The sequence below is a fragment of the Aeromonas sp. SG16 genome, from assembly GCF_024436135.1.
Classification (GTDB): domain Bacteria; phylum Pseudomonadota; class Gammaproteobacteria; order Enterobacterales; family Aeromonadaceae; genus Aeromonas; species Aeromonas jandaei.
In genome coordinates, this window is record NZ_JANFNW010000003.1 from 1 (window position 1) to 227,231 (window position 227,231).

Consider the following 227,231-nt stretch of genomic DNA (forward strand, 5'->3'; position numbering starts at 1 on the left):
CGTCAGATTTACAGTCTGATCCCTTTGGCCGCTCGGGAACCCCTCCCCAAGTGCGAGGCGCATACTAACAGATCTTCGCTCTTTGTGAACCCCTTGAAGCGTTTCTGGCAGCAAAAAATGACTGTTCGTCGATTTTTTGATACATCGTGCTCAAAATTCAGACTTATCAGCAAGTTGTGCGCTGCTTTTCTATGCAGTCCCGTTGCGGGCTCAGGTCGAAAAATTCAGAATTTGTTGAGAGACAGACAAAAAGACCGCCTGACATGGCGGTCTTTTGCTGAATTGAGCTTGAGCTCTGGTGCGATGATTAGCGCTGGAACGGGTAGATGGACCCCAGTTTCAGGATCTGGGTCAGTTCGTCCAGTGCACTGCGAGACTCCTGTACCAGGGTCGGATCACGCAGATCGTCGAGGGTCAGGCGGTCACGATAGTGGCGATCGACCCAGCCATCGAGACGGGTGAACTGGCTTTCATCGATAAGGCAGGCCTGATTGACCGCCGCGAGTTCGGCATCGTTCATGGCGACCCGTAGCCGTAGACAGGCGGGGCCGCCGCCATTACGCATGCTCTGCTTGACGTCCATGTAGTGAACGGCCTTGATAGGCGTGTTCATAGTCAGCAGTTTGTTCAGGTACGCCGACACCGCCGGATTGTCGCGGCATTCGGTAGGGGCGATGATCGCCATTTCGCCATTGGGCAGGGTGAGGATCTGGGTGTTGAACAGATAGGACTTCACCGCATCCAGCACCGATACCTCGGCGGTCGGCACCTCGATAAAGTGCAGCTCCCCTTCGCCAAACTTGGTTTGCACCTCAGCCAGCGCCTGTTCGGTGTTGAGAAATGCCTGCTGGTGGAAGAAGAGCACATTCTGGTTACCCACAGCGATCACGTCGTTGTGGAATACCCCCTGATCGATCACCTCCGGATTTTGCTGGATAAAGACCACGCTCTCCTCATCAAGACCATGCAGGCGGGCGATGGCCTGACTCGCCTCCAGAGTCTGGCGGGCCGGATAGCGCTTTGGTGCCGGGCGGGAGAGATCAAAGGAGCTGCGGCCATAGACGAACAGCTCGACACCCGCTTCGCCATAGGCGCGGCAGAGCCGGGTGTGGTTGGCCGCCCCTTCGTCGCCGAAGTGGTCGTTCTCCGGCAGGTGGAGGTGGTGACTGAAGTGGCGCTCGTTATTGAACACGGCGCGCAGGATCCGGCCAGTGACATCCGGCTCGAGTGAACGGTGAAACTTGTTGGTCAGGTTGGCGGGGGTGAAGTGAATGCGGCCATCCTGAGTATCGGCACTCGGGGAGACGGTGGCGGCGTTGGCAGTCCACATGCTGGAGGCTGAATAGCAGGCTGCCAGTACGGCAGGAGCCTGTTTGGCGGCCTGCTCCAGCACCCGGGCATCGCTGCCGGTGAAGCCGAGGCGGCGCAGGGTGGCAAGGTCAGGGCGCTCTTGTGGCGCCAGCACCCCCTGGGTCATGCCGAGCTCGGTCAGCGCCTTCATCTTGCGCAGCCCCTGCTTGGCCGCCTCTTTCGGGTTGGAGGCTTCCTGGGCGTTGTTCTGGGAGGCAACGTTGCCGTAGGAGAGACCGGCGTAGTTGTGGGTCGGGCCGACCAGTCCGTCGAAATTGACCTCGAAGTGCTTCATTGAGTACATCCTTTCGATTTTTATGATGGGTAGCGGATTCCTTCCGCGCACAATGCGTCGGGGTGGGGCCATTATAAAGAGATTTTATGTTTTTGTAACAAGCCGGTAACCAGCAGACGTTTTTATGTCGTTTCAGATATAAAAAGAGGGGCCGTATGGCAGAAAAATGAAAAAGCGGTTGCACCCGACGCTGACCCTTCGCATTAATAAATAAAGAAGCAGCGCGGTAGGGGCTGGTCAGGCAAATTGAGTCACAAGATTGCTTTTTCCCGTCAAATCTCTTATACAGCCCCACAAAACCGCACACCAACCCCGTCGGGTGCAATGAGGATAATAGTTACAGCATGGGCAAATCACTGGTCATAGTGGAGTCTCCGGCCAAGGCCAAGACCATCAACAAATATCTGGGCAAGGACTACGTGGTGAAATCCAGCGTGGGTCATGTTCGCGATCTGCCCACCAGCGGCAGCGCCAGCACCGAGCCCAAGAAACCCGTCATTCGCGGCATCAAGTTGAGCGAAACCGAAAAGGCAGCCAAGGAGCGCAAAGCCCTGTTTGCCCGGATGGGGATCAACCCGACTGCGGGCTGGCAGGCCAACTACCAGATTTTGCCCGGCAAGGAGAAGGTGGTCAGCGAGTTGCAGAGTCTGGCCGAGAAGGCTGACACCATCTATCTCGCAACCGACTTGGATAGAGAAGGGGAAGCGATCGCCTGGCACCTGCGCGAGATCATCGGTGGCGACGAGAGCCGCTACAAGCGCGTGGTGTTCAACGAGATCACCAAAACCGCCATCAAGGAGGCGTTTGCCCAGCCCTCCGAGCTCAACATTGACCGCGTCAACGCCCAGCAGGCCCGTCGTTTCCTCGACCGCGTCGTGGGCTACATGGTCTCTCCGCTGCTGTGGAAAAAGCTGGCTCGCGGCCTCTCTGCCGGTCGGGTGCAGTCCGTCGCGGTGCGCTTGATCGTCGATAAAGAGCGCGAAATCAAGGCATTCGTGCCGGTCGAGTTCTGGGATCTCAACGCTGACCTGCTGACTGGTGACAAGGCTGATCTGCGGATGGAAGTGGTCAGCCGCAACGGCGCCGACTTCAAGCCGGTCACCCAGGCCGAGACCTTCGCTGCTGTCGCCGCCCTGGAAGGAGTCGACTACAAGGTAGTGAACCGGGAAGACAAGCCGACCGGCTCCAAGCCGTCCGCGCCCTTCATCACCTCCACTCTGCAGCAGGCGGCCTCTACCCGTCTAAGCTTCGGGGTCAAGAAGACCATGATGATGGCCCAGCGTCTCTATGAAGCGGGTTACATCACCTATATGCGTACCGACTCCACCAACCTCAGCAAAGAGGCCGTGGACGCGGTGCGGGAATACATCGGCGAGCAGTATGGCGCAGCCTACCTGCCGGCCGAGCCGAATTTGTATGGCGCCAAGGCCAATGCCCAGGAGGCACACGAGGCGATCCGCCCCTCCAGCGTGCAGGTGACCGCCGAGATGCTGGAAGGGATGGAGCCGGATGCAATGCGTCTGTACGACCTCATCTGGCGTCAGTTTGTTGCTTGCCAGATGACCCCGGCTCAGTACGACTCCTCTACTCTGACCGTCAAGGCGGGCGAGTTCGAGCTCAAGGCCCGTGGCCGTACCCTGCGCTTCGCCGGTTGGACCAAGGCGCTGCCGCCGATGGGTCGCAAGGGCGAAGATAGCCAGCTGCCGGCAGTGACTGTCGGCGAGGTTCTGAAGCTGGTCAAGCTGGATCCGCGCCAGCACTTCACCAAGCCGCCTGCACGCTTCACCGAAGCAGCGCTGGTACGTGAGCTGGAAAAACGCGGCATTGGCCGTCCGTCTACCTATGCCTCCATCATCTCCACCATCGTCGATCGCGGGTATGTGCGGGTCGATAGCCGCCGTTTCTTCGCCGAGAAGATGGGCGAGATTGTCACCGACCGTCTGGTTGAGAACTTCGTCGAGCTGATGAACTACGAGTTCACCGCCAAGATGGAAGACAAGCTCGATGGCATCGCCGAAGGGAGCCTGGAGTGGAAGAAGGTGCTGGATGCCTTCTACGCCGAGTTTACCCATGAGCTGGAGAAAGCGGACAAGGCGCCGGAAGAGGGTGGCATGCGTGCCAACCAGATGGTGCTGACCGATATCGATTGCCCTGATTGCGGTCGCAAGATGGGTATCCGTACCGCTACCACAGGTGTCTTCCTTGGCTGCTCCGGTTATGCCCTGCCGCCGAAAGAGCGCTGCAAGAAGACCATCAACCTGGTCTCTGCCGACGAGTTTGTCTCCGCCACCGATGGCGAAGAGGCGGAAACCGAAGCGCTGCGCGCCAAGCACCGCTGCGGCGTGTGCGGCACCGCGATGGATGCCTACATCATCGACGACAGCCGCAAGCTGCACGTCTGTGGTCGCAACCCCGATTGTGATGGCTACGAAATTGAAAAAGGTCAGTTCAAGCTCAAGGGCTACGAAGGGCCGAGCATCGAGTGTGACCGCTGCGGCAGCGAGATGCAGCTCAAGAACGGTCGTTTCGGCAAGTACATGGGCTGCACCAACGAGACCTGCAAGAACACCCGCAAGATCCTGAAAAACGGTGACATCGCGCCGCCGAAAGAGGATCCGGTACCACTGCCCGAGCTCAAGTGCACCCAATCCGACGCCCACTTTGTGCTGCGTGACGGGGCTGCCGGTCTGTTCCTGGCGGCCAGCAACTTCCCCAAATCGCGCGAGACCCGCGCGCCGCTGGTTGAGGAGCTCAAGCGCTTCAAGGATCGCATCTCGGCCAAGCACAAGTATCTGGCGGGAGCCCCGCTCACCGATCCGGATGGCAACCCGGCCATCGTGCGCTTCAGTCGCAAGACCAAGGAGCAGTACGTGATGACCGAGGTCAACGGCAAGGCGACCGGCTGGACCGCTCACTACGATAACGGCACTTGGCAAGAGAGTTTGCCAAAGGCGAAGAAAGCCTGATGAGAAAGAGGCCCCGACAAGGGGCCTCTTTGCTTGTTGAGCAGCATATACTGAGTACCAGCTGCAAGGAGTGCAGCGTTGTAACAGGGAGGTGGTGATGGAGATACACGAGATCCGGCCGGGCATGAGCTGCATGACCCGTGAAGGGGCGGCCTATGTGCTGGAAGTAGACCGGCAGAGCTTGCTGGTGCTGCTGCAGCGCGAAGATGAGACCATTCCGGTGCAGGTACGCAGTGACGAGATCCTGGCTCCGCTGGAGTAAGCGTCAGCCCAACAATCACCACTTCAGGTGAAGAACAATATCAAAATGGCAGTAAAAACAGCAGCTCGGCCAGGTCGGGCTGCCACTGCCAATCCCGCATTCTGACTCGCCCGCCAATCACGGCAACCCCCTCTTCCTGCAACAAGCCGACCTGGGTGGCAAATCCTTCAGACCCTTTGGGTAACGAAATGGTACCAACAGCGCCCAGCACCCGATGCCATGGCAGCACCTTGTCGGTCTCCCGCAGCACCTTGCCCACCAGCCTTGCCCGCCCGGGCAGACCCGCAAGATCGGCCACCTGACCGTAGCTGGCCACCTTGCCTGCAGGAATAAGCGCGATAATCGCCTCGATTCTGGCCATTTTTTCATGGGAGGGGTGATACATGGAGAGTCTGCTGTTGCCGTTGGGTGGATGGGTCATTGTGGCTTCTCGGCAGGGCCGGGAGCAAGGCGTGGCAGAGGGTGGAATATCTGATATCAGGGGATGGGGGGGCTGAATGAAAAAAGGCGGCCTGAGGGCCGCCAAAGTAAAGACAACATTACCTCTGTGGCATCCGGTAGCGCACCTGCAGCTGGTCGAGGATCTGCAGCTGGCCGGGCAGACGGGCGGCGAAGTGCTCCCATCCCTTGCGGGCGGGATCGCTCCAGGCCACCTCGGCCGTGGCCAGCATGCGCGGGAACAACATGTAGTCGAGACGATCGCGCGAGGTGATCAATTCTGACCACAAGGGGCTCAGCACCCCGAGGATGTTATCGCTGGCATGGAAATCGGCTGGAGCAGGGTCGCACGAGTAGATCTGCTCCAGATTGAGGGTGCCCGCCCAGTAGAGGCCGGGTTCGTGAATATCGGCGCTCCAGGCGAGATCCAGATAGAGGTACTGGGCGGGCGCCATCACCACCGGATAACCGGCCGCGGCCGCGTCCAGCCCCGCCTGAAAGCTGGTCCAGGCGCAGATGGCCGCTTTGCGACTCACCTTGTCCCCATGCAGGATCTCCTCCCAGCCGATCATCTGTTTGCCTCTGGCGGCCAGATAGCGCTGGCAGTGGCGCAACAGATGGCCCTGCAGTTCGCGGCAGTCTGCGTAGCCCTGCTCGGTCATCAGCTGCTGGCAGGCGGGACTGTCGGTCCAGACGCCGCTTGGAACTTCATCTCCCCCCATGTGGATCTGGGAGCCGGGGAAGAGCTCGCACACCTCGTCCAGCACCGCCTCCAGAAAGCGGTAGGTGCCGGGGAGGGCGGGGTTGAGCACATTGTCGTCAAAGTGCTGCACCGAGCGGTAGCGGGAGCGATCAGCCTCCTCCACCAGCAGCTCCGGCAGCGCCTTGATGGCGGCGTGGCAGTGACCCGGGATGTCGATTTCGGGGATGATGGTGATACCAAGTCCGGCGGCATAGGCCACCAGCTCGCGCACCTCGCTCTGGGTGTAGTAGCCACCGTAGGGGTTGGGGCCGCCGCTCAGCTGCGGATCTATGGCCAGATCATGGCCGCGCCAGGCACCCACGGTGGTGAGCTCGGGGAAGGCATTGATCTCGAGGCGCCACCCCTCATCATCGGTCAGATGCCAGTGGAAGCGGTTGAACTTGTAGAGGCTCATCAGCTTGAGCAGTCGCTTGATGGTCGCCGTGCTGTGAAAGTGGCGGGCGCAGTCGAGAAAGATGGCGCGAAAGCCAAAGCGCGGGCTGTCCTCCAGCGTCAGGCAGGGCAGGCTCTCGCCGTGCTGCAGATACCACTGGGCCAGCGTGACCAGAGCGTGACGCCAGCCGCTCTCGCCCGCAGCGGCAATCACTATCTCCTCTTCGGTGATGGTGAGCCGGTAGGCTTCGGGGGCCAGCGCTGTCTCAACCAGCCTGATCTCTGCGTCGTGATCCTGCTCCAGCGCAAGCGATGTGAGCTCGTTGAAGTGGCCAAGCAAACCGCTGATATCGCGAACGGCGCTCACGTGGGCCCGCTCGGCGAGGCGAAAATATCCCTCCTGCAGTGTCAGATGTGCGGGCTGCGGCACTATGCCGGGCAGCGGTTCGACGTCCGGCAGGTCTGGCTTGCGGGTGAGCGGATTTTCCAGCCCCAGCTCCTCTGCGGCCAGGGTCACCGGCAGCAGCTGGGGACCTGTGGTGGCGTCGGGCAGGCTCAGGAAGAAGCCCTGTGGCATGTCGGAGATCTTCTTGATGGGGGTCTGGCGGCAGCAAAACAGGATCTCGTTGCTGCCAGCCTGCGGGATCAGCACCTTGTAGCTACCGCTCTGGCGCTCAAGCTCGCCCCCTTGCAGTGATTCCGGGTCGATATGGCGTGCCAGACAGAAGTGCAGCTTCCAAGCCTCTGCCGGCAAGTTGGACAGGGTGAAGGCAAACCAGACATCCTCGCCGTCACGTCGGGTGACCCGGGAGTGGATCAGGGGTGTAGACATGGATAATCCTCTGATTGGGCAAACAGGATGGCCCCGTCGAGTGCATCGCTTCTGGGGGCCACAAGGTTCAGCTCGCCAAGGCGAGGGGCGAGGCGGGCGCCGATACCACCCAGCAGGGCGATCTCGGTGGCACCCAGCAACTTCATTCCCTCCAGCAGGGTGGTGAGTTGGGTGCAAGTCTCATCCAGCAACTGGTTGGCGAGGTCATCGCCATCGCTGGCCGCATCGAACACCCAGGGGGCGAAGCGGCCGTAGTCGGCTGGGATGGCGCGAGCAGCCCAGCGCACTACCTCGGCCTGATCCCGCTTGAAGTGATCGAGCAAACGGATGGCCAGGGTGCTGGGGGGCAGGATGCCGTCGTGGCAGAGCAGGGATTGCTGGATGGCGCGTAGCCCCAGCCAGGCGCCGCTGCCTATGTCTGAAATGGGGAAACCGCGGCCGGAGCAGGTGCGGATCTGGTGATTCTGATAAACCAGCCCGACCGAACCTGTGCCGGCGATCAGGATGGCTCCCTCCCGGCCACCAAAGGCGCCGAGGCAGGCGCCGAAGGCATCGGAGGTGAGCTTGACGCTGGCAAAGGGGAAGGGCATCTCGAGCAGGGCGTGATAGCAGTCGGCCAGTTCGGCGGAGGCGAGCGCCAGCCCGACCCCCATCTGTTGTTCGCACTCGATGCCGAGTCCGGCCGTAAGGCGGGCGCTGGCGATGGCGGCCAGCACATTGGCATGAGCGTGAGGGATCCCCAGCTCCAGATTGGAGCCGGCGGCGCGCCCTTCGCCGAGCAGCTTGCCGGCCCGATCCCGAATGCGGGCGCGGGTGTGGGTGCCACCGCCATCGACCCCGACCCAGTACTCAATCATGGCGACCTCCCTGTTCATTTCGATCGCTCAGGGCGTTTTGCCAGCTGATGGCAAGGGCAAACCAGGCTGCGTGGGGGATCCACTGCTCACCCCAGCGCCAGTTCTGATCCAGCCGTTCCCTGTACTCCTGTGGAATAAAGGCCACCTCATTTTCGTCATCAAACCCTGAGGTGATGCCGTTGCAGATGCCCCCCTGCGCATTGGGATAACCGGCGGTATAGGCGGGATTGTTGATGCCGTGACCGGCCAGCATGCAGGTGTTGAAGGGGTTTTGCCCGAGGATCCAGTCGAGCTGGTGCTGACCGAAAGTGCGCAGCAACCTGCTCTGCTGGGGCAACTGTGCAGCGGCGGCAAAGGCCATGGCGGCCAGCGAGGCCAGGCGAGCGTTCTCCCCCTGCCACCAGTAACCGGACTCGTTGTGGTGGGGCATAAAGAAGCTGACGCGCGGCGCTTCATCCACCCCTTTGACATATTGGCGGGCGAGGGAGAAGGGGTTACCCGCCCGTGCGCAGAGCGCCTGCTCGGCGGCCAGTGCCTGCTCCACCACAGTTTGTACCCGAGCCTTGTTCTCCTGATCCGGCTCTACGCCCAGGTATTCCAGCAGTGCCAGCACCGGAAGCCCCGCTTCGGCGGCGTGGTAGTAGGGGCGCGAGCCATCCTCGTTGGCCGACCAGTAGTGACCCAGCTCCGGATGAATGCGCTGACGGGCGCAGAGCTTGCTGGCACGGACTCTCGCCTCGGCCAGCCACTCGGAGCCGAAGGTGCGGGTCAGCTCCACCGCCGCCAGCAGGGCGCAGTAGTCGTCGATGATGTTTTCGACCCCGTCGTCCAGATAGGCAAGGTTGTGCTCACGCAGATGCAGGTAGCCGCGTTTGGCCGCCTCGGCGTAATGGTTGGTATCGAAGTCACCGCCGATGTGCTCGCGGGCAGCGCGGGCCAGTGCGGCAATGGCCATACCGCCCCCCTGGCGGAAACCGGCCTGCCAGTTGGCGGATTTGATCCCCTGCTGGGTGGCATAGGCGCACAGCTCGCGCTGGGCGGGATCCTTGCTCCACTTGTCGAACAGGGTCATGAAGAAGAAGCCCGATTCATCCTGCATCCGGCAGAGGAAATCGGCGCCGTGCAGCGCCTCGTCATTGAGCCGTTTGCAGAGGTTCACTCCGTCGATATCGCGGCGCGGGGCCAGCAGTTCCCGGCACTTGAGCAGGGACCAGACCACCATGGGGGTCTGCTGGGGGTTGAGGTAGTTGGCGTAGGAGAGGTGGCTCAGGTATTTGCTCATGTCGCCGCTGGCATCGAACCAGCCGCCATGTACATCTCTGTGCTGGTCGGTGCCAAACAGGCGGGCGCTGCAGTCAGCCCGATCAAAGGTGCCACTGGCGCGCTGCCCCTTGAAGTAGTGAATGACATCGGAGAGGCAGCGGCTGGCCAGCAGATCCTGGCCGATGGCAAAGCGGGTCGAGCGGACAATGCCTTGGGCAGTGATCGCCTCCAGCCGGTAGTGGCCGGGCTCCTTGAAGGCCGAGAAGTCGGCGCGCCAGTAAGCGCGCCCCTGCCAGCCGGGGACGCTGCCAGCCGCTTGCAGCGGGGTTTCAAACAGGATCTGGCCATCATCGAGGCGTTGCAGCCTGACGTAGCCGCCGAGATCATGGGCGGGGGAGGCTTGTAGCAGGGCGACCTTGTGCCCGTCGCACTCGTAACCCACCTGATTGATCAAGAGTTCCATCAAGGTATTACTCCTGTGGTTCACCGCCGGGCGGTGAGGCACATCACGGGGCTGTGGCCGCCCCGTATTGAGGCATGGCCGGACTCTGCAGTCCGGCCGGTCTAATGCTCACCATCACTCGTAGAGGTAGCAACGCACGAAGTGGTTGTCGGCAAGCTTGGTGATGGCAGGCAGACTCTCCTTGCAGCGGGGCATCGCCTGATTGCAGCGCCCGGCAAAGGGGCAACCGCAGGACTCTGGCGTCCAGAGCGGGATCTCCCCCTTGCGGCCACCCTCAAGCTCGGCGTGGATGCTCTTCTCGGGGTCGGGCACCGCCGAGATGAGCAGCTGGGTGTAGGGGTGCTGCGGGTGGTGCAGGATCTCGTCCACCTCCCCCCACTCCACCATGTGGCCCACGTACATCACCGCCAGATCTTCCGCCACGTAGCGAGCGGTGGCGATGTCGTGGGTGATGTAGAGCATGGAGACGCCAAGCTCATCCTTCATCTGCTCCATCAGGTTGAGGATGCCGATGCGAATGGAGACGTCGAGCATGGAGGTGGGCTCGTCCGCCAGCACCACTTCCGCCTCCACCGCCAGATTGCGGGCGATGTTGACCCGCTGGCGCTGGCCGCCGGAGAGCTGGTGCGGGTACTTGGCCGCGGTCGCCTTGGCGGGGGTGAGGCCGACCTTCTCCAGCAGGGCGTAGACCATGTCGGGCAGATCTCTCTTGTCGATCACCTTGCTGTGCAGCAGCAGGGGGCGGGCGATGTGGTGGTAGATGGTGTGGGTCGGGTTGAGCGAACCAAATGGATCTTGCCACACCATCTGCACGCTCTGGCGATAGTCCAGCAGGGCGGTGCCCTTGTTGAACTCCTCCAGATCGTGACCGCGATAGAGAATGCGCCCGGCACTGAGCTTGTACATCTTGGCGATGATCTTGGCGATGGTGCTCTTGCCGGAGCCTGACTCCCCCACTACCGCCAGGGCACGGCCCCGGTGCAGGTTGAAGGTGATGTCGGAGAGTGCCCGCATCTTGCCACTCTTGATGGCATTGGAGTTGACGGGGAAGTCCTTGTAGAGATGCTGGACTTCGATGATGGGTGCATCGGTTTTGGCGATTTGCATGACAGACATCCTTAACAGCCAGCGGCCTTGTCCAGATAGATCAGGGGATCTTGTTGTTCATCCTGCACGTCATAGAGATGGCAGGCGGTCTGTTGCCCGGGGCGGATCTCGGCCAATCTGGTGTACTCCTGACGGCAGCGATCGTGCACCTTGCCGCAGCGGGCCTGAAAGCGGCAGCCGACCGGCACCTCCAGCAGGTTGAGCGGGGTGCCCGGGATCCCCTCCAGCACCTTTTTCGGCCCGTGCAGAGGCGGGAAGGAGTTGCCGAGCCCTTTGGTATAGGGGTGCAGCGGCGCGGTCAGGATCGCCTTGGAGGGGGCAACCTCCACCAGTTCACCGGCATACATGATGCCGATGCGATCGCAGAACTCCACCATCAGGGAGAGGTCGTGGGTGATGAACAGAATGGAGAAGTTGAACTTCTCTTTGAGGGCATAAACCTTCTGCAGGATCTCCCGCTGCACCACCACATCGAGCGCCGTGGTCGGCTCATCCATGATGAGCAGCTCGGGGTTGAGCGCCATGGCGATGGCAATCACCAGCCGCTGGCGCATGCCGCCGGAGAACTGGTGCGGGTAATCCTTGAGCCGGCTCGGGTGAATATCGACGATGGTAAGCAGCTCCTGGGCGCGCTTGATCGCCTCGTAGCGGGTCATGCCGGGGTTGTGGGCCAGCAGCACGTCGCAGAACTGCTCCTCCATCCGCAGCACAGGGTTCAGGGCGTTCATGGCGGACTGGAATACCACCGACACCTGTTGCCAGCGATAGGAGCGCAGCCGCTCCTCGTTGTAGTGGAGGATGTTCTCCCCCTTGAACAGGATTTCGCCACCGCTGATGTAGGCGGGCGGCTTGTGCAGTCGGGCCACCGAGAAGGCGACGGTGGATTTGCCGCAGCCCGACTCGCCGGCGAGACCGAAGATCTCACCCTGTTTGATATCGAAGCTCACCGAGTTGACGGCGCGCACGTCGCCATTTTCGGTGATGTAGTCGACGCAAAGGTTGCGTACTGACAGCAGGGGTTGCTTGTTCATGCGGTCTTCTCCTGTACAGCTGATACCGCAGAAGGGGTTGGCGCGGCGAGTTTTTTCCAGCGGTTGAGCCCTTTGTGGGAGCGCAGCTGCGGGTTGGCGATCTCGTCGATGGCGAAGTTGAGCAGGGCCAGACCGGCACCCAGGGTGGCGATGGCGAAGCAGGGGGCCAGGATCTCCCACCAGGCGCCGACCAGAATGGCACTGGAGGTCTGAGCGTTGTAGAGCATGATGCCCCAGCTCACCACGGTCGGGTCGCCAAGGCCGAGGAACTCCAGAGTCGCTTCGGTGACGATGGCGTAGATGATGGAGCCGATAAAGCTCACCCCGATGATGGAGATGAGGTTGGGCAGGATCTCCACCAGAATGATGCGCCAGGCCGGCTCGCCCAGCACTTCGGCGGCGATGACGAACTCCTTCTCCCGCAGCGCCAGAGTCTGGGCGCGGATGACCCGTGCGCCATAGGCCCACGAGGTCAACCCTATTATCACCGCAATGACCGCCGGCGACGCCTCCCCGATAAAGCTCGCCAGCACCAGTAGCAAGGGGAGGTTGGGGATCACCAGCACCACGTTCATCAGGAAGGTGAGGCACTCATCCACCAGACCGCCAAAGTAGCCTGCGGTGATGCCGATGGCGACGGCCAGGGTGCAGACCAGCAGGCCTGCACTAAAGCCCACCAGCAAGGAGATACGGGCGCCGTTGGTGAACTGGGACCAGATATCGTGGCCCATGCGGGTGGTGCCCATCACGAACTCGGCGCTGGGCGGCTGGTGGGGGCGGGCAACCCGTTTGGTCGGCTCGTTGCTGGCCAGCAGGGGGGCAAACAGCGCCATCAGCACGAAGGTAACGACGATGACGAGGCCGCAGGCAGCCTTCTTGTTGCCCAGCAGGATTTTGAGAATGGTCGGCATACGCATCTTATTTGCCTCCTGTACGCAGACGGGGATCCAGGAAGACGTAGAGCACGTCGGCCAGGAAGTTGAAGCTGAGCATGGTGATGGTCATGATGAGCAGCTGCCCCTGAATGAGCGGGTAGTCGCGGGCCAGAATGCCCTGATAGAGGGTCAGGCCCAGGCCGGGATAGTTGAAGATCACCTCGGTGATGAGGGAGCCACCGATGACGAAACCGAGCGCCATGGAGAGGGCGGTGACACTCGGCAGAATGGCGTTGCGGGCGCCGTAGTTGAAGATCACCCGGTTGCTGGAGAGCCCCTTGGCCTTGGCCATGGTGATGTAATCCTCACCCAGCAGGTTGATCATGTTGTTGCGCATGGTGATGAGAAAGCCCCCCACCTGCACCATGGCCAGAGTGCCGACCGGCATGATGGCGTGGGTCAGGATGCTCTTGATGTGCTCCCAGCCCCAGTCCGGCGTGATCTCCGGGCTGTAGGCGTAGCCAATCGGCAGCCATTCAAGACTTACCCCGAACAGGAACAGGGCAAGCAGGGAAACCACCACCGGCGGAATCGCCTGCATCACCAGAGTGAGCGGGGAGAGGATGCTGTCCATCCTGCCGCCGCGATACCAGGCGGCGAAGATGCCGACGATGGATCCGACGGAGAAACTCAGAATGGTGGAGGTGCCCACCAGAAACAGGGTCCAGCCGATGGCGCGTCCCAGCACGTCGGAGACCTGCTGTGGATAGAAGCGCACCGAGGTGCCGAGATCCCAGGTGAAGACACTCTTCACATAGGTAAGAAACTGGGTGCCGATGGGGCCGTCGACAAAGCCGAAGGTGGCCTTGAGTGCTTCCAGTGCGGCGGGTTCCATCATGGCGCCAGCACGGGCAAACATCACGGAGACAGGATCGCCTGGCATGGCTCGGGGTAACAGGAAGTTGATGGTGGCGGCTACCAGAAAGGCAACCAGATAGAAGGAAAAGCGTCTCAGTATGAATCCCATGATGATACCTTTTACTGCAAGTCCGCCCCGCGTCGGGCATGGCTACCCCAACCCCGGCAGATGCGGGCAGAGGGGGGGATCAACGGGGAAGATGGCCCCCCGCAGGGGGCCGGGATTGTTTAGCTGTTTGGCTTGAGTGCCAGGATGTGCAGCAGACGCTCGGGGGTGTCCGGGTGGAGCTGCGGCTTGGCAACCGGGTTGTCAGCGCTGAACCAGCCATGGAAACGCTTGGTGCTGTACTCATACCAGGTCGGGTTGTTGAAGACCGGGATGATGGTCTGGTTGGCACCGACCCGCTCCTGAATCGCAAACATGATGTCCTTCTGCTTGGCTGCATCGGCGGTCTGGGTGAAGTCGTCGATCAGTTTGTCCAGCTCGGGATCCTTGTAGCGGGGAGCCGCAAAGCGGTTGCCACGCTCACCCATGTTGCGGGAGTGGAAGGCGGTCTCGAAGTACTTGTGCGGGTTGGCACCGGCAAAGTAGCCCTGCAGCGCCACATCAAAGTCGCCAGTGATGAGGTTCTCGGTCCAGACGGTCGCTTCCGGGGTGGCGGTCTTGGCATTCAGACCCAGTGCCTGCAGCCCTTCCACGCCAATCTGTACTGTGTTGACCCAGTCGGTCCAGCCGTTTGGCACCAGTACCTTGAACTCGATCTTTTTGCAGCTCGGGGTGTCGAGGAACTTGTCGCCGTCACAATCCTTGTAGCCAGCCTGTTTCAACAGGGCCTTGGCGCCTTCCAGATCGTACTTGTTGAACTTGCCGTATTTCTTGTCCACATCCGGGTTGTTCCAGGAGGCGAACGCCTTGCCAAGCCCTGACGGGTATTCGTTGACGGTCGGGTAGCCGTAGCCCGCGATATCCACCATGGACTGGCGATCCATCGCCATGGAGAAGGCGCGGCGGAAGTTGACGTCGTTGAAGGCTTCGTGGTTGCCCGGGTTTTTGGTCTGGAAGTTGACGTTGAACGCCACGGTACCGGAGGCCGGGAACCAGTACTTGTTGTTCTTCGGATCGTTACCGACGTAGAGACGTTCGATATCCGGTACGAAAGAGCCGAACCAGTCGATGTCGCCCTTCATCACAGCAGCCAGCACCTGATCGTTGGTGGCCATCTGCGGCATGCGGATACAGTCGATGGAGAGGTTGGCGTTATCCCAGTAGTGCGGGTTGCGGCACTGGGTGTAGAGCTGGGCGGAGAAGTTCTCCACTTCGGTGAAGGGGCCGGTACCGACCGGTTTGTCGTTGGTAAAGGCAACCGGGTCTTTCACCGACTTCCACTGATGCTCCGGTACGATGGGCACCAGTACCAGATCGTTCACCACGTTGGTGTTGACCTCGGTCAGGTCGAACTTGACCTTGTTCGGGGCCAGCTTCTCGACGCTCTTGATCTGGGTCCAGATCGAGCGCTCATCCAGTGCCTTGTTGGCTTTGACCAGATTGAAGGAGAACAGGATGTCATCAGCGGTAAAGGGCTGACCATCTGACCACTTCACGCCGTCACGCAGATCGAAGGTGACGGATTTCAGGTCTTTGCTGAACTCGTAGTTGGTGGCCAGACGATAGACGGGTTTACCACCCTGCATATCGTTGAAGATCACCAGCGGTTCATAGATGAAGTGACGGGTAGTGTGCAGCAAGCCTGCTTGCAGGAAGGGGTTGAAGTTCTTGACCCAGGCGGTTTCCTGCTGTGCAACCATGGTCAGCACAGTCTTGTTTTCGGCAGCCATGGCATTGCCGGCAGCACCGGCAAGCATCATGGTTCCCAGCATTACAGCGGTAGAGATTTTGGATACTTTGGCAAGCATATGTTTTCCTTTCTTATTTTTTTGGCATTCCCGAGGGTTCGCCTTGTTTGTGTGAGCACCGGTTTCGCATGCTGATGAGACCGGCCCTCGTTGTTGGTTGGGTGTCTGCACCCTTGTCGTTTTGTTTTCCAACGTCCTTAGCAAAACAGAGTTAACAGGAAAACAACAACTGTTGATTTCGTTGTTTTCGTAAAAATCCCGAGTCTTACGTCAATTTCGTCAAAATGGGTTTTTATCTGTTGTAAATCATATCGTTAAGTTACTTCTCTCTGCGCTAAAAGTCGCCTTGAAAACAACGTGCATGACAAATATGTGACGTGGATCGGCTCGGATTTGAGGGGGGATATCGGGCTTTGTTTTGCTGGAAAAAGAAACCGGTTTGCCAAGTGTGAGCCAGCGCGCATCCTGCGCCGGCTCACACCTTGCGGTTGGCAAGCTGACGCAGGGTCTGGGCACTCTGTTGCAACTGCTGGCGCTGTTGCTCGTTGAGCGGGCAGTGGCCCAGCACATACTCGGTGGTGGCAACGACCGTCTTCCAGCGCGGCGATTTGGGCAGGGTGTCCAGATTGAGGTACTTGTCGAGGGTGCGGGTCTGCGGGCTGGATCTGTCCATATAGACGCGCCACAGCTTGCTCTTCTCCGCCAGCACGATTTTGCCCTTGCCGGTGCCCTGCTGCCAGGCATCCAGGGTGAGCTGCATGGTCTCCACCAAGGCGCGGCGCAGGGGCTCGTCATCCTGCTGGCGAATGAGGTTGTCGGCCAGCGAGCGGAATTCGCCGCCCAGTCGGCTCAGCTCGCCCAGCAGCTGCTCATCTTCGATGATGGCTTGCCGGGAGAGGTTTTTGAGGGCGTTCTCCAGCGCCACGATACGGCTCTCATCCTGGCGCTGTTCAGTGGTAAAGGTAAGGGCAAAGGCCGCTTGCCCCCCGAGGGTGATGGGCAGGGCGCGGGCATTGAGTTCATCTTTCTGGCCTGCCACCAGAAATTCCACAATATGCTCCCGCTGGCCAGCCAGATCGGGCCACTGCTCTTTCAGCGGCTCGGCCAGCCACTCGTCGATAGTTTGTCCCTCCATGTTTTCCGGCTCCTGACCCAGCAAGCGAGCCAGTACCCGGGAGGCGAACAGCACTGTGCCCTGCTCGTCGATAAAGAGCATGGGGTCGGCCCCTTCGCCGAGCAGGGCCAGCAGGCGCATCTGATCCTGATGGAGTCGCTCTTGCAGGGTGAGGCGGTGCTCTATCTCCTGTTTGAGCAAGCGATTCTCAACCAGAGAGGCTCGCCCCGCCTTGGCCTCCAGCAAGGCTTTGACCCGGGCGAACAACTCCTCTTTGCAGAAGGGTTTGACCAGATAGTCGTTGGCGCCGGAGTTGAATCCCTCCTCGATATCCTTGGGCTGGTTGAGGGCGGTGAGCAGCAGCACCGGCAGCTTCTCTTTGGGATGATGCTCCCGGAGCCGGCGGCAGACATCGAAGCCGGAGAGGGTCGGCATCATCACATCGAGCAGGATGAGATCCACCGCCTCCTGGGTGAGCTTGGCCAACGCATCGTGGCCATCGCTGCTGGGCAGAATGCGATAGCCGCAGGGCTGCAAGAGGTGACGCAGGATGTGCAGATTGATGGGCTCGTCATCCACCACCAGGATGAGGGGGGCCCCTTCGGGCGGCGGAGGCAGATCCTCGCTCTCCCAGTCGGGCAGGATGAGCGGCTGCTGGCGCACCAGTTGCAGCTCTATCTGACGGCTGCCCTGAGTCAGCGGGGCGCTCTTGCCGGTCGCGAGCGGCAGGGTGAAGGCAAAGGTGGAGCCGACGCTCGGCTCGCTCTGCACGCTTAGCTCGCCACCCATCAAGTGCACCAGCTGCCGAGTGATGGAGAGGCCAAGGCCGGCTCCCTGCTTGCTTACCTCCGGGCTCATCTGCACCAGCGGTTCGAAGATATGCTCCAGATGCTCGGGGGAGATGCCAATGCCGGTATCGGTCACCTTGATGCGCAGGAAGTTGCCCTCCACCATGGCGCTCAGCACTACCTTGCCCTGCGGCGTGTACTTGATGGCGTTGCCGACCAGATTGTAGAGCACCTGTTCGAGGCGCTGTTCGTCGGCCAGCACGGGGGGCAGCTCGGCCGGGCTTATATCCACCAGAGTAAGCGGTTTGGCCTGCACCAGATGCTGACAGAGGTCGAGCACCAGCCGGATGACCCCCTTGGAGGAGACGGGCTGAGGGTGGATCTCCAGCTGGCCGTAGCGCATCTGGTGGTAGTCGAGCAGATCGTCCACCAGACGGGCCAGACCGTCGGCGCTCTTGATGATGAGGCCAAGCTGTTTCTGCTGTCCTTCAGTCAAATCTTGCTGGCTGGCGAGCATCGACTCGGCCATCCCCTTGATGCCGTGGATAGGCGTGCGCAGCTCATGGGAGGTATTGGCCAGCAGTTCATCCTTGAGCTTGTCAGCCTGCTGCAGGCTGAGGTTCTGCTTGTGGGTCAGCTTGACCTGCTGCTGCAGCTCTATGGTCTGCTGCTCGATGAGTTCGATCTTCTCCTTCACCGAGCGCTGCATATGGCGAAACGCCTGCGCCAGCCGGTCGATGTCATCGCCGGTGCGCTCGATGGCGATGGGGTGATCCAGCGCGCCATCGGCAACCTGCTCGGCCGCTTCGGTCAGGGAGCGCAGCGGCGCCGTGATGGAGTGGGAGAGCCAGCGGGAGAAGAGGATCAGCAGCAGCAGGGAGCCAGCCCCCAGCACGATGACCAGCGTCTCCAGCTGGCGGATCGGGGCATAGGCCTCGCGGGTGGAGATCTCGGCGATAAAGGCCCACTCGGTATCGAATACCTTCACCTGGGTGTAGGCGGCGAGTACATCGTCATCCTGATAGGAGCGAAACAGCCCGACCCCTTGCTCGCCAGAGAGGGTCTTGGTGACGAGAGGGGTCTGCAGCAGGCGGAAATTCTGGCTGAAACTGTTCTCGACGCTGTACTCCGGCGCCAGCCAGGCATCGGCCCGCATCCGTTTGTCGGGGCCGATGAGAATGGTCTCGCCGGTTTTTCCGAGCCCCTCCCGCTCCGCCATGATCTGGTTGAGCTTGTCTGGCAGCAGCTCGAAGATGACCACCCCGCGCACATAGTCGTACTGCATCACGGGGGCGGCCATGTAGGCGACCACCTGACCGGTCAGCTCGTTGCGGCCAAAGTCGGTGAATTCGAAGATCTGTTGTGGTTTCTGGCCGCCATCGAGGCGCCGCTTGATCTTGGCGAAGGTCTGACCGAGGCCACTGCCCTGATAAGGGCCGGAGAGCAGGTTGGTGGCAAAGTTGGGGTGTTTGGTGACCGAATAGACCACATCACCGTTGAGGTCGACCAGAAAGATGTCGCTGTAGTTGGATTTGCGCACCATGTCGGCATAGCCGCGATGAAAGCGCTGATGCACCCGGCCATACATCTCGTCAGCCAGAATGAGGGCACTGATGGAGGGTTCGATTTCGACCTCGGGATCCGGCTTTTGCAGCTGATCCCAGGAGCCCGGCACATAGCGGGCCTGTGCCCGGGCACGGGCCTCTTGCGGCGTGGTGCCCAGTTTTTCAAAGGCACCGGCAAAACCGTAGAAGCGACCGATACTGTTGCCCGCAAAGTCCTGCTGGGAGAAGTTGGTGATCTGCTCCTTGAGGTTGTTGAAGTAATCCTCAAGCTGGCTCTTTTTGATGTTGCGAACGGAGACCAGATGGTTGGAAGTCTGGGTGGTAAGGTCTTTACCGTGGCTGTAGAGGAAGAAGAGGGTGACGACCAGGAATGGCACCATTCCCAACATGAAAAAAGCCAGCATTAGTTGCGGCCTGAGTCCACGAAGCCTGAAGATCCATTTCATCTTGTGAATTTCAATTGAGAATCCGGTTATTAAGCGGCTCAAGTTTCGAACTAAAGCGTAATCATTTCAACGACTTTATCCCAAATTCGCTTGGTTGGTCACAGCTGGGCGGCTGATTTTGCAGCAACCCGTCTAAAGGGTGAGCAAACGATCCGGTTGCGGCGCTTAAATGCGAAAAAAGGGTTGTGCTGTCGCTCGGGGTACGTATAATGCGCCTCGTTGTCAGGCAACTGGCACGAAAGCAGTAATGCGGGAATAGCTCAGTTGGTAGAGCACGACCTTGCCAAGGTCGGGGTCGCGAGTTCGAGTCTCGTTTCCCGCTCCAATTTTCCATCGCACCAACGATGGATATCACTTTCAAGACAATCAGTCTTGTCAGCATGGCGCGTTAGCAAAGCGGTTATGCAGCGGATTGCAAATCCGTTTAGTCCGGTTCGACTCCGGAACGTGCCTCCATCTCTCTTCTTCCGTTTCAAGAAATCATCTCAAACCGAATTTATCAGTAGCTCTGTTGCAGCATCAGCCGTTCGCAGCCCGCTTCTCGCCACTGTCGCTCAAGATAGTGATTCACTTCGTCCACGTTTTGGCCCCGGTTCTGAAACTGGCTTTCTGCACTGTATTGGGTGAGATCCGCCATCTGTTGTTTCAGTGTGCCGCACTGCCACAGACTCACGGTGGTTGGTCCTTGTCGGGCAAGCACAATGGCATCCCCCTGATTGAGCTGCCACTCATCGATTTGCGCCTTGGTCAAGGCGAGCATCAGCACCAGCAGAGCAACTTCTGAAAGCTTCATACGCATCTCCATACGGCACGTTTCCGCACTCATAACTGTGGCAGAGCGCACGGTTTTCGCAAATGTGTTAATTGTTGGTTAATGACGTTGCTCAATTTCACTTATCCCGCTAATTTGCCGTTTTTATGAAAAAATATGGCTGAGGATGTAGTAATCCTACAGATAGTGGAGTAATCTTTGCTCAGTGGTCGTACCAGTAAGGAGTTGCATCATGTTTCATCCCTTTTCTCTGACTCAGATTATTCTTCGTCGCATTTATGTATTGCTGGTGGGCATTCTGGCGTTTCCAGTGATGCTGTTTCGTAGTGATCGCGCCCGCTTTTATAGCTATCTGCACCGCATCTGGAACAAGACCAGTACCAAACCGGTCTGGCTCAAGATGAGCGAACGTGGCGAGCGGATCTTCTACTAAGACCCTCTTCGATAAAAAAGACAGCTTCGGCTGTCTTTTTTTATGTGTTTAAAAACAGATGGTTAATGCTCAGTTCTGTTACTATCGCTGGTGCAAAAAGGGGGATGTCACAATGTGGCAGCAGCTGCACTTTTCCCCCTGTTGGTTGCTCATTTTATGGATCCCGATGACGCAAGGAGCTGCGATGCTGATCCGTCAGGCCACCGAGGCCGATATTCCGATGCTGGTTGCCATGCGAATGGCGCTCTTCTGTGAAGTGGGGGAGTTATCACACCCCACAGCCGACCCCGCCCTGATACAGGCAACCGAACGTTATTTTACCAACGCATTTTTGAGCGGATCTGCTTTATCTTGGCTTGCCGAGGTCGATAAACAGGTTGTCGCGGCAGGTACTCTGGCGATGTTCGTACGGCCACCCTATCCCGGCAATCTGGCGGGAAGAGAGGCCTATCTGCTCAACATGTATACCTTGCCCGATTATCGCAAGCAGGGTACAGCCAGTGCACTGCTCGATGTCATGGCGGCAGAGGCCATAGCTCGCGGGTTTGGCAAGGTATGGCTCCATGCCAGCGAGGCTGGCCGGCCTATCTATGAGCGGATCGGTTTTGTCGCCAATCCGGCTTATATGGAGTGGCAACCAACTGCCCCGTGAGCCGTGACATGTCAGCCATCAGCCCGTCGTGTGATGGGTGACAATAAATAGCTTGTCAAAAGGGAGTCTGATGGCCCAGCCAGCTATGCTGAGGGTACACGCCGTCATTATCTTGTTGATCCACCATGTGGTTTGGCCATGGCGGGTGCCTGTCTGGAGGATATGTTTCGATGTTCAATAACAAATTGAAAGCCGAGTTGCAGCAGTGTCAGGAGCAGCTTCTGGAGCAACAGGGATTTTACGATGCAGTGCATGGCAGCGTCGCGACCATCACTTTCAGCCCTGATGGCACCGTGCTGGCCGCCAACGATCTCTTTCTCAACGTGGTGGGATTCAGCGCATCCGAGGTCGTGGGCCAGCATCACAGGATCTTTTGCGACAAGCAGTATGCCCAGAGCAGCGCCTACCAGCAGTTTTGGGCCGACCTGAAACAGGGGCGTTCCCGTACCGGGGTCTTTCAGCGCTTTAATCGCCGTGGTGAGCCAATCTGGCTGGAGGCCACCTACTTCCCGGTCAAATTGCGCGGCGTAGTGACCAAGGTGATCAAGATTGCCGCCGACATCACCGAGCATCATCTGCAGCTGCTGAGCCAGCAGGCGGTGGTAAAGGCCCTTGATCGTTCTTTGGCCGTCATCGAATTCACGCCGACTGGAGAAGTGCTCACTGCCAACGCCAACTTCCTTAACACCATGGGCTACACCCTGGCTCAGGTGCAGGGCAAGCACCACCGCATCTTCTGCGATGACCACTTCTATCAGGAAAATCCCCACTTCTGGGAAGAGCTTGGGCGCGGCCAGTTCAAATCCGGCCTCTTCTGCCGTTTCAACAGCCACGGCAGCAAGGTGTGGCTGGAGGCAACCTACAACCCGATCGTGGATGACAACCGCCGGGTGGTGAAGGTGATCAAGTTTGCCAGCGACATCACGGAGCGGATCAACAAGAGCGATGCGGTGCGTGAGGCGGCCATGCTGGCTCACGACGCGGCGCGGGAGACCCTGAGCTGCGCCGAACGCGGGGCTGGGCTGCTCGCCTCGGTGGTCGATACCTCCAGCCTGATTGCCAGCCAGCTGACCCACAGCATCGGCCTTATCAATCAGCTGAACGAGCAGTCGCGCAGCATAGAGGCGATTGTCTCCACCATCAGCAGCATTGCCGACCAGACCAACCTGCTCGCCCTCAACGCGGCCATCGAAGCGGCCCGGGCCGGGGATCAGGGGCGTGGCTTTGCAGTGGTGGCTGACGAGGTTCGCCAGCTGGCGGCACGCACCTCGCTCTCTACCGACGAGATTGCCAAGGTGGTGCAGAACAACCGTGAACTGACCGCCAAGGTGACTGCCGAGATGTCTGATGTGGCGGGCAGTGCCGAGCTGGGCAAGCAGCAGGTTGGCGAGGTCAACGAGGTGATGAGCGAGATCCGCCGCGAGGCAAACAATGTCTCCGCCACGGTTTCGGGTCTGGCCATGTGACTCATCCGATCACAATCAAACCGGGGCACTGATGCACTTCTGACCAGTCAGTGTCCCAATCTGAACTCTTCCTGTATCACCCCGCCATTGTGAATTGTCCCCATCCCCTCTCTTGCTTAGGCTTGCCGCCTCATTCATAACCGAGCAGGAAAAGAACAAGATGGTACGACAACAGAAGGGGCGGGCGGCCGCGTTGCTGATGATGGTTGCGAGCATGGGGCTGAGTGGCTGCATGGGGCAGATGGGGCTATCCGGCATGGTGACCAAGGGCAATCTGAGCGTAGTGGATAACCGCTACGGCCGGGCTGGCGTCTTTATGCTGCTCTCCCCGATTTATGGTCTGGCGGCGACTGCCGACCTGTTCGTCTTCAATACCATCGAATTCTGGACTGGCAAGAATCCCATCACCGGCAAGTCACCGGCTGTGGTGGATATGAAAGTCGACCCGGTGATCAAGGTGAACCAGCACCTCGACCCCTCTCTTCACAAAGTGCCGCTGGCCATGCTGCCGCAAGGGGTGCGTGAGGTGGAGATCAGCTATCCCGACGAGCATACCGCCCAGATGGAGGTGCACTATCTGGATGGTCGCAGCAGCATGATGCGTGGCGAGAAGCGCGGCGAGCTGATGGATATCTACTTCGACGGTCGCTTCGTCTCTACCCTGAGCCGTGCTGAGCTGGAAGAGCGGGTGAATCAGGGCAAGGCTGCTGCCTAAATTCAACTGGATCCAGATCTATCCGGCACCAGATGGGGTATACATAAGCAGCTGGCAAAATCGCCATGATGTCTGAGGGAGTAGACTATGACGGTGAATGGATTGCGATTGGCGGAGTTGATTGGTTCCCTCAGTCATGCGCTCGACATGACCGAGGGGCAACCAAGAGGACATTGCATTCGCTGCTGCTGGATAGGTTCCCGTCTGGGGGAGCGGCTGGGACTGGATGCCCGGCTGCGCCATGATCTCTACTACACGCTCCTGCTCAAGGATCTTGGGTGCAGCAGCAATGCTGCCCGCATCTGCGAGCTCTATCTCACCGACGATCTTCACTTCAAACGCGATTTCAAACTGGTGGATGGCTCCCTCTCCGAGGTAGTCAACTTCGTGCTGGGCCATACCGGCTTGCAGGCGGATCTGCTGGGACGTTTTCGCAGCCTGTTTCATATCTTTCGCAACGGCGACCAGATTGCCAACGAACTGATCCAGACCCGCTGTCATCGGGGGGCGGATATCGCTCGCCAACTCCGTTTCAGTGATGATGTAGCCAATGGAATCCTCTCCCTTGATGAACACTGGAATGGCAAAGGTCGCCCCCTGCAACTGGCAGGGGAGGCGATCCCGCTCTTCTCCCGTATTGCCCTGCTCTGCCAGGTGGTGGATGTGTTTCATGCGGCCGCCGGCCCGGATGCAGCGCTCAAGGAGCTGCGCGAGCGCAGCGGCAGCTGGTTTGATCCGGCGCTGGTTCGCGAATTTGAAGCACTGGCGGACGATGCTTTCTGGCAAGGACTGGCCGATCCCCGACTGACCGAGTGGGTGCTGGTCCACCCGGCCGGACAGGGCGAAGTAGCGCTGGATGAGGATTATCTGGACGAAATCGCGGCGGCCTTCGGGCAGGTGGTGGACTCCAAAAGTCCCTACACCGCGGGTCATAGCGGCAGGGTTGCGCTCTATACCGACATTCTTGCCACCCAGATGGGGTTGTCCGAACAGCGCCGACGCTGGCTCAAGCGGGGCGCCCTGCTCCATGATGTGGGCAAGCTCGGGGTGAGCAACGCCATTCTCGACAAGCCGGGCAAGCTCGATGCGCAGGAGTGGGCGGCGGTGCAGATGCATGCCGCCTATACCGAGGAGATCCTGAGCCGCATCGGCGCCTTCGAGGAGCTGGCACAAGTAGCGGGCGCCCACCATGAGCGACTCGATGGCAAAGGCTACCCCAAGGGCTTGAAGGGGGACGAGATTACCCTTGAGACGCGCATCATCACCACGGCAGATATCTTCGATGCCATCACCGCCAAGCGCCCTTACCGCGGTGCTATCCCTGTACCGCAGGCGCTGGAGATGATGGCGGAGAATCTGGGCTCCGCCATCGATCCCGACTGCTTTGCCGCCCTGCAGGCGGGTATTCAGGATTTCTCCCTCTACCTCACCCCCGAACAGCCGCTGGCCAATGCCAGTTAAGGTTTATAGCCATGACAGCCCAAGCGGCCAGTCAGATAGCAAAACGCCCCGCAGCTGCGGGGCGTTTTTTATGGCGCTCAGGCTGGCTGTTTGCGATGAGGCACGGTGAGGATCAGCCCCAGCAGGCGGCGAAGGTGGGTGAGCTGCTCGGTCAGCTGCACGTTGAGCCAGAGATAGCCGATGATGGCCGTCTCCGTATTGGCGGGCAGGTTGACCCGGGTTGCCAGCTCGTGCAGACGGGTGATGGCGGCCTCGGCGCCGCGCCCGTCGCCGGTTTGCAGCATCCGGGCAAGCTGGTTTATCGCCTCTTCGGTCGCCTGATGGCACTCGTGCAGCTCGCGGGTGCTCTGCATCAGGAAGTGGCTCTCCCGATCGTTCCAGTAGGTGTTGGCCAGCATCTCTAGGGTGCAGAGGGTATTGCGCATGGTGACCTGCACCGCATCAAACAGGGCGATGCTGTGGCGGGTCTCCTTGGCGGCCGGTGCCAGCAGGGCCCGCAGTTTGCCGGTCTGGGCCAGCAGCTGGGAGAGATTGTGTTTGAGCTGCGGCCGCTCCAGCACGTTGGGGGAGAGGTGGGTGTGATAGAGCCGCCCCGACTGCTGCAAGATCTGGTGCAGCTGCAGCCGCCAGTGACTGTAAGCCCGTTGGGGATAGATGCTGCAAAAGAGCAGTGCCAGCAGGGAGCCCAGCACCACGTCGCCGCTACGCCAGAGGGCGGTATGGATATCCCCCGGCTGGGCTCCCATGGTGACGCCGAGGGTGATGCCGATCAGCAGTCCCACATAGGGGCGCTTGCCGAGCGCCAGATAGCCACACAGGAACATGATGCAGCCGCACCAGATCAGGGTGAGCGGCAGGGAGTAGATCTCGAGATAGAGCGCCACTATCCCGCAGCTGGCGCCGAAGATGGTGCCCACCACCCGTTGCAGGGCACGGGAGAGCACATTGCCCCAAAACGAGATGGGGCCCATCACCACCACCAGCGTGATCAGCGGCCAGGTGCTCTCCGGCAGTTGCAGCTGGCGGGTGAGCAGAAAGGTGAGCATAAAGGCGAGCGCAATGCGCAGGCCATGGACGATGCGATAGTGGCCGTAGACCAGCAGATCGAGCCGGGATAAGGGGGCATCAAGACGCACAGTGAGCCTCGTGTAAAGTGACCTGGGGCGCATTGCATCCGGCCTGCGCCCCGTCGGGATTCAGGCCAATCGTCCTTGCAGGGGGTGGATCCAGACCCGCTCGCCAACGGCGATGCCGCTCTGAGCGGGGACGATTTCAATAAGACAGTTGGCATCGGCCATGGAGCTCAGGATGCCGGAGCCCTGTGGCCCCGTGGTGCGCACCCGCAGCTGGCCGTTGCCATCCTGATGGAAGATGCCGCGCAGGAACTCGGTGCGACCCGGGCGGCTCTTCATCTTCTGGTCTGCCAGTGCCGACAGGCGCAGCGGCTGCCACAGCTTGCCCTGCAGGCGGGCGATGGCGGGCTCGACAAATTGCAGGAAGCAGACCATGGCGGCCACCGGATTGCCGGGCAGGCCGAAGAAGGGGGTCTGCCCCAGCTGGCCAAAGGCGAGCGGGCGGCCCGGTCGCATCTGGATGCGCCAGAAATCGATCTGGCCAAGCTCTGCCAGCACCAGCTTGATAAAGTCGGCGTTGCCCACCGAGACCCCGCCGGAGCTCAGCACCAGATCGGCGCTGGAGGCAGCCTGCTCCAGCTGCTGGCGCAGGATGGTCTTGTCATCTGGGATGATATCAAGGTCCATCACCTCGCAACCGGCGGCGCGAATAAGGGCCATCAGGGTGAAGCGGTTGCTGTCGAAGATATGGCCGGGGGCGAGCAGTTCGCCCGGTGCCTGCACCTCGTCGCCGGTGCTGAACAGTGCCACTTTCAGCGGCGTGCGTACCGGCAGGCTGCCCAGCCCGAGCGATGCCGCCAGCCCCAGCTGGGGTGCTGCGAGTCGGGTACCGGCCGGGATGGCGACCGCACCTTTGGCCAGATCTTCACCGGCCTGACGCACGTTCTGCCCTGCGCGAACGGGGACGGTGACCGTGACCCACTCACCCTCAATACGGGTCTCTTCCCGCATCACCACGGTATCGACCCCGGGGGGGAGCGGGGCGCCGGTCATGATCTGCACCGCCTGACCGGCCAGCACCGGCTCATGGCGCTGCTGGCCCGCCAGCACTTCCCCCACCAGTTGCCAGCGACCGGCGGCGAGATCGTCGCTGCGCAGGCCAATCCCGTCCATCGCCGAGTTGGCGTGGGGTGGCACATTGATGGGGCTGATCAGATCGGTCGCCAGCACGGCGCCGTGGCACTCGGCCAGCGGTTTGTCGCTGCAGGCGGTGCTTGGGGTGAGGGCCGCCAGAATGGCGTTGCGGGCCGCTTCGACCGACAAAAAACCGCTGCCAGCCTCCTGCTCGCGAGTCTGGCAGCCGTCAAGCCAGCTACAGACGAAGTCGGCGATAGCCTCAAGGTTGTTGATATCGAGCTGCGGCAGGGTGGTCTCTGCCGGCTGATCGCTGGCCAGCGCTATGATGTCCCGGTCTTCGGGGAAGAGCAGCGGCTTGCCAATCTCGGCGCGGTGCAGCTCGATTTTCGGGAAGTGTTCGTGCTTGAACCCCTCTACCAGCAGCAGGTCGAGCTCTGTCTGATCGAAGCTTGCCAGCAGCTGGCGAAAATCGGCTTCGGCCAGCTCGGTTTCAATGATGCGGGCATGGCGACGGCGGGAGGCCACCATCATCTGCCGGGCTCCCGCCTTGCGCAGGCGGTAGCTGTCCTTGCCCGGCTGGTCGATATCAAAGTCGTGATGGGCGTGCTTGAGCACCCCGATGCGCAGGCCGCGCCCTGTCAGCAGCGGGATGAGCTGCTCGAGCAGGGTGGTTTTGCCGGTACCGCTCCAGGCGGCGAAGCCGAGCAGGGGAAGAGTGGGGGCCGGGGTCATGAGGTGGCTCCTTGTCCGGTGGCGTCTTGCAGGCGCGCCTCGTAGGCGGCCAGCTCGTCCGGGCTGTTGAGATTGATGAAAGCATCCGGCTGATCGGCAAAACTCACCACCGCCATGTTGTGGCGGGCAAACCAGATATCGATTTTGCGCTCCCCCCCGGCCAGTGCGGCGCTGAGGGAGGGGAGCAGGGATGTGTGCAGCAGAGCCACCACGGGTTGCAGCCAGTCGCCATCGTGGGCAACTACCAGCTCGGTATCCGGGGTCAGGGCGGCGCGAAAGCGGCTCATCAGATCCGGGGGGAGGGCGGGGCCATCACAGGGGACGAACAGCACCCAGTCGTGGCGGGCGGCGGCAAGGCCAGCCTGCATGCCCGCCAGCGGGCCGAGGTAGTCGCGATTGTCATCGCTGATGACGGGAGCCAGCGCCTGATAGCGGTCGTGGCTGCGATTGGCATTGATGAGGATCTCGTCCACCTGGGGGCGCAGCCGCTCCAGTACATGGACGATCAGCGGGCGTCCTGCCAGCTCCACCCATCCCTTGTCTTCGCCCCCCATCCGGGTGGCGCGGCCGCCGGCGAGGATCACTGCCGACACGGGAAAAGGGCTAGAGGGGGATTCGCTTCTTGAAGTCATGTCGCTCGATGATTTTTAAAGGGGTCGTCTCTTGCAGCTGGCCACGGGCGAGCGTCCATTGCCGCTCGCACAGGTCGGTCAGGGCGTTGTGCTGGTGACTGATCACCACCAGGCCGCTGCCATGTTCCCGCAGATCTTGCGCCAATGCGGCCATCAGGGCAACCGAATGTGCATCCAGATTGGCGGTGGGCTCGTCCATCAGCAGAAAAGCGGGTTGCAGTGCCCAGGCTCGGGCCATGGCCAGCCGTTGCCGTTCGCCACCCGAGAGAATGCTGATGTGCTCCCGAGCCAGCCCCTCCAGCTCGACCCGGCGCAGCGCCTCGAACACCCGCACCTCGCTGCCAAGCTGTTTGTCCAGCGCCCAGGCGACATTGTCGTGCACCGTGCGATCAAACAGATAGGGGGTCTGGTGCAGATAGGTGACCCGGCCCGGCCCCAGATCCCGTTTGAGCAGGCGGTTGAGCCGCCGTTGCCAGCGCCCTGGCAGGTTGGTGTAGCCGCGGGTCGGGGGGAGCAGCCCCGCCAGGATCTTGAGCAAGGTGGTCTTGCCCACCCCGTTGGCCCCGTGCAGCCAGATGGTGTCTCCCGCCGCGATGGAGAGGCGCTCAATCTCGAACAGCTGACGATCGCCAAAGCGCATCGTCAGCTGGTGGGCGGTCAGAGCCATGGGGTACTCCTGTGGGTTGCGGGCATGATCAATTCTTCAGATAGCTCTGGCCGCGACAGGCGGTGAGCAGCAAGTTGAGCAGCAAGGCGAGGGTGAGCAGCACAATGCCGAGGGCCACCCCCTGAGTGAAGGCCCCTTTCTGGGTCTCCAGCGCGATGGCGGTGGGGATGTTGCGGGTAAAGTGCAGGATGTTGCCCCCCACCATCATGGAGCAACCCACCTCGGTGACGATGCGGCTGAAGGCGCCGATCACCGCCGCCAGCAGGCCAAAGCGGCACTCGTGCATCAACCCGAGCAGCGCCTTGGGCCAGGAGACGCCCAGGGTCAGGGCGGTCTCCCAGGCGCGCCGGTCACTCTGGACAAAGGCGGCGTGAGCCATGGTGGCGATGACCGGAAAGGCGATCAGCATCTGCCCCACCACCATCGCCTGCTGGGTAAAGAGCAGCTTCCAGTCACCAAAAGGGCCGGCCCGCGACAGCAGCATGTAGAGCAAAAGACCGATCACCACGGTCGGCACCGACTGCAGGGTGTTGATGCAGGAGAGCCAGAGCCAGCGGCCGGGCAGCGGCAGGTAGGCCAGCGCAAAGCCCAGCAGCAGTGCCGGCAGCAGCACCAGCAGCAGGGCGATGCCGGAGACGGAGAAGGAGACCCCCACCACCTGCCACAGCTCGGTATCGCCGTTGAACAGCAGGGCGAGGGCCGCCAGGGTCGTGTCGAGCAGCGTCATCAGGCGCCTCCCCCGTCAGCATGCAGGGGGAGGGCCAGCTGCGCCGCCATGTCGGTCGGTGCGGGCATTACTTGGTGTTGGCGTCGGCCACGAACAGCGCCTGACCAGCCACCTTGAAGTCGCCGATCAGCTTCTGGCCATGCTCGGAGACCAGCCAGTTCTTCAGGGTGCGTGCCCCTTCGGTGTTGAGATCCGGGTAGCGCTTGGGGTTGACCAGGATCACCTGATAGGGGTTGAACAGGCGCTTGTCACCCTCCAGCAGCACGGCGAGATCCAGCTTGCTCTGGTAGGCGAGCCAGGTGCCGCGGTCGGTCAGGGTGTAGGCTCCGAGCTCGGAGGCCATGGTCAGGGTCGGGCCCATTCCCTGGCCGATGGATTTGTAACCGGCAAACTCGGGTTTGACGTCGGCTGCCTGCCACAGGGTCTTCTCCTTGATGTGGGTACCGGACTCGTCACCGCGGGAGATAAAGGTCTGGCCCTTATCCTTGATGGCTTGCAGCGCTTTGGCCGCGTCGTGCAGCTTGGCCAGACCCGCCGGGTCTTTGGCCGGGCCGACGATGACGAAGTCGTTGTACATCAGGTGCACCGGCTCGATGCCAAAGCCCGCGTCGACGAACTTCTTCTCGGCAGAGGGGGCGTGGGTCATCACCAGATCCGCGTCGCCATTCTCGCCCATCTTCAGGCTCTGGCCGGTACCGGCCGCCATCACCTGCACCGGATAGCCGGTCTCCTTGGTGAACTGGGGCAGCAGCCAGCCCAGCAGACCGGACTGTTCGGTACTGGTGGTGGTGGCGAGGCGGATTGGCGCCTTGGTAGTGTCAGCATGGGCCGCACCGGCGATCAGCAGGCTGGCGGCGAGAGAGAGGGCAAAACGTTTGAGGTTGGTTTTTATCGTCATCGTGATGCAACTTTCAGGGGCGGTGAGAGAGGAAACAGCCAAGCAAGCGGGGTGCCAAACTGTTTCATACCACTGTGATTAGCTCTTTACCCTTTAAAAACAGATGGTTAATTGCGGCAATTAGGTGAGCCGGTTATCGCTTTTAATAATTGGGGTTGGTGATTTTGATACGGGAAGGACAAAATGTCCCACTAAAGTTCCGGTTATCGGGACATTCTCCGACCTTACCTGTATTCGAGGTACTTTTTTTCATGACAGTCTCTTCCGGCCACTGGTCTGCCCTCTCCCTGCTCATCGTTGATGATGAGCCCGGCATGCGCAGTTTTCTGGCCAAGGCGCTGGCCAGGCGCTTCGCCCAGATAGAGACCGCCGCCAGCGTGGAGGAGGCGGAAGCCCTGCGCTGCCGCCTCCATTTTGATCTCATCATCGCCGACATCCGGCTGCCGGGACGCTCCGGCATCGAGTGGCACGAGGCCATCGAACCCGGCACCCGCCGCAGCGACATCATCTTCATGACCGGTTTTGGCGACATGGAGACCGCCCTCAAAGCGCTGCGTCTGGGGGCCAGCGACTTTATTCTCAAACCATTCAATCTCGATCAGATGGTGCAGGCGGTGGACAGGGTCATCGAGCGCCGCCAGATGGAGCGGGAGAACCTGCTGCTGCGCCGGGAGGTGAGCAAGCTCTTCCCGCCGACCCTGATTGGTGACAGCGCCAAGACCAGCGAGCTCAAGACGCTCATCGCCAGAGTGGCGCCCTCCAACGCCGCCGTGCTGGTGGAGGGGGAGTCCGGCACCGGCAAGGAGCTGGTGGCCCGCGCCCTGCACCAGCTCTCCGGGCGGGTCGGGGCCTTCGTGCCCCTCAACTGCGCCTCCATCGCGCCGGAGCTTTTGGAAAGCGAGCTGTTTGGCCATGTGCAGGGGGCCTTTACCGGCGCCCGCAAGGGGCGTGACGGCCTGTTTCGGGTCGCCCATCAGGGCACGCTCTTTTTGGACGAGATCGGCGAGATGCCGCTCGCCATGCAGGCCTCGTTGCTGCGGGCGCTGGAGCAGAAGGCCATTCGCCCGGTTGGCGCCGAGCGCGAGCTGGCGGTGGATGTGCGCATCGTCGCCGCCACCAACCGCAATCTCAAAGCCGAGGTGGAGGCGGGTCGCTTTCGCGAGGATCTCTTCTATCGTCTCAACGTGGTGGCGCTGCCGGTCGCCCCGCTGCGCGAGCGGATCGACGACATCCCCGCGCTGGTGCACCACTTTACCCGCCAGCTCACCGCCGAGATGGGGATGGGCTCCTTGAGCTGGACCCACGAGGATGTGGTGGCGATGCAGGCTTACCCCTGGCCCGGCAACGTGCGCGAGCTGCGCAACCTTATCGAGCGCTGCCTGCTGCTCGGCAAGCCCCCCGCCGACTACTGGCAGAGCAGCCAGCCGGCGCCGCAAAGCGATGGCGGCGACGGTTATCCGCTGGAGTGGCCGCTGGCCGAGGTGGAGAAGGCCCACATCCTGCAAGTGGTGGCGAATCACGATGGCAACAAGTCGGCTGCCTCCCGGGTGCTCGGGGTGGCGCGCAAGACGCTGGATCGCAAGTTCAAGGAGTGGGCCATCGAATGAGGTCTGCCGATGCCAAGGGAGTGGCGATGAAAAAGAGCCTGTTGTCACGCTGTATCCGAATTCTGTTGCCGCGCTGCGTGCGCACCAAGGTGCGCTGGCGCCTGCTGCTGCTCACCTCCATGCCCATCATGCTGAGTCTGGCGGGCATGGTGGCGCTCACCCTCTACTGGACGCTCACCTACAGCTGGCAGAACCTGCTCACCACGGTCAGAAGTGATCTGGCCGGCGCCCACCACGCGGTGAGCGTGCAGCAGACACGCCAGAGCGAGCACCTCGAGCACCTGCGCGATGCCTGGGCCTTTCAGCTGCGGCTGCGGGAATCGCCCGATCAGCTGCAGGATTGGGTGATGCCGCTGGCATCCAACTACGGCCTCGATTTTCTGCGTCTGCGCCGCGGCGCCGAGCTGGACACCCTGACGGCGCAGGAGCTGACGGCCCTGCGTGCCGGGCACAGCGTCAGCCACTTCGTGGTCTGGTCGCAGCAGGAGATGCGCGCCCTCTCGCCGCTGTTGGCCAAGCGGGCCGTGCTGTGGCAACGGGATGGCACCAAAGTGGTGGAGAACCGGGGGCTGATCAGCCTCTCGCTGACGCCGGTGATGGCCCGCGACGGCTCCCTCTGGGCGGTGCTGGAGGGGGGCGAGCTGATTAACGGCAGCACCCGGCTGGTGGACGAGATCAAGGGGCAGGTGTTTGCCAAGAACACATTGCCGGATGGCAGCGTCGGCACTGTTACCCTGTTTCTCGACGATCTGCGGGTGAGCACCAACGTCCCGATCAGCAGCAGCCATCAGGTGGGCCGGGCGGTGGGCACCCGGGTCTCGCCACCGGTGCGCGAGCAGGTGCTGAAGCGGGGCGAGCTCTGGATTGACCGCGCCTTCGTCCATGACGCCTGGTATGTCTCGGGCTACGAGCCGCTTTTGGGCGCCAAAGGCGAGCGGATCGGCATGCTCTACGTCGGTTTCCTCGAGTGGCCCATCATTCGCACCTACCTCACCAATCTGGTGGAGCTCGGCTCCGGCGTGGTGGTATTGCTGCTTATCTCGGGTCTGCTGGTCTATCGCAGTGCACGGGATCTCTTCACCCCCATCGAGCGGATGCACAAGGTGGTGCGGCAGGTGCAGGCGGGGCAGTCGGCCCGCATCGGCGAGCTGGCCCTCGACCCCGACCACGAGCTGGCCCAGCTTGGCCGCCAGTTCGACGCCATGCTGGACCGGCAGGAGGCGCACCAGCAGCAGATGGCCCGCAGCGCCGACGAGCTGGAGCAGAAGGTGGCCGAGCGCACCCAAAGCCTCAAGCAGAAAACCGCCGAGCTGGAGGAGCATATCCAGATGCTGACCGAGGCGCGCCAGCAGCTGCTCATCAGCGAGAAGCTGGCGGCCCTTGGCGAGCTCTGTGCCGGGGTGGCCCACGAGATCAATAACCCCCTGGCGGTGATCCTCGGCAACGTGGAGCTGATGAAGCTGGAGCTGGGGGAGGCGGCCGAGCCGGTCAGCGAGGAGCTGGCGCTGGTGCTGACCCAGATCGAGCGCATTCGCGCCATCACCCGCAGCCTGCTGCAATACTCCCGCCCCGGCGACTACGAGACGGCGCCGGTGTGGCAGCACCTCAACCCCATCATCGAGGAGAGCCTGACTCTGGTGCGTTCCGCCCTGCGCCAGCAGCAGGTGGCGCTGGTGGCCGATCTCAAGGCCCAGCAACCCATCGAGGCGGATCGTCAGCAGCTGCTGCAGGTGCTGATCAACCTCTTGGTCAACGCCAGCCACGCACTGGGTGAGCAGGGGGAGATCCGGGTCGAGAGCTGCGACTGGTTCGATGAGGCGGGCGTGTTGCAGGGGGCGCTGGTGCGGGTCATCGACAACGGCAGCGGCATCGAGGCTGCCATCATGGACAAGATCTTCGACCCCTTCTTCACCACCCGCGCCACCGGCACCGGGCTGGGGCTGGCGTTGAGTCACCGCATCATCAGCCGCTGGGGCGGCGAGCTCTTGGTGGACTCCACCCCGGGGCAGGGGAGCTGCTTTACCGTGCGGCTGCGCAGCCATGCCCTGCTGCCAAGCGGCGGCGAGCCGGCCCAGCTCGAAGGGTGGCGCATCGCCCTCAATGCCGAGGGGGTTGATTCCGGCGGCGAGTGGGGTCAGTAACCCTTCACCTTCGCGCAACGGCAAAGATCCCCAAGCAAGCCTTGGGGATTTTTTTATGGCGGCTCTGGCTACTTTGGCGGATCGGAGGAGGCTGCTGCGGGGTTGGCTAGGACGACCTTGATAGCCTCTCTGGAGCAAAACTAGCGGTATAAATTAAATTTATGGGTTTTGCCAAAATGACCCGATTTTAACTTATACCGATCGCTAACCCGTTCTGAGCGCCTGTTACAGGTGGATGGAGGTCGCCAGCGCACTCCCTCCGATCTGGGGGGAGTTGATGAAGAGGTGTAGTGGCAAGAGCATCAGGCAGAGGCAGGCAAACCGTCTCGCTGGCCGGGCGGCCAGCGAGACGGGAAATGCGGGAGAGGGGGAAGGGTTAGGTCGTGCCGGGCCGCTTACTGCGGGCTCCACACCAGCTTGCCGCTCTGGCTCAGGTCATAGCCGCCGAGGCGGGCCGCCAGCTCGCGCCCCTCGGGGGATTGCAGCCAGCCGATCAGCTGTTGCAGCAGGGTGCGAAAGAAGACCCCCTGCGGCATCACCAGATCGAAGCACTCCTGCGACAACGGCATAAAGCCGAGGCCAAACTCGGTGGCGGTGCTCTGGGCGCCGGGCCCGACGTCGGCATCGCCGCGACTGATGGCGGCAGCCAGCTCCCGCTCGCTGTTGACCTCGAGGGTGCGCTCCAGCCGGGTCAGCGACTCCCCCTGGGTTTGCAGCCACTCCTGCAGGGCGCGCTGGCTGCCAGCCCCCTCCTGACGCATGGCCCAGCGCCAGTCGAGCGCCTCTTTCGCCTCCTTGGGTTGCAGCCCTTGCCGCAGCACCAGCCCCTGCACCCGGCGAAATCCATGAACGATCACCCATTGCCGGTGACCCTGATACTGCTGCACCAGCGCCGGATGGCGCAGGTGGGCCTCCTCGGCCTGCCCCCAGTGGATGGCGCACAGATCCACATGGCCGCGGGCCAGCATCGCCAGCCCCTGACGGGTGCCGCACGGGGTGTAGCCCACCAGCGCCTGGGTGCCGAGCTGCCGGGCTAGTCGGCTGCTGGCGTAGTGGAGCAGTACATCGTCCGAGCCCGCCAGCAGCAGGCGGTCGTTCATCACCCCCTCGTGGCAGCTGCCGAGCAGCCAGCGATCGAGCAGGGATCGCGGAAACAGCCACTTGCCGGTCGCCTTGGTGGCGGGGATGCGCGCCTCGTTGGCGAGCTGGTAGACCTTCTTCTCGTTGAGATCGAGGTATTCGGCCACCTGCTTCACATTCATAAACTCGTTCATGGTTTAATCTCGCATCCCGCGACCGGCCGAACCGGGCGCCAGTACCGGCGGCTTCTCGTCCAGCACCAGCTGGTCGTGGCCGCTAAAGACCTCGAAGTGGCGCCCCTTGGCGCGGGCAATCATGGTGATGCCGAGCTGGCGGGCCAGATCCAGCCCCATCTGGGTGACGCCGGAGCGCGACAGCAGCACCGGAATACCCATCTGCGCCACCTTGATCACCATCTCCGAGGTGAGTCGCCCGGTGGTGTAGAAGATCTTGTCGTGGCCAGCCTCGCCGCGCATCCAGAGTTCGCCCGCCAGGGTATCCACCGCATTGTGGCGCCCCACGTCCTCGACAAAGGAGAGGATTTCGCTGCCGCGACAGATGGCGCAGCCATGCACAGCCCCCGCCATCTTGTAGGTTTCGTTATGGGCCGACAGCGCCTTGAGCAGGGCGTAGAGGGTGCTCTGTTTAAGCTCGGGCGCCGCCAAGACCACCCCTTCGAGCTTCTTCATCACGCTGCCATACATGGTGCCCTGACCGCAGCCGGAGGTGACAGTCTTCTTCTCCAGCGACTGGTCGAGATCGGCGGCCTGCTGGCTGCTCACCACGGCGGCGGCCTCGCTCTCCCAGTCGACGATGACTGACTCGATGGCTGCAATGTCCTCGATAAAGCCCTGATTTTTCAGATAACCCAGCACCAGCGCTTCGGGGCGGGCCCCCAGCGTCATCAGGGTTACTATCTCCTTCCAGTTGAGGTAGACCGTCAGTGGCCGCTCACAGGCGATTTGGCGGGTTTGCAGCGTGCCCTGCTCATCCATCACCTCGACGGCCATGGTGAGCTGGGCGGCGGCATTGCTTTTGATAAAGGTCGGTGTCATGGGCCCCTCGCGACCGGTTGCCGGGATCTAAGGGGAGGGGCACAGCAAGTTTTGTTCCAGATTACTTTTGGGTGAGGTTCTCTTTTTATGGAGTTGAGTAGGTTCGAATAGCGGAGCGTACTCGGACGATCGCGAGACTTCCAGCCTTGAACTTAAGCAAAAATATCCGAGTCGTGACGCTATGCTTGGTTATTCGGCCGCAAAAAGGGAAAGGGGATGGCCCATTGGCGACGGACATGGTGGCCCGGAGGGACTTGGTTCTTTACCGTCGGCATGGCAACCGGTTGCTGGTAGAGCAGATCGACCTGCTACGCGACACCGTTGCAAAGGTGCAACAGGTTCACCCTTTGACCATTCACGCATGGGTGGTATTACCCGATCATCTTACTTGCATTCTCTCCCTGCCTGAGGGGGACACTGATATTCCATTACGTTGGCGCTTGATAACTAGAACTGCACACAAAAGCATTAAGATTTAACTGTTTACGATGACAGTCTCAGAAATTAGCATATCTTTTTTAAAGGCCTCAACATATAAGTTAATCTAAAGTGATAGATGCAACTCATTATTAAAGGTAAATGCAGCGCATCACAAAAATGCTACGCGCTGCTAATAATCTATAGACGCATTTATTGTTTTTTCTCTTTTTCTGAATCTTGTGGTTTCCGAACAACAATTATTGGTTTCATTTTCGATGCACCTTCTGCGCTACTAACAGCAAGGCTTGGCTCATGATGTTTTATCGGCTTTTGAACTGAACTATCATTTTTTTTCTTCATTAGCGTTCTCCTTGGTGCTTTTTGAAGTACTTTGAGTTGAGGACGTTGGTTTTATCGGCTTGAGCATTGAAACTCCACCATAACTTTCACCGATTACCTTAAGATTTTTGAAATCAGTATTTTCTTTATTTTCTTCCGCCACGATATTTTCCACCTTTAATTGTGATTGAAATGATGTGATTACACCTAATGCCAGAGATAAGATAATCCCAATATAGAATGAATTAATTGCTCTTTTATCATATTTTTTTAGTTGTGTCTCAATCTCCTCTTCTTTACCTGAGTCAGTCGTTATCTCAATAATATATTTGGCGTTCTCCCCAAAAATCGTAATTATGTTATATATGCTATATAAATAAGCTAGTGCCGCTATAATAAAAGCAGCATAAGCTACACACCCTAGCTTTACATTTAAGTTAGCAAAGGTAATTAAAAACCCAAGCCCTGCCACTGATAATGTTAATATGCTTTTATCTTTCTCAAGCGTAGTGTTATAAAAAGACGCATATGCCTGGCTATAATATTCAATGTGTTTTGAAATGTTGATTTTGCTTTCTTCCAGTAGAGAAAAATCTTCCTCAATTTTAATTTTTTGCTTGCTCAGCTCATCTAGTTGGCGCTCAACCTCCCTTCTAATAAGAAATAGTTCAGACTTATTTCTGGAAGACCTTAGTTTCTCTATTATATCTTGCACTAGAAATGCCGCCTCTATAAAAATAAAACTGTCTCTTCTTATGCGGTCGAGTTTTCCTGACGTAGTTACCTCTGACCGGATTTATAGAACCATGACTTGTGGTCCACTATCTGCGGTTTTGGCCGATTTAAAATCGGCAGATCATCACGCACCTCAACATAATTGCCAGCGTAACGTCTTGGATAAGTAGGGTATCAAATGCGGATACTCTTGGTGAGAAAAAATGTTCAGCTTTCGTCCATTTTTTGACAAGGATCAGCATCATCAAGATACACGGAGTATAAGCAGCACAAGTAAACAAGTATCTCTGCTTGACTATATCAAAACCAAGGGCATTACTCATCTTGCATGTTGGGCTTCGCTGCGCTCTGCACCAACCTACACCCGCGCCAACTCATATCCCGCACGACGACCCAACCCGCATCAAAGCCCCATCAACCACCAAACCGGCCTTGGCCCCACTCTTGCTAAGTCTTATCCCATTGATGGCCGTGGCCGCCCTTAATCTCCTGCTCTGATCCGCCCCAAACGGGGTGGATCACGGGGAAGGGCGGCCCGGCTGAGACCTTCTGATGGGAGCCGTGACAGTGCAAGAGACAACCAATACCTTGCCCCCGCAGCGCTGGCTGCAACTGGAGTTAAAGGCCATCGACAGCCAGGTTGGCCGCTGGCAGAGCCGCCGTTTCGAGATTGCGGCGCTCCACCCCGCCGAGCCCGAGGCTGCCGGTGCCTTGCCCCTCACCCTGTTTCGCGATGAGCGGGGGGATTATCGCTTCAATCTGAGCTCCGGCTCGCCCCGCCTCTTTGTCACCGGAAGCCGCGTAGACAGCGGCTTTGTGGCCGATGGCCTCACCCTGAGCCAGACCGTGGCCGCCGCCTATATGGATGGCGAGCGGCAGGTGCTCTCCTGCCCGCTGCCCGAAGCGCTGCAAGCCTGGGTGGAGGCCTTTATCGGCCGTCACGGCGAGCTGCTGGAGGCCCGCCGCAAGGGCAAGAAAGGCAAGGGACGGGCGCAGGATCAGCTCGGTGTCGATGCGGTAGATCAAGCCAGCTGTGGCGCAGTTAAAGCCACCGGCCCTGATGGTCGTGAGCGTGGCATTGACAGCGGAAACAGCGCCCATGAGTGAGTTCCTCAAACGCTGGTCGTCTCGCAAGAGTGAGGCGCGCAAGCATCAGGCATTGCAGCCGAGGGAAGAGGTTATCCCCGAGGCAGTTGCCGCCCCCATCGAAGGCAGTGGTGAAGCTGAAAATCCAGATATTGCGCTGGATAGCCACGTAGTCAGCACTGACAAGGGGGGCTGTGAGCCGCTTGTCATTGAGGGGGCTGAGAGTGGCGAACCGCCGCTGAAAACGGCCCAGCCGGGCAAGGCCAAACTCCCCGACAGGGAGGCACTGCGGGCCATGTTTCGCAGCCATAAACCGGATGGGCTCGACGACTACACCCAGGATTTCAGCCAGCCCGAATTGCTGCCTGCGGCCCTGACCGCCGGGCTGCGCAACTGGCTGGTAGAGCAGGTAACCGCCCCGGAGAGCGAATCGGCCAATCCGGCCAGCGGTTCAGCTGAACCGGTGGCGCTTGCCAGCGAACCTGCCGGCGAGCCGCCCGCGCTGGCTGATAACCATTCTCAAACCCACACCGATGATCGGGACATTTTGGTTTCCTCTGGTGGACAAAATGTCCCAACCAAAGGTGGGGAAATGGAACCCTCAGGATCCTGACTCCCTGTCAGTCACTTTTTTTCCGGGGGAGTTGGCTCACCTCTTGCTCTCTCGGCTTACCAACAAGCGCCCATCCCATGAGGTGGCGCGCGCAGGAGTGTATGTGAGCACTGAACAAACATTGCCAAATCTGACCCCAAATCTGGCCCACGGGGCGGCCGCGCATAACACGCGCGCTCGCGCCTATGCCCTGCAGCATACGGTCAAGACCGACAACCTGATCCCGGCCACTGTCTCTTACCAGAGTCAGGGGCGCCTGCTGCTGGTCGGCCCGGAAGATCGCATTCGCCGCGCGGCCAGCCAGCTGCCCGCCGGGGTGAAGCCCACTCTGCTGGTGACCGAAGCGGTCCACGATGCCGAGGCGGCCGATCTCGAAACCATTTTCGATGCCACCGCATCCCTCGCGGCCTTGACCCTGCGCGAACCGAGCCTGACAGGGTATCTGGGGCAGTTCCAGCTCACCGGCCTTAATGGTCAGGGTGAGCGGGTTAACCTGGCGGCGCTCTGCTTCCCCCAGCAAACGGCTGCTATCAGTGAACAGCCGCGCTTTGATCTGGTGGCCGATCTGGGCCGCGCCCCGCTCTTTGCGCTGGAGCGTCCTCCGGTCGGTTATCTGCATCAGGCTGATGACGATGGGCTGGCCGAACGGCTTGCCGAACTCTGTGCGCTGACCGGTATTTTCGACAAGCCGCGCTATTTTCGCCTCGACCCCGAGGCTTGCGCCTTTACCGCCCGCGGCGTGCCCGGTTGCAGCCGTTGTCTCGATGTCTGCCCGACCGATGCCCTCAAGCCCATCAATGGTCGCATCCAGATCGATCCCCATCTCTGTCAGGGCTTCGGTAGCTGCGCCTCGGCCTGTCCGACCGGGGCGATTGCCTATCATCAGCCCGATGCCAACACCAGCGGCGACTATCTGTTCCGATTGCTCAAGCACTACCGCGAGGCGGGCGGTGAAGCGCCCCAGTTGCTGATTGCCGGTGAAAACGAGCGCGAATGGGTAGAAGCCGAACTTAGCCGTTTGCCTGCCAACTGGCTGCCGGTCTGGGTGGAGGAGAGCGCGAGTTTAGGCATCGAGAGCTGGTTCGCCGCCCTTGCCTATGGCGCCAGCGCGGTGCGCATTGTGCTGGGTGATGATGCCCCCGAGAGCGTGCGGGCGCTGGTTGAGCGGGAGCTGGCGAGCACCGCCGTGCTGCTGGCGGGCGCCGGTCTCTCTGCCGATCGCATCGCTCTGTTTGACGCAGATGCTGGTGAGCCTGTTTCCGGCCAGCCAGCCCTTGCCCTGCTGGATAAACCGCTCAAAGGGGACAAACGGGAGAACCTGTTTGCCGCCTTCGATGCCCTCTGGCAGGCCAACGAGGGGAGCCGCGAGCCGCTGGCGGTGCCCCACGGCGCCCCTTACGGCAGCGTGGAATTGAAAGAAGCTGACTGCACCCTCTGCATGGGTTGCGTGGCGGTCTGCCCGAGCCGCGCCCTGCATGCGGTTGGGCACACGCCTGGCCTCAACTTTATCGAGCAGGACTGCATCCAGTGCGGCATGTGCGAAAAGGCGTGCCCCGAGCAGGCCATCGTGCTCACGCCCCGCCTGCAGCCGTTGCCCGAAGCGCGCCGCGCCGTGCAGAGCCTCAAAGCCGAAGAAGCAGCCTGCTGCATTCGCTGCTCCAAGCCGTTCGCGCCCGCCTCGATGATCCGTCGCATCCAGCAAAAACTGGCCGGTCACTCCCACTTCCAGAACGAGGCCGCCCAGCGGTTGCTGATGTGCGAGGAGTGCCGGGTCAAGGATGTGTTTGCGGCGCTGGCGGCGGATCCCGTCTCCCAGCTCAAGGTGTGAGGGCCAGTGATGAGTGAACAACATAACGAAAAGGCTGGCGAACTGACCATGACCGAACTGGAACAGAGCAGCGCCGATCTCTACGCCCTGCTGGCAAGCCTCTGGCGCGCCGCCCCCTGTGGTGAACAGCTCGCCTGGCTGCAAGGGTTGCAGGCTATGCCGGGCCCCTTTGCCAGAGGGTTGGGGCTGGTGCAGCTGGCAGCCAGCAGCCACCACGAAAACGAGCTTGCCGAGGAGTATCAGGATCTCTTTATCGGGCTGGGGCGCGGGGAGATTGTGCCGTTTGCCTCCTGGTATCTCACCGGCTCTTTGATGGAGCTGCCGCTGGCGGTACTGCGCGCAGATCTGCAGTCCCTCGGCTTCGAGCGCCAGAGCGGAGTGTGCGAGCCGGAAGATCATCTCGCCGCCCTCTGCGAGGTGATGGCGGTACTGATTGGTGAGCAACACCCGGATCGCAACCGCTTCTATGAGCGCCACCTTGCCCCCTGGGTACTCGCCTGCTGCCGCGATCAGCAACAGGCGAAAGGGGGCTGCTTCTACCGGGCGGTCGGGGCCCTTGCCGAAGATTTCTTCAAGCTGGAAAACGAATTGCGCCTGCCGTTTGGCGCCTGCGTGGTGACGGGCTGAATGCCTCTATCCACTCACAACAAAACGAGCAGACGAGATATCCCATTGGACGCGAAGCTGGCGCGCAGGCGCCAGCAAGAACAACAACAGAGGTCACAAGAATGAGCGATGAACAGCTGAAAGACCCGTCCCGCCGCAATCTGATCAAGGGGGTGGGCGTGGTCGCCACCATAGGCGTACTGGCCGGTGCTGCCGGTCGGGTGGTGAGCAAAGAGGCGCTGACCCACGATACCAAGCCTGATCAGGGCTATCGGGAGACCCCCCATGTTCACGACTTTTATCGCACCCTGCGCGGCACCGACTGAGCCGGATCAGTGAAGGAGAACTCATGAAACTGACAAAACGTGCCGAGCAGCCCCGCGCGGGTGAGCCGAGCAATGAGGCCATTCGCGGTCAGGGGCTGACCCGCCGTGCCTTTATGGTCAATTCCGGTCTGGTGGCCGGCGGCGCCGTGGCCGCCGGCTGGCTGGCACCTGCCATGATGCAGCGGGCCGAGGCCAAAACCGTGGCGGCCGAGGTGCCGGTCGAGGTGAAGCGCACCATCTGTTCCCACTGCTCGGTGGGCTGCGGCGTCTATGCCGAGGTGCAGAACGGCGTCTGGACCGGTCAGGAGCCGGCGTTTGATCACCCCTTCAACCTTGGCGGTCACTGCGCCAAGGGGGCGGCCCTGCGCGAGCACGGCCACGGTGAGCGTCGCCTCAAGTACCCGATGAAGCTGGTGGGCGGCAAGTGGCAGCGCATCAGTTGGGATCAGGCTATCGAAGAGGTGGGCAACGAGGTGCTGCGCCTGCGCAAGGAGTCCGGCCCTGACAGCGTCTACTGGCTCGGCTCTGCCAAGCACTCCAACGAGCAGGCCTACCTGTTTCGCAAGATGGCGTCCCTGTGGGGCACCAACAACGTGGATCATCAGGCGCGCATCTGCCACTCCACGACTGTGGCCGGGGTAGCCAACACCTGGGGCTACGGCGCCATGACCAACAGCCTGAACGACATGCACAACAGCAAGTCGATCATGTTTATCGGCTCCAACCCGGCAGAGGCCCACCCGGTCGCCATGCAGCACATCCTGCTGGCGAAAGAGCGCAACGGCTGCAAGATCCTGGTGGTCGACCCGCGCCGCACCCGCACCGCTGCCAAGGCGGACATGTACCTCTCCCTGCGTCCGGGCACTGACGTCGCCTTTATCTGGGGCATGCTCTGGCACATCTTCAAGAACGGCTGGGAAGACAAGGAGTTCATCCGCACCCGCGTCTTCGGTATGGACGAGGTGCAAAAAGAGGTGGCGCGCTGGACCCCGGCCGAAGTGGAACGGGTGACCGGCCTTAACGAACAGCAGGTCTATGGTGCCGCCAAGCTGCTGGCCGACAACCGCCCCGGCTGCGTGGTCTGGTGTATGGGCGGTACCCAGCACACCACAGGCAACAACAATACCCGTGCCTACTGCATCCTCGAACTGGCCCTCGGCAACGTGGGCAAGAGCGGGGCGGGCACCAACATCTTCCGCGGTCACGATAACGTGCAGGGCGCCACCGACTTTGGCGTTACCTCCGACTCATTGCCCGGCTACTACGGCCTGGAAGAGGGCTCCTGGAAGCACTGGGCCCGGGTATGGGACGTCGATTACGAGTGGATCAAGGCCCGTTTTGACAACAAGGCCTACAACGGCAAGCTGCCGATGAACAACAACGGCATTCCTGTCTCCCGCTGGGTGGACGGGGTGCTGGAGAATGCCGATCTCATCGAGCAGGGCTCCAACATCCGCGCCATGTTCTACTGGGGCCATGCGGTCAACTCCCAGACCCGCGGCCCGGAAATGAAGAAGGCGATGCAAAAGCTCGACATGATGGTGATTGTCGATCCGTACCCCACCGTCGCCTCGGTGATGAACGATCGCACCGACGGCGTCTACCTGCTGCCGGCCACCACCCAGTTCGAGACCTATGGTTCCGTCACCGCCACCAACCGCTCCATGCAGTGGCGTGACAAGGTGATCGAGCCCCTTTTCGAATCCAAGGTCGACCACGAGATCATGTATCTGCTGAGCAAAAAGCTCGGCTTTGCCGACCAGCTGTTCAAGCACATCAAGGTAGAGAACAACCAGCCACTGCTGGAAGACATCACCCGCGAATACAACCGCGGCATGTGGAGTGTGGGTTACACCGGCCAGAGCCCGGAGCGGCTCAAGGCGCACCAGCAGAACTGGCACACCTTCCACAAGACCAACCTCAAGGCCGAGGGCGGCCCGGTCAGTGGCGAAGTGTACGGTCTGCCCTGGCCCTGCTGGGGCACCCCGGAGATGAAGCACCCGGGCAGCCATATCCTCTACGACACCAGCATTCCGGTGTCGGAAGGGGGCGGTGGTTTCCGCGCCCGTTTCGGCATCGAGTATCAGGGCGTCTCGCTGCTCGCCGAAGACTCCTGGCCGAAGGGAAGTGAAGTAGAAGACGGCTATCCCGAGATCACTGCCGACCTGATGAAACAGCTCGGCTGGTGGGATGAGCTGACCGAGGCTGAGAAGAAGGAGGCCGAGGGCAAGAACTGGAAGACCGATCTCTCTGGCGGTATCCAGCGGGTCGCCATCAAGCACGGCTTCGTCCCCTACGGCAACGCCAAGGCGCGCTGCGTGGTGTGGACCTTCCCGGATCAGGTGCCCAAGCACCGCGAGCCGCTCTATACCCCGCGCCGCGACTTGCTGGCCGACTACGCCACCTGGCCCGATGCCAAGAGCCTGTGGCGCCTGCCGACCCAGTACGCATCGGTGCAGGAGAAGGACGTCAGCAAGGAGTTCCCGATCATCCTCACCTCCGGCCGTCTGGTGGAGTACGAGGGGGGCGGCGACGAGACTCGCTCCAACCCCTGGCTGGCTGAATTGCAGCAGGAGATGTTCGTCGAGATGAACCCGGCGGATGCCAACGACGTCGGCGTGCGCGACGGTCAGGACGTGTGGGTCGAGGGGCCGGAAGGGGGCCGGGTCAAGGTGAAGGCGCTGGTGACCCCGCGGGTCAAAACGGGGCTCGCCTTTATGCCGTTCCACTTCGGTGGCCACTTCGAGGGCAAGGATCTGCGATCCAAATATCCGGAAGGGTCTGATCCCTATGTGCTGGGGGAGTCGGTCAACATAGTCACCACTTATGGTTATGACCCGGTCACCCAGATGCAGGAGACCAAGGTCACCCTGTGCCGTTTTCGCAAAGTAGGAGCCTGATCCCATGGCCAGAATGAAATTCATGTGTGACACCAAGCGCTGCATCGAGTGCAACGGCTGTGTGACGGCGTGCAAGAACGAGAACGACGATGCCCTCGAGTGGGGCATCCAGCGCCGCCGGGTGGTGACTCTCAACGACGGCCTGCCGGGGGAGACCTCCATCTCGGTCGCCTGTATGCACTGCACCGACGCCCCCTGCATGGCGGTCTGCCCGGCCGACTGCTTCTATCACACCGACGACGGCATAGTGCTGCACAACAAGGATCTCTGTATCGGTTGCGGCTACTGTCTGTTCGCCTGCCCGTTCGGAGCCCCCCAGTTCCCGAAAACCGCCGCCTTTGGCGATCGGGGCAAGATGGACAAGTGCACCTTCTGCGCCGGCGGCCCGGAAGAGGATCACAGCGAGGCGGAGCGTCAGAAGTACGGTGCCAACCGTATCGCCGAGGGCAAGCTGCCGATGTGTGCCGAGCTCTGCTCTACCAAGGCACTGCTGGCAGGGGATGCGCAGGTGATCTCCGATATCTTCCGTGAGCGGGTCGCCTATCGCGGCGCCAAGGATGCAGCCTGGGGTAATGGCGATGAGCTGTTTCACGATGCCAGCAAGCTGAACAAGCAGGGAGGGGCGGCATGAAAACCTGGCTAATGGCCCTGTTTGCTGCCCTGCTGCTGGTGAGTACCGCAAGTTTCGCCGATGCCGAAAAAGAGGCGGTCGGCTTTGCCGGCGCCGATTACTGGCGGGCGGTGAAGGATGGGCAGGAGGGGTACACCACCTCCCGCTCGCCGGAGCACGGGGTGCTTATCTCGGTGCCGGGCCAGCTCTGGTTCGAGGTGAAGACCAAGTGGGTGTCGCCGCTCGGTGCCATCGCCATTTTCGGGTCGCTCGCCATGTGCGGCCTGATGTACTGGGTGGTGGGGCCGACCAAGCTCTCCAAACCGCGCACCGGGCGCAAGCTCAAGCGCTGGAGCCGGCTCGATCGGGCGCTGCACTGGACCACGGCGGGCATGTTCCTGACCCTCTCCGGGTCGGGGCTGGCCATCATCTACGGCAAGCACTTCATCAAGCCGGTGGTGAGCCTCGGGGTGTGGGAGAACTGGATCTGGTTCGCCAAGGTGTTCCACAACTACGTGGGGCCGCTCTTCTTCCTCTGCCTGATGGGAGTGCTCATCAAGTGGTTCCGCCACAACATCGTCAACATGGTGGACGTGCAGTGGTTTATGAAGGCTGGCGGCATGCTGGGGCCCCACAAGGGAAGTCACCCCTCGGCGGGCTTCTCCAACGGTGGCGAGAAGGCGATCTTCTGGCTGCTGATCTGGTTTGGCGGCATCGTCGTGGCGACCGGGCTGTTCCTCGATTTCCCCATCTTCGGCCAGCTGCGCCGCCAGATGGAGTGGGCCAGCTTTATCCATATCGTAGGCGCCTTGATCCTTATCTGCGGCTTTATCTTCCATATCTACATGGGCCTGTTCCAGTTGGAAGGGGCGCTGGAGGGGATGGTGACCGGCGAGGTGGACGAGACCTGGGCCAAGGAGCACCACGACCTCTGGTATGAGGAGGTGAAACACACCCTCGATAAGCCCAAGGCAGGCAAATCAAGCTGATGGTCGATAAAGAGTAAAGAGAAGGGGCGCTGAGGCGCCCCTTTTTATGTTCAATTTTCTCCGAATGCTGGCTCAGGCCACCGGCTTGAGCGGCAGGTGGATCTCGTAGCGCAATCCCTCGCCCGGCGGGCTGGTGACGTTGACCGAACCGCGCAAGTTGTTCTCCACCAGATTGTGGATGCGGCAGGCGCTAAGCCCGCAGTGGCTGGTGTTGCCGCGCAGGGTGGTGAAGAAGGGTTCAAACAGACGGGGCAGTTTCTCTGGCGGCATGCCGGGGCCCGAATCCTGATAGGTGAGCAGCAGCGACTCCTCATCCTGGGCGACGTGGATGGTGAAGCTGTGCTCCCCGTTGCCGTGAAAGGCGTGGTCCATGCTGTTTTTCACCAGCTCCTGCAGCAGGTCGACGAAGAGCGTCTCGGGGGCGGTCAAAGTGACTTCGTTCCCCTCAAGGCGGGGGGTGACTCTGGCAATCTGCAGCTCGGCGGCAAATGCCTGCAGCATATGCTCGGCACACTTTTTCACTGCGAAAGGGCGCGCCTCCTGTTCGTTCTGATCGCGGGTCAGCTCCTTGAAGCGGGTGATGAGCAGGGCGACCCGGCGCAGGCTGGACTCCACCAGCTCGGTGCCCTCCTTGATATCGGTCAGCTGCTGGTTGAGCAGGCGCTGACCCAGTACCCCGTTTTTTACTGCATTGGCCAGCAGATCGCCGGCGCCCTGAATCAGGCTGGAGGCGGTGATGCCAACTCCGACTGGCGTGTTGATCTCGTGGGCGATGCCGGCGGTGAGCTGAAACAGGCTCTGATAGAGCTGTACCTTGGCCTGCTGGCGACCAAGCTCGCGCAGGCGCAACTGGTTCTGCACCCGGGCCAGTACCTCGAGCTGATGGAACGGCTTGGAGACATAGTCGCAGCCGCCCGCCTGAAAGGCCTGTTCAAGGGCACTGATCTCGCTGTTGGCGCTGATGAAGATGACGGGCAAGCCCCAGTGCCCCTGTTGTTGTTTGATACGGCGGCACGCCTCGTAGCCATCCATCACCGGCATGTTGATGTCCATCAGGATAAGGTCGGGAGTGGCTTGCGCAACCGCAGCAACCGCCTGCTGGCCATCTTCCGCTTCCCGCACCTGATAGCCCTCCTCTTCGAGCAGGCTGCGCAGGATATAGCGGTTGGAGGCCATATCATCGACGACAAGAATGTTGTGTATGGTGTTGGTGCTTGGCATACCGGTTGGCGCTTCCGTGCAATGGGTCTGATGTTCAGCATAGTTCTTCATCAACCGCAGCGTGGTCTGATGCCGTCGCCATTGGTGCGGAAAATGGATGTGTTTGAGCCACGTTTGGACATCTTTTTGGCCGCAGGGTATGGCCAAGCTCACAAAACCGAACGACTAAACGTCATATGATTGATTTCATTATGAGTCTTGCTCTCCTGCCGAACGGCAACTTCACGTAAATCAAAGAGAATGACTATGGCTACCGGACAATATCTGCTGTGGAAAGATGCACAGGGACAGGATTTTCGCCCCGTTGCACTGACAGGCACTGATCTGCTCAACAATCGTTATCTCAACAAGGGCACTGCCTTTACCGAACAGGAGCGGGCCGATTTCGATCTCGATGGCTTGCTGCCTCCTCAGGTGCAAACCTTCGAAGCCCAGCTGGATCGGGTTTATGAAGGGTTCAAGAGTGCTGGCAGTGACATCGAAAAGTACCAGAACCTGCGCGCGCTGCAGGATCGCAACGAGACCCTCTTCTATGCCTTGTTGTCTCGTCATGTGGAGGAGATGACTCCCTATATCTATACCCCGACCGTCGGCAAGGCGTGTCAGGAGTTCAGCCATCGCTTCCAGAAGCCGCGCGGCCTCTACATTACCCCGGACAACGTGGATGACATGGGCAGTCAGGCCCGTCACTTCGATGCCAAATCGATCCGCATCATAGTCGTCACCGACAGCCAGGGCATTCTGGGGATCGGCGACCAGGGTGTTGGCGGCATGGGTATTCCCATCGGCAAGCTGGCGCTCTATACCCTGGGGGCGGGCATCCATCCGGCCTGCTGCATGCCGATTGCGCTGGATGTGGGCACCGACAACCAGAAACTGCTGGATGATCCCATGTACCTCGGTCGCCCGCACAAGCGGATCCGCGGCAAGGAGTATGAGGAGTTCATCGACAAGTTTGTGCAGGGGGTCAAGCGCCACTTCCCCAATGCAGTGCTGCAGTGGGAGGATTTCAGCAAATCCAACGCTTTCAACAATCTGGCCCGCTATCAACAGTCACTGCCATCGTTCAACGACGATATTCAGGGTACGGGGGCCGTGGTGCTGGCGGGTATCATAGGGGCTGTCAAGGTCAAGGGGGAGACGCTGGGCCAGCAGAACTATCTGGTCTATGGCGCTGGCGCCGGTGGGGTCGGCGTGGCGGATCAAATTTGCGCGGGTATGATCCGCGAGGGAATGGATCCGCAGGCCGCGCGGGATCGCATCTACATCCTGGATACTCAGGGACTGGTGTGTGACAACCGCGAGGGGCTCGACGAGTACAAGCGCCGCTACGCCAAGCCGGGCCTGCTGCTGGCTGGCTGGGACACCGAAGTGCCCGGCAAGGCCAGTCTGACCGATGTGTTGCGTCATGTGCCCATCACTGTTTTGTTGGGAACCAGTGGTTCAGGTGGCGCCTTCAAGGAAGAGCACATCCAGCTGATGCAAAAGCACTGCGAACGCCCCATGGTGTTCCCGCTCTCCAACCCGACCGCCAACTGCGAAGCCTTGCCGGAAGATATTTACAACTGGAGCCAAGGCAAGGCCATCGTCGCGACCGGCAGTCCGTTCAAGGATGTGAATTATGACGGGCAGGATTTCCGGGTCGGGCAGGGCAACAACGTCTTTATCTTCCCCGGTGTGGGGTTGGCGGCGATTGTCAGCCAGATCCGCGAGATCACACCCGATATCTTCACCACCGCAGCCTTTGCGCTGGCCGAGTGCGTGAGCGAGGTCGATTTGGCGAAAGGGGCTGTCTATCCGCGTATTCGCGAGCTGCGCAGCATCTCGGTGCATGTGGCGACCGCAGTGCTCAAGGATATAGTGCGCAAGGATCCGTCCCACCCGCTGATTGGCCAGGATCTGCAGCAGCATATCCTCAACCACATGTGGGAGCCGGCCTACCTGCCCTATCGTCGGGTATAACCGCGTATCCACCACCTGGATAACGGGTCGGCCAAGATGACAAGGGGGTAGCACTGCTACCCCCTTCGTTTATCCCGTCACGCACTAAGTGCGTAGTGGCCGCCAGCTCCCTTGCTGATTGCGGCAGGCGGTATCCTGCCACTGCTGGCTGGCCTTGCCGATATAGAGTTGCTCGCGATAGTCGCGACACCACTCCCCGCTGGTATGGCGGAAGGTGCGCAGCGGGGTGACGCTACCCGAGTGACGGTTGGCCGGATTGAACCAGGTGAGGCTCTGCCCTTTGGTGCGGGTTTCCAGCGCCTTGGCAAGTGCCTGATTGGCCAGTTGAACATCTGCCTTATCCATTTGATGGTAAAGCGGCTGTGTGTCGACCGTGGCGCAGCCTGCGAGGCCGAGCAGGAGGAGTGTTAGCAGATAACGCATTATGGTTGCCCCTGTTGGCGAAAACCGTTGTTGAGCAGCGCACGCTCCTGCTCATCGGTAAGCACTTGCTGGCGATCATCGACGGTGCCATCGCCCCTGAGTTTGTTGCCATTGGCATCGACGGCATCCACACCGTTATCATCGACCGTGCCATCGCCTCTGAGTTTGTTGCCGTTGGCATCGACGGTGTCTACGCCATTATCATCGACCGTGCCATCACCTCTGAGTTTGTTGCCGTTGGCATCGACGGCGTCTACGCCATTATCATCGACCGTTCCATCACCTCTGAGTTTGTTGCCGTTGGCATCGACGGCGTCTACGCCGTTGTCATCAAGCCCGTTGCCAAGGCCACGACCACCGGCATGAAGGTCTCCTCCAGCGTGTTCATCACCTCCATGTTCACTGCCACCGCCGTTATTGTCGCTACCACCTCCTCCATGTTCACTGCCACCGCCGTTATTGTCGCTACCACCTCCTCCGTGGTCGCTGCCACCGCCGCTATTGTCGCTACCACCGCCCCCGTGGTCACCGCCACCGCCGCTATTGTCGCTACCACCGCCCCCGTGGTCACCGCCACCGCCGCTATTGTCGCTACCACCGCCTCCGTGGCCACTGCCACCGCCGCTATTGTCGCTACCACCGCCCCCGTGGTCACTGCCACCGCCGCTATTGTCGCTACCACCGCCCCCGTGGTCACTGCCACCACCACTATGGTCGCTACCACCCCCATTACCATCCTTGTTATGCACGATTAATGAATTGGCTATATAGCTGTGGGTACCATTAAGAACCAGGTTGAACAGCTCTGTGGTAGGTGGAGCATCAATCCAATAGAGGGATTCCACCAGCCGCTCAACCGGTTGCGGTGCCAAAGCCAGGTTGCCAGTGTTAGCGGCGGCCGACCATCCCAGAAGCCGCATGCCGGTAAATAGGGGCAATACAATCAATGTCGGGTTTTCGACACGAGTCATGGCTGGTGAGATAGCAGCCCAACCGCGAGTGGTCAGGAATGGGTGTTCGCCGGTAAAGAAAGGAGGCAGTTGGTTGATGCCATAGAGTCTGCGATCACCCAAGAGCACACGCTCTACCGCCAAGATCTGGTTGGTATGGCCATATTGATCCAGAACTCGTTCACCTGCTTGCAATGTCTCTATGAGACGTTCGCTTCCATCGGCCATGGTGATGCGGGTGCCAGCAACGAAGCAGGACTCGGCAAATGCCTTGGTCACCTGCCACTCTTGATGGGCAAAGTCATAGCTAAACGGGTTGGCAAATAGGGCTAATGCAATGGCAGAACCAATCAGGAGCCTGCGTTGTGTCGGTTTGAAAGGGGGTTTTGGCATGGAGGACTCCTTGTCCATTTTGAACCATGTGGTCAAGTATAGAGCTGTGCTCGGCGACCTTGAGCGGAGACCTGTAAAGCAAACATGATGGAAAAACGATTGGCGTTTGTCACAAAAGCACGTAAAATCGCATACTCGATGCTTGTAGCAACGAATCCCGCCTAAAAAGCCTGTTTCATGCCCTCCCCAAGCAGTAAAACGTAATTTGTGATGCCAAGATGCTCACTTTTTACCTTGAAAGCGTCTTTCGATAACTGAAAAGTGTCAAATATCCCTATCAGTTATCAAAAAATTAAGGACATCCATGTTTTCCCTAGTCAAGCAAAGTGTCGCCGGGCTGCAGATCCTGTTTGTTGCCTTCGGTGCCATGGTTCTGGTGCCTCTGCTCACCGGACTGAACCCCTCCATGGCCCTGCTTGGCGCCGGTGTGGGCACCCTGTTGTTCCAGCTCTGTACCCGCCGCCAAGTGCCCATTTTTCTGGGCTCCAGCTTCGCTTTCATTGCTCCCATCATCTATGCCACCCAGACCTGGGGCTTGCCGTCCACCATGTTCGGTCTGTTTGCTGCCGGTTTCATGTATTTCATTCTGGCTGCGCTGATCCGGGCGAAAGGGATGGGATTTGTCCATAAATTGCTGCCGCCGGTGGTGATTGGCCCGGTGATCATGGTGATTGGTCTCTCCGTGGCACAGGTGGCCTGCAATATGGCGATGGGGCGTGCCGGTGGCGAGCAGGTTGTTCCTGCATCAACCGCGCTGACTCTGGCCGGTATTTCGCTGGCGGTTACCCTTATTGCTGCCGTGTTCTGCAAGGGGTGGATCAAGCTGATCCCCATCCTGTGTGGCGTGATTGCCGGTTATGTCTCTGCCGTACTGATGGGACAGGTTAACTTCGAGGGTCTGATCAACACCCCTTGGCTGGCGTTGCCTCACTTTGAAACCCCTGAGGTCAACTGGGCCGCAGCGCTGTTCATGCTGCCGGTGGCGATTGCTCCCTGTATCGAGCATATCGGTGGCGTGCTCGCCATTGGTGGTGTGACTGGTCAGGACTACACCAAAAATCCGGGTCTGCACCGTACTCTGGCCGGTGACGGTATCGGCGTCTGCTTCGCTGGTCTGATCGGTGGCCCTCCCGTCACTACCTATGCAGAAGTAACCGGCGCAGTAATGATCACCCGCAACTTCAATCCGGTTACCATGACCTGGGCTGCGGTATTCGCCATCATTCTGGCCTTCTTTGGCAAGTTCAATGCGCTGCTCACCTCCATCCCGATGCCGGTGATGGGTGGGATCATGCTGCTGCTGTTCGGATCCATCGCTGCCATCGGTCTCAAGACGCTGGTCGAATCCAAAGTGGATCTGGGATTGTCGCGCAATATCGCCATCGTGGCCGTAACCCTGACCGTGGGTGTAGGTGCGCTGGAGATGAAGATCGGTGACTTCGCTTTGGCTGGTGTTGGTCTGGCTTCTGTTGCCGCTATCCTGCTCAACCTGATCCTGCCAGCCCACTCCGAAGAGGGGGTTATGGACTCCGCCAAGGATTGATTTTTGCCAGACGTCTCAAGCGGATAAGCATAAAGCCACCTCGCGGTGGCTTTATGCTTTCTCTTTTTTGTCATGGATCAAGGATTGCCTCGCCAGCGACTTTATGTCGCTGCACCTATTTGACGGATCTCTCTTCGTGGCCTTAGCTAAAGGACAGGTTTGGCTCTTAGGCAGTCTTGAGCAGGGACGAGAAAATGGATGTTGGTGTTCTCACTCATTCTTTCCTGATCACGTGTTGGCACCTTATCAAGGTGCCTTCGTATATCACATCAAGGTTGGATGCATTTCACGTTGTAACTCATCCACGGTTACTTGCCCCTATCTCTTTCATTGCCATTTGGCCACAGATTTTGTTCGAGCCACATTTCTCCAAATGGTGGCTTGCTAACACCATTCGAATCTGTTTGCTGCTGCGTATCTGATTTGCGGGTAGCGAGCCGTGAAAACCGGCACGGCCCGAGTTCGGGTCATACAGCCCAGCCATTGATGACGGCGGGGGTTTAGGGATGAATGGCAAGCAAAGCGAGGTCGCAATGAACTATCAATTGTTGTGGAAAGGTGCCCTGTTTTCAGTCTCTTCCGTGCTGGCGTTGGGAGCGGCACAGGCTGCGCCGCTAAACGTGATGACTGAGGATTACCCACCGTTCAATATGCAAGGAGAAGGGGGCAAGATTGTAGGCCTCTCTACCGAGGTTGTTGAAGAGCTGTTCAAGCGCGCGGGAGTTGAATACAAGATTACCCTGATGCCCTGGAAACGGGCTTATGAAGATACCCTCAGTACCCCCAACACCGCGCTTTATTCCACGACTCGCACGCCGGAGCGTGAAACTCTGTTCAAATGGGTTGGCCCCTTAGTCAACAATAACTGGGTCTTCTTCTCCAGCTCCACTGCCAATATTTCGATCAAGTCGCTGGACGATGCCAAACAGTATTCGGTCGGCGGCTATAACGGCGATGCTGCTGCCGAGTATCTGAAAGCACAGGGTTTTTCCAAGTTGCAGCTAGCCGCCAACGATACGGCAAACGTGAAAAAACTGGAGGCTGGACGTATCGATCTGTGGGCAACTGGTCAGTATCTGGCTCCCTATCTGGCGAACAAGGAGAAGGCAGCCAATCCCAAACCGGTGTTCGTGTTCAAGGAAACCCAGATGAGTTTGGCGTTCAACAAAGATACCCCTGATGAGCTTATTAAAAAGTTGAATGAAATCCTGGCTGCCATGAAAGCAGATGGCACCATCGAGAAGATCAACGCCAAGTACCAGTAAGTCTTACTGCTCGGGCTGCCGTTAATACCGGGAGGAAGCCATGGATTGGAAAAGTCTGAAATTCAGGATCGCCGTGCTGACCTCCCTGTCGGTGAGTCTGCTGTTGGTGTTGTTTGGGGGGTACAATTACAGTGCCTCCAGGGCGGAGAGCTACAGCAAACAAGCGCAGCTGGTGGACCAGGCCATCAGCCGGCTGCAGCTCTCTTTGCCCGGACCTTTGTGGAACTACGAATCTTCATTTATCGAGGCATCGCTCAAGTCTGAGCTGGCTGCCGACATGCTGAGTGCTTTGCTGGTGGTCAGCAAGGACAAGTTGGTAGCCGGTTTCTCTCGTGATGAGGCGGGGTCGATTGCACCGATCAGTACAATCCCCGCTGATATCAGCACATACAGTGGTCATGATCTGGTTTATGACGACAGCGGCCAAAAGACGACGGTTGCCCGCTTGTTGGTGCATACCAGCGATGCCGCTATTCAGGCACACCTGCGGCAGCAACTGATTACCACTGTTTGGCAGATTGTGGTGCTTGATATCTGCATCATCGCCTTGCTGATGGTTCTGATACATCGCAATGTGCTGCGACCGCTCAACCAGATGAATCAAGCCGTGTTCGATTTGGCCCAAGGAGATGGTGACCTGACCCAGCGTTTGAAAATCAGCCGTCAGGATGAGATGGGTACGCTTGCTATCAACATCAACCACTTTATTGCCAAGCTGCAGGAGATGGTGGCGGAGATTAACGAGTTGTCGGCCGGGGTACTGCAAACGGCAGAGCGGTGTGACAATTTGTCTGCTGATACCCGCAGTGGTAGCGATGCCCAGCAATCCGAACTGGATCAGGTTGCAACGGCTATCACCGAGATGAGCCAGGCAGTGCAGGAAGTAGCAGGTAATGCAGTGAAAACCTCTACGGCGACCGATGAGGCCAATCTTTATGTAGAGCAGGGATATAGTCTGGCAGGTCATGCCAATGAGGCGATCAGACAGCTGGTGGGTGAAGTGGAACGGGTTGCGACACTGATGCGTTCGTTGTCTACCGAGAGCAACAGCATCGGCAATATTATCGAAGTGATCAACGGCATTGCCGAACAGACCAATCTTCTCGCGCTTAATGCTGCTATCGAGGCTGCGAGAGCCGGAGACCAAGGGCGAGGTTTTGCCGTTGTGGCCGATGAGGTGAGGACGTTGTCTGGGCGTACTCGCCAGTCAACGGAAGAGATCAGCGCCAGCATTAAGCGTTTGCAGCAGGCTACCCAGAATGTGGGGGCCGGGATGCAACAGAGTCAGGATAGAGCGTCACAGGCTGGCGCTGAAGCAGCTGATGTGCAGATGTCGGTTGAGAAGATAAAGAATCAGGTCAGCCTGATCCGCGAGATGAACATGTATATTGCGCAGGCTTCGGAGGAGCAGCACTCGGTTGCCGAGGCGGTGAGCCACAGCGTCAACCGGATTGCGACACTCAATAGTGAAAATGCTGGAAGAGTTGCTCAGGTTGCCGAAGCGAGCAGCGATCTGCGTCAGTTATCAGCCCAGCTGGACACATTGTTGAAGCAGTTTAGGGTCTGAAACGGTTGTCTTTATGACATACCAAACAACGGATTCATCCTGCCTGTTCCCCCGGTCTGGCCGGGGGAACCTTTGAAAGGTGATACAGTTAGATACTGCCCTGATTTTCCCGTCGTACACTTCTCTCGCTCCTATTGTGAAGCAGATCCTTACCCATTAGAATTTCCCGCGATGGCAGGCCGTTTTCGGAGCTGTTTGATTCTATCTGGATGTGGATTCCGGTTTGCTTGACGATGAAGAAAATAGCAAGGGGTTGATATGACAGGCGTTGCGACGGGCAATAACATATCAACCTACCATTTCGGTGATTGTGTTTTTGATGTTAAAAGGCGGGAGCTGGTTTTTGGTGCGGATTCAGAGGCTGCACAAACCAGCAAGACAGCCCGGTTTTCATCGGCTGAGTCTCTCATCTTTTGCTATTTACTGGATCATCCCGATGAAGTGTGTGACAAGGATTTACTGCTGGATATTGGTTGGCAAGGGCGTCCTATCAGCCCCAATTCATTGAACGTAGCTATTGCCAATATCCGTCGCCACTTCGTCCAGACGCCTCAGATTCTCGATATAAAAAGTACGCCTAAAAAGGGTTATTCCTTGCATCTGAATTGCAAGGTCATCGCGGGATATGGCTATCAGGAACCCGAAAATGTGGTCACTGACGTATATCCCATATCGGATGAGATCATTGCTACATCCTCCCATCTTACGTCTCCTGAAACAGCCTCTTCATCCGGTGATAAGGTAGTTGCCCCCACAACAGCCGAGGCAACATCCCTCATGCAACGTATCAAGTTTGCAATGCTGCGTCGTTTGGGGCGGCCGATGTTGGCAAAAACCTTGACCTATATAAATATTGCTTTGGTCTTGTTATTGCTTTCTGTTGCCAGTTATTTGCATTTTGAATGGCTCCACGTCAGCTGTGGCGAGGGCGCTTTGGGACTTGTCTGCCGTATGGAAGCCAAAAGCGAAGTACCTGTCACCAAGCCTGATTCTCTGGTTCTGATCTCGGGCCATCAGGTGCGTATTTTTTCCTACCAAGAGTTAGAACAAACGCCTTAAGGGATGGCTGATGAAACGAACGTTGAAAAATGCCTTGATGTTTCTACCGCTGTCCTTGGTACTGTTTTTTGTCGCGGGGATGTTCATTAACAGCCTAGGATGTCATTACGAACTTCGAATGTCTGCGAATGGCGTCAATTATCATGGGGTATGTCGTTGGGGCAAGATCACCGTGATTGAGGAGGAAGAGTCCACCAAGGAGAAATGGCGGATAACCGGATTTCAACTGACGTTGTTTGACCAGCTGGTATATCTCATCGACAGCAGGGTACAGCTCCACGAGTCTGGCAAGGACGACTCTTATCTGAACGAATACAATCTCATCCAGTCCCAGTACGCATTGGTTAACTATGCTTGGGTGCCGTTGACGGAAAACAAGGTGGCGATTTTTCAGCGAGATCCGGTACACGAGGTTGTGATTGCAGAGCGTGATGGGTGGTTTGATCTCTACCGCTGGTTCTTTCCTCCAGCACCGCTATTGCCAACCAAAGGGCAGAGTGAAGGTTAAGCCTTGATTAGTGTGCACCAGGGGCCAGTAAGATCGCAGTGACCTCTCTCCTCGGTCTCTATCCAGCCAAGCCGGTGATAAAACGCAACTGCTGCAGTATTGCGTGTGGCGACTTTAAGTGAGCCCGGGCCTGTAGCAAGGCCCTGTTCAATCAGGGCTCGTCCAATCCCGTGGCCATGCCAGTCTGTCGAAACATAAAGATGGTGGATAAAATTATCGGGTTTCCAGATTGCAATAAAGCCGCAGATATTTCCTCCGTGTTCGGCAATCCATATTTCCTCTCCTGCTGTTTGCTGCTCAAAATCATCGAGCTGGAACCTGGCTGGTTCTACCCAATGAAACGTATCTCTGCGACTTTTCAGGAAGAGCTGGGCTAGTTGGGGAATATCTTTTGGTTCCATTATGCGGATCATTGTGACCTCCCTGGTCAGGCTGTGGCACATCATATTTGCCTGGTTTTTTGTTGTTCAGAAGTAAATGACAAGGACGTGATTAAGCTCTGTCTATTGTCATGAGCATGGGGCTATACTGCCGAAGTCCCCTGTATGGATGGCTTGAGGCTCGCTGATTTATGGACAATAAACAGATTGAAGGCAACATCTTTGTTCCGGCTCATATAGACGATGTCTGGCATGCCTGGACAACAGAGAGTGGCCTGCGCAGTTTTCTGGCGCCCGAGTGTTTGATGGTGGCTGAACCGAATGGCCCGTTCGAGATCTACTTCAGACCGGATGCTCCGCTTGGGGAGCGAGGAAGTGAAGGATGCCGGGTGATGGCTGTGATGCCCTATGACCTGCTCAGTTTCAGCTGGAATTTCCCTCCCTCTTTCCCGCACATCCGCCAGCAAAAGACTCAGGTTTGTCTTCGCTTTGTACCGGAAGGGCAGGGTACCCGTCTCTATTTCCTGCAAACCGGTTGGGCCAATGACCCAGACTGGGATCAGGGCTACGCCTATTTCCGGGAAGAGTGGCTGGAGACCAGCTTGCCGCGGCTGCAGTACCGTTTTACTCACGGCCCTATCGACTGGAGTAATCCACCTGACAAGGCGCAGTTGAAGTCGCTGGCGCAGTAATTTGAATATAAAAAAAACCGGCCAGAGGGCCGGTTGAAACAGTTCAGGCTTGTCAGGTGACAAACGTATCCAGTGGATGAAAGTGGTTTCCACTCCTTGTGAATTCCAGCTCTCTTGGTTACGTGCCGACACTATATGTCCAGATCACTGAATTGAGGCTGAACCATGGATCATTCAGCCCCATTCCCGCCTTGGATCAGATGGCCATACCCATCGATTGACGCAAGTAGGCGCCAGCGCCAAGCAGTCCCGGGCCCTCATGGGTGATGAGGAAAACCGGGATCTCCTTGAGATAGGATTTGAAGCGGCCTTTATCTTCAAACGCCACTCGAAAACCCGAGTTGATAAAGAACTCCTTGAAACGCGGCACTATGCCGCCGGCGATATAGACGCCGCCGAACGTGCCCATATTGAGGGCCAGGTTACCTGCAAAGCGACCCATCAACACGCAGAAGAGGCTCAGGGTACGGCGGCAATCGAGGCAGGATCCGGCCAGCGCCCGTTCGGTGATCGCTTTGGGTTCAAGTGCTTCTGGTTCACGCCCGTCTGATTTGACCAGCCCGCGATAGAGATTGACCAAGCCCGGACCAGAGAGAAAGCGTTCGGCCGAGACATGCCCCAACTCGCCGCGCATCACCTGCAAAACGGCATCTTCTTCTTCATTGTTGGCTGCAAAATCGACATGACCGCCTTCACCCGGCAGGCTGAGCCACTGCTCGCCTGCTTTCACCAGATGTGCCACACCAAGTCCGGTGCCAGCACCATAGATGGCGATAGGTTTTCCGGCAACGGGGGCTGCACCACCCAGCTGGATACGCTCTTCCTCAGCCAGTACCGGTACTGCCATGGAGACTGCGGTGAAGTCGTTGATCACCTGCAGACGGCCAAGGCCAAGGTTTACCTGCATCTCGCTGATGGAAAATTCCCAACTGTGGTTGGTCATGGCGACCCAGTCACCGTTAATGGGACAGGCAATCGCGATACAGGCTTCATTGACTTGAGCCTTGTGCTCTTCCAGATAAAGGCGGACGACCGCTTCCAGAGATGGGTGCTCCAGACCTGAGTAAGTCTTGGCTTGAGAGATTGCGCCGGTGGCCAGTTCGCACAAGGCCAGGCGAGCATTGGTTCCGCCGACATCGCCGACCAGTGCATGGGTATGCTGCATAACAACTCCTTCGTTACAAGGTGTGGACGACCAGTGGCGCCCCGACATTATTATTTGCCGCCAATTCTAACCGAGCCAAAGCGATGGTCGTCTGTTGGAGACGCACAAACGTGCGCCCGCTCACAGTGTTGTTGCTTTGCAACATTTGTAAGCGGTTTCAATCGGCAGTGACATTTTGTAACGAAAAGAACGAAATAATTAGAGATGAGTCATACTTTGTATTGTGGGTGTTAGTTGCGTTAACCGCTTGTCTTGTATAGTCATCAGGTTGATTGGAAACCTGCTTAGCCGTAAATTGAGTGCAAAGACACTGAAGCTAAATTACAAAATGCCTGGTGGTGATGATGAATACCCTTGATAAAATTACAAACAACTTGGAAAGTTTCAGTAAATCAGAGCGCAAGGTCGCCGAAGTGATTTTGGCATCCCCACAGACGGCTATTCACTCCAGTATCGCCGCCCTGGCCAAGATGGCCGATGTCAGCGAGCCGACCGTCAACCGCTTTTGCCGTCGCCTTGACACCAAAGGATTTCCTGATTTCAAACTGCATCTGGCCCAGAGCCTGGCCAATGGCACCCCTTATGTGAATCGTCATGTGGAAGCGGAAGATGGTCCGGATACCTATACCGCCAAGATCTTCGAATCCACCATGGCTTGTCTTGATGCAGCCAAAAACAGTCTGGATATTTCCGCCATCAATCGTTGTGTCGATATTCTGACCCAGTCCAAGAAGATCAGCTTCTTTGGCCTTGGCGCCTCCTCCGCAGTGGCCCGCGATGCTCAGAACAAGTTTTTCCGCTTCAACATTCCGGTAGTGAGCTTTGACGACATCGTCATGATGCGGATGAGCTGCATCAACAGCAGCGAAGGGGATGTGGTTGTGCTGATCTCCCACACAGGTCGCACCAAGGCGCTGGTGGAAATTGCAGCGCTGGCCCGTGAGAACGATGCCACCGTCATCGGCATGACTGCCAAAGACTCTCCGCTGGCGCGCGAGTGCAATCTGGTGCTCTCCATGGATGTGCCGGAAGATACCGACGTCTACATGCCGATGGCATCCCGCATCGCCCAGCTGGCGTTGGTTGATGTGCTGGCAACCGGTTTTACCCTGCGCCGGGGAATGAAATTTCGCGAAAACCTGAAGAAGGTTAAAGAGGGACTGCGCGAATCCCGCTTCGAAACCCCGCACTCTTCCTGAATGGTTGGGGGCTTTGCCCCCGACTGTCTATGCCACCCGCCTTGGTGTAGTATTGTAATTTAGTAACAAAAGCCACCCAGAGGGCTTGCAAACGGGTGCATTGAGCCATTGGCTTGATGGGGCAGAATCTCAACTCGTATCAACTTCATATCGGAGTCTTTCATGCCTAGACGTACAAAGATTGTAACCACACTCGGTCCTGCTACCGACCGCGAAGGGATCCTCGAAGGGATCATCCGCGCCGGTGCCGACATGGTGCGGATGAACTTCTCTCACGGCACTCCTGAAGATCACATCCTGCGCGCCAATCAGGTGCGTGAAATTGCTGCCAAGCTGGGCCGTCACGTTGCCATCATGGGTGACCTGCAGGGACCGAAAATCCGCGTTTCCACTTTCAAAGACGGCAAGATCTATCTGGCAATCGGTGACAAATTCGTGCTGGATGCGGCCCTTGGCAAAGGGGAAGGTTGTCAGGAGCAGGTTGGTATCGACTACAAGAACCTGCCAAACGATGTCGTGCCGGGCGATATCCTGTTGCTGGATGATGGCCGTGTGCAGCTGAAAGTAGAGAGCGTCGAAGGCACCCGTATTCTGACCACTGTCACCGTGGCTGGCCCGCTCTCCAATAACAAGGGCATCAACAAGAAAGGGGGCGGTCTCTCCGCGCCGGCGCTGACCGAGAAGGACAAGGAAGATATCAAGACTGCTGCCCGTATGAACGTGGACTATCTGGCGGTCTCCTTCCCCCGTTGTGGCGATGACCTGCGTTATGCCCGCGAGCTGGCCCGCGAAGCCGGCTCCAACGCCAAGATCGTGGCCAAGGTTGAGCGTGCCGAAACCGTCGCCACCGATGAAGCGATGGAAGACATCATCCTCGGCTCCGACGCCGTCATGGTTGCCCGTGGCGATCTGGGTGTCGAGATCGGTGACCCCGAGCTGGTTGGCGTACAGAAGAAGCTGATCCGCTTCTCCCGTCGTCTGAACCGGGTGGTGATCACCGCGACTCAAATGATGGAGTCTATGATCAATGCGCCGCTGCCGACCCGTGCCGAAGTGATGGACGTGGCCAACGCGGTGCTGGATGGTACCGATGCCGTGATGCTCTCTGCCGAGACCGCTGCCGGTCAGTTCCCCATCGAGACCGTGACCTCCATGGCCAGCGTCTGTGTCGGTGCCGAGAAGCATCCGAGCCTGAACGTCTCCAACCACCGCATGAACTACACCTTCACCTCTGTCGAAGAAGCGGTAGCCATGTCGACCATGTATGCGGCCAACCATCTGGAAGGGGTCAAGGCGATTGTGGCGCTGACCGAATCCGGTACCACCCCGCTGCTGATGTCCCGTATCAGCTCAGGTTTGCCGATCTTTGCCATGTCTCCGCACAACAAGACCCTGGCCTGGACCAACCTCTACCGCGGCGTCACCCCTGTGCTGTTTGACGGTGACGAGACCAAGCCGGTCTATGAAGTGTGCCGCGATGCGCTGGATGTCCTGAAAGCCAAAGGTCTGCTGCAGAGCGGTGACATGGTGTTGCTGACCCACGGTGACAAGATGGAGACCGTCGGCAGTACCAACACCTGCAAGGTGATGATGGTCGAATAAGCGATTTGATTTGCTGACTATCAAGGCTGCCCACCTTCGGTGGGCAGCCTTTTTTATGTCGGTTTGGCACATATCTCACTTATGGGCATGGACTCGAAGATTGCTTATGGCGGAGCCCATCCCGATAATGCGCAAGATTGTCCAAGGTGTTTGCCCTGACCCGCGCGGATAGGTGAATGCCATGAAGCCGAAGCATATGGGAGCAAAAGGATGAAGAATCACAAGTGGTTGCTGGGTCTGGCTGTGAGTCTGGCCATCTCCCCCTGCTATGCCGACTGGGCGAAGCTCAAGGCTGCGGCATCTGATCTCGGAAGTGCGTTGAGCGAAACCGGCAAGGAGGTGTGGCAGGATGTCAGCGATTTCTCCAAGAAGAGCTGGGCCTCTATTTCGACCTGGGGTGAGGAGGCGTTCAATACCGCCGGTGTCTGGACTGACAAGAGCATAGCGACCGGTAAGGAGTGGTTGGTTGTCGCCGACAAAAAACTCACGGAAATGGTCAACCCCAAGACTGCACAAGAGGCAAGGATTGCGCTCAACACCATGTCCGATACTGCGCTGATACATCTCTTCAATGAACAACCATCAGCCAAGTTGTTGTTTGACAAGGCTTATGGTTACGCCGTCTTCGACTCGCGCAAGTTCTCCCTGATGCTTCACACCAATCAGGGGGCCGGTGTGGCTGTTAATCGGAAAACCGGCAAACACACCTATATGAGGATGTTTGGTGCGGGTCTTGCAGCCGGGATCGGTGGCAAGTTTTATCAGCAGGTGATCCTGTTTGAAGACAAGGCCAGATTCGATGCATTCGTGACCCAGGGTTGGGAGGCCACCTCCGAAGTGGGCGTGGTGGCCGGCAAGGAGAGCGCCGAGCTGACCGCCAAATACAACGGCGGCATGGCCATCTATCAGATTGGCGAGAAGGGGCTGCTGCTCGATGCCAATATCTCCGGATCCAAATACTGGATCGACAAGGATCTGACCCAATAAGGTCGCCTCAGAAAGGGTTCACCCTCTCTTCGCTCTGGCGTTATCCCTTCATCGGCTTGCAGTGCTTTCCCCTCGCTGCAACTCTTGTCCAGACTTGGATCTGTTGTTTGGCATCATAATTGCTTGTTGGCTGTCAGCGTCAATGATTTGTCTGGGGATGGAAAAATGGAAATTAGTGCAAGCAGCCTGATGCAAGAGATGCAGGCACTCAAGGTAGAGGCCGGTGCAACCCCGCTGGCACAGCCGGGCCGTCAGGTCAGTTCCGACTTTGGCCTGCTGCTGCAACAGGCATTGGGCAACGTCAACGAATTGCAAGGCGCCGCCAACGATCTGCGCACCCGCTTCGATATGGGTGACAAGTCAGTGGATCTGGCCGAAGTGATGATTGCCGGGCAGAAATCCTCCATCGCGTTCGAGGCCACGGTACAGGTACGCAACAAGATGGTCGATGCCTACAAGACCATCATGAACATGCCGGTATAAAGGATTTCAACGAATCATGACGACCGGGCATCATGAACATGTCAGCAATAAGGACATAAATCGTGGCTACTGACCAAAACGGCGATCTGCTGCTAAACGATGAGGGTACTGCCGCCCTCGATGAGAATGAGCAGAAGAGTTCGGCACTGGGCTTTCTGTCCAATACCGATGTACTGCGCCAGATCACCCTGATCCTGGGGCTTGCCATCTGTCTGGCCATAGCCGTGTTTATCCTGCTCTGGGGCAAGGAGCCGGACATGCGTCCCCTCGGCACCTATACCACCCAGGAGCTGGTCAAAACTCTCGATTTCCTCGATCAGCAGAAGATCCCCTACGAGGTGGATGGCAAGAGCGTGCTGGTCAGTGCCGAGAACTACCCCAATATCAAGCTGGCGCTGACCCGTGCCGGTCTGGCCAATGTGACCGACGCCAGCAGTGACGGCGAAGATATCCTGCTGAAGGACTCCAGCTTCGGTGTGAGCCAGCGGATGGAGGCGGAGCGCCTCAAGCTGAGCCGCGAGCGCCAGCTGGCCAGCGCTATCGAGCAGTTCCAGAATGTCGCCAAGGCGCAAGTGCTGCTGGCCATCCCGAAAGACAACGTCTTTGCCCGCAACGAACGTAAACCCAGTGCGACCGTGGTCGTTAATCTGAAAGGGGCTGCTCTTGGTCAGGGCGAGGTGGACTCCATCGTCGATATGGTTGCCTCGGCAGTCCACGGCCTCGAACCGACTCGTGTCACCGTCACCGACCAGAACGGCCGTCTGCTCAACTCCGGCTCGCAAGATCCTCTTGCTGCCCAGACTCGCAAAGAGTTCGCGATGCAGCAGAAGCAGGAGCTCGAATACAAACAAAAAATTGACGCCATTCTGATCCCGGTACTGGGGGCTGACAACTATACGGCGGAAGTGGATCTCTCCCTCGACTTCTCCCAGCAGGAGCAGACCCGCAAAACCTACAACCCGGATCTGCCGGCGGTGCGCTCCGAAATGACGCTGGAAGAGAACAGCTCCGGCAGCAGCAACGGTGGTGTCCCTGGGGCGCTCAGCAACCAGCCGCCAGCAGCATCCACCATTCCCGAGCAGGCGACTGCCGGCGAGAGTGGCTCCGCTGCCAATGGCCGTTCACGCAAAGAGGCCACCCGCAACTTCGAGCTGGATACCACCGTCAGCCATACCCGTCGCCAGATGGGGGGGATCCGCCGCATGACCGTCTCCGTGGCGGTAGATTACAAGTCGATGACTGCCGCTGATGGCAAGGTGACTCGCGAGGCGCGCAGCCAGGCTGAGCTCGATACCCTGCGTCGTCTGTTGAGCGGTGGTCTGGGGTTTGATGTGACCCGTGGTGACACTCTGGAAGTGGTTGCCATCCCGTTCAACCGTCCCGAGCTTGAAGCCGTGGCGGCCACCCCTGTCTATGATGAACCCTGGTTCTGGCGTGCGGTGCGTATCGCAGCCTCCGTGCTGGTCATTATCGTCTTGATCGTGACCGTGGTTCGCCCCATGCTCAAGCGGCTGCTCTATCCGGACGCCAAGCCGGAAGGCGAATTGGATTTCGACAACCACACTGTGCTGGGTGGTGACGACGAGTTGAGTCTGCTGGCGGCTCAGGCCGAAGCAGAGCCGGTGTTCGGATTGCGCGATGGTCAGCTCAAGCTGCCTGATCTGCACCGGGATGAAGATTTGCTCAAGGCCGTGCGTGCCCTGGTGGCGAACGAGCCGGATCTGGCCGCTCAGGTCATTAAAGAGTGGGTAACCAAAGATGCCTGAAGAGAATAAGAGCCAGGTAACTGGCAACGACATCACCGACAGTCAGCGCCAGCTTCTGGAGCAGATGTCCGGGATGGAGATGGCGGCAGTGCTGATGCTGAGCCTCAATGAAGAGGATGCGGCCCAGATCTTCCGTCATCTCGAGCCCAAGCAGGTGCAGCGGCTCGGTATGTCGATGGCCTCGATGTCGGATTTCAGTCACGACCGGGTAGCGGCGGTACACCGTCAATTCATCGACGATATCCAGAAGTACACCAACATCGGTATCGGCAGCGAAGATTTCGTGCGCAAGGCGTTGGTGGCCGCCCTTGGCGAAGACAAGGCGAGCAACCTGGTGGACCAGATCATTCTGGGTTCCGGCGCCCGCGGCCTCGATTCGCTCAAGTGGATGGATGCCCGTCAGGTGGCCAGCATCATCCAGAACGAACACCCGCAGATCCAGACCATCGTGCTCTCCTATCTGGAGCCGGAGCAGTCAGCCGAGATCCTGAGCCAGTTCCCCGAGCAGGTGCGCCTCGATCTGGTGATGCGTATCGCCAACCTGGAAGAGGTACAACCGGCGGCGCTGCAAGAGCTGAACGACATCATGGAGAAACAGTTCGCCGGTGCGGCGGGTGCCCAGGCAGCCAAGATGGGCGGCCTGAAGGCTGCGGCCAACATCATGAACTACCTCGACACCAACATCGAAGGTCAGCTGATGGACTCCATCCGCGAGTCGGACGAGGAGATGAGCCAGCAGATCCAGGATTTGATGTTCGTGTTCGAGAACCTCATCGATGTGGACGACCGCGGCATCCAGACCATGTTGCGGGAAGTGCCGGGCGATCTGCTGCAACGGGCCCTCAAGGGCTCGGACGATCAGATGCGCGAGAAGATCTTCAAGAACATGTCCAAGCGTGCCGCCGAGATGCTGGCAGACGATCTGGAGGCAATGGGGCCGATCCGGGTTTCCGAAGTGGAAGCCGCCCAGAAGGAGATCCTCTCCATTGCCCGTCGTCTGGCGGATGCCGGCGAGATCATGCTGGGTGCCGGTGGCGGCGAGGAGTTCCTCTAAGCCATGGGCCATACACTCTACGGTTTTGCCGGGGCTGTATCCGGCGGTGGCGAGGAGCTGCGCTAATCCATGAACAACAAACTGCGTGGCTATGTGCGGCCTGACGGGGACGAGGCCCGGATCGAAACCTGGGGTTGGCCCGAGATGGAGGTCGAGGCCGAGGTCGAGACCAACGCTCTCGGCCTGGCTCCCGACTGGTATCAGCAGGAAGAAGAGGTCGTCGAGCCGGAACCCGAACAGGAGCCGACCCCCTCCATCACCGCCGAGGAGCTGGAGGCAATTCGCCAGGCTGCCTGGGAAGAGGGGATGGCTGAAGGGCGTGAGGCCGGTTATGCCAAGGGGCTGGAAGAGGGCAAGCTGGAAGGGCTGCAACAGGGCCATTCCGCCGGTCTCGAGCAGGGGCGCGAAGAGGGGCTGGCCATGGGGCGCGAGCTGGTGGAGCAGGAGATGGCTCACTGGCAAGCACTGGTAGCCCGGTTGGCCAATCCTCTCAACGAGCTGGATCAGGCGGTGGAGCAGCAGCTGCTCTCGCTGGTGTTGCAACTGGCTCGGGCCCTCATCCGCCATGAGGCCGAAACCTCTCCCCGTATTTTGCTGGAGGCGCTCAAGCAGGGGATTGCCCTGCTGCCTGCCGCCGAACAGGGGGTGACGCTGATGCTGCATCCCGACGATATTGCCCGGGTCGAGCAGGCGTTCGGTGCCGAGGAGTGTGTCAAGCGCCAGTGGCGGCTGCAGAGCGATCCCACCCTCTCTCCCGGCGATCTGCAACTGGCGACCGAGCTCTCCAGTATCGACCTGACTCTTTCCGGACGTATTGATCAGCTGCTGCGCAACTTCTTGCGAGACAATGCGACGCCCAATAACTCCTCGCCGGATCCGCACCCGTAATCAACGCCGGACACTGCTGTCCGGTTGACAGTTTTCTAGATCAGGAGGCCAGATGAGCGGCTCGCTACTGAACCGGTTGCAAGGGTACAAGGTGCGCGATAGCGCCCCCAAACCACCGGTTGCCGGCAAATTGACCCGGGTGGTGGGGCTGACCCTCGAAGCCATAGGCTGCCGTGCTGCCATCGGTGCGCTCTGCCGTATCGATACCCTTGATGGGACGCTGGAGGCTGAAGTGGTCGGCTTCTCTGGCGATCGCCTCTATCTGATGCCGAGCGAGCAGCTCAAGGGGGTCATTCCCGGTGCCCGGGTGGTGCCCATCACTGAAGAACACGGTATTCCCGTCGGCATGAATCTTCTCGGCCGGGTGATCGACGGTATCGGTCAGCCGCTGGATGGCCTCGGCCCCATTCTCTCCTCCCAGATGGTGCAGTTTGCCCAGCACCGCATCAATCCACTTGCGCGTCGCCCCATTCATCAGCCGATGGATGTCGGGGTGCGTGCCATCAATGCGGTGCTGACCGTCGGTCAGGGCCAGCGGATGGGGCTTTTTGCCGGCTCCGGCGTTGGTAAATCCGTGCTGCTCGGCATGATGACCCGCGGCTCGGTAGCCGATGTGGTTGTGGTTGGGCTTATCGGCGAACGGGGCCGTGAGGTGAAGGAGTTCATCGAGGATATCCTGGGCGAGGAGGGGCGTGCCCGCTCCGTGGTGGTGGCAGCTCCCGCCGATGCTTCGCCGCTGATGCGTCTCAAGGGGTGCGAAACCGCACTGGCCATCGCCGAGTATTTCCGCGATCAGGGGCTCAACGTGCTGCTCTTGATGGACTCTCTTACCCGTTATGCCCAGGCACAGCGCGAGATTGCGCTGGCCGTGGGCGAGCCGCCGGCCACCAAGGGTTATCCGCCCTCGGTGTTTGCCAAATTGCCGGCGCTGGTTGAGCGGGCCGGTAACGGCAGCGATGGGCAGGGATCCATCACCGCTTTTTTCACCGTACTGACCGAGGGGGACGATCTGCAGGATCCCATCGCAGACGCTGCGCGGGCGATCCTCGATGGCCACATCGTGCTGTCACGCGAGCTGGCCGATGCGGGCCACTATCCCGCCATCGACATCGAGAAGTCCATCAGCCGGGTCATGCCCATGGTGACTTCGCCGGAACACATGGATCTGGCGCGTACCCTCAAGCAGTTCTACTCCCTCTATCAGCAGAACCGGGATCTCATCACCATAGGTGCCTACAGCCAGGGTTCTGATCCCCGTATCGACCGTGCCATCATCCAGAAACCCTATCTGGATCAGTTCTTGCAGCAGGGGATGCGCGAGGTTATCCCTTATGACGATGGCCTGCAGGCCTTGCAGATGGTGGCGATGCCACTGATGCGTTGATGAGTCGCTGGATGGTGGAGCTGATCCATGAGTAAAGGGTTGATATTGTTGTCGGAACGGCTGGTGGAGGCGGAGCAGCAGTGTGCGCTCGCGCTGGCGAAGGCCCAGCAGGATCTCAAGCTGTTCATGGAGCAGCAAAATGCCCTCAACCAGTATCGCCAGATCTATCACCAGCAGTGGACCGATCGCGGCTTGCAGGGGATCTCTCCGCAGCAGAACGCCCAGTATCACGCCTTTATCAACAAGCTCGAGCAGGCGGCAACCCAGCAGTACGAAGGGGTGTTGCAGGTGCGGCAGGCGCTGGAGCAGCGCCGCGAAGAGTGGCTGGCAGCTCAGCAGCGGCGCAAGGCGGTGGAGTTGCTGCTGGAAAAACAGGCAAGCCGCGAACAGCAGAAGGCCCAGCGTCAGGAGCAGAAGATGCTGGATGAGTACGCTATCTTGAGGCGCTTCCATCAATCTGGCCTGTAACTTGCTTTGAACTGAACATGGTCGGAGGTCATCCCGCAGGGAACCTCCATAATTCAGGGACTCCATCATGATGCAGACAGTGTTGACACAAGCGCCTTCGGCTCAGACGAACGGGTTGGACAAAGCCGCCCTGAACGGTACACCCGAAACTGCAAATATGGATAGCGCCGGAGCCCTCGATAGCAAGGGGGACTTCGCCTCTCTGATTGCAAAGGCGCAGAGCAAGGATAAGGGGCCAGCAGATAAAGGGTCCGCAGAGAAGGGAGTTGCAGAGAGTGCCGTCAACAAATCCGGCAGCAGCGACCGATCAGCCAAATCTTTGGCGACCGAGAGCGATAGCAGCATCAAAGAAGATGGCGAGAAGAAGGGGGACGAGCTGCCTCCCAACGATTTTCTGCTGCGTCTGCAAGACTCCCTCAAACTCGACACCTCTTTGGTAACGCCTGCCATCGTTGCCGCGGCTCCTGCTGACGGCAATCTGTTGCCGCAACAGGGTGAGCCGCATGCGCTTGAGGCTGGTGATGACGTCAAACCGAGCGCGACTGACAAGCCGGCGCTGCCGTCCTCGGTAGCCGCTGGAACCATGCTGGAGAAGCTTGCTGCGGCGTCCGCACAAGCTGTGTCCACCGCTCAGAATAGTGAATCCTCTCAGGCTGTAGTTGAAGAAGAGGTAGTTGAAGAAGAGGTAGTTGAGAATACCGGCGAAGGGCAGAGCGCCAGCACACTCAAGGGAGAAACTGAACTCAAGGGGCAGGGGGAACCAGTACCTGCCTCCAAGGGGGATAAACCTCTCTCCGGAGCCGAACGTGTTGCCCAGTTGGCCAAACTGATGCCAACTGGCGAGTCTGCCCCGGTTAGCAAACCTGAGACGGCTTCTGGTTCGCAAGTCGGGCCTGAGAGTGAAATGGATAGTGCTGTGCCGCTGAACAAGGGACAAGCAGCCCAGACTACCGCTCCTCAGGGACAGGGTGAGGCGCTCAAGACTTTCCACGAAGGGCTCAAGCAAGCCGATGGTACGGCCCAGAATGGGTCACAAGGTGGCGCACAAGGGGATGGCAAGAGTGCCGGGCAGCAGACAACGGCAGATAGCAATCCGGCCCCGACGGCCCAGAGTGCTCGCGAAGGGGCTGCAACTGCTCCTGTCTCTGTCACGACCCAGAGCGCTCAGGCACCTGCTCCTGCCAGCGCGGAACCAGTGATGGTTGCGCCACAGCAGGTGTTGGCACAGGTTGAATCGCAAGGGCCACAGGCCCCCTTGTCGACCATCTCCGCAGGCATTCAGCAGATGGAGGCGGCTGGAGCGGCTCCGCTTCGCAAATCAGCCCAACTCGATGTAAAACCCAAAGTGGATAGTGCCAACCAAAGTGTGGTGGTGACCGAGACGGCCAGCGAGAGCAACCAGAGTCAGCCGGTGCAACATAGCCAGAACAGCCAGCCGCAGGTGCAGGTTGCCGAAAACCGTACCCCGTCAGCCGCCGAGGGCGCACAGCGCCGCGAGCCGCAGAATTTGCCTCACCTCAAGCTGGCTGGCCAGGAAGCCCCTGCCGAGTTGCACCAGAAGGTCAACCTGATGCTGGCGGACAAGTTGCAGCAGGCGGAGATCCAGCTCGACCCCATCGGCCTTGGCAAGATGAAAATCCAGATCCAGATCGATGCTTCCAGTCAGGCCAGCGTCCATTTCGTGGTACAACATGGACAGACTCGTGAGATGCTGGAGCAGGCGATGCCGCGTCTGCGCGACATGCTGGCGGGGCAGGGGATCCAGCTTGGTCAAACCCAGGTGCAGCATCAGTCCCAACAGCAGCAACAGCAAGGTCAGGCAACCTCTGGTGGTCAGGGGCAGCAGGGCCAGAGTGGCGGTCAATCAGGCTCCGGCAGAGGGCAGGAACCGAGGGATGTGACTACATCTACCCTCAATGTGCTGGTGGAATCGACAAACGGTTCCGGAATTGATTTCTATGCTTGATGCAATCCCGAGTAAGTTTATGATATCGAACAAGTTTGATATGAGGGTGGACAAGGGATGGCAGACGATAACGAATTAACCCTGAAAGACCCGGCCGCGGGCAAGAAAAAGAAGCTGATCATTATCATCGCCCTTGCCGTAATCCTGCTGGGTGGTGGCGGTGCTGGCGCCTTTCTGATGCTCTCCGGCTCGGAGAAACCGGCCGCCGAAGCTGCCGAGGGAAAAGAGGCCAAACCTAAGGAGGAGGCGCCCCAGCCTTCACTTTATGTATCGATGCCGCGTCCCTTTGTCTTCAACGTAGCTGGCGTACAGCGAGATCGTCTGGTGCAGATCAAGATCCAGTTGCAGGTACGCGGTACCGCTGATGAGACGCTGGCCAAGCAGAATATCCCCCTGATTGAAGGCACCTTGCTGCGGGTGTTCAGCGCAGCAACGGCCGAACAGCTGATGACCTTCGAAGGCAAGGAGAAGCTGCGCAAGGATTCACTGGAAGAGTGTCGCCGGGTGCTCAAGGATCTGGTCTCTTCCCCCGTTATCGAACAAGTGCTGTTTACCGGCTTTGTAATGCAGTAGGTGAAGCGTGAGCGATCTGTTAAGTCAGGACGAAATTGATGCCCTCTTGCACGGTGTCGATGATGTCGAAGAGGAGGAGATAGGCTCGGCGGGGGATCCCGGCGTAGCCCAGTTTGACTTCTCCTCCCAGGACCGCATCGTCCGTGGCCGCATGCCGACGCTGGAGCTGGTGAACGAGCGTTTTGCCCGCCACATGCGGATCAGCCTGTTCAACATGATGCGCCGTACCGCCGAGGTATCCATCAACGGCGTACAGATGCTCAAGTTTGGCGAGTATGTTCATACCCTGTTTGTGCCAACCAGTCTCAACATGGTGCGTTTCCGCCCTTTGAAAGGGACTGCGCTAATCACCATGGAGGCTCGGCTGGTATTCATCCTGGTGGAGAACTTCTTTGGTGGCGATGGTCGCTACCACGCCAAAATTGAAGGGCGCGAATTTACCCCCACCGAGCGACGCATCATCCAGATGCTGCTCAAGCTGGTGTTTGAAGATTACAAGGATGCCTGGGCTCCGGTGATGGATGTGGGCTTCGAGTATCTCGACTCCGAAGTGAACCCGGCGATGGCCAACATAGTGAGCCCGACCGAAGTGATCGTGGTCAGCTCGTTCCACATCGAACTGGATGGTGGTGGTGGTGACTTCCATGTGGCCATGCCTTACTCCATGCTCGAGCCCATTCGCGAACTGCTGGATGCCGGTGTACAGAGTGACAAGGGTGATACCGATGTGCGCTGGAGCAAGGCCTTGCGCGACGAGATCATGGACGTCAAGGTCGAGTTGCGGGCCAAACTGCTGGAGACCGAGCTCACCCTGCGCGAGCTGATGGAGCTGCAACCCGGTGATATCATCCCGGTCGAGATGCCGGAAAATCTGCTGGTTTTTGTGGAAGATCTGCCGACTTTCCACGCCAAGATGGGGCGCACCAAGGATAACGTTGCACTCAAAATCACCGACAAACTCAAGCGCCCGGAAGGGGTCAAGACAGAGATGCATCTGGTGACCCGGGGCGGTGTACGTATCGATGGCGAGGCCGAGCTGGAAGAGCTGGAGCGCAGCATCGAGGATCAACAGAGATAATCGACGGTTTATTGCGATAAACGGTCATGAAGTAGCGATAAGGAAGCAAGATGAGCGGAACTGAGGAAGAGGATCTGATGGCGGACGCATGGGCTGCCGCTCTGGAAGAGCAGGTGACGGCGGAAGCCAAGCCAGCCCCGCTGGAAGAGTTGAAAGATGACGCCCCCATCAGTGCCGAGGAGCGCCGCAAGCTCGATACCATTCTGGATATTCCTGTCACCATCGCCATGGAAGTGGGCCGCAGCCAGATTAGCATCCGCAACCTGTTGCAACTGAACCAGGGCTCCGTCGTGGAGCTGGATCGGGTGGCAGGTGAGCCGCTGGATGTGCTGGTCAACGGCACCCTGATTGCCCACGGTGAGGTAGTAGTGGTAAACGACAAGTTCGGTATCCGTCTGACCGATGTCATCAGCCAGATTGAGCGGATCAAGAAACTCAAATGATGCGAATGCTGCTGTTACTACTGCTGCCCTTGCCGGCACTGGCCGATGTCGGGGCGGCAGTCAATGCCCCCAGCCTGAGCTCTTGGTTGCTCTCCAGCCTGATGGTGATCGGTCTTATTCTGGTTCTGGGTTTTCTGCTCAAGAAGAGCAAGATTGCCACCGCCATGGGAGGCGGCCAGATGAGGGTGATCGCCAGCCTGCCGGTGGGCTACAAAGAGAAGTTGCTGGTGGTCAAGGTGGGTGAACAGCAGTTGCTGGTCGGGGTCACGCCACAGCAGGTCAACTTCCTCTATCGTCTGGAAGAGCCGCTCGATGAAAATCAGCCTCAGGTTTTCTCCCAGCAGCTTGGCAAATTGATGGGCAAGCATGAAAAAAGCTAACTGGATCTGGCTGTCGATCAGCCTGATGACCCCGCTGCTCTTCTCCTCGCTGGCCGTGGCACAGGATGCAATGTCAGCTGTGACCGTCAAAACCATGGCTGATGGTAGTCAGGAGTACAGCCTGACCCTGCAAGTACTGGCTTTGATGACGGCGCTCTCGTTCTTGCCCTCCATGGTGATTATGATGACGTCGTTTACCCGAATCATCATAGTGCTGGGAATTTTGCGTCAGGCGATCGGATTGCAGCAGAGCCCTTCCAACCAGGTGCTGATCGGCATCGCTCTCTTCATGTCGTTTTTCATCATGTCGCCAGTACTCGATCGCATCAACAATGAAGCGTTGCAGCCCTATTTGGCAGAGACCATTCAGGCTAAAGAGGCACTGGAGCGGGCCGAATTACCCATCCATCAGTTCATGCTGGCGCAAACTCGCATCAAGGATCTCAATACCTTTATGGAGATCGCCAACGTGCAGGTGGAGAAACCTGCCGATGTGCCGCTGCGGGTGTTGATCCCGGCTTTTGTAACCAGCGAACTGAAAACTGCTTTCCAGATTGGCTTCATGCTGTTTCTGCCGTTTCTTGTTATCGACCTGGTGGTGGCGAGTATCTTGATGGCGATGGGGATGATGATGCTCTCGCCGATGATCGTTTCACTGCCATTCAAGCTGATGCTGTTTGTCATGGTGGATGGCTGGAACCTGATTCTGGGTTCTCTGGCCAACAGTTTCGGACTGGGTACCGGCTAAGCCGGGCCGAAGGAGCAGGCAGCATGAGCCCTGAAACCTTTGTCGACGTATTTCGCGAGGCGCTCTGGTTAGTCACAATCATGGTCTGTGCCGTGATACTGCCCAGCCTCTTCGTTGGCTTGCTGGTAGCTATTTTTCAGGCGGCCACTTCCATCAACGAACAGACCTTGAGCTTTCTGCCTCGTCTGATTGTGACGCTTTTAGCTTTGGGGGTTGGTGCTCACTGGGGCTTGCAGAGTTTGATGGACTTCTTTCAGCTAATGGTGAGTCAGATCCCCGAGGTGGTGGGATGACCTACACAACCGCTCTTATCATGGAGTGGTTGTCTTCCATCCTCTGGCCACTGGCTCGGGTGAGTAGCCTGCTGATGGTGATGGCGGTATTTGGCAGCCGCCTTGCCCCGGCCCGGATCCGGATTGGCTTGGCCCTTGCCATTACCTTTCTGATTGCGCCTCTTCTCCCCAAGATGCCTCCCATCGAGCTTTTTTCCGTCGGCAGTTTTCTGGTGTTGGCCCAGCAGTTGCTTATAGGTATTGCGCTGGGCCTGATGACCCAGTTTCTGATGGAAAGCTTCGTCATGGCGGGTCAGGTAATCGCCATGCAGACCAGTCTGGGTTTTGCCACCCTAGTTGACCCCATGAATGGTCAGGCTACACCTGTGGTCGGCCAGTTTTATCTGATGCTGGCGACGCTGGTTTTTCTGGCGCTCGATGGTCATCTGGTGATGCTGCGACTGGTCATCCTCAGCTTTGAGACGCTCCCGGTCTCCGATAGCGGTCTTTCGGTTTCCTCCATGCAAACCTTGAGCGCATTCCTGGGGGTTATGTATCAGGCTGCGCTGGTCATGTCGCTCTCTGCCATAGTGGCGCTGCTGCTGATCAACTTCGCATTTGGCGTGATGACCCGGGCTGCTCCCCAGCTCAATATTTTCAGTATCGGTTTTGCCGTCAGTATGATGTCGGGTCTGCTCATCCTCTGGCTCACTATCGGTGGTTTTCTCGGCCATTTTGATAGTCTGTGGGAGCGGGTGCAGGAGGTCAGCTGCGAGCTGATTGACACCCAGTGCCAAGGGGGCGCCCATGGCTGATACCGATCAGGAACGTACCGAACAGCCCACGGGCAAACGACTGCAACAAGCCCGTGAAAAAGGGCAGATTGCTCGTTCAAAAGAGCTGGGTACCGCCAGTGTCTTGTTGTCAGCCGTGTTCGGGCTGCTGATGCTCAAGGGGTCGCTCGCCAGCGCCATGATCAAGGTGTTGACGACCGGTTTTACTCTGAACAGGGAGCAGGTCTTTGACCCCAACGCCATGATCGCCATGGTGCCTGCATTGCTTGGGGAATTGATCCTTCCGCTGGGCCTGCTTTTTGCGCTGGTTACCATTGCCGCTTTTATCGGCAATACCCTGATGGGGGGGATGAACTTCTCCACCGAGGCGATGATGCCCAAGTTCAGCAAGCTGAGCCCGCTCAACGGGTTGAAGCGGATGTTCGGGGTGCAATCGTTGGTCGAGCTGGTCAAGTCGATTGCCAAGGTTGTGTTTATTTCCCTGTTTGCATGGTGGATGCTTTCCAGCCAGTTTAACCATCTGCTCAATCTCTCGATGGAGGGATACCCCGGTGGCATCATTGATGCACTAGAACTCTTTCTCTGGATGCTGATCATCCTCTGTTGTGCCCTTATCCCTATTGTGGCCATAGACGTGCCGTTCCAGCAGTGGAATCACATGCGTCAGCTCAAGATGACCAAGCAGGAGATAAAAGACGAATTCAGGGATAGCGAAGGTAAGCCAGAGGTCAAAGGGCGGATCCGTCGTCTGCAAATGGAGATGGCTGCGCGCCGGATGATGGGGGAAGTACCCAAGGCGGATGTGGTTATCACCAACCCGACCCATTACTCTGTTGCCCTCAAATATGAGGCGGGCAAGCCTGGTGCCGCACCCAAGGTCATCGCCAAGGGGACTGATGAGGTAGCGATGAAGATCAGGGAGATCGCCCGTGAGTACAATATTCCCATCATGCCTTCTCCCGAGTTGACCCGCGCCATCTATCACTCCACCGAGCTGGGTAGAGAAATACCGGAAGGGCTATTTGCTGCCGTGGCCCAGGTGCTGGCCTATGTGTTCCAGCTCAAGAAGTTCCGCCGTGGACACGGCCGTCGCCCGCAGCCGCTGGCTAAAGATCTTCCTATTCCGCCTGAATATCGCAAATGACAAAGTTCTGACACAGTCAAAATAAAATCATTTAAAATCAATGCATTGAATTTTTGGCTTGATGTTTGCTTTAATCTGGAACCAGCGAGTAAAGATCGAGAAAAGCGATGGAATTCAAGGCATCATTGGGCCGCTTAAAAGAGTACAGATGGCTGCTTGGCAAAGGGGTCGGTACCCCGCTGCTGGTACTGGCGTCCATGGGAATGGTGGTTCTGCCCATTCCGCCTATGATGCTGGATATCCTCTTCTCCTTCAACATCGCGCTCTCCATCGTGGTACTGCTGGTTGCCGTCTACACCCGCCGCCCTCTGGAATTTGCCGCTTTTCCTACCGTACTGCTTATCGCGACTCTGCTTCGTCTGGCGCTTAACGTGGCTTCTACCCGAGTTGTTTTGCTGGAAGGCCACAATGGCAGTGCTGCTGCGGGGCATGTAATTGAGGCCTTCGGTAACGTAGTGATCGGCGGTAACTACGCGGTCGGCATCATCGTCTTCATGATCCTGATGATCATCAACTTTGTGGTGGTCACCAAGGGTGCAGGGCGCATCTCCGAGGTGAGTGCCCGCTTCACTCTTGATGCGATGCCAGGCAAACAGATGGCCATCGATGCCGATTTGAACGCCGGCCTTATCAATCAGGAAGAGGCCAAAAAGCGTCGCCAGGATGTGACTCAGGAGGCCGATTTCTACGGTTCCATGGACGGTGCGTCCAAATTTGTTAAAGGGGATGCGATTGCGGGCATCATGATCCTCTTTATCAACATACTGGGGGGGTTCATTATCGGCATGGCCCAACACCAGCTCACCTTCAGCGAATCGGCCCAGATCTACACCTTGCTGGCTATCGGTGATGGCCTGGTTGCCCAGATCCCCTCCCTGCTGCTCTCTATCGCAGCAGCCATCATAGTCACCCGGCAAAATACCGATCAGGATATGGGGACTGCGGTATTGGGACAGCTGTTCGATAATCCCAAGGCGCTAGTCATTTCTGCCGGCATCTTGCTGATGATGGGCAGTGTGCCCGGTATGCCGCATGTGGCATTTCTGAGTCTGGGTGGCGTAGCTGCGGTCGGAGCCTGGTGGCTGCTGCGCCGCGAGAAACTGCTTGCAGCCAAGGCAGCCAAAGGGGAGTTGATGCCGGCAAGTGCCGACCAACCTGCTCACGAGCAGAAAGAGCTGAGCTGGGACGACGTGATGCCAGTCGATATCATCGGTCTGGAAGTGGGCTATCAGCTCATTCCGCTGGTGGATCGCAGTCAGGGAGGCGAGTTGCTCAACCGGATTAAAGGGGTACGCAAGAAACTGTCCCAAGAGCTGGGTTTTCTTATCCCTGCCGTGCACATTCGTGACAACCTGGAGCTGGCTCCCAACCAATATCGCATCACCTTGATGGGGGTCAGTACCGGCGAGGCCAATGTTTACCATGATAAGGAGATGGCTATTAACCCGGGTCAGGTCTTTGGTCAGGTGCAAGGCATTGCCGCGCGGGACCCAGCCTTTGGGCTGGAAGCCGTCTGGGTTGCCAAGGAGCAGGTTTCTCATGCTCAAACACTGGGCTATACGGTGGTTGACACTGCTACTGTGGTTGCCACCCATCTTAGCCAGATCCTCACCAACCATGCCTCATTGCTGCTCGGTCACGATGAAGTGCAACAGCTGCTCGATATGATCGGCAAGCACCAGAGCAAATTGGTTGAAGGGCTGGTGCCTGAAGTCATCAGCATGGGTAACCTTGTGAAGGTATTGCAGAATTTGCTCAATGAAGGCGTGCCAATTCGCGATATGCGCACTATTCTGCAGACCCTGGTCGAGTACGCACCACGTAGCCCGGATCCGGAAGTGCTGACAGCCGCCTGCCGGATTGCCCTGCGCCGTCTGATCGTGCAGGAGATTGCCGGCCCGGATCCCGAGCTACCGGTGATTACCTTGGCACCAGAACTGGAACGTATATTGCATCAATCCTTGCAGGCGGGTGGCGGTGATGGTGCCGGTATTGAGCCGGGTTTGGCGGAGCGGATGCAGCGCTCACTGGTAGAAGCCACACAGCGGCAAGAGTTGGAAGGTCAACCTGCCGTGCTGCTGACATCAGGGATCTTGCGCAATACCCTAGCCAAATTTGTGAAGAATGCCATTCCAGGATTGCGCGTTCTGTCGTATCAGGAAGTGCCTGATGACAAGCAGATTCGTATCGTCAGTGCAGTCGGACAGAACTAGTTAGCGGAGATGACGGGTGAAGATTAAGCGGTTTTTTGCCAAGGACATGCGAACGGCTCTGGCCGAGGTCAAGGAGACTCTCGGGCCGGATGCCGTCATCATGTCCAACAAGAAGGTGACCGGAGGGGTCGAGATAGTCGCCGCTGTTGACTATCAATCCCAGGTTCCGGGGCCGAGAGATACGCCGGTTCGCCGTCAGCTGAACGATGAGAGCGTCAATATTTCGTCTGCCGCGCGGCAGATGGGGCGCCCTGAACCAGCACCCAACCAGAACGAACACTATGCCGATACGCTGGCAGCCTTGCTTGCTCGCCAGCAAAAACTCCAACCGGGCAATGGTGCCGGGATGGGGGGGGCTCAGCCAGCCGCAATAGCTGCCACGACTTCTGCGCCGAAAACCCTTGCCGAACAGGGACAGTGGGGGGCCGCCCCCGAACCAGCCAAACCTCGGGCTCGTGCCGCATCAACTTCTCCTCGCGCCCCTCAATCCAATCAACGTGATCAGGAGATGGAGGGGATGCGCAAGGAGATGGCCAGCATCCGCAAGCTGCTGGAGCACCAGATCTCCGGTCTGATGTGGCAGGAGGTGGAGCGTCGGGAGCCGATGCGAGCGCTGCTCATCAAGGAACTCAAGAAGATGGGTTTTGACGATGCTTTTGCCGATCAGCTTGCCGGCATGATCCCGGAAGATATGTCGATCCATCAGGGAATGGCGCAACTGGCAGAAGTGCTTACTGCCCAGCTCAAGATCAGCGAAGACGAAATTATGCGGCAGGGGGGGGCAGTAGCCCTGCTCGGTCCGACGGGGGTTGGCAAAACCACCACCATCGCCAAACTGGCAGCGCGGTTTGCCATGAAATATGGCGCCGAGCAGGTAGCTCTCATTACTACGGATAACTATCGGATCGGTGCCCATGAGCAGTTGCAGACCTATGGTCGCATCATGGGATGTCCGGTTCGCCAGGTGCGCGATGCCGAGGAGCTGGCCAGCGCGCTTTATCAGTTCCGCCATCGTCGGTTGGTATTGATCGATACGGCAGGGGTTGGTCAGCGGGATATTCGCTTGACCGAGCAGCTCGATACCTTGGTCAAGAATGCCAAGGTGCGGATCCGCAGTTATCTGGTGATGTCCGCAACCTCCCAGCGTCGGGTGATGCAGGAGGCGGTCGACCATTTCCGGCGTATTCCGCTTAGCGGCTGCATACTTACCAAATTGGATGAAAGTCTGAATCTGGGCGAAGTGATTAACGTGTGTATCCAGAATTCATTGCCCATCAGCTATATCACTGACGGACAAAGGGTTCCGGAAGATATTCAGGTTGCCAATGCGGCGCAGCTCGTTGGAGCCGCCATGGGGTCGCTGGAGCGAGAAACAGAAGAGCCCTATTTCTGGGGTGCAGGCTTTGGCGAGGCCGAAGATTCGGAGTTTTATGAGTAACATGTATATGGATCAGGCGAGTGGTCTGCGCAAAATGCGTCAAAACAATCGAGTTAAAGTAATCGCCGTTTCCGGAGGCAAGGGGGGCGTTGGCAAGACCAACGTCACTCTGAACGTGGCAGGTGCCATGGCTGCGCAGGGCAAACGGGTGATGGTACTGGATGCTGACCTCGGTCTGGCAAACGTGGATGTCATGCTGGGGCTGCGGGTACATCGCAACCTATCCCACGTACTGGCCGGTGAATGCACGATCGACGACATCATTGTCGAGGGGCCGTACGGCATGATGATTGTGCCGGCAACCTCCGGTACTCAGTCGATGGTCGAGCTATCGCCCGTACAGCATGCCGAGCTTATCCGAGCTTTTAGCGAAATGAAGACTCAGGTCGATATTTTGCTGGTAGATACCGCAGCCGGTATCTCCGACATGGTGCTGAGCTTCACCCGCGCAGCGCAAGACATCATGGTCGTGGTGTGCGATGAGCCGACCTCCATTACCGATGCTTACGCTCTCATCAAGATCCTCTCCAAGGAGCACGGCGTGTTCCGCTTCAAGGTAGTGGCCAATATGGTACGCAGCCTGCGTGAGGGCCAGGAGCTCTTTGCCAAGCTGACTCGGGTAACTGATCGTTTCCTGGATACTTCTCTTGAGCTGGTAGCCTGCGTGCCTTACGACACCAATTTGCGGGCATCAGTGCGCAAACAGAAGCTGATTGTCGAAGCATTCCCCAAATCTCCTGCTGCGCTGGCGTTCCGTGCGCTGGCCAACAAGGCGGCAAGCTGGCCAGTTCCCAATCAGCCGGGTGGTCATCTGGAGTTTTTCCTGGAGAATTTGCTGCAAAAGCCGGCCACAACACAGGAAGGTTCCCGTGAATAAAGCCCAAGCGTACTTGCGTCATCAGGATTCCTATGTGCTGGTGGAGCGACATGCTCCGCTGGTCAAGCGAATAGCCCAGCATCTGCTGGCTCGTCTGCCCAGCAGTGTCTTGCTGGATGACCTGATCCAGGCAGGTATGATTGGGCTGCTGGAGGCCTCTCGCAACTTTGACGGCAGCAAGGGGGCCAGTTTCGAGACTTACGCAGGGATCCGCATTCGTGGTGCCATGCTCGATGAGATTAGGCGTGGTGACTGGGTGCCTCGTTCCGTGCATCGCAACAGCCGTGCAATATCTGAAGCCATCGAAAATGTTGAACAAGCCAATGGTCGAGATGCGCGTGATACGGAAGTCGCGGCTCAGATGGGGGTCTCGATTGCTGATTATCATGTCATGCTGCAGGATGTTTCCTGCGGAAAAATTATCGGGATTGAGGATCTGGGGGTCAGTGAGGATGTGATTGGTCATCCTGATGACGCTCCCTCTGGGTCAGGTTTCGATGATTTGGCAGCAGAACGATTTCAGATTGCATTAGCCGAGCAAATTGGTCGCTTACCAGAGAGGGAAGCTCTGGTTCTCTCTCTTTACTACGATGAAGAGCTGAATTTGCGCGAAATCGGCGAGGTTTTGAATGTCAGTGAGTCACGGGTGAGTCAGATCCACAGTCAGGCAATGCACAGATTACGTGCTCGTTTGCGAGATTGGCATCTATAAGTGTTTGTACTGGCTACACTGAGACTAAACTCTAAGGCATAATCCGCACGACACAACCCGTTTTTAGCATCATGTAAGTGAGCCGCCGAGGCGGCTATTTAGGAGGGAATTTTGGACAAGAACATGAAAATCCTCATTGTTGATGACTTTTCAACGATGCGCCGGATTATCAAGAACTTGCTGCGCGACTTGGGATTCAACAACACCCATGAGGCGGATGATGGCAATACAGCATTGCCGATGCTGAAAAATGGTGATTTCCAGTTTGTAGTAACTGACTGGAACATGCCCGGCATGCAAGGTATTGACCTGCTCAAGGCCATTCGGGTTGATGACAAACTCAAACATCTTCCGGTTTTGATGGTTACAGCTGAAGCCAAACGCGAACAGATCATTGAGGCCGCACAGGCTGGCGTTAATGGCTACATCGTCAAGCCTTTCACTGCAGCGACGCTCAAAGAAAAACTGGACAAGATTTTTGAACGAATCGGCTAAGGAGCTGCAGGGATGATGGCCAAAACGAGAGCAATGATTTCGCTCGACCAGGCAAGGATGCTTGTTGCTCATCTTGAGCAAGGTGAATTTGAGCTGGCCGATGATCTGCTTGCCGAAGTATGTGCCCCCAACGCCTCCGATCTGTTTGACAAGGTCGGTCAGCTGACAAGACAACTGCATAATTCACTACAAGAGTTTCGCCTTGATCCGCGGATTCCCGATCTGGCCACTCATGATATCCCCGATGCTCGGGAACGCCTTAGCTACGTTATCGATATGACTGACAAGGCTGCAAATCGCACCATGGATGCGGTAGAAGCCAGCCTGCCGATTGCAGATCGTCTTAATGACAATATCCAGCTGGTTATGCCGAACTGGAATGCCTTGATGTCCCGCGACATGAATGTTGGGCAATTCAAATCGCTATGTCACCAACTCGATGATTTTATTAAGGCTTCAGAGTCTGATGCCGATAAATTACGGCAACTGCTGACAGAGATCCTGATGGCGCAAGATTTTCAGGATCTGACCGGGCAGATGATCCGCAAGGTCATCAAACTTGTGCAGGAAGTAGAAACAAAATTAATAGAAATGCTGACTATGTTTGGTGAGGCTTCTGCAGAGCATTCAACTCGCAGCCTTCCTGTCAACGGGATTGAAGCTGAAGGCCCCATCATGAACCCCGAGGCCCGTGCCGATGTGGTCAATGGTCAGGATGATGTGGACGATCTGCTGTCTAGCTTGGGATTCTAATGGAGTGACGCATGGCCTTCGAAGTTGATGAAGACATACTGCAAGACTTTCTGGTCGAAGCATCCGAAATATTGGAACAGTTGTCTGAACAACTGGTCGACTTGGAAAAGCGGCCCGATGACAAGAACCTGTTGAATGCCATCTTTCGCGGTTTCCATACCGTGAAGGGGGGGGCAGGTTTTCTGTCGCTCGGTGAACTGGTTGACGTATGCCACGGGGCGGAAAATGTGTTCGATATCTTGCGTAACGGCAAGCGAACCGTTACTGCTGAGCTGATGGATGTGATCCTGCAAGCGCTGGATGCCATCAATGTCATGTTCGCCCAGGTTCAAAATCGCGAAGCGCCAAGCCCTGCATCAGATGATTTGCTTCATGATCTCCATGAGTTGTGCAAGCCGGAAGGTGAAGAACAACTGCGCACAGCCACTAGTGCGACTGCTGCTGAGCCGGAGCCTGTTGCGCCGATAGTCGAGGCTGTTTCCGAGGTTGTTGAACCTGTTGCCGTCAGCAGCGACCCTGCTCCGGTCAATGGTGGTGGTTCCATTGACGAGATTTCTGCAGATGAATTTGAGCGTCTGCTGGATGAGTTGCACGGGGTGGGTGGCGCGCCCACCAAGACTACTGCAACCGCCCCGATAGTGGGTGGCTCCGGTGACATCACCGATGATGAGTTTGAGGCCTTGCTGGATCAGCTTCATGGTCAGGGTCAGCACATGGGGGCGCCAGAGGTCAACCCCTTGAAGTCTGTGCAAAAAGAGGTGGACGAGCTTATCGATGATGATGAGTTCGAACGCTTGCTTGACGAACTTCATGGGCGTGGGCAAGGGCCGCAGAGTACAATGGCACCTGCCGCACCTGCCGCACCTGCCGCACCTGCCGCACCTGCCGCGGTGCCAGCCCAGTCGAAACCTGCAGTGCCTACTCCTGCAGCCAAGCCAGTTACGAGTACCTCAGCAAAACCTGCAGAGTCGCCATCCAAGCCCGCAGCGCCTGCAGCTGCTAAGTCTACAGCTCCAGCTCCGGCTGAAAACAGTGCCGTACAAAGTGATACTACTGTTCGGGTGGATACCAAGACGCTCGATGTCATCATGAATATGGTGGGCGAGTTAGTATTGGTGCGTAACCGATTGGTTAGTCTTGGTATTGCCAGCAACGATGAAGAGATGTCAAAGGCTGTTGCCAACCTGGATGTTGTGACTGCGGACCTGCAAGGAGCGGTCATGAAGACCCGGATGCAGCCGATCAAGAAGGTCTTTGGTCGATTCCCGCGCGTTGTTCGTGATTTGGCTCGTACTCTCAAAAAAGAAATCGAATTGGTCATGGTCGGTGAAGAGACCGATCTTGATAAAAACCTGGTTGAGGCATTGGCTGACCCCCTTGTTCACTTGGTTCGTAACTCCTGTGACCATGGGGTTGAGTTGCCCGAGATCCGTGAAAAAGCGGGTAAACCACGTCAGGGAACAATCACCCTGAGTGCTTCTCAGCAAGGTGATCATATCCTGCTCTGTATCGAAGATGATGGTGCTGGTATGGATCCCGAAAAACTCAAGTCTATAGCAATCAGCCGTGGTGTACTTGATGCAGATACTGCTGCTCGCATGAGTGACAATGATGCCTACAACCTGATTTTTGCTCCGGGTTTCTCTACCAAGTCAGAGATTTCGGATATATCTGGCCGTGGTGTCGGTATGGATGTGGTGAAAACCAGTATTGTTGGCCTCAATGGCTCAGTACATATTGATTCGACATGGGGTAAAGGTACGCGTCTTGAAATCAAGGTGCCACTGACTCTGGCGATTTTGCCGACCCTGATGGTAGAGGTGGGGGAGCAAACTTTTGCCCTGCCGCTTGGTTGCGTGAATGAGATTTTCCACCTGGATTTGAAAAAGGCCAATATGGTGGATGGTCAGCTCACCATCATTGTTCGTGAGAAGGCAATTCCGCTCTTTTATCTGCATAAATGGCTGGTGCGTGGTCCCAACAAGCGCTCCCGTCAAGATACAGGTCATGTGGTTATTGTGCAGATAGGGACACAGCAAATTGGTTTTGTTGTTGATAGCCTGATTGGCCAGGAAGAGGTGGTTATCAAGCCACTTGATAGCTTGCTGCAAGGAACGCCAGGTATGGCGGGTGCAACAATTACCAGTGATGGTGGAATAGCCCTGATTTTGGATGTGCCGAGTCTGCTCAAAGCATATGCGCGTAGACATTAATAGCTCAGGCCCAAGGAGTTAGAAAAATAACAATGGCAGTCAAGGTATTAGTTGTCGACGATTCGAGTTTCTTCCGCCGTCGGGTAAGTGAAATCATTAGTCAGGATCCCATGCTGACAGTGATTGATACCGCTCAAAACGGACGTGAGGCCGTGGACAAGGCGATGTCGCTGCGCCCTGATGTAATCACCATGGACATCGAAATGCCCGTGCTCGACGGTATCAGCGCTGTGCGCGAGATTATGGCCAAATGTCCAACACCTATTTTAATGTTCTCCTCTCTGACCCACGAAGGAGCAAAGGCGACGCTGGATGCTCTGGATGCCGGGGCCCTAGATTTCTTACCTAAAAAGTTTGAAGACATCGCCAGAGACAAAGATGAAGCAGTCAGATTGCTGCAGCAGCGGGTGAAGGAGATTTCCCGCAAGCGCTTTTTGATGAGCTCTGCTCGCCCTAAAGCTCCTGAGCCGATGGCCAGATCGCCACTGAGTTCTTCAGCTGCATCGCGAACTGCTGAGCGTGTGCCAGAAACACCGCGCATAACACCTGCTCCGGCATTCAAGCGTAGTGGTAAAACTTATCAATTGGTTGCTATTGGTACCTCCACTGGGGGACCGGTTGCATTGCAAAATGTGTTGACCAAGCTGCCAGGTGATTTCCCTCACCCGATTTTGCTGATCCAGCATATGCCGGCAACCTTTACTGCGGCATTTGCGGCTCGTCTCAATGGCTTGTGCCAGATCGGTGTAAAGGAAGCTGAGGATGGTGACGTGCTCAAACCTGGCCATGCCTATCTGGCTCCGGGTGGCAAACAGATGTTGCTTGAAGGGCGTGGCGTTGGTGCTCGTATCCGGATAATTGATGGCAATGACAAAGTTAACTACAAACCCTGTGTTGATATTACCTTTGCTTCTGCAGCTAAAACCTATGCCGACAAGGTGCTTGCGATTGTCTTGACGGGCATGGGCGCAGATGGCCGAGATGGAGCCAAGCTGCTGAAAGAGCAAGGCTCTACTATCTGGGCTCAGGATGAAGCATCTTGTGTGGTATATGGGATGCCTCAGGCTGTTGCCAAGGCAGGTATCGCCAGTGAATCACTTCCTTTGGACAAAGTGGCACAGCGTATCCTGGTTGAGTTGGGGCGCTGATCATGGGCTTGTTTGGCCTGCTCCTGGCTTTGGGAGCCATTGCCATTGCCCAATTGTGGCATGGTGGTTCCCTGCTGACTCTGGTTGATGGCCCCGCTTTTCTGATCGTATTGGGCGGCACCTTCGGTGCCGTTACTCTGCAAACTCCCGTCAGATATATCTTGCTTGCGCTCAGGCAGGTTCTTTGGATTTTTGTTCCCCCACGTCAGGAGCTGATGCTTCAGGCTGAGCGTTTACAATCCTGGGCTGTGTTTGCCCGGCAGCAAGGGCTGCTGGCTTTGGAAGATCAGGCGGAGCAAGAGGAAGATGAATTTACCCGCCAAGGGTTGAACATGATTGTTGATGGTGTGTCGACAGAAGATATCCGCATGTTGCTGGAGGCCGACATCGACATCGAGCAAGAGCGCAATGAGCATGCAGCCAGGGTATTTGAATCCATGGGGGGTTATAGCCCAACCATCGGGATCATTGGCGCCGTGATGGGGCTTATCCAGGCAATGTTCCATCTCGAAGACCCTGCCGCGCTGGGCGCGGGAATTGCGGTAGCCTTTGTTGCAACCATTTATGGAGTGGGGTTTGCCAACCTGATTTATCTGCCAGTTGCCAATCGGTTAAGGGCTTTCCATTACCATTCTGCGCTTTTCCAGGAGATGACGCTGGAGGGGCTCATTGCGATTGCCCATGGTGAAAATGGTTTGCAGGTAGAACGGCGGCTCAAGGCATATCTGAAGGGAGAGTAGCCATGCGTAAGCGTTATCGGTTGCACTTGCAAGGGCGTGAGCATCTGGAGCGCTGGCTGGTCTCCTACGCCGATTACATGACTCTCATCTTTGCCCTGTTTGTGGTGCTCTATTCCGTAGCCTTGGTTAACAAGGACAAGTATCGTGCAGTCATTGACGGTATGAGTCAGGCTTTCAGTGTTATTCAGCCGCACAGCGACGGTTTGCTGGATGGTCAAGGTCATTCGCTATTGGAAAATTCGGCCTCTTCCGCACCTTCAATACTTGATGGGACAAGCGGACCTGCTCCCTCTCTTGCACCTATTTCCGGTGTCCCTATTTTGCAAAATGGCACAACACTTGCGACGCTTGGTACACAGCTGCAGGCAAGCATGGGATCATTGGTTGAGTCCGGGATAGTCAAACTGACCCAAGATGAGAACTGGCTGACAATCGAGTTGAGTTCAGGACTGTTATTTGGCAGTGGAAGTGCATTTATGGGGCCCAATGCAGCACCGGTTATCAATACTCTTTCAAGTATTCTCAAACCGGTCGATAACTATGTAAGGGTCAGGGGTTATACCGATAACCAACAGATTAATAATGAAATTTATCGCTCAAACTGGGCTCTGTCTGCGGCTCGGGCTGAGGCAGTGCTAAACGGTTTGATTGCCAATGGTATTGCACCTCAGCGCTTGGCATTCGAGGCATATGGTGAGTTTTCTCCTTTTGCAGACAATGGTAGCGAAGAGGGGCGGCTACAGAACCGTAAAGTGGTGGTCGCTATCTCCAAGTTTGCCTGGGTACCTGCAAGACCTGTAGTCAAAACTCCGCCAGCCACAGAGGCTGTGCCGGAAGTGCAAAAAGCGGCGGATGCTGGTGAGGTCAAGGTGATCTCGCTACCCGGTGGTGGCATGCGTATAACAACAAGGCAGGATTGATACAGTGATTGTTTGGACGGTTGCCAACCAGAAAGGCGGTGTCGGTAAAACCACCACAGTGGTCTCTCTCGCCGGGATCCTGGCTCAGCGTGGCCAACGAGTGCTGCTGATTGATACGGATCCACATGCCTCGTTGACCGCTTATCTCGATTACGATTCGGATCGTCTTGATGGCACGCTCTATGAGCTTTTTCAAGCAGTCAAGCCGACCACCGAGCTTGTCAATAAACTGACGCTCAAAACCAAGTTCGACAATATCAATCTGCTGCCGGCATCTATCACGCTGGCTACGCTCGATCGGGTCATGGGGAACCGGGAAGGGATGGGGCTGGTGCTCAAACGCGCGTTGCTGCGTATTCAGGATCAGTACGACTACGTGCTAATTGACTGTCCACCAGTATTGGGAGTGATGATGGTCAATGCGCTTGCTGCATGTGACCGCATTCTGGTGCCTGTTCAGACCGAATTCTTGGCGCTGAAAGGGCTTGAGCGGATGATGAAGACGTTTGAAATCATGCAGCGTTCAAAACGGGATAAATTCCGTTTTACCGTCATTCCGACCATGTTTGACAAGCGTACCCGAGCATCGTTGATGACGTTGAAATCAATCAAGGAACAGTACGGTGATGCGGTGTGGAACGCGGTGATCCCCATCGATACCAAATTCCGAGACGCCAGTTTGCTGCATATTCCCCCCTCCATTTATTCACCCGGGAGTCGTGGAACCTATGCCTACGAAACTCTGCTCAAATATCTTGACGCGCTTGAGCGGCAGCGGACTCATGAGGTGACGGCATGAGAGATACCATTCAAGTTCGGGCAATGGATGATTATTTCCATTCGCTGCTCCTTGATGACCCGTCAGGGCTTGATGAAATCGAAGAAGCTTCTGCTGCGCCAGTAGTGCAGTTGCAGCGACAACCTCAAAGTGTGCCGGAGGTAGTTGCTCCTCCCTACATGGAGAGTGACCCGCGTCTTACCCAACTGAGTGAATTGCTGGCTCAAGTGGGGCAGGTGCAATTTGAGAATGACGCGTTTACCAATGAGCTAACAGTGTCAGAGCCACTGCAAATTGTGGCTGAAGAGTCTCTGTCACCAGTAGAGCCTGAGTGGCCTGCTGAGGTATTGAGCCATCAGATTGCAGAACCGATTACGACGGTCGTAACCGAGACTGCAGTAGAAGTTGCACCGGAAGTAGCAGAGTCTCCCGTCAGTTGGGAAAATATCGAGACGGGCAAGGAGTTCCAGGCTCTCTTCTTTGAAGTATCTGGCGTGACGTTTGCGGTGCCCTTGACCGATCTTGGCGGGATTCATCAGTTGGGAGAGGTGACCTCTCTTTTTGGTCAGCCAGGCTGGTACAAAGGGATCATGACCTCTCGCGAGCAAAAGATGAATGTAGTGGATACAACCCAGTGGGTGATGCCTGGGCAGCATTTGGAGATGGATCCTTACAAATATCTGATTATGCTTGGAGAGTCACCTTGGGGACTGGCGTGTCATCACCTAAAAGGAACTGAATTGTTGCACCGCGATCAGGTCAAGTGGCGCCACCAGGAGGGCAAGCGCCCTTGGCTCGCGGGCATGGTTAAAGAAAAAATGTGTGCCCTGTTGCATGTTCGGGAATTGCTCCTTTTATTGGAGCGTGGGGTCAACATAGAAGGTCGCTGATAACTTCTGCAATCGAGCTGTTTTATTGCTAGTTTTAGCAGTAGACGTTTTCATAAAAGGAATAAAAACATGACAGAAAAGCGCAATATTGCACAGAATCTGGCTGAAGATGAAGTGCTGCAATGGGTAACCTTCCAACTGGAAAATGAGACCTATGGCATCAACGTGATGCAGGTGCAGGAGGTATTGCGCTACACCGAAATCGCGCCTGTGCCGGGTGCTCCCGAATATGTACTCGGGATCATCAACTTGCGTGGTAATGTGGTGACTGTCATCGATACCCGTTCCCGTTTCGGCCTGCCTTCCGGTGATGTGAGTGAAAACTCCCGCATCGTCATCATCGAAGCCGAGAAGCAGGTGATTGGCATCATGGTTGATAGTGTTGCCGAGGTTGTTTATCTGCGCTCCTCCGAGATCGATGCCGCTCCCGCAGTGGGTACCGAAGAGAGCGCCAAGTTCATCCAGGGTGTTAGCAACCGCGATGGTCAACTGCTGATCCTGGTTGACCTGAACAAGTTGCTCTCTGATGAAGAGTGGGACGAAATTGGTTCTCTCTAACAATAAGGTGATGTTTTGATCATTGAGATAGTTGCCTTGGTGGTGTCCCTGATTGCACTGGCGTTTGCTTTTTATGTCTGGTCAAGAAGCAAGCGCAGCAAGCAGGAGTCCGAGGCGCACGTGACCACTTTGCAGGGGCAACTTGAAAGCTTGCGCAAACAGATGATGGAGCTGCATACCGGCGCCATTGGTATGGGGCAACGCCTGCAAGCTGTGGAGGGGGCGATGCAACAGATCAATGATCGCCAGCAAGAGCTGACCATGCAGGATCCAGAGCGCAAGCTCTACAGCCGTGCTGCCAAGATGGTTGAATTGGGTGCCGATCTGGATGAAGTCATGAGCGAGTGCGAGTTGCCAAAGGCAGAAGCCGAGCTCTTGATATCCTTGCGAAAAGGTCGTTCTTGATTTCTTGATAGTGAAGGAAGGCTCATGCCTTCCTTTATTTTATATGTAGTGACGGGAACAGATCAGAGCCATATCGACATCCCCTTTACCTCTTTTCGCGATCACCATCGCGACTTGCGCCAATTGTTGCATCTATGAAACGACGTATCCCAATACTGTGTTAAGATGCAGGCCGCTTAATTCTATTTGATAACATCCTCATGCTGCTTCAAGTCAACAATCTGAGCTGCGTGCGTGAAGATCGCACTCTGTTTGAACATCTCTCCTTTACGGTTTCACCCGGCGATCTGGTGCAAATAGAAGGCCCCAACGGGGTTGGCAAAACCAGTCTGTTGCGTTTGCTGACTGGCCTCTCACAACCCTTTTCTGGTGAAGTGCTCTGGAATGGGGAGAATATTCGCACTTGCCGCGACGAGTATCACGCCAGTTTGCTCTATCTGGGTCATCAACCCGGGGTAAAAGCAGCCCTGACCCCCTTTGAAAATCTGACTTTTTATCAGCAACTTCATCATTCAGCGCAGACTGAGAGCGACTTGTGGCAGATTTTGGCTCGAGTTGGTCTGGCCGGTTTTGAGGATAACCCCACCGGTCAGCTCTCAGCAGGTCAGCAGCGACGCGTAGCACTCGCCCGCTTGTGGCTCTGCAACCAGCCTTCGCTCTGGATCCTGGATGAGCCCTTCACCGCTATCGATAAACAGGGGGTCAAGGTGCTGGAGCAACTCTTTCTGGCCCATGCCGATCGGGGTGGCATGGTGATCCTCACTACCCATCAGGATCTCACCCTGATGCAGGGGCGCCTCAAGACCCTGTCACTGACCCCCATGATGCAGGAGTGACACCATGCTGCGTGCCGTCATTCATCTCATTCGACGTGAACTGTTGATCGCGCTGCGCCAGCGTTCCGACATTCTCAACCCGCTCTGGTTTTTCCTGATTGTCATCACGCTCTTCCCGCTGGGAATTGGCCCTGAGCCGAAACTGCTGGCTCGTATCGCTCCCGGCATCATCTGGGTTGCCGCTTTGCTGGCGGCCATGTTGTCGCTGGAGCGGCTATTTCGCGATGACTTTAGCGATGGCTCGCTGGAGCAGATGATGTTGATGCCTCACCCTCTGGGTCTGCTGGCGCTGGCGAAAGTGGTCGCTCACTGGCTGCTGACCGGTTTGCCGCTGTTGCTCATCTCGCCGCTTATCGCGATTTTGCTCTCCCTCGATATGCAGAGTTATTTGGCGGTGGTGGCGACACTGGCGCTGGGGACACCGGTATTGAGCCTGCTCGGTGCCATCGGCGTCGCCCTGACTGTTGGCTTGCGCAAAGGAGGGGTATTGCTCAGTCTGCTGATCCTGCCGCTTTATATCCCGGTGCTGATTTTTGCGACCTCGGCAATCGATGCGGCCGGGATTGGGCTGCCTTACGGGGGTCAGCTTGCCATTCTGGCAGCCATGCTGGTCGGAGCATTGACACTGACCCCGCTGGCGGTGTCGGCGGCTTTGCGAGTCAGCCTCAACTGATGGTGTTGGCGCAAGAGTAACAAGCCTCGTATGGGGCAATGTTGGGAAAATTAAGTTGCGATGGATCAAGGAGTGCGCCGCTTATTGCTTTCGGGGTATTTGATGAAGCCCTGCGGTCGGTATGGTAGGCCTCGCCAAATGATTAATAACAAAAAGGTTTTGTGAGCTATGTGGAAATGGTTGCACCCTTATGCCAAACCGGAGCGGGCCTATCAGTTGGCTGGTACCCTGCTTCCCTGGTTTGCGGTGATTAGTCTGCTTTCGTTCATCATCGGTTCTGTCTGGGGGTTGGCCTTTGCCCCGGCAGATTATCAGCAGGGTGACTCCTTCCGGATCATCTATATCCACGTCCCTGCTGCCATCCTCTCCATGGGGGCTTATTCCACCATGGCGATTGCTGCGTTTATCGGACTGGTATGGCAGCTGCGGATGGCGGACATGACGGTAGCAGCCATTGCTCCGGTCGGTGCCATCTTTACCTTTATCGCTCTTTTTACCGGTGCGGCCTGGGGCAAGCCCATGTGGGGAACCTGGTGGGTCTGGGATGCCCGTCTCACCTCCGAGCTGATTTTGCTGTTCCTCTACCTCGGCGTCATTGCCCTCTACAACGCCTTTAGCGACAAGGTGCTGGCTGGTCGTGCGGCCGGTATTCTGGCGCTGGTCGGGGTGATCAATCTGCCCATCATTCACTACTCGGTGGAGTGGTGGAACACCCTGCATCAGGGGGCCACCATCACCAAGTTTGCCAAACCCTCCATCTCTTCCGACATGTTGTGGCCGCTGCTCGTCATGATCCTGGCGTTTGCCACTTTCCTCGGTGCGTTGACCCTGATGCGCTTTAGAAACGAACTCTTGATGCGGGAGTGGCACCGTCCCTGGGTCAAAGAGATAGCCGAGCAGGAGAAGTAAGCATGCACTTTGCCTCTTTCAGTGACTTCCTGGCGATGGGCGGATACGCCTTCTATGTCTGGCTCTCCTTTGGCCTGACTCTGGTCTGCCTCATCGGTATCGTCATTTCCACCCGTATGAAAACCCGCAGCCTGCTGGGCGAATTGCGCAGCAAGCAGGCACGCGAGGCTCGTCGCAAGGCGGCCCAGCAGATGGAGAACACCCTATGAATCCGAGACGTAAAAAACGCCTCACCATTATCCTGGCCATCACGCTGGGGCTCGCAACCGTCTGTGGGCTGGTGCTCTATGCCCTGAGTCAGAACATCGATCTCTTCTACACACCGAGCGAGTTGGTGGAAGGGAAAGGGCCGGACAAGATCAAGCCGGAAGAGGGACAGCGTCTGCGCATCGGTGGGCTGGTTGTGCCCGGCTCGGTTCAACGGGATCCCCAGAGCCTCAAGGTAGCCTTCAAGCTGGTGGATAACGGCGGTCATCTGGTGACGGTGGAGTATGACGGCATCCTGCCGGATCTGTTCCGCGAAGGGCAGGGCATCGTGGCACAAGGCACCCTGAAGGATGCCACTACAGTCGAGGCCTTCGAGGTGCTGGCCAAGCACGATGAGAAGTACATGCCGCCGGAAGTGGCCGATGCCACCAACGGCATGCACTTCAAGCCGCAATATACCGAGGCGCAGTTGAAGGGGAGCAAGCAATGATCCCGGAATTAGGACAGTTTGCACTGATCCTGGCCTTTGCCACCGCCATATTACTGGGCAGCTACCCGCTGCTTGGCGCCAGCTGGGGGCGCCTTGGCATGATGTCGGCGGCCCGTCCGCTTGCTTATGCCCAGTTCCTGTTGTTGTTGCTGTCGTTCCTCTGCCTGACCTGGGCATTTATCGACAACGACTTCACCGTGCAGTATGTGGCCACCAACTCCAACAGCCTGCTGCCACTCGCTTATCGTATCTCTGCCGTATGGGGGGCCCATGAGGGCTCTCTGCTGCTGTGGGTGCTGACGCTGGGGGGCTGGACTGCGGCCGTCGCCATGTTCAGCCGTCGTCTGCCGCTCGACGCGGTAGCGCGGGTACTCGGCGTACTGGGCCTCATCTCGGTCGGTTTTACCGCCTTCGTGCTGTTTACTTCCGACCCCTTCATTCGCACCTTGCCTTACTTCCCGGTAGATGGCCGCGACCTCAACCCGTTGTTGCAGGATCCGGGTCTCATCTTCCACCCGCCGATGCTCTACATGGGGTATGTGGGCTTCTCGGTTGCATTTGCTTTTGCCATCGCGTCCCTGATGACCGGCCGCCTCGATGCGACCTGGGCGCGCTGGTCCCGTCCATGGACCATGGCTGCCTGGGTATTCCTGACGCTGGGGATCGTGCTGGGCTCTTGGTGGGCCTATTACGAGCTCGGCTGGGGTGGCTGGTGGTTCTGGGATCCGGTAGAAAACGCCTCCTTCATGCCCTGGCTGGCGGGTACCGCCCTGCTGCACTCACTGGCGGTGAGTGAAAAGCGCGCCACCTTCAAGGCGTGGACCGTGCTGCTGGCGCTCTCCGCTTTCTCCCTGAGCCTGCTCGGCACCTTCCTTGTGCGCTCAGGCGTGCTGGTCTCGGTGCATGCGTTTGCCTCCGACCCGACCCGAGGTTTGTTCATTCTGGGCTTCCTGCTGGCGGTAATCGGCTCATCCTTGCTGCTGTTTGCCTTCAAGGGCTCGCAAGTGAAGAGCCATGGCAAGCATGAGCTGTGGAGCCGCGAGACCCTGCTGCTTTGCAACAACATCATGCTGGTGGCGGGTCTGTTGACCGTGCTGCTTGGCACCCTGCTGCCGCTGGTACACAAGGAGCTAGGGCTGGGCAGTATCTCCATCGGTACTCCCTTCTTCAACCACATCTACAGCTGGCTGATCATTCCGTTTGCCCTGCTGCTGGGGATTGGCCCGCTGTTTCGCTGGCGCCGCCAGGAGCTGGGCGAGCTCAAGAGCAAGGTCGTGATTGCGCTGCTCCTGAGTCTGGCTGCGGCCTTCCTGCTGCCGCTGACCCTTGCCGAGACATTCAAGCCGTGGGCGGCATTGGGGGTCGGTCTTGGCGCCTGGATTATCGTCACCAGTGCGCAGGAGACCTGGGCGCGCGCTACCCACAAGCACAGCTTTGCCATCGGAGTTCGCAAGCTGGGCAATAGCCACTGGGCCATGATCCTGGGGCACGTTGGGTTGGCAGTCAGCATCATCGGCATCGCCTGTACCCAGAACTACAGCATCGAGAAAGATTTGCGGATGCAGGCGGGGGATCGAATCCATTTTGCCGATTACGAGTTTGTCTTCACCGGCATCAAGGAGAAGAACGGCCCCAACTACGACGGTTTCAAAGGCGTGCTGGAAGTGCACAAGGATGGCAAGCAGGTGGCCCTGCTCAAGCCGGAGAAGCGGATGTACAAGGTGACCCGAATGCCGATGACCGAGGCGGCCATCGATGCCGGCATTACCCGTGACCTTTACGCCGCCCTTGGCGAACAACTCGACAACGGTGCCTGGGCGGTGCGGATTTACTACAAGCCTTTTGTGCGCTGGATCTGGTTTGGCGGCGTCTTTATGGCTATCGGCGGCGTGCTGGCGATGCTGGACAAGCGCTACCGTTTTGGCCGTCGTGAGGAGGAGAGCAAGGCATGAATCGCAAGACCTGGCTGTTTTTAATTCCCTTTATCGTCTTTGTGCTGGGCGCTGTCTTTCTGTTCAAGGGGCTGTACTCTGACCCCACCAAACTCGAATCCGTGATGGTGGGCAAAGAGGTGCCGGTGTTCACCCTGCAGGACATTTACGAGCTGAACAAACAGCACGATCGCAGCATCCTGACCGGTCGTCCCATGCTGCTCAACGTCTGGGCTACCTGGTGCCCGACCTGCTATGGCGAACACACCTATCTCAAGGAGCTGGCGGGGCAGGGGATCTACATCGTCGGCATGAACTACAAGGATGAGCGCAACAAGGCGATCAAGTGGCTGGCGGAGCTGGGCAATCCCTACCAGATCAATCTCTATGATCCGGACGGCATGCTGGGGCTGGATTTGGGGGTATACGGCGCGCCGGAGACCTTCTTCATCGACAGCAAGGGGATCATCCGTTATCGCCACGTCGGGGATATCAACCCCGAAAACTGGGCATCGACCCTCAAACCCATCTTTGATGCCATGAAGTGAGGGGCGTTCTGATGAGAGTGTTAATTGCTTCCCTGCTGCTGTTGCTGGGATGGGTGGTGCAAGTGCCGGCCATGGCCGCCATCGATGTCTATACCTTCGACAATGACAATCAGGAGCAGGTCTTTCGCGAGCTGACCAGGGAGCTGCGTTGCCCCAAGTGTCAGAACCAGGATATCGCCGACTCCAATGCGGGGCTGGCCAAGGATCTGCGCGACAAGACCTACCAGATGGTGCGTCAGGGCAAGGACAAGGATGAAATAGTGGATTACATGGTGGCCCGCTACGGCAACTTTATCCTCTATAACCCGCCGTTGATGGCATCCACCCTGATCCTCTGGCTTGGCCCGCTGCTGGTCATCGTCATCGGCCTGGGTGTGGTGGTGATGCGCAGCCGGCGACCAGTGGCTGCAGCCAAGCCCGTGGATAGCGCCCTGAGCGAAGAGGAGCAGCGCCGGCTCGCCGAGCTGCTCAAAGAGGAAGAGAAACAATGACCGCTTTTTGGATTGTGATTGCGGCCCTGCTGGTATTGGTGAGTCTGGCGCTGGTCGTACCGTTGTGGCGTGGTGAAGGCAAGCAGAGCATCAGCCGTTCGGCCCTCAACAAGCAGCTCTATCGCCAGCGTCTGCTGGAGATCGGCGAGGAGCGCGAACAGGGGGTGCTTGCCGAGGAGCCCGATTCGCTTATCGAGTTGCAGCGCAGCCTGTTGGACGACATTCCCGATGTGGAGCAGACCGCCCGCAGCGGCAAGAGTCTGATCTGGATCCCGGGTGTGGTGGTGCTGGTGGTGGTGAGTCTGGGCCTCTACTTCAAGCTGGGCAGCTGGCAGGAGGTGAGCCGCTGGCAGGATGCCAACAGTCGTCTTGGCGAGCTGAGTAACCGTATTCTGGTGGAGCGCGATGCCAAGGTGACCGAACAGGATCTGCTCGACTTTACATTGGGGCTGCGTACCCGTCTCAAGGACGAACCGAACGACTACCGTGGCTGGCTGCTGTTGGGGCGCTTGGCGCTGGATGGCAACGATCCCGAGATGGCCAACGACGCGCTGGAGCGAGCGTACAAGCTGGCCCCGCAAAAATCGCTGGTGGCTGTTCCCTACGCCCAAGCGCTGATGATGACGGGGGATGAGGCACAAGCCGATGCTTTGTTGCAGGCTGCCATCGCTCAGGAGCCGGGCAACATCGAGGCGCGCTCTGTCTACGCGTTCATGGCGCTGCAAAAAGAGGACTTCCAGACCGCCCTTGATCGCTGGCAGGCGATGCTGCCGCTGATGGAGAAGGGCTCTCCCCGCTATGTGATGGTCGAGCGCTCCATGGATTATGCCAGGGCGCAGCTCAAGCAACGTGGTATGGCGGTGACGCCTTCTGGCGCAGTGGATGCTAGGGATAACCAGCAAACTCAGCTTGAGGTGAAGCAGGGCGAGTTCCCGATCCATATCTCGCTGGCGGCTGGTATTCAGATGCCGGAAGATGCCTATCTCTTCGTGTTTGCCGTGGTGCCCAACGGGCCGCCCATGCCGATTGCCGTCAAGCGTATTGCAGGGCCCACTCTGCCTGTGACGCTCTCGCTGGGTGATGGCGATGCCATGATGGCAGGGAGCAAGCTGGCTTCCTATCCCGAGCTGCAATTCAAGGCTCGTCTCTCCCGTGGCGGCAACGTCATGAACAAGGAGGGAGCCTTTGAAGGGGTATCAGCACCGATCAAGAGTGCAGATATTCCAAGCGCTCCGATTGACATCCGTATCGATCACGCCCTCTAATATGTCCTTTGATAACCCGGCCACCGGAGGGCGGCCGGGTTATCTATACTTCTGATAAATCAAAATAAAACGTCGGGACTTCCATATGTATCTTCGTGCAGGGGCCTTGCTGTCAGCCCTGTTGCTGGCTGGCTGCGCCGGTGGCCCACCCAAACCGGGGCCAGAGAGCCTTGATCTCAATCCTGGAATGAATCATCCGGGAGCAACCAGTACGGCAGCAGATCCTCGTGACCCCTTCCAGGGGCCAAACCGGGCCATGTGGGCAGTTAACTACGATGTGCTGGAGCCCTATGTCGCCCGGCCCGTGGTGCACGGCTATGCCCGTTACGTACCGCAGGGGATGAAGGATGGCATCGAAAATCTGGTGGAGAACTTCAACGAACCGAGCAGCATGGTCAACCACCTTATCACCGGTGATTTGAAGGGGGCAGGGGTCAACCTGGGTCGTTTTACCCTCAACACCACGGTCGGCCTGCTGGGTATTTTCGATGTAGCCAAACATGCCGGTCTTGAGCGCGACAAGCTGGAGATGGATACCGTACTGGGCAAGGCGGATATTGGCGAAGGTGCCTACCTGATGGTGCCGGTCTATGGCCCGACCACGACCCGCAAGCTGGTAGGTGATACGGTCGATACCATCTACTTCCCCTACGCCTTATTGACCTTGCCACTGCGAGTGGTGCACTGGGCGCTCGATGGCCTTGGCTCCCGCTCCAAGCTGATCGATCAGGAACGGATCATCGACAACTCGCTCGATCCTTATGCATTGACCAAAGATTTCTACTTGCAGTACAACCAGAGCAAGGTGACGGGCAAGAAAGCCGAGCTCAAGGAGACGAAGCAGGAGCAGTCTGATGATGCCAATCTCGACCAGTATATGGACGAGATAGATGACCAGTAGACTGGTTGTCTGATGACCTGAAAAAGGCGCCTTATGGCGCCTTTTTCATCTCTGTTGTGCTGCTACACAGATATAAAAAACGCCTCGCAGGTGCGAGGCGTTTTGGCAAGAAGAGGAGCCGTTATCAGGCCGCCAGGTTCTTGGCCACGAATTCCCAGTTAACCAGAGCCCAGAAGGTTTCCATGTACTTCGGACGCAGGTTGCGGAAGTCGATGTAGTAGGCGTGCTCCCACAGATCAACAGTCAGCAGCGGGGTGGTACCGGCTTCAGTCAGCGGGCAGCCAGCGTTGGAAGTGTTGACGATGGCCAGAGAGCCGTCAGCCTTCTTCACCAGCCAGGTCCAGCTTGAACCGAAGTTGCCGATGGCAGACTTGGTGAAGGCATCCTTGAACTCTGCGAAGGAGCCGAATGCTTTGTTGATGGCTTCAGCCAGTGCGCCAGTCGGTTCGCCACCGCCGTTCGGGGAGAGGCAGTGCCAGTAGAAAGTGTGGTTCCAGATTTGGGCTGCGTTGTTGAAGACACCACCAGTGGAGGTCTTGATGATCTCTTCCAGAGACTTGCCTTCAAACTCGGTACCCGGCACCAGATTGTTCAGATTGACCACGTAGGTGTTGTGGTGCTTGCCGTGGTGGTATTCCAGGGTCTCTTGGGAGATGTGCGGTTCCAGAGCATTGATTGCATAGGGCAGAGCGGGAAGTTCGAATGCCATTTTCTACTCTCCATTGGCTGGACCGTGCGAGCGCGACGGTTGCAAGACATTGCGTACTCTTTTCCAATGTGAAAAGAGTTGTTTTTAAAATGGTGGGACAGGAAAGTCCAAAGCCAAGGGATTGTAGCAGTATCAAAGATGGGCTAACAACCCTTGATTGGCGCCATGATCAGGATCAATCATCTGTCTATTCTGGCAGCGATTCGTGCCGTTCTTGCCCTTTGTCCGGTTGTGATCGGGCCAGATTGCAGTAGAATGGCCGCCATCATTGCTCTAGTGAGGCATCTATGGAAACTATCGAAAAGATCAAGCAGCAGCTGGCTGACAACCCCATCATCATCTACATGAAGGGCTCTCCCAAGCTACCCAGCTGTGGCTTCTCTGCCCAGGCCTCCCAGGCGCTGATGTCCTGCGGTGAGCCGTTTGCATATGTTGATATCCTGCAAAACCCGGATATCCGCGCTGAATTGCCGAAATTTGCCAACTGGCCGACCTTCCCGCAGCTGTGGGTTGAGGGCGAGCTGATTGGTGGCTGCGACATCATGATCGAGATGTTCCAGGCTGGCGAGCTGCAGGCTCTGATCAAAGAGACTGCTGCCAAGTACAAGAAAGATGATGCTGCAGCCGAGTAATCGGTCCGGTGTTGTCGAGAGGGAGCCACACAGGCTCCCTTTTTTATTGTCCCGGTTCTGGCAGGCAAGCAACTGATTGCCGGTTGCAAAAAGCAACGCAATTGCCCTGAAAAATCTAATCTTTGCTGCTTTGTGTTGAAGTTGTTAATTATATTGTTCGCCAATCTCTGATTACTTTTTTTAATCCATTTGGATTCAAGTGTTGCTGCCATCACATTTTTTGATAATTTCACCGTAACGCAGTCTCTTTGTAGATTTTTTTGTGTTTATGCTCACATTAATTGCAAGTGATAGAACCTAGTATCGCTTCGCCCAGTGAAATAAAACCCTACAAATTAATAAATAAAAAGAGATTTGCGATGAAGATGTATAGCAATCTGCCCATTGGTCTTCATGATATTACCGAAGCCAAAAAAAGACTGACCAACCATATATACAAGACCGCGCAATTACCCTCTAACTACATCAGCGAACGTTGCCATGGCGAGGTTTACCTCAAGCTTGAAAACATGCAACGTACAGGCTCTTTTAAAATTCGCGGTGCCTTCAACAAACTCAGTTCATTAAGTCTGGAGGATCGTCAAAAAGGTGTTGTCGCCTGCTCTGCCGGTAATCACGCGCAGGGGGTATCTTTGTCCAGTGCCATGCTGGGAATTGATGCCAAGGTGGTCATGCCTTGCTGTGCACCAAAATCAAAAATTGCTGCAACCAGCGATTATTCGGCGGAAGTTATTCTGCATGGCAATAGTTTCAATGACACCATTGCCAAAGTCAGTGAAATCGTGGAAATGGAAGGCCGCGTATTTATCCCCCCCTTCGACGATGCAAAAGTGATTGCCGGTCAGGGCACCATTGGTCTGGAAATCATCGAGGATCTCTATGATGTGGACAACATCATAGTGCCGATTGGCGGCGGTGGTCTGATTGCCGGTGTTGCCATGGCCATCAAATCCATCAACCCGACTATCCGTGTGATTGGAGTGCAGTCGGAGAATGTCCACGGCATGGCGGCTTCATACTACGCAGGTACCATTACCAATCACAGAACCAGCAGCACGCTGGCTGATGGCTGTGACGTGGCAAGACCCGGCACCCTGACCTATGAAATTGTCAAAGAGCTGGTCGATGACATCGTTTTGGTCACTGAAGATGATATTCGCCACAGCATGGTGGACCTGATTCAGCGCAACAAGGTGATTACCGAAGGGGCGGGAGCTCTGGCCTCGGCAGCGCTACTGAGCGGCAAACTGAAACATTATGTCGAAGGCAAAAAGACCGTCAGCATTATTTCGGGTGGCAATATTGACCTGACCCGGATCGCCGAAATTATCGAACAGAACAATATCCGTCAATTTAGCCTGTAAGGAATACAGTCATGATATTGGATAGTGTCGTTAGCAGCAGTAAAGAGAGTGTCAAAGCATGGCGTAAGTCGGATACAACCTGGGGACTCGGTCTATTTGGTACAGCGATCGGTGCAGGTGTTCTATTTTTCCCCATTCGAGCCGGATATGGTGGCCTGATACCAATATTAATCATGCTGGTGCTGGCTTACCCTATTGCATTTTATTGCCACAGAGCGTTGGCCAGATTATGTCTTTCTGGCAGCAATCCATCGGCAAATATTACCGAGACCGTTGAAGAGCATTTTGGCAAAATGGGTGGGGTAGTGATTACCTTCCTCTATTTCTTTGCCATCTGCCCACTGCTGTGGATATATGGTGTGACGATCACCAATACCTTCATGGCATTCTGGGAGCATCAACTGCAAATGGCGCCGCTCAATCGGGGTGTTGTCGCCCTTGGGCTGCTGCTGTTGATGGCCTTCGTGATCTATTTCGGCAAGGATCTGATGGTTCGTGTGATGAGCTATCTGGTATTTCCTTTCATCGCCAGCCTGGTGGTCATCTCTCTCTCCCTCGTTCCTTACTGGAACAGTGCCGTCTTTGATCAGGTCAATCTGAGCGAGATATCGATGTTCGGTCACGACGGTATTCTGGTCACCGTCTGGTTGGGGATCTCCATCATGGTCTTCTCCTTCAACTTCTCACCGATTGTCTCCTCTTTCATCGTCTCCAAACGGGAAGAGTATGAGCAGGAGTTCGGTCGTGATTTTACCGAGAAGCGCTGCTCGAAGATTATCTCCGGTGCCAGCATGCTGATGGTGGCCGTGGTGATGTTCTTTGCCTTCAGCTGCCTCTTTACCCTGTCGCCGCAAAATATGGCGGAAGCCAAGGCCCAGAATATTCCGGTGCTCTCCTATCTGGCCAACCACTTCTCCTCGCTGGCTGGTAGCAAGTCTGCATTTGCCACCACCCTGGAGTATGCGGCTTCCATCATTGCGCTGGTTGCCATCTTCAAATCCTTCTTCGGCCACTATCTGGGGACGCTGGAAGGGTTGAACGGCCTCATCCTCCGCTTTGGCTACCAGGGCGACAAGAGCAAGGTTTCCAGTAAAAAACTCAACATGGTCAGTATGTTGTTCATCATGGGCTCGACCTGGCTGGTCGCTTATGTGAACCCCAACATCCTCGACCTGATTGAGGCAATGGGGGCGCCGATCATCGCTTCCCTGCTCTGTCTGCTGCCGATGTATGCCGTCAACAAAACACCTGCGCTGGCCAAATATAAAGGCCAGGCCAGCAACGTGTTTGTCACCATCATCGGTGTGCTGACCATCCTGAATATTGTTTCCAAGTTGTTCTGAAAACCTTTTCTGCAAGTCACCAGCCATTCAGACCCTGACCCTTTGGCGGGGTCTGCATGGCGTAGTCAGAAGCGCGTAATAACCGGTTCTTGGTTGGTCCAATTATTTGGGCCCAGGGCAAGGCTATCCGTTATTTGGCCACCACACAGTGGTAAATATGTTCTGACAGCAGTGACTCGACATCATAAATATCGAGGCGATGTAATGAAGTTTGATTCGTTGGTTCTGGTTATCAATTGCGGCTCTTCGTCGGTCAAATTCTCGGTACTGGATAGTAAAACCTGCGAGGTGGTGATCTCCGGCATGGCCGATGGTATCGAGACCGAACATCCCCAGCTGAAAATTGATAAAAACCCGGCCACTCCCTTGCCGGAAAACAACCATAGCTGCGCATTGGCGGCGATTGCAGAAGAGCTGAAACTGCGCGGTTTGCTCGATGCCATCACCCTAGTGGGCCATCGCATTGCCCATGGCGGCAATGAGTTCAGCGAAGCGGCCATCATTGACGAGCGGGTACTGGCCAAAATCAGGCAGGTCTCGCCACTGGCCCCGCTGCACAACCACGCCAATTTGAGCGGCGTGATGGCCGCCCGCCAGCTATTTCCCGACCAGCCCCAGATTGCGGTATTTGATACCGGCTTTCACCAGACCCTGAAGCCGGAAGCCTATATCTATGCGCTGCCTTATCAATATCTGCAGGATTACGGCGTGCGCCGCTATGGCTTCCATGGCACCTCCCATCGCTATGTGGCCGAGCAGGCCTGCGTATTCATGGGGCTGGATGAGCAGCATGCCGGTCTGGTCATCGCCCATCTGGGCAATGGCGCCTCTATTTGTGCGGTACAGGATGGCAAGAGCGTCGATACCTCGATGGGGATGACGCCGCTGGAGGGGCTGATCATGGGCAGCCGCAGCGGTGATATCGATTTTGGCGCGCTGGCCTATATCGCCAGCAAGACGGGTCAATCCATCGAGGATATCGAGCGGGTATTGAACAAGCAGTCCGGCCTGCTGGGTATTTCGGGGCTCTCCTCGGATATGCGGGTATTGGAAGCTGCCTATCACGAAGGACATCCCGGGGCAAAATTGGCCATTCACGCTTTTGTCCATCGTATTGCCCGCCATATCGGCGGCCATGCCACCTCATTGCGCCGGCTGGATGCCGTTATCTTCACCGGCGGGATCGGCGAGAACTCGGCCTTTATCAGAAAGCTGGTATGCGAACGACTTCAGGTATTTGGCGTAGCGATCAGCGAGCCGTTTAACCAGCGTCCCAATAGCGAGGGCTGCCGGGTAATTTCGGCGGCAGAGTCCATGGTGCTGGCGGCGGTTATTCCCACCAATGAAGAGAAAATGATCGCGCTGGATGCCATTCGTCTGGGGCAGCAGGTTCGTCAGGCCGAGTGCGTCTGACATTTTCCACTGTAGTGTCATGAGTAGTGAATGAGGTTTATTTGATGAAAGTTGATATGCAATTGGATCAGGATAAATTCCGTCAGGCATGGCAAGGGTTTGCCGGTGAGAACTGGAAGCATGAGATTAACGTCCGTGATTTTATCCAGCAGAACTATACCCCCTATGAAGGTGACGAACAGTTTTTAGCTGATGCGACCGAAGCGACCACTACCTTGTGGAACAAGGTGATGGAGGGGATCCGCATCGAGAATGCCACCCACGCGCCTGTTGATTTTGATACCAATATTGCCACCACAATCACCGCCCACGGGCCGGGTTATATCGAGCAGGGGCTGGAAAAAATCGTTGGCCTGCAAACCGACAAGCCCCTTAAAAGAGCGCTGCACCCGTTTGGCGGCGTAAATATGATCAGAAGCTCTTTTGAAGCATATGGCCGGGAGATGGATCCCGAATTTGAATACACCTTCAGCGAATTGCGAAAAACCCATAATCAGGGAGTGTTCGACGTCTACTCTCCCGAGATGTTGCGCTGCCGAAAATCAGGGATTTTGACCGGATTGCCGGATGGTTACGGCCGTGGTCGCATTATCGGAGATTATCGTCGGGTAGCGCTCTATGGCATAGATTATCTAATCCGTGAGCGTGAGCTGCAGTTTGCCGATCTGCAACCGGCTCTTGAGCGGGGGGAGCAGCTGGAGCAGGTGATCCGCCAGCGCGAGGAGCTGGCCGAGCACAAGCGGGCACTGGTGCAGATCAAGCAGATGGCGGCCAACTACGGCTTTGACATCTCCGGGCCGGCACGCACTGCCCAGCAGGCAGTCCAGTGGCTCTACTTTGCCTATCTGGCGGCGGTGAAGTCGCAAAACGGTGGTGCTATGTCCCTCGGTCGTACCGCCACCTTCCTCGACATCTATATCGAGCGGGATCTGAAGGCGGGGCTCATCAGTGAGCAGGATGCCCAGGAGCTGGTCGATCACTTCATCATGAAGATCCGCATGGTACGCTTCCTGCGTACTCCCGAGTTTGACTCCCTCTTCTCCGGTGACCCCATCTGGGCGACCGAGGTGATCGGTGGTATGGGGCTGGACGGCCGTACTCTGGTGACCAAAAACTCCTTCCGCTACCTCCACACCCTCAAGACCATGGGGCCGGCGCCCGAGCCCAACCTCACCATCCTCTGGGCGGAAGGGCTGCCGCGGGCCTTCAAGACCTATGCGGCTCGCGTCTCCATCGATACCTCATCCCTGCAGTATGAGAATGATGACCTGATGCGCACCGATTTCGAGAGCGATGATTACGCCATCGCCTGCTGCGTGAGTCCCATGGTGATCGGCAAGCAGATGCAGTTCTTCGGTGCCCGCGCCAACCTGGCCAAGACCCTGCTCTATTGCATCAACGGTGGGGTGGACGAGAAGCTGAAGATCCAGGTCGGCCCGAAAGTGGCGCCCATCATGGACGAGGTGCTGGATTACGACACTGTCATGGCCAGCCTCGACAGCTTTATGGACTGGCTGGCGGTGCAGTACATCAGCGCGCTCAACCTTATCCACTACATGCACGACAAGTACAGCTACGAGGCCTCCCTGATGGCGCTGCACGATCGCGACGTCTATCGCACCATGGCCTGTGGCATTGCCGGTCTGTCGGTAGCGGTCGATTCGCTGGCGGCCATCAAGTACGCCCGGGTCCAGCCGGTGCGCGATGCTGACGGGCTGGCGGTCGATTTCGTGATTGAGGGGGAGTATCCCCAGTATGGCAACAACGACGAGCGGGCCGACTCTATCGCCTGCGATCTGGTCGAGCGCTTCATGAAGAAGATCCAGGCGCTGCCGACCTACCGCAATGCGGTGCCGACCCAGTCGATCCTGACCATCACCTCCAACGTGGTCTATGGCCAGAAGACCGGCAACACCCCGGATGGCCGCCGCGCCGGTGCGCCGTTTGCACCGGGAGCCAACCCGATGCACGGTCGGGATCGCAAGGGGGCGGTCGCTTCGCTCGCCTCGGTAGCCAAGCTGCCGTTCAAATATGCCAAGGACGGGATCTCCTACACCTTCTCCATCGTGCCGGGGGCGCTCGGCAAGGAGCCCGCCAATCGCGAGAACAATCTGGTGGGGCTGATGGATGGCTACTTCCACCATGAGCGGGATGTGGAAGGGGGTCAGCACCTCAACGTCAACGTGATGAACCGCGAGATGCTGCTGGATGCCATCGAGAATCCGGACAAATACCCCAGCCTGACCATCCGGGTCTCCGGCTATGCGGTGCGCTTCAACGCCCTGACCCGCGAGCAGCAGCAGGACGTCATCTCCAGAACTTTCACCAACATGATGTAACTCTGATGCCCGGGGTGAGCAGGCTTGCTCCGGGCCTACTTTTTGTTTGTCAGCACGAGGAAGTAACAGATGCGACAGGTTATCACTACCAAAACGGCGCCGGGCGCCATCGGCCCCTATGTGCAGGCCACCCGGATTGGCAATATCCTCTACACCTCCGGCCAGATCCCGCTGGACCCGGTGAGCGGTGATATTGCAGAGGGTATCGAAGCGCAAACCCTGCGCTCCCTGCAAAACGTCAAGGCGATTGTCGAGGCGGCAGGCGGCGAGGTGCGCAATATCTTCAAGACCACGGTGTTTGTCTCGGATTTGAACAACTTTGCCGCGGTCAACCGGGTCTACAACGACTTCTTCACCGAGCACGATGCCATGTATCCGGCACGATCCTGCGTGGAGGTGGCCCGCCTGCCGAAGGATGTGAAGATCGAGATAGAGGCGATTGCTGCGCTGGAGTCCTGACGCGGCGATCCTTATCAATAAAAAGAGCGGCAGCCCGAGGGCTGCCGCTCTTTTTTCATCGAACCCGCCGTGCGCGATAAGGGCGCAAGGAGCAGGTCATTCTGGATTAGGCGATCCGTTCGATGCGCGCCAGATAGAAACCGTCGAAACCGGTAGCCGCCGGGCTCACGGTGTGATCACCGAGCAGGCGGAAGTTTTCGTTGGCGGCGAGGAACTTGTCCACCTGCTGGCGGTTCTCCTCGGGCAGGATGGAGCAGGTAGCGTAAACCAGCATGCCGCCCACTTTCACCATCTGGCTGTAGCGCTGCAGGATCTCTTCCTGCAGAGCGACCAGCACCGGCAGACGCTCGGCGGTATCGCGCCACTTGGCATCCGGATTGCGCTTGAGCACGCCAAGACCGGAGCAGGGGACGTCCAGCAGCAGGCGATCTGCGCTCTCTTTGAGGCGCTTGACGGTCTTGCTGCTGGTGATGACCCGGGTCTCCACGTTGTGGGCACCGGCGCGGCGGGCTCGCTGCTTGAGGTTCTCCAGCTTCCACTCTTCCACATCCATCGCCAGAAGGCGGCCTTTGCCTTTCATCATGGCGGCCAGATGCAGGGTCTTGCCACCGGCACCGGCGCAGGCGTCGATCACCCGCATGCCGGGCGCGACGTCGAGTGCGGCAGCGATGTGCTGGGAGCCGGCATCCTGTTGCTCGAACCAGCCGTCGGCAAAGGCGTTGGTGCGAAACAGGGCGGCATCGGAAGTGACTTCGAGTGCGCTCTCAACCCCTGCTACCGGCACGGTGTTGACCTGCTCTTTGGCCAGAGCGGCTTGCAGCTCCTCGCGGGTGCACTTGAGGGTGTTGACCCGCAGGTAGCGCTTGGGCATGGCGGTCAGGGCTGCGCGCTCGGCCGGCCAGGCTTCGCCCAGCTGCTCGCTGCCGAGTTTTTCCAGCCAGGTCGGGCAGCCATCCATCAGCACCGGGTTCTTTTTGGCTTCGTTCAGGCGGCGACGGAACGCCTCTTCGTTGAAGCGATCAAGGGTCGGGTGGTTGGGCTGGGGGATCTTGTGGAAAGCGTGCCAGCTGTGCAGCAGCGGCCATACGTTCTTCTCGGCCTGACGAACCTGAATACCGGTCAGTGCGCAGTAGAGGCTCAGGCGACGCAGCAGGTCGCCGGTGACCAGGGCAATCCTTGCCTGTTCTTGCGGTTTGAGTTCGATGCCGGAGAAGTGACGGGCATAGGCGCGATCCAGGGTGAGACCCTGGCCCAGCACGTCATCAACAATGGCAACGACCAGATCCCCGAAACGGGGCAACAGTGGGGATTTGAGCATGAGATTAACCTTGGCCAGATAAAGATGAATCACCCCGGTTGCGGGATGATTCTGAAACAGACAAACGGCGCAATGATAGGTGGAAGGGGGATGCGGTGCAAGGTGGATATTCGGAGAGTCATGCAGTATCTGGCTCGGTTGCTCCATATAAATGAGCAGCAGCTGACCGGCCGCGATTCCTGATTTCAGGGAAATTTACGGTAGTGCGACTTGCCAACTGTATTGGCATGGGAAATGACTCGGAAATATGAGCGAAAGAGGCACCCGATGGCCAAGGCAGGGGAAATGTTGTCCCTGATACCTGGTTTACAAGGCCGCTTTATCGGGCGCACAATGCCTGCAATCATTCTCTTGATGGTCGTGGAACCATTATTTATTTGAAGGAAAATCAAGATGATGGATGTTGCTGAACTGCGCCGGGAGTATACCCGTGGCGGGCTGCATCGGGCCGATCTGCCCGCCGAGCCTCTTGAGCTGTTCGAGAAGTGGTTGGCACAGGCCTGCGAAGCCAAACTGACCGATCCCACCGCCATGGTGGTTGCCACCGTGGATGCCGATGGCCAGCCGTGGCAGCGTACCGTGCTGCTCAAACACTACGACACCCAGGGGATGGTCTTCTACACCAACATGGGCAGTCGCAAGGCGCATCAGCTGGAGGGGAATCCCCGCATCAGCCTGCTCTTCCCCTGGCACACCCTCGACCGTCAGGTGCATGTGACCGGTCGGGTGGAGAAGATGAGCACCTTCGAGGTGATGAAGTACTTCCACAGTCGTCCCAAGGATAGCCAGATCGCCGCCTGGGTCTCCAAACAGTCGACCCGCATCTCGGCGCGCGGCGTACTGGAGGCCAAGTTTCTCGAGCTCAAACAGAAGTTTGCCAACGGCGAAGTGCCGCTGCCGAGCTTCTGGGGCGGCTTTCGGGTGGTGATCGAGACGGTCGAATTCTGGCAGGGGGGTGAACACCGTCTGCACGACCGTTTCTACTACACCCGTGAAGGGGATGGCTGGCATATCGAGCGTCTGGCTCCCTGACCGGTTTCTCAAATCCGTTTTTCACAAGGAGTGTGCATGCGTCTGCATGGTGATCTGCGCTCCGGCAACTGCTACAAGGCGTGGTTGCTGGCGCGCTGGCTTGAACTGCCCCTCGAGTGGGTGGCGGTCGATATCGCGGCGGGGGAGACTCAAACCCCCGATTTTCTGGCGATGAACCCCAACGGCAAGATCCCGGTACTGGAGCTTGCTCCCGGCGATCTGCTGGCCGAATCCAATGCCATCCTCTTCTATCTGGCGCAGGGCTCGTCTTTGTGGCCGATCGATCCGCGTCTGCAGGCCGACGTGCTCAAATGGATGTTCTTCGAGCAGTACAGCCATGAGCCCTATATTGCGGTGGCCCGTTTTATCGTTCGTTATCTGGGGCGGCCCGAGTCGCAGGAGGCGCGGCTCGACGGGCTGAAGGCCGGTGGCGAGAAGGCGCTGGCGGTGATGGAGCAGCAACTGAAAAAGAGCCCCTATCTGTGCGGCGAGGCGCCGACCATCGCCGATATCGCTCTCTACGCCTACACCCATGTGGTGGAGGAGGGGATCTTCTCCCTGCAGGGGTGGCCCGCCATTCGTGACTGGATTGCCCGCATCGAGGCGCATCCTCATCACATGAGCCTGCCTGCGGCCTGTCAGGCGGGCTGATGGAGCTGTTGATCGAGGGGAGCCTGTGGCAACCCCACTGGAACGAGGTGGTGGGCCACTGGCAGCAGCAGGGCCATCGCTGGCAGCTGCTCTTGGGTAAGGAGGCTGCCACCACCCTCGAGCACCAGAGCGCCCCCTGGGCAGGTCTGACCCCTGATGGCGTGATCTGTCCCGGTGCCCTGCTGGCCACCTGGCTTGATGGGGATTTGTTGCCGCAACACCACGCCGATCCTACCCAGCAGATCCTTCTCAGTGGTTCAGCTTCCTTGCTGACGCTGGCCCGGGAGCAGGGACTGCTCACGCTGGGGACGGTTGGCGCCGATCTGACGCTGGATGCACACGCGGATCTGGGTGCTCTGCTCAATCGTCTGCTTGCGCGTCGCCTGCGGATACCCTCTTTACGGGAACAAGATTGCGATGCTCCACTGCAACTGCGGGCACTGTGCGCCGAGGATGAACAAGAGATCGTGCGCTATTGCAGCGATGAGGCGATCGCCCGCTACACCCTCAATATTCCCCACCCCTATCCACCGGAGGGGGCCCGCGACTGGCTGGCCCTATGCTGGCGCAGAGCGGCGCTTGGCCTTGGCTGGAGCTGGGCCATCACCTTGCCGCAAGGGGAGGCAGAAGCGCCCCTTGTCGGCGTCATCTCGCTGCACTGGAATGGCGAGCTGGCCTGGTGGGTCGGTGTCCCCTGGCAGGGATGCGGCATTGCCACCCGGGCGGCCAGACTGGTCAAGGCATTCGCCTTTGACCAGCTGCATCTGCCCGCCATCACGGCTCGCCATATGCCGCAGAATCTGGCTTCCGGCCGGGTGATGGCCAAGCTTGGCATGGTTGAGCAGGGGCTGCGTCTGATTGACGGCCATCAGCCGTGCGAGGTGCGCTACTGGCGGCTGGATCGCCGTCCAGCCATTACTGGTGCGTTGCAGCAGGCGCTGGTCAGATGGCAACGGGATGAGCGGATCGCGGTAGTGATCCTCTGCGATCCGGCTGTGTGCGAAGCGAAGCTGCCCGTCATCTCCCTCTTTCTGGCCGACATGGATGCTGACGAGGCTCGGCTATTTGCTGATCCGCAGCTGAAGGCCGAGGGATATCAGTTGCACTGCTATCCCCTCTCACGGCTTGAGGCAGCAGAGCCCGAGCTGTTCCACCATGCCGGTGGTCTGCTGCTAAAGGATGAGGGTGATATAGGGCTGGAGTGGTTGCTGCAATTCGCGGCACTGCTGCGCCAAGGGCCCACTTCGCTGACGCTGACAGAACGGCGCGAGCGGCTTGGCTGGATCAGTCGGCTACTTGCCGATGGGGATGGATTGACGGCTGAGAGCGCGCTCCCCCTGCGCCATCGCCTGATGAGGTTGCTGGTGGAGTTGCCGGAGCTGATGGATGAGCTGGATGGCCGCTGGCATCCGGGGCCGGAGCGGACGTTTGCGCGGCTGGCGCGGAATTCCCCCTCCTTGCTGAGTGCCTATCAGAGGGTGCTGGCCCAGCCCGCACCGGACAACTGGCGAGCCTTGCGAGAGCAGTTTGCCGAACGTTTTCCTGAGTGCACCCTCCCATTTCTGGACAAAGGTGCTCAGGAGCGGAGGCAGTTTGTGGAATAATGGCCGCTCTGCTGTACGAGGAGTAATACCTGATGTTGAGAACCGAGCGCCCCGGTGACATGCTGCCGGTCTATGAGCTGGTCACTGCCGCTTTTGGCCGCACCGATGAGGCCGAGCTGGTCAACCGTCTGCGCGAGTGTGGTGCCGCCGTGGTGACCATGGTCGAAGAGGAAGAGTACGAGTTCATGGGCCACCTGATGCTAAGCCCGATCACCATTAACGGTGTCGAGGGGCCCTGGCTTGGGCTGGCACCGGTTGCGGTGCATCCTGATTGGCAGGGGCAGGGGATTGGCTCCGATCTCATCCGTGAAGGGCTTGATACGGCGCTCGAGATGGACTGGAAAGGGGTGGTGGTGCTCGGCGATCCGGCCTACTACAGTCGCTTCGGTTTCCGTCCCGCCAGCGAATTTGGCCTGCACTGCATCTACGAGGTGCCGGCAGAGTGCTTTATGGCGATGGAGCTGCAGCCGGGTGGCCTTGCCAATGTGGCGGGCGAGGTGCTCTACCATCCTCTCTTTGACGAGCTGCCCGACGAAGTGGCGGAAGGATCTCACTGATAGCAAAAAGCCCTCATGAAGAGGGCTTTTTCATTAGCGGATGTTGGTCTGTCAGGCAGTGATATCGAGCAGGGAGCCCTTGGGCTTCTCTTCACCGACCATACTGCCCATCTGCTGGCCGAGCGGGCTCTGCTGGAATTGCAGGTAGTCACTCAGGTTCTGCTGGCGCTGGTAGCGGTTGGCCGCCTGATAGACGTCACTGGCGCTCGGGCCGCTATTTTCGTTGCTCTCTGTATCGCTGGCTTCCATATAGCGTTCGACTACCGCCTTGTTCTGCTGCGCAGCCGAGTAGGAGACCGCCATGGTGCGGCGGGCAGTTGCCTGATCCTCACGCTGAGTTTCAACCTCGTCTTTCTTGTCCAGCACCTTGTTTTGAGCCTGATTGATCTGCTCCGGTGTGACCTCGGGATAAGAGGGATATTTGCCGTAATCGGGGCGCATGATGGGCATGGAGGCTGAGTTGATTTGCATGATCGCTTCTCTGACTGATCGGGAACCTGCTCATAATACTAGCTCTCCTCTGGTCAATAAAACACCAAGTGAAGTGCCGTCAAGATCCGGTTCAGTTTCGCAAATCGTCTGTGACAGAGGGGTTGGGTGAACAGTGTGGGGGAAGTGGTTGCTGCCATTGAAAAAATGCCCGCTTCGGTGGTGCCGGAGCGGGCCAAAGCGATCACGCAGCGGTGATCACAGGCAAGTCGTAATTGACCAGTTCAGCGCGGGTTGGTGCACCATCGGCGCCGGGACGGCTGACCACGATGGCGGCCACCAGATTGCCGAGGCGAACAGCCTCTGCCAACGGCAGGCCGCTGGCGAGCCCCATCAGGGTGCCGCCGCCGTGGGCATCGCCCGCCCCGACGGTATCGCAGAGGGTCACCGCAACGGGATGTACCCGCAGGCATTGACCATCCGGGGTGCCTACCAGTGCTCCCTCTTTATCTTCCCGCACGATAAGAGCAGCCCTGTGTTGCCGGCAGAAGCTGGCCACGGTTGCTGTGCTGGCGGGGGCCCCCAGCAGCACGGCCGCCTCTTCACGATTGAGGGAGAAGAGGGCGCCACGGGCCAGCAGAGCGGCAATCTCGTCAGCGGTCAGAGCACCGATGCGGGGGCCCGGATCGATGAACGGTGTGATGCGCTCGGGCAGCTGTAGCAACCACTCCAGCAGCGGCGCCCCCTGGGTGCCGGTCAGCTCGTAGCCGGAGGCATAGACCCACCCTGTGCCAGCTGGTAGCAGACGACTCAGTGCCGCGGTATCCCAGTACTGCTCGCACCCTTCCACCGTGATGAAGGTGCGCTCGCCATCGGGCTCGACCAGTGCCAGACACCAGCCATTGTCGTGAGCCGGATCGCGCAACTGGACTGGCAGCGACTCCGCTGCCATCGCTGCTTCCACCGCCGTTCCCCAGCTGCCTTGGCCGACGGTAATGCCGTTGATCACCGGGGCGCCGAGCCGGGCGAGGGCGCGAGCCACGTTGAAGGCACAGCCACCGATCTGGCGGCCGCTCTCGCGGGCTACTTCATCGCCGCCTGAGACGGGGAGGCGGTTCATCTCCAGCATCACGTCGCCAAAGGCGGCGCCAATCACCATGACCGGCATGGTCGGAACGGGCGGAGTCATCTCAGAGACTCCTCATGCGGGGCAGCAGCAGGGCATAGAGCACCAGACTGACGGCAAACGAGACAAACAGGCCGAGGCTGGAGTCGGCAAAGACGCCGATGGCCAGCGGGCCGTCGATAAAGCCGGTCTTGGTGACCATCAGGCCGCTGATGGAGCCGGCGAGCCAGCAGAGCAGCGGCCCCTTGCGCACCCCGGTATCACCGTAGAGGGCCAGATAGTCGTAACCCTGATGACGGCGCAGCGCCAGATAATCGAGGATGAAGATGGCAGCCCAGGAGGCCAGGAAGAGGCCGCAGAAGATCAGGAAGGCGATAAAGGGGCCAAGGAAGTCGCCGGAGACAAACAGCACGTAGAGCGCGACGCCGACGACCAGCACGGCATCCAGCATGACGGCGTGGGACTGGCGCAGCTTGACCCCCATGCTCAGCAGGTTGAGGCTGGCGGAGTAGAGGCTCAGCACGGCGATGGTGACGATGCCGGCGACCGCGGCGGCCAGATAGGGGATCGCCATCCAGGCCGGCAGCAGCTTGCCGATTGCCGCGATGGGGTTCTCGGTAGAGGCGAGATCGGGGATCTGGGCAGTGAGCAGAATGCCGGCGAACATCAGCAGGATGAGGGGCAGGGAGGCGCCCACCACCACGGATGAGAAGATGGTGCCGGGGCGTGATTTTTCGCTCTGGTCGCGGCTGTAGTCGGCGCCGGCGATGGCCCAGCTGATGCCGGTACCGGCGGCAATCACCGACACGGCGGGCAGAAAGCCGGTCAGCCAGTCACCGGAGGGGAGCGCCATGATCACCTGCCAGTTGGCGTTGGCCATCAGATAGAGCACCACGATCAGGGTCATCACCCCGAAGGTGCGGGTGATCCACTTCTGCATCATCAGCACGGTATTTTGCCCCAGCAGCGAGACCACCACGGTCAGGCCGCCAAAGAGCAGCAGGGAGAGGGCAGTGATCCAGTGGGACTCCGCCAGCCCCATGGCGGAAAACAGCGCCGCCAGCGTCAGGGTACCGGTGACCAGATTGACTGCTTCCCAGCCCATCAGGTTGATCCAGCAGAAGGCGGTGGGGGCGATATTGCCCCGCTTGCCAAAGCAGATGCGGGAGAGGGTGAGGGTGGTGGTGCGGCCGCGCTTGCCCGCCATGCTGGTGATCCCCACCAGCGCGAAAGAGGCGACCCCGGCAACCGCCGCCAGCAGCGATTGCCAGAAGGAGAGGCCAAAGGAGACCACCACGGCGCCGTAGACGACCCCCAGAATGCCGATATTGGCGGCACACCAGACGAAGAAGAGCTCCGCCGGTTGCTTGGTTCGCTCGTGGGGAGGGATGAGATCGATGCCGCTGGAAGTCTGTTCCGGCTGCATCTCGGTTGCTTGCTGGCTCATAGTCATACGTCCTGTTGCCGATAGTGAGCAAGGGCTTCGGCATAGGGGCCGAAGTCAATCCGGTTTGCTTGATCAATCAGTTGGCGCGCTGCCAGCGGCAGGGCCGAGATGCCGCTGAGGGCACCGCAGATGGCGGTGGCCATGGCACCTATGGTGTCGGTATCGCCGCCAAGGTTGGCGCACAGCTGGGCGCAGAGCATGGGATCCCCTTCGGAGAGCTCCACTATGCCCAGCGCGGCGGGGATAGATTCAATCACATCCATGCCGGAACCGATCAGGTCATAGATATCGTCCAGACCCGATTCGATGGTCGGTGCTTTGTCGACAGCGGTGAAGGCGAGTTCGATGCGGCGGCCAAGGGAGGCGCTGAAGGTGGAGGCGAAACGGCTCTGCACCTCTTGCGCGAGGGGGGGCAGTTCGGTACGAATGGTTGCCCACTTGGCCCCTTCAATGGCGCGGCTGATGGCCCAGGCGATCACTACGGAGCCAGCGATGGCGATATCCGACTTGTGGGTCGGCACGCAGGCAAGGCGCACGGCCTCGATAAAGGCCTCCTTGTCACTGGTCGGCATCAGGCAGCCGATGGGGGCGATACGCATCGGGGCGCCGTTGGTCACGCCGTTGGCCTGGATCTCCTCAAGGGGGATCCCCTGCTGCAGGGCGATCAGGGCTCCCTTGGAGGTAGGGCCCAGAATATTTTTGCTAAAGGCGTCGATCCCCTCGGCCCACTTCATGATGTGGCGGGCGATGGTCAGTGGTTTGATCTCCCCCTGCTCCTCGATGATGGCATCCATCAGGGCAACCATCTGGCTGGTATCATCGGTAAACTGGCCGCGCACGAATTCGTTGGCGGCGATGTTCTCCTCGGGGCCGTCGAGGAAGTCATGGATCCAGCCGAAGAAGGCACGCACCTTCTCGCGGGACCAGAGCTCCGATGGCATGCCAAAGGCATCGCCCACCGCTTGTCCATAGAGACAACCCAGAATACGCTGCTGTTGAAGTGAGGTAGAGCTTGATGGGGTCATGACGATATCGATCACCTTTTTGTGTAGTCCAGTTGCAGTCCAATGGGTATTATACACATCCAGTGTCAGTCCAGTGTGAACCATAACGCATTTTAAAGTAAAGTGGACTGGACCCATTTGTTTATGTTTTTGCATCTTTAGACGAGAGCGCTATGCAGAGAGAGAGTGCTGAACACCTGTTTGACGAGTTGAAACAACGGCTGGCCTGTGCAGGGGATGAGCCGCTCTATCTCATTCTGGCGCAGGGGCTGCAGCAGGCTATCGGGCGCAAACTGCTGCCCCACGGCTGCGTGCTCCCCTCCGAGCGTCAGCTCTCCGACAGTCTCGCCCTCTCCCGGGCCACCGTGGTCAAGGGGATCTCCCTGCTGGCGGAGCAGGGGCTGGTGATCAAGCAGCAGGGCAAGGGCACCGTCGTGCACGCTCCGTTTACCTATAACCTCGCCGGTGGCAGTTTTACCGCCCAGTTGAGCCAGCTCGGGGCGCTGAGCGATCGCTGGCTGGCGCGCGAGCTGGTGGCCGCCAGCGCCGAGCAGGCTGCCCTGATGGGGGTGGCTGAGGGCACAGAAATCGCCAAGATCCGCCGGGTGCGCTGCGTCAACGATGACCCCACCTCCATCGAGACCACCTATATCCCTCGCCAGTTCCTGCCCCGCCCCGATCTGCTGGAGGGCTCGCTCTACGCCCACTGGCGAGAGGAGGGGATTGAGCCTGTCGCCCAGCAGTACCAGATCCACCAGCAGGTGCCGAGCCAGACCGAGAGCGCCATGCTGGGATTGCCGGTCGGCATGCCGGTGCTGGCCGTGATGCAGCGCAGCTACACGGCTCAGGGTGAGCTGCTGGAGGTGAGCCAGAGCCTCTGCCGTGGCGATAGCTACAGCTTTACCTTCAACAGCGGCGCCATTCCTGGCTGAACCGTTGGGCACATAGCAATAAAAAAGGCGCCATAAGGCGCCTTTTGTCGTACAGGTTTTCACATAGGGCAGTAGTGATGGTGAAACGAGCCATCTGTCATGTTCAATCATGCATTACTATTGATTTTAAATAGTATTTTTCCTCTGCCCCTGTCTGTATCCCCATCATATTCACTGCATGGATGCGGCTGTTTGCTGGATGGCTCATCCCCATTCTTCTCACTGCATGATTCAAGAAACAGCGTTTGATAGTGATGTTGCTATTGACTTGTAGCAAGCCCTTACAGTAGTTTTGAGCGGTCGCTCAAAAAGAGTGAATGTTGTCTGAAATGTTTCACCGGTTGCAGTGACAATATTGCCTCTAACCAATCGGTTTACTGGCAACTTGGTCATAGGAGAGGAGACGCTAATACCATGGGCGAGTTGAATTCTGCGGTTACCGATAGATGGCAAGTCATAGTGATTGGCGCCGGTGTGGCAGGTCTTGTCGCGGCTAAAAAATTGCGTGATGCCGGATACCACGTATTGGTACTTGAAGCCCGGGATCGTATTGGGGGGCGTTTGCATACCTCTTCGCAGTGGGCGGGGCCTGCTATCGATCTTGGGGCAACATGGATTCACGGTGCCGGGCCACAAAATCCTGTTTCAAGATTGGTTGATGAGCTGGGTATCAAGCACTTTTCCACCGATTCGGAGAGCGCAGATATTTTTTATGGCGGTTCTCATAAACTGAGTTCATCCCAGTATGCACGCCTTACTTTGATTGAAGATGAAATATCTGCTGCAATAATGATTTTGCAGGATGCGGAACGTGATGTCTCATTGCGGGATGGCATTTACTCCCATCTTTCCTACTCCTCACGCTCTGAAGAAGAACAACGAATTATCGATTTTGTTTTAAGTAGCACCATAGAGCATGAGTATGGCGGATCCATAGAACAGCTCTCTTCATATTGGTTTGATAGTGATGAAGATTTTTCTGGTGATGAATGGGTTTTGTATAACGGTTATCAGTCCGTTGTCGAGTACCTTGCTCAGGATTTAGATATCCGGCTTGAACAGGAAATTATAAAAGTTGAATATGAGAGTAATGCAGAGGTTATCGTTAAAACAAAAAGCCGGACATATCAAGCTGCGCAAGTAATTGTCACTTTACCACTGGGCGTTTTGAAATCAGGTCGTGTGGAATTTCAACCACCATTGCCAGGCAGGAAAGCACAAGCAATTAAAAAACTTGGTGTTGGTACGCTGAATAAATGTTGCCTCCATTTCCCCTACGCATTTTGGGATACTCGCTACGACTGGATTAACAATATCCCCGATACTGGCAATAAAGGACAATGGGTTGAATGGGCCAGCTTGGCCAAACATACCAATCAGCCAGTTTTGATTGGCTTTAATGCTGCCGAGTTTGCGCTTCATGTTGAACAGCTGGACGATCAGGATACAGTGTCCAGTGCGATGGCAGCATTGAGAGCCATGTATGGTGCAAATATTCCAGACCCGGTGAGCTACTTGATTACACGCTGGAGTGCGGATCCTTATGCTATGGGAGCTTATTCATACAACGGATTGGGCGCAACTCCCAAGGCTAGGGACGATTTGGCGAAGAGTATTGCACATCGTCTCTTTTTTGCTGGTGAGGCGACCGAGAGACACTTCTTTCAGACGGTACATGGTGCCTATTTATCTGGTGTAAGGGCAGCTGATGAGGTTATCTCCTCCGGTCTAAATCGCATCCCTTAATGAACGTAAAATGGGTGATGGAAAAGATAGAGGTGACACTATGCAGAATAATATAAGAAATGGTTTAAATAAGAAGGTTGCCTTCATAGGTATATGTTGTTTGCTGCCGGTAACTATTCTTTGTGCTCGTGAGTCTGGCGTGCAGCCAGCTCAAGTTGAGTTTCATGATATAGTGATCGTCGGTGGCGGTATATCAGGTCTTACCGCAGGATATTTTCTGAAAGATAAAGATCTTGTCTTGTTGGAAAAAAATGACACTGTTGGTGGGCGTACCTCTTCAGGACACCATAAACAGTTTACCTATGCCAAAGGTACAGAATATCTGGGGGAGCCCGATGATGTGCTGGCAGGTATGGTGAGCAAGCTCGGTCTTGAAATGAAAGAAATCCCCTCACCAATGGATGCTATTTATGATGGGGAATCTATCAGTTATGGTAGTGATGGTATTGCCAGACATTTGATAAAGCATAGTGATCTGGAAACATATAATAATTTCATCAAACTAATTTCATCAGAATATAAGCATTACGATGAAATACCTGATACGGAATATAATGATCGTACGAAAAAAATGGATTATATGGATGCCAAAAGCTGGTTAACAGCGAATGGAATTCCTGAGGTTTATATAGATAAATACAATGTGACCAGCCGTGGGCTTTTTGGGGCTGGTCTGCAGGAGATATCTGCACTGAGTCTGATCCCCGAGGTCGCATTTGATTATGACGATGACGAACATGGTTATGTGCTGGATGATGAACCTGGCAGTGCTGCGGAGCAGTATGCAGAGGCGAAAAAAGAGAGTTCCAACTCTTACACCTTTACCAAGGGTATCTCCGAGCTGACTGACAAGTTGGGGCATGCGTTGAATGGCAAGCTCAGAGCCGGGAGTACAGTCACCGGTATTACCAGACAAGGTGAAAATTATGCAGTGGTATACACCCAAAAAGGGGGCAAGCAAGCCACTATTCTGGCCAGGAGAGTTGTCATTGCGACCCCGGCTCCGGTGACTCTGAAGATCGCTGATGCTGTTTTGTCGTCAGAGCGTAAAGAGATCATGAAGGGGATAACTTACGCTCCTTATGTTACGGTCGCACTATTCTCTGATACGCCGATATTTGACAAGGCGTTTGATTTGGCCGTGCCAGACAGTTACTTCTTCACTGATGTTTATGATGCTACCTGGGTTGAACGGTTTTACGATCAGCAGAAAAAAGATCGAGCCAATATCATTTCTGTCTACATCGCTCCCAAGACCAGTCATGATCAGTCAATTTTGACCATGAGCGATCATGAGTTGCTGAAGAATGTCTATCGTGATTTGGATAAAATATTTTCCGCAGCAAGTAAAAAAATTACAGGTTACGATATTGAGCGATTCCCATATGGCTATCCAGTGATGTCATTGGGGGCATATGACAGATTGCTCAAACTGAATAACAGTGATGATGACTCGATAGTGTTGGCGGGCGACTATATGATCTACCCAACTTTTGAGGCAGCAGTGCAATCTGGTTACTATGCGGCAGAAAAAATCCTTGAGGCAGATCACGACTGACACAATAATTTAACTGCAGACGGAGATATAAATCTGGAGATGGAGTAATACCTTGCATGGTATTGCTCCTTCTTGCCATGTAACCAACCGGGATCTATATTTCATAAGCGCTGATGATAGTATGGTGATGTGAATATAATTCCGGTTTCAGGGGGAGTAAATGAAAGATGATAAAATAACCAATCTACGAGCACCAATGGTAACTGCCAACGGTATTATCTTGGGCTTTTTGCTCAATTATATGGCGACATGGGTGCGTGGTGACGTCGAACATGTTGGCTCTGCGTGGCAGGCATATTTGATCGGCATGTGTGTGTTCTCTGGCACAGTGAGCATGATCTTTGTATTGTTCAGAATATTAAGTGTCCGTCAGGATGATGATGCACTGACTTATTATAGACACACTCTCTATCTTTTTATATTTGGTATCAGTATCGCCTTTTTTGGTGTGTTCTTTGATATGTTTATGACGTTTATGGTGGAATGACCATATAAGACGAGTTTCTCTATAAGTTTGAGGTTATACGTTATGGCATTGTTAGCAATGCCATATTGTTGCATGGCTATGCCGTAACCAGTGATATGAATTAAAGGCAGGTGAGATATGTTTTCTCCGGATAAAGTAAACAGTGGTCGGCAACCTGAGCTAGATATAGCCAGAGGCTTAGCCGTGCTATTTATGATTATCATCCATGTACAATTGGTTTTTGCCAATGCAGGAGTATGGGACACACTACTGGCTGATATAAATGATTTTAATGGGGATATTCCTGCTGCCCCCATGTTCATGTTTCTGCTTGGTATCGGCATAAATTATTCAAGGAAGAATCAACCGGCATCAATGGCCTGGCGTGGTCTTGCTCTGCTATGTACAGCCTACCTGCTCAGTTTTGTACGTGGATTCATCCCAAACGTAATTATGGGATTCAATAGCGCAGACATCAGCTATCTCTACAAGGGATTCAATGAGCTGATGATTGTGGATATCCTGCAATTTTCAGGGTTGGCAATGATCATGTTTGCTGGCTTCAATTTCTTCCAGTTTAACAAGATTGCTATCGGTATCACCGGATTGGTTTTTGCCCTGATAAATATTTTGCTATTGCCAGTGCAAACCCAGACTCTGCCCGTATCTTCTCTGGCTGGACTTTTTTGGGGAAGTAATGAAAGTTCATATTTCCCATTCCTGACATGGGCATTTTACCCCATCGCCGGATATATTTTTGGCGATTATCTGATCCGCTGCACTGATAAAAGAAAGTTTTATCTGATATCGGGGGTTGTTGCGGCAGTCGTATTTTTCTTCGGTATATACCTTTTCAATTTTTTGTTCTCTATTCCAACAGGTATGAATCTTGAGACTGGTTATTACCATCATATCTTGACGGATAATATCACTTTTACTGGTGGTGTCATATTTGAACTCGCTATATTGAGTTATCTGGTACGTTATGTACCTGGTTTTATCAAGGATATCGCGGGTCGCTGGAGTAAAAATGTTACCCCGATTTACTGCATTCACTGGGTGATCATTTCATGGCTGACTTTGGCTATTCCGGGACAAAGTTTGAGCATGGCGAGCTTTATTGTACTGACGGCAGGGATTGTGGTGGTCAGTGATGTGTTGGCAACGATATATGCAAATTGGAAAGCGGGGGACGGTCAGAGGCATTTCTCATCCACGACCCTGATCCTGGTTGGAGCCCTGCTCGCGACTATGCTGGTGCTCTTTCTTTTTCATAAATGATGTGCGCTGCATTAAACAGAAAAAGGAGGGATACCCCTCCTTTTTTATCTCTGCGCGACGGTTGTCGGATCAGTTGAAGAACCAGTACCCGCGGTTGACCAGTCGGGTCAGCAGTTGCAGGAAACCGGCCTGATCGGCCAGCTCCACCATGTCGGCCTGAGTGATGATGTCTTTGTCACACAACAGCGAAATGGCTGCCGCATCTTCGCTCTGCAGGGTCCAGGCTTCGCCATCGATATAGCACTGCTGGCTCTCGCCGCTGAACCAGACGCTGCGCAGGCCCGGCACCTTGATGGCAGGCTCGCCCTGGGTCAGCAGGTCGGCTACCTCCTCGGCGCTGTAGTCCGGCTCGACCGGATTGACATCCAGATCGTGCTTGGCCTCTGAGATCATGGTGCCGAACCACTCCTTGAACAGGGTCTCGTCATCGAGCGCCTGTTGCATCAGCTCGCGCAGACGATGCAGCTCGTGGGGCTGGATCTCGCCGTGACGGGCACGGGGTTTGAGGTCGGCATCGCCGTAACGCTCGGTACGCACCTCGTTGTCGATCAGGTGATCGGCAAAGGAGGAGATAAGCGCCTTGGCATCCGGCGCGCGGAAGCCCACCGAGAAGTTCATGGAGGGCTCGATGGCGTAGCCTTCGTGGGGGAATCCGGGCGGAATGTAGAGGATGTCGCCCGGCTCCATGATGACGTCGATGATCGCCTCGAATGGCTCGCAGTGCAGCAATGCGGCGTGGGCGGCAAACTCGTTGAGGGGCTTGGCATCGCCAACCCGCCAGTGGCGCTTGCCGATACCCTGGGTGATGAAGACATCGTAGTTGTCGATGTGGGGGCCGACACCCGCGTGAGGGGTGGAGAAGCTCACCATCACATCGTCAAAGCGCCAGCCCGGAATGAACTGGAACGGCACCGCCAGCTCGTTCACCTCGGGGGCCCAGTGGTTGCATGCCTGTACCAGAATGGTCCAGTTCTCTTCGCCCAGATGGTCATAGGATTCGAAGGGGCCGTGGGCCGCATCCCACTTGCCCTCGAAACGGGTGACCAGACGGGACTCTACCACCTCCTCCATGGCCAGACCCGCCAGCTCATCCGGGCTGATGGGATCCTGAAAGTCTTTGAAGCCGCCCTTGATAAGGAGCGGGCGCTTCTGCCAGTAGTGCTCGAGGAAGTGAGCGATATCCAGATTGAGTTCGTACATAGATCTTCTCGTCAAAGGGTTCGACAAAGGTCAGGAGAGGTCTTGCCAGAGGCGGCTGCCGGCCTCGGGCAAGCCCTCTTGCAAACCGTGTATAGGGTGCCACATAAAATAACCGGGGCCCTGTTGCAGATCATGCACAGGGCCCCGGTAGTGTCATTTATCCGCTTATTTCAGCAGATCAACCAGACGCTGGGCGTCACCGATGTAGTTGGCCGGGGTCAGCTTCTTCAGCTCGACCTTGACCGCTTCCGGCAGCTCCAGGGTGTCGATAAAGGTGCGCATCCCTTCGGCATCGACGCGGCGGCCACGGGTCAGCTCTTTGAGCTTCTCGTAGGGCTTCTCGATACCGTAGCGGCGCATCACGGTCTGGATCGGCTCGGCCAGCACTTCCCAGTTGGCATCCAGATCGGCGGCCATGGCGGCGTCGTTGGCTTCCAGCTTGGAGATACCCTTGAGGGTGGACTGGTAGGCGATAAGGGAATAGCCGATGGCAACACCCAGATTGCGCAGCACGGTCGAGTCGGTCAGATCACGCTGCCAGCGGGAGATGGGCAGCTTGCTCGCCAGATGCTGGAACACGGCATTGGCCAGACCCAGATTGCCTTCGGAGTTCTCGAAGTCGATGGGGTTGACCTTGTGCGGCATGGTGGAGGAGCCGATTTCGCCAGCGATGGTGCGCTGCTTGAAGTGGCCCAGTGAAATGTAACCCCACACATCGCGGTCGAAGTCGATCAGGATGGTGTTGAAGCGGGCCATGGCATCGAACAGCTCGGCGATATAGTCGTGTGGCTCGATCTGGGTAGTGTAGGGGTTCCAGGTCAGACCCAGGGAGGTAACGAACTCCTCGGAGAACTGGTGCCAGTCCACTTCCGGATAGGCGCTGATGTGGGCGTTGTAGTTGCCGACTGCGCCGTTGATCTTGCCGAGGATCTCCACCGCCATGATCTGCTTGTACTGGCGCTCCAGACGGTAGGCGACGTTGGCCATCTCCTTGCCCATGGTGCTCGGGGTCGCCGGCTGGCCGTGGGTGCGGGAGAGCAGCGGCATGTCACGGTACTCGTGAGCCAGACGCTTGATCTCGCCGATCAGCTTCTCGCAATAAGGCTTGATGACCTCTTCGCGGGCGGTTTTCAGCATCAGACCGTGGGAGTTGTTGTTGATGTCTTCCGAGGTGCAGGCGAAGTGGATGAACTCGCTGACAGCCGCCAGCTCCGGGTTCACTTCGACTTTCTCTTTGAGGAAGTACTCCACCGCTTTCACATCATGGTTGGTGGTGCGCTCGATCTGTTTGATGCGGGCGGCGTCGCTCTCGTTGAAGTTGCTGACGATGCCATCGAGCAGGGCGTTGGCGGCCGCGCTCAGGGCAGGGACTTCCGGGATCCCGGCGTGGCTGGCCAGTTTCTGCAACCAGCGAACCTCGACTTCAACGCGAAAACGCAGCAGGCCGAATTCGGAGAAGATAGGGCGCAGGGCATCGGCCTTGTCGCCATAACGACCGTCAATCGGGGAAACAGCAGTCAGCGCGGACAGCTCCATGGGGTGAACTCCTGATGATTGGTGTGGGGGATCCGTATTCACTTGCGCGCCGGTCGGGGTGTATCAAGGCTGATGTGCGGCTGTTCACCTTGTCCTCCCTCTGCCTGCGCGCAAGCCAATGATTAGTAACGCTTGGCCAGTTCCACCATCTTCTTGCGAGCGAAGATGATCTGGGTGCGGCTGCCACCGAGCTGGCGCCACAGCACCACGGCGCGGATGCCTGCCAGCAGCAGGGCGCGCACCTTGTGCTGCACCAGCGGCTGCTGCAGGAACAGCGGGGTGCCGGCCACCTGAATGCGTGGCCCGATGGGGCTGATAAGGTCGCTGTAGATGCTCGCCATGTTGGCCAGGATCTGCTCGTCGAGCAGATCGAAGTGCTGTTGCTGGCGACCGATCTGGCTGATCCGCTCACCCAGCATGTTGAGAATGTCCTTGCGCTTGGCCAGCTTGCGCTCCAGCGCAATCAGGCTCACCACATAGCGGGTCAGCTCGGCATTCTTCTGGCTGCCATCGGCACCCAGCTGCTCGACCAGCGCGCGGTAGCCGTCGCGAATGGCCAGATGGGTGTTGTTGAACACCTCGAGCGGGTGGCTCGGATTGGTCACCAGAATGCTGGAGAGGCTCTCGCGCAGGGCGGCCTCGTCACAGCTGCCGTCGCGGGCCACCTTCTGGACCAGCGCGGCCGCCTGGCAGATGCCGGCAAAGGCCATGGTTCTGTCTTGGAATTTATCGCTCACGTATGCTGCCTTTTGCTATTGGCTCAAACCGGATGGCTGAAACGCTGTTCGATGATGCCGCCGCCCAGACACACTTCCCCGTCGTAGAAGACGGCGGACTGGCCCGGGGTCACCGCAGCCTGCTTCTCGTCGAAGATGACCCGGATGGTCTCGTCGTCGATGGGCTGGATCAGGCAGGGGATATCCTGCTGGCGGTAGCGGGTCTTGACGGTGCAGCGACGCGGCTCGCGAATGGGGGTGCGATCCACCCAGTGCAATTGGCTGGCAATCAAACCATCGGAGTAGAGGCGGGGATGTTCGCCCTGCGCCACCACCAGCACGTTGCGTTCGACCTCTTTGTCGACCACATACCAGGCCTCTTCGGTGGCATCTTTGCGACCGCCGATACCGAGCCCCTTGCGCTGGCCCAGGGTGTGATACATCAGACCCTGATGCTCGCCGATCACCTTGCCATCCACGGTCTCGATTTTACCGGGCTGGGCGGGCAGGAACTTGGCCAGGAAGTCCTTGAACTTGCGCTCGCCGATAAAGCAGATACCGGTGGAGTCTTTCTTCTTGGCGGTGATGAGATCCAGCTGCTCGGCGATGCGGCGTACCTCCGGCTTCTCCAGATCGCCAACCGGGAACAGGCTCTGACCCACTTGCTTCTCGCTCAGGGTATAGAGGAAGTAGCTCTGATCCTTGTTGGTATCGAGACCGCGCAGCAGGCGCGGGCGGCCGGTGCTGTCGTCACGGCGCACATAGTGGCCGGTGGCGATGTAGGTAGCACCCAGCTCTTCGGCAGCAAATTCGAGGAACGCCTTGAACTTGATCTCCTTGTTGCAAAGGATATCCGGGTTCGGCGTGCGGCCAGCCTTGTACTCTTCGAGGAAGTGCTCGAACACATTGTCCCAGTACTCGGCCGCGAAGTTGATGGTGTGGAGTTTCATCCCCAGCTTGTCGCAGACGGCCTTGGCATCAGCCAAATCCTGGGCGGCAGAGCAGTACTCGTCCGTGTCGTCTTCTTCCCAGTTCTTCATGAACAAGCCTTCGACCTGATAGCCCTGCTGCTGGAGCAGGTAGGCCGAGACGGAAGAATCCACGCCGCCGGACATGCCGACGATCACCTTGATTTGGCTGTTGTCTGTCATTAGTCGAAGTTACCAGTTCGTTTAAACGGGGCGTATTCTACCAGAGTTTTGCGCCCCCGGTCACATCTCCATGCCACTGTCCCCATCAGGAACCTTGCGACAGGAAATCGTTTTTCTTGTGGCGATTGCCAGCGGATGCCTGCTTTACCCCTAGCTCTGGATAAAGGCCTTGAGCGCCGAGAGCGGCAGGCGTGTTCCCGCCAGATAATCCTCGATGCACTGCCATACCAAGGGGCTTCTCAGGGCCGGTTTGCACTCGGCGATCTCCTCCAGGGTGAGCCAGTGGCAGGCGAGGATATCGCCGTCAGGATCCTCTGGATGGTGCTGACCCGGTGCTTTTTCAAGGTCGAAGATGATGGCGGTGCGCACATAGGTGACCTCGCTGTCGGCCGGTTTGTAGAGATAGGTGCCAAGCCAGGAGGTAGGCGTGGCGGTCAGTCCCGTCTCCTCTTTCAGCTCGCGGCAGGCGGCGGTGAGCAGATCTTCACCGGCCTCCACATGACCGGCGGGCTGGTTGAAGCGGCGCTGGCCTTTTATCTCCTCTTCCACCACCAGAAAGCGGCCCTGCCACTGCACCAGCGCGGCGACCGTCAATCTGGCCTGCATGCGCTCGTGCGGCGTTTTCTCCTGCGATGCAGGAAGGTTATCGCTCATAAGGACTCCTTGTCTCGTTACCGGTTTGGCCCCCAGTCGGAGCAGGGGCTCGATTCAGCGCTGTTCTGTAGTGTTCGATTGCCAGCGGGACTGTTCGATTGCCAGCAGGCTGTACGTTATTCCGAGGGTTTGCTGCGGGCCGGCCGGCGTGCGGTGCCACGGCCGCTACTGCGATTGGCCGGGCGCGGGCTCGTGTCACGGCTGTCGCGCCCCTGGCCCTGACCATGGGGGCTTCGGGTCGGTTGGGCAGAGCGCGGATTGTTGCTGCCCGTGCCCTGACTGCGCGGTTTGTTGGGTGCCTGTGCCCTGCGCGGGGCGGGCGCCAACTCGGGAGCGGGCAGGGCGCGGCTCTCGCCGGGGGCCAGACCATCGAGGGTCCAGTCACCGATGGCGTAGCGAATAAGGCGCAGAGTGGGGTGGCCGATATGGGCGGTCATTCGCCGCACCTGCCGGTTGCGCCCCTCCACTATCTTGATCTCCAGCCAGCAGGTGGGGATCTCCTTGCGCTCGCGAATGGGCGGATTGCGCGGCCACACCGCAGGCTCATCCATGATGCGGGCCCCGGCGGGCAGGGTCATGCCATCGTTGAGCTCGACACCGGCGCGCAGGGCGGCCAGTTGCTCTTCGCTCGGAATGCCTTCCACCTGCACCCAGTAGGTCTTGGGGGTCTTCTCCCCCGGCTGGGTGAGGCGCGCCTGCAGCTTGCCATCGTTGGTGAGCAGCAACAGCCCCTCGCTGTCGCGGTCAAGCCGGCCTGCGGCGTAGATGCCGGGCTCTTTGATGTAATCCTTGAGGGTCTCGCGGCCCGCCTCGTCAGTGAACTGGCAGAGCACCATGTAGGGCTTGTTCAACAGGAGCAGCTTGCGATCCTCGGGGGCCAGCTCCGGCTTGCGCGCCGCAACGTGGCGGGATTCGGCTGGCCGGGCAGCAGAGCGGGGAGCGCCATCGCGGGCGGGACGGTTTGGCAGCGAGAGTCGGGATCGGGCAGATTTCATCGGATAGCGGATTGGCAAGTGGGAATGGCAGCGAGTGTACCACAGGGGGCTGACGGCAGGATGAATGGGAGTGGTTGGTAAAGAGAGCTCGGGAAAATTGGCAGCTTTCGGCCGAGGGTCAACCGAGCAGGTTTTCAATCACGATGGCTTGTCTGGCGGGGGCCGAGCTTGCTTGCAGCAGGGCGCCGCTTATCACTTCGTCCATCAGGGCGCGGGCCAGCCGAGTGAGGGGGAGCAGGGTGTCGCGCCCGCAGCCGGTCGGCACCGCCAGCAGGATGATGGTCTGCACCGGCCCGAGCTGCGAGCCCCACTCGATGGGGGCCGGGCTGCTGAGCAGGCTCAGGGCGGGTTGGCTTATCCCCTCGCAAAGCACGTGGGGCATGGCGAGGCCCGGGCAGATGATGGTGGCGGCGATCTGCTCGCGCCGACTGATCGCCTCCTCCAGCGGGGCTCTGTCGCTGACCAGCTCGGCGGGCAGCAGGTCGATCAGGTGTTCGAGCGCCTCGCTCTTGGTCAGAGTGACGGGACTGTGAGCCAGCTGGCGCAGGGCGAAGTGGTAGTCGGGCAGGGCGCTTGCCAGACGCAGCTCGGCCAGCGCGGCGCTGGCGGGGCGCACCAGTGGCTGACCCTGCTCGCCGCACCAGCAGGTGAAGGCCATATGGGCCAGCTCGGCGTCGTTGCCCTCGATCTGCAACTGGCAGAGATCGCCGGGCTGGGTGGCGAGGGTGAGCAGGGAGAGCTGATTGCTGGCGATAACCGTCTGGCGCCGGGTGAGGTTGGCGCAGCGAATGCAGGATTTGAACATCCCCGCCAGCCGGCTCAGCTGCTTGGTGCGGGCAATGCTCATCCCCTGATGGCAGTAGAAGGTGATCTCGCGGCTTAGCATCAGCTGGGCCGGGGCAGTGATCTCAGCACCGCCTGCGCATCGAGCAGTACGGTTTCGAGGCTCACCCGATGGATATGGCAGCCGAGGAAACGCTCCTTCTGCTCGATATCGATGTCGGAGGCGATCAGCACCAGATCGGCGCTGGCGATGTCGCGGGCGGTGAGGGAGTTCTCCATCCCCATGGCGCCCTGAGTTTCGACCTTGATCTTGAGGCCGAGGGCGGCGGCGGCTTTTTGCAGCGCTTCGGCTGCCATATAGGTGTGGGCGATGCCGGTCGGGCAGGCGGTGACGGCAATGATCTTCATTGGCTCTGGACTGTGCGAAACGGGGGGCCAACAAGATAACGCCGGCGGGGATTTTTTGCCAAAAGCCCCGGCCAAAAGTGGGATCTCGATAGGGCTTTGGGCCGCAAAAATGGCGCAAAAGGGCCACTTGAGTATTTAGTTTGGCTAAACAAAAAGGGCTACCCGTGTGGGTAGCCCTGAACAATCTGCGTCGGTTGTTATGACTATCAGGCGGTCTGGGTCGCCAGTTCGGCGGCTTTCAGCTCGCGCTTGATGCGGCGGATCTTGCGCTCTTCGGCAATTGCCACGCAGGCCATCAGCACCAGACAGGCGGCTGCTGCCATGTCCAGCGCCGCGAAGGTGCCGGTCCAGCCGGTCAGGCCGAAGATGGGGGTGCCATCGGCAATCATGCCCAGACCCAGTTTGGCGAAGCTGTCACCAATCAGATAAGCGAAGGTGCCCTTGACGCCATCGGCCACACTGATGCCCTGCTTGGGTACGAAGCCCACGGCGGCGACGCCGATCAGCAGTTGCGGACCAAACACCAGGAAGCCCAGGGTGAACAGGGAGCCCAGGAACATAAACTGGGTGGTGGCGTGCTGGTAGAGACCCAGGGTCGCGATGATGAGCGCCAGTGCCACGCAGGCAACCAGACCACGACGGCCGTTGGCCAGATCGGAGAGGTAGCCCCACATCAGGGTGCCGACCAGAGCGCCCACTTCGAAGAAGGTAAAGCCCTGAATAGCCACGTCTTTGGAGAAGCCCAGCTCCTGGTGGGCATAGACGGTGGACCACTGGTCGATACCGATACGCACCACGTAGAGGAAGATGTTGGCAAAGCAGAGCAGCCAGATCACCTTGTTTAGCAGCACGTACTTCACGAAGATCTGCCACTTGGTCAGCTTCTGCTCCTCGGTGGCGATATCCTCTTCGCTCGCCACTTCGTCAAACAGCTCTTCCACCTTGCCAAGGCCGTAGGCTTCCGGCGAATCGCTACCAAAGCGCAGGCCGATAAAGCCGACGATCAGCGCAATGATGGAGGGGAAGATGAACATGCCGAGCACGTGACCATCAAACAGGTAGTTGGCACCGAACAGCGCCACACCGGCCGCACCGGCACCGCCCACGTTGTGGGAGAGGTTCCACATGCCCAGATAGGTGCCGCGCTTGTTGCGGGGAGTCCACTTGGTGATGGTGGAGTAGCTGCAGGAGCCGCCACAGCTCTGGAAGAAACCGCTCAGGGCGTAGAAGAAGATCATGAAGTAGAGGCTGAAACCGGTGCCGCCCATGCTGGCACTGAAGCCCAGCATGCACAGCGCGGAGAGGATCAGCATCAGCGGCAGGAACTGCTTGGTGTTCTTGCCGTCGGCATAGTAGGAGACGATGGTCTTGCCCACCCCGTAGGTGATGGAGAAGCCAAGGCCGATCATGCCGAGCTCGGTCATGGAGAGACCGTAGGACTGGATCATGTCATTCTGCGCAATGTTGAAGTTCTTGCGGATCAGATACATGGTCAGATAGCCAATAAATACAACCAGATAGGATTGCATAAACGGCTTGAACCAGAGTTTGCGCCGGGCTTCTACCGGCAGGTCGAGGGTGGGAACCCGGACCTGTTCAAGAAATTTCAACATTTTCGTTCATCCTCTGCGAGATAGACGCTATTCCGCCGCGCCCCTTGCGTTGTTGTGCAGTTATGGGAGGTCACGCCACGGAAAGGGGGCAAAAGGGTGGCCGGCTAGCCTGCTTCTGCCCGTGTAAACCCGGGCCCGCTGCCGAAGGACGGGGCATTTCGCCCGTCGTGGTGCGGGTCACGACATCAGGTGGGGTGACTCTAATCAGGGGCGGAAAAAATGGCTTGAGAGCCATCCCTAGGGCAGTTAGGAAAATTTCCTAGTTTTTGCGATTTCGCGGGCAAAGCGTGAGTGCAATCACAGAGCTGACCCAGGATTGGCGATATTTCCGCCGGTGTCGGGGTGGGTGGAGAGGGAATAGCACGGCAAACGAGGCGCTGCTTTGGCGTGGCAAGAAAGGGGGCGACAAAGAGGGTGTTGAGGCCGACAAGGAAAAAGACAAGGAAAAAGCAGAGGCCACCCTGTGGTGGCCTCATGTTTATGGTTTGCGAGCGTTCGTGGCTCGGGGAGGGGTAACTCAGGCCGCCTTGGCCAGGGTTACCTCGTCACTCTTTTTTACCCGCAGCTTTTTCAGGGCAACCGCCACCACGCCGGTGACGATGGCACCGCAGATCATGCAGAGCAGGGCCAGCAGCGGCTTGTTGACGGCACCCAGCAGGGCCACGATGGGCCCACCGTGGGCAACGCTGTTGGTGATGCCGAACAGGAAGGCCATCACGGCGGCGGTCATGCTGCCCAGCACGTTGGCCGGAATGACGGCCAGCGGGTCACGGGCGGCGAACGGAATCGCCCCTTCGGAGATACCCACCAGACCCATGGCACCGGCGGCTTTGCCCGCTTCGATTTCAGACTCGTCAAAGATGCCGAGCTTGCGACCGAGCACGGTAGCCAGCGACATGCCAAGGGGCGCGGCCGGGATGGCGCAAGCCATGGCACCCATGAACTGGGTCTGACCGGAGGCGATCATGCCGACGGAGAAGAGGAAGGCCACCTTGTTGACCGGGCCACCCATATCAAAGCCCGCCATACCACCCAGCACAATACCCAGCAGCACCAGACTGCCACCACTCATGGAGAGCAGCATGGCGTTGAGGCCAGTCATCATGTCGGCAATCGGGGCGCCGATGATGAAGATGAATACCGCAGCGATAAAGAGCGACCCGACGATGGGGGCGATCAGGATCGGCACCAGCGGTTGCACCATCTTGTGGTACTGACGGGTGGCAATCCAGCGCACCAGATAGCCGACCAACAGGCCTGCAATGATGGCACCGATAAAGCCGGTACCGGCGTCAGCGCCGTAGAAGCTGCCGTTGTTGGCGATCCAGCCGCCGATAAAGCCCGGGGCCAGAGCCGGACGGTCACCGATGGCGTAGGCGATATAGCCCGCCAGAATGGGGATCATCAGGGTGAAGGCGGCCACGCCCACGTTGAGGATCTGGTTCCACATGCTCCCTTCCGGGATCTGCATGCCGCTCGGAGTCGGGTTGCCGCCGATGGCCAGTGACAGGGCGATAAGCAGACCACCGGTCACCACGAACGGGATCATGTGCGATACGCCGTTCATCAGGTAGCGATAGAGATCCGAGCTGCCGCCGCTGGCGCGCTTCTCGTCACCCTTCTTCTCATCCTTGTCCGCCACATAGGCGGGGGCTTTCAGCGCCTGCTCAATCAGACCCTTGCCATCCTTGATGGGGGCCTTTACGCCGGTCTTGATGAGGGGCTTGCCGGCAAAGCGGGCCATGTCTACCTGCTTGTCGCAGGCCACCACGATGGCGGCGGCGCGGGCGATCTCGTCTGCGGTCGGGCTGTTCTTGACGCCGATAGAGCCGTTGGTCTCCACCTTCACCTCATAACCCAGCTCCTTGGCGGCGCGCTCCAGCGACTCGGCCGCCAGATAGGTGTGGGCGATACCGGCCGGGCAACCGGTGACACCGATGATCAGCCCCTTGTTGGCCGCAGGTGCGGCAGCCGCTTCCTCTTTCTTGGCCAGCAGCAGTGCCAGCGCATCGGCCGGGGTTTTGGCTGCCAGCAGGGCATCGATAAAGCCCTCTTCAATCAGCTTGGCGGAGAGCTCGGCCAGCACCTCGATATGGTGGTTGGCGCCACCTGCCGGGGAGGCAATCATGAAGAACAGTTTGGACGGCTTGCCATCTTCGGCGCCGTAGTCGATGCCGTTGCGGCTGATGCCGATGGCGACTGCCGGGGTGCTGACCGCCGCACTCTTGGCGTGGGGCAGGGCAACACCCTCTTCAAAGCCGGTGTTGTCCAGCTCTTCACGGGCCCACAGATCCTTGACGAACTGCTGCTCGTCGCTGACCTTGCCTTGCGCGACCAGCAGGCGGGCCATCTCGGTGAAGACCTCTTCCTTACGCGTCGCTTTCAAATCGAGGTTGATCAGATGTTCATTGATCAAGGTGGTTATCATGGCGCTCTCCCCGCTCCGTTGCCGGAGCCTGTTGGCATGCCGCCCTTGCAGGCCGGTATGCAGACAAAATTGACCCGACTATTATCGCGCCGGGGGAGAGGTCACCCTATCGGACAAATGTGCGAATAACTGGATTTTTGTGCGCCATCACCTTGAGTGTGACCCTGATCGCAAAGCTGAACAGCTGCTGAAACGGGGGAAGATTGAATCGCTCATGTTTTTATTGATGATTAAAATCAATTGGTTGTGTTTGTTCGTGGTTCAGCGCTTTGGCCGTGCGGTGAGTTTTTACTCAGCGGATGGGCGCGCTCTTTCTATAAATTTGTGAGGTGAAAAACGGCTGCGGGATGTGAGCCAACGCACAGAAATGCCCCCGCTGGCGGGAAGCGAGAGGGGGCGCAGGGGAGGTGCGAGCAGAACAAGCTGGATAAATGGGTTGCACCATCGGTGCCAGACAGCCCACCACAACGGGCAAGAAAAACCACAGTCATAGACGCACCGTAGGGTGCAATGAACGAAGTGAATTGCACCGCCTGTTTGGGCAGGCTGGGTGGTGGCAAAGATAGAGGTGCAATGCGCTGCGCTTATTGCACCTTACTGGATTGATATTGATTACGCGAGAATCTGAATGCCTGTAAAAATTCAAGTTTGCAGGTTAACTTTTGGCTATTGCTTCTGGAAGATAAATCCAGCGGATAAGCGGGCCTTTTCTGGAGGCAAAGCGAATTTTAATCCAATCATCTTTTTGCCCGAGAATTTCTACCTTGTCATTATGAATAAGATAGGCTTTGGTCTTTGATGTTTTTTCAGGTGATGAGTAGAGAAACACTTTCTCGGATGTGACTGGCCAGAGAATTTTCTTGCCATCAAAGTCAATCGCAACGGTGTCCAGTTTATCACCCTTATTATTAAATGTGTGCTCGTAAAGAGGGAAGGTCTCAATCTCGGAGTTCTGGATCTGATACTCTGTTGTTTTATATAGCCAGAGTTCACCCTGAGGATTATATTCGTAAGTGTCGTAATACCATACAGGGCCGGAGCGGCAAGAGCTAACCAAAGAAAGATCGTCTAATCGAACTGCAAGGTTATAGAGATCCCCGCAGGCAGAGGCGGGCATTTTATAGTCCGCAAATTTTAACTTTTTAAATGCTGCATTTATATGGTCATACAAGAATACATAAAAGACGGTATTTACCATGCCGAGAGAGCTAGAGATTGCGATATCTTTGTAACCGTCAAAGTTGAAATCTTTTCTGATAATGTCAGATTGAAGTTCATCATCAACACATATCAGTGTTTCTTTCTCTTTTCCGGTAGCCAATAAATAATAACAGTCATTTTCTTTTTGTATTTCAATTTTGACTCCGTCAATCATATAAGATGAGTTTGTCTTTGCTGAGACGGAGAAACACAGCAATAAAGCTGTAATGATGACAAGATATTTCATGGTAATTTATTCTTCTGCGTGAGTTTTTGAAAAGTGTTGCTTTCGTATTTTATTTACTGTCTTGGACAGTTTTTATAAGCGTGAGCTGGTTTTTATCAACAATGTAATAGTTCGTGTAATAAACAAAATGTTTTCCGTCTTGACTGTTTTCAACTTTAACCGTTGTAAGAAGGCGGCTATCAATTTGGGGTGATTCAATCCATTCTCCCACACGGATATCAGATTCATCATTTACATCATATGAGCTATAAGCATTAAATACCATATCAAGTACCTTGCCCGTGCGTTTGTTGACAAGAACTTGATCATAACAACCTGATGAACCACATCCCCAGCCTGTCAGTACATATTCACCTGCATATACTGGCTTTTGTGACAAGGCGGCGGTAAGTCGGGTTCGGAATGTTCTGGCCAATTCAGAGTCTAGTGAAAGTTTGGCTGGCTTACCTTTATATGCGGCTGGTGCAGGGTAGTCTTCTGTCCGAGGTGGAACTTGAGATCCGGTTTCATTAGCAAATGTGATTTGGCTGGATAACCCGAGGAAAAACAATAAATAAATTGCGCGTGCTTTCATAATTTTTTGTCTTGGTGTTCAACTATTTACTTACACTAAGTTTTTAAAAGTCATTTAACTCTTAAACTTCTCAGCTCTTTATGTGGATTGTGTGGTAAGCAGTTAACGTATGCCTTAGCCGTATGATTATTGCCCATATCATCAACAATAGTGCAAGTCAGGTTACAAGGCTTACCAAGATCACGACGCCAGAAATGGTAGTGGTGTTGGTATTCTGCTTCAAATTCAGATGTTATTGTGACAGAAACTATCCAGTGGATAGGTATTTTCTTATTACATACTAATTTAGTAAGCAATTCTGAATATGATAGAGACATGAGCTTCAATTCATTTATATCTGGAGTTACGACTTTGGTAATCAACTCTATAGAAACGATTTTTGACTCTTCAGATTCAAGAGCTTTGTACAGTTTTCCTAATCCCCAGTATCCATCTATATCATTGTTTCTACTCGCAAAAGAATTGATGATGCCTGATGCTACACATATTAACTCTGTTCTACGCCCCATATTTATCCTCTACAGGAACTAGCCACCTTAGTTGTGACCAGCGCTCAAACTCCAATGGCTAGTTACTAGTTGGTTAAGATAGAGATTTACCTCTGTGCGAGTCGTGAAACGGTGTTTTTCGTTTGGGAATCGATCAAACAGCTCGCGATGGAATTGGCGGGAGCTTTTGCCGGCTCGCTGCCCATATTCCGATGCCCACACCAGCAGTTGTTGAAAGCTCTCTTCGGCTGCTACGGCATCCCGTTGCCTGGCACTTTGTGATCCGCGCGATAGCAGTGAATCACGGCATACCGACCAGTCGAGATCCAGAAAAAGCAGGGTATTGGCGGCATCAAGCAGTTGCTCGGCCAGGGCACCAAATACCCCTTCGACCACCCATGAGGGCTCTTGAGCAAGTGTTTGGATGGCATGGTCAATCTCATGCTGGGGCCGTTTTTGGTTAAAGCCGCCCGGCTGCCAGACAATGGTGTCCAGATTGACCTCGCGGATAGTTAACTGCTCAGCCAATCGAGCAGCCAACCAACTTTTACCCGATCCAGAGTTGCCAATAATCAGAATACGTTTCATCTATGAGTGCTCTTTTCTGGAACATCTCGTATGTTGGGCCAAACATCGTAGGTTGGAGCTGAACGAAGTGAAGCCCAACGTTTACCGCGACAATATCTTAATTGCTTACATCGACTTCAATCGCCCTTGGAAATGGCGGTAAACATCATCGTTATTAAAGCCATCCACATTCTGGCTGGAGAAAATAAGCGGGGTTACGCCTTGTGCCAGCGCTAGTTTCTGCGCTTCGACTACCAGCGTATTGATCAGCACCATGCCGGAGATGGAGGAGAAGGCGCCGGTGACCCGATCATTGACCTCGCACAGGCCATCGCCCGGCGGCACGCAGTTGTCCAGTACCAGATCGGCCAGCTCCATCAGTTTCTGGCCAGAAGGGTGACGACTCGGATTTTGCGCCGATTGTGCCACTGAGGTAATAACGAGCACCTTGTGGCCGCGCGCTCTGGCAAGCTGGGCCCACTCGATGGGCAGGGCGTTGCGACCCGAATTGGAGATGACCACCATCAGGTCCCCCGGCGCAATCGGCTGCTCCTCCCACAGGATGGCGGCAAGCCCCGGCAGCTTCTCCAGCGCCGAGCTGCGCAGGGCACCATCGGCGGTGGTGACGGTGGAGTCGAGCACGGCGTTGATATTGCCAAGGCCACCGGCACGGATAAACCCCTCCAGCCCGACCATATGAGAGTGCCCGGTGCCCAGCATATGGATCATCTTGTTGTGGACGATGGCCTCGCTAAACCAGTGGGCCGCTTGCCGGATCCCGGCTTCGTTCTGACTGACCATGGTAGCAATGAGCGCTTGCAGTTTTTCGACGTACTCAAACATAACGGCGGGGATCCTTGTGGATTGCTGGAGAGGGGGTTGTGGCCCAGGTGTGGCCAAGCGGCACGCTACCGCCCCTGGACGACAGCCTCCACTCTGCTGCTGTTAACCGGCGATGTGGCGGGAGGGGATGGCACTATGGTGGCCAGAGCGATCTCGGCAACGTCCCTCCCAATCCCGGTTGCCAAGTGAGCCATGGTAATCAAGGTGGGGGCGATGCAAAACCGGCAGCAGGTAAAAACCTGCCAAGGATCAACAAACTACTTGCTTGATGGCGGGACTTTATTCGGTTGGTTGTGTGACGGATGACAGACTGAAGCCATCAATACTCCAGAAACTTCTCCCCGCAGCGTTCGCAGATCAGATGTTTTACATGGGTGGTCTGGTAGGCCAGTGTTTCACCAAACGCCCAGTTGGTGATGCTGCTGGAAGTAAAGGCTTGCCAGAAGGCTTTGCGCGGATCCTTGGGCATGATGTCCTGGCTGTGATCGCGGGCGACCAGCACCACGATATGGCGGGTTCGTTCCCTGCATTTGTCACAGCGATGGATTTCACTCGGCGGATTCTGGTCGTGCGGGTTGCTCATAAATGGGCTCGTGAAGTGAGGCAGGCGCCCATCATATTCCTCTTCACTTGGCTCTCAATCTCTCCTTGCCAGCGCAGTGAGCAGCCTCACGTTTTGCGCTGCTGCAGGCTTGCCCAGCCAGCTCAGGCCGACTCCCGTTTTTGCAGATTGGGGGTGATGATATGGCGGTTGGGGGCGAGCTCGGGCGCCCAGCCAGCTCAGGCTGACTCTCGCTTCTGTGGTTTGCTGGTGAGCGGTGATGATATGGCGGGTGGGGTGAGCTCGGGCGCCCAGCCAGCTCAGGCCGACTCCCGCTTCTGCAAGTTTGCAGGTGAGCGGTGATGATATGGCGGGTTGGGACGAGCTCGGGCTGTCCAGCCAGTTCAGGCCGACTCCCGCTTTTGTAGATTGGGGGTGATGATATGGCGGTTGGGAGCGAGCTCGGGTTGCTGCATCCGGGTCAGCAGCCGCCTTGCCGCCTGACGGCCGATTTCGCGGGCCGGTGAGCTGACAAAGGTGAGGGCGGGGGAGGTGAGTTCGGCCTCTGCCACGTCGTCAAAACCGAGCAGGGCCACCTGCTGGCCGATGTAGTTGTCCTTGCCCACGGTGCGGCCGCTCGCCTCGACGCCATAGATGGCGCCGAGTGCCACCTCGGGGTAGTGGCAGAGCACGGCGGTCACCTTGGGGTGCTGGTGCAGCAGCTGGGCGATGGTGTCGGCGGCGCTGCGCTGGGTGCGCTCGCACTCCAGTACCCACTCCGGTTTGAAGGGCAGGCCATATTGCAGCAGGCTGGCGCAGTAGCCGCCGATCCGCTCGGCGCGGGTGAGGGAGTCGGCCCGCCCGCCGACATAGGCGATATGGCGGTGGCCCTGCTCGATAAGGTAGGTGGTGGCCTGCTTGGCGGCGTGGGTGTTGTCAGGGCCGATAAAGTCCACGTCATCGCGATAGTAGGAGCGGGCGGCGCACACCACCGGCAGTTCGGAATCGAGCAGGGTCTCCAGGGTTTTGGCCGCCGCGCCGCGCACCGGATTGAAGATGATGCCCGCCACCCCTTGCCGTGACAGGGAGTGGATGCTCTGCTGCAGCCGCTCCGGGCTGTGGCCGCACTGGGTCAGAAACAGCAGATAGCCCTGCTGCTCCAGCACCTCGCTCACCCCGGCGGTCACCTCGGTATAGAAGGGGTCGGTGATGTCGCGCAGGATCAGCCCCACCAGATTGGACTGCTGGCTGCGCAGGTTGGCGGCGGCGCTGTTGGGCACATAGTCGAGCTCTTTTATCGCCTGCTGCACCCGCTCGGCGGTGGCCGGCGAGATGCGCCCCTTGCCGTTGAGCACCATGGAGACGGTGGTGACCGACACTCCCGCCCGCTGGGCGACATCGGTGATCTTGGTGGCTTTGGCAGAGAGGGATTTGGGCGACATAGGGCGAATGGACGACGGACAGTTGAGAGAGAGGCCCCAGCATACCTGCTTGGGTTGCCAAGTGAAACGTTACATCACCATCTGGCCGATCCGGCTCACAAATTTGGATCCTGCTGCCAGCCAGCCCCCTGATTCTGTGATCCTGTCGTCACTTGTAAATTGATAAAACGTTTTATCATCCGGCAAAACCTGATGCTGACCCGCGCCTCTGCGTCGAAATTGCCACGAGCAGCCACGGGGAAAGCCGCAGATATTGCTGTCTATTCACAAGGAGCCGTTTCATGGCCAAGCCTCAAGCCAAATCCACCATCTGGGAGTTCCTGCAGAGCCTCGGCAAGACCTTTATGTTGCCGGTTGCCCTGCTGGCCTTCTCGGGCATTTTGCTCGGTGTCGGCAGCTCGCTCACCAGCGATGCGGTCAAGCAGAGCATGCCCTTCCTCGACAATACCGTGCTGCAACTGCTGTTCCTCTGGATGACCAAGGTGGGGCTGGTGGCCTTTATCTACCTGCCGGTGATGTTCGCAGTGGCCATTCCGCTCGGACTGGCGCGGGAAGAGAAGGGGGTCGCGGCCTTTGCCGGTTTCGTCGGCTATGCGGCGCTCAACCTCTCCATCAACTTCTATCTCACCGTGGCCAACGTCATCGGTGATGCGGCGGCGGAGAAGGCCTACGGGGTGAAATCGATCCTCGGCATCAGCTCCATCGACACCGGGATTCTGGGGGCCATCATCGTCGGGGTGATCGTCGCCAAACTGCACGCCCGTTTCTACACCTACAAGATGCCCGATGCGCTCGCCTTCTTCGGCGGTGCCCGCTTCGTGCCCATCATCACCGCGCTGGTGCTGGGTGTGGTCGGCTTGGTCGTGCCGTTCGTCTGGCCCTGGTTTGCTGCCGGTATCAACGGTGTCGGGGCGCTCATCTCCCACGCCGGTCCCTTCGGCCCCTTCCTGTTCGGTACCGGTGAGCGTCTGCTGCTGCCGCTCGGTCTGCACCATATTCTGGTGGCGCTGATCCGCTTTACCGAAGCGGGCGGCACCCAGCTGGTATGTGGTCACGAGGTAAGTGGCGCCCTCAATATCTTCTACGCCGAGCTCTCCTGCGCCGATACCAGCGGCTTCTCGGTCTCTGCCACCTCCTTCCTCTCTCAGGGCAAGATGCCTGCCTTCCTCGGCGGCCTGCCGGGTGCGGCGCTCGCCATGTATCACTGCGCTCGCCCGGAAAATCGCGGCAAGATCAAGGCGCTGCTGGTCTCCGGCGTAGTGGCCTGCGTCATCGGTGGTATCACCGAGCCGCTGGAGTTCCTGTTCCTGTTCGTGGCGCCGGTACTCTACGTCATTCACGCCATCCTGACCGGTCTGGGCTTTATGACCATGGGGCTGCTCGGCGTCACCATCGGCAACACCGACGGCAACCTGATCGATTTTCTGGTGTTCGGCGTGCTGCAGGGCACCGCCACCAAGTGGTATCTGGTGCCGGTCGCGGCGGCCATCTGGTTTGCCATCTACTACAGCGTGTTCCGCTTCGCCATTGTGCGCTTTAACCTCAAAACCCCCGGTCGTGAAATCGAGACCAGCGAGACTGCCCAGCCTGCAGGCAAGAAGGTCGGCAACAGCGGTTACAACGGTGAAATCATCCTCAACGCCTTGGGCGGCGCCGATAACATTCTGGCGCTCGATAACTGCATCACCCGCCTGCGGATGTCGGTGCAGGACATGAGCCGGGTCGATGACAAGGTATTGAAGGCAAACGGCGCCATCGGGGTGATCAAGCTCGATGAGCACAACCTGCAGGTGGTGATCGGCCCGCAGGTGCATCTGGTGAAAAACCAGCTGCAGAGCCTGATGGGGGCCTGAACCGTCCAATAAGAACCGAACGGGGGGCGCAAGCCCCCCTTGTTTGCCTCTCCCAATATGTCTCCTGTTTATGGAGGGAGAAACTTCATGCACGATATTTATGACTTCGACCATGTGGTCGACCGCCACGGCACCTACTGCACCCAATGGGACTATGTAGCCGACCGTTTTGGCCATGCCGACCTGCTCCCCTTTACCATCTCCGACATGGATTTCGAGACAGCCCCCTGCATTCGCCAGACCCTGGCAACCCGCCTTGAGCACGGGGTATTTGGCTACAGCCGCTGGAATCACGACGACTTCAAGGGGGCGGTGAGCCACTGGTTTGCCCACCGCTACGGCGCGAGCCTCGACCCCGAGACGCTGGTTTACGGCCCCTCGGTCATCTATGTGATTGCCCAGCTGGTGAGCCTCTGGTCGGCGCCGGGGGAGGGGGTGCTGGTGCATACCCCGGCCTACGACGCCTTCGGCAATATGCTGGCCGCCAACGACAGGGTGCTGCTGCCTTGCCCGCTCAAAAAAGCAGAGGGGAGCTACCAGATCGACTGGCAATGTTTCGAGCAGCAAGCGGCCCGCCCTGATTGCCGGATTTTGCTGCTCTGCAGCCCCCACAACCCCACCGGCCGGGTCTGGACGCGGGATGAACTGGGCCGGATGGCCGCCATCTGCCAGCGTCATGGGGTCAAGGTGATTTCGGACGATATCCATATGGATGTGAGCTTTGCCCGCTACCTGCCATGGAGCGAGGTGGCACCGGACGATGGCTGGGCGCTGGTGAGCTCGGGCTCCAAATCCTTCAATATTCCCGCCCTTGGCGGCGCCTATGCCTTTATCGCCAACGCCGAGGCGCGAGCCGCCTATCTGCAGCGGCTCAAGGCGGCCCATGGCCTCTCATCGCCCCCCATTCTCGGGGTGCTGGCCCATATCAGCGCCTATAGGGAAGGCGCAGCCTGGCTCGATGCCCTGAAAAGCTATCTGCACGGCAACCTCGCCCATGTGGCGGCGCGGCTCAACGCCGCCTTCCCCGCCATCGACTATCGGGTGCCCGAGGGAACCTATCTCGCCTGGATTGACCTGCGCGGCCTTGGCATCGACACGACCGAGCGGATGGATGCGTTGCAAGCCTTGCTGGTGGATAAATACCGGGTCGCCATCATGCGCGGCGACACCTACGGCCCGGAAGGCACAGGCTATATCCGCCTCAACGTCGGCTGCCCGCGCTCGAAGGTTGACCAGGGGCTCGACGCCCTGATCGGCGCGCTGGGGGAGGTGGTGTAGGGTAAATCCATTCAAGGTGAAAAACAAAACGGGGCCATCAGTGATGGCCCCGTTCTTTTGGCGGGTCTGCGGGACAGGAGAATCCTGTCAGAGTGTCAACAGTTGTGCCTCGATATGGCTCCAGTGAGCGAAGGCATTGTTGTCGCCATAAAGGCGCGCCAGACCTTCGGCAAAGCTCTCCTCCAGTCCCGGTTCGTAGTTCCCTTTTGGGCCCGCCTGCTGAAAGTAGGCATCCCCCAGCTTGTGATAGTCGTTGTACCAGGCCGCATAGAAGGAGCTGTCCTGACTCAGGTTGGCGCCTGTGGTGCTGGCACCCACCAGACGATCGATGGAGTGGCCAAATTCGTGCAACACCAGATTGGCCGAGCCGTGGTGACTACCCACTTGCCATTTGCCAGAGCGATCCTGCTCCATGGCTATAACGGTCTCTTTGCTGCCGCCGAAGGCACCGACGCCCGGCAGCTTGTCCCACCCGCCCCCACCATGACCACGGGCGCTCGTTCCGGCCAGATGGGTATGGTAGGTGGTCACATTGTCATGGGTGACCCGGATCGTCAGCCCTTCGGCATCGGCCTGCTTGAGCAGGTTCATGGGCAGCTTGGCCAGTTCGATGGCAACGGCGCGGGCTGCCTGACTGTCGACCGGGCTCTTGGCGTTGAGCGTGACCATGGTGATGGCTTGCTGGAAGCGGGCCACTTCGCCGGAGTTGAGCAGTTGGCCGATGGTCTCGATATGGCGCGGAGTCAGCATCCCCTTGCTGTGCATGAAAGAGGGGAGTTTCTCGTCGAGCAGGGCGAGTGTTTGTTCGCCATGTTGCCGGGTGATGGCGCTGCGCAGCTGCTCATGGGTGCGAATATCGGGGGCGAGCCCCTGAGCGCGGGTAGCTGAGGCGAGCTGCTGTTTGCGCAGGTCGGCGACTTGCTGCAACTCTTGCGAGCGTTCGCTCTGGTGCCGGGCCCCGAGGGTGAGTTCGTTGTGCAGCTGACGCACATCCGCCACCGTCACTTTGCCGCTATCTGCCTGTACGCTGCGCAGCAGGCTGCCAGCCTCTTCCGTGCTCATGCCATATTCCCGGCTCATGGCGGTGATCACCTGGGCAATGGCGGCGTCCCGGTGAGCCAGCCTGTGGCTCTCGACGGAGACCAGCCCCTTGCCCTCCTTGAGATAGAGGTTGCCATTGCTGGCTCGCAGCTCCTGCTGGCTGCCAGCGGAGGATAAGTGGAGGTCACGATAAAGTGACGTCAGTGAGGTCGCTGAGGTGGTATTCATGAGTTATCCCTTGATGGCAGACAGCATATTAAGAGAGCCGGGTTCGGGCAGGGTTGGTTGGCACGGCGCAAGCAGTCGCAATTGCCACTCCCGTACCAGTTGCAGGAAGTTGAAAGTCACGCTGGCCAGTGCATCGGCATCTGCGATGGCGACCGGTAACTGCATCAGCAGGCGCTGGTTGCCGGTCAATCCCATCACCATGCCTCCCGTGGTGGTCAGCAGGCCGTTATAGCTGAGCAGCAGCGGCATCCAGCGGGGATCCAGCTCCCGGTCATCGGGGCGACAAGCCAGCACCAGGCCGGTGTCGGTTCGGGTGATTTGCAGGGCGAGACCATCCGTGGCAAGCAACAGCCACTCGTCGGCAGAGAGCTGATTGAGCTGGTCGGCATCGAGCTGTCGGGCAAGCCGGGTCAGTAGAGTATCGAGATCCATGCACATCTCTGGGTTGATGATTGTGATGCACAGGATCGCAAAAAGAGGGATCGGCCGGATATTAACCCGGGTCGCGGTTTTTTAGGTGACGCGCTCTGGTGATCTCCCGCAAGCAGTTACCACTGCGGCCCTTCGCTCTGGCGCCACTGCTCCAGCCAGCGCAGTACCTCGGCGGTCGCCTCGATCTGGTCAGCGGGGATGTAGTTGTTGATCAGCGCATCGCGATAGAGGGCGCGGGCCAGCGGAATGCGCTGTAGCACCGGGATACCCTCCTCTTCGGCAATCTTGCGCACCAGCAGCGCCTGGGCATCGGTGAACTTGAGGGTGACCACCGGCAGCGGCGTTTCTCCCCGCTCGTAGCGAATGCCAATGGCGATATGGGTCGGGTTGGCGACGATGACCGAGGATCGCTTCACGTCGGCGCGCATGTTGCTCGACTGCAATTCCTGATGGAACTGGCGGCGCTTGCTCTTGATCTCCGGGCTCCCCTCCATCTCCTTGTACTCCCGTTTCACCTCGTCCTTGCTCATCTTGAGCTGCTTGATGTGCTGGTAGTGTTCGAAGGCGTAGTCGGCGATGGCGATCACCACAAACCCCATGGCGCAGACCGCCATCAGCTGGCCCAGCATGCCCCCCAGTACCGGAGTGATGCAGCTCATGCCGCAGCCGGGCAGTTGCAGCATCGCCTGCAGGTTGCCCTCGATGGTGACCCATACCAGCAGGCTCAGGAGGCTCACCTTGAGCAGGGATTTGACGAACTCCATCAGGCTCTTGATGGAGAAGATCTTCTTGGCCCCCTCCACCGGATTGACATGCTTGATGTCGGGCTTGATCGACTCGCCACTCAGCAGAAAACCGTACTGAGCGATATGGGAGGCGAGCACCACCAGCGCCGACACCGCCAGGATCGGGATGCAGAGGTAGGCCATCTCCTGCATCAGGTTCTCCACCACATGGTTGAGGGCCTGGGCAAAGGGGAGGTTGAGGTGGGACTCTGGGATCAGCATCAGCTTACCCAGATGTTCGAGGTAGTAGTCGGACATCGCCATCAGCATACCCACCAGACTGAGGATGATGGCGGTGGAGACCACCTCCTTGCTCTTGACCACCTGCCCCTTCTTGCGGGCATCGCGCAATTTTTTGGCGGTGGGCTGTTCGGTCTTCTCGCCGCTCATCGCGCCTCCAGAATGGGGGCCAGCAGTTGCAGCGGGTCCATCACCGCCAGCACCTGACGGTAGGCGTGATCCATCATCAGCTTGATGTAGATGACCAGCAGCAGGCTGGCGACGGCGCTTTTTATCGGCATTGCCAGTACAAAGACGTTGAGGGAGGGGGCGAAGCGGCTGATAAGGGCCAGCCCGAACTCTGCCAGAAACATGGCGATCAGCAGGGGGGCCGCCAGCAGGGCGCAGAGCAGCAGCATCTGGCTGAACTGGCTGTAGAAAAAGCTCACCCAGAGATCTCCGATAGCGGGAAAGAAACGGGTCACCGGCCAGCTGGCATAGCTCTGGAACAGGGCCGAGAGCAGGGCGAGAAAGGCGCCGCCGGAAAAGAAGAGGGTGATCAGGGTCTGGGTCAGCAGTAGACCGGTGGGGCTGGTCTGGCTGGCGAGGCTGGGGTTGAACAGGGACGCCATGGCCGCGCCGCGCTGGTTATCCACCAGAAAGCCGCTCGCCTCGACGGCCCAGAAGGGGATGGCGGCGACAAAGCCGATCAGCAGGCCGAGCAGCACCTCCTTGGCCACCAAGAGCGCCAGGTCGAGGGCATCGATGGCGGGGGGCAGGGTGTCGGCCACCATGGGGTAGGCGAACAGCGCCAGCGAGCAGACCACGCCGTTGCGGATCATCGCCCCCCCCAGCATCTGCTTGCTCAGTACCGGCAGCATGACGAAGCAGCTGATAAAGCGCGGCAGCAGCAGGGTGTAGGCCAGCATCTGGCCCTGCAGGCTCTCGAGGGTCATTGGATCTGCGGCACCTTGAGCAGCACCATGTCGGCAAAGCTATAGAGCTCGTTGCCAAGCCAGGCGGTGGTGGCAAACAGGGTGATCACCACGGCGATGAGCTTGGCGACAAAGCCCAGGGTCTGCTCCTGGATCTGGGTCAGTGCCTGCAGCAGAGAGACAAGGGTGCCCACCAGTGCCGCCACCAGTACCGGCGGCATCGAGAGGATCAGCACCAGCCAGAGGGTCTGGCTGGTGAAGTGGAGAATATCGGCGTGACTCATCCTAGCCTCCGTAACTGGTGACCAGCCCGTGGGTGAGGCGGGCCCAGCCATCGAGCAGCACGAACAGCAGCAGCTTGAAGGGGAGCGAGATGGTCATGGGGGAGACCATCATCATCCCCATCGCCAGCAGAATGTTGGAGATGATGAGGTCGATGGCGATAAAGGGCAGATAGATGAGAAACCCGATCTCGAAGGCGCGGCTCAGCTCGCTCACGGTAAAGGCGGGCAGCAGGATCAGCAGGCTGTCGGGCTCCAGCCGGTCGGCATATTCGCTGGGCCAGAGCTGCTTGGTGCTGTCGATGAAGAAGGCGTGCTCCCGCGGCTTGATCTGCTTTTTCAGAAAAGCGCGGTAGGGGGCCATCCCCTCGTCGAGAAACTTCTCCACCGACTCGGACTTGGCCAGCGATACCTCGTTCTGGCGCAGGTAATCCTGGGTGGCAAAACCGACCGGAGCCATCACATAGATGCTGAGGATGATGGCCAACCCGTACATCGCCATGTTGGGGGGGATCTGCTGCACCCCGAGGGCGTTGCGCAGCAGCGAGAAGACCACCGCCAGCTTGACGAAGGAGGTGGCCATCACGGCGATAAAGGGGAGCAGGGCCAGCAGCGCCAGCCCGACGATCAGGTTTAGCTCGTCTGGCAGCTGGATCATGACGGCGACTCGCTCTTGAGGCTCTCGACCCGCACCCCGAGTCGCCCCTGGATCTCCACCAGCCGGCCGCAGCCGAGCAGGTGGCCGTTGCTGATGATCCGCACCTCGCCATCGATGGGGGCGCCGAGATCGATGAGTGAGCCCGGTTGCAGGGTGGTGAGGGTGTGCCAGTCCAGGGTCTGGCGGCCCACTTCAAAGGTGACCTGCACCGGCAGGTGCTCAAGCATAGTGGCGTCGAGGGCATCATCGGGGGCGGCGTTGTGCATGGCGGTCAGTTCCAGATGTTGTGGATGGGGTTGGCAGTAGGCATAGGGGCGTCCCTCGATGCAGAGCAGCAGCTGCTGGCCGAGCAGAGGGTGGGGCGGCGGCAGCAGCACATCGCCACAGGCCAGTGTCTCGAGCTCGCTGATGGCAACGCCCATCGCCCCCCACTGCAAGGAGAGGGTGAGAGGGAGCGCCAGGCGTTGCTGGCCGGGTCGCGCAGGCAACTTGCCAAGCAGCGGCTCCGGCTCGGCCAGCCAGAGGGCGAGGGTTGCCCCCTCCCGCTTGAGCAGCAGTTGCAGCGCGGCGTGACCTGCCGCTTCGCAGGTGGCGTTCGGTGTCAGCGCCGAGCAGCTGAGGCCGCCAAGGGGTTGCCCGAGGCGCTCGATCAGCGCCAGTTGCAACGACGCTGGCAGACTGAACAGGGCAGCCTGTTGCAGGTCTGGCGCAAGCCAGCGGGCCAGCTCGGCGCCATGGCAAAACAGCGGCAGGGAGAGCCCCTGCCACTGCAGTTGCAACCGGCAGTCGAGGGTCGCTGGCAGCGGCGCGATGGCGAGCGTCAGCTCGCCACCACTCCAGCCATAGTGGTGGCGGCACTGGCTGAGCTGCTGCTGCAGGGTCAGCTCCGCCGCCGAGGCAGAGGGAAAGGCTATCGATGTCATGCGTCGGCATCCCATTCGTCATAGATGGATCGTTTCTGGCGCGACCCTTGTTCGCTGTCGTCCCGGGTAAAGAGGTCAAAGGCGATCCGCTCGCCGGGGTAGAGCCGTTGCAGGCGGTCGATCAGCTCGCCGCGTCCCTGATTGAGCAGCTGGGAACCCTGCTCGCTGGCCAGCATCTCCACCTGCAGCGAGCCCTGACGGTGCTCGATGCGGATGGCAAGCTCCCCGAGTGCGGGCAGGGTGAGCTGGAGCATGGGGGGGCGCTCCGGGCGACCCAGCTCAAGGTGAATATCCACCGCCAGCCGGCTGAGTAGTTGACCCAGCTCGTGATGATCGACGCGCGGGGCAACCCGTGCCAGCAGCAGATCCCCCGGTGTTGCCGCGAGAGGGGGAACCCGGATGGCCGAGCTGGCAAAGCTCTCTTGCGCAAGCGGCTCCTCCTCGCTGGTCGCAGATAGTTGTTCGGTAGGCTCGTCTGCTATCTGCAGCCGTTCCCCCGCCTCAAGCAGGGCGCCCAGCTCGCCGCTTTCTTGCATGGCATCTTGGCTCAGTCCGGTAAGCTCACCGTCCGACGCTATGGATGTCGACAGGGAAGAGGTGGGCAAGACAAATACGGGTTCACCATTTTTGTCATGTGAGGCGCTCTCGGTGGCCGCTTGCTGTTCGTGATCTTGCTGCAAAGTGGGGGCCTGCATGCCCTCACGTATCTGCGGCAAGATAGCGGGGAGCGGCTGGAGTTCCTGCCGATCGTTTCCCTCCGGCTTGTCATGCTGGTTTTTGCTGCGCGGGGTCGGGCGTGTCAGCCTTCTTTCCGCCAGCTCCTTCTCCTTGTCCGCCGCTTTGTTGCCGGCAAGGGGGGCATCCGGCTTTGTCCGGCGGTGCTCATCCCGTTTGTCGATGGGGTTGCCGGTCAGCGCTTTGTGGTCCCGTGCTCTCTTCTGTTGTGCGGACTCGAGGCGCAGGGCCTGCTCGAAGCGCTGCTGCTGCGCCAGATCCGCCTTGTGCGGTTCGCGCGGCAAGCCTTGCTGTTCGTCGGCAACCCGGGGTTCTGCGCGGGGAGCGGTGAGTCGGTTCATCTCTGGTTACATCCTGATCTGCTGGCGGAACTCTTCCTGTTCCTGCTCTTCGTTGTAGTCGCGCAGGGCTTGCTGTGAGGCCAGCTCCTGACGGTGTAATTCGGCAAATTTCTGCTGCTGCTGGCGGGCGCGGTGTACCGCCTGCTGGCGTTCTTGCAAACGGATGCGCTCTTCAGCCACCCGTTCGCCCTGTTCGGCGGCCAGTTGCTCAAGGTGGGCCTCTTTCTCTCGCAGCAAGGCAACCTGTTGTTGCCACGCCTTGAGCCCCTTGCGATCGAGTTGCTCCGCCTGACAGATGGCAAATAGCCGATCTTCTTCGGCCTGCCGCCACTGGCGGTAGTCGAGGCTCTCCTGCTCTGCTTCGCGCTGGCGGATGCGGGCGAGTTGCAGCCGGGCCTGTTGCGCGGTGAGCTGCTGCTCGGCTCGCTCCAGCCGCAGGTCTTTTATTCGTTGCAGGCGGCCAATCATCGGGTCAGCGCCTCCAGGGTGGCGAGCGCCTCGGGCAGTGAACTCGGCTCATGGGTGCCCTGTTTCAGCCACTGGCGAATGGCCTCGATACGGGTGATCGCCTCGTCGGCCACCTTGTCCTGTCCCTTCTGGTATTCGCCGATCTGCAGCAGCAGTTCGACCTCTTCGTACTTGGCCAGCCAGCTGCGCAGGCGACCGGCTTGCGCCTGATGCCCGGGCGCGATGATCTGGTTCATCACCCGACTGGCAGAGCGCAGTACGTCGATGGCCGGGTAGTGGTTGGCCGCCGCCAGCTTGCGCGAGAGGATGATATGGCCATCGAGGATCGAGCGGGTCTCGTCGGCCACCGGTTCTGTCATGTCATCCCCCTCCACCAGCACGGTATAGAGGGCGGTGATGGAGCCCTTGTCCGACTGACCGGCCCGCTCCATCAGGCGGGGCAGGGCGGCAAACACCGAGGGCGGATAGCCCCGTCGGGTCGGCGGTTCGCCGGCGGCGAGACCAATCTCGCGCTGGGCACGGGCAAAGCGGGTGACGGAATCCATCAACAGCAACACCCGCTTACCCTGATCCCGGAAATATTCGGCGATGGAGGTGGCGACAAAGCCCGCCTTGGCGCGCTCCATGGCGGGGCGATCCGAGGTGGCCACCACCAGCACCGCCTTCTTGAGCCCCTCTTCCCCCAGATCTGCCTCGATAAACTCCCGCACCTCGCGACCCCGCTCGCCGATCAGCGCCAGCACAGTGACGTCCACCTCGGCGCTGCGAATAAGCGACGCCAGCAGGGTACTTTTGCCGCCACCGGCGGCGGCGAAGATCCCCATCCGTTGCCCCTCGCCGCAGGTGAGCAGACCGTCGATGGCGCGAATGCCCAGCGAAATGGGCTGCTCAATCCGCTTGCGACTCATGGGAGCGGGGGCATCGCGATAGACCGGATACCAGGCCGTGGGCTCCTGCTGCTGGCCGCCGCCAAAGGGGTTGCCAAGGCCATCGAGCACCTGACCAAGCAGGTGCTCGCCGACCCCGACCTGATGCATGGCACCGGTCGGGCTCACCTCGGTGTTGGAGGAGATGCCGAACATCTCCCCCAGCGGGGTGAGCAGCGCCTGATGCTGGGCAAAGCCGATCACCTCCGCCTGCAGGGAGAGGGTATTGTCGGGGTTGCGCAGATGGCAGAGCTCGCCGATCCGCACGCCGGGCACCACCGCCTTGAGCAGGGTGCCGGTCACCTGGGTGACCCGGCCACGGATCTGGATCAGGCGGCACTCGTCGATGGCGTGACGCAGCTGGCCGGGAATGTGATCGAGGGAGAGGGACATCGGGAGATCTGCACCATTAAAAACGGTGGCCACTATAGGCGATGGGGGCGCGCGGGGATTTCAGCGCGAGTCGGGACTTTTTAGAAAAGCGTTGCGAGCCGGCTAAAAATTCACGGCCGATTTTGGCATAGGCGCCCGAGGGCGATTTTTATAATGCCATCCTCGTCAATCCACTCATTACGGGAGCCGCCATGGCCACTATCCAGAGCAATCCCTATCTCCCCACCACTCAACCTGAAGCCCGTGGCGCCGAGAATGCCCCCCGTCAGGTGCCCCTGCAGGGAGGACAGTTTCAGGGCGAGCAGGTCGTGCTGGCCAGCGCGACCCAGTCGCTGGGCGACATGGCAGAAGAGCTCACCTTCGTCTTTTCCGAGCGCTCCGAGCTCTCCCTTGCCAAGCGCAAGCTGAGTGACAGTCAGGCCCGCATCAGCGAGATAGAGGCGCTGGTGGGAGACTACCTCGACAAGGTGCCGGAGCTCGAACGCCAGCAGAAGATCAAGGAGATGATCAGTCACCTCGGCAGCGGCCGGCTGGCCAACCTCTCCCAGCTGCTGGCCTACCTCGAGAGCTACTCGGGGGAGGTGAGCGAGCAGTTCGAGGCGCTTACCCAGGCACGCAAGGCCCTTGCCGGTCGCCCCGAAATGCGGGGTACGTTGGCACTTGTTGAACAGGCGCTGGCCAAACTGGCCGACGAGCAGGGCAGCGCCATCGTGCTGGGCGCCCGCATTACCGGCCCGGCGCAGGAGGCTGCCCGTGAGGGGCTCGGTCAGGTGCAGGATCTGCGGGATCTCTATCGCGATGCGGTGCAGGACTATCGCGCCCTTTCCACCGCCTGGCGCGATATTCACAGCCGTTTTGGCAACGGTGCGCTGGAGAAGGTGACCGGCTTCATGATGAAGGCCCTGAGCGCCGATCTCGACAGTCAGCAGCGCTGGCTCGACCCGGTCAAGCTGGAGCGGGTGATGAGCGACATGCACAAGCTGCGGCTGCTCAACACCCTCTCGGCCCAAGTGGACGAGTTGTGGCTGCGGGTGAAGGAGGGGGCGGCCCATGGCATACGGGCCTTCTGATCTGATGGGCGATCTCATTGCGCTGGTGGAGAAGCGCTGGTCTTCGGTGCACGACGTGGAGCAGATCGGTGTCGCTCTGGAGCTGACGCAGACACATCAGCAGGTGCAGCTCTATCAGGAGCTCAAGCGACTGATCCGCCTGCTGCCGGTGGAGCTGTTCAGCGAGGAGGATCAGCGCCAGAACCTGCTGCAGTGCTGTCAGGGGGCGCTCGATAACGCCATCGAGCGGGAAGAGGATGAGTTGTCCGGAGAGTCGTCATGAACTGGATCGAACCCCAGCTGGTGCAGTTTTGCCAGGATCTGGGCATCACCATCGGGGATAACCCCCACTACCTGATCCAGCTTGAGCTGGAGCAGAGCGGTACCCTGCAACTGGAGCGCCATCAGGGGCAACTGACTCTCTGGCTGGCCCGCACGCTGCCGTGGCACCAGAGCGGCGAGGCCATTCGCCGCGCCATGAGTTTCACCGCAGCCGCCCAGGCGCCCGCCCTGCCGGTGCGCTGCGGTTGGCTCGGGGAGGATCGGCTGATCCTCTTCGTGACCCTCGATGAGCGGGCCGTGACCCTGCCGCTGCTCCATCAGGCGCTGCGCACCCTGACCCGATTGCAACAGGACGTGGTGGCGCCATGAGCCGGATCACCGCGGCCCATATCGGGATTGAGCAGCTCAGCGCCATCCGCCTCGACGAGCAGGAGCAGAGCCTGCCGGGGCGCTACGCCCTGCTGCCGGATGGCCACTCCATCGAACCCCACATCAGCAGGCTCTATCCCGCCAATCTGGCGGAGCGCACCCTGCTCGACTTCGCCACCCCGGATCGCGGCTTTCACGATCTGCTGCGCCCGCGCGATTTTGCGCAGGCGATGGCGGGGCTGCGGGCCGTGCTGGCCGAAGGAACCACCCCCGAGCTGCAGGCGGCCAGCGCGTTGCTCGAGCAGTTGCACGGGGATGAACAACTGATGCAGATGACCCTCCATCTGCTGCACAAGGTATGACCATGATCCTCTCGTCACAGCAGCAGGATGCGCTGCTGCTCACCGGCTGGCTGCACCTGCAGTATGGTCACCCCGATCGTGCCAGCACCCTGCTGGTGGCGTTGTTGCAGCTGCACCCCGCCAATCAGGCGGCCCGCCGCACTCTGCTGGTGGCCCTGCTCAGGCAGGGGTTTGGCGAAGAGGCGCTCGGTCATACCGACCTGTTGATGGCAGAGGAGGAGGCTGATGGCCCGCTCTGGCTCTGCCGCAGCCGCGCCTGCCAGCTGGCAGGCAGGCTGGATGAAGCCCGTTTCGCCTATCAACAATATCTCGAACTGGAAGAGCAGAATGAACCAACGCTCCCTTGAGCTGCTGCGCCGGATCGGCGAGCGCAAGGACATCATGCTGGCGGTGCTGCTGCTGGCCATCGTCTTCATGATGGTGTTGCCGCTGCCACCGGTGGCCCTCGATATTCTGATCGCCATCAACATGACCATCTCGGTGGTGCTGCTGATGATGGCGGTCTATATCAACTCGCCGCTGCAGTTCTCCGCCTTCCCGGCGGTGCTGCTCATCACCACCCTGTTTCGGCTCGCCCTCTCGGTGAGTACTACCCGGATGATCCTGCTGCAGGCTGATGCGGGCCAGATCGTCTACACCTTCGGCAACTTCGTGGTGGGGGGCAATCTGGTGGTGGGGATCGTCATCTTCCTCATCATCACCATCGTCCAGTTTCTGGTCATCACCAAGGGCTCGGAACGGGTGGCAGAGGTAAGTGCCCGCTTCTCCCTCGATGCCATGCCCGGTAAACAGATGAGCATCGATGGCGACATGCGCGCCGGGGTGATCGATGTCAACGAGGCGCGCGAGCGGCGCAGTGTCATCGAGAAAGAGAGTCAGATGTTCGGCTCCATGGATGGCGCCATGAAGTTCGTGAAGGGGGACGCCATCGCGGGCCTCATCATCATCTTCGTCAACATCCTCGGCGGGGTCACCATAGGGGTGACCCAGAAGGGGTTGTCAGCGGCCGATGCGCTGCAGCTCTACTCCATCCTGACGGTGGGGGATGGCATGGTCTCCCAGGTGCCGGCCCTGCTGATCGCCATCACCGCGGGCATTATCGTGACCCGGGTGTCGTCCGAAGAGTCCTCCGATCTCGGTTCCGATATCGGTGCCCAGGTGGTGGCCCAGCCCAAGGCGATGCTGATCGGCGGCCTGTTGCTGGTGCTGTTTGGCCTGATCCCGGGCTTCCCCATGATCACCTTCTTCTCGCTGGCCGCCGTGGTGACGGCGGGGGGCTACTTTATCGGCCTGCGCCAGCGCAAGGCGCAGAGTCAGCAGAGCCAGGATCTGCCCACCATGCTGGCACAGGGGGCCGGTGCCCCTGCCGCCCGCAGCAAGCCGAAGGCGGGCAGCAAACCGCGTGGCAAGCTGGGTGAAAAGGAGGAGTTTGCCATGACGGTACCTCTCCTGATCGATGTGGATGCCGCCCTGCAGGCCGAGCTGGAGGCCATCGCCCTCAACGATGAGCTGGTACGGGTGCGCCGTGCCCTCTATCTCGACCTCGGGGTACCTTTCCCGGGTATTCACCTGCGTTTCAACGAGGGGATGGGGGCGGGCGAATACCTGATCCAGCTGCAGGAGGTGCCGGTGGCCCGCGGTCAGCTGCGGCCGGGTCATCTGCTGGTGCAGGAGAGCGCCTCCCAGCTCGATCTGCTGGGAGTCGCCTATGAGGAGGGGACGCCGCTGTTGCCGGGGCAACCCACGCTTTGGGTGGCCAGCGAACATCAGGCTCGGCTCGACACCTCGCGCCTTGCCGCGCTTACCCCGGATCAGGTGATGACCTGGCACCTCTCCCATGTGCTGCGTGAATACGCAGAAGACTTCATCGGTATTCAGGAGACCCGCTATCTGCTGGAGCAGATGGAGGGGAGCTATGGCGAGCTGGTGAAGGAGGCGCAACGCATCATCCCGCTGCAGCGGATGACCGAGATCCTGCAGCGGCTGGTGGGGGAGGATATCTCGATCCGCAACATGCGCGCCATTCTCGAGGCCATGGTGGAGTGGGGCCAGAAGGAGAAAGATGTGGTGCAGCTCACCGAATACATCCGCAGCAGCCTCAAGCGCTACATCTGCTACAAGTACGCCAACGGCAACAACATCCTGCCCGCCTATCTTCTCGATCAGCAGGTGGAGGAGCAGATCCGCGGTGGCATTCGCCAGACCAGCGCCGGCAGCTATCTTGCCCTCGACCCCGCCGTGACCCAGGGCTTCCTTGATCAGGTGCGGCACACCGTGGGGGATCTGGCCCGGATGCAGAACAAGCCGGTGCTCATCGTCTCCATGGATATCCGCCGCTATGTGCGCAAGCTCATCGAGGGGGATTACCACGCCCTGCCGGTGCTCTCCTATCAGGAGCTGACCCAGCAGATCAATATCCAGCCGCTTGGCAGGGTCTGCCTGTGAACGGCGATCCGCTCATCCCCTGGCTACAGGCCCGCGGCGTGACAGTGACTCCTCACCATCTGGGGGGGACCCCGATCCAGCTCGGCCATGCCCTGCACTATCGCCACATCTCTCTCGCCTGGCGGGTCGATAGCGACACGCGCCGGGTCTGGATCCTGCTGGTGCGCCGTGAGGGCGAGCGGGATGGTCTTGCCAACCCCTTTGCCGCCCTCTACCTGCTGGCGGAGGCAACGCTGGTGGTGCTGGGAGCGGGTTACGAGCTCTACGGCAACGTCGATGTGTTTCGTGGCAGCACCCTCAGCGCTGAGCGGCTGGGCCGCTTCTATCGCCACTGGACCGGCGCCAGCGAACCCGAACCCGGCTGGTTTGCGCTTGCGGCCGAGCAGGTCTGCTCCCTGCGCGAGATGCGAAAACGACAAAAGGACGGCCTTGCGTGACAGGCATGCCCAAAAGGGCCTCATAGAATAGGAGCCATGATGAAACAACCCCGTTTTGCCCACCACAGCAATGTGATCGAGCGAGCCGAACAGGCCATCGCCGACAGCGAGCAGCGCAATGCCCTGCTGCAGGAGATGCTGGCCGGCCTGGCGCTCTCGGAGCAGACCTGCCAACTGCTGTTCAATGCACCCGGCGAACAGGTCGCCGTGGCCGAACAGGAGTTGCTGGCGGAGTTTCGCCGCAGGCAGGCGATGTTGCCGGAACAGCAGGGGGAGAGCCGCAAGAGCCGGCGCCCCACCATGATGCGTGGACTGATGATTTAAGGAGACGTGATGAGCATTATCTCTGATTACACCCGCAACAAAAATCATATCCAGATTGATCAGTGGCTAACCAGCGAGTCAGGCACTCTCAATGCAAAACAGCGGGCACTGGTCGACAAGCTTAAAGACAACGTCTCCATCAGCAAGGAGGACTCGACCCGGCTGACCCGGGCACAACTGGAGAGGCTGGTTGCCCGCTACCTGAGCAACGATGATGTGCTCGATGAGGTCAGCAAGCAAGTCGGCACCTTGGTGCTACCGCTGGCACTCCCCGATGTCGTGGCGCAGATCAGTCGCTATACCGATGATCGTATCGATCAGGAGGTCATCGACGCCTTCACCTGGGTGATGTTTACCCAGAACAACAAGCGTACCGGTATCAACGAAGAGCTCAAGGCACTCACCGCCGAGCTGAAGATCTACGGGGTTATCCAGTCAGAGATCAACAAGGCGCTCTCTTCCTCATCCAGCCAGACCTTCAAGACAGATTTCAATCTGATGGATTACAAGCTTTATGGCTATGAAAACGACGCCAAGTTCCGCGAAGGACCCGAGTTCAAGCTGCTGGATCAGATGCCAAAGGACGCCTCGGGTCATGTGTCGGTCAAGACATTCCTCGAGAGCGACAAGAAGCAGAGTGGGTCGATGGCAGGGGTCGAGAACGAGTACAAGTACGACAAGGACAACAACAAGCTGGGCAACTTTGCCACCAGCGTGAGTGACCGCTCACGTCCGCTCAACGATCAGGTGAGCGAGAAGACCACCCGGCTCAACGATGTCAGCTCCCGCTACAACTCGGCCATCGAAGCCCTCAACCGTTTTATCCAGAAATACGACAGCATCATGCGCGACATTCTTGCCGCCATTTAAGGAGATTACATGCAGACCGACACCACCCTGACCCCGGAGTATGAAGCCGAACTGGAGTCCTTCCTTGCCGATGGCGGCACCATCGCCATGTTGAAGGATATCTCCGGCGATACCCTGGAGCAGCTCTATGCGCTGGCATTCGGGCAGTACCAGTCAGGCAAGTGGCAAGATGCCCACAAGATTTTTCAGGCCCTCTGCATGCTGGATCACTACGAGCCGCGTTACTTCCTCGGGCTCGGTGCCTGCCGTCAGGCGATGGGTGAGTACGAAACGGCAGTTCAGAGCTACAGCTTCGGCGCCATGCTCGATTTGAAAGATCCCCGTTTCCCGTTTCATGCAGCCGAATGCCGGTTGCAACAGGGGGATTTGACAGGGGCCGAGAGTGGCTTCCACTCGGCCCACCTGCTGGCGGGCAGCGACCCGCAGCTGGCTGATCTGGCAGCAAGCGCCAAGGTCATGTTGGAAGCCATCGCAATCAGAAGGGATCAGCAAGATGAACCCGATCAGCAATGAAAGAAGCGTTTCCCCGCTGGGAAACATCGGTAATGTAGCTGGCTTGCAGCCAGCTGCCGAGCCGCGCAGTGAAACCCGGCTCGATGCCGCGGTTACGCAGGCGAGCGGTGCAGCCCGCACCGCCGGTGTCGCTCTGACTCCGCCGCTGGCGGCCAGCAATGATCGTCCCGGCCAGAAAGTGCTGGCAGAGATCAGCCGGCTGGTTCGCGAGACCGTGGAGAACAGCGGCAAGCTGCTGCCCCGCGTCGGCGCTCTGGTGACGGCGGCCTTTACCTCGCCGGCCGCCTTCGAGATTGAGCTGGGCAAGCTCACCAGCGATCTGGAGCGGACCCAGACCAAGCTGAAGCTCGACGATATCAAGCGCGCTCGTGAATTGAACGAGAAGAAGATTGGCGAGAACCAGGAGAAGATCAAAGAGGCTGAGGAGAGTGCCAAGGAGGCCAAGAAAGCGGGCATCTTCGGCAAGATTTTTGGCTGGCTCAGCGCCATCGCCTCCGTCGTTATCGGCGCCATCATGGTGGCGACCGGGGTGGGTGCTGCCGCTGGCGCCCTGATGATCGCCGCCGGCGTGGTCGGCATGGTCAATATGGCAGTGCAGCATGCCGCCGAAGCAGGCCTGATCTCCAAGGAGGTGATGGAGAAGCTGGGGCCCGCTCTGATGGGGATCGAAATAGCCCTTGCCGTCATCTCCATGGTGGCCAGCTTCGGTTCCTCCATCGGTAGCCTCATTACCAAGGTGGGGGCGAAGATTGGCGGGACGGCTGCGGAGATGAGCGCCAAGCTGGTGACCAAAGTAGGGGATCTGGCTGGTCGATTTGCGGCCAAGGGGTCGGTCGAGGCGATGAAACTGACAGGCAATACGGCCAAGGTGATGAAGATGGGCACCCAGGGTACCGACGTGTTGCTCGATGTGAGCGGTGGGGTGACCAAATCGGTTCAGTCATCCAAAGAGTCTGCTGCGCTTTATGCGCAGGCCGATTTGCAACAGAGCAAGAGCGAGATGACCCAGTTGCAGGCGGTGATCGACAAGCTCAAGGAGGCTATCTCACAGATCATGGAGGCATTCCAGGAGACCATGGAGATGATCTTCGAGATGATCAGCGCAAGGGGCGAGATGATGAGCAATCTCGCCCGCAGACCGGCCGCCATATAAGGAGATGGACCTATGAACATTAACGACAGCACCTTCAATCCGATCCGTGCCAATGCCCTGTTCAGCGAAGGGGTCGAGCAGCCCCTTGCGGCAGGCAATCGTGAAACGACCCATGCGGCTGGCGGCATCACCTCCGGCAGTGAGGTCAAGCGTCAGGGCGGCCCCGAGTTGCCGACCCCGACCCAGCGGCTGGACGGTGCCAAGCTGGAACAGGCCCGAGCGGTGCTCAACGATACTCTCGACCTGATGTCGCAGCTCTTCCAGCTCGCTCGTCTGGCGCGCCAGATGGGACTGACCCAGCGCGACATGGAGAACCAGCAGGTGATCGACAGCCAGAAAGCGCAGGTCGCCGAGATGCGCAGCGGCGCCAAGCTGATGATCGTCATGGCGGTGGTATCCGGTGTAATGGCCGGTTTTTCGGCCATTACCGGAGGATTCTCTCTGAGCAAGTCTGCCAAGGCGATCAAGCAGGACAAGGCACTCAATGCCAATATTGCCGGGCGCCAGCAGGAGCTGAAGCAGCTAGGGGATATCAAGAAGTCTGCTGGCCTCGAGATGGGGGACGCGGGACAAGAACTGACTGCAAGGATCAAAAACGACAAGGCAACGCTCAAGACGCTGAACAAGTCGTTTGATGCCAATAACAGCCGGCAACAGATTGCCAGTACCGTGATCCAGTCCATCGGGCAGATGAGCAACTCGGCGGTGCAGGTTGCCCAGGGCGAGAGCCAGGCGACGGCCAAGGAAGATGAAGTCAAGGCGACCATCAGCCAGACCGAGAAGCAGAAAATTGAAGACAACATGGCCTTCAACGCCAACTTCATGAAGGATGTGCTGCAGCTGATGCAGCAGTACTCCCAGACCCTCAACCAGACCCTCAAGGCAGCCTTCGGGGTTGCTTGACGCGAGCAGGCAGCAAGGCGCCCGACGGGCGCCTTTTTCGTGTACCGACCACTTTTCTTAAAAGAGCCGCCTCTGAGTGACAGCCGCCATCGGGATGGCGAGCTACCATCCTCTCCTCTCTGCTGGAGGAAATCATGGACGCCACTGTCATCATCAATCGGCTGCTCGCCGAGTTTGCCACCAAATATGGTTTGCCCTCCCTGACCCTGAACCGGGAGGGGGTGGCAGCACTCTGTTTTGACGAGCACTTGCAGCTCTCTCTCATTCTGGTGCCCGAACGGGATCACCTGGTGATGCAGGTCGATGTGGCCGAATTGCATCAGGTGGGTGAGGGGATCTTTCGCCAGTTGGCCAGCTTCAACCGCAATTGGTATCAGTTCAATCTCCACTTTGGTTTCGATGAAGAGAGCCTGACGGTGCAACTCTACCGCCAGATGTCGGCCTCGCGGCTGACCCTGACCCAGCTTGAAGAGAGTCTGGCCAGCATGCTGGAGCACGCCGAATTCTGGCAGGAGCTGCTGCAGCCACGACCTGGCCCGGTCAGCAAGAGTGACGAGGTGATGGGAGTACGGGTGTGACCATGAAGATCCAGGAATCGAGCGCCAGCCAGCTGGCATCTGCGGCAGAACGCTCTGCGACGGGTTGCTTTGCCGGTAGGGCTGTGAGCGGTCGTGATGCGTTGGTTGAACCTGTGCCGCTGGCGGCGGCATTGCGCCGCACACTTGCGCTGAGCAGAGCGCAGGAGCAGATGCTGGATCGCCTGCAGCAGGGCGAGCACAAGCCGCTGACCGAGAGAAGGATCCGGTTGTTATGAGAACGCTGCTCTTGCTCGCGCTGCTGACTCTCGGTGGCTGCGTCAGCACCACGGTTGTCCCTCCTGTGTCGCAGAGCCTGACAGGGGAGGTGCACCTCAATGCCAATTTACCTCGCCCTGCCACCGTGGAGGTGACAGTTCTGAGTGTGATGGAAGGACGGCCACTGCAGGTAGCCTCAACCCGTTATGAGCTGACCATGCTGCCTCTGGTTTTTGATATGCGGCTGACGCCTCTGCAGTGGGGAGAGGGTGAACTCTATGTGCGTACCCGGTTGCGGTTTATTGGCAATGACGCGATTCAGGCAACGGCTCAGCAAAAAGTTTTTAAGGTTTTAAATAGTCGCCCATTGGTAATTTCATTGCAGCCACGCCCTTGTTATCCATTGTGTCAATAATAGGCCGTATCTAATAAACAAGCTGGAAATCAACTGGTTATTAATTTATCAGCTTGGTTGCAGCGTTTCTTTCTGTAACGAACTATTTAATGACGTAAGAAAAAGGCCTGATAAATGCGTTATCAATTGTATCAGTAGTGTCATGACTCTAATTTTTGGCTGGTTTTTATGCTGGTGATTGTTGTAGGATTTTCTTCTGATTTAAGTGTTGATTAAATTCATGGTCATCACTTAATGATGACATTCATAACTAAGAAAAATAAACACCAATAATAAACCACCCGGACGGAGCCTTTTTCTGCCGAGGTGCTACTTGCAATACACGCAGATTCAGGAAAACAAAAATGAAGGGCATTACAACCACAGAGAAGGGCGATATGGCCCTGCTCCAGTGGTGCATGTCTGCTTTCAGCGTCATTGAACATCGCCAGGAGGGAATATATGTCCTCCTGGATGGCGCGATGAGCTGGCAGGACTGCACCGATACCTATGAGTTATCCCCCAACGAATTGATATTCGTGCGCCGTGGCAGCTATGCGGTTGCGACTGGCGACGAGCCTTGCCACCTGCTCTGGATCCCCCTTTCCAGCTCCTTTTTGCAGGGTTTTCTGCAGCGTTTCGGTTCACTGCTGAGCGAGGTCAGCCGGGTTGAGGGGATTGCTCCCAGCCTGCTGCCGTTTCATGCATCCCCTCTGATCAATCAGTCCATCCAGGGCTTGCAGGGGTTGATCGAGCATGAACATCCTCCCGAATTGGCTCGGTTGCGAACCGAAGAGCTGCTTTTTCTGCTCGCCTTTGGCGAACAGGGACCGCAATTGATGTCTATTTTGCGCCAGCTGAGCAATCGCCAGGTCGAGCGGTTGCAGCAGTTCATGGAAAAACATTATCTGATGGAGTGGAAGCTCAGCGAATTTGCCAAAGAGTTCGGCATGGGGCTGACCACATTCAAGGAGTTGTTTGGCGCAATATATGGCGTATCGCCCCGAGCCTGGATCAGCGAACAGCGGATCCTCTACGCTCATCAGTTATTACTCAATAGCGAGATGAGCATCGTCGATATTGCGATGGAGGCGGGATTCTCCAGCCAGTCCTATTTCACCCAGAGTTATCGGCGCCGTTTCGGCTGTACCCCTAGCCGTGCCCGTCATGGCAAAGATTAACGCCGGACTAAAATAATCTGACGTTTTTTATAAGTCGCAGGGCAGAGCCATGGGTAGAATAGCCAGCATACCGAAGCATTATTCCATAAATTGCCCGCAGCAAGATGAGCAAGGCATAGCATGAGTCAGCAAGATCACACATCACCCAATCAGGGCCTCTTCGCAGGTCGCCGGGTTGCCGTTGTCCAACCAGAGAGCCTCAACCTGGCCCAGCTGGTGGGGCGACAGTCCGTGCTCCGTTATCAGGACGCCGGCGTGATCAGCTCCCAGCAGATGGCGTTGCTGCAGCGTCTGCTGCCAAGAACCCGTCTGGAGCGCCTGCTCGGGTCCATCTGGTTTCAGCGTCGTCTCGATATTGCGCTGGCCGTCTCCCGTGATGAGCTGCAACAGCTGCTGCGCCTTGCTGGCAGTGAGCGTGATGACTGGTTGCAGCAACTGGGGGATAACATCAATCTGGCTGATCCGCAGCGGCTGTGGCACTGGGTGCTTTATCCCCTCCACCGCTGGTGGGTACAGCGTCTGGAGCCGCTGTATGGCGCCTGGCTCAATGAGCTGGATCAACTGCAGTTGATGCGCCGTCAGCTCCATGCCCAGTCCATCTTCTGGCAAACCGTGGTCGATGTACCATCCGGCCTCGAGCGCCGGATTGCCGAACAGCTCGCCAGCTTGAACGAACGCGAGCAGGAGCTGGCGCAGTTGCAGGTGCAGTGTGAAGCGCGGTTGCAACAGGCCTGGCCGGCCTGGTATGCAGAGCAGGGGCAGCAGGTCCCCTTTGAGCGGCTGCTGCCGGTGCCGCTTGAGCTTGGCACCTGCTGGCAAGCCCTGCAGGCACTGCCCCACGATGCCGCTGCTGGCGACACACTGCATGAGTGGCTGGCGGGCCGGGGCATTGCCCTCGCTCAGGATCACTTCTACTGGCAGCCTCCCGCGCCCTAGATAGCCCGAGGAACTATGCAAACGCTACTGAATCGATTGGCCGCAAAACTTGGCCAAGGGCCTTTTGTTGCCGACGCTCAGGGTAGATACCATCTGCGACTCGATGGTTATCCCCTCTTTTTGACCACCGGAGTGAGCGAGTTGCTGCTCAGCACCCCTCTCACCTCGACCCGTCACGGTGAGGGGGAGAGCCATGATCCGGCCCTGCTCAAGCGCCTGTTGCAACAGGTGGTGGCCTGGGGGCGTCACACCCCGCATGCCTTGGTGCTGGATGAGCTGGGCAACTTGCAGCTGGAAGCCCGGTTGGCGCTGGAGTGGCTCGACGAAGCACAACTGGAGCTCAGGATTAGCCAGCACATCACCCTGCTGGAGCGGCTGGAGCCCCAGCTGACCGAGGCCGCACTGGCCCCGCAATGGAGACAGATGATATGGCACCCTTGAGCGTGCAAAGAGTGATCCGCCCGCTCTGCTGGCTGGTGCTGGTCTGTATGGCCTGGCAGCGTCCGCTGACGGCGCAGGAGCTCGACTGGGTGCCCATGCCTTACAGCTATGTGGCGGAGGGGGAGAGCCTGCGGGATGTGCTGGTCAACTTCGGGGCCAACTACGAAGTTTCCGTGGTCGTCAGCGACAAGGTCAACGATCAGGTCAACGGCCAGTTCGAGCACGACGAGCCGCTCGCCTTCCTGCAGCAGCTTGCCTCTCTCTACAACCTGGTCTGGTACTACGACGGCAACGTGCTCTACGTCTTCAAGAACAGCGAAGTGCAGTCTCGCCTCATCAATCTGGAACAGACCGGCGCCGCCGAGCTGAAACAGGCGCTGCAGCGTGCCGGTATCTGGGAACCCCGCTTTGGCTGGCGCCCCGATGCCGATAACCGGCTGGTCTATGTCTCGGGCCCGCCGCGCTATCTCGAACTCATCGAACAGACGGCGGTGGCACTGGAGCAGCAGTCCCAACTGCGCAGCGAGAAGACAGGGCCGCTCGCTATCGAGATCTTCCCGCTCAAATATGCCTCCGCTACCGATCGCTCCATCCAGTATCGCGACACCAGCGTGGATGCCCCCGGCGTGGCAACCATCCTCTCCCGACTGCTCTCCGATGCGGGTGTACAGATGGTGAATGGCGAGGGGAGCAAGGGGGGGCAAGTTGCCTCCGGTCAGGCCATCGTACAGGCCGACCCCTCTCTCAACGCCGTGATTGTGCGCGATGCGCCGGAGCGGATGGCGATGTACGGCAAGCTGATTGCAGCGCTAGACAAACCGGCGGCTCGCATCGAAGTGGCCCTCTCCATCATCGACATCAATGCCGAGGATCTCTCACAGCTCGGGGTGGACTGGCGTGTGGGGATCCGCACCGGCTCCAACCAGCAGGTGATCATCAAGACCACCGGCGATCGCAAGGGCATTGAAGGGGGCGCAGCCCTCGGCAGTCTGGTGGATTCCAAAGGGCTCGACTATCTGCTGGCCCGGGTCAATCTGCTGGAGAACGAGGGCAATGCCCAGGTGGTCTCCCGCCCGACCCTGCTGACCCAGGAGAATACCCAGGCGGTGATCGACCACAGCGAAACCTACTACGTCAAGATCAGTGGGGAGCGGGTGGCAGAACTGAAGGACATTACCTACGGCACCATGTTGCGGATGACGCCACGAGTGATCCAGATGGGCGACAAGCCCGAGATCAGCCTGAGTCTCCATATCGAGGATGGCAATCAGAAGCCAAACAGCTCCGGCATCGACGGCATCCCGACCATCAGCCGTACCGTGGTGGACACCATCGCCCGGGTCGGCCACGGCCAGAGCCTGCTGATCGGGGGTATCTACCGCGACGAGATGAGCGAAAACCTGAGCAAGGTGCCTTTCCTCGGCGACATCCCCTATCTGGGAGCCCTGTTTCGCAGCAAGGAGACCCAGACCCGTCGCTCCGTGCGGCTCTTTATCATTGAGCCTCGTCTGATCGATGACGGTATCGCCCACTATCTGGCGCTGGGCAATGGCCAGGATCTGCGCGCCGGAGTGCTGGGTGTCGACGAGATTTCCAACCAGAGTCTCTCCCTTGGCAAGGTGCTGGGCGGCGCACAGTGCCAGCCGCTGGCAGCGGCGCGGGATGTGCAGAAACTGCTGCGTCAGGGGGGCAAGAGCTCCGCCCTTACCCAGTGCCGGATGGGCAATGAGCTGGGCTGGCGTCTGGTCGAGATGGCGAAGGATCAAAAATGCACCCCGGCGGCCAGCTGGTGCATGCAGGCGACCCCGGCCGGAGCTGGCCGATGAGCTGGAAGTGCCGCGTATATCGCGGGCTTAACCGCGGGGTAGAGGTAGCCCTGCCGGAAGGGCGTCTGGTCATCGGCTCCGATCCGCTGCTGGCCGATCTGGTGCTGGTGGATGAGGGGATGGCCGCCGAGCATCTGGTGCTGCTGGTGTCGGCCGAAGGGATCAACCTGCAGGGGTGGGCAGAGGGCATCACGCCGACTCAGGATGGGGCGGCACTGGAGACGGGCGCCCAGCTGATGGCCGGTACCCGGCTGGAGGCTGGCCCTCTGCTCTGGAGTTTTTGCGACAGCAGCCGATCGCTGCCCGAACAGCTGGAGGCGTTGCCTGCCATGGCGGCACCGGCGCGACCGCGGCGGCGTGCCGGCAGTGCCGAGTGGTGGATGGTTGGCCTCTGCCTGTCGCTGGTCATGGCGGTGGTCGTGATGCTTGGCCACGACTGGTGGCAGGGGAGCAGCGAGAGCGATACCGCTCGCAATGAGCAGGAGCTCAAGCGCTTTCTGGCCGCGCCAGTCTATCGCCAGGTGGTGCTCAACAGTAGTGACCCCGAACTCTGGTTGCTCTCGGGATATGTGGATGAAAACGGCAACCGCCTCGCCCTGCAGCAGTATCTCGATGGCAAGGGGCTCAGCTATCGCCTCGACCTGCGCACCATGGAGGATCTGCGTCAGGGCGCCGGGTTCATCCTGCAAAAACTCGGTTACGAGCAGTTGCAGATCCGCAATGGCAAGGAGCCCGGCTGGCTGCGCTTGAGCGGAGCCATCAGTGCGCAGGATGAACGCTGGAACAGCATTGAATCCCTGCTGAAGCAGGAGGTGCCGGGGCTACTCGGCATCGAAAACCGGGTGCAGGTAGCCGGAGCCCATCGCAAGCGACTCGATGCCATGTTGCAGGAGCAGGGGCTGGCCGGTTTGCTGCGGGTGAGTGAATCGCGCGACCGGATCGAGCTGTCAGGTCAGCTGGATGAGGCGAGGCTGGCGCAATTTCAGCAATTGCAGCTGCAGTTTCGCCGCGAGTTCGGCTCTCACCCCATGCTGGAGCTGATCAACCAGAGCCGAACGCCCCGTCAGGATGAGCTGGAGTTCGAGGTGCGCAGTGTCTCCCTCGGCCGGGTGCCCTACGTCACCCTGGCGGATAACCGCCGCTACCCGGTCGGAGGGGCGACAGCCAACGGAGTTCGCATCCTCTCTATCCAGCGCGATGCGGTGGTGGTGAGCAAGGGCAAGCAGCAATACATCGTCAGATTGAAAGGGGGCGAAAGCCATGATGACCAGTTTGGAAACGCGACTGTCCGGCGCTGATCCCGCCTTTGCCCGCGCGCTGCAGGAGCAGCTGGTGCAGGCGTTGGGGGAGGTCAAGCGCCAGCTGATGCGCGGGGGATCTCCGCAGCAGTACCGGCAGTGGCAACAGGAAGCGGACGCCATCGAGGCGGGCATGCAGATACTTGAGCAGATCAAAGGAGCATAAGAGATGGCAGAACCCATTTTTAACCCGGGGAATACCCTGGATAACGTCGCCGAGGCGCTGAAGAAGCAGGCGAACGATGCCAACAATGACGTAAAAGCTGCGATTGACGCACTGAAAGATAATCCCGATGACCCCGCCAGGCTGGCCGAGCTGCAGCACAAGATCAACAAGTGGTCGGTGATCTACAACATCAACTCTACCGTGACCCGCAGCATGAAAGATCTGATGCAGGGCATCTTGCAGAAGGTGTGACCATGGATCGCCAACTGAAACGGCAGCTGGCCGAACTGGCACTGGCCGGCACCGGTCATCATTGTCACTCGCAGGCCGCCGCCATCGCCGACTGGCTCGCAAGCGATCCGCAGATGAGCGAGTGTGTCACCCTGATCCGCCTCTCCTCCCTGATGAACCGGGGAGATTACGAGGGGGCTCTGGCGCTGGGCAAAGGGGGCGATACCCCCGAACTGGAACCCTGGCTCGCCCTGTGCGAATGGCGGCTGACGCGGCTGGATGCACTGCAGAGCCGGTTGGCCCGGCTTGAGCAGAGCGAGCTCTCCTCCTTGCAGCAGTTTGCCGCCGGCATGCGCGAACAGATTGCCTCATGAAGGTCGATGGTAACGAGCAGGGCATCCGTCCGCTTGCGGTAACGCCGCCGGGCTTGCCCCCGCCTGCAGCGGCAGAGCGGCAACAGTTTGAGCGGCTGCTGGCCAAAGAGGAGTGCAGTGCCCTGCTGACGCGCTGGAAAGAGGGGACGCCGCTGGAAGCGCTGCTGGAGGGACACTCTCCCGCCACCCGGCGCGAGCTGCTCTGGCAGGTCTATCAGCAGGATGAGAAAACAGCCGGGGTAGCCGACCTGCTCTTCAAGCCGGTTGCGAGCAAGCTGATTGAGCGCTTTGGCGAGCGCCAGCTGCCAGTGGTGGCGGCCATCGACCTGCCAGAGCTGCGCGCCCTGATGCGGGAGTTTGACCCGCTCTCGTCGCGGCGGGAGACGGTGCTGCTCAAGGTGATGGCAGAGCTGCGGGGGCAGGGGGCATTGTCCGGTAACGACTATCTTGCCGAGCTGGCCCGACGCGAACTGATGACCCTGATCCCGCACAACGGCATGGTCAACAATCTGGTGCGTCACGCACACAAACTGGATCTGGAGGAGTGATGGAGATAGCACAAAGCGCGCAGGCCGTGGTGACCAGCCTGGATGAGCTGAAAGCGGCGGATGTTCCCGGTGCCCAGATCGCCACCTTCGAGCAGGCGATGGGCGGCAGCGCTCAGGGGATCGGCGGTACATTGCTTGGCGAAATCGGCGAGATCAAGCAGCAGTTTGTCGAGGCCAAGCAGAGCCTGCAGGCTGAACTGGCAACGCCGGGCGATGACCCCAACAGTTTGATGCAGATGCAGTGGTCGCTGATGCGGATCACCATGCAGGAGGAGCTCATTGCCAAGACCGTGGGCAAGATGAGCCAGAACGTAGAAACCCTGTTGAAGACCCAGTGAGGTAGTGTGAAGAGATCGATGCTGATGGGGGTGCTGTGCACCTCCCTGCTGCTCAGTGGCTGCAAGGTGGAGCTCTATACCGGGGTGAACCAGAAAGAGGGCAACGAGATGCTGGCGCTGCTGCGCACCGAGGGGATCTCCTCGGACAAGCAGCCTGACAAGGATGGCAACATCAAGCTGCTGGTCGAGGAGTCCGATGTGGCGCAGGCGGTTGAACTGCTCAAGCGCAAGGGGTATCCGCGCGAGAGCTTCTCCACCCTGCAGGATGTCTTTCCCAAGGATGGCCTCATCTCCTCGCCAACCGAGGAGCGGGCTCGCCTCAACTACGCCAAGGCCCAGGAGATCTCCCACACCCTCTCGGAGATCGACGGCGTGCTGGTGGCCCGCGTCCATGTGGTATTGCCCGAGGGAAACGAGGGGATCAGCAAAAAGCCATCACCCGCCTCGGCCTCGGTCTTTATCAAACATGCGGCGGATATCCAGCTCGACACCTACATCCCGCAGATCAAGCAGCTGGTCAACAACAGCATTGAAGGGCTTGCCTACGACCGGATCAGCGTGGTGCTGGTACCCTCGGCCGATGTACGCCAGAGCCCCCTGATGCCGCGCAATACCACCCTCTTCTCCATCGAGGTGAGTGAAGGATCCAGATGGCGGCTGGGTGGACTGATCGCGCTCCTGCTGGCGCTGGTGGTGACCACCAACCTGGCCCAATTCATGTGGCACCGGCGTCGGAGTCGTTGATGGCGGTCGGCCTTACCCCCTATCAACTGCGCTTTTGTCCGGCGAGCTACCTGCACGAGGAGCACTTCCCCGCCTCGTGGCGCTGGCTGCAGGCGAGCGTGCCCGAGTGGCGCACTTTGCCTGCCTGCAATCAGGCCCTGCTCGATGAGCTGGCACTGGCTATCGACTACGAACTGCCCGCGCAGCTTGGCGGGCTGGCGCTCTTTCCGGCCGAGGCGCTGGCGCTCGTGCTGCGCCAGCTTGGCGCCGTGCTCCATGGCGAGGCGATCCGCCATTGCCTGCAAGCGCCTGTGCTGCGCCAAATCATCGCGGTGTTGGGGGAGGAGGGGCACAGGTCGCTGCTCGCCCGCCTCGACCTCCTGATCGGCCCCTGGCCTGCCGGCTGGCAACAACCGCTGCCCGTCACGCTCGATAGCGCCTCGCTGGAGGCGGCAGGCTTGGGATTCTGGCTGGCTGCGGCGGGAGGGGCTCATCCCGCCTGGGCCCGTCGCCTTGTGCTACGACTACCGGTATCACCCCAGCGCCCAGGCTGGTCACTGGCTGATGCCGAGCTGCCACTCGCTCGCGCACTCTGTCTCAAAATTGCCAAACAGGTAACGCCACAATGCTGCCATTTGTTGAAATAAAGAGTGAACACCTGCAACTGGCTCCCGGTCAGCGGATCCTGCGCAGTCACGACTATCAGGCCTATCTGAGTGCTCAGGCGCTGGTCGATGCCGCCCGGGCACAGGCTGCCGATATCGTCGAGGAGGCGCGCGCTGTCTATGAGGAGCAGAAGCAGCTCGGTTGGCAGGCCGGCATCGAGGAGGCTCGCCGCGAGCAGGCCGTGCTGGTGCACCAGACCCAGCTGCAGTGCCAGCAATACTACCGCACGGTGGAACAACAGATGAGCGAGGTGGTGCTGCAGGCGGTGCGCAAGATCCTGCACGATTACGATCAGGTGGCGCTCACCCTCAAGGTGGTGCGCGAGGCGCTCTCGCTGGTGAGCAACCAGAAGCAGGTGACGGTGCGGGTCAATCCCGAGCAGGTGCTGGCGGTACGCGATCAGATTGCCCGGGTACACAAGGATTTCCCCGAGATCGGGTATCTCGAGATCTCTGCCGATGCCCGCCTCGATCAGGGTGGCTGCATCCTCGAAACCGAGGTGGGGATCATCGATGCCAGTCTCGATGGCCAGCTTGACGCGCTCTCGCGGGCGATGGCGGTGACGCTGGATCGCGCCGATGTTCACGAGAGAAAATAAATCCCCCCATTGACAAAATCGCGGCTTCTGTTGCCAAACGACCATGGGTTGCATCCCTAGAATGGGGACAATTCCATCGTAACAGGAGAAGCGCCATGCAGATTCAGCAAGCCCCCAGTCTTTCACCATCGACCCACACGCCTGCTGTAGAGCCGCAACCTGGCCGACCGCAGGAGAGTGCCCCCAGCCTTGTCGCGACTCTGGGTGGCGTATCCGGCCCCCGGCTGGAGAGTGTGAGTCATGCCCCGTTGGCGGCTTCTGCCAAGAGCGATGTGATCTGTGAGGGCTGCGGCCCGCGTCAGGTGACCATCACTCGCCAGCAGGATGGCTCGGCATCCGTTACTCTGGCCCGGCCGCCCATCACCAGCCTGGTGCTCAGTGGTGGCGGCGCCAAAGGGGCTGCCTATCCGGGTGCCATCCAGGCACTGGAGGCGCAGGGGAAGCTGGAGGGGATCCGCACACTCTCTGGCTCCTCGGCCGGCGCCATTACCGCCGCACTGCTTGCTGCCGGCATGAACGCGAGCGAGTTCAAGGCGCTCTCTGACGAGATGGACTTCATCAGCCTGCTTGATTCGCCGGTTAAAAAGATCAGCCTGGCCCAGCACATGAGTGGCGAAGCAGGCAAAGCGATCGCCAGCGTGCTCGAAAAACTCAAGCTGGGTAAACTTGGCAGCTTCGTACAGCTGTTGAGCAACATCTTTCCACGTCTGCAGTCGGATGCCGTCCCGCTCGAAAGGATACTCAAGCAGGAGTCACGCAGTTCGGTTCTGGCGCAATTGAAGGCCCACCCCGAGCTGGCCAGCAGACCCGACGTCGCAGCCATTCGTCAGCGCCTCGAACAGGGGGGCGGTGTGACCTTCGGCGATCTGGCTCTGCTTGGTCGCCACATCCCGGCCATCAAGGAGTTGAACATCACGGGGACCGGCATGTTTGATGGTCGCCCCCAGATGATCCTGTTTAACGCCCGCCTGACGCCAGACATGGAGATTGCCCGCGCCGCACACATATCGGGCTCATTCCCGGTGGTGTTCAGTCGCCCGGAGGAGCAGCATCAACCTTTCCTGGCGCAGGGGGAAAAGCTGTCATTGCAAGATGGTGGCGTCATGCTCAACGTCCCGGTGCCCGAGCTTATCCATCCCGAGGCCAGGGGGGCCACCATCGCCGAGCACGAGAACCTGATCCTCAAGTTTGAAGAAGAGGGCGGGAAACCGGCCGATCGCGGTACTCGCAAGGGGGCGATTGCAGACTGGGTAGTTGGGGCTCCCGTTGGCGCACGCTCTGCGTTGCAAACCAGAGGGCTTGACGGGTTGACCGATCAAGTGGTGACAGTACCGCTCAAATCAGAGCGCGGTGATTTCAGCGGCACGTTAAGTGGCACCCTCAATTTCACCATGAGCGATGCGGACAAGCAGCATCTGCAGGAGAGGTTGGCCGATGTGGTCGGGCAGCATCTGGAAGGACGGGAGAGCAGCCGCAAGGATTATCAGTTCCAGGATCTGGAGTCGGCGCTGCTGGCGCTCCCGGATCGGGACTTTGCCGCGGTGGCCGAAGAGCGCACCCCGGATGTCCAGGCAACGGCCCTTTTTCGTCAGGAAGTTCAGGAGCAACTCTCTGTGCTGGTTGCATCTGTGCTGGCGCAGGATCCCTCGGTGCGACTCGATCTCTCTGGCTCGCTGGCGCAGGCTCTGGATCAGCTTGGTACACTCGCAGACTCGCCGGCCCGGCAGCAGTGGCTTGCCGCGCAGCTCAATCAGGCAGACAACCCGGCGCTGGCCAGATTGCTCGATACACCGAGCCCGGCAGGGCGTTTCGCCGCGCTGGACCTGGGCAAGGAAGAGGCCAGCCGTCGTCAGGTGGCCACGGTCGCGAACAACATCATTCATGAGGTGATCTACCCCTCCCTGTTCCGTCCCGGTCAGCCGGACAGCAATGTGGCGCTCTTGCGTAAAACCGAGCACGCACTCGTCGGCGCGACCACGTCGGCCGAGGTCAATGATGCCCTGCGGGAGTTGGCTGATAACTATGGGGCCCGCAATAAACCGTGGAGCAAGCCTCTCTCCTCTACCACAGTGACTCAGGCTCGCTCCTGGATGATGAAGGAGTAAATATGCTGATTGATTGGTTGGGTTCACTGGGATTGGCTCTACCCGCCGCGGGCGAGAGCCGGGTGATCAGGTTTGAGGATGCGCCAGAGCTATGGTTCGAGAAGATCGACGGACAATATGTGCTGGCACTGCCGCTCGCCCCGCTTCCCACCAGAATGCTTTCCGGCGTCATGTTGCTGTTGTTGCAGGTCAACAGCCCACTCTCTACCTTGCAACCGGCCAGACTGACGGTGGATGGTCGAGGGCATTTGCTGTTGTGGTGCACACTGGATGAGCATGCGGATCCAGAAGTATGCCAAGCTGCCTGCGACAAGCTGCATGCCGGTTACCACGAACTGCTGCCTTTATTGCAAGCTCAGGAGGAGAGTATTCCGGTACGCTCGGGTAGCCTGTTCGTCTAGCCAAACGCAGAGTGCCAAGCCGAGCTATTTCGTCTTTAGCAACGCCCCGGCTTGCGGATGGGCCAAACAAAACCGCCCCGGATATCCGGGGCGGTTTTTTATTTGGCGATCCCGAGGTGATCGGGGCGGGTGAACAAGGTTCAGCGATAGCGGCCGCGTACCGAGCTGCTGGCGCGCCCTGCCATCTTGATCAGGCTCTGGCGGGTGTGCAGGTGGCAGAGCGCCACACCGAGGGCATCCGCCGCATCCGCCTGCGGGGTGGCGGAGAGTTTTAGCAGATGGGTCACCATATGCTGCACCTGCTCCTTGCTGGCGCCGCCGGTCCCCACCACCGCCTGCTTGATCTGGGTGGCGGAGTATTCGCTCACCGGTAAAAAAGCGTTGACCGCCGCGACGATGGCGCTGCCCCGGGCCTGCCCCAGTTTCAGGGCCGAGTCGGCGTTGCGGGCCATAAAGACCCGTTCGATGGCAAATTCGGTGGGCTTGAACTGGGTGATGATCTCGCATACCCCGTCATAGACCTGCTTGAGGCGCTCGGGCAGTTCACCGCAGTCGGTGCGGATACAGCCCGATCCCAGATATTCGGCCTTGCCGCCGACGACCCGGATAACCCCGTAGCCGGTGATCCGCGATCCCGGGTCTATGCCCAAAATAATGCTCATGGGTTGTGCTTGCTCTAAACGCAAATGATGGCCGCAAGATAGCAAACTCCGGCCTGCTTGGCTGTACGCAGGATGTGCGAACGGTCAGTGCGTGGCGATTGCCATAAAAAAAGGCCCCGAAAGGGGCCTTTTTGATTATCGCTTGTCAGGCGGCGTGATGGATGGGGCTGGCCTGCGCCATTCCCTCCAGCTCGCCCGGGGCGAAGTTGTCTACCTGAATCGCTTCGTAGCGCAGGGCATCGGCGGCCAGCAGTTTGTCCGCTTCGTCCTTGCTCAGGATGGAACCGGCCAGTGCGGCGGCAACCAGCTCCGGCAGCGCCAGTTTGCGGGGCAGTTTGCCCTCTTTCTGGGCCTGCACCAGTTTCTTCTCGTAGGGGTGCACGGCGACCATGGCCTGGAAGGCACGCTCCATCAGGCCGACCGGATCCGCCTCGTCCTTGCCGACGTAGCACAGCGCCGTCAGACGGTCGCGGAACTCGCCCGGCTTCATCATGGCCAGACAGATGGCGTGGCAACGATCGTCGGCCGGCATCTTGTAACCGACGCCGAACGGGAACACCACGCGCTTGAGCACGGCACCCACCACCTTGTTCGGGAAGTTCTGGAAGAAGCCCTCGAACGCCTTGCCAATCAGGTAGAGGTTGCGTTCCACCGCGTACTGCACGAACGGCAGATCGGAGACCATACGGCCCTGATCCTCGTAGTGCTTGAGGGTTGCGGAGGCCAGATAGAGGTGGCTCAGCACGTCACCCAGACGGGCGGAGATCATCTCCTTGCGCTTGAGATCGCCACCCAGCATCAGCATGGAGACGTCGGCGCACAGGGCCAGCCCTTTACTCATGCGGGAGAGCTGCTTGTAGTAACGGGCTGTTTCACCGGCCACTGGCGCGCTGTTGAACTGGCCAAGGGTCAGCCCCTGGAACAGGGAACCGAAGAAGTTGCCGGCGCCGAAGGCGATGTGCTTCATCAGCAGGGCGTCAAACTTCTCGAGACCGCGCTCCACGTCGGTGTCAGCCGCCGCTTCCAGCTCGGCAAACACGTACGGGTGGCAGCGGGTGGCACCTTGCCCGAAGATCATCAGGTTGCGGGTCAGGATGTTGGCCCCTTCCACCGTGATGGCGACCGGAATCCCCATGTAGGCGTAGCCAGTATAGTTTTTCGGGCCCAGCTGGATGGCACGACCGGCGTGGATGTCCATGGAATCATCCATGATCTGGCGCGCCATCTCGGTCATGTGGTACTTGGAAATCGCGGTGACGATGGCCGGCGCCTGACCCAAGTCCAGCGAACCGGCGGTCATGCGACGGGCCCCTTCCAGCTGATAGGTGAGGCCACCGATGCGGGCCAGCGCTTCTTGCACACCTTCAAACTTGCCGATGGACATGCCGAACTGCTTGCGCACATAGGAGTAGGCGCCCACGGTGCGGCTCGCCATGTGACCGCAAGCGGTGCCAAGAGCAGGCAGCGAGATGCCGCGGCCGGCGGAGAGGCACTCCACCAGCATGCGCCAGCCGCGACCGGCGTAATCCGGGCCGCCGATGATCCAGTCGAGCGGGATGAACACATCTTTGCCGAAAGTCGGGCCGTTCAGGAACGCCAGTCCCATGGGGTAGTGGCGATCGCCGACGCGCACGCCGGGGTGGCTGGTGGGGATAAGCGCGCAGGTGATGCCCAGCTCTTCCTTGTCACCCAGCAGTTTTTCCGGGTCATAGAGTTTGAACGCCAGCCCCAGCACGGTGGCGCGCGGCGCCAGGGTGATGTAGCGCTTGTTCCAGTTGAGGCGAATACCCAGCACCTCTTCACCCTTGTGCATCCCCTTGCAGACAATCCCCTTGTCAGGAATGGCGCCTGCATCGGAGCCCGCTTCCGGCCCGGTCAGGGCGAAGCAGGGCACCTCTTTGCCACTGGCCAGCCCCGGCAGCCAGAAATCTTTCTGGGCCTGGGTGCCGTAGTGCATCAGCAGCTCGCCCGGGCCGAGGGAGTTCGGCACCATGACGGTAACCGCCACGCTCAGGCTCTTGGTGGCAATGCGGGTGACGATGGTGGAGTTGGCGATCGCCGAGAATTCGCGGCCGCCGTAGGATTTCGGGATGATCAGGGAGAAGAAGCCTTCCTTCTTCAGATAGTCCCAGACCGGTTCTGGCAGGTCTTTGGTTTCGTTGACGATCTTGAAGTCATCAACCATGGCGAGCAGGGTTTCGACCTGATTGTCGATAAAGGCCTGCTCCTCTGCGGTCAGCTCGGCCTTGCCGTAGCCGTGCAGTTTTTTCCAGTCGGGATTGCCGCGAAACAACTCGCCATCCCACCAGACGGAGCCGGCTTCCATGGCCTCCCGCTCGGTGGCCGACAAGGGCGGCAATATCTTCTTGAAGATGCCGAACACAGGACGGGTTACCCACTGTTTGCGCAGTGAGGGGACGCCGAGCACAACGGCAATCGCCAGCACCAGCAGGATAAGCAATGTGATCATACCGAAGTTCCTTCTATTTCACTGTTTCCGTTGATTTATTGTTGGTTGTTACACGGCCAGGGAGAGCCTGGTCGACTCCACTGGTGCCCCGACTCCGGACGCCAGATAAGGAATGACGTTGCGCACCAGCCCCTCGACATCGAGTTGCTGGCCAAAATCGGCCAGAGCGATGTCGCGCAGCGCATCGGCGGAGGCCATGGTGAATACGACGGTGCCCAGGGTGAAGTGCAGGCGCCAGAAGAGATCCGCTGGCGAGAGGGCCGGGTTGGCCTTGGAGATAGCCTGGGTGATCCGCTGCAAAATGGGGCCGTAGTGGGCGGTGATAAAGCGGCGCAGGTGACCCTGACTGTCGATATAGCCGCGCCCCAGCAGCTGCATGAAGATGGCCGGGCCGTTGGCCCGCACAGCCGAGAGTTTCATCAGCGGTTCGACAAAGCTTTCAAAGAGTTGCAGCAGGGTCAGCTGCTCCTGCTCCATCAGCACCCGCAGGCGGGCATCCAGATCGGGCATGAACAGACTCAAATAGCGGTCGAGCACCGCCTGGATCAGCTCCTTCTTGGAGCCGAAGTGATAGTTCACGGAAGCCAGATTGACATCGGCCTCGCTGGTGATCAGACGCAAAGAGGTATCGGCGAATCCCCGCTCGGCAAACAGCACTTCAGCGGCGTCGAGAATACGGTTTTTGGTATCGATTTTACTCACTGGACACCTCACTTAAACGAATGTTTAAAAAGTACGTTTCATAACGCGAGGTGTCAAGAGATTGTGAACGGGTGTTAGCAGAATGTTTTTTGTGAAAAAGCGCAAAAAGGTCGGAACTAACTCCACAGCGCGAGACTCTATATCTATGCCACTGCAATTAAACATTAAGTCTCGCCCAACCTGCTTCTTGCTAGTTGGGCATTTTTTTGCCCGGTTGACGGTGGCTGAGGGTGACAAACAGGCAAAAAAAACCGCCGCGGGGAGCGACGGTGGGGAAAGTGAGTTTGCATCATCCTGATGACAAACTGTCGATGCGAGTTCAGGCATGTATCGACGGGAGCCAGTATGCCAGTCAGTCCGGCTCAGACTATGTCAGTTCCTCGGTTTTTTGTGACAAAGTGTGGCAAGTGCCGGCGTGGCCCAATTCCCCCTACTTTGTTATGCTGCCCCTTCAAAATATGAGGGGAGAGAAGATGAAGTACCCGGTCGATACCCACACTCACACCATTGCCAGTACCCACGCCTACAGCACCATCCACGACTATCTGCCCATCGCCAGAGCCAAGGGGATCAAGCTGTTTGCCACCACAGATCACGGCCCCGAGATGGCCGATGCCCCTCATGTCTGGCATTTTGCCAACTTGCCAATATTGCCAAGAGTGGTGGACGGGGTGGGGATCTTGCGGGGTATCGAGGCCAACATCAAAAACCTCGACGGGGAGATCGATTTTCCCGAGCGCTATGAGTCGCGTCTCGACATGATCATGGCGGGTTTTCATGAGCAGGTATTCCCTCCCTGCGATCAGGCAACCCATACCCAGGCGATGATCAACGCCATCAAGAGCGGCCGGGTCGATATGATCAGCCACCCGGGCAACCCCTCATTTCCCATCGACATTCAGGCGGTGGTCAAGGCGGCGGCGGACTATCGGGTGGCGCTGGAGCTCAACAACTCCTCCTTCATTCACTCACGCCCGGGTAGCGAAGGCAACTGCCGTGCCATCGTTGAAGCCGCGCGAGATCTGGGTGCTTACCTTACTTTCGGCTCCGATTCCCATGTCGCTTTCAGTCTCGGCGATTTTGACCATTGCCACCGGCTGGTGACCGAGGCGGGCTTCCCGCTGGAGCGGATCCTGGTGCGCTCCCCCCGGGCCCTGCTCGATTTCCTCGAGAGTCGCGGCCGCGCCCATATCCCCGAGTTTACGGATCTGTAGATTGGGCGCTAACACCATGAGCCAACTCATAAAATCGAGTTGGCTCGATTGACACGCCAGCCATTTTTCATGAATCTGAGTGGCAACAAGCCGGTATAGCTCAGTTGGTAGAGCAGCGCATTCGTAATGCGAAGGTCGCAGGTTCGACTCCTGTTACCGGCACCAAATTTTATCAAACAAAACAGTGGTTTGGGTGTTGCAGTTTGATGCGTTACTGAGCGTTGGAATGCAGCATTTAGCTTATCCAATGTGGCAAAATTGTGGCATGCCACACTGGCCTGATAGCGGCGAATGACGCTTGCCAGTGCATGACATAGCAAAACACTGCTGGTAGACTCCATTTCGTCACGTAACATCGGACGATAGGCACTAATTATTTATACCCTCAAGGCCGGGCATGGTGCCGCTCAGGTCAATTACCGATTAGCTAACCGGCACAGCTATTCGATGACCCTTGCCGCCTTGATGGGTTATGACCATGAAACAAACCTCTATTACCACCTCCAGCGTGGTGCTTTTGACTGTTGAGCAATTGGCTCTCTGTCTGCATAAATCCGTTGCTAGCATCCGTAGTGACGCGACTCGCAACCCTTGTTCACTTCCCCCTATCTGCCGTTTACCAGGAACCAAGCGTTTGCTCTGGCGTGCTGAAGATGTTGAGCTTTGGCTTGCTGAACATGTCATTAGCCAAGGTTTGGATGATCGAGCGGTTAAATCGGCAGATATGCCTCGGCGTGGCCGGCCAACCAAAGCCGAGCAGCTAGCACGACAAAAGTCACAGAATTCAAACGCTAAGAGGTAAGCCATGGCTCTTGACCTACTAGCTGCGTTTGAACAGGAGCCGCCTGCTCTTGACTTCATATGGTCTGGATTTTTGGCCGGTACTGTGGGAGCTCTGATCGCACCAGGTGCAACAGGTAAAAGCTTTTGGGCATTGCAGGCCGCAATGGCCGTGGCTTGCAAAGAGTCTGATGGCGATCTGTTGCAACTACGCCCGACCCGTTCAGGCCGAGTGATCTATATGGCTGGTGAAGATCCGGCTGCAGTGCTTAGTCATCGCGTCCATGCGCTTGGCAAACATCTATCGCCCAAAGCGAGGGCCTCTATTGCCACAAACCTCGCATTGGAACCGATGATGGGGGTGAGTTTAGATCTGATGAATCCGGACTGTTTTCAGGCTCTGCTGCAGAAGGTAGATGGATATCGCCTTGTTGTTCTCGACACCCTCAGCCGTATGCATCAGATGGACGAAAATAGTAACGGAGACATGTCCCAGCTGATTACCCGACTTGAGTCGCTGGCCGCAAATACGGGGGCTGCGGTGCTCTATTTACATCACGCCAGCAAGGGGAGCGCGAGGGATGGCAGTCTTGATCAGCAGCAGGCAGCCAGAGGTGCATCAGCGTTGATTGATAATATACGATGGTGTGGTTACATCGTGCGGATGGGGGAAGAAGAAGCAAACCAGCTAACCGAGATTCAACGCGGTAGTACACCCATCGGAAGCTCTCGGCGCAGTGCGTTTGTGCGCTTTGGGGTATCCAAGCAGAACTATGGCACTGCGATCAAAGATCAATGGTTTGAACGCCAGGAAGGGGGCGTATTACATCCGGTACAACTCATGGAACCTCCCCAGGCGCGAGAGCGAAGGAGGTTTGCTCATGGCTATTGAGCTTACCCATGCGCGCCATGATCCGATGCACTGCCTTGCTCCTGGTCTTTTCCGCAGTTTAAAGCGAGGGGAGAGAAAGAAGCTAAAGCTGGATGTGACGTATAGCTATGGACAGAACCAAAGCGCTCGTTTTATTGGTTTTGAGCCGTTAGGGGCTGATGATATGCGGCTGCTACAAGGGCTGGTTGCATTATCCGGCCCCAAGGGCGTTATTCTGACCTCTGCGCCATCAGCAGCTATTCCTAAGCGACTTCGTTTGGCCTTGGCATCTGAGTTTGATAGTGCGGACTGCCGTTGCTTGGTGGTGCAGTCTCGTATCACTCAGCTACTCGAAGAGATTGGTCTATGCAAAAGCGGCAGAAACCTTAAAACCCTAAAGGCTAGCCTGATCAGGATGTCCAATGTCACCGTTGTCATTCAAGGCGACTCTCGCTGTGCATCTTTCCACCTGATGAGCCATCTCTTTGATGAGGATGATAACGCGCTATACATCTGCTTGAACCCACAGATTGCAGAAGCCGTTCTCGGTGGGCGGCCACATGCTCGCATCGATATGAATGAAGTGCGTAGCCTCAAGAGCGATCCTGCTCGATTGATCCATCAACGCCTATGCGGGTGGATCGATCCTGGCAAATCAGGACGTGCGTCCTTGGATACTCTGTGCAATTACATCTGGCCGGATCCTGCGATTGCTGATGCGGTGAGAAAGCGCCAGCAGATTGCCCGTAGAGCCGTGGGTGAGCTGTTTACGATAGGTTGGTTGGTAACTGAATATCGAAAAGACATGTGGGAGATCCGCAGGCCACGGAACAGATCTTTGGAGTAATTTCAGTGCACTATCATTCCCGAACTGGTGCACTAACGTTCCCAACTGGTGCACTTTCATTCCCAGGGATTGGTCTTAAAATCTTTTCAAAACATGTGGTTAAGGTATTTTTGGAAAAGTGATCCAAGATTATCCATAAGATAATCCACTAGACACAGGCCCTTGCAGCCCTTTGGGCAGGTTGCAAGGGCCACAACTGAGATTACTCACCTCGCTAATAGACCTAGTTGTCTAAGCTGTTCATCTGGTCTTTTTATCTGTAGCAGGCTGTATATTTTCGGATTGAGTGGGGATCGTCACGCTATCAATTTGATCATAACGAAGATAGATGGTGCCATCCGTCTCATTCCAGAATGTGCATTGAGTCGCATTACAGACGATCCTCAGCGAAGATATACCCTCGGGATGTGCTGCATACTTGAGATCATTGGCAGAGGTGAAATTGCCTGCATTCATATCATCTTTCTGAGATTCGGCGGTACGACGACCATTTTCGTAACAATGGTAGGCAAGTATACCAATAATGCATGAAGTAAATAAAATATAGAAATATAGAATGTACCAGTTCATTGCTTTTTCTATAATTGTGGCAACCCATTTAACTTCATCAGGGTGAGCTGAGTATTTAAAAATATTTTTTATTTTTTTATCCATGTCCTTATTTTTGAATGGTTGAGTTACCCAAGATACAGTTTTATCTCTAGCGCGTTTCATCAGCTTAAACGTAAGCGCTACCACAATGACTATTACAAGTAATCCAACAAAAGCAGCTATAGGGTAGCCTAGCAGTGGTGCCAGATTGGCTACAAGAGCGAAGGTTCCTGTTAATAATGTTTGTTCTGTTGAGAGTGGGAACTCGCTGCTATCAACGTGGAAAACGTTAACATATCCCATATGCCAAGCCATGCCAAATAGGTATACAACTGCAGTAATAAGCGGAAGAAATGCCAATACAGTTTGTGCTTGCACCCATTTCTGTTCATTGACAGTAGCTAGTTCAGCTTTCTTAGCTTGAACTCCTTTGCGGTGTCGTAGTCGCAATTCGGTACGCTGATTCATCTGTGCCTCAAGCATTAAGGTTTACGCAATATCGTATGGATTAAAGTCTCACTTGACAATCATCTGCTTGAGCAAATGAGCCTGCAGTAGCTCTTTCATGTGAGCTGCTCTCCAGCTGTCAGAATCTTGGATGCCCCGATGTGGTGCGGCATAGTTGATTTGGTGGCAGCTGATGGGGCTAGGTGCCGGTGAGGGAGCCAGGCTTGAGGAATCTTTTCCCTTGGCGTTCCATCCTGATCACTCAGCTCCAATCTGTAAAGTGTATGGAAGTGGGATGGAAAGTGAGTGGAAGAGGTGGGTAAACCTATTGAAAAGCATAGGTTTTCTCTTTGGTTATCCTATCCGCAGATGATTTGTATGATTTCCCTTGTTGCTGATGCATGCTTTCCTTCATGATTACAAGGCTGAATTGCGGGCAGGATGTGTGAAGTTAGCTAACCGGCAAGCCGGAGTAGCTTCTTCACTATTGCTTATTCGCACCAACGGTGCTCAACTTGCTTATTATCTCAAGATTGCTTGTTATCGTTGTTATTTTTAGTAGAAATCCATTTAGGTAATATGTGATATGGTTTTGAAAAATGAAATTTCTATGAGAGTAAAATTACTCACAACGGAGGAATTGAAAGCGTTAAGAAGCGATATGCTTCAGGCTAGTAAAAATATGCGTCAAAGGATATTGAAAGAGAAACAGAGGAAAAATGACTGATATATATGGCAACCTAGAGCCTGAATCTAGGTTGCCGTTTTTGCTCTAACCATTTGGAGTCAATACATTGCTCATGTAACTTTTAATAGTTTCAAATAATTCCTCCGAAAAAATCAAATGCCCGGTATCAGATATGGATAACATACTCCTACTGTCTCCGGTAAATATGCTCATCTTGGCTTTTACCACCTTTACTTCATTTTTATTGAAGAAATTAGTGACGTCAGACAAGGCATCACCAATAGATACCACATCTATTGCACCTGTTGTTTTTTCGGTCAATCTGATATTGTTGGCTCGTAACGATAAAACTTTGACTGATGATCCTCCAAAAGTTTTCTTCAAGAATGAAATGAAGGTATGTATATTAAGGTTTAAAACCTCTATAAAAAATCCAAATCCAATAGACTGAGATAAGGCGTTGATCAGACCCTTAACACTGCGGGGGGGATTTTCAATCATTAATACAGCATTCTCTTTTTCAAAAGAGAATATTGAGAAGTCGATAGTTTGGTATCTGATCATTTCTACCTCACTAACTTCACCAAATGGATCTTCAATAACTTCTTTTTCAATGTGTCTCTCAAAGTATTTAGCTGATAGTTGGGAGTCATCATATGATAGAAGTTCAAAACCAGAATCCATGCCTATTTTATAAGCGCAAGAGTGTAACTTCTCAGATAATGAGAATATATCGACAGGAATGGTAATTTTAAGCCACTTGCTCTTCATTCTCCTCCCCCTTGATATTATCTGAACCTATGAAGGTAATAGTGTCTTGAGCTGCTTTTTCGATAACTTTATTAATCTCTCTTTCTTCATGAAGTGTGCATGCAGTTCTAGATTTATTAAATACACCATCTGACTTATAACGATGATATCCCTTGGGAAGGTATGAAAAATAGACACATCGTTCAGGGTCTGAGAACTGCGCTTCGAAGACATATAGATCAGAGTCTATTTGCCCCTCTCGCTTTGCTTGCCATACAATCTTTGATATATAAAAGCCTCGCTGTGATAACTCTTTTAGCTCCGCTGACTGTAATACGCCTTGGCCTTTTAGTGAGGCTTTGTGAATATGAACACCAAAATTAATATTTTCCTGAATTTCTTCGTCAGTGCTGTCATCGGAATCATCACTGTTTGCATTTTGTTTAGGGTGATAGACGTATACATCTGTTACATCGTAATATTTAAACCCTGGCATGTTATTGATGAGCAAAACAAAAAACTGTGACCTGATGTTAGCATCATTAATATGCTCTAGAGATATATCATTTGTACTGACTTCTTTCTCTAAAGCTTCTTCCAAGTTTAATATTATCGTATCTTTCCAACCTTCCACATCAGAGTTCAATGGATGCCTGATTATATATCCGCCATCATTTTCCTCAATTTCAATGATAGCCTCTTTATCGACAACCTGTTTAAATTCACTTCTGTTGAAATTTGTAGATTGATATTTTATTTTCACTTCAATTTTGTTGTTTTCTTTTTCTACTACAGCATTAATATCGACACAGTTTATATCTTCGCAAAGTTTTAACGCAGCATCCTCTAAAGCAGAAAGAGAAATATTTTCCTTGATTTTCGTGGCTGTGGTTTTTTCACGCCGTTGAGTAGTGCCCAATAGTCTAGATAGCAATTGATAATCATCAAAGTCATGCGTTAACCTGGAGAAATATTTCGCCAGAGACTCTCTAGGGGTTTCTTTCGCAACAATAATTCCTCTGGAGAGAAATAATTCCTTCATATCTGAACTGGTAACGCTACTTTGATTCAGCCCATCAAAAACGGCTTTGTCGCTAGCGCTATAAAGACTGCCTCGACTCATATGTTTCTCCATCCAATTTCTACAGGACTAAATACGGACTTCGATGTTTCAATAACTTCTAGTTTTATTTTTTCAAGCCGTTCTTGTTTGTAAGTATCGAAACCCCAACCTTGAGAGTAAGAGGTAATGGCTTTTTTAAATACACTATGTATATCGCGGTTGTAGTTCGAATTGGCAACACGAACCCTAATAGATACATCACCATCTAAAATCTGACACTTGGATAAAGTATCAAAAAGATAAATGAACTCATTAACATTGTTGCCTGGCTTATTGTAATATATTACAAATCCCTTTGGATAACATTCCTCTATAGAACCAGTAGTCTCATTAAACTTTTTCACTTCATCATGCTCAACTATTATATAAGGGGAGCACAGCATTTCTATAGTCGCAGGCCTATCAGCGCGATTACCATTAGCTTTATGGAGATGCAGGTCAGGGTAATGAAAATAATAATTCTGTTCTGGAAACGTTCTTTCCTGATGCAGCTTGTGCATATCTGAAATTATAGTTGTCAGATAGTGTATAGTTTGTGGTTCTATAATATGTAATTGTTGTCCTTTAGCAACATTAATACTTTCTATTCGAACCGGCTTTTTATTCTTGTCATCAGGGTCTTTTTTGAAAACATTATAAAAATCCTTATGGTATTCCCCATCATGATTATAAATAAAAAGTAAACCTCTTATCTCATAATGGCCTTCATTTATGACATAGCGTTCACGCCATTCGCTACTGATTCTGGCACACTCTATAGTTTTAGCTAATGACTGTAGCGACTTTCTGACTTGATCAGTAGTTATAGATTTTTTAGCATAACTCTTTAAGTCTGTATTCAGTAGAATCCTTTTGTTTATGTATGGATCAACATAATGAAATAAAACATCGACTGGATGCGTATGATTTTCTTTCTTAGGCGCATGTTTATCTGGTTTACGGCAACTAAAGTTTTGATCCATCAGATCTAGGCGTTCCCATTTAAACCATCGAAAGATATCTTTTGATATCTTATCTGCCATGTCCGCAATTGAAGCCGTCTCGCTCATATTATACTCACTGACCATCAAAATAGTCAGTTACTCTATCAAGCGGTGAAAATGGCTACAAGCGAGCCCGATGAAAATGTGAGGTCTACACTAATTTTCTGGCCAAGTCTTCAGCTCTTGGATGGTAGTAGCGCATTAGCATGCGAGGATCTTTATGTCCTGTTACTTTCGTTAACTCATGCATAGGAAAGATCTCGGCCAGACGGGAAGTTGCTTCATGACGTAGATCGTGGAAACGCAGGTCACTGAGAAAATTGGTTACTGGTATCAAATTTTGACTTTGGCACTCTAGCTCGTAGGTTTGTCTAGCTCGCAGGACTGACCGCTCAAAGGCTCGTGTTACCGCATCAGCTCGGATATCAAAAACCCGACCTGTAGCAGCGACTCCTACAGATTGCAGAGTAACAACCGCGCGAGTTGATAGCGGCACATCGCGCGCACTGCCATTTTTGGTCGATGGCAGGTGTGCAACTCTGCGTTCCAGATCGATGTGCTCCCAGCGCAAGCTAACCAGTTCACTCCGCCGCATGGCCGTTTCCAATGCCAGTATGACCAACGATGGTAAGACCCTTGAGCCACTGGCAGCGATGATCCGCTCTATTTCACCTTCTGATGCTCTACGTGCGCTTTCTTCATCCTGGCTCTGGGGACAATGTGCAGGAGTTGCAGAAGCTGCTATACGCCTTGTACGTGCGTTATCAGCTTGGGGCTTACGAATTAGCTCCAGTGGATTGGAGAGACTTTCCATTCCCCATTCTTTACGGGCCATGTTGAAGATGTGAGAGAGCAGGGCAAGCCGCCGGAGGACTGTTGCGGGTTGATAATCTTTCAGCCACTCGTCCCTTAGCTTTGCAACATCCGCTCCACGAATGGATGCCAATGCGCGTGATGCCAAAGGTAATACCTTGTAGATGCGGATCAGTGAGAGCTCTTGCACGGCTCCCTTTTTATGCGGAACAACCTCAGTTTCATAGCGGCATAGAGCCTCATAAAGCGAGGTTGCTTCAGCTTCGGCTCTGCTGACCCAAATCCCTCGGGTCATCTCAGATTCAATGACTTTAGACCAGGCCTCCGCCTCCGCCTTTGTGTTGAAGGTTTTACTCTGAGCCGGATACCCCTTGCGGCGTACCTGGGCTTCCCATTGATAGGGGCCGCGCTTACGGAACGTTGCCATAGCCAAATACCATAACTTGCTGCTGAGTGTGGCAGGATTGTGGCACAAACCCTATTAAATGGAAAAAGTTATTGATTTATATGAATTGCAGTTTGCTTTCGTAATGCGAAGGTCAGGAGTTCGATTCCCCTTATCGGCACCATCTAAAACAAAGGGTTAGCTCAGTGAAGCTAACCCTTTGTGCTTTTTGGTTGGTGGCCCCTTCTCATTGCCCTCTTTTGCTATTGCAACACCAAGGAGGAAGGCCTGCGGGCCAACTCTCCCGGCAGGCGGCTACTCAGGTTTTGCTATTCCCCTCAGGCAACCTCGATGTCTGGCTTGGCTGGCTCCTTCTGCATGGATAGATCTCCAGCTTGCGACGGGGATTCCAGCTTGTCGATGCGCACCGCCGCCACCTTGAACTCGGGGATCTTGGCGTGGGGATCGGTGGCATTGATGGTGAGCCGGTTGGCAGGGGCTTCGGCAAAGTGGAACGGGATAAAGACCACGCCCGGTTGCATCCGCTTGGTGACGAAGGCGGGCAGCTCGATATGGCCGCGGCGGCTGGTGACCTTCACCCGCTCACTGTTGCTGATCCCCAACCGCTGGGCGTCCGCCACGCTCATCATCACCCGCGGGCCTGCCAGCTTGTCGAGCCCCTTGGTCTTGCGGGTCATGGTGCCGGTGTGGAACTGCTCCAGCAGGCGACCGGTGGTGAGCACGATGGGATAGGTCTCGTCGGGCAGCTCGGCGGCATAGCGGAACGGGGTGGCGACCATCTCCCCCTTGCCACGGGTGAACTGCTTGCCGTGGAGCAGGCGAGTGCCTTCGGGCGCCGCATCGTTGCAAGGCCACTGTAGCCCTTGCGCTCCCACCTTGTCCCACTGGATGCCGGCGTATTGCGGGGTGACCCGGCAGATCTCGGCGGTGATCACCTGCGCATTCTGATAGCGCCAATCACCGCCCATTGCATTGGCAATCTGCTGGATGATCCACCAATCCTCCCGCGCGTCACCCGGCGCCTTGAGGGCAGGGGAGATGCGCTGTACCCGCCGCTCGGTGTTGGTGAAGTGGCCGCTCTTCTCGGCAAAGGAGCAGGAGGGGAGCACCACATCGGCCAGCTGGGCAGTTTCGGAGAGGAAGATATCCTGCACCACCAGAAACTCTAGCTGCTTGAGCCCCTCAATGACGTGATGCTGGTCCGGATCGCTCAACACCGGGTTTTCACCCATCACATAGAGCCCCTTGATGCTGCCCGCACAGGCGGCATCTATGGTTTCGGTGAGGGTTAGGCCGGGCGTGCGCGGCAAGTCAGGCTGCTGCCAGTCGGTTGCGAAGCGGGCATGAACCTCGGGGTTGGCCACCTTCTGATAGCCGGGAAGGCAGTTGGGCAGCGCCCCCATGTCACAGGCTCCCTGCACGTTGGACTGGCCCCGCAGCGGGTTGATGCCGCCCCCTTCGATGCCGATGTTGCCGCACAGCAGTTGCAGGTTGGCGATGGCGCGCACATTGTCGTGGCCGGTGGTGTGCTGAGTGATCCCCATGGAGTAGTAGACGGCGGTGCGCTCGGCGGTGCCGATAAGGCGCGCGAGTTCGATCACCTGCTCGGCCGGCACGCCGGTGACGAGGGCAACCTTGTCCGGTGCATAGGCGGGGGAGAGCACCTCCGCTTGCAGCGCTTCGAACCCTTCCACCCGTGCGGCGATATAGGCCTTGTCGTGCCAGCCGTGTTGGATGATCTGCTGCATCAACCCGTTGAGCAGCATAACGTCGGTGCCGGGGCGATGGGCCAGATAGAGGCTGGCATGGTCGGCCATCTCGATCCGTTTCGGATCGGCCACCACCAGCCGCGCCTTGCCTGTGGTGACGGCCTGCTTGATATGGGAGCCGATGATGGGGTGGGCCGCCGATGTGTCGGAGCCGATGATGAAGATGAGATCCGAGTGAGCGATGCTCGGGATGTCGTTGGTCATGGCGCCGCTGCCGAGTGACGCCTCCAGCCCGGTAACGGTGGAGGCGTGGCAGAGCCGCGCGCAGTGATCCACGTTGTTGGTGCCCAGCTCCCGGCGCATGAACTTCTGGAACAGGTAGTTCTCTTCGTTGGTGGTTTTGGCCGATGAGAAACCCGCCAGCGCATCGCTGCCATAGCGCTGGCGCAGGGCGGTGAAGCGTTCTGCAACCAACTCAATGGCCTCCTGCCAGCTAGCGGGCACCAGCTCGCCATCTTTGCGGATGAGCGGGGTGGTGAGGCGCTCCTCGCTTTGGATAAAGTCAAAACCGAAGCGCCCCTTGACGCAGAGCAGCCCCTGATTGACCGGCGAGTTACGATTCCCCTCCACATAGCGGATGCGGTTGCGCGCCTCATCGACGTAGAGGGTGACGCCGCAGCCGACCCCGCAGTAGGTGCAGATGGTATTGACCGGCGTGAGCAGTTCTGTGCGCCCCTGTGACTTGTCGCGGGCATCCACCAGGGCGCCGGTGGGGCAGACCTGTACACAGGCGCCGCACTGCACGCAGTGGGAGTCGCCCATCGAGAGTCCCGTGTCGAACTGCGGCCGGTTCGATAAGGTGCCATCGCTGTTCTTGGGAAAGCTCAGCACCCCCTGCACCGCTTGCTCACCACAGGTCTGCACGCACTGGCCACAGCCGATGCAGCGGTTGGCATCAAAGACAATAAATTCGCTGCTGTTATCCACTGCAAACTTCTGGCACTGGCTGGTGTCGAGAGCGCGCTGGTCGACCTTGTATTCGGTGGCGTAGTCGCGCAGCGCACAATCGGTGTTGGCCTGACAGCCACACTCGAGGCAGCGGCTGGCTTCGTTGCGGGCATCGGCATCACTCAGCCCGCGCTCTACCTCGGCAAAGCTGCCCTCGCGATCCTGCTCTGCCAGATGGGGCATGATGGTGCGGGCGACTTTTTTCAGGTGAGCAAACTGGGCGGGATCAACCTGTTTGAGTGTGGGAGCCTTGCAGGCGTTGAAGGGGCGAACCGGATCGATCATGTCACCATGGAGGAACTGATCGATGGCCAGAGCGGCCTTGCGGCCATCGGCAACCGCTTCGATGGCGGTGGCGGGCCCGCGGCGCAGATCGCCGATGGCGAACAGGTTGCCGTGGCCGCTGTGCATGGTGTCGGGGTGGGACTCCAGCGTCTGCCAGCGGGTGAAGGGGAGGGTGAGGGGTTCCCCTTCCATAAAGCTGAGATCCGGCTGCTGCGACACCGCCGCAATCACGGTATCGAACTCTTCAATGAGGTACTCGCCAGTAGGCTCCGGGCGGCGGCGACCGGAGGCGTCCGGCTCGCCGAGGGCCATCTTCTCGAGGCGCACCTGACAGACGCGACCACGGCTGTCCGGCAGGTTCTCCACCGGATTGGTCAGCATCATGAAGCGCACCCCTTCATGCTCCGCCTCATCGATTTCGTAGGCTTCGGCGGGCATCTCGGCACGGGTGCGGCGATAGATAAGGGTGGTTTCGGCGCCGAGGCGTACCGCCGTGCGGGCGCAATCGATGGCCGTGTTGCCACCACCGATCACCGCGACTTTCTTGCCGATGGTGAGCCGCTTGGCCAGCATCCGATCCTTGAGGTAATCGACCCCGAGATAACAACCTGCCAGGGTGCTGCCCGGGTAATCCATCGGCACTGCCTTGGAAGCGCCAACCGCCAGACAGACCGCATCATAGTCGCGGCACAGCGCCGAGAGGGTGAGCTGGTGGCCCAGTCGCTGCTTGGTGTGGATCCGCATGCCGCTTTGGCACATCAGGTCGATCTCCTGATCGAGGATCGCCTTGGGCAGCCGGTATTCGGGGATACCGTAGCGCAGCCAGCCACCCGCTTCGGGCATCGCCTCGAACAGGTCGACCTCGAACCCCTCGTAACCCAGATAATAACCGCAGGTGAGACCGCCCGGGCCGCTGCCGATAATGGCCACCCGCTTGCCTTTGGCAGGCTTCTTTGCCGGTTGATAGGGGGCGACCTCGGCCAGATCGAGATCGGCGGCGTGGCGCTTGAGCTGACGAATGGCCAGCGGCTCATCCACCAGCGCACGGCGGCACTCCGCTTCACAAAAAGCGGGGCAGACCCGGCCAATGGAGAGGGGCATCGGCAGGGTCTGCTTGATGACGGCCATCGCCGCCTCGTGCTCCCCCATGGCGATGTGGTGCAGATAGGATTGAATGTCCACCCCGGCCGGACAGGCGCGTTGGCAGGGGGCTTCGCAATCGGCGTAGTGATCCGAGAGGATGCGGCCGAGCGCCTGCTGGCGGTGGGCGCGCAGGGCATCGCTTTGGGTCGTGACCATCATCCCTGCCTTGGGGCGCGTCTCGCAGGCGCGCCGGATGCCGAGCCCGGCAATCTCTACCACGCAGAGATCGCACGGCGTCTTGGGAGCGCTGGTGTTGTCACCGCACAGGGAGGGGATATCGATCTGGTGCTGTTTTGCTATCTGGAGCAGGGTTCTGGTCGGGTCAACCGTCAACTGAGCCCCATCGAGGGTGATGGTGATCATGGCGTCATAACTCGCTTTCAAGGCGCAGAAAATGCTGCATCTGGCGGAGCCAGCAGGGGAAGCGACAAAGAGGATCGCTTGGTATCTTCTCACCATACCAAAGACGGTATGCAACTTTATTTGATTTAACTCAGGTTCTTTGCCTAAAAAGAAAACGATTTCACTGGTGGCGCACTCTGTGGAGCGATAACCCAGTGCTGGCTACCTATATCTAGTTAAAACATGGTGTTGCATTGATGTTTATGGCTCTTCAAGCAGCTTTAAACTGTATTTTTGATGGTGCTTATCCGTGGTGGAATGGTGAAGTACATCATAAAGCGTGCAACTTTTGTTTCGGTTTGTGGGGCGACAAGCGACGTCGGGAGCAGCCGAACAGGCAGTGCTGGCTACTCCTTTTTTCCTGCATTCAACTTGTTGGGGGGCGCTATCGGGCGGCGGGCTGACTCGCCCCCAGCTCGCGCTCAACGTAGAGATAGCCAATCCCCATCACTTGCTGGGCGCGGCTGAGCTGGCCAAAACGGATGTGGGTGGCGTTGACGGCATCGCTGCAGTCGAACGGGTTGGCTCCGGTCTGGTGAATGATGGTCTGCAGCCACTCCTCGCCAAAACCGCAGCTGCGGCCATAGAGCCAGATGCGGTTGATATTGAGGATATTGAGAAAGTTGTAGAGGCTCAGGCCAATGGCGCGGGCGCCCTCATCCACCATGGCCCGGATCATGGGTTCTCCCTGCTGATAGCGTGCCAGCAGCTGGGCTGTGCCGACACGCCCCTCCGCCAGCGCAGCGGGATCCGCCCCCTGCTGCTTGAGAAAGACCCGGGCCCGCTTCTTGATGGCCGAGAGGGAGGCGACCGTCTCCAGGCAGCAGTAACGGCCGCAGGCACAGGCGCTGCCATCCGGGTTGATGATGGTGTGGCCGATCTGGCCGCTGCCAAACAGGGCACCCCGGTAGATCTGGCCGTTGATGATGAAGGCCGAAAACGGAGAAATAAAAAGGGCCACCTCTTGCGAGGCGGCCCTTTCCAAACGTTTGGTGGAGCTGGGGGGATTTGAACCCCCGTCCAAAATTACTACATCCTTGGCACTACATGCTTAGTCACTCTTTACATTCGCCAACCCGCTGCGGAGAGACACGCCACGAATTGACTAGCTCGATTGGTTTTAATGCTTCCGCCCCGAGCAGGACTTCCACACGATCCTGTGAAGGATGACCTTCCGATTCCCTAGGACACAGGCAAGCTAGGGTAGAAGGGCTCAGCGCAGGTTATTAAGCTGCGAGTGCGTAGTTTTCGTCGTTTGCGACTATTTTTTTGCGGTTTATTAACGAGGCCTACCGCACCTCGGCATGCACCTTGGGTTTCGTGAATCTTGTCGAATCCAGAATCAGCCCCAAGTTGTTAAGAGCGATTGTACGCAAAAATGCTGGTATGGCAAGGCGTTGATGGTTATTCCCGCCAGCTGGTGGTCTGTTTGCCGATTTATTGTGCGCAGTGGCCGGGGGAGGGGAACCGGAAGTGAGGTGTCCGGACGGGAATCGTCCGGACATCAGAGGGTTAGCCGCGGTACTTGTTCTTCATGATGCGGGCTTTTTCCCGATCCCACTCGCGGGCTTTGGTATCCTCGCGCTTGTCGTGCTCTTTTTTGCCCTTCACCAGACCGATCTCGACCTTGACCCAGCACTGTTTCCAGTAGAGGGCGAGGGGGACGACGGTATAGCCCTGACGGGCAATCAGGCTTTCGAGTTTGTCGAGTTCACGACGGCTCAGCAGCAGTTTGCGGGTACGGGTCGGGTCACACACCACATGGCTGGAGGCCGCTTGCAGTGGCAGGAAGCTGGAGCCGAACAGGTAGGCTTCGCCATCGCGGAAGATGACATAGGCTTCGCTGATGTTGGCCTTGCCCGCCCGCAGGGATTTGACTTCCCACCCTTGCAGGGACAGACCCGCTTCGATCTTCTCTTCGATGAAGTATTCGTGGCGCGCGGTTCTGTTGAGTGCAATGGTGCTGGACCCGGCTTTGTTTTTACTGTTTTTTTTGCTCATGACGGGCGATTTCCGGCAATGACTAGGAGGCTCGTATTATACGTAGGCGGGGGCGGCTGTAAAACGCGCGACGGGTCAAGTGGCCGCTTTCTGAGCAGTTTGGCCGAGGTTTTACCTCCAAAAGAGCCAACATGGTGATAAAATCGCGGCGATTGGATGAGGAAAAGCCATGCCCCGTATTACTCGCAGTGCCCTGGTAATGTTCAGTGCCGAACAGATGTTCAAGTTGGTCAACGATGTGAATGCCTATCCGCAGTTTTTGCCCGGCTGTGTCGGCAGCCGCGTGCATGAGGCGGGTGACGATTACATGATGGCGTCGGTCGATGTGGCCAAGGCGGGCATCGCCAAAACCTTTACTACCCGCAACCAGCTGGATGTAAACCGCCAGATCAGGATGGAGCTGGTGGACGGCCCCTTCAGCAAGCTGGCGGGTTGGTGGACCTTTACTCCCCTCGATGTGGATGCCTGCAAGGTGGAGTTTGACCTCGATTTCGAATTTACCTCCAAGCTCATCGAAGTGGCCTTTGGCCAGGTGTTCCGCGATCTGGTGAGCTCCATGGTCTCCGCCTTCTCCAACCGGGCCAAGGTGGTGTACGGTGCCTGATCAGCTCAATATCGAAGTGGTTTATGCCCTGCCGCAGCGCCAGACGGTGATTGCGCTGCGGGTTTCTCCCGAGACCTGCGTACAGGCTGCCATCGAGCAGTCCGGCATCGTGCAAAAACACCCCGAGATCGATCTTGCGGTCAACAAGTTCGGCATCTATAGCCGTCCGGTCAAAGGGAGCGATCTGCTGCAGGATGGCGATCGCATCGAGATCTATCGCCCTCTCATCGCCGATCCGCGCGAGATGCGTAAAAAGCGCGCCGAGAAGGCCAAGGAGGAGGGGCGTGCCGATGCTGTGACCGGCGGTCGTCCCAATACCAACCGCAAGCGCGGTGCTGGCCAACCGGCTGAGTGACATTGCGCCGCGGCAAGCGGTTAGCAAATAAAAAGGCGCCGATGGGCGCCTTTTTTGATCCTGTTTGCTCAGGTTTCCGCGCTGATGGCCACCGGGTTTATCCCTTGATATGAGCGGAATTCCCCAGTCTGGCATGGGCCCACGCCGCCAGCAGATCGACCCCGCTCTGCATCACCCGCTCGTCGAAATCGAAGGCGTTGTGGTGGTGCGGCGCAGCCAGATCGGCGCCGAGGATCAGGTAAGCCGCTTCGCCCCCTTGCTTTTGCACCCGCTCCATCAGAAAACCGGCATCTTCGCTGGCGCCAAAGCGGCGAGTCTGGATGGTGGCGAGCCCCTGCTTGCGAGCCAGCGCCGCCAGCTCGGCCTGCAGTGCCGGGCTGTTGTCGAGCGCGATGGCCTCACCCTGTTTGATGATGCGGTAGGTGACGCCGTGGGCAAGGGCAGTGCCTTCGACGATGCGTTGCACCTGGCTGAACATGTAGTCGTTGAGGGCGCTGTCGGCGCCGCGGGTTTCACCGTGCAGTTCGGCATGGTCGGGAATGACGTTGCGCCCGCTGCCGGCGTGGAGTTGGCCGATGTTGATGCGGGTCATGCCGTCGCGGTGGCGCGGAATGCCGAGCATGGCGGTGGTAGCCATGCAGGCGGCAGCCAGTGCATTGCTGCCGGCATTGGGCTCGAGCCCGGCGTGGGCGGCGGTGCCCATAAAGTGGACGTCGAACTTGGTGGAGCAGAGGAACTCGGTGGGATTGATCACCAGCTCGCCGCTGCCGGCGTGAATGCCGATATGGAGCGAGAGCAGAGCATCCACGTCATCGAGGGCACCGCCTGCGGCCAGCGCCTTGCCACCGCGACACCCCTCTTCAGCGGGTTGGAAGAAGAGCTTGATGCGCCCGCACAGCTCCTCTTTCATCGCCATCAGGCGGCTGGCCAGCCCCAGACCAATGGCAGTATGGCCATCGTGGGCGCAGGCGTGCATCCACCCCTTGTTGTGGGAGGCAAAGCCCTCCTGCTGCGGCAGGTGCTGCTCGGCGGCAGACTCCTCCACCTCCACGGCATCGATGTCGAAGCGAAAGGCCAGAGTCGGGCCGGGGCGGCCGGTATCCAGCTCTCCCATCAGCCCGGTGACATCGCCGATCCGCTCCAGCCAGTCGGGGTGGGCTCCCTGACGGCGGGCGCGAGCCTTCTCGGTGGCCACATCGACATCGCGCCCCATCATCAGATTGCTGGCCAGCAGCTTGTCGCCAAGCACGATGTGATAGCCAAGTTCATTCAGATGGTGGGCAATCAGGCTGGTGGTACGAAACTCTTTCCAGGCCGCTTCCGGCAGGCGGTGCAGGTCGCGGCGCCACTGGATCAGGTGCTCAAGGGTCATCCTGGCTTCCTTTGTGATTCGGTTTGCCGACTATTGTGCACTGTTTTGCGGACGAGGACACGGGGAAGGGCGCTGGTCGGGGGAGCTGGTGCACGCTGTTGCAGGCATGAAATAAAAAACGCCTCCACAAGGGAGGCGTTGTCAGAATGCCTTGATATCAGGCGGCGCGATGGTAAGCCGAGGCTTCAAACAGCTTCTTGTTGGCTACCAGATCGATGGGGTCAAAGTCATCGACGTTGATGGTGCGCAGGCGACTCACTTCGGCGCGGCGCAGCAGCTCCGCTTCGCTCTGGCTCAGCACGCCAGCGGCCAGGCCGATGTCGGCCACCTTGTCCAGAGCCAGGAAGGGGCGCTTGACGCCGTCAGCCTTGCACACCTTGTCAAACAGCGGCTCGGCAGCCAGCACGTCATCGAGCGCCTGCTCCAGCAGACCGAAGGGGTTACCCTCTTCGCGGGTCAGGTACTGGCCCTTGGCCAGGCGGCTGCGGGTCTCGCTCGGGGTTTGCAACAGGCGGGCAACCTGGTTGTCCAGCTTGTCGCTCGGACGCTTCATGTCGCGACCCAGCGGCAGCACCACGGCGCGCAGGGCAAGGCCAATCCAGCGGTTCGGGAAGTTGCGCAGCAGCTCGTCGATCGCCTCTTGGGCCTTGAACAGGGCATCTTGCAGTGCCCAGTGCAGCAGCGGCAGGTCGGCCTGTTGGCGTCCCTCGTCCTGATAGCGCTTGAGGGCGCTGGAGGCCAGATAGAGCTGGCTCAGCACGTCGCCAAGGCGGGCGGAGACCCGCTCCTTGCGCTTGAGCTCACCACCCAGGGTGCCCATCGCCATGTCTGACAGGAAGGCCAGGTTGGCAGAGAGGCGGGAGAGCTTCTGGTAGTAACCTTTGGTCTGGTCGCCATAGGGTGCTGCGGCAAAGCGGGCGCCGGTCACACCCAGCCAGAAGCTGCGTACCATGTTGCTGATGGCAAAACCGACGTGGCTGAATACCGCCTTGTCGAAGTCCTTGAGGGCTTGCTCCTGATCCGGATGGCTGGCTGCCAGCATCTCCGGCAACACGTACGGATGGCAGCGGATGGCGCCCTGACCGTAGATGATCATGCTGCGAGTCAGGATGTTGGCCCCTTCCACCGTAACGGCGATGGGGGCCCCCTGATAGCCACGAGCCAGATAGTTGTTGGGGCCCATGCAGATGGCCTTGCCGCCGTGGATGTCCATGGCATCGATGATGCACTTCTGGGCACGGTCGGTGAGGTGGTATTTGACGATGGCGGAGATGACCGAGGGCTTCTCGCCAAGGTCGATACCGGTCACGGTCAGGTTGGCTGCTGCGCCCATGATATAGGCGTTGCCGCCGATGCGGGCCAGCGGCTCTTCAATCCCTTCCATTTTGCCGATGGGCAGCTTGAACTGGCGACGGATGCGGCTGTAGGCGCCGCTCGCCAGGGCCAGCATCTTGACACCACCGGTACTGTTGGAGGGCAGGGTGATACCGCGTCCTACCGACAGACACTCGACCAGCATGCGCCAGCCCTGACCGGCCATGGCAGGGCCGCCGATGATGAAGTCGAGCGGGACGAACACATCCTTGCCCTGAGTCGGACCGTTCTGGAACGGCACGTTGAGCGGGAAGTGGCGACGGCCGATGCCGACCCCCTTGATGTGAGTAGGGATCAGCGCGCAGGTGATGCCGAGCTCTTCCTCGTCACCCAGCAGGTGCTCGGGGTCACGCAGTTTGAAGGCGAGACCCAGGACGGTCGCGATGGGAGCGAGGGTGATGTAGCGTTTGTTCCAGGTGAGGCGCATGCCGAGCACTTCTTTGCCTTCCCACTCGCCTTTGCAGACGATACCGAAGTCGGGGATGGAGCCGGCATCAGAACCCGCTTCCGGGCTGGTCAGGGCGAAGCAGGGGATCTCTTTACCTACCGCCAGGCGGGGCAGGTAGTAATCCTTCTGTTCGTCAGTGCCGTAGTGCTGCAGCAGTTCGCCCGGGCCCAGCGAGTTGGGTACGCCGACGGTGGAGGCGAGCACGGCGCTGGCGCCGCACAGTTTTTGCAGGACGCAGGACTGGGCGTAGGCCGAGAACTCCAGACCGCCATATTTCTTCTTGATGATCATGGCGAAGAACTTGTTGTCCTTCAGGTATTGCCACACCTCGGGGGAGAGATCCGCGCGCTCGTGGGTCACTTCCCAGTCGCTGACCATGCGGCAGACAGTTTCCACCGGGCCGTCGAGGAAGGCCTGCTCTTCAGCAGAGAGAGCCGCGACCGGAATGGCGTGCAGTTTTTTCCAGTTCGGGTTGCCCGCGAACAGATCGGCTTCCCACCAGGTAGTACCCGCTTCAATCGCCTCTTTCTCGGTGCGGGACATCTCCGGCATGATCGATTTGTAGAGTTTGAACAGCGGCTTGGTTATCTGGGTGCGGCGAAATTCCACCAGGTTGAGCGGGATGGCGATCACCGCAAACAGCGCCCAGACCAGCAAGGGCACATGACCATAGATAGCACCAAGCACCAGCGCAGCGCCGGTGACCAGGGTGGAGATGAACAGGGATGTCCGGCGGTAGGCCAGGGCTCCGATAACCAGGATCACCCCGAGCAGAGTGAGGGTCGTCGTCATTGCTTGCTCCTTGCGTGAAAGATTGCCAACGTGGCGTCACTGATCCAGAGGTCAGACCTGTTGGATATGGCCCCTGTTGTAATTCATACGCACAAAGTTATCAAGCTGTTTACATCTTCATTACCTTGCGACTGTGATCCCCGTAACGCTCGTGGCAACAGGGTTGTGTTGCAGGGGGGAGGGGGCGACTCCGGGATTGGCTTGTGCGAGAATAGCGGTGACTTACACGCACACTAAAAACAGTGGAAGAGACATCATGTACCAAGAATTGATCCGCAACGAACTGACTGAAGCTGCCAGCGTGCTGCAGGCTTTCCTGGCTGACGAGCAGAACCTGAAAAACATCGAGGCGGCTGCCAAGCAGCTGGCCGACTCCTTCAAGGAGGAGGGCAAGGTGCTCTCCTGCGGCAATGGCGGTTCCCACTGCGATGCCATGCATTTTGCCGAAGAGCTGACCGGTCGCTATCGCGAGAACCGCCCGGGTTACGCCGGTATCGCCATCTCCGATCCGAGCCACCTCTCCTGTGTCTCCAACGATTTTGGCTATGACTACGTCTTCTCCCGTTATGTGGAAGCGGTCGGCCGTCGTGGCGACGTGCTGCTCGGTATCTCCACCAGCGGCAACTCCGGCAATATCATCAAGGCCATCGAAGCTGCCCGGGCCAAGGGGATGAAAGTGATCGCCCTGACCGGCAAGGATGGCGGCAAGATGGCCGGTCTGGCCGACATCGAGATCCGGGTGCCGCACTTTGGCTATGCCGATCGCATTCAGGAAGTGCACATCAAGGTGATCCACATCCTGATCCAGCTGGTCGAAAAAGAGATGGCCAAGTAATCGGCAACTCGCCGAGACAAGGGCAGGAAAGAGTGTCTGCTATGTGCTCTTACCTGCTCTTCTAATCCGGTTTTTGCTGGTCAGCCCGAGAGCTAAGCCAGTTGTTATGTAGTCAAGGAAGGGGGCATCCGGATATGTGCGAACTGCTCGGCATGAGTGCCAATGTGCCGACCGATATCTGTTTCAGTTTTACCGGCCTGATGCTACGTGGCGGCAAGACCGGCCCCCACAAGGATGGCTGGGGCATTACCTTTTACGAAGGGAAGGGCTTTCGCACCTTCAAAGATCCCGAGCCCAGCGCCCAGTCACCTATCGCCAGACTGGTGCAGGCGCTGCCCATCAAGAGCTGCGCCGTCGTCAGCCATATCCGCCAGGCCAACCGTGGCTGCGTCTCGCTGGAAAATACCCACCCCTTTACCCGCGAGCTGTGGGGCCGTTACTGGACTTTTGCCCACAATGGCCAGCTCACCGGCTACAAGAAGTTGCCAACCGGGCGACATCGCCCGGTGGGAGACACCGACAGCGAACACGCCTTCTGCTGGCTGCTCGACCGGCTGGAGCAGAAGTACCCCAAGCGTCCCGCCAACTTTCCCGCCATGTTTCGCTATATGGCCACCTTGTGTGATGAGCTCAGGGGGTTGGGGGTGTTCAACATGCTGCTCTCGGACGGGGAGTATGTGATGACCTACTGCAGCAACAACCTGCACTGGCTGACTCGCTGTGCACCTTTTGGCGAGGCGAGTTTGCTGGATGAAGAGGTGGTGATCGATTTCCAGAGCGAGACCACGCCCAACGATGTGGTGACACTGGTCACGACGCGGCCGCTGACCGGCAATGAGAACTGGATCAAGATGGCCCCCGGCGAATTCAATCTATTCCGGCTTGGGGAGCGGGTGGCGACTAACCAAATCAGCGTCACACCATAAAAAATACCAGGGTAGAAAACTACCCTGGTTCTTCGCAGCAGCCATAAAGGCAAAAAGGGATGAGAGGTGTTGCTGAGCAATATCACTCTGACAAAACGGATTGTTATTTATTTGTTAATCGGCGGCAACTTTTTTGTATCTTTTGCCATTTGCACTGTATCGATAGTGAGAGATCTCTCACGTTTTCCACCTTGGAGCTCACTTCATCATCAGAGGAATAATGGCTATGCAGGCGATCTTGTTGATGAAGTTATCTATAGTATGGTCTGTTTGAATACCTTTCCGGGGAGGAACACATGGAGTGGGTAGATCGCAAGGTATTGCAACAGTTGGCCGATGACATTGGTCAGGAGATGTTGCCGGTGGTGATCTCTGTCTTTATCGAAGAGGTGGGGGAGCAGTTGGGTCAGCTCAGGCCACTCTATGAGCAGGGCGATTGGGCACAACTGGCCAGAGTGGCTCACAGCATGAAATCATCCTGTGGCAGCTACGGCGCCATGCCCAGCTACCAGCAGGTGATGGCGCTTGAGATGGCCTGCAAGCAGGCCGATGCCGGTGAAGCGGGGCGTCAATTGCAAGAGTTGGAGCACTCCTTGCCCCAAGTTCTCTCTTTTCTCGCAACCTATCAGTGAGGCTGTTTGGTTCGGCGCATGCAGATTGGTCAGCGTGCGTTGAGCAGATGCTGGATCACTCTGTCCAGCGCAAGTTTCAGCTTCAAGCGATCGTGGCGGTGAGGCAATTCGCTCTCCCCCAACTCCGCCTCGATCAGTTTTCCTTGCCACTCCCCTGCTTTTCCGGCCTCGCTGGGGGCGAGGATGGCGTCAATCCGTCCCTGACCTATTCTTGATTCCAGCCAGCGACACTGGCTCTTCAGATCAAGCTGGCCAGCTGGCCCTTTCTCCGCTACCAGATTGCAGATAAAGACCACCATGGCGTTGCTCTCGTTGATGGCCTGGGCGATCTCGGCCAGCAGCAAGGGGGGCATGATGGAGGTGAGAAAACTGCCCGGCCCGAGGATGACCATATCAGCCTGTTGCAGCGACTGTACCGCCTCTCTGGTGGCCTGCACTTCGGGCATCAGGCCAAGGGAGAGCGGTGGGGAGGCGAGCTGGTCAATCGAGACCTCTCCCAGGATCCGGGTGCCACACTCCATGTTGGCGCAAAGATCGGTCGGAAATTCAGACATGGGTAGCAATTGTGACTCGATTTTGAGCATGTCGCTGATCAGCTTGATAGCATCAAGAGGACGGACGCAGAGGTTATCGAGTGCCAGCAGCATCAGGTTGCCGAGGTTGTGTCCCGCCAGTTCACCCCGGCCGGCGAAGCGATATTCAAACAGCATGCTGCCGATGCTGGGATCGGTCACCAGCTGATTGAGACAGTTGCGAAGATCGCCCCAGGCGATGCAATCCTGGCTCTTGCGCAGACGTCCGGTGGAGCCACCATCATCTGTTGTGGTGACTATGCCGGTCAGGCGTTGACCCAAGAACGAGAGGGATGAGAGCACTCGTCCCATACCGTGGCCACCACCGATGGCTACGACCCGCTCGAAGTCATTGATGTTTTTCTGCCACATGAAGGCATCCTGTCATTGGTCTCAGTTGACCGCTATATTAGCAAGTGAATCGAGGTAATTGTTTGATAAGGGTATGATTTTTGCTTGCGGTTGGCATCCGTTAATACGACAAGGAGATGGTGTTGAAATTTCTGACCGTTCACTCCCTCGCTGAAAGCTCAGCGTTGGCGGCTCAAGAGATCTGTGCACGACTGCGCCACCATTCCATGCAGGCTCCCTCCCTGTTGCTGATCTATTTTACCGAGGCCCATGAGGGCGAGGTAGTCTGTTCCGAGCTAAAACGCCAATTCCCGACCACCCGTGTGCTGGGGTGCAGCTCCTGCGGCGGGGTGATGACCGAAGTGGGCCATCATGCCAGACAGGGATATGGTCTCGCTGTCGCAGCGTTTTACGACGAGGCAGGAGCCTATGGCATCGCCGGCGCCAGCGGTAGTCAGGTCGATGTGAGGCAGTTGCTGCGTCGCGCCATGAGTGACTGTGACCGACCCGGCGAGTTGCCCCAGCTTATCCTCTTTCATGCCAGTCCCGGCCAGGAGGAGGGGCTGCTGGCCGGCATTGAGGCAGAATTGGGTGCATCCGTACCCGTGGTGGGGGGCTCTGCGGCCGACAACAGTGTCAGCGGCAACTGGCAACTCTGTTGGGATGAGTCGATGACCCGCGATGGCATCGTGTTGGCGGTGCTCTATCCCGATTGCCAGCTCGCGTTTCAGTTTCACTCCGGCTACGTCCCCGCCGAATGCAGCGGCGAGATCACCGTCTGCCATGGGCGGGAGGTGTTGACTATAGATCACCAGCCCGCTGCTGAGGTCTATGCCCGCTGGTGCGGACGCGAGTCCCCCTGGCCTGTGGGCCCCATCTTGCGCGAAACCACGCTCAATCCACTGGCTCGTCAGGTGGGCTCCCTCGATGGCATTCCCTATTACAAGCTCTCTCATCCGGAGGCGGTCACCGAGCAGGGAGGCTTGCGCCTCTTTACCGACGTGGCGCCGGGCGAACGGTTGCTCCTGATGTACAGCAGTCAGGAGGGATTGCTGCAACGTAGCCTCAATGCAATCCGGATCGAGCCGGGCTATGGTGTCGATGTTGAATTACAGCCTATCGGCGCGCTTATCATCTTTTGTGCTGGTTGCCGTTTGGCGCTTGGTGATATGTTGTGCGAGTTTGTCGAACAGAGCCGTGCTCGTCTCGGCAAGATCCCCTTTATCACTCCCTTTACGTTCGGCGAGCAGGGGCGGCTGCCCCACGGTGAGCTGGCTCACGGCAACCTGATGGTATCGAGCGTGATCTTCCTGACCCGTTAGAGAACAGGCAACAAGATGATTGGCAACAGCGAACTGGAAGCCCTGGGCGACAAACTGCAGACCACTCTGGTCGATCTGATGCGTTGTCGTGAGCGCGAGGCCAAATACCGGCATGAATCACAGACTCTATTGAGCGGGGTAGCGACACTGGCCGATGCCCAGACTCCGGAGCAGGTGCTGGAGAGCCTCATCCAGGTGCTCAAGCCCTTTATCGGATTTGAGCATGCGGATGTGGTGGCCTGGGAGGGAAAAACGGGGATTACTCACCTCACTACCGATCCTGTGGAGCAGGGGCGTAACTGGGCCATGACGCCGGCATTTGGCCGGGCGATTGCGGGAGAGACGCTGGTGATCTACGACCCTTCCCAGTTGCCGGAGCTGGCGGATCTCGCTGCAGTTCCGGGATGGGCGAGCCTGATGCTCACCGGGCTGCAGGCCCCAGGATTCAGCGCCACCATCATCTGCCGCCACTCCCGTGCCGGCACGTTCGATCTCACCAGCAAGGCGGCGATGCAGCGCTGCCGTCCGCTCATCTCGCAGGCACTGGTCAACATCACCTATCGGGCCCGCTTGCAGGAGCAAGTTGCGGCCAAGACCGAGGCGCTGCAGGCCAGCAAGCGCCGTTTTCGCAGTTTCGCCGCCATGGCGTCGGACTGGTTTTGGGAGACGGATGCCGAGCACAGACTCAGCTATGCCTCCGAGCCCGGCTATCTCGATGAGCAGATGCCGCTCTCTACCCGGCCGACCCTCTATGACTATGTTTGCAACAAGGGCAGCCGGGAAGCCAACGTCTACCTCGAATTGCTGGAACAGCGTCAGCCTGTTCGCGCAGTGCGGATGCAGGTCGCTCTGCAGGGGGGGCCTTGCTGGATGGAGGTGAGCGCCGAGCCCAGCTTCGATGAAGATCGCAACTTTATCGGCTATCGCGGCACCGCCCGGGACATCAGTAGCCAGATCCGGCGTGAGGAGGAGCTGGCTCGGGCGCGGGACGAAGCCGAGGCGGCCAACCGCGCCAAATCCCAGTTTCTGGCCATGATGACCCACGAGATCCGCTCCCCGATGAATGCGGTGCTGGGCATGCTCGATCTGTTGCAACATGCCGAGCTGGCACCGGATCAGCAGAGCCTGCTGCGTCACGCGACCCACTCGGCCAGATTGCTGCAAACCATCATCGACGATGTGCTCGACTTCTCGAAAATCGAATCCCAGACCCTGGTATTTCACTGTGAGACGATGCAGACAGAACGCCTCTGCCAGTCACTTATCGAGCCGCTGCAGGCAAGGGCCGATGCCAAGGGGATCGAGTTGTGCTGTGAAGTAGACGATGTGGTGCCCGGGGAGTTGCAGGGAGACCCGATGCGGCTCTCCCAGGTGATTGGCAATCTGCTCGACAACGCCCTCAAATTTACCGATGAGGGGAGGGTGACCCTGCGGCTGAGTTGGCATGAGGAAAAATTGCGGGTTTCGGTGAGTGATACCGGGATCGGGATTGCCCCGGAGGATCAGGCCCAGCTTTTTGAACCCTTCTCGCAGGTTGATAACTCGGCCACCCGTCGCTTCTCGGGGACCGGCCTGGGCCTTGCCATCAGCAAGCGGCTGGTTTCTCTGATGGGTGGGGAGATCCGGCTGGAGAGTGAGCCAGGCAAGGGGAGTCGTTTCTGGTTTGAGCTCAGCAACATGGCGCTGCCCTGTCACTGCCAGCCAGCGCGGGAAGAGAGTGCTCCCGCCCTGCTGCCGCTCGATGTGCTGGTGGTGGAAGATAGCCCGGTCAATCAGCTGGTGGTGTCACTGATGCTGCAAAAACTGGTGAGCCATGTCCGATTGGCCGTCAATGGGCTGGATGCGCTGGCGCAAGTGGAGCAACAGCAGCCGGATCTGATCCTGATGGATATGCGGATGCCGCAGATGGACGGGCTGGAGGCGACCAGACGGCTGCGGGAGATGGGTTACACCATGCCCATCGTCGCGTTGACGGCCAATGCAATGGCAGAGGACAAGGCCTGCTGTCTGGCGCAGGGGATGGATGATTTTCTCGCCAAGCCGATCACCTTATCACGACTGCGTGACTGTCTGCAGCGTCACTTTGGTCAGCGTTTGCCGACGCGCGGATAAAAAAAATGGTCAACTTTGTGGGTTGACCAGATCTTCAGCAAATACTGAAGAGAGCACGGGATAAATCGGGTTGTACAAATCTATATGAAAAATCTGTGCCAACTTTTAAATGACTCTTTTATGTTCAATTTGGCCGTTTAGCGCAGCGGCTCTCTCTTGTTATGGCTTGTTGTGTTCCTACTCATTTGCAAAATGCGAAATTTCGATTTTCATTGTTGGAATAATTGCATTTTGCAAAGCTGTTTTTGTCATTGTGAAATCAGGCGATGCAGGAATTTGCGAGCCGCTTCGCTGTTCTGTTTGGCTATCAGCATCTGCTTTTCATAAATCGGCATCGGCAGGATTTCGAGCCAGCGCTGGCAGAGCCAGGCGGCATCTTCAAAGCGCTTCTCCGGGTAGAGTTCATCAAGTTCCGGATATTGCTCGAACACCTCGCGCAGGCGATTCACCAGCAATTTGTCGTGGAAATCGGAGTGGGTGCTGGGCCAGTTGGGCAGCGTTTCCACTTTGGCGCGACGCAGTCCCAGCTCGTCGGTCTCCATCTCGTGGATGCAGAAGCGCTCCAGCCCCAGTACGGTGATCCCCAGCATCCCATCGTTCAGGGTGTAGAAGTCAGTCACCTTGACCCGGGTACCGACCGGCAGGATGCGACCTGCTTGTCCCGAGGTGGTCGACTCTTCCATCACGATGCCAAAGCCCTGATCGTTGATGAATGACTCTTTGAGCATCTGCAGATGACGGGGCTCGAACAAACGCAGAGGCAGCTTGCCGCCCGGGAGTATGTGGGAAGGCAAGGGGAACAGGGCCAAAGGTTGCAGTTTCATGTTCCATCCTCCATTGAGTAGTTGCTGAATAGGTCAATGCAGCGACTGTGCCAGAGAATGAAAAAAGCCACCGGAGGGTGGCTTTTCGGGCGGTGGAGGGCGTTTAGTTACGCTGCTCAAGATACATGACAGCCGCTTCCACGCGGCTCTGCGCCTCGAGTTTCTTCAGCAGGCTCTTCACGTGAACCTTGACCGTACCCTCGGAGATATGGAGCACGGAAGCGACCTGTTTATTGGAGAGGCCTTTTGCAATTTCACGCAGAATTTGCATTTCGCGACGCGTTAAGCTCTCAAGCTTCTGCTGCAGGTGATCCAGCTCGTAGATATTCTCGAGGTAGGGGCGCAGCGGCTCGCTCAGGATCTGCTTGCCGGTCATCACGTCGGCCAGTTGGTCCAGCAGCAGATCCGGTTCGGTGTCCTTGAGCAGGTAGCCATCGGCTCCGGCCTTGAGCAGGGCTACTACATCCTGGCGGGCATCGGAGACAGTCAGGATGACGACCCGAGAGGTGACCTCTTCGGCCCGCAGTGCCTTGAGGGTATCGAGACCAGAGAGCCCTTTCATATTGAGATCCAGCAGGATCAGGTCCGGCTCGGACTCCTTGGCCAATGCTACGGCGTCAGTACCGTTGGAGGCTTCACCGATCACCTCCATGTTCTCTTCCAGAGCCAGTAACTGCACAATCCCTTTGCGCATCAGGGGATGGTCATCTACGACCAGAACACTGTATTTCATCTCGTCCATCAGGCGTCTCTCGCTAGACTGGTGGGAAAAGTCAGATGCACACGGGTGCCTTGTGGCTGCTGTTCGTTGATGGTCAACAGGCCGTGCAGTTTGTTGGCGCGTTCGTTCATGATACTCAAGCCGTAATGGTTGATCGCCGAGCTGGCGAGCCCAATACCGACACCGTCATCTGAAATCTGAACCTCGATGTTACCACTGGCGAGGGTCTCACAGCTAACATCAATCACTTGCGCATTGGCATGTTTGATGGCGTTGAGCACTGCCTCACGGATCAGCTGCAGAATATGGATGTGCTGGCCCGCTTCAAGATCCGAGTCGGCCAGACCGTAGTGGAACCGGATCTCGGCGTTGGTCTGGGGCTGCAGCTGATCGAGCATCACCCGGATCGCTTCACCGAGATTGGCGTCCCCTATGGTCAGGCGGAAGGTGCCGAGCAGCTCGCGCAGCTGGGTGTAGGCGTTGCTTAGCCCTTCGTCGATCTGCTGCATCGCCTCCTGTGCCTTATCCTGTTGCCCCTTGGCGTAGGATCGTTTGAGCAGGGTGGACTGGATCTTGAGGTAGGAGAGAGCCTGCGCCAGCGAGTCGTGCAGCTCGCGTGCGATGACGGCCCGCTCCTCCATCAGCAGCAGCCGCTGGTGTTGCAGCAGGGTCTGATCCTTGTGCAGCACCTGGGCCAGCAGCATGGTGAAGTTTCTGATCAGCCGCTCGTCAATGGGGTGCTGACTGATGATGTCGAGCCGGCCAAACTCCTGATCATCCATCTGCAGATAGAAACTAGCCACCGCATCGAGATCGCCGGGCCAACCGGTGCGCCCGGAGGTGTAGACCGGCATGGCGTTATTTTCGAAGCGGGTCAGCCGGATGTAATCGATATGCTGGTGGGCTGCCGCTCTGTCCAGCAGCTTGATGAGGGTGCGGGTGCTGAGCGGTGCTGCGTGCAGCTTCTGGGCAGTGCTGTAGAGGAAGGAGAGGGTGTCGTTGGCCTGTTGTAGCTTGGCTGTTTTCTCCTCCACCTTGTTCTCCAGCTCCCGATAGAGCTTGCCCAATTCGTCGGCCATGGTGACAAAGGCGCGCGACAGCTCCCCCAGCTCGTTTTCACCGTGGCTGGGCAGCTGCAGATCGAAATCCTGGCGCTGGATCTGGCGAGCACAATAGACCAGCTGATTGAGCGGGGCGACCACCTGCTTGCGGGTAAAGCGCACGGTAAACCAGGCGATGAGGATGATGGCGAGCAGACCGAGCCCCTCAGCCAGTGCCAGCATCCGTACCTTGAACTCGACGTGGTACTGCATCTGATTGACGAAATTGTCGATGGCCGCCACAAACTTCTCGGTGTTGTCGGTGTACCGTCTGGGGGTGCTGTTTTCGATGTGCTGGCGCATCTCCTGCCATTGATCGAGCACTTCGCCGTAGGTGCGGCGCAGGGAGGCAGGGGTGATCCAGCGCTGGGTCTCCTGCAGCTCTGCGGCGTGCAGCGTCTCTTCAAACTGGGAGAGGCGGCCCAGTACACTCTCGCCCCGCTCGATTTCGTAAGCCATCCGGTAAGCCTGCATCCGCAGCGAACCGGAGAGGTTGATCGCCTTGGCATCGGGTACCGAGTAGAAGAGGGTGACCATGGCAACGACCGCAATAAGGCTGGCCATGAAGAGGATCAATACCATGGCGCGCCCGATGGCGCTGCTGACCGAATGGACTCTGAATCTGTGTCCCATGCTCATGTTGATATTGACCTCTGAATTGTGACAAGGCGTCGTCAAGATGCGTGGGAGTGTACTCCAACTTGTGTTAGCATCGAAAAACTAGATGAACTCCGAGCGCTTCTGCCTAAGTCCTTGGGATAGGGGAGAACCAGCCGTCAGCCGATGTTCGAGCTGTAAGGGTCAGGAAAGAAATGCCCTGGCCTCCCGTATTTGGAAAGGTGTTTATGTTGCCTCTTGAAGATGGTTTTTCCCGTCGTTTTTACTATTTGCGTCTCTCGGTGACCGATGTGTGCAACTTCCGTTGCACCTACTGTCTGCCGGATGGCTATCGCCCTCCGGAAGGTCACAAGGGAGGACGAAAATCCTTTCTCTCGCTCGACGAGATCCGCCGCGTAGTGCATGGCTTTGCTGCAATGGGAACCCGCAAGGTGCGAATTACCGGCGGCGAGCCCTCCTTGCGTCGTGACTTTACCGAGATCGTCAATGTGATCGCGACCACGCCGGGCATCGAAAAAGTCGCCATGACCACCAACGGTTATCGCTTGAAAGAGCGGGCCCGCGAGTGGTTTGACGCAGGTCTCAATGCGCTGAATGTGAGTGTCGACAGCCTGGACCCGCGCCAGTTTCACCAGATCACCGGTGAGAACAAGCTGGCAGAGGTGATGGAGGGGATCGAAGCGGCGCTCGCCGCCGGTTTCAAATCGGTGAAGATCAATGCGGTGCTGCTCAAAGGGCTGAACGACTATCAGCTGGAGGCTTTCCTAGGCTGGATCAAGCATAAGCCGATTGAGCTGCGCTTTATCGAACTGATGCAGACCGGCGATATGGATACCCTGTTTCGTGACCACCATGTCAGCGGTGAGGGGATAAAGCAGCGTCTGTTGGAGAGTGGCTGGGTACAGCAGCTGCGCGGCAAGGATGACGGCCCGGCGCAGGTATTCATGCATCCGGAGTCGCAGGGTGGGGTGGGGCTCATCATGCCCTACAGCAAGGATTTCTGTGCCGGTTGCAACCGGCTGCGAGTCTCCTCGGCAGGAAAGTTGCACCTCTGTCTGTTTGGCGACCATGGGGTCGAGCTGCGGGATCTGCTAACTGCAGACGAGCAGCAGGAGGCGCTGCAACAGCGGATTCGTTCTGCCCTGAGCGGCAAGAGTGCCACCCACCGTTTGCACGAAGGCAATGCCGGAGCAACCCCTCACCTTGCTTCAATCGGTGGCTGACCACAAAAATAGCCATTGATTAAATAGCAATCCTCATATGGAGGTATTTTCATCGATACCTCCTTTTTTGTTCTGCGCCAAGGCTTTGATCTGGCGCAAAAATCCCCCCTGTTTATCTCCCTGGTGGTATATCCCTTAACTTGTCAGGGCCGCAATATACACCCACTCTTATAATTGGTATCGAAAATGCCAATCAAGGACTCGTGCCGCACCCTTCATCACTGAAACGGGAGTCAATATGCCGGAAGAGATCGATCTTGCCCGCCGTGGCCTGTTTCGGGGCCGCTTGCGGGTTGCCGAGCCTCCGGTGCAACTGCCTTGGTCGGTGGCTTGGCCGCAATTCTCGGCCGGATGTACCCGCTGCGGTGATTGTCTGGCCGCTTGCCCGGAGCAGATCCTGATAAACGGCGAGGGCGGTTTTCCCACCGTCGATTTTCAGCGCGGAGAGTGCACCTTTTGCGGTGACTGCGTTGCCGCCTGCAAGGAGCCGCTTTTTCGGCCGGCATCGGAGACGCCCTGGCAATATAAGGCGTCCATTGCCGCCAACTGCCTGGCCAATAGCCAGGTTTATTGCCAACGCTGTCAGGACAGTTGTGAACTGCGGGCCATTCGCTTTATTCCGACACTGGGGCGGGTACCCACCCCAGTCATTGAGTTGGATAGCTGCAACGGCTGTGGTGCCTGTGTGCAGGATTGCCCGGTTGGCAGCATCAAGGTGGATGGCTCGGCGGCCAGTGCACAGAAGAGTCAGAATGAATCAGGCATTGAATGACCCGGGAGTCACAATGAGTCAGGAGTTTCATGTTTCGAGTCTGGTGGTGCTGACCCAGCCCACCTTGCGTCACCAGCTCGCAGAAGAGATTGCGGCCCTCGACGGTGCCGAGATCCACGCCGTCACCGACGAAGGCAAGCTGGTGGTGACCCTGGAAGGGGCAAGCCAGCGGCCGATCATGGCGGCCATCGATGCGATACAGGCGATGCCGGGCGTGCTCTCTGCCGCCCTGATTTACCATCAGTTCGATGAACTCGATGCCCAGCAATGAATAAGGTGCCGTGAAGTCGGGTCTCCATGAGCTGACTGAGTGGTTTCTAGTTGATGCGATAAAAACGAGGCACTGGTATGCGGTTCGTAGCCTTGAGCGAGCGCCAGTTAAATACACTCGATAACTTACGCGACAAGCAATGCGAGGATATGTCATGAAGCTGAGTCGACGCGACTTTATGAAGGCCAACGCGGTGGCGGCTGCCGCTGCCGTGGCCGGTGTCAGTGCCCCCACCCTGGCGGCCAATCTCATCACCAGTACCGACAAGACTGCCATCCACTGGGATAAAGCGCCTTGCCGCTTCTGCGGTACCGGCTGCTCCGTGCTGGTCGGTTCCCAGGATGGTCGTGTCGTAGCGACTCAGGGCGACCCCGATGCGCCGGTCAACCGTGGCCTCAACTGCATCAAGGGCTACTTCCTCTCCAAGATCATGTACGGTCAGGATCGCCTCACCCAGCCCATGCTGCGGATGAAGAACGGCAAGTTCGACAAGGATGGCGACTTCGCTCCCATCAGCTGGGATCAGGCCTTCGACATCATGGCCGAGAAGTTCAAGGCCACCCTCAAAGAGAAGGGCCCGACTGCCGTTGGCATGTTCGGTTCCGGCCAGTGGACCGTCTGGGAAGGTTACGCCGCCGCCAAGCTGATGAAGGCAGGTTTCCGTACCAACAACATCGACCCCAATGCCCGCCACTGCATGGCCTCCGCGGTAGTCGGCTTTATGCGTACCTTCGGTATGGATGAGCCGATGGGCTGCTATGACGATATCGAGCAGGCCGACGCCTTCGTGCTGTGGGGCTCCAACATGGCCGAGATGCACCCCATCCTCTGGTCGCGGATGTCCGATCGTCGTCTCTCCAATCCGGATGTACAGGTGCACGTGCTCTCCACTTTCGAGCACCGCAGTTTCGAACTGGCGGACAACGGTATCATCTTCACGCCCCAGACTGATCTGGCGATCCTCAACTATGTCGCCAACTACATCATTCAGAACGACAAGGTAAATTGGGACTTCGTCAACAAGCACACCGTGTTCAAGAAAGGTGCCACCGACATCGGTTACGGTCTGCGTCCGACCAACCCGCTGCAGCAAAAAGCGAAGAACCCGGACAGCGGCGATGCCACACCGATGACCTTCGAAGAGTTTGCCAAGTTTGTGGCCGACTACGATGTGGAGTCTGTCTCCAAGCTCTCCGGCGTCTCCAAAGAGAAGCTGGAAAAACTGGCCAAGCTCTATGCCGATCCGAGCAAGAAAGTGGTCTCTTACTGGACCATGGGCTTCAACCAGCATACTCGTGGTGTCTGGGCCAACAACCTCTGCTACAACATCCACCTGCTCACCGGCAAGATCTCCGAGCCGGGCTCTGGCCCCTTCTCCCTGACCGGTCAGCCTTCTGCGTGCGGTACCGCGCGGGAAGTGGGCACCTTTGCCCACCGTCTGCCGGCCGACATGGTGGTGACCGATCCCAAGCATCGCGCCATCGCCGAGAAGATCTGGAAACTGCCGGAAGGCACCATCCCGGAGCAGGTGGGTTACCACGCCGTGCTGCAGGATCGCATGCTCAAGGATGGCAAGCTCAACGCCTACTGGGTGATGTGCAACAACAACATGCAGGCCGGTCCCAACATGAATACCGATCGTCTGCCTGGCTATCGCGACCCGCGCAACTTCATCGTGGTCTCTGACCCGTACCCGACTGTTACCGCCCAGGCCGCTGACCTCATCCTGCCCACCGCCATGTGGGTGGAGAAAGAGGGGGCCTACGGCAACGCAGAGCGCCGCACCCAGTTCTGGCACCAGCAGGTGAAGGCACCGGAAGGGGCCAAGTCCGACCTGTGGCAGCTGATGGAGTTCTCCAAGCGCTTCAAGGTGGAAGAAGTGTGGCCAGCTGAGCTGATTGCCAAGATGCCGGAAGTGAAGGGCAAGACCCTGTTCGACGTGCTCTATGCCAACGGTCAGGTCAACCAGTTCCCGAAAGAGCAGAGCAAAGGTCTGCTGAACGACGAAGCCGAGCACTTCGGTTTCTACGTCCAGAAGGGTCTGTTCGAAGAGTATGCCACCTTTGGTCGTGGCCACGGTCACGATCTGGCTCCGTTCGATCAGTACCACGAAGCCCGAGGTCTGCGCTGGCCGGTGGTGGATGGCAAAGAGACCCTGTGGCGCTATCGCGAAGGTTTTGACCCCTATGTGAAAGCGGGCGAGGGGGTGCGCTTCTATGGCAAACCCGATGGCAAGGCGGTCATCTTCGCCCTGCCGTTCGAGCCTGCCGCCGAGTCGCCGGATAAAGAGTACGATCTGTGGCTCTCCACCGGTCGCGTGCTGGAGCACTGGCACACCGGCACCATGACCCGTCGGGTGCCCGAGCTCTATCGCGCCTTCCCGGATGCGGTGCTCTTCATGCACCCGGACGATGCCAAGGCTCGCGGCGTGCGTCGTGGTGAAGAGGTGATCGTCTCCTCCCGCCGTGGCGAGGTGAAAACCCGGGTCGAGACCCGTGGTCGCAACCGTCCGCCGAAAGGACTGGTCTTCATGCCCTTCTTTGATGCGAGCCAGCTGGTCAACAAGCTGACCCTGGACGCCACCGATCCGCTCTCCAAAGAGACGGATTACAAGAAGTGCGCCGTCAAGGTGATGAAGGCCTGAGGCGGGGAGTCGAGATGAGTCGTAGTCGTCGCCAGTTTCTGGCCGACATGGCCAAGGGGGCTTGCGGTGTGAGCCTGCTTGGCGTGGGGCTCGGCGGCATGGCCCGCCAGCAGGTGCATGCAGTGCCGGCTCAGGCGCTGCGTCCCCCTGCTGCCCTCGACGAAGCTGAGTTCCTCGGCGCCTGCGTGCGCTGCGGACTCTGCGTCGAGGCGTGCCCCTACGACACGCTCAAGCTGGCCCGGCTGTTTGAGCCGGTGACCACGGGGACTCCCTACTTCAAGGCGCGCGCCGTGCCGTGCGAGATGTGTGATGATATCCCTTGTGTGGTGGCCTGTCCGAGCGGGGCGCTGGATCAGCAGATGACCGACATCGATCAGGCGCGGATGGGGGTGGCAGTGCTCATCGATCACGAGACCTGCCTCAACTATCTGGGTTTGCGTTGCGATGTCTGTTATCGGGTCTGCCCGCTGATCGACAAGGCGATCACCCTGGAGCTGCAGCACAACCAGCGTACCGGCAAGCACGCCATGTTCCTGCCCACAGTGCACAGCGATATCTGCACCGGCTGTGGCAAGTGCGAGCATGCCTGCGTGCTGGAGGAGGCCGCCATCAAGGTGGTTCCGCGCCAGCTCGCCAAGGGGGAGCTGGGTCATCACTACCGGCTTGGTTGGGAAGAGAAGGCGAAGGCGGGCAAGTCGCTCATTGGCGACAGGCTCACTCTGCCGACCCGTAAACCGGAGGGGCTATGAGTCGTTATCCGGGGGCCGAGGCGCGCATCAAGCTGGGATGGTGGCGTTCCCACCGTTTCCTGCTGCTGCGCAGGCTCAGCCAGTTCGGTGTGCTCGCATTGTTCCTGCTGGGGCCGCTGGTGGGTGTCTGGATCCTCAAGGGCAACCTCTCCAGCTCGCTGTTGCTGGAGACGGTGCCGCTCACCGATCCCCTCACGCTGTTGCAGTCAGTAGCGGCGGGCCACTGGCCCATCACCTCACTCTGGCTGGGTGCTGCCATTATACTGGTCGGTTACTGGCTGGTCGGGGGGCGGGTCTTCTGCTCCTGGATCTGTCCGGTCAACCTCATCACGGATGCGGCGGCCTGGCTCAGGGGGCGGCTTGGCCTCAAGGGCAACGGTCAGTTCAGCCGTGCTACCCGTTACTGGCTGCTGGCTATGGCGCTGGTGGCACCGGCGGTGACAGGCGTGCTGGTGTGGGAGTTGGTCAACCCGGTGTCGCTCGCCATGCGCGGTCTGCTGTTTGGCATGGGAGCGGGCTGGGCTTTGCTGGCGGTGCTGTTCCTGTTCGATCTCTTCGTAGTTGAGCGGGGCTGGTGCGGTCATCTCTGTCCGGTGGGGGCCTTCTATGCCCTGCTCAACCGGGTCGGATTCATCAAGATTTCTGCCAAAGGGCGCGAGCGGTGCAACAACTGCATGGATTGTTATGCGGTCTGCCCGGAGCGTCCTATCCTGCGCGGCCCCGTTCACGGTGCCAAGCGCGGTCACGGGCCCTTGATTGCGGCTCAGGAGTGTACCAACTGTGGCCGCTGCATCGATGTCTGTGCGGAACAAGTTTTTGAAATCACTGTAGGTTTTGCCATCAAGGCAGAAAAAACGTCGGAGAACACATAATGAAAAAGCTGATTGGAGCAATGCTGGCCTGTCTGATGGCGGGTTCCCTGATGGCGGCCGTCCCCGAGATCACCAACAGCACCGGCGGGCTCAAGTCCGAGCGGGGCGCCACCGATCTGGTGACCGATGCCAATGCCGCCCCCATGAAGAATTTCCGCAAGGATGGCGAGCCCTATGATCGCCAGTACATGCATCAGCCGCCGCTGATCCCCCACGATATCCGCAACTACGAGGTGGATACCAAGGTCAACAAGTGCCTGGCTTGTCACAGCTTCAAGAATGCCAGTGCCATGAAGGCCCCCAAAATAAGCCCGACCCACTTCGAAACCCGCGATGGCATGACCCTGGGCGAGGTCTCCCCCCGTCGCTACTTCTGCCTGCAGTGCCATGTGCCGCAAGCGGATGCCAAGCCGTTGGTGGGGAATACGTTCAAACCGGTTGAAGCGCTGAACTGAGGAATCCATAGATGAAATTACCCGGCTTTATCCAGCGTCTGTGGATCACCTTCAAGTCCCCCTCCAAGGCGGCCCTCTGGGTGCTGTTGCTGATGGGCTTCTTCGGCGGCGTTATCTTCTGGGGCGGTTTCAACACCGCCATGGAGGCTTCCAACACCGAAGCCTTCTGTACCAGCTGTCACGAGATGAAGGACAACGTGTTCGAGGAGTATCGCGACACCATCCACTACTCCAACCGCTCCGGTGTGCGCGCCAGTTGCCCTGATTGCCACGTACCGCATGAGTGGACCTACAAGATCATCCGCAAGGTGCAGGCTTCCAAGGAGCTGTGGGGCATGATCACCGGCAAGGTGGACACCCGCGAGAAGTTCGAGAGTCACCGCCGCGAGATGGCGGAGCGGGAGTGGCAGCGGATGAAAGAGACAGATTCGCGCGAGTGCCGCAACTGCCACAACTTCGAGTACATGGACTTCTCCCTGCAGGGGCAGCGTGCCGCCAAGATGCACTCGGCCAACCTCGGCAAGGAGGGGCAGGCCACCTGCATCGACTGTCACAAGGGGATTGCGCACCAGCTACCCGACATGACAGGGGTGAAAGGGTTCTAACCAAGCAGTTCAGGCCGGGGCAACCCGGCCTGTGTTTTTGGGCGTGCCGCAACAACTCGGCATATCTGGGACAAGCATCAGATTTGTGAGTCTTTTAAATCCCATATCTCGTGAAACCTTTGATAGAATCAGCCCGCCGTCAAACGCTTGAGCAAGTAGTCCACTCTGTCCACACCGGTTCTGGTGGTGGCGGATGGCCTCTCATACTCTCTTCTCTTCCTGCCTCGTTGACGGCCCATAGCCACAAGGAGCTGCCCGATGGGACAGAAAAACAACGCATTCATTCCCCTCAAGATCGCCGTGCTGACGGTTTCCGACAGCCGCACCGCCGCCGATGACAGCTCGGGGGACTATCTGGTCTCCGCCCTGACTGAAACGGGCCATCAGCTGGCCGATCGCGCGCTCTGCCCCGACAACCTGTTTCGTATCCGCGCTCAGGTAAGCGACTGGATCGCCGATGAGGGGGTGCAGGTGGTGCTGGTCAACGGCGGTACCGGCTTCAACGAGCAGAACCGGGTGCCCGAGGCGGTCGGCGTGCTGTTCGAGCGCACCGTTCAGGGCTTTGGCGAACTGTTCCGCCAGCTCTCCTTTGCCGAAATCAAGGGCTCCGCCATGCAGAGCCGCGCGCTGGCGGGCTTGGCCAATCGCACCCTGATCTGCTGCCTGCCGGGCTCTACCGGTGCCTGCCAGCTGGGGTGGGAGAAGCTTATCCGCGATCAGCTCGATGCACGCACCAAGCCGTGCAACTTTGTCTCCCATCTTTGAGGGCAAGTGATGAACCAGAACCATTCCAACCTGACTCATCTTAACCAGAGCGGCGAAGCCCATATGGTGGATGTGACCGACAAGCAGGTGACCGAGCGTGAGGCTCGCGCCGAGGCGTTTGTCGCCATGGCATCGGAAACGCTGGCCCTGATCCTGAGCGGCCAGCACCACAAGGGCGACGTGTTTGCCACCGCCCGTATCGCCGGCATCATGGCAGCCAAGAAAACCGCGGATCTCATTCCCCTCTGTCACCCGCTGGCATTGACCCGGGTCGAGGTGGAGATAGTGCCGCTGGCCGAGCAGAACCGGGTGCATATTCGCACCCTCTGTAAGCTCTCCGGCAAGACCGGGGTGGAGATGGAGGCGCTGACCGCTGCGTCGGTAGCGGCGCTGACCATCTACGACATGTGCAAGGCTGTGCAAAAAGACATGGTGATCGAACAGGTTCGTCTGGTAGAGAAAAAAGGCGGCAAGTCCGGCCATTTTCAGTTGGGGTCAAATAGTGGGGAGCAAGCATGATCAAGGTACTCTTTTTTGCGCAAGTAAGAGAGCTGGTGGCCTGCGACGAGCTGAGCCTGCCTTGCGAGTACGCCACAGCCGAGCAACTGCGTGCCGCCCTGTGTGAGCGCGGCGACAAGTGGGCGTTGGCTCTCGAGGCTGGCAAACTGCTGGTGGCGGTCAACCAGACCCTGGTGCCTCTCGACACGCCCATCACCGATGGCGATGAGGTGGCCTTCTTCCCACCGGTGACCGGAGGTTAAGGATGAGCAACGCAACCATGACCGATCGCATTCTGGTACAGCGGGCCGATTTCTCGCTGGCCGATGAATATGCCCGCCTTGCCAACCGGCAGGACACCGGCGCCGTGGTCAGCTTTGTCGGCAAGGTGCGCGACTTCAATCAGGGGGAGCACGTGAAGGGGCTGGCCCTCGAGCACTACCCCGGCATGACCGAGAAGGCGCTGGCCGCCATCGTGCAGGAGGCGCGCGAGCGCTGGCCACTGCAGGAGTGCACCCTGATTCACCGCATTGGCGAGCTGCGGCTCGGCGATCAGATCGTGCTGGTAGTGGTGAGCAGTGCTCACCGCGAAGCGGCCTTCGAGGCCTGCCACTTCATCATGGATTTCTTGAAAACCCGGGCGCCGTTCTGGAAAAAAGAGCTGACCGCCGAAGGGGTACAACGCTGGGTCGAGGCCAAGGAGAGCGACAACACTGCCGCCGCCCGCTGGCAAGCTTGACCTGTTTGAGGGGCGCAGGTTCATCGGGAGCCGTGGCCCTGTTTTGGGGAGTAACAAAAGCTGCCCCAGTCAGGAGGTAAAGGAATGAAACCGCTGTTATCCATTGTCATTGCCGGGGTCTGCGCCAGTGCGTTGCACGTCGGTACCGTGCAGGCCGACGAGGTCAAGGTGGCCGTAGCCGCCAACTTCAAGGGTACCATAGAGCGTATCGGCAAGGAGTTCACCGCCAAGACCGGCCACACCCTGGCCATCTCCTCCGCCGCGACCGGGGTGCTCTATACCCAGATCAGCCACGGTGCCCCGTTCGATCTCTTCCTCTCCGCCGATGTGAAAACCCCGCAGAAGCTGGAGCAGGAGGGCAAGGGGAGCGAGCGATTCACCTATGCCATCGGCCAACTGGGGCTATGGAAGAAGGGGGGGCCAGCGCCTGACGAGGCAACTCTGCGCAATTGGAAGGGCAACCTTGCCATCGCCAACCCGAAAACCGCGCCCTATGGCACAGCAGCCATGGCGGCCCTCGACCATCTCAAGATCGATCCCAAGCAGTACCGTCTGCTGACCGGCACCAATATCGGCCAGACCTGGCAGTTCGTCGACACCGGCAACGCCGAGCTGGGCTTCGTCGCTTGGGCAAACCTGGTGGAAGCGGGCAAGACCGGCGAAGCCTGGGCCGTACCGGCTGACCTCTACCCCCCCATCGAACAGCAGGGGCTGGTATTGAAGAAAGGGGCCGCGGTCGAGGCGCTGGTTGCCTGGCTCAAGGGGCCCGGTCAGGCACAGATCAAGGCTGCGGGCTATGCACTGCCGCAGTGATGGCATGGCAGATCTGCTAACGGTTGGCTGGCCTTCGGGTCGGCCCGCCAGTGCGATGAAGGAACGCTTTCTATGGTTGTCGGCATCTACCCGAGAGGCAGGTGATGAGTGAAGGGGATCTGCTGGCGGTCTGGCTTACCCTGAAGCTGGCAGCCAGCACCACCATCATCCTGTTGCTGCTCTCGCCGCCGCTGGCCTGGTGGTTGTCGCGCAGCCAGCACCGGCTCAGACCCGTGGTGGAGGCCCTGGTGGCCCTGCCACTGGTGCTGCCGCCAACGGTGCTCGGTTTCTATCTGTTGCTGGCCTTCTCCCCCTCCTATGGGCTGGGGGCCTGGTGGCGCGACACCTTCGGGGCGCCGCTCGCCTTCAGTTTTACCGGTCTGCTGCTCGCCTCCATCCTCTACTCGCTTCCCTTCGTGGTACAGCCGCTCACCTCCGCCTTCGTCAACATGGGCAACAAGGAGCTGGAGGCCGCCGCCACTCTGGGCTTCGGCCCGGTTGAGCGCTTCTTTCACATCATCTTGCCGATGACGCTGCCCAGCTTTGTGATGGCGGCGGCGCTCGGCTTTGCCCACACTCTGGGGGAGTTCGGGGTGGTGCTGATGATTGGCGGCAACATCCCCGGCGAAACCCAGGTTCTCTCCATCGCCCTGTTTGATCATGTGGAGGCGATGGATTACCAGAATGCCCATATTCTGGCGGGTGGCCTGATGGGCTTCTCGCTGGTGATGCTGGTGCTGGTGTACGGCGTGCTGCAGCGTCGGCAACGGAGGCTGTTCGGATGAGCGAAATCCTCACGACACACCCGCTGCAGCTCACGGCACTCCCGCTGCAACTCAAGGTACAGCGCCAGTTCGGCGTCTTTACCCTTGATTGCGAGCTGGCGCTGGAGCTTGGGGGCATCCTCGGTCTGTTCGGCCCCTCCGGCTGCGGCAAGAGCACCCTACTGCGCATTATCGCCGGGCTGGATCGCGCACCGGGCGACACCTTGAACTGGCAGGGCAGGGCGCTGAGCGATCTTCAGCCCGAGGCGCGCCGGATCGGACTGGTGTTTCAGGATTCGCGCCTCTTCCCCCATCTGACGGTGCTCGGCAATCTGCAACTGGCAGCCCGCAAGGGGCGAGGACGCTGGCCGCCCGAGGCGCTGGCGACTCGGCTCGGTTTTGCCGAACTGCTGGCCCAGCCAGCCCACGGCCTCTCCGGTGGCCAGCGCCAGCGGGTGGCGCTGGCCCGGGCTCTGCTGGCCGAACCGGATCTGCTGTTGCTGGATGAGCCTTTTTCTGCGCTGGACAGACGCAGCCGTATCCATCAGGCCCATATGCTCAAGGGGTTGCAGCAGGAGAGCGGCATTCCGATGATCTTCGTCAGCCACGCCATGGAGGAGGTGAGCCTGCTCTGCGATCAGCTGGTGCTGCTGGCGGATGGCCGGGTGGAGGCGCAAGGCAGACCGAGCGAGATCTTCGCTCGTACCGACCTTTCGCTTGCCAGTCGCGACGATGCCGGGGTGATGCTGACGGCGACCCTCTCTCACTACGATAACGACGAGCAGATGGCGACCCTGCAGCTTGGTGAGCAACAATTGCGGGTCACCATGACTCATGTGCCGGATGAGGTGGGCCCCCTGCAGATCAAGGTGGCCGGGCGGGACGTGGTGATCGCCACGTCCCCCATCGAGCACTCCAGCCTCTCCAACTGCCTCACCACCCACTTGCTGGCCGAGCGCGAGGTCCGCCCCGGCCAGACCCTGTTGCAGTTGGCGCTGGGTCAGCAGATACTGCTGGCCCGGATCACCAGCCGTTCCGCCAGACGGCTGGCGCTCGCCCCGAACCAGCAGATCTACGCCTATATCAAGGCGGTGAGTCTGGTCAGCGAGGGCTGAGCGGGATATATCTGGTTGAAGAATAAAAAACGAACAACAGGATGGTTCAGCGGATGAGTCGAGAGGCAATGAACTGATGCGCCGCAATCAGGTGATGAAATCCAACGGTCTTGCCCTGCGCAGTGCGGGGGAGGGCCCTTTGTTGTTGCTGCTGCACGGGTTGGGTTCCTCCAGCCTCGACTGGCAGGCACAGATAGAGCATTTTTCCGAGCACTACCGGGTGGTGGCGCTCGACCTGCGTGGCCACGGCCAGAGCATGCAGGAGGGGCCGTTTGACGTGGCCACTCTGGCGGCAGATGTGGTGCGCTGGCTTGATGAACAATCCGGCCCCGCCTGGGTGGTGGGACTCTCCCTGGGGGCCATGGTGGCGCTGGAGCTGGCGCTGCAACTGCCGCACAAGGTGCAGGGGCTGGTACTGGTCAACGGCTTTAGCGAATTTCTGCTGGAGACCCCCAAAGAGCAGGAGCGGCTTGCCCAGCGCCTCAAGTGGCTGCGCTGGTTTGGCATGCGTCCGCTCGCCTGGTGGCTGGGGCGCGAGCTCTTTCCCGGCCCTGAGCTGGCTCAGGTGCGCCACACCTTCCGGCTGCGTTTCGTGCGCAATAAAAAGAAAACCTACAAGGCGCTGCTGGAGGCGCTGCCCGGCTGGTCGGTACGCGCCCGGCTCGGCAATATCTGGCAGCCGGTGGCCATTATCTCCACCAGTCACGACTATCTGCCGCTTGCCAAGCGGGTGGAGCAGTTCGCCTCCCTGCCCAACGCCACCATCCACACCCCCGAGGGTCACCACGCCTGGCCGGCGGAAGACCCTTCCGGTTTCAATCATTTGCTTCACCGGATTTTAGAAACTCATTAAACTTGTCGCCTTTCTACTCCGTGTATGTAGTGGTCCGATCGCCTTGCCAGTGGCAGTTGGCAAGGCAATCGGACCAATTTTGCTCTATCAACAGGTGCTTCCCCCATGTCTGAAGTAATGAAAATGGCCATCGATGATGGCTCGACCAACGTCAAGGTGAGCTGGATTGAGAACAAGGTGCTCAAGACCATCATCTCTCCCAACTCTTTTCGCAAGGACTGGAAGAGCGCCGCATTGCGCAAAGACAAGAAGATCTACAACTACGAGATAGGCAATACCAAGTACACCTATGATGCGACGTCGGACAAATCGCTGGCGACCACTCATGTTGAGTACCAGTATGACGATCTCAACCTGCTCTCCGTGCACCATGCCCTGCTGCAAACCGGTGTAACTCCCTGTGATGTGGCTATTACCGTGACCCTGCCCATCACCGAGTTCTATCACCCGGATGACTGCCAGCGTAACGAAGAGAAGATCGAGAAGAAGCGTCGCAACCTGATGCGTGCCATCACCCTCAACAAGGGCGAACTGTTCAACATCGTCAGTGTGGAAGTGATGCCGGAGAGTCTGCCAGCGGCACTCTCCCGTCTGGTCGGTTCTGGCTGCAACGAATTTACCAAGACGCTGGTGATCGACTGCGGTGGCACCACCCTGGACATGGGTATTATCGTTGGCGAGTTTGACGATGTCTCCGATGTCTACGGCAACAACGAGATCGGCGTCTCCATGGTGACCGACGCCACCCGCAAGGCGCTGGCGGCAGCAGACAGCGATTCGAGCTATCTGGTGGCCAACGAGTTCATCAAGCGTCGTCACGATATGAGTTTCGTGCGCGAGGTGGTCAATGACGAGAGCCAGATCCCGCGCATCCTCGAGAAGATGCAGAACAAGATCGACGAACTGGGCTCCCAGGTTGCCCATGAAGCGAAGAAGTTTGCCAAGAACCCGAACCGCGTCTATCTGGTCGGCGGTGGTGCTTCCCTCATCCACGATGCCATCAAAGCGGCCTACCCGACCCTGGGTGACAGAGTTGAGCTGCTGGATGATGCCCAGTCCGCACTGGCCCGCGAGATCTGCCTCTACACCACCGAAGAGGATGAGGTCTATCGCGAAGCGCCCGTGATGGCCGAGGTTGGCGATGAGTAGTCAACTCAAGCGCATGTCCTTCTCCATCTATATGGATCCGGGGGCGCTGGAGTCTGATCGCTATGCGGTCGGGGTGTTGCAGAACTGGTATCAGCGGGCGCGCAAGATCCAGGATGGCAGCGAGGAGTTCGACTTCTCCAAGAGCCGTTTCCACAAGGATATCTATCTTTCGGGCATGTTCATGTATGTGTTGGCGCCCAACCTCTGCAAGGCAATTGCCAATGCACTGGGGCCGGAGCAGGTGAGCATGACCACCCTGCGCCATGCCTTTGCCAGTTGTGGCTTCCATCTGGGCGGGGAGGGCAACGAACGCCCCGCTACGGATGCCATGGTTGAGGAGATAGTGGCGCGACTGGCTCCGCGGTTGGAGCAGGCAGATAACGGTTCGCTGGCTGACGAGATCGTGAGTCGTCTTGGCCAGCAGGGAGGTGCACCCTCTTCTGACCAGTTGGTGGAGGAGATAGTGAGCCGCCTTGGCGAGCAGCAGCCCACCGAGCTGTGGGATGAGCTGAGGCAAGGTCTGCCAACCCCTCTCGATCATGATCAGCTGGCTGAAGCGATTGCGGGCAAGTTGCCATCAACTGCAGGCGAGCAGGATCTGGCGCCGCTGCAGAGCAGCATCCAGTTGCTATCCCGTCAGCTGGAAGAGCAATCGCGTCTGATCCGCGAGCAGCACAGATTGATCCAGCGGCTGGCCAGTGCGCCAGTGCGACAGGGGAGTGATGGCGCTGAGGCTGAGCCCATAGTGGAAGATCTGTCAGCTCAAGTCGCCAACATCAAACGAGTCAAGGCCAAGGGTATTTTCTGACGGCACTTGACGTAAAAAACAATGCAAAAAGCCGACCCATGGGGTCGGCTTTTTATTGGCTGCAACTGAGCTCCTCGCTATGCATGAGTTGCCGTGCTTACGGATGTGAGCAGACCGGGCAGTCGGGGCGCTTGGGCAGCTTCATCTCCCGGAAGGAGCCGTTCAGGCCGTCGATCATCAGCAGGCAGCCGCTGTAGCTTTTTCCCGTACCCGCCAGGATCTTGATGGCTTCGAGCGCCTGCAGGCTGCCCACCAGACCTACCACGGGGGCGAGTACCCCGGCTTCGACACAGGTGAGGGCCTGCTCGCCAAACAGGGCGCTGAGGCAGGCGTAGCAGGGTTCATCTTCCTGCCAGGTGAAGCTGCAGAGCTGACCCTCCAGCCGGATGGCGGCGCCGCTGACCAACGGCACCCTGTGCTGGCGCGCCTTTTGGTTGAGCAGATTGCGAATGGTCAGGTTGTCGGTGCAATCCAAGACCAGCTGGTGGCGGGGTAGCAGGGTATCGAGCAGCGCCTCGTCGGCCACGGTAGCGTGGGTCTCCACCTCAAGCCAGGGGTTGAGGGCGCGCAGGGAGTGCGCTGCTGAGTCCACCTTGTAGTGGCCGATGCGCTCATCGGTGTGCAGCACCTGCCGCTGCAGGTTGGAGAGCTCCACCTTGTCGAAATCGACCAAGGTGAGCTGGCCTACTCCGGCCACTGCCAGATACTGGCTGGCGGCACAGCCAAGGCCGCCGGCGCCGATCACCAGCACCCTGGCTTGCTTGAGCGCCTCCTGTCCCTCGAAATCGAAGGATTTGAGGATGATCTGACGGTTGTAGCGCAACAGCTCGGCGTCGCTCAGGATCTCGCTCACAGCAGCAATCCCCCGAATGGTTCGACGGTGACGGTTTCGCCCGCAGCGACACGGCCCCGCTCGCGCTCAAGGATGATGTAGCAGTTGGCCCGCGACAGGGAGCTGAACACGGCGGAGTCCTGCGAGCCGGTGCTGCGTACCTCGAGACCGTTTGGTCCCTGACTGAGGATGCCGCGCTGGAAGTCGAGTCGGCCCGGGCTCTTCTTGAGCGGCTCGGTGGTGACGGCCTGCAACTGAAGCGGGCGTTCGAAGCGTTGGCCCGCCAGCTTGGCCAGCGCCGGTTGCACCAGCTGATCGAAGGTGACCATGGCGGAGACCGGGTTGCCCGGCAGGCCGAAGAACCAGGCGCGGGGCAGGCGGCCGAAGGCAAACGGCTTGCCCGGCTTGATGGCCAGCTTCCAGAAACCGATCTCGCCGAGCTCGTCCAGCAGCTGTTTGGTGAAATCCGCTTCCCCTACCGAAACGCCACCGGTGGTGATGAGCACATCGGCCTCTTCATCGGCGCGGATAAAGGCGGCGCGCAGTTGGGCGGGATCGTCCGGGATGATACCAAGGTCGAGACAGTCGCAGCCCAGCCGCGCCAGCATGGCCCGCACGCCGTAGCGGTTGGAGTCGTAGATGTCGCCGTGGGCCAGCGGGGTGCCAACCGGCTTGAGCTCATCGCCGGTGCTGAAGATGGCCACTTTCAGCGGTCGGCGTACCGGCACGGTCGCGATGCCGAGGGAGGCCAGCAGCGGCATCTCGCGCGGGGTAAGGCGGGTGCCAGCTTGCAACACACAGGCCCCCTTGTCGATATCGCTGCCGGCGCGGCGGATATTCTGGCCCGGTTCGGGCTGTGCCAGAAAAGTGATCCGATCGCCGTCGGCCTGCGTTTCTTCCTGCATCACCACTGCATCTGTCCCTGCGGGAACCGGGGCGCCGGTCATGATCCGCACACAGTGACCGGCGGGCCACTCGCCCTGATAGGGCTGACCGGCAAAGGCTTTGCCCGCCATGATGAGCGGGATGCCAGCGGCTAGATCGGCCAACCGCACGGCGTAACCGTCCATGGCGGAGTTGTCGAACGGGGGCACGGCGAGGGGAGAGGCGATGTTGCTTGCAAGGATCCGGCCAAGGGCCTGTGGCAGGGGCAGTTGCTCGCTGTCGCAACAGCAGGCGAGTTGCTCCAGCATTCCTTGCAGGGCATCGCTTAACGGCAGTAGTCCGCTGGTATCAAATCCCATCGTCATGACCTCTTGTGATGATTGAGGGCGGGATTATCACAAAAATTGCCGGGGATGGGCAGCGGATGGGGCGGTAAAAGTCGGGCTATGGTCATAAAGTATGATGACGGACGCAAGTTGACTTGAATATTGGCGGCAATGGCCGTTTACTATGCCGCCTTACAATCATCAAGCTTGGGGTGGCCTGCGTGGCGGCCCCGACGTCCCTGAGCATGGGAGAGAAGAGAATGACAACACTGAGTCAGGAAGCCTTGCTGGTCAGGGCGGCCCTCGAGGCCCAGGGACTGGAAACCCCCCTGGTTGCCAACGAGCTGGACAGCCAGCAGAAGCGGGAGAAGATCGAAGGCCATATGCGCGCCATCATGGAGACGCTGGGGCTCGATCTGGCCGATGACAGTCTGGCCGAGACGCCGCACCGCATTGCCAAGATGTACGTCAACGAGATCTTCTCCGGCCTCGATTATTCCACCTTCCCCAAGGTGACGGTGATCGAGAACAAGATGCAGGTGGACGAGATGATCATGGTACGGGACATCAGTCTCACCAGCACCTGCGAGCATCACTTCGTCACCATCGACGGGCTGGCCCATGTGGCCTACATTCCCCGCGGCAAGGTGATCGGGCTCTCCAAAATCAACCGTATCGTGCAGTTCTTTGCCCGCCGCCCCCAGGTGCAGGAGCGACTGACCCAGCAGATCCTGCTGGCGCTGCAGACCCTGCTTGGCACTAGGGATGTGGCCATCAGCATCAAGGCGACCCACTACTGCGTCAAGGCGCGCGGGGTGATGGATTCCACCTCCTACACCACCACCACCTCCCTCGGTGGCGTCTTCAAGACCCAGCCCGATACCCGCGCAGAGTTTCTCTCCGGCCTGAAGAGCTGACAGGCAAGGAGACATGGTGCCGCAGCACCGTGTCTCCTTGATATTTCTCTCAATTTTTCCTGCTCGTAGCCCGTCAGTTTCATCGATAAATCTCCTCAAGGGATCGCCCCTCCCGGTCGATATAAGTCGCCATGGCTTGTCTGGCTCTCCTGGAGAGTGCAAGCAAGCCAGCAAGGTGCCTCCTTTCGCTGGCTTTTTGGCCAAAATAGCCTGCCGCTACTGCTGCCGTGGGCGGTCATCTTGTTAACGCGTTCGCTTCGTTCAGGTAGGGACACAGATTGATCAAGGCTGGATGAG

The 227,231-nt window shown here is 58.2% G+C and carries 222 protein-coding genes, 3 tRNA genes, 1 other RNA gene and 1 riboswitch; of the genes, 146 read left to right on the plus strand and 80 right to left on the minus strand.

Annotated features, from left to right (window positions below; genetic code table 11):
* Positions 1–307: 307 nt before the first annotated feature.
* Positions 308–1,645, minus strand: coding sequence for an N-succinylarginine dihydrolase (gene astB / locus NOM67_RS10000; RefSeq protein ID WP_255936549.1), 1,338 nt, complete (start codon positions 1,643–1,645; stop codon positions 308–310).
* 344 nt (positions 1,646–1,989) lie between these two features.
* Here astB and topA point away from each other — a divergent pair, with 344 nt between their 5' ends.
* Positions 1,990–4,611 carry a type I DNA topoisomerase gene (gene topA / locus NOM67_RS10005; protein WP_255936552.1) on the plus strand — a complete coding sequence of 874 codons (2,622 nt, stop codon included), beginning with the start codon at positions 1,990–1,992 and terminating at the stop codon, positions 4,609–4,611.
* A 97-nt stretch (positions 4,612–4,708) separates the two neighbouring features.
* Positions 4,709–4,873, plus strand: coding sequence for a hypothetical protein (locus NOM67_RS10010; protein ID WP_165791285.1), 165 nt, complete (start codon positions 4,709–4,711; stop codon positions 4,871–4,873).
* Between the two features lie 40 nt (positions 4,874–4,913).
* Here NOM67_RS10010 and NOM67_RS10015 read toward each other — a convergent pair whose 3' ends face one another.
* The 10 genes from NOM67_RS10015 to NOM67_RS10060 all read right to left on the minus strand — a co-directional run bounded on the left by NOM67_RS10015 (position 4,914) and on the right by NOM67_RS10060 (position 19,559).
* The gene (locus NOM67_RS10015) at positions 4,914–5,258 is read right to left on the minus strand and encodes an MGMT family protein (protein WP_156853482.1); all 345 of its coding nucleotides are present in this window, start codon (positions 5,256–5,258) and stop codon (positions 4,914–4,916) included.
* 154 nt (positions 5,259–5,412) lie between these two features.
* A complete protein-coding gene (locus tag NOM67_RS10020; RefSeq protein ID WP_255936559.1) occupies positions 5,413–7,278 on the minus strand; it encodes a beta-N-acetylhexosaminidase in 1,866 nt (621 codons plus the stop codon).
* Positions 7,263–8,135, minus strand: a complete 873-nt coding sequence (locus NOM67_RS10025; RefSeq protein WP_255936561.1) for a BadF/BadG/BcrA/BcrD ATPase family protein — start codon at positions 8,133–8,135, stop codon at positions 7,263–7,265. The genes NOM67_RS10020 and NOM67_RS10025 overlap by 16 nt, the downstream gene beginning before the upstream one ends.
* Entirely contained in the window at positions 8,128–9,861 is a 1,734-nt protein-coding gene (locus tag NOM67_RS10030; protein ID WP_255936563.1) for a glycoside hydrolase family 9 protein, read from the minus strand. Before NOM67_RS10030 ends, NOM67_RS10025 begins: the two co-directional genes overlap by 8 nt.
* 114 nt (positions 9,862–9,975) lie before the next feature.
* Positions 9,976–10,968, minus strand: a complete 993-nt coding sequence (locus NOM67_RS10035; protein ID WP_185226709.1) for an ABC transporter ATP-binding protein — start codon at positions 10,966–10,968, stop codon at positions 9,976–9,978.
* A gap of 11 nt (positions 10,969–10,979) precedes the next feature.
* Positions 10,980–11,999, minus strand: a complete 1,020-nt coding sequence (locus tag NOM67_RS10040; RefSeq protein ID WP_255936567.1) for an ABC transporter ATP-binding protein — start codon at positions 11,997–11,999, stop codon at positions 10,980–10,982.
* A complete protein-coding gene (locus NOM67_RS10045) occupies positions 11,996–12,916 on the minus strand; it encodes an ABC transporter permease (protein ID WP_041208962.1) in 921 nt (306 codons plus the stop codon). The genes NOM67_RS10040 and NOM67_RS10045 overlap by 4 nt, the downstream gene beginning before the upstream one ends.
* Position 12,917: 1 nt before the next feature.
* Complete coding sequence (locus NOM67_RS10050) at positions 12,918–13,901, minus strand: ABC transporter permease (protein WP_033115357.1); 984 nt, start codon at positions 13,899–13,901, stop codon at positions 12,918–12,920.
* Between the two features lie 119 nt (positions 13,902–14,020).
* Positions 14,021–15,706 (minus strand): ABC transporter substrate-binding protein, encoded by a 1,686-nt coding sequence (locus tag NOM67_RS10055; RefSeq protein ID WP_041208961.1) that lies wholly within the window; start codon positions 15,704–15,706, stop codon positions 14,021–14,023.
* A 415-nt stretch (positions 15,707–16,121) separates the two neighbouring features.
* Entirely contained in the window at positions 16,122–19,559 is a 3,438-nt protein-coding gene (locus tag NOM67_RS10060; RefSeq protein WP_255936573.1) for an ATP-binding protein, read from the minus strand.
* Between the two features lie 249 nt (positions 19,560–19,808).
* Between NOM67_RS10060 and NOM67_RS10065 the strand changes: the two genes are divergently transcribed.
* Positions 19,809–19,884: transfer RNA gene (locus tag NOM67_RS10065), tRNA-Gly, on the plus strand.
* 57 nt (positions 19,885–19,941) lie between these two features.
* Positions 19,942–20,015: transfer RNA gene (locus NOM67_RS10070), tRNA-Cys, on the plus strand.
* A gap of 43 nt (positions 20,016–20,058) precedes the next feature.
* On the opposite strand, the gene NOM67_RS10075 is transcribed toward NOM67_RS10070, so the two are convergent.
* A complete protein-coding gene (locus tag NOM67_RS10075; protein WP_042029394.1) occupies positions 20,059–20,352 on the minus strand; it encodes a hypothetical protein in 294 nt (97 codons plus the stop codon).
* A 211-nt stretch (positions 20,353–20,563) separates the two neighbouring features.
* On the opposite strand from NOM67_RS10075, the gene NOM67_RS10080 reads away from it, so the two are divergent.
* From NOM67_RS10080 to NOM67_RS10105, 5 genes are all read left to right on the plus strand, one after another.
* Positions 20,564–20,764, plus strand: coding sequence for a YbfA family protein (locus NOM67_RS10080; protein WP_005334863.1), 201 nt, complete (start codon positions 20,564–20,566; stop codon positions 20,762–20,764).
* Between the two features lie 184 nt (positions 20,765–20,948).
* Positions 20,949–21,416 (plus strand): GNAT family N-acetyltransferase, encoded by a 468-nt coding sequence (locus tag NOM67_RS10085; protein WP_255936577.1) that lies wholly within the window; start codon positions 20,949–20,951, stop codon positions 21,414–21,416.
* 170 nt (positions 21,417–21,586) lie between these two features.
* Positions 21,587–22,882: a PAS domain-containing methyl-accepting chemotaxis protein gene (locus NOM67_RS21705; protein ID WP_305121656.1), complete on the plus strand. Its 1,296-nt coding sequence runs from the start codon at positions 21,587–21,589 to the stop codon at positions 22,880–22,882.
* A gap of 160 nt (positions 22,883–23,042) precedes the next feature.
* Complete coding sequence (locus tag NOM67_RS10100; RefSeq protein WP_041208956.1) at positions 23,043–23,597, plus strand: DUF3332 domain-containing protein; 555 nt, start codon at positions 23,043–23,045, stop codon at positions 23,595–23,597.
* 87 nt (positions 23,598–23,684) lie between these two features.
* Positions 23,685–25,058 (plus strand): HD-GYP domain-containing protein, encoded by a 1,374-nt coding sequence (locus tag NOM67_RS10105; protein WP_255936579.1) that lies wholly within the window; start codon positions 23,685–23,687, stop codon positions 25,056–25,058.
* 77 nt (positions 25,059–25,135) lie between these two features.
* Here the strand turns inward: NOM67_RS10105 and NOM67_RS10110 are convergent, their stop codons facing one another.
* The 6 genes from NOM67_RS10110 to NOM67_RS10135 form a co-directional block, all read right to left on the minus strand.
* Positions 25,136–26,194, minus strand: a complete 1,059-nt coding sequence (locus NOM67_RS10110) for an FUSC family protein (protein WP_219276712.1) — start codon at positions 26,192–26,194, stop codon at positions 25,136–25,138.
* A gap of 60 nt (positions 26,195–26,254) precedes the next feature.
* Complete coding sequence (locus NOM67_RS10115; protein ID WP_255936584.1) at positions 26,255–28,000, minus strand: bifunctional molybdopterin-guanine dinucleotide biosynthesis adaptor protein MobB/molybdopterin molybdotransferase MoeA; 1,746 nt, start codon at positions 27,998–28,000, stop codon at positions 26,255–26,257.
* Positions 27,997–28,632: a molybdenum cofactor guanylyltransferase MobA gene (gene mobA, locus NOM67_RS10120; RefSeq protein ID WP_255936586.1), complete on the minus strand. Its 636-nt coding sequence runs from the start codon at positions 28,630–28,632 to the stop codon at positions 27,997–27,999. The genes NOM67_RS10115 and mobA overlap by 4 nt, the downstream gene beginning before the upstream one ends.
* A complete protein-coding gene (locus NOM67_RS10125; protein WP_040065392.1) occupies positions 28,604–29,299 on the minus strand; it encodes an energy-coupling factor ABC transporter ATP-binding protein in 696 nt (231 codons plus the stop codon). The genes mobA and NOM67_RS10125 overlap by 29 nt, the downstream gene beginning before the upstream one ends.
* 28 nt (positions 29,300–29,327) lie before the next feature.
* Positions 29,328–30,029, minus strand: a complete 702-nt coding sequence (locus tag NOM67_RS10130) for an ABC transporter permease (protein ID WP_104014170.1) — start codon at positions 30,027–30,029, stop codon at positions 29,328–29,330.
* Positions 30,030–30,093: 64 nt separating this feature from the next.
* Positions 30,094–30,924, minus strand: a complete 831-nt coding sequence (locus NOM67_RS10135) for a substrate-binding domain-containing protein (protein WP_043851349.1) — start codon at positions 30,922–30,924, stop codon at positions 30,094–30,096.
* A 251-nt stretch (positions 30,925–31,175) separates the two neighbouring features.
* On the opposite strand from NOM67_RS10135, the gene NOM67_RS10140 reads away from it, so the two are divergent.
* A complete protein-coding gene (locus NOM67_RS10140; RefSeq protein ID WP_043851350.1) occupies positions 31,176–32,531 on the plus strand; it encodes a sigma-54 dependent transcriptional regulator in 1,356 nt (451 codons plus the stop codon).
* Positions 32,532–32,557: 26 nt separating this feature from the next.
* The gene (locus NOM67_RS10145; RefSeq protein WP_255937210.1) at positions 32,558–34,672 is read left to right on the plus strand and encodes a HAMP domain-containing sensor histidine kinase; all 2,115 of its coding nucleotides are present in this window, start codon (positions 32,558–32,560) and stop codon (positions 34,670–34,672) included.
* Positions 34,673–35,067: 395 nt separating this feature from the next.
* Here the strand turns inward: NOM67_RS10145 and NOM67_RS10150 are convergent, their stop codons facing one another.
* From NOM67_RS10150 to NOM67_RS10165, 4 genes are all read right to left on the minus strand, one after another.
* Positions 35,068–35,934: a helix-turn-helix transcriptional regulator gene (locus NOM67_RS10150; RefSeq protein WP_081849330.1), complete on the minus strand. Its 867-nt coding sequence runs from the start codon at positions 35,932–35,934 to the stop codon at positions 35,068–35,070.
* Between the two features lie 15 nt (positions 35,935–35,949).
* Positions 35,950–36,807 (minus strand): formate dehydrogenase accessory sulfurtransferase FdhD, encoded by an 858-nt coding sequence (locus NOM67_RS10155; protein ID WP_255936590.1) that lies wholly within the window; start codon positions 36,805–36,807, stop codon positions 35,950–35,952.
* Between the two features lie 630 nt (positions 36,808–37,437).
* The gene (locus NOM67_RS10160; RefSeq protein ID WP_255936592.1) at positions 37,438–37,587 is read right to left on the minus strand and encodes a hypothetical protein; all 150 of its coding nucleotides are present in this window, start codon (positions 37,585–37,587) and stop codon (positions 37,438–37,440) included.
* Entirely contained in the window at positions 37,571–38,281 is a 711-nt protein-coding gene (locus tag NOM67_RS10165) for a hypothetical protein (RefSeq protein WP_255936594.1), read from the minus strand. The genes NOM67_RS10160 and NOM67_RS10165 overlap by 17 nt, the downstream gene beginning before the upstream one ends.
* Before the next feature lie 572 nt (positions 38,282–38,853).
* On the opposite strand from NOM67_RS10165, the gene NOM67_RS10170 reads away from it, so the two are divergent.
* The 8 genes from NOM67_RS10170 (at position 38,854) to NOM67_RS10205 (ending at position 47,259) form a co-directional block, all read left to right on the plus strand.
* Positions 38,854–39,408 (plus strand): DUF3305 domain-containing protein, encoded by a 555-nt coding sequence (locus NOM67_RS10170; protein WP_255936595.1) that lies wholly within the window; start codon positions 38,854–38,856, stop codon positions 39,406–39,408.
* Entirely contained in the window at positions 39,401–40,000 is a 600-nt protein-coding gene (locus NOM67_RS10175; RefSeq protein WP_255936596.1) for a DUF3306 domain-containing protein, read from the plus strand. The genes NOM67_RS10170 and NOM67_RS10175 overlap by 8 nt, the downstream gene beginning before the upstream one ends.
* Positions 40,001–40,103: 103 nt before the next feature.
* Positions 40,104–41,828, plus strand: coding sequence for a 4Fe-4S binding protein (locus NOM67_RS10180; protein WP_255936597.1), 1,725 nt, complete (start codon positions 40,104–40,106; stop codon positions 41,826–41,828).
* Between the two features lie 9 nt (positions 41,829–41,837).
* A complete protein-coding gene (locus NOM67_RS10185; RefSeq protein ID WP_255936598.1) occupies positions 41,838–42,455 on the plus strand; it encodes a molecular chaperone in 618 nt (205 codons plus the stop codon).
* A 101-nt stretch (positions 42,456–42,556) separates the two neighbouring features.
* Positions 42,557–42,760: a transcriptional initiation protein Tat gene (locus NOM67_RS10190; protein WP_005347650.1), complete on the plus strand. Its 204-nt coding sequence runs from the start codon at positions 42,557–42,559 to the stop codon at positions 42,758–42,760.
* Between the two features lie 23 nt (positions 42,761–42,783).
* Entirely contained in the window at positions 42,784–45,660 is a 2,877-nt protein-coding gene (locus NOM67_RS10195; RefSeq protein WP_255936602.1) for a formate dehydrogenase subunit alpha, read from the plus strand.
* 4 nt (positions 45,661–45,664) lie between these two features.
* Positions 45,665–46,291 carry a formate dehydrogenase FDH3 subunit beta gene (gene fdh3B, locus NOM67_RS10200; RefSeq protein WP_005334799.1) on the plus strand — a complete coding sequence of 209 codons (627 nt, stop codon included), beginning with the start codon at positions 45,665–45,667 and terminating at the stop codon, positions 46,289–46,291.
* Entirely contained in the window at positions 46,288–47,259 is a 972-nt protein-coding gene (locus tag NOM67_RS10205) for a formate dehydrogenase subunit gamma (protein WP_255936636.1), read from the plus strand. Before fdh3B ends, NOM67_RS10205 begins: the two co-directional genes overlap by 4 nt.
* A 72-nt stretch (positions 47,260–47,331) precedes the next feature.
* Here the strand turns inward: NOM67_RS10205 and NOM67_RS10210 are convergent, their stop codons facing one another.
* Positions 47,332–48,531 (minus strand): hybrid sensor histidine kinase/response regulator, encoded by a 1,200-nt coding sequence (locus tag NOM67_RS10210; protein ID WP_255936639.1) that lies wholly within the window; start codon positions 48,529–48,531, stop codon positions 47,332–47,334.
* A 195-nt stretch (positions 48,532–48,726) separates the two neighbouring features.
* Here NOM67_RS10210 and NOM67_RS10215 point away from each other — a divergent pair, with 195 nt between their 5' ends.
* Positions 48,727–50,442, plus strand: a complete 1,716-nt coding sequence (locus NOM67_RS10215; RefSeq protein WP_043851360.1) for an NAD-dependent malic enzyme — start codon at positions 48,727–48,729, stop codon at positions 50,440–50,442.
* 84 nt (positions 50,443–50,526) lie between these two features.
* On the opposite strand, the gene NOM67_RS10220 is transcribed toward NOM67_RS10215, so the two are convergent.
* Entirely contained in the window at positions 50,527–50,868 is a 342-nt protein-coding gene (locus NOM67_RS10220) for an RT0821/Lpp0805 family surface protein (RefSeq protein ID WP_041208936.1), read from the minus strand.
* Entirely contained in the window at positions 50,865–52,208 is a 1,344-nt protein-coding gene (locus NOM67_RS10225; protein WP_255936645.1) for a Hint domain-containing protein, read from the minus strand. The genes NOM67_RS10220 and NOM67_RS10225 overlap by 4 nt, the downstream gene beginning before the upstream one ends.
* A 304-nt stretch (positions 52,209–52,512) precedes the next feature.
* Here NOM67_RS10225 and NOM67_RS10230 point away from each other — a divergent pair, with 304 nt between their 5' ends.
* The 5 genes from NOM67_RS10230 to NOM67_RS10250 all read left to right on the plus strand — a co-directional run bounded on the left by NOM67_RS10230 (position 52,513) and on the right by NOM67_RS10250 (position 58,150).
* Positions 52,513–53,751: a uracil-xanthine permease family protein gene (locus NOM67_RS10230; protein WP_042031576.1), complete on the plus strand. Its 1,239-nt coding sequence runs from the start codon at positions 52,513–52,515 to the stop codon at positions 53,749–53,751.
* 533 nt (positions 53,752–54,284) lie between these two features.
* Complete coding sequence (locus tag NOM67_RS10235) at positions 54,285–55,016, plus strand: ABC transporter substrate-binding protein (protein WP_042031631.1); 732 nt, start codon at positions 54,285–54,287, stop codon at positions 55,014–55,016.
* A gap of 40 nt (positions 55,017–55,056) precedes the next feature.
* Entirely contained in the window at positions 55,057–56,583 is a 1,527-nt protein-coding gene (locus NOM67_RS10240) for a methyl-accepting chemotaxis protein (RefSeq protein ID WP_255936649.1), read from the plus strand.
* Positions 56,584–56,841: 258 nt separating this feature from the next.
* On the plus strand, positions 56,842–57,642 hold the full coding sequence (locus NOM67_RS10245; RefSeq protein WP_255936652.1) for a winged helix-turn-helix domain-containing protein: 801 nt from the start codon (positions 56,842–56,844) through the stop codon (positions 57,640–57,642).
* Positions 57,643–57,652: 10 nt separating this feature from the next.
* Positions 57,653–58,150, plus strand: coding sequence for a hypothetical protein (locus NOM67_RS10250; RefSeq protein ID WP_043849979.1), 498 nt, complete (start codon positions 57,653–57,655; stop codon positions 58,148–58,150).
* Here NOM67_RS10250 and NOM67_RS10255 read toward each other — a convergent pair.
* Positions 58,147–58,563 carry a GNAT family N-acetyltransferase gene (locus NOM67_RS10255; protein WP_255936656.1) on the minus strand — a complete coding sequence of 139 codons (417 nt, stop codon included), beginning with the start codon at positions 58,561–58,563 and terminating at the stop codon, positions 58,147–58,149. The two genes, NOM67_RS10250 and NOM67_RS10255, sit on opposite strands and share 4 nt — an antisense overlap.
* Before the next feature lie 158 nt (positions 58,564–58,721).
* On the opposite strand from NOM67_RS10255, the gene NOM67_RS10260 reads away from it, so the two are divergent.
* Entirely contained in the window at positions 58,722–59,222 is a 501-nt protein-coding gene (locus tag NOM67_RS10260) for an SRPBCC domain-containing protein (protein ID WP_041208927.1), read from the plus strand.
* 196 nt (positions 59,223–59,418) lie between these two features.
* On the opposite strand, the gene glk is transcribed toward NOM67_RS10260, so the two are convergent.
* On the minus strand, positions 59,419–60,435 hold the full coding sequence (gene glk, locus NOM67_RS10265) for a glucokinase (RefSeq protein WP_198505905.1): 1,017 nt from the start codon (positions 60,433–60,435) through the stop codon (positions 59,419–59,421).
* Positions 60,436–60,728: 293 nt separating this feature from the next.
* On the opposite strand from glk, the gene NOM67_RS10270 reads away from it, so the two are divergent.
* The 42 genes from NOM67_RS10270 (at position 60,729) to NOM67_RS10475 (ending at position 100,007) form a co-directional block, all read left to right on the plus strand.
* Positions 60,729–61,586 carry a MurR/RpiR family transcriptional regulator gene (locus NOM67_RS10270; RefSeq protein ID WP_005347620.1) on the plus strand — a complete coding sequence of 286 codons (858 nt, stop codon included), beginning with the start codon at positions 60,729–60,731 and terminating at the stop codon, positions 61,584–61,586.
* A 162-nt stretch (positions 61,587–61,748) separates the two neighbouring features.
* Positions 61,749–63,188, plus strand: a complete 1,440-nt coding sequence (gene pyk / locus NOM67_RS10275; RefSeq protein ID WP_255936661.1) for a pyruvate kinase — start codon at positions 61,749–61,751, stop codon at positions 63,186–63,188.
* 210 nt (positions 63,189–63,398) lie between these two features.
* Positions 63,399–64,175, plus strand: a complete 777-nt coding sequence (locus tag NOM67_RS10280; RefSeq protein ID WP_201965634.1) for a hypothetical protein — start codon at positions 63,399–63,401, stop codon at positions 64,173–64,175.
* Between the two features lie 165 nt (positions 64,176–64,340).
* Positions 64,341–64,658 (plus strand): flagellar hook-basal body complex protein FliE, encoded by a 318-nt coding sequence (gene fliE, locus NOM67_RS10285; RefSeq protein WP_041208924.1) that lies wholly within the window; start codon positions 64,341–64,343, stop codon positions 64,656–64,658.
* Positions 64,659–64,720: 62 nt separating this feature from the next.
* Positions 64,721–66,424 carry a flagellar basal-body MS-ring/collar protein FliF gene (gene fliF, locus NOM67_RS10290; protein WP_033114466.1) on the plus strand — a complete coding sequence of 568 codons (1,704 nt, stop codon included), beginning with the start codon at positions 64,721–64,723 and terminating at the stop codon, positions 66,422–66,424.
* Positions 66,417–67,478 carry a flagellar motor switch protein FliG gene (gene fliG, locus NOM67_RS10295; protein ID WP_033114465.1) on the plus strand — a complete coding sequence of 354 codons (1,062 nt, stop codon included), beginning with the start codon at positions 66,417–66,419 and terminating at the stop codon, positions 67,476–67,478. The genes fliF and fliG overlap by 8 nt, the downstream gene beginning before the upstream one ends.
* A gap of 69 nt (positions 67,479–67,547) precedes the next feature.
* Positions 67,548–68,366: a flagellar assembly protein FliH gene (fliH, locus tag NOM67_RS10300; RefSeq protein WP_156853257.1), complete on the plus strand. Its 819-nt coding sequence runs from the start codon at positions 67,548–67,550 to the stop codon at positions 68,364–68,366.
* A gap of 52 nt (positions 68,367–68,418) precedes the next feature.
* Entirely contained in the window at positions 68,419–69,750 is a 1,332-nt protein-coding gene (gene fliI, locus NOM67_RS10305; RefSeq protein WP_156853258.1) for a flagellar protein export ATPase FliI, read from the plus strand.
* 27 nt (positions 69,751–69,777) lie between these two features.
* The gene (gene fliJ / locus NOM67_RS10310; protein WP_033114462.1) at positions 69,778–70,218 is read left to right on the plus strand and encodes a flagellar export protein FliJ; all 441 of its coding nucleotides are present in this window, start codon (positions 69,778–69,780) and stop codon (positions 70,216–70,218) included.
* Between the two features lie 157 nt (positions 70,219–70,375).
* A complete protein-coding gene (locus tag NOM67_RS10315) occupies positions 70,376–72,184 on the plus strand; it encodes a flagellar hook-length control protein FliK (RefSeq protein ID WP_255936683.1) in 1,809 nt (602 codons plus the stop codon).
* A gap of 57 nt (positions 72,185–72,241) precedes the next feature.
* On the plus strand, positions 72,242–72,757 hold the full coding sequence (gene fliL / locus NOM67_RS10320; RefSeq protein ID WP_041208919.1) for a flagellar basal body-associated protein FliL: 516 nt from the start codon (positions 72,242–72,244) through the stop codon (positions 72,755–72,757).
* A gap of 7 nt (positions 72,758–72,764) precedes the next feature.
* Positions 72,765–73,835: a flagellar motor switch protein FliM gene (gene fliM, locus NOM67_RS10325; protein ID WP_041208918.1), complete on the plus strand. Its 1,071-nt coding sequence runs from the start codon at positions 72,765–72,767 to the stop codon at positions 73,833–73,835.
* A gap of 50 nt (positions 73,836–73,885) precedes the next feature.
* Positions 73,886–74,278: a flagellar motor switch protein FliN gene (gene fliN / locus NOM67_RS10330; protein ID WP_005298791.1), complete on the plus strand. Its 393-nt coding sequence runs from the start codon at positions 73,886–73,888 to the stop codon at positions 74,276–74,278.
* Positions 74,275–74,658, plus strand: coding sequence for a flagellar biosynthetic protein FliO (gene fliO, locus NOM67_RS10335; protein WP_043849985.1), 384 nt, complete (start codon positions 74,275–74,277; stop codon positions 74,656–74,658). Before fliN ends, fliO begins: the two co-directional genes overlap by 4 nt.
* A complete protein-coding gene (gene fliP, locus NOM67_RS10340; protein ID WP_156853261.1) occupies positions 74,645–75,406 on the plus strand; it encodes a flagellar type III secretion system pore protein FliP in 762 nt (253 codons plus the stop codon). The genes fliO and fliP overlap by 14 nt, the downstream gene beginning before the upstream one ends.
* 23 nt (positions 75,407–75,429) lie before the next feature.
* On the plus strand, positions 75,430–75,699 hold the full coding sequence (gene fliQ / locus NOM67_RS10345; protein ID WP_041208915.1) for a flagellar biosynthesis protein FliQ: 270 nt from the start codon (positions 75,430–75,432) through the stop codon (positions 75,697–75,699).
* Positions 75,696–76,493 (plus strand): flagellar biosynthetic protein FliR, encoded by a 798-nt coding sequence (fliR, locus tag NOM67_RS10350; protein WP_156853262.1) that lies wholly within the window; start codon positions 75,696–75,698, stop codon positions 76,491–76,493. The genes fliQ and fliR overlap by 4 nt, the downstream gene beginning before the upstream one ends.
* On the plus strand, positions 76,486–77,616 hold the full coding sequence (gene flhB / locus NOM67_RS10355) for a flagellar biosynthesis protein FlhB (protein ID WP_156853263.1): 1,131 nt from the start codon (positions 76,486–76,488) through the stop codon (positions 77,614–77,616). The genes fliR and flhB overlap by 8 nt, the downstream gene beginning before the upstream one ends.
* 107 nt (positions 77,617–77,723) lie before the next feature.
* Positions 77,724–79,829, plus strand: a complete 2,106-nt coding sequence (gene flhA / locus NOM67_RS10360) for a flagellar biosynthesis protein FlhA (RefSeq protein WP_156853264.1) — start codon at positions 77,724–77,726, stop codon at positions 79,827–79,829.
* 16 nt (positions 79,830–79,845) lie between these two features.
* Positions 79,846–81,267 (plus strand): flagellar biosynthesis protein FlhF, encoded by a 1,422-nt coding sequence (gene flhF, locus NOM67_RS10365; protein ID WP_182925950.1) that lies wholly within the window; start codon positions 79,846–79,848, stop codon positions 81,265–81,267.
* Between the two features lie 34 nt (positions 81,268–81,301).
* Positions 81,302–82,144: a MinD/ParA family protein gene (locus NOM67_RS10370; protein ID WP_370689164.1), complete on the plus strand. Its 843-nt coding sequence runs from the start codon at positions 81,302–81,304 to the stop codon at positions 82,142–82,144.
* Positions 82,137–82,856 (plus strand): RNA polymerase sigma factor FliA, encoded by a 720-nt coding sequence (locus NOM67_RS10375; protein WP_041208910.1) that lies wholly within the window; start codon positions 82,137–82,139, stop codon positions 82,854–82,856. Before NOM67_RS10370 ends, NOM67_RS10375 begins: the two co-directional genes overlap by 8 nt.
* 111 nt (positions 82,857–82,967) lie before the next feature.
* A complete protein-coding gene (gene cheY / locus NOM67_RS10380) occupies positions 82,968–83,351 on the plus strand; it encodes a chemotaxis response regulator CheY (RefSeq protein WP_010634617.1) in 384 nt (127 codons plus the stop codon).
* Positions 83,352–83,363: 12 nt separating this feature from the next.
* Positions 83,364–84,104 (plus strand): protein phosphatase CheZ, encoded by a 741-nt coding sequence (locus tag NOM67_RS10385; RefSeq protein ID WP_033114448.1) that lies wholly within the window; start codon positions 83,364–83,366, stop codon positions 84,102–84,104.
* An 11-nt stretch (positions 84,105–84,115) separates the two neighbouring features.
* A complete protein-coding gene (locus NOM67_RS10390; protein WP_255936744.1) occupies positions 84,116–86,317 on the plus strand; it encodes a chemotaxis protein CheA in 2,202 nt (733 codons plus the stop codon).
* Positions 86,318–86,349: 32 nt separating this feature from the next.
* Positions 86,350–87,465: a chemotaxis response regulator protein-glutamate methylesterase gene (locus NOM67_RS10395; protein WP_041208908.1), complete on the plus strand. Its 1,116-nt coding sequence runs from the start codon at positions 86,350–86,352 to the stop codon at positions 87,463–87,465.
* 2 nt (positions 87,466–87,467) lie between these two features.
* The gene (locus NOM67_RS10400; protein ID WP_043850363.1) at positions 87,468–88,205 is read left to right on the plus strand and encodes a flagellar motor protein; all 738 of its coding nucleotides are present in this window, start codon (positions 87,468–87,470) and stop codon (positions 88,203–88,205) included.
* 2 nt (positions 88,206–88,207) lie between these two features.
* Positions 88,208–89,125, plus strand: coding sequence for a flagellar motor protein MotB (locus tag NOM67_RS10405; protein WP_255936748.1), 918 nt, complete (start codon positions 88,208–88,210; stop codon positions 89,123–89,125).
* Between the two features lie 4 nt (positions 89,126–89,129).
* Complete coding sequence (locus NOM67_RS10410; RefSeq protein WP_033114443.1) at positions 89,130–89,924, plus strand: ParA family protein; 795 nt, start codon at positions 89,130–89,132, stop codon at positions 89,922–89,924.
* The gene (locus NOM67_RS10415; RefSeq protein WP_156853267.1) at positions 89,921–90,793 is read left to right on the plus strand and encodes a chemotaxis protein CheW; all 873 of its coding nucleotides are present in this window, start codon (positions 89,921–89,923) and stop codon (positions 90,791–90,793) included. Before NOM67_RS10410 ends, NOM67_RS10415 begins: the two co-directional genes overlap by 4 nt.
* Before the next feature lie 69 nt (positions 90,794–90,862).
* Entirely contained in the window at positions 90,863–91,351 is a 489-nt protein-coding gene (locus NOM67_RS10420) for a chemotaxis protein CheW (protein WP_033114441.1), read from the plus strand.
* Between the two features lie 18 nt (positions 91,352–91,369).
* Complete coding sequence (locus tag NOM67_RS10425) at positions 91,370–91,756, plus strand: DUF2802 domain-containing protein (RefSeq protein WP_255937215.1); 387 nt, start codon at positions 91,370–91,372, stop codon at positions 91,754–91,756.
* 200 nt (positions 91,757–91,956) lie between these two features.
* Complete coding sequence (gene ccmA / locus NOM67_RS10430) at positions 91,957–92,592, plus strand: cytochrome c biogenesis heme-transporting ATPase CcmA (protein WP_255936751.1); 636 nt, start codon at positions 91,957–91,959, stop codon at positions 92,590–92,592.
* 4 nt (positions 92,593–92,596) lie between these two features.
* The gene (gene ccmB, locus NOM67_RS10435) at positions 92,597–93,265 is read left to right on the plus strand and encodes a heme exporter protein CcmB (RefSeq protein ID WP_255936753.1); all 669 of its coding nucleotides are present in this window, start codon (positions 92,597–92,599) and stop codon (positions 93,263–93,265) included.
* Between the two features lie 168 nt (positions 93,266–93,433).
* Complete coding sequence (locus NOM67_RS10440; RefSeq protein WP_041208901.1) at positions 93,434–94,174, plus strand: heme ABC transporter permease; 741 nt, start codon at positions 93,434–93,436, stop codon at positions 94,172–94,174.
* A 2-nt stretch (positions 94,175–94,176) separates the two neighbouring features.
* Positions 94,177–94,383, plus strand: a complete 207-nt coding sequence (ccmD, locus tag NOM67_RS10445; protein ID WP_033114436.1) for a heme exporter protein CcmD — start codon at positions 94,177–94,179, stop codon at positions 94,381–94,383.
* On the plus strand, positions 94,380–94,871 hold the full coding sequence (ccmE, locus tag NOM67_RS10450) for a cytochrome c maturation protein CcmE (protein WP_033114435.1): 492 nt from the start codon (positions 94,380–94,382) through the stop codon (positions 94,869–94,871). Before ccmD ends, ccmE begins: the two co-directional genes overlap by 4 nt.
* The gene (locus NOM67_RS10455; protein ID WP_255936760.1) at positions 94,868–96,823 is read left to right on the plus strand and encodes a heme lyase CcmF/NrfE family subunit; all 1,956 of its coding nucleotides are present in this window, start codon (positions 94,868–94,870) and stop codon (positions 96,821–96,823) included. Before ccmE ends, NOM67_RS10455 begins: the two co-directional genes overlap by 4 nt.
* Complete coding sequence (locus NOM67_RS10460; protein WP_255936763.1) at positions 96,820–97,350, plus strand: DsbE family thiol:disulfide interchange protein; 531 nt, start codon at positions 96,820–96,822, stop codon at positions 97,348–97,350. Before NOM67_RS10455 ends, NOM67_RS10460 begins: the two co-directional genes overlap by 4 nt.
* Positions 97,351–97,361: 11 nt before the next feature.
* Positions 97,362–97,841, plus strand: a complete 480-nt coding sequence (locus NOM67_RS10465; protein ID WP_203975428.1) for a cytochrome c-type biogenesis protein — start codon at positions 97,362–97,364, stop codon at positions 97,839–97,841.
* Positions 97,838–99,106 carry a c-type cytochrome biogenesis protein CcmI gene (ccmI, locus tag NOM67_RS10470; protein ID WP_203975430.1) on the plus strand — a complete coding sequence of 423 codons (1,269 nt, stop codon included), beginning with the start codon at positions 97,838–97,840 and terminating at the stop codon, positions 99,104–99,106. Before NOM67_RS10465 ends, ccmI begins: the two co-directional genes overlap by 4 nt.
* Before the next feature lie 85 nt (positions 99,107–99,191).
* The gene (locus NOM67_RS10475) at positions 99,192–100,007 is read left to right on the plus strand and encodes a VacJ family lipoprotein (RefSeq protein WP_041208896.1); all 816 of its coding nucleotides are present in this window, start codon (positions 99,192–99,194) and stop codon (positions 100,005–100,007) included.
* A 124-nt stretch (positions 100,008–100,131) separates the two neighbouring features.
* On the opposite strand, the gene sodB is transcribed toward NOM67_RS10475, so the two are convergent.
* The gene (sodB, locus tag NOM67_RS10480) at positions 100,132–100,716 is read right to left on the minus strand and encodes a superoxide dismutase [Fe] (protein ID WP_185226742.1); all 585 of its coding nucleotides are present in this window, start codon (positions 100,714–100,716) and stop codon (positions 100,132–100,134) included.
* 287 nt (positions 100,717–101,003) lie between these two features.
* Here sodB and NOM67_RS10485 point away from each other — a divergent pair, with 287 nt between their 5' ends.
* From NOM67_RS10485 to NOM67_RS10510, 6 genes are all read left to right on the plus strand, one after another.
* On the plus strand, positions 101,004–101,348 hold the full coding sequence (locus tag NOM67_RS10485; RefSeq protein ID WP_005353650.1) for a Grx4 family monothiol glutaredoxin: 345 nt from the start codon (positions 101,004–101,006) through the stop codon (positions 101,346–101,348).
* A gap of 359 nt (positions 101,349–101,707) precedes the next feature.
* Positions 101,708–102,712, plus strand: a complete 1,005-nt coding sequence (tdcB, locus tag NOM67_RS10490) for a bifunctional threonine ammonia-lyase/L-serine ammonia-lyase TdcB (RefSeq protein ID WP_041208895.1) — start codon at positions 101,708–101,710, stop codon at positions 102,710–102,712.
* 11 nt (positions 102,713–102,723) lie between these two features.
* Positions 102,724–104,055, plus strand: a complete 1,332-nt coding sequence (gene tdcC / locus NOM67_RS10495; protein ID WP_041208894.1) for a threonine/serine transporter TdcC — start codon at positions 102,724–102,726, stop codon at positions 104,053–104,055.
* A 204-nt stretch (positions 104,056–104,259) separates the two neighbouring features.
* Positions 104,260–105,468 carry a propionate kinase gene (gene tdcD / locus NOM67_RS10500; protein ID WP_041208893.1) on the plus strand — a complete coding sequence of 403 codons (1,209 nt, stop codon included), beginning with the start codon at positions 104,260–104,262 and terminating at the stop codon, positions 105,466–105,468.
* 44 nt (positions 105,469–105,512) lie between these two features.
* Entirely contained in the window at positions 105,513–107,807 is a 2,295-nt protein-coding gene (pflB, locus tag NOM67_RS10505) for a formate C-acetyltransferase (protein WP_255936816.1), read from the plus strand.
* A gap of 69 nt (positions 107,808–107,876) precedes the next feature.
* Positions 107,877–108,266 carry a RidA family protein gene (locus tag NOM67_RS10510; RefSeq protein WP_255936818.1) on the plus strand — a complete coding sequence of 130 codons (390 nt, stop codon included), beginning with the start codon at positions 107,877–107,879 and terminating at the stop codon, positions 108,264–108,266.
* Between the two features lie 106 nt (positions 108,267–108,372).
* On the opposite strand, the gene NOM67_RS10515 is transcribed toward NOM67_RS10510, so the two are convergent.
* Entirely contained in the window at positions 108,373–109,584 is a 1,212-nt protein-coding gene (locus tag NOM67_RS10515) for an RsmB/NOP family class I SAM-dependent RNA methyltransferase (RefSeq protein ID WP_043850373.1), read from the minus strand.
* Positions 109,585–109,977: 393 nt separating this feature from the next.
* On the opposite strand from NOM67_RS10515, the gene pdxH reads away from it, so the two are divergent.
* Genes pdxH through NOM67_RS10535 form a run of 4 tightly spaced genes read left to right on the plus strand, consistent with a single transcriptional unit; the run spans position 109,978 to position 113,428 of the window.
* Complete coding sequence (pdxH, locus tag NOM67_RS10520) at positions 109,978–110,616, plus strand: pyridoxamine 5'-phosphate oxidase (RefSeq protein ID WP_255936820.1); 639 nt, start codon at positions 109,978–109,980, stop codon at positions 110,614–110,616.
* 36 nt (positions 110,617–110,652) lie between these two features.
* Complete coding sequence (locus NOM67_RS10525; RefSeq protein WP_255936821.1) at positions 110,653–111,267, plus strand: glutathione S-transferase family protein; 615 nt, start codon at positions 110,653–110,655, stop codon at positions 111,265–111,267.
* Positions 111,267–112,871, plus strand: coding sequence for a GNAT family N-acetyltransferase (locus NOM67_RS10530; protein ID WP_255936823.1), 1,605 nt, complete (start codon positions 111,267–111,269; stop codon positions 112,869–112,871). The genes NOM67_RS10525 and NOM67_RS10530 overlap by 1 nt, the downstream gene beginning before the upstream one ends.
* Before the next feature lie 32 nt (positions 112,872–112,903).
* A complete protein-coding gene (locus NOM67_RS10535; RefSeq protein ID WP_033114421.1) occupies positions 112,904–113,428 on the plus strand; it encodes a GNAT family N-acetyltransferase in 525 nt (174 codons plus the stop codon).
* A gap of 51 nt (positions 113,429–113,479) precedes the next feature.
* On the opposite strand, the gene NOM67_RS10540 is transcribed toward NOM67_RS10535, so the two are convergent.
* The 4 genes from NOM67_RS10540 to NOM67_RS10555 all read right to left on the minus strand — a co-directional run bounded on the left by NOM67_RS10540 (position 113,480) and on the right by NOM67_RS10555 (position 117,455).
* Positions 113,480–113,899 carry a hypothetical protein gene (locus NOM67_RS10540; protein WP_041208885.1) on the minus strand — a complete coding sequence of 140 codons (420 nt, stop codon included), beginning with the start codon at positions 113,897–113,899 and terminating at the stop codon, positions 113,480–113,482.
* A 202-nt stretch (positions 113,900–114,101) separates the two neighbouring features.
* Positions 114,102–115,046: a PfkB family carbohydrate kinase gene (locus tag NOM67_RS10545; protein WP_255936826.1), complete on the minus strand. Its 945-nt coding sequence runs from the start codon at positions 115,044–115,046 to the stop codon at positions 114,102–114,104.
* A gap of 1 nt (position 115,047) precedes the next feature.
* Positions 115,048–116,430, minus strand: coding sequence for a cytosine permease (locus tag NOM67_RS10550; protein ID WP_043850381.1), 1,383 nt, complete (start codon positions 116,428–116,430; stop codon positions 115,048–115,050).
* 2 nt (positions 116,431–116,432) lie between these two features.
* Positions 116,433–117,455, minus strand: a complete 1,023-nt coding sequence (locus tag NOM67_RS10555; protein ID WP_033114417.1) for an ADP-ribosylglycohydrolase family protein — start codon at positions 117,453–117,455, stop codon at positions 116,433–116,435.
* A 152-nt stretch (positions 117,456–117,607) separates the two neighbouring features.
* On the opposite strand from NOM67_RS10555, the gene NOM67_RS10560 reads away from it, so the two are divergent.
* From NOM67_RS10560 to NOM67_RS10580, 5 genes are all read left to right on the plus strand, one after another.
* The gene (locus tag NOM67_RS10560; RefSeq protein WP_156853279.1) at positions 117,608–118,366 is read left to right on the plus strand and encodes a GntR family transcriptional regulator; all 759 of its coding nucleotides are present in this window, start codon (positions 117,608–117,610) and stop codon (positions 118,364–118,366) included.
* Between the two features lie 414 nt (positions 118,367–118,780).
* Positions 118,781–120,112 carry an FAD-dependent oxidoreductase gene (locus NOM67_RS10565; RefSeq protein WP_156853280.1) on the plus strand — a complete coding sequence of 444 codons (1,332 nt, stop codon included), beginning with the start codon at positions 118,781–118,783 and terminating at the stop codon, positions 120,110–120,112.
* A gap of 10 nt (positions 120,113–120,122) precedes the next feature.
* On the plus strand, positions 120,123–121,670 hold the full coding sequence (locus NOM67_RS10570; RefSeq protein WP_156853281.1) for an FAD-dependent oxidoreductase: 1,548 nt from the start codon (positions 120,123–120,125) through the stop codon (positions 121,668–121,670).
* Positions 121,671–121,830: 160 nt separating this feature from the next.
* A complete protein-coding gene (locus NOM67_RS10575) occupies positions 121,831–122,157 on the plus strand; it encodes a hypothetical protein (protein WP_104014220.1) in 327 nt (108 codons plus the stop codon).
* Positions 122,158–122,274: 117 nt separating this feature from the next.
* Positions 122,275–123,417 (plus strand): heparan-alpha-glucosaminide N-acetyltransferase domain-containing protein, encoded by a 1,143-nt coding sequence (locus NOM67_RS10580; RefSeq protein ID WP_255936833.1) that lies wholly within the window; start codon positions 122,275–122,277, stop codon positions 123,415–123,417.
* Positions 123,418–123,486: 69 nt separating this feature from the next.
* Here NOM67_RS10580 and NOM67_RS10585 read toward each other — a convergent pair whose 3' ends face one another.
* From NOM67_RS10585 to NOM67_RS10660, 16 genes are all read right to left on the minus strand, one after another.
* Positions 123,487–124,617 (minus strand): cupin domain-containing protein, encoded by a 1,131-nt coding sequence (locus NOM67_RS10585; protein WP_255936836.1) that lies wholly within the window; start codon positions 124,615–124,617, stop codon positions 123,487–123,489.
* A gap of 165 nt (positions 124,618–124,782) precedes the next feature.
* Positions 124,783–126,153: an adenylosuccinate lyase gene (gene purB / locus NOM67_RS10590; RefSeq protein ID WP_041208877.1), complete on the minus strand. Its 1,371-nt coding sequence runs from the start codon at positions 126,151–126,153 to the stop codon at positions 124,783–124,785.
* A 122-nt stretch (positions 126,154–126,275) separates the two neighbouring features.
* Complete coding sequence (gene hflD / locus NOM67_RS10595; RefSeq protein WP_041208876.1) at positions 126,276–126,890, minus strand: high frequency lysogenization protein HflD; 615 nt, start codon at positions 126,888–126,890, stop codon at positions 126,276–126,278.
* Between the two features lie 23 nt (positions 126,891–126,913).
* Entirely contained in the window at positions 126,914–128,020 is a 1,107-nt protein-coding gene (gene mnmA / locus NOM67_RS10600) for a tRNA 2-thiouridine(34) synthase MnmA (protein ID WP_005353619.1), read from the minus strand.
* 150 nt (positions 128,021–128,170) lie between these two features.
* A complete protein-coding gene (locus tag NOM67_RS10605) occupies positions 128,171–128,674 on the minus strand; it encodes an NUDIX hydrolase (protein WP_255936839.1) in 504 nt (167 codons plus the stop codon).
* Between the two features lie 116 nt (positions 128,675–128,790).
* Positions 128,791–129,669: a 23S rRNA pseudouridine(2457) synthase RluE gene (gene rluE, locus NOM67_RS10610; RefSeq protein ID WP_255936841.1), complete on the minus strand. Its 879-nt coding sequence runs from the start codon at positions 129,667–129,669 to the stop codon at positions 128,791–128,793.
* Positions 129,670–129,787: 118 nt separating this feature from the next.
* Positions 129,788–130,555, minus strand: coding sequence for a PTS sugar transporter subunit IIA (locus NOM67_RS10615; protein ID WP_255936842.1), 768 nt, complete (start codon positions 130,553–130,555; stop codon positions 129,788–129,790).
* On the minus strand, positions 130,555–130,860 hold the full coding sequence (locus NOM67_RS10620) for a PTS fructose transporter subunit IIB (protein ID WP_033114409.1): 306 nt from the start codon (positions 130,858–130,860) through the stop codon (positions 130,555–130,557). Before NOM67_RS10620 ends, NOM67_RS10615 begins: the two co-directional genes overlap by 1 nt.
* Positions 130,861–131,066: 206 nt before the next feature.
* Entirely contained in the window at positions 131,067–132,473 is a 1,407-nt protein-coding gene (gene uhpT / locus NOM67_RS10625) for a hexose-6-phosphate:phosphate antiporter (RefSeq protein ID WP_041208873.1), read from the minus strand.
* 517 nt (positions 132,474–132,990) lie between these two features.
* Positions 132,991–134,901 (minus strand): fructose-specific PTS transporter subunit EIIC, encoded by a 1,911-nt coding sequence (locus NOM67_RS10630; RefSeq protein WP_019446857.1) that lies wholly within the window; start codon positions 134,899–134,901, stop codon positions 132,991–132,993.
* Positions 134,902–135,556: 655 nt separating this feature from the next.
* Positions 135,557–136,348 (minus strand): hypothetical protein, encoded by a 792-nt coding sequence (locus tag NOM67_RS10635; protein WP_255936843.1) that lies wholly within the window; start codon positions 136,346–136,348, stop codon positions 135,557–135,559.
* Positions 136,349–136,397: 49 nt separating this feature from the next.
* Complete coding sequence (locus NOM67_RS10640; RefSeq protein ID WP_124242318.1) at positions 136,398–136,922, minus strand: hypothetical protein; 525 nt, start codon at positions 136,920–136,922, stop codon at positions 136,398–136,400.
* Between the two features lie 50 nt (positions 136,923–136,972).
* A complete protein-coding gene (locus tag NOM67_RS10645) occupies positions 136,973–137,431 on the minus strand; it encodes a hypothetical protein (RefSeq protein WP_104014227.1) in 459 nt (152 codons plus the stop codon).
* 27 nt (positions 137,432–137,458) lie between these two features.
* Positions 137,459–137,998, minus strand: a complete 540-nt coding sequence (locus NOM67_RS10650; RefSeq protein WP_255936848.1) for an AAA family ATPase — start codon at positions 137,996–137,998, stop codon at positions 137,459–137,461.
* A 105-nt stretch (positions 137,999–138,103) separates the two neighbouring features.
* Positions 138,104–138,820 (minus strand): sugar isomerase domain-containing protein, encoded by a 717-nt coding sequence (locus NOM67_RS10655; RefSeq protein WP_255936851.1) that lies wholly within the window; start codon positions 138,818–138,820, stop codon positions 138,104–138,106.
* A gap of 319 nt (positions 138,821–139,139) precedes the next feature.
* Complete coding sequence (locus NOM67_RS10660; RefSeq protein ID WP_005334591.1) at positions 139,140–139,403, minus strand: hypothetical protein; 264 nt, start codon at positions 139,401–139,403, stop codon at positions 139,140–139,142.
* 156 nt (positions 139,404–139,559) lie between these two features.
* On the opposite strand from NOM67_RS10660, the gene NOM67_RS10665 reads away from it, so the two are divergent.
* Positions 139,560–139,724: a hypothetical protein gene (locus NOM67_RS10665; protein ID WP_255936858.1), complete on the plus strand. Its 165-nt coding sequence runs from the start codon at positions 139,560–139,562 to the stop codon at positions 139,722–139,724.
* A 41-nt stretch (positions 139,725–139,765) separates the two neighbouring features.
* Here NOM67_RS10665 and NOM67_RS10670 read toward each other — a convergent pair whose 3' ends face one another.
* A complete protein-coding gene (locus NOM67_RS10670) occupies positions 139,766–140,803 on the minus strand; it encodes a Mal regulon transcriptional regulator MalI (protein ID WP_005344074.1) in 1,038 nt (345 codons plus the stop codon).
* Between the two features lie 281 nt (positions 140,804–141,084).
* On the opposite strand from NOM67_RS10670, the gene malX reads away from it, so the two are divergent.
* Both malX and NOM67_RS10680 read left to right on the plus strand, forming a co-directional pair.
* Positions 141,085–142,656, plus strand: a complete 1,572-nt coding sequence (gene malX / locus NOM67_RS10675; protein ID WP_255936863.1) for a maltose/glucose-specific PTS transporter subunit IIBC — start codon at positions 141,085–141,087, stop codon at positions 142,654–142,656.
* An 87-nt stretch (positions 142,657–142,743) separates the two neighbouring features.
* Entirely contained in the window at positions 142,744–143,934 is a 1,191-nt protein-coding gene (locus NOM67_RS10680; protein WP_255936866.1) for a MalY/PatB family protein, read from the plus strand.
* An 87-nt stretch (positions 143,935–144,021) separates the two neighbouring features.
* Here the strand turns inward: NOM67_RS10680 and NOM67_RS10685 are convergent, their stop codons facing one another.
* The 10 genes from NOM67_RS10685 to ascN form a co-directional block, all read right to left on the minus strand.
* The gene (locus tag NOM67_RS10685) at positions 144,022–145,203 is read right to left on the minus strand and encodes a hypothetical protein (protein ID WP_201911966.1); all 1,182 of its coding nucleotides are present in this window, start codon (positions 145,201–145,203) and stop codon (positions 144,022–144,024) included.
* Between the two features lie 3 nt (positions 145,204–145,206).
* A complete protein-coding gene (locus NOM67_RS10690) occupies positions 145,207–145,635 on the minus strand; it encodes a type III secretion system chaperone (protein ID WP_255936869.1) in 429 nt (142 codons plus the stop codon).
* 116 nt (positions 145,636–145,751) lie between these two features.
* Positions 145,752–146,810: a SctU family type III secretion system export apparatus subunit AscU gene (gene ascU / locus NOM67_RS10695; protein WP_042031509.1), complete on the minus strand. Its 1,059-nt coding sequence runs from the start codon at positions 146,808–146,810 to the stop codon at positions 145,752–145,754.
* Positions 146,807–147,595: a type III secretion system export apparatus subunit SctT gene (sctT, locus tag NOM67_RS10700; RefSeq protein WP_033113186.1), complete on the minus strand. Its 789-nt coding sequence runs from the start codon at positions 147,593–147,595 to the stop codon at positions 146,807–146,809. The genes ascU and sctT overlap by 4 nt, the downstream gene beginning before the upstream one ends.
* Entirely contained in the window at positions 147,592–147,858 is a 267-nt protein-coding gene (gene ascS, locus NOM67_RS10705; protein ID WP_033113185.1) for a SctS family type III secretion system export apparatus subunit AscS, read from the minus strand. Before ascS ends, sctT begins: the two co-directional genes overlap by 4 nt.
* Position 147,859: 1 nt before the next feature.
* Positions 147,860–148,513: a SctR family type III secretion system export apparatus subunit AscR gene (gene ascR, locus NOM67_RS10710; RefSeq protein ID WP_029302711.1), complete on the minus strand. Its 654-nt coding sequence runs from the start codon at positions 148,511–148,513 to the stop codon at positions 147,860–147,862.
* Positions 148,510–149,436, minus strand: coding sequence for a type III secretion system cytoplasmic ring protein SctQ (gene sctQ / locus NOM67_RS10715; RefSeq protein WP_255936883.1), 927 nt, complete (start codon positions 149,434–149,436; stop codon positions 148,510–148,512). Before sctQ ends, ascR begins: the two co-directional genes overlap by 4 nt.
* Positions 149,433–150,512, minus strand: coding sequence for a type III secretion system needle length determinant (locus NOM67_RS10720; protein ID WP_255936886.1), 1,080 nt, complete (start codon positions 150,510–150,512; stop codon positions 149,433–149,435). Before NOM67_RS10720 ends, sctQ begins: the two co-directional genes overlap by 4 nt.
* 6 nt (positions 150,513–150,518) lie before the next feature.
* Positions 150,519–150,980 carry a type III secretion protein gene (locus NOM67_RS10725; RefSeq protein WP_041208861.1) on the minus strand — a complete coding sequence of 154 codons (462 nt, stop codon included), beginning with the start codon at positions 150,978–150,980 and terminating at the stop codon, positions 150,519–150,521.
* Positions 150,977–152,299, minus strand: a complete 1,323-nt coding sequence (ascN, locus tag NOM67_RS10730; RefSeq protein WP_255936889.1) for a SctN family type III secretion system ATPase AscN — start codon at positions 152,297–152,299, stop codon at positions 150,977–150,979. Before ascN ends, NOM67_RS10725 begins: the two co-directional genes overlap by 4 nt.
* A gap of 191 nt (positions 152,300–152,490) precedes the next feature.
* Here ascN and sctW point away from each other — a divergent pair, with 191 nt between their 5' ends.
* The 30 genes from sctW to NOM67_RS10880 all read left to right on the plus strand — a co-directional run bounded on the left by sctW (position 152,491) and on the right by NOM67_RS10880 (position 174,026).
* A complete protein-coding gene (sctW, locus tag NOM67_RS10735; protein WP_255936891.1) occupies positions 152,491–153,369 on the plus strand; it encodes a type III secretion system gatekeeper subunit SctW in 879 nt (292 codons plus the stop codon).
* The gene (locus NOM67_RS10740) at positions 153,350–153,631 is read left to right on the plus strand and encodes a TyeA family type III secretion system gatekeeper subunit (protein ID WP_033113178.1); all 282 of its coding nucleotides are present in this window, start codon (positions 153,350–153,352) and stop codon (positions 153,629–153,631) included. Before sctW ends, NOM67_RS10740 begins: the two co-directional genes overlap by 20 nt.
* The gene (gene acr2, locus NOM67_RS10745) at positions 153,628–153,999 is read left to right on the plus strand and encodes a SycN family type III secretion system chaperone Acr2 (RefSeq protein ID WP_042031504.1); all 372 of its coding nucleotides are present in this window, start codon (positions 153,628–153,630) and stop codon (positions 153,997–153,999) included. The genes NOM67_RS10740 and acr2 overlap by 4 nt, the downstream gene beginning before the upstream one ends.
* Positions 153,996–154,361 carry a YscX family type III secretion protein gene (gene ascX, locus NOM67_RS10750; protein ID WP_215805266.1) on the plus strand — a complete coding sequence of 122 codons (366 nt, stop codon included), beginning with the start codon at positions 153,996–153,998 and terminating at the stop codon, positions 154,359–154,361. Before acr2 ends, ascX begins: the two co-directional genes overlap by 4 nt.
* A 2-nt stretch (positions 154,362–154,363) precedes the next feature.
* Positions 154,364–154,708 (plus strand): type III secretion system chaperone AscY, encoded by a 345-nt coding sequence (gene ascY, locus NOM67_RS10755; protein ID WP_305121658.1) that lies wholly within the window; start codon positions 154,364–154,366, stop codon positions 154,706–154,708.
* Entirely contained in the window at positions 154,641–156,806 is a 2,166-nt protein-coding gene (gene ascV, locus NOM67_RS10760) for a SctV family type III secretion system export apparatus subunit AscV (protein ID WP_280842113.1), read from the plus strand. The genes ascY and ascV overlap by 68 nt, the downstream gene beginning before the upstream one ends.
* Entirely contained in the window at positions 156,803–157,243 is a 441-nt protein-coding gene (locus NOM67_RS10765) for an LcrR family type III secretion system chaperone (RefSeq protein ID WP_201929307.1), read from the plus strand. Before ascV ends, NOM67_RS10765 begins: the two co-directional genes overlap by 4 nt.
* A 39-nt stretch (positions 157,244–157,282) precedes the next feature.
* Positions 157,283–157,567, plus strand: a complete 285-nt coding sequence (locus NOM67_RS10770) for a type III secretion protein (protein WP_201929883.1) — start codon at positions 157,283–157,285, stop codon at positions 157,565–157,567.
* A gap of 9 nt (positions 157,568–157,576) precedes the next feature.
* Positions 157,577–158,437, plus strand: a complete 861-nt coding sequence (locus tag NOM67_RS10775) for a virulence-associated V antigen (protein ID WP_043850410.1) — start codon at positions 157,577–157,579, stop codon at positions 158,435–158,437.
* A gap of 9 nt (positions 158,438–158,446) precedes the next feature.
* A complete protein-coding gene (locus NOM67_RS10780) occupies positions 158,447–158,950 on the plus strand; it encodes a SycD/LcrH family type III secretion system chaperone (RefSeq protein WP_043850411.1) in 504 nt (167 codons plus the stop codon).
* The gene (aopB, locus tag NOM67_RS10785; protein WP_255936905.1) at positions 158,931–160,103 is read left to right on the plus strand and encodes a type III secretion system translocon subunit AopB; all 1,173 of its coding nucleotides are present in this window, start codon (positions 158,931–158,933) and stop codon (positions 160,101–160,103) included. Before NOM67_RS10780 ends, aopB begins: the two co-directional genes overlap by 20 nt.
* Before the next feature lie 12 nt (positions 160,104–160,115).
* Positions 160,116–161,006: a YopD family type III secretion system translocon subunit gene (locus tag NOM67_RS10790; protein WP_255936907.1), complete on the plus strand. Its 891-nt coding sequence runs from the start codon at positions 160,116–160,118 to the stop codon at positions 161,004–161,006.
* Positions 161,007–161,140: 134 nt separating this feature from the next.
* Positions 161,141–161,584, plus strand: a complete 444-nt coding sequence (locus NOM67_RS10795; protein WP_033113167.1) for a type III secretion system chaperone — start codon at positions 161,141–161,143, stop codon at positions 161,582–161,584.
* Positions 161,585–161,586: 2 nt separating this feature from the next.
* A complete protein-coding gene (locus tag NOM67_RS10800; protein WP_033113166.1) occupies positions 161,587–161,820 on the plus strand; it encodes a T3SS regulon translocated regulator ExsE family protein in 234 nt (77 codons plus the stop codon).
* Positions 161,817–162,215: a YscW family type III secretion system pilotin gene (locus NOM67_RS10805; RefSeq protein WP_124242294.1), complete on the plus strand. Its 399-nt coding sequence runs from the start codon at positions 161,817–161,819 to the stop codon at positions 162,213–162,215. Before NOM67_RS10800 ends, NOM67_RS10805 begins: the two co-directional genes overlap by 4 nt.
* A 344-nt stretch (positions 162,216–162,559) precedes the next feature.
* Positions 162,560–163,375 carry an AraC family transcriptional regulator gene (locus NOM67_RS10810; protein WP_279007620.1) on the plus strand — a complete coding sequence of 272 codons (816 nt, stop codon included), beginning with the start codon at positions 162,560–162,562 and terminating at the stop codon, positions 163,373–163,375.
* Positions 163,376–163,495: 120 nt separating this feature from the next.
* Complete coding sequence (locus NOM67_RS10815; protein ID WP_209296868.1) at positions 163,496–164,311, plus strand: T3SS regulon anti-activator ExsD domain-containing protein; 816 nt, start codon at positions 163,496–163,498, stop codon at positions 164,309–164,311.
* A gap of 15 nt (positions 164,312–164,326) precedes the next feature.
* Positions 164,327–164,752 carry a YscB family type III secretion system chaperone gene (locus NOM67_RS10820; protein ID WP_255936911.1) on the plus strand — a complete coding sequence of 142 codons (426 nt, stop codon included), beginning with the start codon at positions 164,327–164,329 and terminating at the stop codon, positions 164,750–164,752.
* Positions 164,725–166,578 (plus strand): type III secretion system outer membrane ring subunit SctC, encoded by a 1,854-nt coding sequence (sctC, locus tag NOM67_RS10825; protein ID WP_165791290.1) that lies wholly within the window; start codon positions 164,725–164,727, stop codon positions 166,576–166,578. The genes NOM67_RS10820 and sctC overlap by 28 nt, the downstream gene beginning before the upstream one ends.
* Entirely contained in the window at positions 166,575–167,876 is a 1,302-nt protein-coding gene (gene sctD, locus NOM67_RS10830) for a type III secretion system inner membrane ring subunit SctD (RefSeq protein ID WP_255936915.1), read from the plus strand. The genes sctC and sctD overlap by 4 nt, the downstream gene beginning before the upstream one ends.
* The gene (locus NOM67_RS10835) at positions 167,839–168,042 is read left to right on the plus strand and encodes an EscE/YscE/SsaE family type III secretion system needle protein co-chaperone (RefSeq protein ID WP_033113160.1); all 204 of its coding nucleotides are present in this window, start codon (positions 167,839–167,841) and stop codon (positions 168,040–168,042) included. Before sctD ends, NOM67_RS10835 begins: the two co-directional genes overlap by 38 nt.
* A gap of 3 nt (positions 168,043–168,045) precedes the next feature.
* Complete coding sequence (sctF, locus tag NOM67_RS10840; RefSeq protein ID WP_042031485.1) at positions 168,046–168,294, plus strand: type III secretion system needle filament subunit SctF; 249 nt, start codon at positions 168,046–168,048, stop codon at positions 168,292–168,294.
* Positions 168,295–168,296: 2 nt separating this feature from the next.
* Entirely contained in the window at positions 168,297–168,647 is a 351-nt protein-coding gene (locus NOM67_RS10845; protein ID WP_071910881.1) for a YscG family type III secretion system chaperone, read from the plus strand.
* Positions 168,644–169,195: a YopR family T3SS polymerization control protein gene (locus tag NOM67_RS10850; protein ID WP_255936924.1), complete on the plus strand. Its 552-nt coding sequence runs from the start codon at positions 168,644–168,646 to the stop codon at positions 169,193–169,195. Before NOM67_RS10845 ends, NOM67_RS10850 begins: the two co-directional genes overlap by 4 nt.
* On the plus strand, positions 169,195–169,533 hold the full coding sequence (gene sctI, locus NOM67_RS10855) for a type III secretion system inner rod subunit SctI (RefSeq protein WP_033113156.1): 339 nt from the start codon (positions 169,195–169,197) through the stop codon (positions 169,531–169,533). The genes NOM67_RS10850 and sctI overlap by 1 nt, the downstream gene beginning before the upstream one ends.
* Before the next feature lie 6 nt (positions 169,534–169,539).
* Positions 169,540–170,277 (plus strand): type III secretion system inner membrane ring lipoprotein SctJ, encoded by a 738-nt coding sequence (sctJ, locus tag NOM67_RS10860; protein ID WP_185430698.1) that lies wholly within the window; start codon positions 169,540–169,542, stop codon positions 170,275–170,277.
* A complete protein-coding gene (locus tag NOM67_RS10865; protein ID WP_255936927.1) occupies positions 170,277–170,903 on the plus strand; it encodes a Yop proteins translocation protein K in 627 nt (208 codons plus the stop codon). The genes sctJ and NOM67_RS10865 overlap by 1 nt, the downstream gene beginning before the upstream one ends.
* Positions 170,882–171,520, plus strand: a complete 639-nt coding sequence (locus NOM67_RS10870) for an HrpE/YscL family type III secretion apparatus protein (protein WP_255936929.1) — start codon at positions 170,882–170,884, stop codon at positions 171,518–171,520. The genes NOM67_RS10865 and NOM67_RS10870 overlap by 22 nt, the downstream gene beginning before the upstream one ends.
* 95 nt (positions 171,521–171,615) lie before the next feature.
* Entirely contained in the window at positions 171,616–173,625 is a 2,010-nt protein-coding gene (locus NOM67_RS10875; RefSeq protein ID WP_255936932.1) for a patatin-like phospholipase family protein, read from the plus strand.
* A 2-nt stretch (positions 173,626–173,627) separates the two neighbouring features.
* A complete protein-coding gene (locus tag NOM67_RS10880; protein WP_033113152.1) occupies positions 173,628–174,026 on the plus strand; it encodes a hypothetical protein in 399 nt (132 codons plus the stop codon).
* Between the two features lie 140 nt (positions 174,027–174,166).
* Here NOM67_RS10880 and ruvC read toward each other — a convergent pair whose 3' ends face one another.
* From ruvC to NOM67_RS10895, 3 genes are all read right to left on the minus strand, one after another.
* Entirely contained in the window at positions 174,167–174,688 is a 522-nt protein-coding gene (gene ruvC, locus NOM67_RS10885; protein WP_041208829.1) for a crossover junction endodeoxyribonuclease RuvC, read from the minus strand.
* 145 nt (positions 174,689–174,833) lie between these two features.
* Positions 174,834–177,158, minus strand: coding sequence for an acyl-CoA dehydrogenase (locus NOM67_RS10890; RefSeq protein ID WP_255936937.1), 2,325 nt, complete (start codon positions 177,156–177,158; stop codon positions 174,834–174,836).
* 48 nt (positions 177,159–177,206) lie between these two features.
* On the minus strand, positions 177,207–177,860 hold the full coding sequence (locus tag NOM67_RS10895; RefSeq protein ID WP_005334507.1) for a TetR/AcrR family transcriptional regulator: 654 nt from the start codon (positions 177,858–177,860) through the stop codon (positions 177,207–177,209).
* A 473-nt stretch (positions 177,861–178,333) separates the two neighbouring features.
* On the opposite strand from NOM67_RS10895, the gene NOM67_RS10900 reads away from it, so the two are divergent.
* The 4 genes from NOM67_RS10900 to repC all read left to right on the plus strand — a co-directional run bounded on the left by NOM67_RS10900 (position 178,334) and on the right by repC (position 181,572).
* Positions 178,334–179,074 (plus strand): phosphatase, encoded by a 741-nt coding sequence (locus tag NOM67_RS10900; protein ID WP_255936959.1) that lies wholly within the window; start codon positions 178,334–178,336, stop codon positions 179,072–179,074.
* Between the two features lie 89 nt (positions 179,075–179,163).
* Positions 179,164–179,239: transfer RNA gene (locus NOM67_RS10905), tRNA-Thr, on the plus strand.
* Between the two features lie 640 nt (positions 179,240–179,879).
* Positions 179,880–180,746 carry a helicase RepA family protein gene (locus tag NOM67_RS10910; protein WP_139737372.1) on the plus strand — a complete coding sequence of 289 codons (867 nt, stop codon included), beginning with the start codon at positions 179,880–179,882 and terminating at the stop codon, positions 180,744–180,746.
* Positions 180,736–181,572, plus strand: coding sequence for a replication protein C, IncQ-type (gene repC, locus NOM67_RS10915; RefSeq protein ID WP_255936966.1), 837 nt, complete (start codon positions 180,736–180,738; stop codon positions 181,570–181,572). The genes NOM67_RS10910 and repC overlap by 11 nt, the downstream gene beginning before the upstream one ends.
* A gap of 240 nt (positions 181,573–181,812) precedes the next feature.
* On the opposite strand, the gene NOM67_RS10920 is transcribed toward repC, so the two are convergent.
* From NOM67_RS10920 to smpB, 9 genes are all read right to left on the minus strand, one after another.
* On the minus strand, positions 181,813–182,631 hold the full coding sequence (locus NOM67_RS10920) for a hypothetical protein (RefSeq protein WP_255936969.1): 819 nt from the start codon (positions 182,629–182,631) through the stop codon (positions 181,813–181,815).
* A 751-nt stretch (positions 182,632–183,382) separates the two neighbouring features.
* Complete coding sequence (locus tag NOM67_RS10925) at positions 183,383–184,069, minus strand: hypothetical protein (protein ID WP_139737366.1); 687 nt, start codon at positions 184,067–184,069, stop codon at positions 183,383–183,385.
* Entirely contained in the window at positions 184,050–185,171 is a 1,122-nt protein-coding gene (locus NOM67_RS10930) for a hypothetical protein (RefSeq protein ID WP_255936972.1), read from the minus strand. The genes NOM67_RS10925 and NOM67_RS10930 overlap by 20 nt, the downstream gene beginning before the upstream one ends.
* Positions 185,168–186,220 carry a hypothetical protein gene (locus NOM67_RS10935; RefSeq protein WP_255936975.1) on the minus strand — a complete coding sequence of 351 codons (1,053 nt, stop codon included), beginning with the start codon at positions 186,218–186,220 and terminating at the stop codon, positions 185,168–185,170. Before NOM67_RS10935 ends, NOM67_RS10930 begins: the two co-directional genes overlap by 4 nt.
* Before the next feature lie 85 nt (positions 186,221–186,305).
* The gene (locus NOM67_RS10940; RefSeq protein ID WP_255936977.1) at positions 186,306–187,394 is read right to left on the minus strand and encodes a tyrosine-type recombinase/integrase; all 1,089 of its coding nucleotides are present in this window, start codon (positions 187,392–187,394) and stop codon (positions 186,306–186,308) included.
* 296 nt (positions 187,395–187,690) lie between these two features.
* Positions 187,691–191,881: a formate dehydrogenase subunit alpha gene (fdhF, locus tag NOM67_RS10945; RefSeq protein WP_255936979.1), complete on the minus strand. Its 4,191-nt coding sequence runs from the start codon at positions 191,879–191,881 to the stop codon at positions 187,691–187,693.
* A gap of 424 nt (positions 191,882–192,305) precedes the next feature.
* Complete coding sequence (locus NOM67_RS10950; protein ID WP_255936981.1) at positions 192,306–192,881, minus strand: ROK family protein; 576 nt, start codon at positions 192,879–192,881, stop codon at positions 192,306–192,308.
* 29 nt (positions 192,882–192,910) lie between these two features.
* Positions 192,911–193,270, minus strand: a transfer-messenger RNA (tmRNA) gene (ssrA, locus tag NOM67_RS10955).
* Positions 193,271–193,432: 162 nt separating this feature from the next.
* Positions 193,433–193,921, minus strand: a complete 489-nt coding sequence (gene smpB / locus NOM67_RS10960) for an SsrA-binding protein SmpB (RefSeq protein ID WP_005344095.1) — start codon at positions 193,919–193,921, stop codon at positions 193,433–193,435.
* A gap of 169 nt (positions 193,922–194,090) precedes the next feature.
* Here smpB and NOM67_RS10965 point away from each other — a divergent pair, with 169 nt between their 5' ends.
* Both NOM67_RS10965 and NOM67_RS10970 read left to right on the plus strand, forming a co-directional pair.
* Complete coding sequence (locus tag NOM67_RS10965) at positions 194,091–194,525, plus strand: SRPBCC family protein (RefSeq protein WP_005344096.1); 435 nt, start codon at positions 194,091–194,093, stop codon at positions 194,523–194,525.
* Positions 194,518–194,880: an RnfH family protein gene (locus NOM67_RS10970; RefSeq protein WP_255936984.1), complete on the plus strand. Its 363-nt coding sequence runs from the start codon at positions 194,518–194,520 to the stop codon at positions 194,878–194,880. The genes NOM67_RS10965 and NOM67_RS10970 overlap by 8 nt, the downstream gene beginning before the upstream one ends.
* 97 nt (positions 194,881–194,977) lie before the next feature.
* On the opposite strand, the gene NOM67_RS10975 is transcribed toward NOM67_RS10970, so the two are convergent.
* Together NOM67_RS10975 and fadE are read right to left on the minus strand one after the other, a co-directional pair.
* Positions 194,978–196,252, minus strand: a complete 1,275-nt coding sequence (locus NOM67_RS10975) for an amidohydrolase (protein WP_255936985.1) — start codon at positions 196,250–196,252, stop codon at positions 194,978–194,980.
* A gap of 157 nt (positions 196,253–196,409) precedes the next feature.
* On the minus strand, positions 196,410–198,866 hold the full coding sequence (gene fadE / locus NOM67_RS10980) for an acyl-CoA dehydrogenase FadE (protein WP_255936987.1): 2,457 nt from the start codon (positions 198,864–198,866) through the stop codon (positions 196,410–196,412).
* 256 nt (positions 198,867–199,122) lie between these two features.
* Here fadE and lpcA point away from each other — a divergent pair, with 256 nt between their 5' ends.
* From lpcA to NOM67_RS10995, 3 genes are all read left to right on the plus strand, one after another.
* A complete protein-coding gene (gene lpcA, locus NOM67_RS10985) occupies positions 199,123–199,701 on the plus strand; it encodes a D-sedoheptulose 7-phosphate isomerase (RefSeq protein ID WP_255936989.1) in 579 nt (192 codons plus the stop codon).
* A 134-nt stretch (positions 199,702–199,835) separates the two neighbouring features.
* Positions 199,836–200,627 carry a class II glutamine amidotransferase gene (locus NOM67_RS10990; protein WP_071910909.1) on the plus strand — a complete coding sequence of 264 codons (792 nt, stop codon included), beginning with the start codon at positions 199,836–199,838 and terminating at the stop codon, positions 200,625–200,627.
* Between the two features lie 296 nt (positions 200,628–200,923).
* Positions 200,924–201,259: an Hpt domain-containing protein gene (locus tag NOM67_RS10995; RefSeq protein ID WP_043851223.1), complete on the plus strand. Its 336-nt coding sequence runs from the start codon at positions 200,924–200,926 to the stop codon at positions 201,257–201,259.
* 29 nt (positions 201,260–201,288) lie between these two features.
* Here NOM67_RS10995 and yvcK read toward each other — a convergent pair whose 3' ends face one another.
* Positions 201,289–202,203, minus strand: coding sequence for a uridine diphosphate-N-acetylglucosamine-binding protein YvcK (yvcK, locus tag NOM67_RS11000; protein WP_255936994.1), 915 nt, complete (start codon positions 202,201–202,203; stop codon positions 201,289–201,291).
* Positions 202,204–202,319: 116 nt separating this feature from the next.
* On the opposite strand from yvcK, the gene NOM67_RS11005 reads away from it, so the two are divergent.
* Positions 202,320–203,504 carry an FIST signal transduction protein gene (locus NOM67_RS11005; RefSeq protein WP_255936997.1) on the plus strand — a complete coding sequence of 395 codons (1,185 nt, stop codon included), beginning with the start codon at positions 202,320–202,322 and terminating at the stop codon, positions 203,502–203,504.
* A gap of 15 nt (positions 203,505–203,519) precedes the next feature.
* Entirely contained in the window at positions 203,520–205,616 is a 2,097-nt protein-coding gene (locus tag NOM67_RS11010; protein WP_255937000.1) for a PAS domain-containing hybrid sensor histidine kinase/response regulator, read from the plus strand.
* 248 nt (positions 205,617–205,864) lie between these two features.
* Here the strand turns inward: NOM67_RS11010 and NOM67_RS11015 are convergent, their stop codons facing one another.
* The 3 genes from NOM67_RS11015 to narQ all read right to left on the minus strand — a co-directional run bounded on the left by NOM67_RS11015 (position 205,865) and on the right by narQ (position 208,894).
* Positions 205,865–206,440, minus strand: coding sequence for an LON peptidase substrate-binding domain-containing protein (locus tag NOM67_RS11015; protein WP_033114984.1), 576 nt, complete (start codon positions 206,438–206,440; stop codon positions 205,865–205,867).
* Positions 206,441–206,543: 103 nt separating this feature from the next.
* A complete protein-coding gene (gene narL, locus NOM67_RS11020) occupies positions 206,544–207,182 on the minus strand; it encodes a two-component system response regulator NarL (protein WP_255937003.1) in 639 nt (212 codons plus the stop codon).
* Positions 207,182–208,894: a nitrate/nitrite two-component system sensor histidine kinase NarQ gene (gene narQ / locus NOM67_RS11025; RefSeq protein ID WP_041208739.1), complete on the minus strand. Its 1,713-nt coding sequence runs from the start codon at positions 208,892–208,894 to the stop codon at positions 207,182–207,184. The genes narL and narQ overlap by 1 nt, the downstream gene beginning before the upstream one ends.
* Before the next feature lie 84 nt (positions 208,895–208,978).
* Positions 208,979–209,119: riboswitch (molybdenum cofactor riboswitch) on the plus strand.
* On the opposite strand from narQ, the gene moaA reads away from it, so the two are divergent.
* From moaA to NOM67_RS11115, 18 genes are all read left to right on the plus strand, one after another.
* On the plus strand, positions 209,107–210,102 hold the full coding sequence (gene moaA / locus NOM67_RS11030) for a GTP 3',8-cyclase MoaA (protein WP_255937006.1): 996 nt from the start codon (positions 209,107–209,109) through the stop codon (positions 210,100–210,102). It overlaps the preceding riboswitch by 13 nt.
* A 238-nt stretch (positions 210,103–210,340) precedes the next feature.
* On the plus strand, positions 210,341–210,874 hold the full coding sequence (gene napF, locus NOM67_RS11035; RefSeq protein ID WP_255937009.1) for a ferredoxin-type protein NapF: 534 nt from the start codon (positions 210,341–210,343) through the stop codon (positions 210,872–210,874).
* A gap of 13 nt (positions 210,875–210,887) precedes the next feature.
* Positions 210,888–211,145 (plus strand): chaperone NapD, encoded by a 258-nt coding sequence (locus NOM67_RS11040; RefSeq protein ID WP_033114988.1) that lies wholly within the window; start codon positions 210,888–210,890, stop codon positions 211,143–211,145.
* A 154-nt stretch (positions 211,146–211,299) separates the two neighbouring features.
* Positions 211,300–213,789, plus strand: coding sequence for a nitrate reductase catalytic subunit NapA (napA, locus tag NOM67_RS11045; RefSeq protein ID WP_255937013.1), 2,490 nt, complete (start codon positions 211,300–211,302; stop codon positions 213,787–213,789).
* Between the two features lie 14 nt (positions 213,790–213,803).
* A complete protein-coding gene (gene napG / locus NOM67_RS11050; protein ID WP_182925834.1) occupies positions 213,804–214,538 on the plus strand; it encodes a ferredoxin-type protein NapG in 735 nt (244 codons plus the stop codon).
* On the plus strand, positions 214,535–215,410 hold the full coding sequence (gene napH / locus NOM67_RS11055) for a quinol dehydrogenase ferredoxin subunit NapH (RefSeq protein WP_156853331.1): 876 nt from the start codon (positions 214,535–214,537) through the stop codon (positions 215,408–215,410). The genes napG and napH overlap by 4 nt, the downstream gene beginning before the upstream one ends.
* Complete coding sequence (locus NOM67_RS11060; RefSeq protein WP_033114992.1) at positions 215,410–215,865, plus strand: nitrate reductase cytochrome c-type subunit; 456 nt, start codon at positions 215,410–215,412, stop codon at positions 215,863–215,865. The genes napH and NOM67_RS11060 overlap by 1 nt, the downstream gene beginning before the upstream one ends.
* An 11-nt stretch (positions 215,866–215,876) precedes the next feature.
* Positions 215,877–216,470 carry a cytochrome c3 family protein gene (locus NOM67_RS11065; RefSeq protein WP_042031377.1) on the plus strand — a complete coding sequence of 198 codons (594 nt, stop codon included), beginning with the start codon at positions 215,877–215,879 and terminating at the stop codon, positions 216,468–216,470.
* Between the two features lie 258 nt (positions 216,471–216,728).
* Positions 216,729–217,235, plus strand: a complete 507-nt coding sequence (gene moaB / locus NOM67_RS11070; protein WP_041208733.1) for a molybdenum cofactor biosynthesis protein B — start codon at positions 216,729–216,731, stop codon at positions 217,233–217,235.
* Between the two features lie 9 nt (positions 217,236–217,244).
* Positions 217,245–217,754, plus strand: a complete 510-nt coding sequence (moaC, locus tag NOM67_RS11075) for a cyclic pyranopterin monophosphate synthase MoaC (protein WP_156853332.1) — start codon at positions 217,245–217,247, stop codon at positions 217,752–217,754.
* Positions 217,751–217,996 (plus strand): molybdopterin synthase sulfur carrier subunit, encoded by a 246-nt coding sequence (gene moaD / locus NOM67_RS11080; protein ID WP_043851233.1) that lies wholly within the window; start codon positions 217,751–217,753, stop codon positions 217,994–217,996. Before moaC ends, moaD begins: the two co-directional genes overlap by 4 nt.
* 2 nt (positions 217,997–217,998) lie before the next feature.
* A complete protein-coding gene (moaE, locus tag NOM67_RS11085; RefSeq protein WP_156853333.1) occupies positions 217,999–218,472 on the plus strand; it encodes a molybdopterin synthase catalytic subunit MoaE in 474 nt (157 codons plus the stop codon).
* 84 nt (positions 218,473–218,556) lie between these two features.
* On the plus strand, positions 218,557–219,285 hold the full coding sequence (modA, locus tag NOM67_RS11090) for a molybdate ABC transporter substrate-binding protein (protein ID WP_156853334.1): 729 nt from the start codon (positions 218,557–218,559) through the stop codon (positions 219,283–219,285).
* A 104-nt stretch (positions 219,286–219,389) separates the two neighbouring features.
* On the plus strand, positions 219,390–220,070 hold the full coding sequence (gene modB / locus NOM67_RS11095) for a molybdate ABC transporter permease subunit (protein WP_128816355.1): 681 nt from the start codon (positions 219,390–219,392) through the stop codon (positions 220,068–220,070).
* Complete coding sequence (gene modC / locus NOM67_RS11100) at positions 220,067–221,164, plus strand: molybdenum ABC transporter ATP-binding protein (protein WP_255937023.1); 1,098 nt, start codon at positions 220,067–220,069, stop codon at positions 221,162–221,164. Before modB ends, modC begins: the two co-directional genes overlap by 4 nt.
* Before the next feature lie 76 nt (positions 221,165–221,240).
* A complete protein-coding gene (locus NOM67_RS11105) occupies positions 221,241–222,017 on the plus strand; it encodes an alpha/beta fold hydrolase (protein WP_043851238.1) in 777 nt (258 codons plus the stop codon).
* 105 nt (positions 222,018–222,122) lie between these two features.
* Complete coding sequence (gene parM / locus NOM67_RS11110; protein ID WP_185226818.1) at positions 222,123–223,166, plus strand: plasmid segregation protein ParM domain-containing protein; 1,044 nt, start codon at positions 222,123–222,125, stop codon at positions 223,164–223,166.
* The gene (locus NOM67_RS11115) at positions 223,159–223,974 is read left to right on the plus strand and encodes a hypothetical protein (RefSeq protein WP_225628366.1); all 816 of its coding nucleotides are present in this window, start codon (positions 223,159–223,161) and stop codon (positions 223,972–223,974) included. Before parM ends, NOM67_RS11115 begins: the two co-directional genes overlap by 8 nt.
* 97 nt (positions 223,975–224,071) lie before the next feature.
* Here NOM67_RS11115 and moeB read toward each other — a convergent pair whose 3' ends face one another.
* Together moeB and moeA are read right to left on the minus strand one after the other, a co-directional pair.
* Positions 224,072–224,827 (minus strand): molybdopterin-synthase adenylyltransferase MoeB, encoded by a 756-nt coding sequence (moeB, locus tag NOM67_RS11120; RefSeq protein ID WP_255937027.1) that lies wholly within the window; start codon positions 224,825–224,827, stop codon positions 224,072–224,074.
* Positions 224,824–226,050 (minus strand): molybdopterin molybdotransferase MoeA, encoded by a 1,227-nt coding sequence (gene moeA, locus NOM67_RS11125; RefSeq protein ID WP_305121659.1) that lies wholly within the window; start codon positions 226,048–226,050, stop codon positions 224,824–224,826. Before moeA ends, moeB begins: the two co-directional genes overlap by 4 nt.
* A gap of 227 nt (positions 226,051–226,277) precedes the next feature.
* On the opposite strand from moeA, the gene folE reads away from it, so the two are divergent.
* Positions 226,278–226,934, plus strand: a complete 657-nt coding sequence (gene folE, locus NOM67_RS11130; RefSeq protein ID WP_198505948.1) for a GTP cyclohydrolase I FolE — start codon at positions 226,278–226,280, stop codon at positions 226,932–226,934.
* The last annotated feature ends 297 nt before the right edge of the window (positions 226,935–227,231 follow it).

Excerpts from the sequence above, each read along its gene's own strand:
- astB (WP_255936549.1), bottom strand. The coding sequence starts at position 1,645 with ATGAAGCACTTCGAGGTCAATTTCGACGGACTGGTCGGCCCGACCCAC.
- topA (WP_255936552.1), top strand. The coding sequence starts at position 1,990 with ATGGGCAAATCACTGGTCATAGTGGAGTCTCCGGCCAAGGCCAAGACC.
- NOM67_RS10010 (WP_165791285.1), top strand. The coding sequence starts at position 4,709 with ATGGAGATACACGAGATCCGGCCGGGCATGAGCTGCATGACCCGTGAA.
- NOM67_RS10015 (WP_156853482.1), bottom strand. The coding sequence starts at position 5,258 with ATGTATCACCCCTCCCATGAAAAAATGGCCAGAATCGAGGCGATTATC.
- NOM67_RS10020 (WP_255936559.1), bottom strand. The coding sequence starts at position 7,278 with ATGTCTACACCCCTGATCCACTCCCGGGTCACCCGACGTGACGGCGAG.
- NOM67_RS10025 (WP_255936561.1), bottom strand. The coding sequence starts at position 8,135 with ATGATTGAGTACTGGGTCGGGGTCGATGGCGGTGGCACCCACACCCGC.
- NOM67_RS10030 (WP_255936563.1), bottom strand. The coding sequence starts at position 9,861 with ATGGAACTCTTGATCAATCAGGTGGGTTACGAGTGCGACGGGCACAAG.
- NOM67_RS10035 (WP_185226709.1), bottom strand. The coding sequence starts at position 10,968 with ATGCAAATCGCCAAAACCGATGCACCCATCATCGAAGTCCAGCATCTC.
- NOM67_RS10040 (WP_255936567.1), bottom strand. The coding sequence starts at position 11,999 with ATGAACAAGCAACCCCTGCTGTCAGTACGCAACCTTTGCGTCGACTAC.
- NOM67_RS10045 (WP_041208962.1), bottom strand. The coding sequence starts at position 12,916 with ATGCGTATGCCGACCATTCTCAAAATCCTGCTGGGCAACAAGAAGGCT.
- NOM67_RS10050 (WP_033115357.1), bottom strand. The coding sequence starts at position 13,901 with ATGGGATTCATACTGAGACGCTTTTCCTTCTATCTGGTTGCCTTTCTG.
- NOM67_RS10055 (WP_041208961.1), bottom strand. The coding sequence starts at position 15,706 with ATGCTTGCCAAAGTATCCAAAATCTCTACCGCTGTAATGCTGGGAACC.
- NOM67_RS10060 (WP_255936573.1), bottom strand. The coding sequence starts at position 19,559 with ATGAAATGGATCTTCAGGCTTCGTGGACTCAGGCCGCAACTAATGCTG.
- NOM67_RS10075 (WP_042029394.1), bottom strand. The coding sequence starts at position 20,352 with ATGAAGCTTTCAGAAGTTGCTCTGCTGGTGCTGATGCTCGCCTTGACC.
- NOM67_RS10080 (WP_005334863.1), top strand. The coding sequence starts at position 20,564 with ATGTTTCATCCCTTTTCTCTGACTCAGATTATTCTTCGTCGCATTTAT.
- NOM67_RS10085 (WP_255936577.1), top strand. The coding sequence starts at position 20,949 with ATGCTGATCCGTCAGGCCACCGAGGCCGATATTCCGATGCTGGTTGCC.
- NOM67_RS21705 (WP_305121656.1), top strand. The coding sequence starts at position 21,587 with ATGTTCAATAACAAATTGAAAGCCGAGTTGCAGCAGTGTCAGGAGCAG.
- NOM67_RS10100 (WP_041208956.1), top strand. The coding sequence starts at position 23,043 with ATGGTACGACAACAGAAGGGGCGGGCGGCCGCGTTGCTGATGATGGTT.
- NOM67_RS10105 (WP_255936579.1), top strand. The coding sequence starts at position 23,685 with ATGACGGTGAATGGATTGCGATTGGCGGAGTTGATTGGTTCCCTCAGT.
- NOM67_RS10115 (WP_255936584.1), bottom strand. The coding sequence starts at position 28,000 with ATGACCCCGGCCCCCACTCTTCCCCTGCTCGGCTTCGCCGCCTGGAGC.
- mobA (WP_255936586.1), bottom strand. The coding sequence starts at position 28,632 with ATGACTTCAAGAAGCGAATCCCCCTCTAGCCCTTTTCCCGTGTCGGCA.
- NOM67_RS10125 (WP_040065392.1), bottom strand. The coding sequence starts at position 29,299 with ATGGCTCTGACCGCCCACCAGCTGACGATGCGCTTTGGCGATCGTCAG.
- NOM67_RS10135 (WP_043851349.1), bottom strand. The coding sequence starts at position 30,924 with ATGACGATAAAAACCAACCTCAAACGTTTTGCCCTCTCTCTCGCCGCC.
- NOM67_RS10140 (WP_043851350.1), top strand. The coding sequence starts at position 31,176 with ATGACAGTCTCTTCCGGCCACTGGTCTGCCCTCTCCCTGCTCATCGTT.
- NOM67_RS10145 (WP_255937210.1), top strand. The coding sequence starts at position 32,558 with ATGAAAAAGAGCCTGTTGTCACGCTGTATCCGAATTCTGTTGCCGCGC.
- NOM67_RS10150 (WP_081849330.1), bottom strand. The coding sequence starts at position 35,934 with ATGAATGTGAAGCAGGTGGCCGAATACCTCGATCTCAACGAGAAGAAG.
- NOM67_RS10155 (WP_255936590.1), bottom strand. The coding sequence starts at position 36,807 with ATGACACCGACCTTTATCAAAAGCAATGCCGCCGCCCAGCTCACCATG.
- NOM67_RS10160 (WP_255936592.1), bottom strand. The coding sequence starts at position 37,587 with ATGAAGAAAAAAAATGATAGTTCAGTTCAAAAGCCGATAAAACATCAT.
- NOM67_RS10170 (WP_255936595.1), top strand. The coding sequence starts at position 38,854 with ATGGGAGCCGTGACAGTGCAAGAGACAACCAATACCTTGCCCCCGCAG.
- NOM67_RS10175 (WP_255936596.1), top strand. The coding sequence starts at position 39,401 with ATGAGTGAGTTCCTCAAACGCTGGTCGTCTCGCAAGAGTGAGGCGCGC.
- NOM67_RS10185 (WP_255936598.1), top strand. The coding sequence starts at position 41,838 with ATGAGTGAACAACATAACGAAAAGGCTGGCGAACTGACCATGACCGAA.
- NOM67_RS10190 (WP_005347650.1), top strand. The coding sequence starts at position 42,557 with ATGAGCGATGAACAGCTGAAAGACCCGTCCCGCCGCAATCTGATCAAG.
- NOM67_RS10195 (WP_255936602.1), top strand. The coding sequence starts at position 42,784 with ATGAAACTGACAAAACGTGCCGAGCAGCCCCGCGCGGGTGAGCCGAGC.
- fdh3B (WP_005334799.1), top strand. The coding sequence starts at position 45,665 with ATGGCCAGAATGAAATTCATGTGTGACACCAAGCGCTGCATCGAGTGC.
- NOM67_RS10205 (WP_255936636.1), top strand. The coding sequence starts at position 46,288 with ATGAAAACCTGGCTAATGGCCCTGTTTGCTGCCCTGCTGCTGGTGAGT.
- NOM67_RS10210 (WP_255936639.1), bottom strand. The coding sequence starts at position 48,531 with ATGAAGAACTATGCTGAACATCAGACCCATTGCACGGAAGCGCCAACC.
- NOM67_RS10215 (WP_043851360.1), top strand. The coding sequence starts at position 48,727 with ATGGCTACCGGACAATATCTGCTGTGGAAAGATGCACAGGGACAGGAT.
- NOM67_RS10225 (WP_255936645.1), bottom strand. The coding sequence starts at position 52,208 with ATGCCAAAACCCCCTTTCAAACCGACACAACGCAGGCTCCTGATTGGT.
- NOM67_RS10230 (WP_042031576.1), top strand. The coding sequence starts at position 52,513 with ATGTTTTCCCTAGTCAAGCAAAGTGTCGCCGGGCTGCAGATCCTGTTT.
- NOM67_RS10235 (WP_042031631.1), top strand. The coding sequence starts at position 54,285 with ATGAACTATCAATTGTTGTGGAAAGGTGCCCTGTTTTCAGTCTCTTCC.
- NOM67_RS10240 (WP_255936649.1), top strand. The coding sequence starts at position 55,057 with ATGGATTGGAAAAGTCTGAAATTCAGGATCGCCGTGCTGACCTCCCTG.
- NOM67_RS10245 (WP_255936652.1), top strand. The coding sequence starts at position 56,842 with ATGACAGGCGTTGCGACGGGCAATAACATATCAACCTACCATTTCGGT.
- NOM67_RS10250 (WP_043849979.1), top strand. The coding sequence starts at position 57,653 with ATGAAACGAACGTTGAAAAATGCCTTGATGTTTCTACCGCTGTCCTTG.
- NOM67_RS10255 (WP_255936656.1), bottom strand. The coding sequence starts at position 58,563 with ATGATCCGCATAATGGAACCAAAAGATATTCCCCAACTAGCCCAGCTC.
- NOM67_RS10260 (WP_041208927.1), top strand. The coding sequence starts at position 58,722 with ATGGACAATAAACAGATTGAAGGCAACATCTTTGTTCCGGCTCATATA.
- glk (WP_198505905.1), bottom strand. The coding sequence starts at position 60,435 with ATGTCGGGGCGCCACTGGTCGTCCACACCTTGTAACGAAGGAGTTGTT.
- NOM67_RS10270 (WP_005347620.1), top strand. The coding sequence starts at position 60,729 with ATGATGAATACCCTTGATAAAATTACAAACAACTTGGAAAGTTTCAGT.
- pyk (WP_255936661.1), top strand. The coding sequence starts at position 61,749 with ATGCCTAGACGTACAAAGATTGTAACCACACTCGGTCCTGCTACCGAC.
- NOM67_RS10280 (WP_201965634.1), top strand. The coding sequence starts at position 63,399 with ATGAAGAATCACAAGTGGTTGCTGGGTCTGGCTGTGAGTCTGGCCATC.
- fliE (WP_041208924.1), top strand. The coding sequence starts at position 64,341 with ATGGAAATTAGTGCAAGCAGCCTGATGCAAGAGATGCAGGCACTCAAG.
- fliG (WP_033114465.1), top strand. The coding sequence starts at position 66,417 with ATGCCTGAAGAGAATAAGAGCCAGGTAACTGGCAACGACATCACCGAC.
- fliH (WP_156853257.1), top strand. The coding sequence starts at position 67,548 with ATGAACAACAAACTGCGTGGCTATGTGCGGCCTGACGGGGACGAGGCC.
- fliI (WP_156853258.1), top strand. The coding sequence starts at position 68,419 with ATGAGCGGCTCGCTACTGAACCGGTTGCAAGGGTACAAGGTGCGCGAT.
- fliJ (WP_033114462.1), top strand. The coding sequence starts at position 69,778 with ATGAGTAAAGGGTTGATATTGTTGTCGGAACGGCTGGTGGAGGCGGAG.
- NOM67_RS10315 (WP_255936683.1), top strand. The coding sequence starts at position 70,376 with ATGGATAGCGCCGGAGCCCTCGATAGCAAGGGGGACTTCGCCTCTCTG.
- fliL (WP_041208919.1), top strand. The coding sequence starts at position 72,242 with ATGGCAGACGATAACGAATTAACCCTGAAAGACCCGGCCGCGGGCAAG.
- fliN (WP_005298791.1), top strand. The coding sequence starts at position 73,886 with ATGAGCGGAACTGAGGAAGAGGATCTGATGGCGGACGCATGGGCTGCC.
- fliO (WP_043849985.1), top strand. The coding sequence starts at position 74,275 with ATGATGCGAATGCTGCTGTTACTACTGCTGCCCTTGCCGGCACTGGCC.
- fliP (WP_156853261.1), top strand. The coding sequence starts at position 74,645 with ATGAAAAAAGCTAACTGGATCTGGCTGTCGATCAGCCTGATGACCCCG.
- fliQ (WP_041208915.1), top strand. The coding sequence starts at position 75,430 with ATGAGCCCTGAAACCTTTGTCGACGTATTTCGCGAGGCGCTCTGGTTA.
- fliR (WP_156853262.1), top strand. The coding sequence starts at position 75,696 with ATGACCTACACAACCGCTCTTATCATGGAGTGGTTGTCTTCCATCCTC.
- flhB (WP_156853263.1), top strand. The coding sequence starts at position 76,486 with ATGGCTGATACCGATCAGGAACGTACCGAACAGCCCACGGGCAAACGA.
- flhA (WP_156853264.1), top strand. The coding sequence starts at position 77,724 with ATGGAATTCAAGGCATCATTGGGCCGCTTAAAAGAGTACAGATGGCTG.
- NOM67_RS10370 (WP_370689164.1), top strand. The coding sequence starts at position 81,302 with ATGCGTCAAAACAATCGAGTTAAAGTAATCGCCGTTTCCGGAGGCAAG.
- NOM67_RS10385 (WP_033114448.1), top strand. The coding sequence starts at position 83,364 with ATGATGGCCAAAACGAGAGCAATGATTTCGCTCGACCAGGCAAGGATG.
- NOM67_RS10390 (WP_255936744.1), top strand. The coding sequence starts at position 84,116 with ATGGCCTTCGAAGTTGATGAAGACATACTGCAAGACTTTCTGGTCGAA.
- NOM67_RS10395 (WP_041208908.1), top strand. The coding sequence starts at position 86,350 with ATGGCAGTCAAGGTATTAGTTGTCGACGATTCGAGTTTCTTCCGCCGT.
- NOM67_RS10400 (WP_043850363.1), top strand. The coding sequence starts at position 87,468 with ATGGGCTTGTTTGGCCTGCTCCTGGCTTTGGGAGCCATTGCCATTGCC.
- NOM67_RS10405 (WP_255936748.1), top strand. The coding sequence starts at position 88,208 with ATGCGTAAGCGTTATCGGTTGCACTTGCAAGGGCGTGAGCATCTGGAG.
- NOM67_RS10415 (WP_156853267.1), top strand. The coding sequence starts at position 89,921 with ATGAGAGATACCATTCAAGTTCGGGCAATGGATGATTATTTCCATTCG.
- NOM67_RS10420 (WP_033114441.1), top strand. The coding sequence starts at position 90,863 with ATGACAGAAAAGCGCAATATTGCACAGAATCTGGCTGAAGATGAAGTG.
- ccmA (WP_255936751.1), top strand. The coding sequence starts at position 91,957 with ATGCTGCTTCAAGTCAACAATCTGAGCTGCGTGCGTGAAGATCGCACT.
- ccmB (WP_255936753.1), top strand. The coding sequence starts at position 92,597 with ATGCTGCGTGCCGTCATTCATCTCATTCGACGTGAACTGTTGATCGCG.
- NOM67_RS10440 (WP_041208901.1), top strand. The coding sequence starts at position 93,434 with ATGTGGAAATGGTTGCACCCTTATGCCAAACCGGAGCGGGCCTATCAG.
- ccmD (WP_033114436.1), top strand. The coding sequence starts at position 94,177 with ATGCACTTTGCCTCTTTCAGTGACTTCCTGGCGATGGGCGGATACGCC.
- ccmE (WP_033114435.1), top strand. The coding sequence starts at position 94,380 with ATGAATCCGAGACGTAAAAAACGCCTCACCATTATCCTGGCCATCACG.
- NOM67_RS10455 (WP_255936760.1), top strand. The coding sequence starts at position 94,868 with ATGATCCCGGAATTAGGACAGTTTGCACTGATCCTGGCCTTTGCCACC.
- NOM67_RS10460 (WP_255936763.1), top strand. The coding sequence starts at position 96,820 with ATGAATCGCAAGACCTGGCTGTTTTTAATTCCCTTTATCGTCTTTGTG.
- NOM67_RS10465 (WP_203975428.1), top strand. The coding sequence starts at position 97,362 with ATGAGAGTGTTAATTGCTTCCCTGCTGCTGTTGCTGGGATGGGTGGTG.
- ccmI (WP_203975430.1), top strand. The coding sequence starts at position 97,838 with ATGACCGCTTTTTGGATTGTGATTGCGGCCCTGCTGGTATTGGTGAGT.
- NOM67_RS10475 (WP_041208896.1), top strand. The coding sequence starts at position 99,192 with ATGTATCTTCGTGCAGGGGCCTTGCTGTCAGCCCTGTTGCTGGCTGGC.
- sodB (WP_185226742.1), bottom strand. The coding sequence starts at position 100,716 with ATGGCATTCGAACTTCCCGCTCTGCCCTATGCAATCAATGCTCTGGAA.
- NOM67_RS10485 (WP_005353650.1), top strand. The coding sequence starts at position 101,004 with ATGGAAACTATCGAAAAGATCAAGCAGCAGCTGGCTGACAACCCCATC.
- tdcB (WP_041208895.1), top strand. The coding sequence starts at position 101,708 with ATGAAGATGTATAGCAATCTGCCCATTGGTCTTCATGATATTACCGAA.
- tdcC (WP_041208894.1), top strand. The coding sequence starts at position 102,724 with ATGATATTGGATAGTGTCGTTAGCAGCAGTAAAGAGAGTGTCAAAGCA.
- tdcD (WP_041208893.1), top strand. The coding sequence starts at position 104,260 with ATGAAGTTTGATTCGTTGGTTCTGGTTATCAATTGCGGCTCTTCGTCG.
- pflB (WP_255936816.1), top strand. The coding sequence starts at position 105,513 with ATGAAAGTTGATATGCAATTGGATCAGGATAAATTCCGTCAGGCATGG.
- NOM67_RS10510 (WP_255936818.1), top strand. The coding sequence starts at position 107,877 with ATGCGACAGGTTATCACTACCAAAACGGCGCCGGGCGCCATCGGCCCC.
- NOM67_RS10515 (WP_043850373.1), bottom strand. The coding sequence starts at position 109,584 with ATGCTCAAATCCCCACTGTTGCCCCGTTTCGGGGATCTGGTCGTTGCC.
- pdxH (WP_255936820.1), top strand. The coding sequence starts at position 109,978 with ATGATGGATGTTGCTGAACTGCGCCGGGAGTATACCCGTGGCGGGCTG.
- NOM67_RS10525 (WP_255936821.1), top strand. The coding sequence starts at position 110,653 with ATGCGTCTGCATGGTGATCTGCGCTCCGGCAACTGCTACAAGGCGTGG.
- NOM67_RS10530 (WP_255936823.1), top strand. The coding sequence starts at position 111,267 with ATGGAGCTGTTGATCGAGGGGAGCCTGTGGCAACCCCACTGGAACGAG.
- NOM67_RS10535 (WP_033114421.1), top strand. The coding sequence starts at position 112,904 with ATGTTGAGAACCGAGCGCCCCGGTGACATGCTGCCGGTCTATGAGCTG.
- NOM67_RS10540 (WP_041208885.1), bottom strand. The coding sequence starts at position 113,899 with ATGCAAATCAACTCAGCCTCCATGCCCATCATGCGCCCCGATTACGGC.
- NOM67_RS10545 (WP_255936826.1), bottom strand. The coding sequence starts at position 115,046 with ATGACTCCGCCCGTTCCGACCATGCCGGTCATGGTGATTGGCGCCGCC.
- NOM67_RS10550 (WP_043850381.1), bottom strand. The coding sequence starts at position 116,430 with ATGAGCCAGCAAGCAACCGAGATGCAGCCGGAACAGACTTCCAGCGGC.
- NOM67_RS10555 (WP_033114417.1), bottom strand. The coding sequence starts at position 117,455 with ATGACCCCATCAAGCTCTACCTCACTTCAACAGCAGCGTATTCTGGGT.
- NOM67_RS10560 (WP_156853279.1), top strand. The coding sequence starts at position 117,608 with ATGCAGAGAGAGAGTGCTGAACACCTGTTTGACGAGTTGAAACAACGG.
- NOM67_RS10565 (WP_156853280.1), top strand. The coding sequence starts at position 118,781 with ATGGGCGAGTTGAATTCTGCGGTTACCGATAGATGGCAAGTCATAGTG.
- NOM67_RS10570 (WP_156853281.1), top strand. The coding sequence starts at position 120,123 with ATGGGTGATGGAAAAGATAGAGGTGACACTATGCAGAATAATATAAGA.
- NOM67_RS10575 (WP_104014220.1), top strand. The coding sequence starts at position 121,831 with ATGAAAGATGATAAAATAACCAATCTACGAGCACCAATGGTAACTGCC.
- NOM67_RS10580 (WP_255936833.1), top strand. The coding sequence starts at position 122,275 with ATGTTTTCTCCGGATAAAGTAAACAGTGGTCGGCAACCTGAGCTAGAT.
- NOM67_RS10585 (WP_255936836.1), bottom strand. The coding sequence starts at position 124,617 with ATGTACGAACTCAATCTGGATATCGCTCACTTCCTCGAGCACTACTGG.
- purB (WP_041208877.1), bottom strand. The coding sequence starts at position 126,153 with ATGGAGCTGTCCGCGCTGACTGCTGTTTCCCCGATTGACGGTCGTTAT.
- mnmA (WP_005353619.1), bottom strand. The coding sequence starts at position 128,020 with ATGACAGACAACAGCCAAATCAAGGTGATCGTCGGCATGTCCGGCGGC.
- NOM67_RS10605 (WP_255936839.1), bottom strand. The coding sequence starts at position 128,674 with ATGAGCGATAACCTTCCTGCATCGCAGGAGAAAACGCCGCACGAGCGC.
- rluE (WP_255936841.1), bottom strand. The coding sequence starts at position 129,669 with ATGAAATCTGCCCGATCCCGACTCTCGCTGCCAAACCGTCCCGCCCGC.
- NOM67_RS10615 (WP_255936842.1), bottom strand. The coding sequence starts at position 130,555 with ATGCTAAGCCGCGAGATCACCTTCTACTGCCATCAGGGGATGAGCATT.
- NOM67_RS10620 (WP_033114409.1), bottom strand. The coding sequence starts at position 130,860 with ATGAAGATCATTGCCGTCACCGCCTGCCCGACCGGCATCGCCCACACC.
- uhpT (WP_041208873.1), bottom strand. The coding sequence starts at position 132,473 with ATGTTGAAATTTCTTGAACAGGTCCGGGTTCCCACCCTCGACCTGCCG.
- NOM67_RS10630 (WP_019446857.1), bottom strand. The coding sequence starts at position 134,901 with ATGATAACCACCTTGATCAATGAACATCTGATCAACCTCGATTTGAAA.
- NOM67_RS10635 (WP_255936843.1), bottom strand. The coding sequence starts at position 136,348 with ATGAAATATCTTGTCATCATTACAGCTTTATTGCTGTGTTTCTCCGTC.
- NOM67_RS10640 (WP_124242318.1), bottom strand. The coding sequence starts at position 136,922 with ATGAAAGCACGCGCAATTTATTTATTGTTTTTCCTCGGGTTATCCAGC.
- NOM67_RS10645 (WP_104014227.1), bottom strand. The coding sequence starts at position 137,431 with ATGGGGCGTAGAACAGAGTTAATATGTGTAGCATCAGGCATCATCAAT.
- NOM67_RS10650 (WP_255936848.1), bottom strand. The coding sequence starts at position 137,998 with ATGAAACGTATTCTGATTATTGGCAACTCTGGATCGGGTAAAAGTTGG.
- NOM67_RS10655 (WP_255936851.1), bottom strand. The coding sequence starts at position 138,820 with ATGTTTGAGTACGTCGAAAAACTGCAAGCGCTCATTGCTACCATGGTC.
- NOM67_RS10660 (WP_005334591.1), bottom strand. The coding sequence starts at position 139,403 with ATGAGCAACCCGCACGACCAGAATCCGCCGAGTGAAATCCATCGCTGT.
- NOM67_RS10665 (WP_255936858.1), top strand. The coding sequence starts at position 139,560 with ATGATATGGCGGTTGGGGGCGAGCTCGGGCGCCCAGCCAGCTCAGGCT.
- NOM67_RS10670 (WP_005344074.1), bottom strand. The coding sequence starts at position 140,803 with ATGTCGCCCAAATCCCTCTCTGCCAAAGCCACCAAGATCACCGATGTC.
- malX (WP_255936863.1), top strand. The coding sequence starts at position 141,085 with ATGGCCAAGCCTCAAGCCAAATCCACCATCTGGGAGTTCCTGCAGAGC.
- NOM67_RS10680 (WP_255936866.1), top strand. The coding sequence starts at position 142,744 with ATGCACGATATTTATGACTTCGACCATGTGGTCGACCGCCACGGCACC.
- NOM67_RS10685 (WP_201911966.1), bottom strand. The coding sequence starts at position 145,203 with ATGAATACCACCTCAGCGACCTCACTGACGTCACTTTATCGTGACCTC.
- NOM67_RS10690 (WP_255936869.1), bottom strand. The coding sequence starts at position 145,635 with ATGGATCTCGATACTCTACTGACCCGGCTTGCCCGACAGCTCGATGCC.
- ascU (WP_042031509.1), bottom strand. The coding sequence starts at position 146,810 with ATGAGCGGCGAGAAGACCGAACAGCCCACCGCCAAAAAATTGCGCGAT.
- sctT (WP_033113186.1), bottom strand. The coding sequence starts at position 147,595 with ATGACCCTCGAGAGCCTGCAGGGCCAGATGCTGGCCTACACCCTGCTG.
- ascS (WP_033113185.1), bottom strand. The coding sequence starts at position 147,858 with ATGAGTCACGCCGATATTCTCCACTTCACCAGCCAGACCCTCTGGCTG.
- ascR (WP_029302711.1), bottom strand. The coding sequence starts at position 148,513 with ATGATCCAGCTGCCAGACGAGCTAAACCTGATCGTCGGGCTGGCGCTG.
- sctQ (WP_255936883.1), bottom strand. The coding sequence starts at position 149,436 with ATGACATCGATAGCCTTTCCCTCTGCCTCGGCGGCGGAGCTGACCCTG.
- NOM67_RS10720 (WP_255936886.1), bottom strand. The coding sequence starts at position 150,512 with ATGAACCGACTCACCGCTCCCCGCGCAGAACCCCGGGTTGCCGACGAA.
- NOM67_RS10725 (WP_041208861.1), bottom strand. The coding sequence starts at position 150,980 with ATGATTGGCCGCCTGCAACGAATAAAAGACCTGCGGCTGGAGCGAGCC.
- ascN (WP_255936889.1), bottom strand. The coding sequence starts at position 152,299 with ATGTCCCTCTCCCTCGATCACATTCCCGGCCAGCTGCGTCACGCCATC.
- sctW (WP_255936891.1), top strand. The coding sequence starts at position 152,491 with ATGGCCACTATCCAGAGCAATCCCTATCTCCCCACCACTCAACCTGAA.
- NOM67_RS10740 (WP_033113178.1), top strand. The coding sequence starts at position 153,350 with ATGGCATACGGGCCTTCTGATCTGATGGGCGATCTCATTGCGCTGGTG.
- acr2 (WP_042031504.1), top strand. The coding sequence starts at position 153,628 with ATGAACTGGATCGAACCCCAGCTGGTGCAGTTTTGCCAGGATCTGGGC.
- ascX (WP_215805266.1), top strand. The coding sequence starts at position 153,996 with ATGAGCCGGATCACCGCGGCCCATATCGGGATTGAGCAGCTCAGCGCC.
- ascY (WP_305121658.1), top strand. The coding sequence starts at position 154,364 with ATGATCCTCTCGTCACAGCAGCAGGATGCGCTGCTGCTCACCGGCTGG.
- ascV (WP_280842113.1), top strand. The coding sequence starts at position 154,641 with ATGAAGCCCGTTTCGCCTATCAACAATATCTCGAACTGGAAGAGCAGA.
- NOM67_RS10770 (WP_201929883.1), top strand. The coding sequence starts at position 157,283 with ATGAAACAACCCCGTTTTGCCCACCACAGCAATGTGATCGAGCGAGCC.
- NOM67_RS10775 (WP_043850410.1), top strand. The coding sequence starts at position 157,577 with ATGAGCATTATCTCTGATTACACCCGCAACAAAAATCATATCCAGATT.
- NOM67_RS10780 (WP_043850411.1), top strand. The coding sequence starts at position 158,447 with ATGCAGACCGACACCACCCTGACCCCGGAGTATGAAGCCGAACTGGAG.
- aopB (WP_255936905.1), top strand. The coding sequence starts at position 158,931 with ATGAACCCGATCAGCAATGAAAGAAGCGTTTCCCCGCTGGGAAACATC.
- NOM67_RS10790 (WP_255936907.1), top strand. The coding sequence starts at position 160,116 with ATGAACATTAACGACAGCACCTTCAATCCGATCCGTGCCAATGCCCTG.
- NOM67_RS10795 (WP_033113167.1), top strand. The coding sequence starts at position 161,141 with ATGGACGCCACTGTCATCATCAATCGGCTGCTCGCCGAGTTTGCCACC.
- NOM67_RS10800 (WP_033113166.1), top strand. The coding sequence starts at position 161,587 with ATGAAGATCCAGGAATCGAGCGCCAGCCAGCTGGCATCTGCGGCAGAA.
- NOM67_RS10805 (WP_124242294.1), top strand. The coding sequence starts at position 161,817 with ATGAGAACGCTGCTCTTGCTCGCGCTGCTGACTCTCGGTGGCTGCGTC.
- NOM67_RS10810 (WP_279007620.1), top strand. The coding sequence starts at position 162,560 with ATGAAGGGCATTACAACCACAGAGAAGGGCGATATGGCCCTGCTCCAG.
- NOM67_RS10815 (WP_209296868.1), top strand. The coding sequence starts at position 163,496 with ATGAGTCAGCAAGATCACACATCACCCAATCAGGGCCTCTTCGCAGGT.
- NOM67_RS10820 (WP_255936911.1), top strand. The coding sequence starts at position 164,327 with ATGCAAACGCTACTGAATCGATTGGCCGCAAAACTTGGCCAAGGGCCT.
- sctC (WP_165791290.1), top strand. The coding sequence starts at position 164,725 with ATGGAGACAGATGATATGGCACCCTTGAGCGTGCAAAGAGTGATCCGC.
- sctD (WP_255936915.1), top strand. The coding sequence starts at position 166,575 with ATGAGCTGGAAGTGCCGCGTATATCGCGGGCTTAACCGCGGGGTAGAG.
- NOM67_RS10835 (WP_033113160.1), top strand. The coding sequence starts at position 167,839 with ATGATGACCAGTTTGGAAACGCGACTGTCCGGCGCTGATCCCGCCTTT.
- sctF (WP_042031485.1), top strand. The coding sequence starts at position 168,046 with ATGGCAGAACCCATTTTTAACCCGGGGAATACCCTGGATAACGTCGCC.
- NOM67_RS10845 (WP_071910881.1), top strand. The coding sequence starts at position 168,297 with ATGGATCGCCAACTGAAACGGCAGCTGGCCGAACTGGCACTGGCCGGC.
- NOM67_RS10850 (WP_255936924.1), top strand. The coding sequence starts at position 168,644 with ATGAAGGTCGATGGTAACGAGCAGGGCATCCGTCCGCTTGCGGTAACG.
- sctI (WP_033113156.1), top strand. The coding sequence starts at position 169,195 with ATGGAGATAGCACAAAGCGCGCAGGCCGTGGTGACCAGCCTGGATGAG.
- NOM67_RS10865 (WP_255936927.1), top strand. The coding sequence starts at position 170,277 with ATGGCGGTCGGCCTTACCCCCTATCAACTGCGCTTTTGTCCGGCGAGC.
- NOM67_RS10870 (WP_255936929.1), top strand. The coding sequence starts at position 170,882 with ATGCTGCCATTTGTTGAAATAAAGAGTGAACACCTGCAACTGGCTCCC.
- NOM67_RS10875 (WP_255936932.1), top strand. The coding sequence starts at position 171,616 with ATGCAGATTCAGCAAGCCCCCAGTCTTTCACCATCGACCCACACGCCT.
- NOM67_RS10880 (WP_033113152.1), top strand. The coding sequence starts at position 173,628 with ATGCTGATTGATTGGTTGGGTTCACTGGGATTGGCTCTACCCGCCGCG.
- ruvC (WP_041208829.1), bottom strand. The coding sequence starts at position 174,688 with ATGAGCATTATTTTGGGCATAGACCCGGGATCGCGGATCACCGGCTAC.
- NOM67_RS10890 (WP_255936937.1), bottom strand. The coding sequence starts at position 177,158 with ATGATCACATTGCTTATCCTGCTGGTGCTGGCGATTGCCGTTGTGCTC.
- NOM67_RS10900 (WP_255936959.1), top strand. The coding sequence starts at position 178,334 with ATGAAGTACCCGGTCGATACCCACACTCACACCATTGCCAGTACCCAC.
- NOM67_RS10910 (WP_139737372.1), top strand. The coding sequence starts at position 179,880 with ATGGCTCTTGACCTACTAGCTGCGTTTGAACAGGAGCCGCCTGCTCTT.
- repC (WP_255936966.1), top strand. The coding sequence starts at position 180,736 with ATGGCTATTGAGCTTACCCATGCGCGCCATGATCCGATGCACTGCCTT.
- NOM67_RS10920 (WP_255936969.1), bottom strand. The coding sequence starts at position 182,631 with ATGAATCAGCGTACCGAATTGCGACTACGACACCGCAAAGGAGTTCAA.
- NOM67_RS10925 (WP_139737366.1), bottom strand. The coding sequence starts at position 184,069 with ATGAAGAGCAAGTGGCTTAAAATTACCATTCCTGTCGATATATTCTCA.
- NOM67_RS10930 (WP_255936972.1), bottom strand. The coding sequence starts at position 185,171 with ATGAGTCGAGGCAGTCTTTATAGCGCTAGCGACAAAGCCGTTTTTGAT.
- NOM67_RS10935 (WP_255936975.1), bottom strand. The coding sequence starts at position 186,220 with ATGAGCGAGACGGCTTCAATTGCGGACATGGCAGATAAGATATCAAAA.
- NOM67_RS10940 (WP_255936977.1), bottom strand. The coding sequence starts at position 187,394 with ATGGCAACGTTCCGTAAGCGCGGCCCCTATCAATGGGAAGCCCAGGTA.
- fdhF (WP_255936979.1), bottom strand. The coding sequence starts at position 191,881 with ATGATCACCATCACCCTCGATGGGGCTCAGTTGACGGTTGACCCGACC.
- smpB (WP_005344095.1), bottom strand. The coding sequence starts at position 193,921 with ATGAGCAAAAAAAACAGTAAAAACAAAGCCGGGTCCAGCACCATTGCA.
- NOM67_RS10965 (WP_005344096.1), top strand. The coding sequence starts at position 194,091 with ATGCCCCGTATTACTCGCAGTGCCCTGGTAATGTTCAGTGCCGAACAG.
- NOM67_RS10975 (WP_255936985.1), bottom strand. The coding sequence starts at position 196,252 with ATGACCCTTGAGCACCTGATCCAGTGGCGCCGCGACCTGCACCGCCTG.
- fadE (WP_255936987.1), bottom strand. The coding sequence starts at position 198,866 with ATGACGACGACCCTCACTCTGCTCGGGGTGATCCTGGTTATCGGAGCC.
- lpcA (WP_255936989.1), top strand. The coding sequence starts at position 199,123 with ATGTACCAAGAATTGATCCGCAACGAACTGACTGAAGCTGCCAGCGTG.
- NOM67_RS10990 (WP_071910909.1), top strand. The coding sequence starts at position 199,836 with ATGTGCGAACTGCTCGGCATGAGTGCCAATGTGCCGACCGATATCTGT.
- NOM67_RS10995 (WP_043851223.1), top strand. The coding sequence starts at position 200,924 with ATGGAGTGGGTAGATCGCAAGGTATTGCAACAGTTGGCCGATGACATT.
- yvcK (WP_255936994.1), bottom strand. The coding sequence starts at position 202,203 with ATGTGGCAGAAAAACATCAATGACTTCGAGCGGGTCGTAGCCATCGGT.
- NOM67_RS11005 (WP_255936997.1), top strand. The coding sequence starts at position 202,320 with ATGGTGTTGAAATTTCTGACCGTTCACTCCCTCGCTGAAAGCTCAGCG.
- NOM67_RS11010 (WP_255937000.1), top strand. The coding sequence starts at position 203,520 with ATGATTGGCAACAGCGAACTGGAAGCCCTGGGCGACAAACTGCAGACC.
- NOM67_RS11015 (WP_033114984.1), bottom strand. The coding sequence starts at position 206,440 with ATGAAACTGCAACCTTTGGCCCTGTTCCCCTTGCCTTCCCACATACTC.
- narL (WP_255937003.1), bottom strand. The coding sequence starts at position 207,182 with ATGGACGAGATGAAATACAGTGTTCTGGTCGTAGATGACCATCCCCTG.
- narQ (WP_041208739.1), bottom strand. The coding sequence starts at position 208,894 with ATGGGACACAGATTCAGAGTCCATTCGGTCAGCAGCGCCATCGGGCGC.
- moaA (WP_255937006.1), top strand. The coding sequence starts at position 209,107 with ATGTTGCCTCTTGAAGATGGTTTTTCCCGTCGTTTTTACTATTTGCGT.
- napF (WP_255937009.1), top strand. The coding sequence starts at position 210,341 with ATGCCGGAAGAGATCGATCTTGCCCGCCGTGGCCTGTTTCGGGGCCGC.
- NOM67_RS11040 (WP_033114988.1), top strand. The coding sequence starts at position 210,888 with ATGAGTCAGGAGTTTCATGTTTCGAGTCTGGTGGTGCTGACCCAGCCC.
- napA (WP_255937013.1), top strand. The coding sequence starts at position 211,300 with ATGAAGCTGAGTCGACGCGACTTTATGAAGGCCAACGCGGTGGCGGCT.
- napG (WP_182925834.1), top strand. The coding sequence starts at position 213,804 with ATGAGTCGTAGTCGTCGCCAGTTTCTGGCCGACATGGCCAAGGGGGCT.
- napH (WP_156853331.1), top strand. The coding sequence starts at position 214,535 with ATGAGTCGTTATCCGGGGGCCGAGGCGCGCATCAAGCTGGGATGGTGG.
- NOM67_RS11060 (WP_033114992.1), top strand. The coding sequence starts at position 215,410 with ATGAAAAAGCTGATTGGAGCAATGCTGGCCTGTCTGATGGCGGGTTCC.
- NOM67_RS11065 (WP_042031377.1), top strand. The coding sequence starts at position 215,877 with ATGAAATTACCCGGCTTTATCCAGCGTCTGTGGATCACCTTCAAGTCC.
- moaB (WP_041208733.1), top strand. The coding sequence starts at position 216,729 with ATGGGACAGAAAAACAACGCATTCATTCCCCTCAAGATCGCCGTGCTG.
- moaC (WP_156853332.1), top strand. The coding sequence starts at position 217,245 with ATGAACCAGAACCATTCCAACCTGACTCATCTTAACCAGAGCGGCGAA.
- moaD (WP_043851233.1), top strand. The coding sequence starts at position 217,751 with ATGATCAAGGTACTCTTTTTTGCGCAAGTAAGAGAGCTGGTGGCCTGC.
- moaE (WP_156853333.1), top strand. The coding sequence starts at position 217,999 with ATGAGCAACGCAACCATGACCGATCGCATTCTGGTACAGCGGGCCGAT.
- modA (WP_156853334.1), top strand. The coding sequence starts at position 218,557 with ATGAAACCGCTGTTATCCATTGTCATTGCCGGGGTCTGCGCCAGTGCG.
- modB (WP_128816355.1), top strand. The coding sequence starts at position 219,390 with ATGAGTGAAGGGGATCTGCTGGCGGTCTGGCTTACCCTGAAGCTGGCA.
- modC (WP_255937023.1), top strand. The coding sequence starts at position 220,067 with ATGAGCGAAATCCTCACGACACACCCGCTGCAGCTCACGGCACTCCCG.
- NOM67_RS11105 (WP_043851238.1), top strand. The coding sequence starts at position 221,241 with ATGCGCCGCAATCAGGTGATGAAATCCAACGGTCTTGCCCTGCGCAGT.
- parM (WP_185226818.1), top strand. The coding sequence starts at position 222,123 with ATGTCTGAAGTAATGAAAATGGCCATCGATGATGGCTCGACCAACGTC.
- NOM67_RS11115 (WP_225628366.1), top strand. The coding sequence starts at position 223,159 with ATGAGTAGTCAACTCAAGCGCATGTCCTTCTCCATCTATATGGATCCG.
- moeA (WP_305121659.1), bottom strand. The coding sequence starts at position 226,050 with ATGGGATTTGATACCAGCGGACTACTGCCGTTAAGCGATGCCCTGCAA.
- folE (WP_198505948.1), top strand. The coding sequence starts at position 226,278 with ATGACAACACTGAGTCAGGAAGCCTTGCTGGTCAGGGCGGCCCTCGAG.